The organism is Aminobacter sp. BE322, from assembly GCF_050433525.1.
GTDB lineage: Bacteria > Pseudomonadota > Alphaproteobacteria > Rhizobiales > Rhizobiaceae > Aminobacter.
This window is the reverse complement of sequence record NZ_JBNPXB010000005.1, coordinates 55,433-277,012: the sequence shown is the minus strand read 5'-3', so window position 1 is coordinate 277,012 and position 221,580 is coordinate 55,433. Positions and strand designations below refer to the sequence as shown.

At 66.2% G+C, this 221,580-nt stretch carries 222 protein-coding genes, 2 tRNA genes, 3 pseudogenes and 2 riboswitches (2 of these 229 only partly in view); of the genes and pseudogenes, 128 read left to right on the top strand and 99 right to left on the bottom strand.

Features of this window, described 5'->3' with window-relative positions; translation table 11 throughout:
* The 5 genes from J2X50_RS10965 to J2X50_RS10945 form a co-directional block, all read right to left on the bottom strand.
* Positions 1-435: the 5' portion of a class I SAM-dependent methyltransferase gene (locus J2X50_RS10965; protein ID WP_429094727.1), read on the bottom strand. Its footprint begins 366 nt before the window's first position; the window shows 435 of its 801 coding nt (coding positions 1-435); the start codon lies at positions 433-435; its stop codon lies off the left edge, out of view.
* A gap of 93 nt (positions 436-528) precedes the next feature.
* Positions 529-819, bottom strand: a complete 291-nt coding sequence (locus J2X50_RS10960) for a hypothetical protein (RefSeq protein WP_429094725.1) — start codon at positions 817-819, stop codon at positions 529-531.
* Positions 820-1,544: 725 nt separating this feature from the next.
* Positions 1,545-2,567 (bottom strand): RES family NAD+ phosphorylase, encoded by a 1,023-nt coding sequence (locus J2X50_RS10955; RefSeq protein WP_429094723.1) that lies wholly within the window; start codon positions 2,565-2,567, stop codon positions 1,545-1,547.
* 5 nt (positions 2,568-2,572) lie between these two features.
* Complete coding sequence (locus J2X50_RS10950) at positions 2,573-3,514, bottom strand: sce7725 family protein (RefSeq protein WP_429094721.1); 942 nt, start codon at positions 3,512-3,514, stop codon at positions 2,573-2,575.
* Between the two features lie 7 nt (positions 3,515-3,521).
* Positions 3,522-4,412 (bottom strand): sce7726 family protein, encoded by an 891-nt coding sequence (locus tag J2X50_RS10945; protein ID WP_429094719.1) that lies wholly within the window; start codon positions 4,410-4,412, stop codon positions 3,522-3,524.
* Positions 4,413-4,694: 282 nt separating this feature from the next.
* On the opposite strand from J2X50_RS10945, the gene J2X50_RS10940 reads away from it, so the two are divergent.
* From J2X50_RS10940 to J2X50_RS10925, 4 genes are all read left to right on the top strand, one after another.
* Complete coding sequence (locus tag J2X50_RS10940; RefSeq protein ID WP_429094718.1) at positions 4,695-6,449, top strand: sensor histidine kinase; 1,755 nt, start codon at positions 4,695-4,697, stop codon at positions 6,447-6,449.
* 3 nt (positions 6,450-6,452) lie between these two features.
* Entirely contained in the window at positions 6,453-7,040 is a 588-nt protein-coding gene (locus J2X50_RS10935) for a response regulator transcription factor (RefSeq protein ID WP_429094716.1), read from the top strand.
* Positions 7,041-7,220: 180 nt separating this feature from the next.
* Positions 7,221-7,709 carry a GlcG/HbpS family heme-binding protein gene (locus tag J2X50_RS10930; protein WP_429094715.1) on the top strand — a complete coding sequence of 163 codons (489 nt, stop codon included), beginning with the start codon at positions 7,221-7,223 and terminating at the stop codon, positions 7,707-7,709.
* 259 nt (positions 7,710-7,968) lie between these two features.
* Positions 7,969-8,673: a DUF1013 domain-containing protein gene (locus tag J2X50_RS10925; protein WP_429094713.1), complete on the top strand. Its 705-nt coding sequence runs from the start codon at positions 7,969-7,971 to the stop codon at positions 8,671-8,673.
* 127 nt (positions 8,674-8,800) lie between these two features.
* Here the strand turns inward: J2X50_RS10925 and J2X50_RS10920 are convergent, their stop codons facing one another.
* Positions 8,801-8,938 (bottom strand): hypothetical protein, encoded by a 138-nt coding sequence (locus tag J2X50_RS10920; protein WP_429094711.1) that lies wholly within the window; start codon positions 8,936-8,938, stop codon positions 8,801-8,803.
* Positions 8,939-9,112: 174 nt separating this feature from the next.
* On the opposite strand from J2X50_RS10920, the gene J2X50_RS10915 reads away from it, so the two are divergent.
* Both J2X50_RS10915 and J2X50_RS10910 read left to right on the top strand, forming a co-directional pair.
* Entirely contained in the window at positions 9,113-9,370 is a 258-nt protein-coding gene (locus J2X50_RS10915; protein ID WP_429094710.1) for a type II toxin-antitoxin system RelB/DinJ family antitoxin, read from the top strand.
* Positions 9,370-9,638, top strand: a pseudogene (locus tag J2X50_RS10910) (type II toxin-antitoxin system YafQ family toxin). Before J2X50_RS10915 ends, J2X50_RS10910 begins: the two are co-directional and overlap by 1 nt.
* Positions 9,639-9,648: 10 nt before the next feature.
* Here the strand turns inward: J2X50_RS10910 and J2X50_RS10905 are convergent.
* The 4 genes from J2X50_RS10905 to J2X50_RS10890 all read right to left on the bottom strand — a co-directional run bounded on the left by J2X50_RS10905 (position 9,649) and on the right by J2X50_RS10890 (position 11,725).
* Complete coding sequence (locus J2X50_RS10905) at positions 9,649-10,362, bottom strand: helix-turn-helix transcriptional regulator (protein WP_429094708.1); 714 nt, start codon at positions 10,360-10,362, stop codon at positions 9,649-9,651.
* A gap of 115 nt (positions 10,363-10,477) precedes the next feature.
* Complete coding sequence (locus J2X50_RS10900; protein WP_429094706.1) at positions 10,478-10,885, bottom strand: hypothetical protein; 408 nt, start codon at positions 10,883-10,885, stop codon at positions 10,478-10,480.
* Between the two features lie 70 nt (positions 10,886-10,955).
* On the bottom strand, positions 10,956-11,540 hold the full coding sequence (locus J2X50_RS10895) for a DJ-1/PfpI family protein (protein ID WP_429094704.1): 585 nt from the start codon (positions 11,538-11,540) through the stop codon (positions 10,956-10,958).
* A 14-nt stretch (positions 11,541-11,554) separates the two neighbouring features.
* On the bottom strand, positions 11,555-11,725 hold the full coding sequence (locus J2X50_RS10890; RefSeq protein ID WP_429094702.1) for a hypothetical protein: 171 nt from the start codon (positions 11,723-11,725) through the stop codon (positions 11,555-11,557).
* Positions 11,726-11,933: 208 nt separating this feature from the next.
* Here J2X50_RS10890 and J2X50_RS10885 point away from each other — a divergent pair, with 208 nt between their 5' ends.
* Entirely contained in the window at positions 11,934-12,788 is an 855-nt protein-coding gene (locus J2X50_RS10885) for a DUF4747 family protein (protein ID WP_429094700.1), read from the top strand.
* Between the two features lie 569 nt (positions 12,789-13,357).
* Here J2X50_RS10885 and J2X50_RS10880 read toward each other — a convergent pair.
* Positions 13,358-13,599 (bottom strand): annotated as a pseudogene (locus tag J2X50_RS10880) (transposase); the annotation flags it as partial.
* 266 nt (positions 13,600-13,865) lie between these two features.
* Between J2X50_RS10880 and J2X50_RS10875 the strand changes: the two are divergent.
* Both J2X50_RS10875 and J2X50_RS10870 read left to right on the top strand, forming a co-directional pair.
* Positions 13,866-15,062 carry a phosphoglycerate kinase gene (locus J2X50_RS10875; protein ID WP_429094698.1) on the top strand — a complete coding sequence of 399 codons (1,197 nt, stop codon included), beginning with the start codon at positions 13,866-13,868 and terminating at the stop codon, positions 15,060-15,062.
* 292 nt (positions 15,063-15,354) lie between these two features.
* On the top strand, positions 15,355-16,380 hold the full coding sequence (locus J2X50_RS10870) for a class I fructose-bisphosphate aldolase (RefSeq protein WP_429094696.1): 1,026 nt from the start codon (positions 15,355-15,357) through the stop codon (positions 16,378-16,380).
* A gap of 57 nt (positions 16,381-16,437) precedes the next feature.
* Here J2X50_RS10870 and J2X50_RS10865 read toward each other — a convergent pair whose 3' ends face one another.
* On the bottom strand, positions 16,438-16,962 hold the full coding sequence (locus J2X50_RS10865) for a hypothetical protein (protein WP_429094694.1): 525 nt from the start codon (positions 16,960-16,962) through the stop codon (positions 16,438-16,440).
* 308 nt (positions 16,963-17,270) lie between these two features.
* On the opposite strand from J2X50_RS10865, the gene J2X50_RS10860 reads away from it, so the two are divergent.
* Together J2X50_RS10860 and J2X50_RS10855 are read left to right on the top strand one after the other, a co-directional pair.
* Positions 17,271-17,966 carry a hypothetical protein gene (locus tag J2X50_RS10860; RefSeq protein ID WP_429094693.1) on the top strand — a complete coding sequence of 232 codons (696 nt, stop codon included), beginning with the start codon at positions 17,271-17,273 and terminating at the stop codon, positions 17,964-17,966.
* A gap of 358 nt (positions 17,967-18,324) precedes the next feature.
* The gene (locus J2X50_RS10855; RefSeq protein ID WP_429094691.1) at positions 18,325-19,140 is read left to right on the top strand and encodes an FkbM family methyltransferase; all 816 of its coding nucleotides are present in this window, start codon (positions 18,325-18,327) and stop codon (positions 19,138-19,140) included.
* A gap of 10 nt (positions 19,141-19,150) precedes the next feature.
* On the opposite strand, the gene J2X50_RS10850 is transcribed toward J2X50_RS10855, so the two are convergent.
* A complete protein-coding gene (locus J2X50_RS10850) occupies positions 19,151-19,309 on the bottom strand; it encodes a hypothetical protein (RefSeq protein ID WP_429094689.1) in 159 nt (52 codons plus the stop codon).
* Between the two features lie 227 nt (positions 19,310-19,536).
* On the opposite strand from J2X50_RS10850, the gene J2X50_RS10845 reads away from it, so the two are divergent.
* Positions 19,537-21,444 carry a propionyl-CoA synthetase gene (locus tag J2X50_RS10845; protein WP_429094687.1) on the top strand — a complete coding sequence of 636 codons (1,908 nt, stop codon included), beginning with the start codon at positions 19,537-19,539 and terminating at the stop codon, positions 21,442-21,444.
* Between the two features lie 299 nt (positions 21,445-21,743).
* Here J2X50_RS10845 and J2X50_RS10840 read toward each other — a convergent pair.
* Positions 21,744-21,953, bottom strand: a pseudogene (locus J2X50_RS10840) (GIY-YIG nuclease family protein); the annotation flags it as partial.
* A gap of 293 nt (positions 21,954-22,246) precedes the next feature.
* Here J2X50_RS10840 and J2X50_RS10835 point away from each other — a divergent pair.
* Positions 22,247-23,893, top strand: a complete 1,647-nt coding sequence (locus tag J2X50_RS10835; protein WP_429094686.1) for an alpha/beta hydrolase — start codon at positions 22,247-22,249, stop codon at positions 23,891-23,893.
* 18 nt (positions 23,894-23,911) lie between these two features.
* Here J2X50_RS10835 and ybaK read toward each other — a convergent pair whose 3' ends face one another.
* The 5 genes from ybaK to tkt all read right to left on the bottom strand — a co-directional run bounded on the left by ybaK (position 23,912) and on the right by tkt (position 30,243).
* A complete protein-coding gene (gene ybaK, locus J2X50_RS10830; protein ID WP_429094684.1) occupies positions 23,912-24,385 on the bottom strand; it encodes a Cys-tRNA(Pro) deacylase in 474 nt (157 codons plus the stop codon).
* Positions 24,386-24,448: 63 nt separating this feature from the next.
* The gene (locus J2X50_RS10825) at positions 24,449-24,922 is read right to left on the bottom strand and encodes a VOC family protein (RefSeq protein WP_429094782.1); all 474 of its coding nucleotides are present in this window, start codon (positions 24,920-24,922) and stop codon (positions 24,449-24,451) included.
* Positions 24,923-25,057: 135 nt separating this feature from the next.
* Positions 25,058-26,917: a potassium/proton antiporter gene (locus J2X50_RS10820; RefSeq protein WP_429094682.1), complete on the bottom strand. Its 1,860-nt coding sequence runs from the start codon at positions 26,915-26,917 to the stop codon at positions 25,058-25,060.
* 303 nt (positions 26,918-27,220) lie between these two features.
* Positions 27,221-28,231 (bottom strand): type I glyceraldehyde-3-phosphate dehydrogenase, encoded by a 1,011-nt coding sequence (gap, locus tag J2X50_RS10815; RefSeq protein ID WP_429094680.1) that lies wholly within the window; start codon positions 28,229-28,231, stop codon positions 27,221-27,223.
* Between the two features lie 23 nt (positions 28,232-28,254).
* Positions 28,255-30,243, bottom strand: a complete 1,989-nt coding sequence (gene tkt / locus J2X50_RS10810) for a transketolase (protein ID WP_429094678.1) — start codon at positions 30,241-30,243, stop codon at positions 28,255-28,257.
* Between the two features lie 285 nt (positions 30,244-30,528).
* Here tkt and J2X50_RS10805 point away from each other — a divergent pair, with 285 nt between their 5' ends.
* Both J2X50_RS10805 and J2X50_RS10800 read left to right on the top strand, forming a co-directional pair.
* Positions 30,529-30,801 (top strand): DUF4164 domain-containing protein, encoded by a 273-nt coding sequence (locus J2X50_RS10805; protein WP_429094676.1) that lies wholly within the window; start codon positions 30,529-30,531, stop codon positions 30,799-30,801.
* A 7-nt stretch (positions 30,802-30,808) separates the two neighbouring features.
* Positions 30,809-31,171 (top strand): cell division protein ZapA, encoded by a 363-nt coding sequence (locus J2X50_RS10800; RefSeq protein WP_429094674.1) that lies wholly within the window; start codon positions 30,809-30,811, stop codon positions 31,169-31,171.
* Positions 31,172-31,381: 210 nt separating this feature from the next.
* Here J2X50_RS10800 and rpoH read toward each other — a convergent pair whose 3' ends face one another.
* Together rpoH and J2X50_RS10790 are read right to left on the bottom strand one after the other, a co-directional pair.
* Positions 31,382-32,281 (bottom strand): RNA polymerase sigma factor RpoH, encoded by a 900-nt coding sequence (gene rpoH / locus J2X50_RS10795; protein WP_429094673.1) that lies wholly within the window; start codon positions 32,279-32,281, stop codon positions 31,382-31,384.
* A gap of 185 nt (positions 32,282-32,466) precedes the next feature.
* On the bottom strand, positions 32,467-33,495 hold the full coding sequence (locus tag J2X50_RS10790) for an RluA family pseudouridine synthase (RefSeq protein WP_429094671.1): 1,029 nt from the start codon (positions 33,493-33,495) through the stop codon (positions 32,467-32,469).
* Between the two features lie 25 nt (positions 33,496-33,520).
* Here J2X50_RS10790 and J2X50_RS10785 point away from each other — a divergent pair, with 25 nt between their 5' ends.
* The 5 genes from J2X50_RS10785 to J2X50_RS10765 all read left to right on the top strand — a co-directional run bounded on the left by J2X50_RS10785 (position 33,521) and on the right by J2X50_RS10765 (position 35,575).
* Positions 33,521-33,904: a fimbrial protein gene (locus tag J2X50_RS10785; protein ID WP_347967896.1), complete on the top strand. Its 384-nt coding sequence runs from the start codon at positions 33,521-33,523 to the stop codon at positions 33,902-33,904.
* A complete protein-coding gene (locus J2X50_RS10780) occupies positions 33,901-34,311 on the top strand; it encodes a VOC family protein (protein ID WP_429094669.1) in 411 nt (136 codons plus the stop codon). The genes J2X50_RS10785 and J2X50_RS10780 overlap by 4 nt, the downstream gene beginning before the upstream one ends.
* Positions 34,312-34,388: 77 nt before the next feature.
* Positions 34,389-34,463 (top strand) — tRNA-Glu (locus J2X50_RS10775).
* A 423-nt stretch (positions 34,464-34,886) separates the two neighbouring features.
* Positions 34,887-35,234 (top strand): hypothetical protein, encoded by a 348-nt coding sequence (locus J2X50_RS10770; RefSeq protein ID WP_429094667.1) that lies wholly within the window; start codon positions 34,887-34,889, stop codon positions 35,232-35,234.
* A 212-nt stretch (positions 35,235-35,446) separates the two neighbouring features.
* Entirely contained in the window at positions 35,447-35,575 is a 129-nt protein-coding gene (locus J2X50_RS10765) for a hypothetical protein (RefSeq protein ID WP_429094665.1), read from the top strand.
* A gap of 62 nt (positions 35,576-35,637) precedes the next feature.
* Here the strand turns inward: J2X50_RS10765 and J2X50_RS10760 are convergent, their stop codons facing one another.
* Together J2X50_RS10760 and J2X50_RS10755 are read right to left on the bottom strand one after the other, a co-directional pair.
* Positions 35,638-36,021, bottom strand: a complete 384-nt coding sequence (locus tag J2X50_RS10760; RefSeq protein WP_429094663.1) for a hypothetical protein — start codon at positions 36,019-36,021, stop codon at positions 35,638-35,640.
* A 363-nt stretch (positions 36,022-36,384) separates the two neighbouring features.
* Complete coding sequence (locus J2X50_RS10755) at positions 36,385-36,612, bottom strand: hypothetical protein (protein ID WP_340037817.1); 228 nt, start codon at positions 36,610-36,612, stop codon at positions 36,385-36,387.
* 754 nt (positions 36,613-37,366) lie between these two features.
* Between J2X50_RS10755 and J2X50_RS10750 the strand changes: the two genes are divergently transcribed.
* From J2X50_RS10750 to J2X50_RS10695, 12 genes are all read left to right on the top strand, one after another.
* Entirely contained in the window at positions 37,367-37,723 is a 357-nt protein-coding gene (locus J2X50_RS10750; RefSeq protein ID WP_429094780.1) for a putative quinol monooxygenase, read from the top strand.
* 120 nt (positions 37,724-37,843) lie between these two features.
* Positions 37,844-40,789, top strand: a complete 2,946-nt coding sequence (locus J2X50_RS10745) for a response regulator (protein WP_429094661.1) — start codon at positions 37,844-37,846, stop codon at positions 40,787-40,789.
* Between the two features lie 278 nt (positions 40,790-41,067).
* Entirely contained in the window at positions 41,068-42,105 is a 1,038-nt protein-coding gene (locus tag J2X50_RS10740) for a PstS family phosphate ABC transporter substrate-binding protein (RefSeq protein ID WP_429094660.1), read from the top strand.
* Positions 42,106-42,203: 98 nt separating this feature from the next.
* Complete coding sequence (gene pstC, locus J2X50_RS10735; RefSeq protein ID WP_429094659.1) at positions 42,204-43,670, top strand: phosphate ABC transporter permease subunit PstC; 1,467 nt, start codon at positions 42,204-42,206, stop codon at positions 43,668-43,670.
* The gene (gene pstA, locus J2X50_RS10730; RefSeq protein WP_429094657.1) at positions 43,667-44,983 is read left to right on the top strand and encodes a phosphate ABC transporter permease PstA; all 1,317 of its coding nucleotides are present in this window, start codon (positions 43,667-43,669) and stop codon (positions 44,981-44,983) included. The genes pstC and pstA overlap by 4 nt, the downstream gene beginning before the upstream one ends.
* Before the next feature lie 23 nt (positions 44,984-45,006).
* Positions 45,007-45,828, top strand: coding sequence for a phosphate ABC transporter ATP-binding protein PstB (gene pstB, locus J2X50_RS10725; RefSeq protein ID WP_429094656.1), 822 nt, complete (start codon positions 45,007-45,009; stop codon positions 45,826-45,828).
* 38 nt (positions 45,829-45,866) lie between these two features.
* Positions 45,867-46,571, top strand: a complete 705-nt coding sequence (gene phoU, locus J2X50_RS10720; RefSeq protein WP_429094654.1) for a phosphate signaling complex protein PhoU — start codon at positions 45,867-45,869, stop codon at positions 46,569-46,571.
* Between the two features lie 98 nt (positions 46,572-46,669).
* A complete protein-coding gene (gene phoB / locus J2X50_RS10715; protein ID WP_429094778.1) occupies positions 46,670-47,359 on the top strand; it encodes a phosphate regulon transcriptional regulator PhoB in 690 nt (229 codons plus the stop codon).
* Between the two features lie 384 nt (positions 47,360-47,743).
* A complete protein-coding gene (locus J2X50_RS10710) occupies positions 47,744-48,097 on the top strand; it encodes a hypothetical protein (protein ID WP_429094652.1) in 354 nt (117 codons plus the stop codon).
* Positions 48,098-48,370: 273 nt separating this feature from the next.
* Complete coding sequence (locus J2X50_RS10705) at positions 48,371-49,174, top strand: L,D-transpeptidase (protein ID WP_429094651.1); 804 nt, start codon at positions 48,371-48,373, stop codon at positions 49,172-49,174.
* A gap of 73 nt (positions 49,175-49,247) precedes the next feature.
* Positions 49,248-49,721, top strand: coding sequence for a hypothetical protein (locus J2X50_RS10700; protein ID WP_429094649.1), 474 nt, complete (start codon positions 49,248-49,250; stop codon positions 49,719-49,721).
* Positions 49,718-50,440, top strand: a complete 723-nt coding sequence (locus J2X50_RS10695; RefSeq protein ID WP_429094648.1) for a ferric reductase-like transmembrane domain-containing protein — start codon at positions 49,718-49,720, stop codon at positions 50,438-50,440. Before J2X50_RS10700 ends, J2X50_RS10695 begins: the two co-directional genes overlap by 4 nt.
* A 26-nt stretch (positions 50,441-50,466) precedes the next feature.
* Here the strand turns inward: J2X50_RS10695 and J2X50_RS10690 are convergent, their stop codons facing one another.
* The gene (locus tag J2X50_RS10690) at positions 50,467-51,708 is read right to left on the bottom strand and encodes an ROK family protein (RefSeq protein ID WP_429094646.1); all 1,242 of its coding nucleotides are present in this window, start codon (positions 51,706-51,708) and stop codon (positions 50,467-50,469) included.
* 254 nt (positions 51,709-51,962) lie between these two features.
* Here J2X50_RS10690 and xylF point away from each other — a divergent pair, with 254 nt between their 5' ends.
* The 4 genes from xylF (at position 51,963) to J2X50_RS10670 (ending at position 57,047) form a co-directional block, all read left to right on the top strand.
* Positions 51,963-53,003: a D-xylose ABC transporter substrate-binding protein gene (xylF, locus tag J2X50_RS10685; protein ID WP_429094644.1), complete on the top strand. Its 1,041-nt coding sequence runs from the start codon at positions 51,963-51,965 to the stop codon at positions 53,001-53,003.
* A 187-nt stretch (positions 53,004-53,190) separates the two neighbouring features.
* Positions 53,191-54,507, top strand: coding sequence for a sugar ABC transporter permease (locus J2X50_RS10680; RefSeq protein ID WP_429094642.1), 1,317 nt, complete (start codon positions 53,191-53,193; stop codon positions 54,505-54,507).
* Positions 54,508-54,522: 15 nt separating this feature from the next.
* Positions 54,523-55,314 carry an ATP-binding cassette domain-containing protein gene (locus J2X50_RS10675; RefSeq protein WP_429094640.1) on the top strand — a complete coding sequence of 264 codons (792 nt, stop codon included), beginning with the start codon at positions 54,523-54,525 and terminating at the stop codon, positions 55,312-55,314.
* Between the two features lie 125 nt (positions 55,315-55,439).
* The gene (locus tag J2X50_RS10670) at positions 55,440-57,047 is read left to right on the top strand and encodes a CHASE domain-containing protein (protein ID WP_429094638.1); all 1,608 of its coding nucleotides are present in this window, start codon (positions 55,440-55,442) and stop codon (positions 57,045-57,047) included.
* 86 nt (positions 57,048-57,133) lie between these two features.
* On the opposite strand, the gene J2X50_RS10665 is transcribed toward J2X50_RS10670, so the two are convergent.
* The 5 genes from J2X50_RS10665 to J2X50_RS10645 form a co-directional block, all read right to left on the bottom strand.
* Entirely contained in the window at positions 57,134-57,379 is a 246-nt protein-coding gene (locus tag J2X50_RS10665) for a YMGG-like glycine zipper-containing protein (RefSeq protein ID WP_429094636.1), read from the bottom strand.
* A 151-nt stretch (positions 57,380-57,530) separates the two neighbouring features.
* Positions 57,531-57,845 carry a hypothetical protein gene (locus J2X50_RS10660; protein ID WP_429094634.1) on the bottom strand — a complete coding sequence of 105 codons (315 nt, stop codon included), beginning with the start codon at positions 57,843-57,845 and terminating at the stop codon, positions 57,531-57,533.
* 102 nt (positions 57,846-57,947) lie between these two features.
* On the bottom strand, positions 57,948-58,916 hold the full coding sequence (locus J2X50_RS10655) for a sensor histidine kinase (RefSeq protein WP_429094632.1): 969 nt from the start codon (positions 58,914-58,916) through the stop codon (positions 57,948-57,950).
* A 252-nt stretch (positions 58,917-59,168) separates the two neighbouring features.
* Complete coding sequence (locus J2X50_RS10650; RefSeq protein ID WP_269931296.1) at positions 59,169-59,336, bottom strand: DUF1328 domain-containing protein; 168 nt, start codon at positions 59,334-59,336, stop codon at positions 59,169-59,171.
* A gap of 77 nt (positions 59,337-59,413) precedes the next feature.
* On the bottom strand, positions 59,414-60,208 hold the full coding sequence (locus tag J2X50_RS10645; RefSeq protein ID WP_429094630.1) for a response regulator: 795 nt from the start codon (positions 60,206-60,208) through the stop codon (positions 59,414-59,416).
* Between the two features lie 193 nt (positions 60,209-60,401).
* Between J2X50_RS10645 and J2X50_RS10640 the strand changes: the two genes are divergently transcribed.
* Positions 60,402-60,599 (top strand): NepR family anti-sigma factor, encoded by a 198-nt coding sequence (locus J2X50_RS10640; protein WP_429094628.1) that lies wholly within the window; start codon positions 60,402-60,404, stop codon positions 60,597-60,599.
* Between the two features lie 6 nt (positions 60,600-60,605).
* Entirely contained in the window at positions 60,606-61,154 is a 549-nt protein-coding gene (locus tag J2X50_RS10635; protein WP_429094627.1) for an RNA polymerase sigma factor, read from the top strand.
* On the opposite strand, the gene J2X50_RS10630 is transcribed toward J2X50_RS10635, so the two are convergent.
* Positions 61,140-61,526, bottom strand: a complete 387-nt coding sequence (locus tag J2X50_RS10630) for a response regulator (protein WP_429094625.1) — start codon at positions 61,524-61,526, stop codon at positions 61,140-61,142. The genes J2X50_RS10635 and J2X50_RS10630 overlap by 15 nt on opposite strands.
* A 134-nt stretch (positions 61,527-61,660) precedes the next feature.
* Between J2X50_RS10630 and J2X50_RS10625 the strand changes: the two genes are divergently transcribed.
* On the top strand, positions 61,661-62,440 hold the full coding sequence (locus tag J2X50_RS10625) for a Crp/Fnr family transcriptional regulator (protein ID WP_429094776.1): 780 nt from the start codon (positions 61,661-61,663) through the stop codon (positions 62,438-62,440).
* A 3-nt stretch (positions 62,441-62,443) separates the two neighbouring features.
* Here the strand turns inward: J2X50_RS10625 and J2X50_RS10620 are convergent, their stop codons facing one another.
* Complete coding sequence (locus J2X50_RS10620; protein WP_429094623.1) at positions 62,444-63,556, bottom strand: AI-2E family transporter; 1,113 nt, start codon at positions 63,554-63,556, stop codon at positions 62,444-62,446.
* Between the two features lie 123 nt (positions 63,557-63,679).
* On the opposite strand from J2X50_RS10620, the gene J2X50_RS10615 reads away from it, so the two are divergent.
* Complete coding sequence (locus J2X50_RS10615; protein WP_429094621.1) at positions 63,680-64,006, top strand: DUF883 family protein; 327 nt, start codon at positions 63,680-63,682, stop codon at positions 64,004-64,006.
* Positions 64,007-64,175: 169 nt separating this feature from the next.
* Positions 64,176-64,637: a hypothetical protein gene (locus tag J2X50_RS10610; protein ID WP_429094619.1), complete on the top strand. Its 462-nt coding sequence runs from the start codon at positions 64,176-64,178 to the stop codon at positions 64,635-64,637.
* On the opposite strand, the gene J2X50_RS10605 is transcribed toward J2X50_RS10610, so the two are convergent.
* Positions 64,577-65,950, bottom strand: coding sequence for a sensor histidine kinase (locus tag J2X50_RS10605; protein ID WP_429094617.1), 1,374 nt, complete (start codon positions 65,948-65,950; stop codon positions 64,577-64,579). The two genes, J2X50_RS10610 and J2X50_RS10605, sit on opposite strands and share 61 nt — an antisense overlap.
* A 200-nt stretch (positions 65,951-66,150) precedes the next feature.
* Between J2X50_RS10605 and J2X50_RS10600 the strand changes: the two genes are divergently transcribed.
* Complete coding sequence (locus tag J2X50_RS10600; RefSeq protein ID WP_429094615.1) at positions 66,151-66,273, top strand: hypothetical protein; 123 nt, start codon at positions 66,151-66,153, stop codon at positions 66,271-66,273.
* Between the two features lie 187 nt (positions 66,274-66,460).
* Complete coding sequence (locus tag J2X50_RS10595) at positions 66,461-67,354, top strand: PRC-barrel domain-containing protein (RefSeq protein ID WP_429094613.1); 894 nt, start codon at positions 66,461-66,463, stop codon at positions 67,352-67,354.
* A 63-nt stretch (positions 67,355-67,417) separates the two neighbouring features.
* Here the strand turns inward: J2X50_RS10595 and J2X50_RS10590 are convergent, their stop codons facing one another.
* Positions 67,418-68,974 (bottom strand): alkaline phosphatase family protein, encoded by a 1,557-nt coding sequence (locus J2X50_RS10590; RefSeq protein ID WP_429094611.1) that lies wholly within the window; start codon positions 68,972-68,974, stop codon positions 67,418-67,420.
* A 230-nt stretch (positions 68,975-69,204) separates the two neighbouring features.
* On the opposite strand from J2X50_RS10590, the gene J2X50_RS10585 reads away from it, so the two are divergent.
* The 5 genes from J2X50_RS10585 to J2X50_RS10565 all read left to right on the top strand — a co-directional run bounded on the left by J2X50_RS10585 (position 69,205) and on the right by J2X50_RS10565 (position 72,749).
* Positions 69,205-70,137 (top strand): VOC family protein, encoded by a 933-nt coding sequence (locus J2X50_RS10585; RefSeq protein WP_429094609.1) that lies wholly within the window; start codon positions 69,205-69,207, stop codon positions 70,135-70,137.
* Positions 70,138-70,146: 9 nt separating this feature from the next.
* Complete coding sequence (locus J2X50_RS10580; RefSeq protein WP_429094607.1) at positions 70,147-70,767, top strand: alpha/beta hydrolase; 621 nt, start codon at positions 70,147-70,149, stop codon at positions 70,765-70,767.
* Positions 70,764-71,060 carry a GNAT family N-acetyltransferase gene (locus J2X50_RS10575; protein WP_429094605.1) on the top strand — a complete coding sequence of 99 codons (297 nt, stop codon included), beginning with the start codon at positions 70,764-70,766 and terminating at the stop codon, positions 71,058-71,060. Before J2X50_RS10580 ends, J2X50_RS10575 begins: the two co-directional genes overlap by 4 nt.
* A gap of 136 nt (positions 71,061-71,196) precedes the next feature.
* The gene (locus tag J2X50_RS10570) at positions 71,197-71,793 is read left to right on the top strand and encodes a hypothetical protein (protein WP_429094603.1); all 597 of its coding nucleotides are present in this window, start codon (positions 71,197-71,199) and stop codon (positions 71,791-71,793) included.
* A gap of 182 nt (positions 71,794-71,975) precedes the next feature.
* Entirely contained in the window at positions 71,976-72,749 is a 774-nt protein-coding gene (locus tag J2X50_RS10565; protein WP_429094601.1) for a glucose 1-dehydrogenase, read from the top strand.
* A 4-nt stretch (positions 72,750-72,753) separates the two neighbouring features.
* Here the strand turns inward: J2X50_RS10565 and J2X50_RS10560 are convergent, their stop codons facing one another.
* The gene (locus tag J2X50_RS10560) at positions 72,754-74,841 is read right to left on the bottom strand and encodes a PAS domain S-box protein (RefSeq protein ID WP_429094599.1); all 2,088 of its coding nucleotides are present in this window, start codon (positions 74,839-74,841) and stop codon (positions 72,754-72,756) included.
* Positions 74,842-74,871: 30 nt separating this feature from the next.
* On the bottom strand, positions 74,872-75,651 hold the full coding sequence (locus J2X50_RS10555) for a response regulator (RefSeq protein WP_429094597.1): 780 nt from the start codon (positions 75,649-75,651) through the stop codon (positions 74,872-74,874).
* 199 nt (positions 75,652-75,850) lie between these two features.
* Between J2X50_RS10555 and J2X50_RS10550 the strand changes: the two genes are divergently transcribed.
* On the top strand, positions 75,851-76,567 hold the full coding sequence (locus J2X50_RS10550) for a response regulator transcription factor (RefSeq protein WP_429094595.1): 717 nt from the start codon (positions 75,851-75,853) through the stop codon (positions 76,565-76,567).
* A 22-nt stretch (positions 76,568-76,589) separates the two neighbouring features.
* Here the strand turns inward: J2X50_RS10550 and J2X50_RS10545 are convergent, their stop codons facing one another.
* Both J2X50_RS10545 and J2X50_RS10540 read right to left on the bottom strand, forming a co-directional pair.
* A complete protein-coding gene (locus tag J2X50_RS10545; protein WP_429094593.1) occupies positions 76,590-76,748 on the bottom strand; it encodes a hypothetical protein in 159 nt (52 codons plus the stop codon).
* Positions 76,749-77,043: 295 nt separating this feature from the next.
* Positions 77,044-77,211, bottom strand: a complete 168-nt coding sequence (locus tag J2X50_RS10540; RefSeq protein WP_429094591.1) for a hypothetical protein — start codon at positions 77,209-77,211, stop codon at positions 77,044-77,046.
* A 342-nt stretch (positions 77,212-77,553) separates the two neighbouring features.
* Here J2X50_RS10540 and J2X50_RS10535 point away from each other — a divergent pair, with 342 nt between their 5' ends.
* The 10 genes from J2X50_RS10535 to J2X50_RS10490 all read left to right on the top strand — a co-directional run bounded on the left by J2X50_RS10535 (position 77,554) and on the right by J2X50_RS10490 (position 89,087).
* Positions 77,554-78,015 (top strand): L,D-transpeptidase, encoded by a 462-nt coding sequence (locus J2X50_RS10535; protein ID WP_429094590.1) that lies wholly within the window; start codon positions 77,554-77,556, stop codon positions 78,013-78,015.
* A gap of 505 nt (positions 78,016-78,520) precedes the next feature.
* Positions 78,521-80,380: an ABC transporter permease gene (locus J2X50_RS10530; protein ID WP_429094588.1), complete on the top strand. Its 1,860-nt coding sequence runs from the start codon at positions 78,521-78,523 to the stop codon at positions 80,378-80,380.
* A gap of 1 nt (position 80,381) precedes the next feature.
* Positions 80,382-81,512 carry an ABC transporter ATP-binding protein gene (locus J2X50_RS10525; RefSeq protein WP_429094586.1) on the top strand — a complete coding sequence of 377 codons (1,131 nt, stop codon included), beginning with the start codon at positions 80,382-80,384 and terminating at the stop codon, positions 81,510-81,512.
* Positions 81,513-81,598: 86 nt separating this feature from the next.
* The gene (locus J2X50_RS10520; RefSeq protein WP_429094584.1) at positions 81,599-82,732 is read left to right on the top strand and encodes an ABC transporter substrate-binding protein; all 1,134 of its coding nucleotides are present in this window, start codon (positions 81,599-81,601) and stop codon (positions 82,730-82,732) included.
* Between the two features lie 68 nt (positions 82,733-82,800).
* The gene (locus tag J2X50_RS10515) at positions 82,801-83,943 is read left to right on the top strand and encodes an ABC transporter substrate-binding protein (RefSeq protein WP_429094582.1); all 1,143 of its coding nucleotides are present in this window, start codon (positions 82,801-82,803) and stop codon (positions 83,941-83,943) included.
* Between the two features lie 83 nt (positions 83,944-84,026).
* The gene (locus tag J2X50_RS10510) at positions 84,027-84,833 is read left to right on the top strand and encodes an HAD family hydrolase (RefSeq protein WP_429094580.1); all 807 of its coding nucleotides are present in this window, start codon (positions 84,027-84,029) and stop codon (positions 84,831-84,833) included.
* Complete coding sequence (locus J2X50_RS10505; protein ID WP_429094579.1) at positions 84,830-85,708, top strand: inositol monophosphatase family protein; 879 nt, start codon at positions 84,830-84,832, stop codon at positions 85,706-85,708. Before J2X50_RS10510 ends, J2X50_RS10505 begins: the two co-directional genes overlap by 4 nt.
* A gap of 138 nt (positions 85,709-85,846) precedes the next feature.
* On the top strand, positions 85,847-86,680 hold the full coding sequence (locus J2X50_RS10500; protein WP_429094577.1) for an inositol monophosphatase family protein: 834 nt from the start codon (positions 85,847-85,849) through the stop codon (positions 86,678-86,680).
* 26 nt (positions 86,681-86,706) lie between these two features.
* Positions 86,707-87,333 carry a dual specificity protein phosphatase family protein gene (locus J2X50_RS10495; RefSeq protein ID WP_429094575.1) on the top strand — a complete coding sequence of 209 codons (627 nt, stop codon included), beginning with the start codon at positions 86,707-86,709 and terminating at the stop codon, positions 87,331-87,333.
* 26 nt (positions 87,334-87,359) lie between these two features.
* Positions 87,360-89,087, top strand: a complete 1,728-nt coding sequence (locus tag J2X50_RS10490) for a metallophosphoesterase family protein (protein WP_429094574.1) — start codon at positions 87,360-87,362, stop codon at positions 89,085-89,087.
* Here J2X50_RS10490 and J2X50_RS10485 read toward each other — a convergent pair.
* Positions 89,045-90,061, bottom strand: a complete 1,017-nt coding sequence (locus tag J2X50_RS10485; protein WP_429094572.1) for a LacI family DNA-binding transcriptional regulator — start codon at positions 90,059-90,061, stop codon at positions 89,045-89,047. The two genes, J2X50_RS10490 and J2X50_RS10485, sit on opposite strands and share 43 nt — an antisense overlap.
* A gap of 145 nt (positions 90,062-90,206) precedes the next feature.
* Positions 90,207-90,686, bottom strand: coding sequence for an NUDIX hydrolase (locus tag J2X50_RS10480; RefSeq protein ID WP_429094570.1), 480 nt, complete (start codon positions 90,684-90,686; stop codon positions 90,207-90,209).
* Positions 90,687-90,881: 195 nt separating this feature from the next.
* On the opposite strand from J2X50_RS10480, the gene J2X50_RS10475 reads away from it, so the two are divergent.
* From J2X50_RS10475 to J2X50_RS10465, 3 genes are all read left to right on the top strand, one after another.
* Positions 90,882-91,907 (top strand): ABC transporter substrate-binding protein, encoded by a 1,026-nt coding sequence (locus J2X50_RS10475; protein WP_429094568.1) that lies wholly within the window; start codon positions 90,882-90,884, stop codon positions 91,905-91,907.
* Positions 91,908-91,910: 3 nt separating this feature from the next.
* Complete coding sequence (locus J2X50_RS10470; protein WP_429094566.1) at positions 91,911-94,166, top strand: ABC transporter permease; 2,256 nt, start codon at positions 91,911-91,913, stop codon at positions 94,164-94,166.
* A gap of 226 nt (positions 94,167-94,392) precedes the next feature.
* Positions 94,393-95,469, top strand: coding sequence for an ABC transporter ATP-binding protein (locus tag J2X50_RS10465; RefSeq protein ID WP_429094564.1), 1,077 nt, complete (start codon positions 94,393-94,395; stop codon positions 95,467-95,469).
* A gap of 254 nt (positions 95,470-95,723) precedes the next feature.
* On the opposite strand, the gene J2X50_RS10460 is transcribed toward J2X50_RS10465, so the two are convergent.
* From J2X50_RS10460 to J2X50_RS10450, 3 genes are all read right to left on the bottom strand, one after another.
* Positions 95,724-96,161: a YqaA family protein gene (locus J2X50_RS10460; protein WP_429094562.1), complete on the bottom strand. Its 438-nt coding sequence runs from the start codon at positions 96,159-96,161 to the stop codon at positions 95,724-95,726.
* Between the two features lie 12 nt (positions 96,162-96,173).
* Entirely contained in the window at positions 96,174-96,575 is a 402-nt protein-coding gene (gene cueR, locus J2X50_RS10455) for a Cu(I)-responsive transcriptional regulator (RefSeq protein WP_347967842.1), read from the bottom strand.
* A gap of 124 nt (positions 96,576-96,699) precedes the next feature.
* On the bottom strand, positions 96,700-98,217 hold the full coding sequence (locus J2X50_RS10450; protein WP_429094560.1) for a multicopper oxidase family protein: 1,518 nt from the start codon (positions 98,215-98,217) through the stop codon (positions 96,700-96,702).
* Between the two features lie 97 nt (positions 98,218-98,314).
* Between J2X50_RS10450 and J2X50_RS10445 the strand changes: the two genes are divergently transcribed.
* Complete coding sequence (locus J2X50_RS10445; RefSeq protein WP_429094558.1) at positions 98,315-98,743, top strand: hypothetical protein; 429 nt, start codon at positions 98,315-98,317, stop codon at positions 98,741-98,743.
* A gap of 52 nt (positions 98,744-98,795) precedes the next feature.
* Here J2X50_RS10445 and J2X50_RS10440 read toward each other — a convergent pair whose 3' ends face one another.
* The 3 genes from J2X50_RS10440 to J2X50_RS10430 all read right to left on the bottom strand — a co-directional run bounded on the left by J2X50_RS10440 (position 98,796) and on the right by J2X50_RS10430 (position 102,700).
* Positions 98,796-99,809 (bottom strand): 2Fe-2S iron-sulfur cluster-binding protein, encoded by a 1,014-nt coding sequence (locus J2X50_RS10440; protein ID WP_429094556.1) that lies wholly within the window; start codon positions 99,807-99,809, stop codon positions 98,796-98,798.
* 9 nt (positions 99,810-99,818) lie between these two features.
* Positions 99,819-100,088 (bottom strand): glutaredoxin family protein, encoded by a 270-nt coding sequence (locus J2X50_RS10435; protein ID WP_429094554.1) that lies wholly within the window; start codon positions 100,086-100,088, stop codon positions 99,819-99,821.
* A gap of 62 nt (positions 100,089-100,150) precedes the next feature.
* Positions 100,151-102,700 carry a heavy metal translocating P-type ATPase gene (locus J2X50_RS10430; RefSeq protein WP_429094552.1) on the bottom strand — a complete coding sequence of 850 codons (2,550 nt, stop codon included), beginning with the start codon at positions 102,698-102,700 and terminating at the stop codon, positions 100,151-100,153.
* A gap of 268 nt (positions 102,701-102,968) precedes the next feature.
* Here J2X50_RS10430 and J2X50_RS10425 point away from each other — a divergent pair, with 268 nt between their 5' ends.
* From J2X50_RS10425 to J2X50_RS10395, 7 genes are all read left to right on the top strand, one after another.
* Positions 102,969-103,166 (top strand): heavy-metal-associated domain-containing protein, encoded by a 198-nt coding sequence (locus tag J2X50_RS10425; protein WP_347967836.1) that lies wholly within the window; start codon positions 102,969-102,971, stop codon positions 103,164-103,166.
* Positions 103,167-103,412: 246 nt separating this feature from the next.
* Positions 103,413-104,258, top strand: coding sequence for a cytochrome c oxidase subunit II (locus tag J2X50_RS10420; protein WP_429094550.1), 846 nt, complete (start codon positions 103,413-103,415; stop codon positions 104,256-104,258).
* Between the two features lie 74 nt (positions 104,259-104,332).
* On the top strand, positions 104,333-106,105 hold the full coding sequence (locus J2X50_RS10415) for a cytochrome c oxidase subunit I (protein WP_429094548.1): 1,773 nt from the start codon (positions 104,333-104,335) through the stop codon (positions 106,103-106,105).
* Positions 106,102-106,806 carry a cytochrome c oxidase subunit 3 gene (locus J2X50_RS10410; protein ID WP_429094546.1) on the top strand — a complete coding sequence of 235 codons (705 nt, stop codon included), beginning with the start codon at positions 106,102-106,104 and terminating at the stop codon, positions 106,804-106,806. The genes J2X50_RS10415 and J2X50_RS10410 overlap by 4 nt, the downstream gene beginning before the upstream one ends.
* 11 nt (positions 106,807-106,817) lie before the next feature.
* On the top strand, positions 106,818-107,540 hold the full coding sequence (locus J2X50_RS10405; RefSeq protein ID WP_429094544.1) for a heme-copper oxidase subunit III family protein: 723 nt from the start codon (positions 106,818-106,820) through the stop codon (positions 107,538-107,540).
* A gap of 9 nt (positions 107,541-107,549) precedes the next feature.
* Positions 107,550-107,933 (top strand): cytochrome C oxidase subunit IV family protein, encoded by a 384-nt coding sequence (locus tag J2X50_RS10400; RefSeq protein ID WP_429094543.1) that lies wholly within the window; start codon positions 107,550-107,552, stop codon positions 107,931-107,933.
* A 210-nt stretch (positions 107,934-108,143) separates the two neighbouring features.
* Entirely contained in the window at positions 108,144-108,614 is a 471-nt protein-coding gene (locus tag J2X50_RS10395; RefSeq protein WP_340037753.1) for an aminoacyl-tRNA deacylase, read from the top strand.
* A gap of 90 nt (positions 108,615-108,704) precedes the next feature.
* On the opposite strand, the gene J2X50_RS10390 is transcribed toward J2X50_RS10395, so the two are convergent.
* Positions 108,705-109,547, bottom strand: a complete 843-nt coding sequence (locus tag J2X50_RS10390; protein ID WP_429094541.1) for a DUF2189 domain-containing protein — start codon at positions 109,545-109,547, stop codon at positions 108,705-108,707.
* Between the two features lie 241 nt (positions 109,548-109,788).
* On the opposite strand from J2X50_RS10390, the gene J2X50_RS10385 reads away from it, so the two are divergent.
* Positions 109,789-110,184, top strand: a complete 396-nt coding sequence (locus tag J2X50_RS10385; protein ID WP_429094539.1) for a c-type cytochrome — start codon at positions 109,789-109,791, stop codon at positions 110,182-110,184.
* A 343-nt stretch (positions 110,185-110,527) separates the two neighbouring features.
* Here the strand turns inward: J2X50_RS10385 and J2X50_RS10380 are convergent, their stop codons facing one another.
* From J2X50_RS10380 to J2X50_RS10355, 6 genes are all read right to left on the bottom strand, one after another.
* The gene (locus tag J2X50_RS10380; protein WP_429094537.1) at positions 110,528-111,133 is read right to left on the bottom strand and encodes a histidine phosphatase family protein; all 606 of its coding nucleotides are present in this window, start codon (positions 111,131-111,133) and stop codon (positions 110,528-110,530) included.
* Entirely contained in the window at positions 111,133-112,227 is a 1,095-nt protein-coding gene (locus J2X50_RS10375; RefSeq protein ID WP_429094536.1) for an ABC transporter ATP-binding protein, read from the bottom strand. The genes J2X50_RS10380 and J2X50_RS10375 overlap by 1 nt, the downstream gene beginning before the upstream one ends.
* Positions 112,224-113,969, bottom strand: coding sequence for an ABC transporter permease (locus J2X50_RS10370; RefSeq protein ID WP_429094534.1), 1,746 nt, complete (start codon positions 113,967-113,969; stop codon positions 112,224-112,226). Before J2X50_RS10370 ends, J2X50_RS10375 begins: the two co-directional genes overlap by 4 nt.
* A gap of 115 nt (positions 113,970-114,084) precedes the next feature.
* Complete coding sequence (locus tag J2X50_RS10365) at positions 114,085-115,206, bottom strand: ABC transporter substrate-binding protein (RefSeq protein WP_429094532.1); 1,122 nt, start codon at positions 115,204-115,206, stop codon at positions 114,085-114,087.
* 19 nt (positions 115,207-115,225) lie between these two features.
* Positions 115,226-116,062, bottom strand: a complete 837-nt coding sequence (locus J2X50_RS10360) for a MurR/RpiR family transcriptional regulator (RefSeq protein ID WP_429094530.1) — start codon at positions 116,060-116,062, stop codon at positions 115,226-115,228.
* A gap of 165 nt (positions 116,063-116,227) precedes the next feature.
* The gene (locus J2X50_RS10355) at positions 116,228-116,701 is read right to left on the bottom strand and encodes a hypothetical protein (protein WP_429094529.1); all 474 of its coding nucleotides are present in this window, start codon (positions 116,699-116,701) and stop codon (positions 116,228-116,230) included.
* Between the two features lie 193 nt (positions 116,702-116,894).
* Here J2X50_RS10355 and fghA point away from each other — a divergent pair, with 193 nt between their 5' ends.
* A complete protein-coding gene (fghA, locus tag J2X50_RS10350) occupies positions 116,895-117,728 on the top strand; it encodes an S-formylglutathione hydrolase (RefSeq protein WP_429094527.1) in 834 nt (277 codons plus the stop codon).
* Between the two features lie 17 nt (positions 117,729-117,745).
* On the opposite strand, the gene J2X50_RS10345 is transcribed toward fghA, so the two are convergent.
* The 6 genes from J2X50_RS10345 to thiC all read right to left on the bottom strand — a co-directional run bounded on the left by J2X50_RS10345 (position 117,746) and on the right by thiC (position 123,357).
* A complete protein-coding gene (locus tag J2X50_RS10345; protein ID WP_429094525.1) occupies positions 117,746-118,735 on the bottom strand; it encodes a hydroxymethylpyrimidine/phosphomethylpyrimidine kinase in 990 nt (329 codons plus the stop codon).
* Positions 118,705-119,310, bottom strand: coding sequence for a thiamine phosphate synthase (locus J2X50_RS10340; RefSeq protein WP_429094523.1), 606 nt, complete (start codon positions 119,308-119,310; stop codon positions 118,705-118,707). The genes J2X50_RS10345 and J2X50_RS10340 overlap by 31 nt, the downstream gene beginning before the upstream one ends.
* Entirely contained in the window at positions 119,307-120,080 is a 774-nt protein-coding gene (locus J2X50_RS10335; RefSeq protein ID WP_429094521.1) for a thiazole synthase, read from the bottom strand. The genes J2X50_RS10340 and J2X50_RS10335 overlap by 4 nt, the downstream gene beginning before the upstream one ends.
* Positions 120,081-120,363: 283 nt before the next feature.
* Entirely contained in the window at positions 120,364-120,561 is a 198-nt protein-coding gene (gene thiS, locus J2X50_RS10330) for a sulfur carrier protein ThiS (protein ID WP_429094519.1), read from the bottom strand.
* Positions 120,545-121,534, bottom strand: a complete 990-nt coding sequence (thiO, locus tag J2X50_RS10325; protein ID WP_429094517.1) for a glycine oxidase ThiO — start codon at positions 121,532-121,534, stop codon at positions 120,545-120,547. Before thiO ends, thiS begins: the two co-directional genes overlap by 17 nt.
* Positions 121,531-123,357, bottom strand: coding sequence for a phosphomethylpyrimidine synthase ThiC (gene thiC, locus J2X50_RS10320; protein ID WP_429094515.1), 1,827 nt, complete (start codon positions 123,355-123,357; stop codon positions 121,531-121,533). The genes thiO and thiC overlap by 4 nt, the downstream gene beginning before the upstream one ends.
* A gap of 114 nt (positions 123,358-123,471) precedes the next feature.
* Positions 123,472-123,589, bottom strand: a riboswitch (TPP riboswitch).
* 194 nt (positions 123,590-123,783) lie between these two features.
* On the opposite strand from thiC, the gene J2X50_RS10315 reads away from it, so the two are divergent.
* The 4 genes from J2X50_RS10315 to lpdA are packed head-to-tail and all read left to right on the top strand — an operon-like array spanning position 123,784 to position 128,802.
* On the top strand, positions 123,784-125,019 hold the full coding sequence (locus J2X50_RS10315) for a 3-methyl-2-oxobutanoate dehydrogenase (2-methylpropanoyl-transferring) subunit alpha (RefSeq protein ID WP_429094514.1): 1,236 nt from the start codon (positions 123,784-123,786) through the stop codon (positions 125,017-125,019).
* A gap of 3 nt (positions 125,020-125,022) precedes the next feature.
* Positions 125,023-126,036 carry an alpha-ketoacid dehydrogenase subunit beta gene (locus tag J2X50_RS10310; protein WP_429094512.1) on the top strand — a complete coding sequence of 338 codons (1,014 nt, stop codon included), beginning with the start codon at positions 125,023-125,025 and terminating at the stop codon, positions 126,034-126,036.
* Positions 126,037-126,038: 2 nt separating this feature from the next.
* The gene (locus J2X50_RS10305; protein ID WP_429094510.1) at positions 126,039-127,400 is read left to right on the top strand and encodes a dihydrolipoamide acetyltransferase family protein; all 1,362 of its coding nucleotides are present in this window, start codon (positions 126,039-126,041) and stop codon (positions 127,398-127,400) included.
* 4 nt (positions 127,401-127,404) lie between these two features.
* On the top strand, positions 127,405-128,802 hold the full coding sequence (gene lpdA, locus J2X50_RS10300) for a dihydrolipoyl dehydrogenase (protein WP_429094508.1): 1,398 nt from the start codon (positions 127,405-127,407) through the stop codon (positions 128,800-128,802).
* 23 nt (positions 128,803-128,825) lie between these two features.
* On the opposite strand, the gene J2X50_RS10295 is transcribed toward lpdA, so the two are convergent.
* From J2X50_RS10295 to J2X50_RS10280, 4 genes are all read right to left on the bottom strand, one after another.
* Positions 128,826-130,613: an ABC transporter ATP-binding protein gene (locus J2X50_RS10295; protein WP_429094507.1), complete on the bottom strand. Its 1,788-nt coding sequence runs from the start codon at positions 130,611-130,613 to the stop codon at positions 128,826-128,828.
* A gap of 11 nt (positions 130,614-130,624) precedes the next feature.
* Entirely contained in the window at positions 130,625-131,584 is a 960-nt protein-coding gene (locus tag J2X50_RS10290) for a glycosyltransferase family 2 protein (RefSeq protein WP_429094505.1), read from the bottom strand.
* A 76-nt stretch (positions 131,585-131,660) separates the two neighbouring features.
* The gene (locus J2X50_RS10285; protein WP_429094503.1) at positions 131,661-132,755 is read right to left on the bottom strand and encodes a glycosyltransferase family 2 protein; all 1,095 of its coding nucleotides are present in this window, start codon (positions 132,753-132,755) and stop codon (positions 131,661-131,663) included.
* Positions 132,756-132,774: 19 nt separating this feature from the next.
* The gene (locus J2X50_RS10280) at positions 132,775-133,941 is read right to left on the bottom strand and encodes an acyltransferase family protein (protein ID WP_429094502.1); all 1,167 of its coding nucleotides are present in this window, start codon (positions 133,939-133,941) and stop codon (positions 132,775-132,777) included.
* Positions 133,942-134,628: 687 nt separating this feature from the next.
* Here J2X50_RS10280 and J2X50_RS10275 point away from each other — a divergent pair.
* On the top strand, positions 134,629-135,378 hold the full coding sequence (locus tag J2X50_RS10275; protein ID WP_429094500.1) for a F0F1 ATP synthase subunit A: 750 nt from the start codon (positions 134,629-134,631) through the stop codon (positions 135,376-135,378).
* 90 nt (positions 135,379-135,468) lie between these two features.
* On the opposite strand, the gene J2X50_RS10270 is transcribed toward J2X50_RS10275, so the two are convergent.
* From J2X50_RS10270 to J2X50_RS10260, 3 genes are read right to left on the bottom strand one after another with little or no spacing between them, the layout of a single operon-like run.
* Positions 135,469-136,383, bottom strand: a complete 915-nt coding sequence (locus J2X50_RS10270; protein ID WP_429094498.1) for a DMT family transporter — start codon at positions 136,381-136,383, stop codon at positions 135,469-135,471.
* Positions 136,367-138,772, bottom strand: a complete 2,406-nt coding sequence (locus J2X50_RS10265) for a PIG-L family deacetylase (protein ID WP_429094496.1) — start codon at positions 138,770-138,772, stop codon at positions 136,367-136,369. Before J2X50_RS10265 ends, J2X50_RS10270 begins: the two co-directional genes overlap by 17 nt.
* 30 nt (positions 138,773-138,802) lie before the next feature.
* Positions 138,803-140,017: an ROK family protein gene (locus J2X50_RS10260; RefSeq protein ID WP_429094494.1), complete on the bottom strand. Its 1,215-nt coding sequence runs from the start codon at positions 140,015-140,017 to the stop codon at positions 138,803-138,805.
* A 299-nt stretch (positions 140,018-140,316) separates the two neighbouring features.
* Here J2X50_RS10260 and J2X50_RS10255 point away from each other — a divergent pair, with 299 nt between their 5' ends.
* The 9 genes from J2X50_RS10255 (at position 140,317) to J2X50_RS10215 (ending at position 149,775) form a co-directional block, all read left to right on the top strand.
* The gene (locus tag J2X50_RS10255; protein ID WP_347967239.1) at positions 140,317-141,570 is read left to right on the top strand and encodes an extracellular solute-binding protein; all 1,254 of its coding nucleotides are present in this window, start codon (positions 140,317-140,319) and stop codon (positions 141,568-141,570) included.
* Positions 141,571-141,583: 13 nt separating this feature from the next.
* Positions 141,584-142,528 (top strand): carbohydrate ABC transporter permease, encoded by a 945-nt coding sequence (locus tag J2X50_RS10250; RefSeq protein WP_429094492.1) that lies wholly within the window; start codon positions 141,584-141,586, stop codon positions 142,526-142,528.
* Positions 142,525-143,376, top strand: coding sequence for a carbohydrate ABC transporter permease (locus J2X50_RS10245; RefSeq protein ID WP_429094490.1), 852 nt, complete (start codon positions 142,525-142,527; stop codon positions 143,374-143,376). The genes J2X50_RS10250 and J2X50_RS10245 overlap by 4 nt, the downstream gene beginning before the upstream one ends.
* Before the next feature lie 3 nt (positions 143,377-143,379).
* Positions 143,380-144,894, top strand: coding sequence for an argininosuccinate lyase (gene argH, locus J2X50_RS10240; RefSeq protein ID WP_429094488.1), 1,515 nt, complete (start codon positions 143,380-143,382; stop codon positions 144,892-144,894).
* Positions 144,894-145,937 carry an ABC transporter ATP-binding protein gene (locus J2X50_RS10235; protein ID WP_429094486.1) on the top strand — a complete coding sequence of 348 codons (1,044 nt, stop codon included), beginning with the start codon at positions 144,894-144,896 and terminating at the stop codon, positions 145,935-145,937. The genes argH (J2X50_RS10240) and J2X50_RS10235 overlap by 1 nt, the downstream gene beginning before the upstream one ends.
* Positions 145,934-146,848 (top strand): carbohydrate kinase family protein, encoded by a 915-nt coding sequence (locus tag J2X50_RS10230; RefSeq protein WP_429094485.1) that lies wholly within the window; start codon positions 145,934-145,936, stop codon positions 146,846-146,848. The genes J2X50_RS10235 and J2X50_RS10230 overlap by 4 nt, the downstream gene beginning before the upstream one ends.
* 262 nt (positions 146,849-147,110) lie before the next feature.
* Positions 147,111-148,100, top strand: a complete 990-nt coding sequence (locus J2X50_RS10225; RefSeq protein ID WP_429094483.1) for an ABC transporter substrate-binding protein — start codon at positions 147,111-147,113, stop codon at positions 148,098-148,100.
* Between the two features lie 11 nt (positions 148,101-148,111).
* Positions 148,112-148,993: an ABC transporter permease gene (locus J2X50_RS10220; protein ID WP_429094481.1), complete on the top strand. Its 882-nt coding sequence runs from the start codon at positions 148,112-148,114 to the stop codon at positions 148,991-148,993.
* Positions 148,994-149,001: 8 nt separating this feature from the next.
* The gene (locus tag J2X50_RS10215; protein ID WP_429094479.1) at positions 149,002-149,775 is read left to right on the top strand and encodes an ABC transporter ATP-binding protein; all 774 of its coding nucleotides are present in this window, start codon (positions 149,002-149,004) and stop codon (positions 149,773-149,775) included.
* On the opposite strand, the gene J2X50_RS10210 is transcribed toward J2X50_RS10215, so the two are convergent.
* Positions 149,776-150,636, bottom strand: coding sequence for a LysR family transcriptional regulator (locus tag J2X50_RS10210; RefSeq protein ID WP_429094477.1), 861 nt, complete (start codon positions 150,634-150,636; stop codon positions 149,776-149,778).
* A gap of 138 nt (positions 150,637-150,774) precedes the next feature.
* Here J2X50_RS10210 and J2X50_RS10205 point away from each other — a divergent pair, with 138 nt between their 5' ends.
* From J2X50_RS10205 to J2X50_RS10195, 3 genes are all read left to right on the top strand, one after another.
* Positions 150,775-151,548: a maleate cis-trans isomerase family protein gene (locus J2X50_RS10205; RefSeq protein WP_429094475.1), complete on the top strand. Its 774-nt coding sequence runs from the start codon at positions 150,775-150,777 to the stop codon at positions 151,546-151,548.
* A 65-nt stretch (positions 151,549-151,613) separates the two neighbouring features.
* Complete coding sequence (locus tag J2X50_RS10200) at positions 151,614-152,138, top strand: L-2-amino-thiazoline-4-carboxylic acid hydrolase (protein ID WP_429094473.1); 525 nt, start codon at positions 151,614-151,616, stop codon at positions 152,136-152,138.
* Positions 152,139-152,188: 50 nt separating this feature from the next.
* Complete coding sequence (locus J2X50_RS10195; protein WP_429094471.1) at positions 152,189-153,412, top strand: Zn-dependent hydrolase; 1,224 nt, start codon at positions 152,189-152,191, stop codon at positions 153,410-153,412.
* 99 nt (positions 153,413-153,511) lie between these two features.
* On the opposite strand, the gene J2X50_RS10190 is transcribed toward J2X50_RS10195, so the two are convergent.
* From J2X50_RS10190 to J2X50_RS10170, 5 genes are read right to left on the bottom strand one after another with little or no spacing between them, the layout of a single operon-like run.
* Positions 153,512-154,489: an ABC transporter ATP-binding protein gene (locus tag J2X50_RS10190; RefSeq protein ID WP_429094469.1), complete on the bottom strand. Its 978-nt coding sequence runs from the start codon at positions 154,487-154,489 to the stop codon at positions 153,512-153,514.
* 13 nt (positions 154,490-154,502) lie between these two features.
* Positions 154,503-155,561, bottom strand: coding sequence for an ABC transporter ATP-binding protein (locus J2X50_RS10185; RefSeq protein ID WP_429094467.1), 1,059 nt, complete (start codon positions 155,559-155,561; stop codon positions 154,503-154,505).
* Positions 155,542-156,465, bottom strand: coding sequence for an ABC transporter permease (locus J2X50_RS10180; protein ID WP_429094465.1), 924 nt, complete (start codon positions 156,463-156,465; stop codon positions 155,542-155,544). Before J2X50_RS10180 ends, J2X50_RS10185 begins: the two co-directional genes overlap by 20 nt.
* Complete coding sequence (locus J2X50_RS10175) at positions 156,458-157,384, bottom strand: ABC transporter permease (RefSeq protein ID WP_429094463.1); 927 nt, start codon at positions 157,382-157,384, stop codon at positions 156,458-156,460. The genes J2X50_RS10180 and J2X50_RS10175 overlap by 8 nt, the downstream gene beginning before the upstream one ends.
* A 40-nt stretch (positions 157,385-157,424) precedes the next feature.
* Entirely contained in the window at positions 157,425-159,032 is a 1,608-nt protein-coding gene (locus J2X50_RS10170) for a peptide ABC transporter substrate-binding protein (protein WP_429094461.1), read from the bottom strand.
* A 688-nt stretch (positions 159,033-159,720) separates the two neighbouring features.
* On the opposite strand from J2X50_RS10170, the gene J2X50_RS10165 reads away from it, so the two are divergent.
* Genes J2X50_RS10165 through J2X50_RS10135 form a run of 7 tightly spaced genes read left to right on the top strand, consistent with a single transcriptional unit; the run spans position 159,721 to position 166,032 of the window.
* Positions 159,721-160,692, top strand: a complete 972-nt coding sequence (locus tag J2X50_RS10165) for an aminopeptidase (protein WP_429094459.1) — start codon at positions 159,721-159,723, stop codon at positions 160,690-160,692.
* A gap of 28 nt (positions 160,693-160,720) precedes the next feature.
* Positions 160,721-161,620: a glutamate/aspartate ABC transporter substrate-binding protein gene (locus J2X50_RS10160; protein WP_429094457.1), complete on the top strand. Its 900-nt coding sequence runs from the start codon at positions 160,721-160,723 to the stop codon at positions 161,618-161,620.
* 43 nt (positions 161,621-161,663) lie between these two features.
* Positions 161,664-162,407: an amino acid ABC transporter permease gene (locus J2X50_RS10155; protein ID WP_429094456.1), complete on the top strand. Its 744-nt coding sequence runs from the start codon at positions 161,664-161,666 to the stop codon at positions 162,405-162,407.
* Entirely contained in the window at positions 162,404-163,081 is a 678-nt protein-coding gene (locus tag J2X50_RS10150; RefSeq protein ID WP_429094454.1) for an ABC transporter permease subunit, read from the top strand. Before J2X50_RS10155 ends, J2X50_RS10150 begins: the two co-directional genes overlap by 4 nt.
* A 44-nt stretch (positions 163,082-163,125) precedes the next feature.
* Positions 163,126-164,574: a S41 family peptidase gene (locus J2X50_RS10145; RefSeq protein WP_429094452.1), complete on the top strand. Its 1,449-nt coding sequence runs from the start codon at positions 163,126-163,128 to the stop codon at positions 164,572-164,574.
* 1 nt (position 164,575) lies between these two features.
* Positions 164,576-165,310: an amino acid ABC transporter ATP-binding protein gene (locus J2X50_RS10140; protein ID WP_429094450.1), complete on the top strand. Its 735-nt coding sequence runs from the start codon at positions 164,576-164,578 to the stop codon at positions 165,308-165,310.
* An 11-nt stretch (positions 165,311-165,321) separates the two neighbouring features.
* Positions 165,322-166,032, top strand: coding sequence for a GntR family transcriptional regulator (locus J2X50_RS10135; RefSeq protein WP_429094448.1), 711 nt, complete (start codon positions 165,322-165,324; stop codon positions 166,030-166,032).
* Between the two features lie 31 nt (positions 166,033-166,063).
* On the opposite strand, the gene J2X50_RS10130 is transcribed toward J2X50_RS10135, so the two are convergent.
* Positions 166,064-166,140, bottom strand: a tRNA-Arg gene (locus J2X50_RS10130).
* A gap of 96 nt (positions 166,141-166,236) precedes the next feature.
* Positions 166,237-167,400: a M20 aminoacylase family protein gene (locus tag J2X50_RS10125; RefSeq protein ID WP_429094446.1), complete on the bottom strand. Its 1,164-nt coding sequence runs from the start codon at positions 167,398-167,400 to the stop codon at positions 166,237-166,239.
* Between the two features lie 213 nt (positions 167,401-167,613).
* On the opposite strand from J2X50_RS10125, the gene J2X50_RS10120 reads away from it, so the two are divergent.
* Positions 167,614-168,822: a serine hydrolase gene (locus J2X50_RS10120; protein ID WP_429094445.1), complete on the top strand. Its 1,209-nt coding sequence runs from the start codon at positions 167,614-167,616 to the stop codon at positions 168,820-168,822.
* Complete coding sequence (locus J2X50_RS10115) at positions 168,819-169,937, top strand: CobW family GTP-binding protein (protein WP_429094443.1); 1,119 nt, start codon at positions 168,819-168,821, stop codon at positions 169,935-169,937. Before J2X50_RS10120 ends, J2X50_RS10115 begins: the two co-directional genes overlap by 4 nt.
* A 36-nt stretch (positions 169,938-169,973) precedes the next feature.
* Here the strand turns inward: J2X50_RS10115 and J2X50_RS10110 are convergent, their stop codons facing one another.
* The 5 genes from J2X50_RS10110 to J2X50_RS10090 all read right to left on the bottom strand — a co-directional run bounded on the left by J2X50_RS10110 (position 169,974) and on the right by J2X50_RS10090 (position 173,801).
* Positions 169,974-170,207 (bottom strand): sulfurtransferase TusA family protein, encoded by a 234-nt coding sequence (locus J2X50_RS10110; RefSeq protein WP_429094441.1) that lies wholly within the window; start codon positions 170,205-170,207, stop codon positions 169,974-169,976.
* Positions 170,208-170,212: 5 nt separating this feature from the next.
* Positions 170,213-171,466, bottom strand: a complete 1,254-nt coding sequence (locus J2X50_RS10105; protein ID WP_429094439.1) for a L,D-transpeptidase family protein — start codon at positions 171,464-171,466, stop codon at positions 170,213-170,215.
* Between the two features lie 223 nt (positions 171,467-171,689).
* Positions 171,690-172,640 (bottom strand): acetyl-CoA carboxylase carboxyltransferase subunit alpha, encoded by a 951-nt coding sequence (locus tag J2X50_RS10100; protein WP_429094437.1) that lies wholly within the window; start codon positions 172,638-172,640, stop codon positions 171,690-171,692.
* 97 nt (positions 172,641-172,737) lie between these two features.
* Positions 172,738-173,655: a site-specific tyrosine recombinase XerD gene (locus J2X50_RS10095; RefSeq protein ID WP_429094435.1), complete on the bottom strand. Its 918-nt coding sequence runs from the start codon at positions 173,653-173,655 to the stop codon at positions 172,738-172,740.
* A complete protein-coding gene (locus tag J2X50_RS10090) occupies positions 173,652-173,801 on the bottom strand; it encodes a histidine kinase (protein ID WP_340040646.1) in 150 nt (49 codons plus the stop codon). The genes J2X50_RS10095 and J2X50_RS10090 overlap by 4 nt, the downstream gene beginning before the upstream one ends.
* A 148-nt stretch (positions 173,802-173,949) precedes the next feature.
* Here J2X50_RS10090 and J2X50_RS10085 point away from each other — a divergent pair, with 148 nt between their 5' ends.
* From J2X50_RS10085 to J2X50_RS10065, 5 genes are all read left to right on the top strand, one after another.
* Entirely contained in the window at positions 173,950-174,573 is a 624-nt protein-coding gene (locus tag J2X50_RS10085) for a shikimate kinase (protein WP_429094433.1), read from the top strand.
* A complete protein-coding gene (gene aroB / locus J2X50_RS10080) occupies positions 174,570-175,685 on the top strand; it encodes a 3-dehydroquinate synthase (RefSeq protein ID WP_429094431.1) in 1,116 nt (371 codons plus the stop codon). The genes J2X50_RS10085 and aroB overlap by 4 nt, the downstream gene beginning before the upstream one ends.
* Complete coding sequence (locus J2X50_RS10075) at positions 175,682-176,599, top strand: HlyC/CorC family transporter (RefSeq protein WP_429094430.1); 918 nt, start codon at positions 175,682-175,684, stop codon at positions 176,597-176,599. The genes aroB and J2X50_RS10075 overlap by 4 nt, the downstream gene beginning before the upstream one ends.
* A 61-nt stretch (positions 176,600-176,660) precedes the next feature.
* Positions 176,661-176,894, top strand: a complete 234-nt coding sequence (locus J2X50_RS10070) for a type II toxin-antitoxin system Phd/YefM family antitoxin (protein ID WP_429094428.1) — start codon at positions 176,661-176,663, stop codon at positions 176,892-176,894.
* Entirely contained in the window at positions 176,891-177,289 is a 399-nt protein-coding gene (locus J2X50_RS10065; protein ID WP_429094426.1) for a type II toxin-antitoxin system VapC family toxin, read from the top strand. Before J2X50_RS10070 ends, J2X50_RS10065 begins: the two co-directional genes overlap by 4 nt.
* Position 177,290: 1 nt before the next feature.
* Here J2X50_RS10065 and J2X50_RS10060 read toward each other — a convergent pair whose 3' ends face one another.
* The 4 genes from J2X50_RS10060 to J2X50_RS10045 all read right to left on the bottom strand — a co-directional run bounded on the left by J2X50_RS10060 (position 177,291) and on the right by J2X50_RS10045 (position 179,232).
* Entirely contained in the window at positions 177,291-177,977 is a 687-nt protein-coding gene (locus J2X50_RS10060; protein WP_429094424.1) for an aquaporin, read from the bottom strand.
* Between the two features lie 11 nt (positions 177,978-177,988).
* Entirely contained in the window at positions 177,989-178,519 is a 531-nt protein-coding gene (locus J2X50_RS10055) for an arsenate reductase ArsC (protein ID WP_429094423.1), read from the bottom strand.
* 4 nt (positions 178,520-178,523) lie between these two features.
* Positions 178,524-178,859 carry an ArsR/SmtB family transcription factor gene (locus J2X50_RS10050; protein ID WP_429094421.1) on the bottom strand — a complete coding sequence of 112 codons (336 nt, stop codon included), beginning with the start codon at positions 178,857-178,859 and terminating at the stop codon, positions 178,524-178,526.
* A gap of 70 nt (positions 178,860-178,929) precedes the next feature.
* Positions 178,930-179,232, bottom strand: coding sequence for a BolA family protein (locus J2X50_RS10045; RefSeq protein WP_429094419.1), 303 nt, complete (start codon positions 179,230-179,232; stop codon positions 178,930-178,932).
* A gap of 145 nt (positions 179,233-179,377) precedes the next feature.
* On the opposite strand from J2X50_RS10045, the gene J2X50_RS10040 reads away from it, so the two are divergent.
* The 4 genes from J2X50_RS10040 to J2X50_RS10025 all read left to right on the top strand — a co-directional run bounded on the left by J2X50_RS10040 (position 179,378) and on the right by J2X50_RS10025 (position 184,204).
* Positions 179,378-179,986, top strand: coding sequence for a J domain-containing protein (locus J2X50_RS10040; RefSeq protein WP_429094417.1), 609 nt, complete (start codon positions 179,378-179,380; stop codon positions 179,984-179,986).
* 115 nt (positions 179,987-180,101) lie between these two features.
* The gene (gene cobS / locus J2X50_RS10035) at positions 180,102-181,088 is read left to right on the top strand and encodes a cobaltochelatase subunit CobS (RefSeq protein ID WP_429094415.1); all 987 of its coding nucleotides are present in this window, start codon (positions 180,102-180,104) and stop codon (positions 181,086-181,088) included.
* A gap of 201 nt (positions 181,089-181,289) precedes the next feature.
* A complete protein-coding gene (gene cobT, locus J2X50_RS10030; protein WP_429094414.1) occupies positions 181,290-183,188 on the top strand; it encodes a cobaltochelatase subunit CobT in 1,899 nt (632 codons plus the stop codon).
* The gene (locus J2X50_RS10025; RefSeq protein ID WP_429094412.1) at positions 183,185-184,204 is read left to right on the top strand and encodes an esterase-like activity of phytase family protein; all 1,020 of its coding nucleotides are present in this window, start codon (positions 183,185-183,187) and stop codon (positions 184,202-184,204) included. The genes cobT and J2X50_RS10025 overlap by 4 nt, the downstream gene beginning before the upstream one ends.
* 181 nt (positions 184,205-184,385) lie before the next feature.
* Here the strand turns inward: J2X50_RS10025 and J2X50_RS10020 are convergent, their stop codons facing one another.
* Entirely contained in the window at positions 184,386-185,486 is a 1,101-nt protein-coding gene (locus J2X50_RS10020) for a saccharopine dehydrogenase C-terminal domain-containing protein (RefSeq protein WP_429094410.1), read from the bottom strand.
* Between the two features lie 123 nt (positions 185,487-185,609).
* Between J2X50_RS10020 and J2X50_RS10015 the strand changes: the two genes are divergently transcribed.
* Positions 185,610-186,038, top strand: coding sequence for an Lrp/AsnC family transcriptional regulator (locus tag J2X50_RS10015; RefSeq protein ID WP_429094408.1), 429 nt, complete (start codon positions 185,610-185,612; stop codon positions 186,036-186,038).
* Between the two features lie 6 nt (positions 186,039-186,044).
* Here J2X50_RS10015 and J2X50_RS10010 read toward each other — a convergent pair whose 3' ends face one another.
* Complete coding sequence (locus tag J2X50_RS10010; RefSeq protein WP_429094406.1) at positions 186,045-186,728, bottom strand: queuosine precursor transporter; 684 nt, start codon at positions 186,726-186,728, stop codon at positions 186,045-186,047.
* Between the two features lie 121 nt (positions 186,729-186,849).
* Positions 186,850-187,143: a 50S ribosomal protein L28 gene (gene rpmB, locus J2X50_RS10005; RefSeq protein WP_340040628.1), complete on the bottom strand. Its 294-nt coding sequence runs from the start codon at positions 187,141-187,143 to the stop codon at positions 186,850-186,852.
* Between the two features lie 249 nt (positions 187,144-187,392).
* Here rpmB and J2X50_RS10000 point away from each other — a divergent pair, with 249 nt between their 5' ends.
* Together J2X50_RS10000 and yddG are read left to right on the top strand one after the other, a co-directional pair.
* The gene (locus J2X50_RS10000; RefSeq protein ID WP_429094404.1) at positions 187,393-188,175 is read left to right on the top strand and encodes a DUF3108 domain-containing protein; all 783 of its coding nucleotides are present in this window, start codon (positions 187,393-187,395) and stop codon (positions 188,173-188,175) included.
* A gap of 25 nt (positions 188,176-188,200) precedes the next feature.
* The gene (gene yddG, locus J2X50_RS09995) at positions 188,201-189,103 is read left to right on the top strand and encodes an aromatic amino acid exporter YddG (RefSeq protein ID WP_429094403.1); all 903 of its coding nucleotides are present in this window, start codon (positions 188,201-188,203) and stop codon (positions 189,101-189,103) included.
* A 9-nt stretch (positions 189,104-189,112) separates the two neighbouring features.
* Here the strand turns inward: yddG and J2X50_RS09990 are convergent, their stop codons facing one another.
* Together J2X50_RS09990 and gloB are read right to left on the bottom strand one after the other, a co-directional pair.
* Positions 189,113-189,544, bottom strand: coding sequence for a cupin domain-containing protein (locus J2X50_RS09990; protein ID WP_429094401.1), 432 nt, complete (start codon positions 189,542-189,544; stop codon positions 189,113-189,115).
* A 1-nt stretch (position 189,545) separates the two neighbouring features.
* Positions 189,546-190,313: a hydroxyacylglutathione hydrolase gene (gene gloB, locus J2X50_RS09985; RefSeq protein ID WP_429094399.1), complete on the bottom strand. Its 768-nt coding sequence runs from the start codon at positions 190,311-190,313 to the stop codon at positions 189,546-189,548.
* Positions 190,314-190,429: 116 nt separating this feature from the next.
* Here gloB and J2X50_RS09980 point away from each other — a divergent pair, with 116 nt between their 5' ends.
* From J2X50_RS09980 to J2X50_RS09965, 4 genes are all read left to right on the top strand, one after another.
* Entirely contained in the window at positions 190,430-191,197 is a 768-nt protein-coding gene (locus tag J2X50_RS09980) for a class I SAM-dependent methyltransferase (protein ID WP_429094397.1), read from the top strand.
* An 85-nt stretch (positions 191,198-191,282) separates the two neighbouring features.
* The gene (locus J2X50_RS09975; RefSeq protein ID WP_429094395.1) at positions 191,283-192,086 is read left to right on the top strand and encodes a DUF1194 domain-containing protein; all 804 of its coding nucleotides are present in this window, start codon (positions 191,283-191,285) and stop codon (positions 192,084-192,086) included.
* Positions 192,087-192,305: 219 nt separating this feature from the next.
* On the top strand, positions 192,306-193,166 hold the full coding sequence (locus J2X50_RS09970) for a lipid kinase (RefSeq protein WP_429094774.1): 861 nt from the start codon (positions 192,306-192,308) through the stop codon (positions 193,164-193,166).
* A gap of 120 nt (positions 193,167-193,286) precedes the next feature.
* Complete coding sequence (locus J2X50_RS09965) at positions 193,287-195,095, top strand: ABC transporter ATP-binding protein/permease (protein WP_429094393.1); 1,809 nt, start codon at positions 193,287-193,289, stop codon at positions 195,093-195,095.
* Between the two features lie 87 nt (positions 195,096-195,182).
* Here J2X50_RS09965 and metA read toward each other — a convergent pair whose 3' ends face one another.
* Positions 195,183-196,100 carry a homoserine O-acetyltransferase MetA gene (gene metA, locus J2X50_RS09960; RefSeq protein WP_429094392.1) on the bottom strand — a complete coding sequence of 306 codons (918 nt, stop codon included), beginning with the start codon at positions 196,098-196,100 and terminating at the stop codon, positions 195,183-195,185.
* Positions 196,101-196,151: 51 nt separating this feature from the next.
* A riboswitch (SAM riboswitch) is annotated at positions 196,152-196,229 on the bottom strand.
* A 152-nt stretch (positions 196,230-196,381) separates the two neighbouring features.
* Between metA and hisC the strand changes: the two genes are divergently transcribed.
* Together hisC and J2X50_RS09950 are read left to right on the top strand one after the other, a co-directional pair.
* The gene (hisC, locus tag J2X50_RS09955) at positions 196,382-197,494 is read left to right on the top strand and encodes a histidinol-phosphate transaminase (protein WP_429094390.1); all 1,113 of its coding nucleotides are present in this window, start codon (positions 196,382-196,384) and stop codon (positions 197,492-197,494) included.
* Positions 197,495-197,497: 3 nt separating this feature from the next.
* Positions 197,498-198,433: a prephenate/arogenate dehydrogenase family protein gene (locus J2X50_RS09950; protein ID WP_429094388.1), complete on the top strand. Its 936-nt coding sequence runs from the start codon at positions 197,498-197,500 to the stop codon at positions 198,431-198,433.
* 112 nt (positions 198,434-198,545) lie between these two features.
* Here the strand turns inward: J2X50_RS09950 and J2X50_RS09945 are convergent, their stop codons facing one another.
* Together J2X50_RS09945 and J2X50_RS09940 are read right to left on the bottom strand one after the other, a co-directional pair.
* The gene (locus J2X50_RS09945) at positions 198,546-199,847 is read right to left on the bottom strand and encodes a metallophosphoesterase (protein WP_429094386.1); all 1,302 of its coding nucleotides are present in this window, start codon (positions 199,845-199,847) and stop codon (positions 198,546-198,548) included.
* A 167-nt stretch (positions 199,848-200,014) separates the two neighbouring features.
* Complete coding sequence (locus J2X50_RS09940) at positions 200,015-201,016, bottom strand: DUF2125 domain-containing protein (protein ID WP_429094384.1); 1,002 nt, start codon at positions 201,014-201,016, stop codon at positions 200,015-200,017.
* A 49-nt stretch (positions 201,017-201,065) separates the two neighbouring features.
* Between J2X50_RS09940 and J2X50_RS09935 the strand changes: the two genes are divergently transcribed.
* Together J2X50_RS09935 and J2X50_RS09930 are read left to right on the top strand one after the other, a co-directional pair.
* Complete coding sequence (locus J2X50_RS09935; protein ID WP_429094382.1) at positions 201,066-201,584, top strand: gamma-glutamylcyclotransferase; 519 nt, start codon at positions 201,066-201,068, stop codon at positions 201,582-201,584.
* Between the two features lie 71 nt (positions 201,585-201,655).
* The gene (locus J2X50_RS09930) at positions 201,656-202,711 is read left to right on the top strand and encodes a bifunctional transcriptional activator/DNA repair enzyme AdaA (RefSeq protein ID WP_429094380.1); all 1,056 of its coding nucleotides are present in this window, start codon (positions 201,656-201,658) and stop codon (positions 202,709-202,711) included.
* A gap of 99 nt (positions 202,712-202,810) precedes the next feature.
* On the opposite strand, the gene J2X50_RS09925 is transcribed toward J2X50_RS09930, so the two are convergent.
* The 4 genes from J2X50_RS09925 to ftsE all read right to left on the bottom strand — a co-directional run bounded on the left by J2X50_RS09925 (position 202,811) and on the right by ftsE (position 206,175).
* Entirely contained in the window at positions 202,811-203,602 is a 792-nt protein-coding gene (locus tag J2X50_RS09925) for a lysophospholipid acyltransferase family protein (RefSeq protein ID WP_429094378.1), read from the bottom strand.
* A 98-nt stretch (positions 203,603-203,700) separates the two neighbouring features.
* Positions 203,701-204,312 (bottom strand): YdcF family protein, encoded by a 612-nt coding sequence (locus J2X50_RS09920; protein WP_429094772.1) that lies wholly within the window; start codon positions 204,310-204,312, stop codon positions 203,701-203,703.
* Between the two features lie 197 nt (positions 204,313-204,509).
* On the bottom strand, positions 204,510-205,523 hold the full coding sequence (locus tag J2X50_RS09915; protein WP_429094376.1) for a cell division protein FtsX: 1,014 nt from the start codon (positions 205,521-205,523) through the stop codon (positions 204,510-204,512).
* Entirely contained in the window at positions 205,516-206,175 is a 660-nt protein-coding gene (gene ftsE / locus J2X50_RS09910; protein WP_340040592.1) for a cell division ATP-binding protein FtsE, read from the bottom strand. The genes J2X50_RS09915 and ftsE overlap by 8 nt, the downstream gene beginning before the upstream one ends.
* A gap of 231 nt (positions 206,176-206,406) precedes the next feature.
* On the opposite strand from ftsE, the gene J2X50_RS09905 reads away from it, so the two are divergent.
* The 3 genes from J2X50_RS09905 to J2X50_RS09895 all read left to right on the top strand — a co-directional run bounded on the left by J2X50_RS09905 (position 206,407) and on the right by J2X50_RS09895 (position 208,024).
* Entirely contained in the window at positions 206,407-207,003 is a 597-nt protein-coding gene (locus J2X50_RS09905; protein WP_429094374.1) for a hypothetical protein, read from the top strand.
* Positions 207,004-207,012: 9 nt separating this feature from the next.
* Positions 207,013-207,555 (top strand): hypoxanthine phosphoribosyltransferase, encoded by a 543-nt coding sequence (gene hpt / locus J2X50_RS09900; protein ID WP_429094373.1) that lies wholly within the window; start codon positions 207,013-207,015, stop codon positions 207,553-207,555.
* Positions 207,556-207,622: 67 nt separating this feature from the next.
* On the top strand, positions 207,623-208,024 hold the full coding sequence (locus tag J2X50_RS09895; protein ID WP_429094371.1) for a response regulator: 402 nt from the start codon (positions 207,623-207,625) through the stop codon (positions 208,022-208,024).
* Here the strand turns inward: J2X50_RS09895 and J2X50_RS09890 are convergent.
* Complete coding sequence (locus tag J2X50_RS09890; protein ID WP_429094369.1) at positions 207,991-208,932, bottom strand: DMT family transporter; 942 nt, start codon at positions 208,930-208,932, stop codon at positions 207,991-207,993. The two genes, J2X50_RS09895 and J2X50_RS09890, sit on opposite strands and share 34 nt — an antisense overlap.
* Before the next feature lie 268 nt (positions 208,933-209,200).
* On the opposite strand from J2X50_RS09890, the gene J2X50_RS09885 reads away from it, so the two are divergent.
* Complete coding sequence (locus tag J2X50_RS09885) at positions 209,201-210,061, top strand: LysR substrate-binding domain-containing protein (RefSeq protein WP_429094367.1); 861 nt, start codon at positions 209,201-209,203, stop codon at positions 210,059-210,061.
* 94 nt (positions 210,062-210,155) lie between these two features.
* Complete coding sequence (locus J2X50_RS09880) at positions 210,156-210,779, top strand: glutathione S-transferase family protein (RefSeq protein ID WP_429094365.1); 624 nt, start codon at positions 210,156-210,158, stop codon at positions 210,777-210,779.
* Between the two features lie 117 nt (positions 210,780-210,896).
* Here the strand turns inward: J2X50_RS09880 and J2X50_RS09875 are convergent, their stop codons facing one another.
* The 4 genes from J2X50_RS09875 to argH (J2X50_RS09860) form a co-directional block, all read right to left on the bottom strand.
* Positions 210,897-213,473 (bottom strand): TIGR02302 family protein, encoded by a 2,577-nt coding sequence (locus J2X50_RS09875; RefSeq protein WP_429094364.1) that lies wholly within the window; start codon positions 213,471-213,473, stop codon positions 210,897-210,899.
* Positions 213,474-213,860: 387 nt separating this feature from the next.
* Positions 213,861-215,126 carry a diaminopimelate decarboxylase gene (lysA, locus tag J2X50_RS09870; protein ID WP_429094362.1) on the bottom strand — a complete coding sequence of 422 codons (1,266 nt, stop codon included), beginning with the start codon at positions 215,124-215,126 and terminating at the stop codon, positions 213,861-213,863.
* Positions 215,127-215,157: 31 nt separating this feature from the next.
* Positions 215,158-215,364 (bottom strand): hypothetical protein, encoded by a 207-nt coding sequence (locus J2X50_RS09865; RefSeq protein ID WP_429094360.1) that lies wholly within the window; start codon positions 215,362-215,364, stop codon positions 215,158-215,160.
* Positions 215,365-215,434: 70 nt separating this feature from the next.
* The gene (gene argH / locus J2X50_RS09860; protein WP_429094358.1) at positions 215,435-216,835 is read right to left on the bottom strand and encodes an argininosuccinate lyase; all 1,401 of its coding nucleotides are present in this window, start codon (positions 216,833-216,835) and stop codon (positions 215,435-215,437) included.
* 48 nt (positions 216,836-216,883) lie between these two features.
* On the opposite strand from argH (J2X50_RS09860), the gene tlpA reads away from it, so the two are divergent.
* The 5 genes from tlpA to ugpC all read left to right on the top strand — a co-directional run.
* Positions 216,884-217,567: a thiol:disulfide interchange protein TlpA gene (gene tlpA, locus J2X50_RS09855; RefSeq protein WP_429094356.1), complete on the top strand. Its 684-nt coding sequence runs from the start codon at positions 216,884-216,886 to the stop codon at positions 217,565-217,567.
* Positions 217,568-217,916: 349 nt separating this feature from the next.
* Positions 217,917-219,227 (top strand): sn-glycerol-3-phosphate ABC transporter substrate-binding protein UgpB, encoded by a 1,311-nt coding sequence (gene ugpB, locus J2X50_RS09850; RefSeq protein ID WP_429094354.1) that lies wholly within the window; start codon positions 217,917-217,919, stop codon positions 219,225-219,227.
* A 215-nt stretch (positions 219,228-219,442) separates the two neighbouring features.
* Positions 219,443-220,327: a sn-glycerol-3-phosphate ABC transporter permease UgpA gene (ugpA, locus tag J2X50_RS09845; RefSeq protein ID WP_429094352.1), complete on the top strand. Its 885-nt coding sequence runs from the start codon at positions 219,443-219,445 to the stop codon at positions 220,325-220,327.
* A gap of 159 nt (positions 220,328-220,486) precedes the next feature.
* Positions 220,487-221,335, top strand: coding sequence for a sn-glycerol-3-phosphate ABC transporter permease UgpE (ugpE, locus tag J2X50_RS09840; protein ID WP_429094350.1), 849 nt, complete (start codon positions 220,487-220,489; stop codon positions 221,333-221,335).
* On the top strand, positions 221,335-221,580 hold the 5' end (the start) of the coding sequence (ugpC, locus tag J2X50_RS09835; RefSeq protein ID WP_429094348.1) for a sn-glycerol-3-phosphate ABC transporter ATP-binding protein UgpC. 801 nt of this gene lie beyond the right edge of the window; only the first 246 of its 1,047 coding nucleotides appear in the window; it begins with the start codon at positions 221,335-221,337; its stop codon lies beyond the right edge, outside the window. The genes ugpE and ugpC overlap by 1 nt, the downstream gene beginning before the upstream one ends.

Below are 221,580 nucleotides of genomic sequence, written 5' to 3'. Positions count from 1 at the left end.
CATGCCGCCGAGATGGTCCCAGACGGTCGCCGCGACGACGCCGCCCGGCCGGGTGACGCGGCGCATCTCGGCCACCGCCCTGCCGGCCTCGGGCACGAAATGCAGCACGAGCAGGGCGAGCGCGCGGTCGAAGCTCGCGTCGGCGAATGGCAGGTCGCAGGCGTCCGCCTGGCTGATTTTTATGCGCGGGTCGGTATTGCGGGCCTCGGCCGCCGCGACGAAGACGGGCGAGAAATCGATCGCCGCGATCCCGGCGAGGTCGGCGGTCTCGGCCAGCGTGAAAGTGAGGCTGCCGGTGCCGCAGCCGACGTCGAGCACCTTCTCGCCATGGGCAAGACCGGCGAAGTCGATGAACAGCGGCGCGAGCTTGCGGCTCCAGCGGCCCATCAGCTGTTCGTAGCCGGCTGCGTCCTGCACGTTGAAGCTTGACGTCATCGAAGCCTCCTGATGCCCGCGCCATGGTAGGCGAGGGGAGGGGCGTTGCCAAGGCGGCAGCGCCGGCCGCCCCGGCGGTCTCGCGCCCGCGCGTCAGCGCCAGCCATTGGCGAGCTGCAGCGCGAACATCAGCATGCCGACGACGCGGCGCTCGGCCTCCCGGCTGAACGGCATGCCGCAGAGGCGCGAGCGGCCCAGGGTCGGCGAGGCGCGGCAGCGCCCAAAACTGCGGCATTCGCGCCGTGGGCAGTTCCGGTGCGCGCCGTCCTGGGTGGCGGCGATCGACAAAGCGAGCGCAATCGCGTTGTGCAGGCTGAGCGGGGCGGGGCCGCCGCCGATCTCGATGTCGGGAATGGGTTCTTCCTGGGGGCGTTTCCTGGTCATGGGCCTGCTGCTCCTGATCGGGCCGCCCGGATGGCAGAAGGCCGCGGGCCGGCCGGGTCGATGGGTTTTCTTGGGGGGCGAAAAGGCGCGGGCGTGCGAAGGCGTTCCCGCGCCGAAAAAGGCCGGGTCGTGCCGGGAAAGCGGACGCATGGCTTTGCGTCGTCTCGATGCTAGTGCGTGACGCTTGGCCATGCGTCCGCCGGCGCTCTTGCCCCGCTCAGTCGCCCCGATGCGTTCGCACCGGCGGCCGCCGCAAGGCCCGGGCCTGGGGGCTCATCACCCAGCGGGGGCACCGTCTCCCCCGCCGACCCGGACGCCGCCGCCCTCCCCTGGCATCCGGTTCATGACCCGGGTTCCCGCGAGGGCGATGGGGGGATTATCCATGAGGTGCGAAGGGGCGTGGAAAAGAAAATTTTTCGGTCAACGGGGGTGGTTGGCGCGCTTGCCTGGCGAGAAGCAGCAATTTCAAGGAGATGGCTTGACCTAGGCGCGTTGCCTCGGGGTCAATTCAGGAAAAACCTATCCACGTCGCGGCGAGAAAGTCGATGGCCGCGATTTCTTTGAGGTTGCGGCCTCGGCCAGCGCAAAAGTCAGGCTGCCGGCCGCCGACGTTCAGACTGAACGTATTGAATGACGGCTTTGCGCCCATCGCGGACAATAACATGCGGCCTGCAGATTCTGGAAGCTGCCGTTCGCGAGACTGCCGATATCAAAATGTGTTCTGCTCAGGCGGCGGCCACTTCGACCGACACCCTGGACACGTTGTAGAGCGCCACCGTCCCGCCGACCGCCTGAGCGGGATCGAACAGGGCGAGATTGATGCCATCGCTGACCGAGCTGCGATAGACCACGCCGTCGAAGCCGCTCTTTTTGATGAACTCGCACAGATACTGGCTCGGAATATAGTCGATCGCCGCGCCCGCCGGCTGCACAGGCCGCGTCAATTCCTCGCCCAGGCGTTCGAGGAACGGCAAGTCGGCGCGCAACTGGCCGATCTCGCTCGCGTCGGTCAGGATGAAGGGCGACACGAGCTTGCGTGGATTGCGCAGATCCACGGCCTTGATCTCGGGAATGGTGAAATCCGCAACGCAAGCAACCTCGCCGGTATGGGGCCTGATCTCGGCCGCAGCCGTATCGGGAAGCGACCCCAGATAGAGATAGGGGATGCCGGCCGGATTGGCCCGGCCATGTGACGATCGTCGCTTCGGCGGTGCGCCCATCTTTTCAATCGGGAAGACCTCATCCTCAGTACGAATTCGCGCGCGATACCACTGCCGGGGTAAGGGCGGCGCCAGCAGCATGTCGAGCAGCTGGCGGAGACGGTCCAAATCGATGGCGACGTTGAGAAACCAGCGATTTGCATACATCATCTCGTCGCGCAGCTTATCCCACTGCGCGAGGCCTTCGCTAATATAGCTCGCCGACGGGGCGAAGCCACGCCGCACGATCTCGCCATCATTGAGGATCTCGCCGAGCAATTCCTTGGCGTGGGCGATGTCCATGCGCGGATGGCTGAAGAGCTGCCAATCGTCCTTCATCCATTCGACCAGCGATTTCCCGTCGTCGCTCGGCTCGTAGACGTTGGCCAGCAGCTCGAAATAGTTGGCGAGCTTGCCTGGTTCGAGGAGCTGGGTGTCAGCGGTCCCACAGAAATCGCAGGCGCCACGACCCGGGTCGAGCGACGGGAAGAGCTGATCGCGCAGACCGCGATCGTCGAAGCATTCCGGGCAGCAGAACCGCTGTGCCATGGGGTTCAGCCAAGATAGTTGGCGAGCGTCTCGATATGGTGCTTCATCGAGAGCTTTTTGACATAGCCGAGGCCCGGAAAATGACCCTTAGCGTGGAGGTCGCGAAACTCCTTCATCGCGCTCGTTTCCAGAAGCTTCGACGTTCCAGAGTTGAGCTTGAGGATGAGCTTGTGTAGTGCCTGGCCGAATTTGCCTGCGGGGTCGGTTGGCGTGTCGTTCGTAGTCGAGACGAAGTGATAGATGAACATCACATCGTCGGCATCGGGGTCGACGAAGGTCAAATGAATCGCTACGGCATAGGCGGGGCCGCCACCTTCGGAATAGACGTCGCCGACCATCAGGAAATCGCCGAAGCCGTTCATTCCGAGATCACTCTGGAAGGTGAGATGCAGTTCGGAGAACTCCTCGACCGGGATCTTGGCGAACTCGGCGTTCTTGCGCGGCTTGAAGCCGTCGCGAATCAGGATGCGGGTGCTGCCCTCGAAGTGCTTGCGGTAAAGCGTATTGGCATGGTCCTCGATGAAGACGTGCCGGCTTTGCGGCAGCGTGTCGTGCAGGTAGCCGGCAAGGCCCTTCTGCTCGGTGAATCCGGCGTGGATGAAGGTCGGATTATGGCCGAGATGGGCTTGGTGACATGTGATCGCCTCGGCGAGGTTTATGTTGCCGCGCAGGAGGATGCCGGCCGAGATCGCGCCGCCGAACAGGCCCTGCTGCAGAAGCTGCGAAATGCCAGTTCCGTTCTCCTGATGGTCGCCATGGTACGGGTTCACGATGACGATCGCCTGGCCCTTGGCATCACAAATCGCTTTTAGCGCCTTTTCAAGGCCGCCCAGCGACTCCTTCACGGGCTCGATGACCGGCACAAAATTCTGCTCCGCCATCAGCTTGGCGGTTTCCCGAATGGTCAGAAGTTCGAACTGCTTGCCGCGAAAATACGGATGATACATGCGCTGGTCAGCTCCAGGTCATGGCCGCGTGCAGCGGCGTCGCGACGGCGTCGACCAGTCGCGGATGGTCGGCGCGCCGGACCGACATTGACAGGGCGGCCGCTTGCAATGACTTCGGCAGACGGTCGATGAGTTCGCCGAGCGGTGCGAGATCGCGTGTCCGCTTGAGTGTCCGCACCATCTCGACATGCAGCGCAGCCGGGTCGAGCGCGGCGAACAAATCGCGCATCACGGCGTGCCGCTGCGTGTTCGGGACCTGCGGCACGGCCACGCCCATCGCCTTGAGGATCGCGGTAGCCTCGCCCGTGCGCAGCGATTCAAAGACGGTGACCGGGCAGATACGCGCCGGGCAGTCGATCGCGTCGCGCACCGTTTTGATCTGATAGCGCTTCGACAGGCACATTACGCCGACATCGTCCGGAACCGCGGCCAGCACGCCTTGGACATGGCCTTCGCTCGCGATCACGTTCACCTTCGCGAAGACGCGCTTGTAATTGTCAACCTGGTTGGCGAGCCGCGCGAGCGTATCTCGCTCGGACTTGATCTCATAGACGGTCGCCGTGCCATTCAGGATGACGAGGTCCGCCTTGCAGTTGCCAGCCCGGAATTCGTTCAGCATCGAGGCAGTGCGCAGCGAGTGCGTGCCCAACAGCACTTTGTGGCTGATCGCCGCGCGATAGATGTACTCGTCGCGGTGCCCTGCGACCTTTAGAATCTCGAACGCCGAGTCGAAGATGTCGCCGACAGTCGCGCTCGTGCCGGCGTGCTCAAGCAGATCGGTCTGCCCGAGCAGCCGACGGAACAAGCCGGATCGGCCATTCTTCGCCATTTCACGGAAAACGGTTGCGGAGAACAGCCGGGTCAAAGCAGACAGTTGCGCAGCGCTGTAGATCTTCATTCCCCCACTGGAACCACACATCGCAATCTTGCAGACACGAGGCCGTCTTAGCGCAAAATGCTCCGACATGGAATCGAGGTTTTGCCAAGTCGAGGTGAAAGGCTGGCGATAGCTCTAGTGGGGCGTTCTTGATTGCTCCGGGTCGCTAACCTCTATTTCCGCTTTGACGGATGGGCCTTGAAAGCGGACGGTCTGCTCATCGGCCCGAACCAGACGCTCCGTTTCCTTCTGCTTGGTGCTTGACTATGGTGGTCCAATGTTCCGGCCATTGTATTGACCCGCGTGACCTCACCCCTCTCCAATCCCCGCCTCCTCGGCCTCGCCCTCTGGCTTGCCGCCCTCGTCGCCTTCGTCGCCGTTTCCGTCGAGACGTCGCGGACGCGGATGGCGGACGAACTGGAGGTGACGGGGCGGACGTTGCATCGGCTGATTTCGCAACGGGTGGCGCAGCATGACGCGCATCTGACCAGCCTGATCGCGCTGTCGAGCGGGGCCGAGCCCGCGCCTCCCGGCGCGATCCGGCAGGTGATGGAGAGCATCACGCGCTTCTATCCGCGAATCGCCTGGCTGGCGCTGGTGTCGCTCGACCCGGTGGCCGGTTCGGGCGGCGCGGGGGCGGCCGGAACGCAAGGGGCGGCGAGCGGCGCCGGGGGCGGGGCGCAGGGATCGGCCGGCGGCGCTTCGCAGGCGGCAGGCATGCCGGGGCAGGCGGCGGCCGGGGGGAGCGGGGCATCCCGGCCGGCGGGCGTGGGCGGCGCGGACGGGGCGCAGGCCGAGGGTGACGGAGCCGGCGGGCCGGTGGTCGTGCGCGACGTGGTCGTGGTGCCGCCGGGCGGCGGCGTCGACCTTGCGCCGCTGGGAGAACAGATCGTGGCGCAGGTGCGCGGCAAGGCGAGCATCTATGCGGCGGGCGAGGGGCGCTACCTGCTCGCCAAGCGCGCCTCGGGGACCTCGCACCTGGCGGTGGTCCTGCTGATCGACGCGGCGCAGCTGCTGGTGCCCGAGGAGCGGCCGGCCTGGGCGCATCTCGAGCTCAGCCTCGACGGCGAGGTTCTGGTGGAGCAGCCGGCGGAGCCCGGCCTGGGGCTCGGGGTTTCGTGGCTGGCCGCGCCGCATTTCGAGAAGGTGATCGACGGCGAGGGGCAGCGGCTCCTGCTTTCGCTCGACCGGGCGCTGCCGCTGGCCGCGCTCGTGCCGCCGGAACGGTTCCTCGGCTTTGCCGCGGTGGCGGGGGTTTTGACGCTTGTGCTGATGTTCGCGCTCGGGCAGCGGGCGGCGGTGCGGCGCTCCGAGCTTGCGGCGCGCGAGGCCGAGGAGCGGCTGGCCGTGCAGGAGCGGGAGACGCGGCTCGCGCATGCCTCGCGCGTCAACGCCATGGGCGAGCTGGCCTCCGGCATCGCGCACGAGCTGACGCAGCCGCTGACCGCGCTGCTCAGCCGCAGCCAGGCGGCGCTCAGGCTGGCGCGGGCGGACAAGCCGGACATGGCGATGATCTCGGGGGCGCTCGACGTCAACGTGCGCGAGGCCAAGCGCGCCGGCGAGATGCTGAAGCGGATGCGCGACTATGCCTCCAACAAGGCGCCGGAGCGGGCGCGGCAGGACCTCAACGCCATCGTGGCCGAGGTGGTGGCGCTGACCCGCGCCGACCTCGAGCGGCGGCAGGTGACGCTGGTGCTGGAGCTCGGGCAGCCCGCGCCGCATGCGGTGGTCGACGCGATCGAGATGGAGCAGGTGCTGCACAATCTGATCCGCAACGCGGCGGAGGCCGTGGGCGCCGGCGGGACGGTGACGGTGGCGACCGGGGCGGCGGGGCGCGAGGCGAAGCTCGTGGTGAGCGACGACGGCCCGGGGATCGCGGCGGAGGTGCTGCCGAAGCTGTTTACGCCGTTCTTCACCACCAAGGCCGACGGCATGGGGCTGGGGTTGTCCTTGTGCGCGTCGCTGGTGGAGCGGGTGGACGGGCGCATCGAGGTGGAGAATGTCGCGCCACGCGGGGCGCGGTTCACGATTTCGCTGCCGCTGGCTGGGGAGAGGTAGGGCATGCACAGGGTCTATCTGGTCGACGACGACGAGGCGGTGCGCGAGGCGCTGGCGTTCCTGCTCTCGACCTACGGGATCGCGGCGGAGACGTTCGGCGACCCGGCGACGTTCCTGGCGCATGTGGATGAGAAAAAGCCGGGTGTGCTGGTGGTGGATCTGCGCATGCCGCTGGTGTCGGGGCAGCAGCTGCACCAGAAGCTCGGCGAGCGCGGCATCGACTGGCCGACGATCATGATCACCGGCCATGGCGACGTGGCCGCCTGCCGGCGCGCCTTCAAGGCCGGCATCCAGGATTTCCTCACCAAGCCGATCGACGGCGAGGTGCTGGTCGACGCGCTGCAGCAGGCATTTGCGAGCCTCGACGCGCGGCTGGAGAAGCGCGAGGCGCGGGTGCTGCTCGACAGGCTGACGGAGCGCGAGCGCGAGGTGCTCGACATGGTGGCGCGCGGCTGGGCGAGCAAGGAGATCGCCGCAGCACTCGAGGTCTCGGCCCGGACCATCGACGCGCACCGGGCCAAGATCGCCGAGAAGCTCGGCACCAGCTCGGTGGCCGAGCAGGTGCGGCTGGCGCTTTTGAGCGGGGCATGATCTTTTCCGAAATCTTGCGTTCACTGGCTGGGACCATGCCCGGACGGGGTTCGGATAGGTAATCCTACCTAGGCCGGGTGGTGGCATCGCGGATTCTGCCGCGGCGGCGATTTGGGTAGTTCTGATCCCGGACAAGCGAAACGCTTTCTCCCGAGACATCATCAGGACAGGAACCCAGTCATGATCAAGAGCATCCTCCTCGCAGCCGCCGCCACCGTCGCCGTCACCGGCGCGGCTTCCGCCCAGGTGCTGACCGAGAAGAACATTTCTTCCGGCCTCGCCGTCGAGATCGCGCAGCGCGCGGTGCAGGCCTGCGCGGCCGACAAGTACAACGTGACCGCCGCCGTGGTCGACCGCGCCGGCGTGCTGCGCGCGCTGGTCCGCGCCGACAATGCCGGCACGCACACGGTCTCGGCCGCCCAGGACAAGGCCTTCACCTCGGCCTCGTCGCGCACGCCGACCGGCAAGATGGCCGAGAACGTGCAGAAGAACCCCGGTGCGGCCGGCCTCGTCGACATCGACGGCTTCCTGGTGCTGGCCGGTGGTGTGCCGATCAAGGCCGGCGACGCGGTGATCGGCGCCATCGGCGTCGGCGGCGCGCCGGGCGGCAACTTCGACGAAGCCTGCGCGGTCAAGGCGATCGAGGCGGTCGCCGACCAGCTGAAGTAACGGCTTCGCCGGCAACGGTCCCGCCGGCGAAACTGTGCCCCGCATCCGGTTCCGCCGGATGCGGGGTTTTTGCGTTTGAGCGCGCTTGCGCAAGGGCGCGGGATGCCGGCGCAGGCGGCTTTGCGGGCATTTGGCAGCCTTGCCCAAAATCGTTGCGGAGCGGGGCGAATGCGTCTATATACGGGCCGAATTTCCCAACTTGGTGGTCTTTATCCACCGCCCGCGCGAGGGACGCGGGCGAACGAAGAGGATTTATCGCATGGCCAATACGCTGCTTATGCCCAAGGCAACCGCCGTCTGGCTGGTCGACAACACGGCGCTGTCGTTCGACCAGATCGCGCAGTTCTGCTCGCTGCACCCGCTCGAGGTGAAGGCGATCGCGGACGGCGAATCGGCGCAGGGCATCAAGGGCATGGACCCGGTCATCACCGGCCAGCTCAGCCGCGCCGAGATCGCCAAGGGCGAGGCCGACATCAACCATCGCCTGAAGCTGTCGGAGCCGAAGGTGCGGGTGCCCGAGACCAAGCGCAAGGGCCCGCGCTACACGCCGCTGTCCAAGCGCCAGGATCGCCCGAACGCCATCTACTGGCTGGTCAAGAACCATCCCGAGCTCAAGGACGCGCAGATCTCGCGCCTGGTCGGCACGACCAAGGCGACGATCGAGCAGATCCGCGAGCGCAAGCACTGGAACATCGCGCAGCTGACGCCGATGGACCCGGTGGCGCTCGGCCTGTGCTCGCAGATCGACCTCGACATCGAAGTGCAGCGCGCCTCGCGCGGCCGCGAAGCCCCGGCTCCCGTCGGCGATACGCTGCTGCCGGCCTCGCTCACCGAGCGGCTCACGCCCGAGGCCGCGGCACCGAAGGACGAGGAGAAGGAGCTCGACGCCAATGCCGTCTTCGCCAAGCTCTCGGCGCTCAAGTCGAAGAAGACCGACGACGAGGAAGACGAAGACAAGTTCTGAGCGGCGGATGCCGGTCGCAACGACAAAGGCCCCGCAGTGCGGGGCCTTTTTCGTTGGGAGGGGAGTAAGGGAGTAGGGGAGTAGGGGAGTAGGGTTGGCCTTCATCCTGCCCTACTGCCTTACTCCCCTACTCCCTTGGTGAAGCCACGAACCTCAGCGTGCCGGCGATGCGCGGGCCTCCCGCGTGGTCGGACGGGTGGTTGATGCCGTCCATGACCGGCACCGCGGCGAAGGCGCCGTCGATTTCCTTGATGTCCATGTTCATGGGTAGAATGTTTCGTTGCACAATGGGGCGAGCTTGATCGCCGGCCAATCGCTTCTCAAGCGTCAGACGGCGATTCTTGATGGACCTGATCGATCCAGCGCGGGACTTCCGGAGCGCAAGCCTTGCGGAAGCAAGTGTGCGTGGCTACATTGTAGCTACAATGGAGTTCAGTAAATGGCTACGGAAACGGTTGTTCGCGCTCGCATCGATGCAGCGACCAAGGAGCAGGCGACCGAGGCGCTTGCGGCCATGGGGCTGTCGGTGTCGAATGCAATTCGATTGTTGTTGATGCGTGTGGCCGCGGACAAGGAGTTTCCCTTTCCAGTGAAGGTGCCCAAGGCGACGACCCGCAAGGCGATGGCCGAACTCGAAGAGGGCAAGGGCAAGCGGCTGTCCTCGCCAGATGAGTTGTTCAAGGATCTTGGCATCTGATGTTGACGCCGGTCCGCTCCTCGCAGTTCCGGCGGGACGTCAAGCGGATCGAGAAGCGCGGCAAGGAAATGGCCAAGCTGCGCGACGTGCTGACACTTCTGCTGGAAGGCACAGAACTCCCCGACCGCTATCGGGATCATCCGCTCAAAGGCGACTGGAAGGTCGGGATGCGCACATCGAGCCCGACTGGCTGCTGATCTACCGCATCCTCGGCGAAGAGCTGCAGCTGGCGCGCACCGGTTCCCATGCCGACCTGTTCCAGGAATGAGCAAGAGTTCTCATCCGCGCGAGCTGCGGTCGGTCCCAAAAGTCTCGCTGCGCTCGACGCTGCGGTAGTAGTCGACCAAAAGCTTGCCGCGCTCGGGCTTGAAGCTGCGGCCGGCCGCGGTGACGGCGGAGATGCGGTCGATGCGGAAGGCGCGGAAATCGTCGCGCATCTCGCACCAGGCGATCAGGGTCCAGACCTTGCCCCAGAACCACAGGCCGAGCGGCCGGATGTCGCGGGCAGAGCCGCGGCCGGCCTCGTCGTTGTAGTCGAGGCGCAGCACCTGGCGCTTCTCGACGGCGCGCTCGATCAAGTCGATCGCCTCGCGGTCGGCGTCCGAGACCACCCACATCGGGGTGTGGATCTCGGTGCGGGCGATGCGGTCCCGTTCGCTGTCCGGCAGGACGGCGCCGATCTTGACCAGCGCCTCGTCGGCGGCCCGGGCCATGGCGGCGCCGCCGAAGGCGCGGACCATGCGGGCGCCGGCAACAAGGGCAACGATTTCGTCACGGGTGAACATCAGCGGCGGAAGGTCGAAACCCTCCCGCATGATATAGCCCACGCCGGCCTCGCCATCGATCGGCACGCCCGTCGACTGCAGGTCGGCGATGTCGCGATAGATCGTGCGCTCGGACACCTCGAGCCAGGCACCCAGCTTCTGCGCGGTGACCAGCCGGCCGCCGCGAAGATGCTGCACGATCTGGAAAAGCCTGTCGGCTCGTCTCATGCAAATCCCTCGAAATCCGGGACGTCGCGCGCTTTGGATCGCGTCGCAATGACGTCCGAGGTCATTTTCCACCGCATCGTGGTTCCGACGGTCGGCAGCGACCGCGGGCGATGCGTTATTCCGGCAGGCCCTCGCGCCGGCGCTGGGCGGCGCCGAAAGCCTGGCCAAAAGAAAGTCTGCCCGTCGTGGGCGTGGTCTTGTCGAGCACCCGCCAGAAAGGCGTGATGTCAGGCAAGCCCGCACCGCGCTCGACGTCTTCATTGGCGGCTTCCGCCACCGTCCTCAGGTGGTAGCCGACGGTCACCGGACAGGTGACCTCGGCACCGTGCCGTCGGGCCAGCTCCCGCCGCAGGGTCCGCACATCGAGATGCACGCCTTGCGGAATGGTGCGGATGAAGTCGTCGACCTGTCGTGCGGTGGGCACCAGCATGCTTTGCCCCTCGACGACATCGGAAAAGCTGCGCGGCGACGGCTTGATGCCGTTGATGCCAGGCGTGTTCAGCCTTTCGGTCCAGCTCTTCATCCCATTCCTCCGACGGGCATGGCGAGACATTGCAAGTGTATCATCGCACAGCCCTCCTGACAGCATAGTGTCAGGAGGGTGCGGAAAACTCGCGCGCGAACATCGCCCGCATCTGGCCGAATTGTTCTTTGTTTTCCGGCAGTAACGCCTCGAGTACGGCGATCGCGAAGGTGCCCGGGGCCGAGCCCGGGGCGGAGACGATCCTGCCATCGGCGACCGCATGCGGCACGTCCCGGTAGCCCGCGGCGCCGGCATAGCCGGGCTCGTGGCCGAGGATCCAGTCGCGGCCGTTGGAGGTGTGGGAGACACCTTCGAACAGGCCTGCGCGCGCCAGCGCCAGCGTGCCGCCGCAGATGCCGGCGACCACGCCGCCGCGTTCCGCCACCGCGCGAAGCAGCGGCGCAACATCCGGCGCATCCTCGGCCGCCCAGCCGTCGGAACCGATGACGGCGATGGCGTCGAGATCGCCGTTATAGGCAGGATCGGCGCCGCGGTCGGCGACGAGCCTGACGCCGCCGATGGAAGTCAGCGGCGAAACATGCGGCGAAAGCGACACCGTGCGCAGCCCGAACCACTCAACCGCCGAGGCCGCCAGCAGGCCAAACTCCCAGTCGGCATAGCCTTCGATGAACAGCAGCCCGATGGTCCTTGTCATCGGATTTCCTTCCCTCAGTTACCGTTGCCGCGCCGGCCGAAACGGTCGGGCCAGCCGATGTCCTTGCGGAGGTCCTCGGGAAGCGAGTTCATGAAGCGCTCCGTGCGAATCTCATTGTGGATGGTCCTGATCTTGCCCGCATAGTGCCTGACCGCGCGGAAGATGTCGGGTGTGAACGTGCTCATGGCTATCCTCCTTGTCTCTTACCGGAGGACTATCTCACAGCGCTCCTGACAGCAGTCTGTCAGGAGAGGGCAGCTATCCGTTCTGCCTTTGTTTTCACGGCTTCACCGCGATGTATCCCCTTGAAACATGTAGGGCCGATAAGGTGATTTAGATTCGCAAGCTTCAAAGATTCGTGCTGATATGGCGCGTTCTGTTTGGAGGGGGCGAATGGCAGAGCGGAACAAGGTTATCCAATATTGTATGCTCAACGTTGCGGCCAGCCCGCATCCCGAGGGCGTGTATTTCGGACTATTCGGGCGGGCTGCGAGCCGGCAGGTAGTGTTTTTTGGTTCCGATATTGCAACGATTTCGAAACCTGAGCGTGTACGCGACGGCTTTTTTCGCGGGCGCATTGTTTGCTGGACCCCAATCAACAAGGACGAGCCGGCCGTCCTAACTGACGTGCTTGAAGAGATCGATTTCGACGATCTGAATATAAACATTCCTGACAATGTTGGCTTCAACGGAAGAGCGTTCCTATATATCTTCCGGGAAGCCGATCATACGTTGTTCGTCGAAATCGAGAACGACCACGGCAAGCGACTGTCGCCACAGCGTGCGCGGCGAATCTTCGGGCTTCTTTTTGAAGACGGTGATCCTGATGCCCCGCTGGTAGAGGTCACGGTAATTCCTGACGAAGACGCGCTGCGGCGCATTTTTGCCATTCCGAAGCTGAAGAAGCTTCGAATTCATATCGTCAGGCCAAACGCGGACGATGGCGACATAAGCAGAATCATGGGCCGTCTGGTGGCGCAGAAGGCCAAAGCTCAAGACTTTGAGTTATTTGCCGCCCCTGGTCCGGACGGTCTTGAGCTGGATCAAGAGACGAAGACAGAGGCAGAGGTTGCCGAGCACAACGGATTTGTTGAAGGTGCAGGGCAAGAAGATGATGGCACAAGTGTCAAACTCAGCACCCGCGAATATCCTCGCATCATCCGGCGCATCGTCGGGCAGTTCGGGTCAACTTTTGACGAGGCAATGGCTATTGCGGTTGAAACGCTTGCTCGCGCACCCCGCGATTGAGACGTTTCGCTTTTACTGGAAGGTATATGGCGGCCTGCCGGCTCTGTTGCGGTCCCCTTACATCTATCTCGCGGCGATTTTCACGGCCATTTGCTGGCCACTCTGGTCTTCGCCAGCGGCCATTGGCTCAACTTGGCCGCAGATTGCGATAGACGTGATCCCAAGCATGCTTGGCTTTTCCATGGGCGGCATGGCGATCGTTTTGGCATTCTCAACCGCAAAGATATTCAGGATTCTTGCGGAAGACGGAGCCGATGACTCTTTCTTTATCCAGATGATGGGAGCGTTCTTCCATTTTATCCTTGTGCAGTCTGCGGCAATCCTAGTCGCGACGGCTATCAAGGCGTATCCTGTCATATGGCTGTCAGGGATCGGATTTTGGCTTTTTAGCTATGCAGTCCTTGTTGGGGTGGCTACAGCCGGACAGCTTCTTTCCACCGGCAAAGTCATAAACTTTGCCGAGTCGATAAAGCGGCGTCCTGCTCAAGAAACGCAGAACAAAGAGGTAGTGGCGGCGATAAATCAGATGGCAGAACGCTTTGATCGATTGCTCGAAGCGATGGTCGAGAGTCCGCCTTTGGACGTGGGAACGCTTGCAACAAGAGGTCAAGCATCAGATACGGATGCCTCCGAAGGTTCTGGCGGAACTCGAATTCCCAAAGGTAGGTCTGAAGCCACTTCTTCGACACCGAAACGTAAGTCCGCACATAGAGCGCTTAACGTGCGACCAAAATGATTCGATGTTGTTGGTGTGAACCTCGCCTGAAACGTACTGCTTCTCGCTGTGATTGACGGTGCCGTGGCGATAGCCGTTCTCGGCAGCTTCGCGGAAGGCTCCCCCTCGTGGGGAGGGGTTGGGGGTGGGGGTACTTGTCACCCTCCAGAACTCTGAACACCCCCACCCTTTGTCCCTCCCCACAAGGGGGAGGGAGGGCATCGACGCCGCGCCTTTCGGGCACCCAACCGCACTATTTTCCAGCCACGCCCCCGCGCAAACCTTGCATCCGCGGCGTCGGTGGGTATGGTCCCGGCGAAATTTCCGCGCATCCCCCCGCAGCCCAGGAGGAAGGGAACCCCATGGCCGGCTTCAAGACACTCGACACCATCGGCAACGTCAGCGGCAAGCGGGTTCTGGTCCGCGTCGACCTCAACGTGCCGGTCGCCGACGGCAAGGTGACGGACGCGACCCGCATCGAGCGCGTGGCGCCGACCATCACCGAACTTTCCGACAAGGGCGCCAAGGTGATCCTGCTCGCGCATTTCGGCCGCCCGAAGGAGGGCCCGGACCCGGCCCTGTCGCTGGCGCCCATCGCCGCCGCCACCGCCGAGGTGATCGGCCGGCCCGTGGCCTTCGCCGCCGACTGCATCGGCGACAAGGCCGAGGCCGCAGTCGGCGCCATGAAGGACGGCGACATCCTGCTGCTCGAAAACACCCGCTTCTACAAGGGCGAGGAGAAGAACGACCCGGCCTTCGTCGAGAAGCTCGCCGCCAATGGCGACATCTTCGTCAACGACGCCTTTTCGGCCGCCCACCGCGCGCATGCCTCGACCGAAGGCCTTGCCCACAAGCTGCCGGCCTATGCCGGGCGCACCATGCAGGCCGAGCTCGAGGCGCTGGAGAAGGGCCTCGGCAACCCGGTCAAGCCGGTGGTCGCCATCGTCGGCGGCGCCAAGGTCTCGACCAAGATCGACCTGCTGATGAACCTGGTGAAGAAGGTCGACGCACTGGTGATCGGCGGCGGCATGGCCAACACCTTCCTCGCCGCGCGCGGCACCAATGTCGGCAAGTCGCTCGCCGAACATGAACTTGCCGCCACGGCCAAGCAGATCATGATCGAGGCGGCGCAGGCCGGCTGCGCCATCGTGCTGCCGTCGGACGGCGTCGTCGCCCGCGAGTTCAAGGCGGGTGCGGCCAACGAGACGGTGGCGATCGACGCGGTGCCGGCGGACGGCATGATCCTCGACGTCGGCGCCAAGACGGTCGCCTCGGTCAACGACTGGATCGACCGTGCCGCGACGCTGGTCTGGAACGGCCCGCTCGGCGCCTTCGAGATCGAGCCCTTCGACAGGGCGACGGTGGCAGCGGCCAGGCACGCGGCGGCCCGCACCAAGGCCGGCAAGCTCGTCTCGGTCGCCGGCGGCGGCGACACGGTGGCGGCACTCAACCATGCCGGCGTGGCCGACGACTTCACCTACGTCTCCACCGCAGGCGGTGCCTTCCTCGAATGGATGGAAGGCAAGGAACTGCCGGGCGTGGAAGTGCTCAAGGCCTGAGCCGCGGCACGCCTTCCCTCGAGGGCCCGTCTCCAGCGCGCCGCGCCTCCCATCGGGGACGCGCGGCGTTCTAACATGTTGATTCTGCGTCCTCAGCCGTCTTGGCGGACTGCGTTCCGGGCCCGTCGCCACGGTTGTGGCACCGCCGATAACCTATGGCGCGCGGCCCGCCTCATTCGTGATCTCGGCTAAACCGATTGAAAAAATTTCAATCGGTTTTAGGCTTCCCGCCGGCATTCCGTTCGGGAAAACCATCTGCTATGCGCCCCGTCATCATTCAGGAGGTACTTGTATGAGCGAACGTCTCGAGGACATCGCCGTCGCCATGGTGGCGAACGGCAAGGGAATTCTGGCTGCGGACGAAAGCTCCGGCACCATCAAGAAGCGTTTCGACGTCATCGGCGTCGAGTCGACGGCCGACAGCCGCCGCGACTATCGCGAGATGATGTTCCGCACCAAGGAGGCGATGACCAAGTACATCTCCGGCGTCATCCTCTACGACGAGACCATTCGCCAGAAGGCCGCCGACGGCACCCCGCTGGTCGAGCTCATCAAGGCCGCCGGCGCCATCCCCGGCATCAAGGTCGACGCCGGCGCCAAGGCGATCGTCAACTTCCCCGGCGACACCATCACCGAAGGCCTCGACGGCCTGCGCGAGCGCCTGGCCGAGTACTACAAGCTCGGCGCCCGCTTCGCCAAATGGCGCGCGGTGATCGACATCGACACCGGCAAGAGCGTGCCGTCGGCCTACTCGATCTCGGCCAACACCCAGGCGCTCGCCCGCTATGCGGCGCTGTGCCAGGAAGCCGGCATCGTGCCGATCGTCGAGCCGGAAGTGCTGATGGACGGCGCCCACGACATCGACACCTGCTACGACGTCACCAAGGCGACGCTGGTGAAGCTCTATGACGAGCTCTACGCCGCGCGGGTGAAGCTCGAGGGCACGATCCTGAAGCCGAACATGGTCATCTCGGGCAAGAAGGCCGGCAGGCAGGCCGGCGCCGAGGAGATCGCCGAAAAGACCATCAGGCTGTTCCGCGAGACGGTTCCGGCGGCCGTGCCGGGCATCGCCTTCCTGTCGGGCGGCCAGTCCGACGAGGAGGCCACCGCCAACCTCAACGCCATCAACGCCATCGGCCCGCATCCGTGGAAGCTGACCTTCTCCTACGGCCGCGCGCTGCAGGCAGCCCCGCAGAAGGCATGGTCGGGCAAGGCCGAGAACATCGGCGCCGGCCAGGCCGCCTTCACCCACCGCGCCCACATGAACCACCTGGCCGCGCTCGGCCAGTGGAAGTCGGCGCTGGAGAAGGCGGCGTAAGCCACGCCTTCAGGCAAGAAATGCGAAAGGCCCCGGAGCGATCCGGGGCTTTTTTGCTTACGGGTCTTGTCCGACCGATGGGTCGAACGCCCCCTCATCCGGCCGCTTCGCGGCCACCTTCTCCGCGTCGGGGAGAAGAGCGGGGATTGCCGGCGCGGCCGCCTCATTGCGCCAGAACAGCAGATAGGCCGTCGCCAGCGCGGCCGCATATTGCGCCGCCACCGCGAGCTGCTGCGCCAGCGAGGGCGTCCAGATCTTGCCGAGCGTCATCGCCCCGAGCACGCCGGCGAACATCCAGAACACCGGGCGCTGCTGGTAGGCGTCGAGCGTCAGGTCGCAGACCAGCCTGGCCGAACAGATGCCGGCCGCGGCGCCGAGCAGGGCGGCCACGACGCGCACGACATTGGGCCGGGTGCCCCACAAAAGCAGCGCGACCGCATCGGGAAAGGCGTCCGCGCCGATCATGACCATGCTGACGACCAGGTAGTGGACGAGCGTATAGGTCACCAGCGCCACGACCATGGCGGCCGCCGTCTGCGCCCCCGGGGGGATCTTGACCTCGCCGTCCACTTCCATCGTCATCGTCGATCCGGGATATTTCCAAGCAGTTTGGGTGGCCGGCTTCCGCCGGGGCGCGAGGCCTCCGCCACCCGCCATGGCGTTCGTCGCCTTCACGCAGCACCAAAGCACCGGGCGCGCCAGCTGCCAAGCGCCTCTTGCGGTCGACCCCCAGCCTTCGCACTGCCGCCGTCGCAATCCGGGACCGCGGCGCCGATGCCGAACCGGCGATCCGGGCTTGAGATCGCATGTACAGCCTGCTATGGTTGCATTAAATAAAATGATACTACTTTTGATTGAGGGCAGATTATCGAGATCGGCGGGGGGCGGCAATGACGACGAGACTGAATGCTTTCGCCTATGGCGCGTTCGGCGGGACGCTGCCCACCATCGCCAACATGGCGAGCACCTATGTGGCGGCCCCAGCCACCAACCTGCCGGAAATCGGGCTCTATCTCGGCGTGCTGCTGTGGGCCATCGTCGGCGGTGGCGTGGCGCTGACCAATACCGGCTACGAGGCGAGGCAGGCGATCTTTGCCGGGGTCGCCGCGCCGGCCATCCTGGTGAACATCGTCGCGGGCGCGACGGGCAAGCAGGTGGAGGGTGCCAGCCTGGAGCTGTTTTCCCCGGCCTACGCCCAGACGCCCGACGGCGCCAATATCCTGCTCGATGCCCTGTCCGCGCCGAAGGTGGTCGTGTTGCCGACCGTCAAGGGCGGCATCCCCAACAGCGTTTCGCTGGCGGTTTCGGCCGAAGTAACGAAAGACGGCCAGACCGAGATCGTCGACATCGGCGCGATCAAGGACCTCGGCTCGGAGACGACGCTCGTGGTGCCGCCCGGGACATCCCAGGTACTCATCGACGGGAAACCGGTGTCGACGACCGGCGAACTGACGACGATCGACCTTTCGGTGACCACGGCCCCGTCCGCCGGCGGCGACTTGCTCTGGGCTCTAGGCGCGCCGCGACGCTTCTCGATCCAGCAGCTCGACGTGTCGCAGGGCATGCCCGGCGACGCCATCAGGTGACGGGTCTTGCACCTGCGAGGTGTCCTGGCGACTGTGCCGTTCCGGCACAGTCCAGGCTGGCATGTTCCGTGCACGGTAGGATTTGCCGGTCACCGCCGGTCCTGATTTGTCTCAAGATCAGGGATGGGCTCGCCGGAGTTGGGACGGGGTTTGGCTCCGGCGGGCTCCATCATCACAGGCACCGACGCGCCATCGCCAAGGCGTGCAAGATCGGCTCCAACCGGTCGAACGGGCCCCGATCACGGGGCCTGCCGCATCCAGAATTCAACCCTCCGGACCGTCACCACCGTCGAAATTGGTAGCCGCGTGTGCCACGCAGCAGATTGAAGGGCATGTTTTCCGGCACATAGGGTGTGCCATGACGATCGGCAGCATGCTCATCAAGGGACATCAGATCGACGGTCTCGTCCGCGCCATCGGCCTGAGGAAATCCGCGTCGGTGCTGCTGCGCCGTGCACTGCGCCTGGCGTCACCGGTCCAGGCCTTCTGCCAGGACCACCTGCTCAGCATCAGGCCGCTGGACAGCGACCTGTTCGTCGTCTCGCAGATTTTCGGCAACCAGGAATACGAGATCGGCGGCGGGGGCAGGGAGGCGCTCAACAGGCTCGCGAGACTGTGGCGGCAAGGCGGATCGACGCCGGTCATCGTCGATGCGGGGGCGAATGTCGGCTACTCGACGATCTATCTTCGCGATCGCTATCCGGAGGCCGTCGTCGTGGCGGTCGAGCCCGATCCCCAGGCCTACGAAATGCTGATCTCGAACTGTGCCGGACTGGACCGCATCGTGCCCTTCCATGGCGCGCTTTGGGATCACGACGGCGAAGTCGCGCTCCGCATGAACGACGGTCCGTCCTGGTCGAGAGGCGTATCGGACGGAGGGGGCGTGTCTTCGATCACGCTTCGCAGCCTGCTTGCCAGGATACCGCGAGCGCGACTGCTGATGCTGAAGATGGACATCGAAGGGGCCGAACTCGAGGCGACGCGCAACTGCGGCGAGCTGCTTTGCGACACGCCCTGCATCGTCATCGAGCCGCACGACTTCATGATGCCGGGTCGGGGCTGCCTGAGCCATGTCTTCGCATCGCTGGCCGGCAGGAAGATCGACAGCCTGATGAACGGCGAGAACCTGATACTGATAGAGTCGGATCTGCTGGCGTCGGCAAGCGCGTCGTAGCGTCGACCTCCTAGCCATGCCCCAGAAGTGCGGTGGCGGAGATCGCCGCGAGCGCCAGTAGCGCCAGTTTCCAGAAATCGCGGCGCTGCCTGAGGCCCGGCAGGCCGAGCGGCTTGATGAGCTGGATCGCCATGATGGCGAGGATGATGAGCGACAGCGCCTTCGACATATCCGCCTTTGAGCAATTCGGCGCGCGCCTGTCAAAGCATGGCGCGGCATCTGATATTGTGCGCTACGGTTTTGGAACAGCGGCCGTGCACGGAAGCGCGTCGGAATCCGCGCCGAAACGGGCCCTGCGGCCCTGCCGTTCAACCAAGGTCAAATGGACGTCCCGAGAGCGAAGACGGTAGAAATTCAGCCAACAAAAAAGCCCGCAGGGAGTGGGAAGGAGACGCCATGTCATCTCGCTATCACGAGGTCTATGACGGTTGGGTTCGGGACCCGGAGGGCTTCTGGGCCGAGGCGGCGCGCGATATCGACTGGTTCAAGCCCTGGGACAAGGTATTCGACGCCGATGGCGGCGTCTACGGCCGCTGGTTTGCCGGCGCCGAATGCAACACCTGCCACAACGCGCTCGACCGCCACGTCGCTGCCGGCCGCGCCGACCAGGTGGCGCTGATCCACGACAGCCCGATCACCGGCACGCAGAAAAAGTTCACCTACGCGGAGCTGCTCGCCAAGGTGAACGCGCTGGCAGCCGTGCTGCGCGACCAGGGCGTCGAAAAAGGCGACCGCGTCATCATCTACATGCCGATGGTTGCGGAAGCCGCCTTCGCCATGCTCGCCTGCGCGCGGCTCGGCGCGGTCCATTCCGTCGTGTTCGGCGGCTTCGCCGCCAAGGAACTGGCCACCCGCATCGACGACGCCACGCCGAAATACATCATCTCCGCCTCCTGCGGCATCGAGCCGGGCCGCGTCGTGGCCTACAAGCCGCTGCTGGATGCTGCGATCGAGCTCTCCGGCCACAAGCCCGACGGCTGCCTGATCCTGCAGCGGCCGCAACTGGCATGCGACCTCATCGCCGGCCGCGACGTCGACTATGCCGAGGCCGTGGGGGCGGCACATGCCGCCGGCCGCACCGTCGCGTGCGTGCCGGTGGCCGCCACCGACCCGCTCTACGTGCTCTACACCTCGGGCACCACCGGCCAGCCCAAGGGCGTGGTGCGCGACAATGGCGGCCACATGGTCGCGATCAAATGGTCGATGCATAACGAGTTCGGCGTCAAGCCGGGCGAAGTCTTCTGGGCCGCCTCCGACGTCGGCTGGGTCGTCGGCCATTCCTACATCGTCTACGCGCCGCTGCTGCACGGCTGCACCACGGTCCTCTTCGAGGGCAAGCCGGTCGGCACGCCCGATGCCGGGACATTCTGGCGTGTCATTTCGGAACATGGCGTCGTCGCCCTGTTCACGGCCCCCACCGCGTTCCGCGCCATCAAGAAGGAGGACCCGCAGGGTCTCTTCGTCCCGCAATACGATCTCGCGAGGTTCCGCACGCTGTTCCTCGCCGGCGAGCGCGCCGACCCCGAGACGATCAAATGGGCCGAGCAGAAGCTCAAGGTGCCGGTCATCGACCACTGGTGGCAGACCGAGACGGGCCACCCCATCTCGCAGAACCCGGCCGGGCTCGGCCTGCTGCCGGTCAAATACGGTTCGCCCTGCGTGCCGATGCCGGGCTACGACGTGCGCGTGCTCGACGATGCCGGCCATGAGCTCGAGCGCGGCACGCTCGGCAACGTGGTGGTGAAGCTGCCGCTGCCGCCCGGCTGCCTGCCGACCCTGTGGAACGCCGACGAGCGCTTCTTCAATGCCTATCTCGCGGAGTTTCCCGGCTACTACAAGACGGCGGATGCCGGCTACGTCGACGACGACGGCTATCTGTTCATCATGGCCCGCACCGACGACATCATCAACGTCGCCGGCCACCGCCTGTCGACCGGCGGCATGGAGGAGGTGGTGGCCGAGCACCCCGACGTCGCCGAATGCGCCGTCATCGGCATCGCCGACGCCATGAAGGGGCAGGTGCCCTGCGGCTTCATCGTGCTGAACTCGGGCGTCGCCCGCGACACCACGCTGATCGAGAAGGAGGTCGTCGGCCTGGTGCGCGACCGCATCGGCCCGGTCGCCGCCTTCAAGATGGTGGTCACCATCAAGCGCCTGCCCAAGACGCGGTCGGGCAAGATCCTGCGCGGTACGATGCAGAAGATCGCCGACCGCGAGGCGTGGAAGATGCCGGCGACCATCGACGACCCGGCCATCCTCGACGAGATCACCGAGGCGCTCAAGGCGAGGGGGATCGGGGTCTAGCGCCCTCGTGGTTCGACAGGCTCACCATGAGGGCTACTGAGCCGTCGCTCCCAGTGCCCGCGTGGTTCGACAGGCTCACTATGAGGATTACCGAGGGCGATTGCCCCTGACCGTGCCTCCCGCAGTTGGGCGGTTTCTCAACTGCGTCGCCGGCCTGCGTCTGGGGCACTCCAGAGACCTGAGACGTCGCAGAACCTGGCGCCACCGCCAAAATCTCATGGTGGGCCTGTCGGACCATCGGCGCCATCGTCGTCCACCGGGCGCTTCCACCACGGCACGTACTGAATCTCCTGATGATTTCGCGCGAGCTCCGGCAAGCGCTCGTAGGCAAGTGCGATCAGCGCTTCCTTCTTGGCGCGGGTCCAGCCCTTGATCTGCCGCTCGCGCTCGATTGCCTCGACGAGTAGGTCGTATGTCTCGGTGAACACCAGCTGGACCGGACGACGCCTGGCCGTATAGCCGTCGTGGATGCCTTCGTTGTGTTCCCAGACACGCGCCTCGATCTCCTCTGCCCAGCCAGTACGCGACGGGCGCGCCCCCAAAAGTCCGATGGTGCGACTACCTCACCATGAGGGTGTTGGCGGTGGCGTCAGGACGGTCTTCAGTAGCCCTCATGGTGAGCCTGTCGAACCACGAGGGCGCCAGGCGCTGAAGTCTGCCGGTTCTCAACCCGGGGAACCGCGAAATCACCTAATGGCGGCAGGCGTGCAGGTCCTTCCTTCCCACATTTGGACGCTGTGGCATTGCCTGCGCGCCAAGCCCGAGGCAAGTTGCCCCGGACTGGAAACCGGGGGCAGATGCGGTGCGGAACTGGGCGATCAGATACTGGAACTCGTTCTCGACGACGGGCCTGCTCATCGGCACCCTGTTCTTCGCCTTCTCGCTGACGCCGACGCTGATCCCGCGCAACTATCTCACCCAGGGCGTGCTTTCGGGCTGTTCGGCTGCCGCGGGCTACGGCATCGGCTTCTTCCTGCGCTGGCTGTGGCGCTATCTCGAGCTGCCCGAACTCAAGGCGCGTACGCTGAGCCTCGGCAAGCTGGCCGCCGCCTTCGCCTGCGGTATCGTCGGGCTGATCTTCCTCTGGCGCGCCGCCGAGTGGCAGAACTCGATCCGCCTCGTCATGGGGCTCGACCCTCTCGACACCGCCCACCCGCTCGAAGTCGGCGGCATCGCGCTGATTGCCTTCGTGGTGATCGTGGCGCTTGCCCGGCTGTTCAAGCTGACGCTGGTGTTCATCTCCGAGCGGCTGCGCCGCTACGTGCCGACGCGCGTCTCCTACGTGATCGGCACGGCCATCTCGCTGCTGCTGTTCTGGTCGGTGGCCGACGGGGTGATCTTCCGCTACGCGCTGCGCGCCGCCGACAGCTCGTTCCAGCGGCTCGATGCGCTGATGCCGCCCGAGACCCAGCAGCCCGCCGACCCGGGCAAGACGGGCAGCGCCGGCTCGCTGGTGCACTGGCAGGACCTCGGCCGCATGGGCCGCTCCTACATCGCCAGCGGGCCGACGGCCGCGCAGATCCAGGCCGTCACCGGCCGGCCGGCGAAGGAGCCGATCCGCGTCTATGTCGGGCTGCAGTCGGCGGAGACGCCGCAGCAGCGCGCGCGCCTCGCCTTCGAGGAGCTGAAGCGGGCGGGCGGCTTCGAACGCGCAGCGCTGGTGATCATCACGCCGACGGGCACGGGCTGGGTCGACGAGCAGGGCATCGATCCGGTCGAGTTCCTGCATGACGGCGACATGGCGAGCGTCGCCGCGCAATATTCCTACCTGGCGAGCTGGCTGTCGCTGCTGGTCGAGCCGGGCTACGGCGCCGAGCAGGCGCGCGCCCTGTTCTCCGAGGTCTACGGCTACTGGCGCACCCTGCCCAAGGACAAGCGCCCGAAGCTCTATCTCTACGGCCTCAGCCTCGGCGCGCTGTCCTCCGAGCTTTCCAACGAGTTGTTCGAGGTGCTGGGCGACCCCTATCAGGGCGCGCTGTGGGCGGGGCCGCCTTTCCCCAGCCGGATCTGGAACGCGATCACCGCCGACCGCAATCCCGGCACGCCGGCCTGGCTGCCCGCGTTCCGCGACGGCTCCTACGTCCGCTTCACCGCGCAGAAGAACGCGCTCGCCATGCCGGGTGCGGCCTGGGGGCCGCTGCGCGTCGTCTACCTGCAATATGCCAGCGACCCGATCACCTTCTTCGACCCGCACGCCTTCTACAGCGAGCCGGACTGGATGACGGCGCCGCGCGGCCCCGACGTGTCGCCCGACCTGCGCTGGTATCCGGTCGTCACCTTCCTGCAGCTCCTGCTCGACGTCGCCATGGCGACGACGTCGCCCGTCGGCCACGGCCACGTCTATGCCGCCGAACACTATATCGACGCCTGGCTCGAGGTGACCGGCGTGGACTGGCCCGCCGGCGACGTCGCGCGGCTGAAGCAGCATTTCGTCGACGCGCGCAAGTGAGCTGCGCGTGAGCGAGGATTAGCGGATGAGGTCGGCCGCCTTGGCGCCGAGCGCTGCGATCAGGTCGTCGGGGCGCATGCGGATCTGCAGGCCGCGCTGGCCGCCGTTGAGGAAGATCTCGTCCTCCAGCGTCGCCATCTCCTCGACCGCAGTCTGGACTTGCCTGCGCTGGCCGAAGGGCGAGATGCCGCCGACCTTGTAGCCGGTCAGCCGCTCGGCATCGACCGGCTTCATCATCTGCGCCGACTTGGCGCCGAAGGCGGCCGCGACCTTCTTCATGTTGACCTCCTGGTCGGAGGGCACCACCACGCAGGCCGGCTTGCCGTCGACCTCGACCATCAGCGTCTTGAGCACGATTGCCGGCGACACGCCCATCGCCTCGGCCGCCTGCAGCCCGACCCGCTCGGCGCCGGCGTCGTAGTCATAGGTCGCGAGCGCGAACGGAACGCCGGCCTTGGCGAGCATGAGGGTGGCGGGCGTGGTCCTGGACATGCCCTGTTGTGCAACAGCGCCTCGGCTTTTCGCAAGGGGCGGCGGCGAGTCAAGCCGGGGCCGTCAGCCGCGCCGCGCCGCCTCGATCGCGGCGACGTCGATCTTCTTCATGTCCATCATCGCCTCGAAGGCGCGCTTGGCTTCGCCGCCGCCGACGGCCAGCGCCTCGGTCAGCACGCGCGGCGTGATCTGCCAGGAGATGCCCCATTTGTCCTTGCACCAGCCGCATTCGCTTTCCTCGCCGCCATTGCCGACGATGGCGTTCCAGTAGCGGTCGGTCTCCTCCTGGTCGTCGGTGGCGATCTGGAACGAGAAGGCTTCGTTGTGCTTGAAAATCGGCCCGCCATTGAGGCCGAGGCAGGGGATGCCGGCGACGGTGAATTCGACCGTCAGCACGTCGCCCGCCTTGCCGGAGGGGTAGTCGCCGGGAGCGCGGTGGACGGCATGCACCGCACTGTCGGGAAAGATCTCGGCATAGAAGCGGGCGGCAGCCTCGGCGTCCTTGTCATACCAGAGGCAGATCGTGTTCTTGGCGATGGCCATTTCCTCGTCCTTTCCTCGTTGGAGTCCATTCCCGCCCGGCGCGTTCGCGGTCCGCCCGACGGTTCCGCCACGGACATAGAATGCGCTCGCGCTTCCGGCGTTCCGCCGCAACGCCCGAAACAACGAACCTCAGGCGTCCTCGGACAGGCCTTCGGAGGTGGTTGCGGCCATGTCCTTTGCCGCCGGCGACTTGCGGCGGGCGAAGAAGGCGGCGACGCGATCGCGGATCTCGCCGGCGCTGAGGAAGACGGGAACCGGCGGCGGCGGCGGGGCGGGCTCGACGGACAGGCCGACCGAGACGATGCGGCCCTTCTCGTCGACGTCGCGGACGATCAGGTCGATCAGGCCGAGCGAGACTCGGTCGGCATATTCGACATGGCCGCGCAGCCGCTGGGTGATGAGGTCGGCGATGGTGAGGCCGCGCTCCTCTTCCCTGATCGAGGCGCCGTAGACGGCCTCGAGCTCGCCGGCGAGATGGGTCTGGTCGACGGTGAAGGAGCCGAAGAAATCCTCGTCCTCGGCATCGACCTCGGCGCGGCTGGCAAACAGCCGGTCGAGCAGGCGCGGGTAGCGGTCGGGCACGAAGATGTAGACGTTGTCGCCGGCCATGAGGCGGCCCATGTCCTGGAAGCGCATCGAGCGGCCGTCGCGCACCACAAGCGATGGCCTGGCCCAGCGCGGGATGCGCTGGCCCCTGGCGACCGGGCTGCCGGAAACGACGCGGTAGGCGAGCAGCTCATGGTGGGCGGAGCCGGGCAGTTCGAGCTCGACCTTGTCGAGCGGGCCGTAGCGCTGCGGCACGATCAGGCCGAGGCGGCGGGCGAGCGGGCCGACCGTCCAGCCCTGCACCATCAGCGACGCCAGCACGACGATGAAGGCGATGTTGAAGATGGTGCGGCCATGCTCGAGCCCACCGAGCAGCGGCGTGATGGCGAGCAGGATGGAGACCGCGCCGCGCAGGCCGACCCAGGAGATGAAGGCGGTTTCCTGGCGCGGGATGTTGAACGGGATGAGGCAGAGCCAGACGGCCACCGGGCGGGCGACGAACATCAGGAACAGGCCGAGCACCAGCGCCGCCGGCAGGATCTCCGGAAACTGCGAGGGCGTGGCGAACAGGCCGAGCACCAGGAACATGATGATCTGGGCGAGCCAGGACATGCCGTCCTGGAAGCGCTTGAGGGTCGACACCGCGCGGATGTCGGAGTTGCCGGCCACCAGCCCGGCGAGATAGACGGCGAGGAAGCCCGAGCCGCCGATGGCGCCGGCGGCGGCGAAGACCAGCAGCGACAGCGTCAGCACGAAGATGGGCAAGAGCCCGCGGTCGAGGTTGAGCCGTTCGACCAGCTTGACGATGAGGAAGCCGCCGAGCAGGCCGATGGCCGCGCCCAGGATCATCTGGACGAAGAAGCCGATGACGAGGTCGACGAGCAGAAGGTCGGCGTCGGGCTTGGCGCCGAGCGCGATGATCTCGACCAGGGTGATGGTGAGGAAGATGGCGATCGGGTCGTTGGTGCCGGACTCTATTTCCAGCGTCGAGCGGACGCGTTCGCGCAGGTTGATGTTGCCGGCGCGCAGCAGGAAGAACACGGCGGCCGCATCGGTGGAGGCGACCGCGGCGCCGAGCAGGAAGGATTCGAGCCAACTGAAACCGGTGAGGTAGTAGGCGGCGACGCCGAAGATGAGCGTGGTGATGGCGACGCCGACGGTGGCGAGCGTGAGCGCAGGCATGCCGGCCTGGCGCAGCACGCCGACCGAGGTGCCGAAGCCGGAATCGAACAGGATGACGGCGAGTGCGATCGAGCCGACGAAATAGGCGATGTGGGCATTGTCGAAGACGATGCCGAGGCCATCGACGCCGCTGGCAAGGCCGATGCCGAGGAACAAGAGCAGCAGCGGGGCGCCGAAGCGGAAGGCGATCAGGCTCGAAAAGGCGGCGGCGACGACCAGCGTCGTGCCTACCAGAGTGACAAGATATACCGCCTGTTCCATGCCGACCTGTCCGCGAAGCAGCCCTAGGTCCTCCTCCATTCCCAAGAAATCGAGGAGGAACTAAATTCTTGCTGGAGCATGACCTTGAAAACCGGTTCCCACTTTTCGCTGCGCGGACCTACGCTTCGGGATCATGCTCTCTGCTGGTCAATGGAGAGTGCGGCGAAGACAAGGCCATGCGCAAGCGAGAATGCTTTTTTGCCGGCTGGGCCAAAGATTTTTCTGCGGTGCAGCAAAAACGAAAACGCCCGGCCGGGGCCGGGCGTCGTCACGGGACCGAAACGGTCCGAACATGCGTCGCAATCAGGCGATGGTCTTGCCGAAGGCGACGGCCGTGTCGGCCATGCGGTTCGAGAAGCCCCACTCGTTGTCGTACCAGGACATGACGCGGACGAGGTTGCCGTCGATGACCTTGGTCTGGTCGAGCGCGAAGGTCGACGACGCCGGGTTGTGGTTCAGGTCGATGGAGACCAGCGGTTCGTTGGTGAAGGCGAGGATGCCCTTGAGCGAGCCATTGGCGGCGGCGACGAGCGCTGCGTTGACCTCGTCCACGGTGACCGTCTTCTTGGACACGAACTTGAAGTCAATGACCGAGACGTTGGGGGTCGGCACGCGGATCGAGACGCCGTCGAGCTTGCCCTTGAGCTCCGGCAGCACCAGGCCGACGGCCTTGGCGGCACCGGTCGAGGTCGGGATCATCGACATCGCCGCGGCGCGGGCGCGGTAGAGGTCCTTGTGCATGGTGTCCAGCGTCGGCTGGTCGCCGGTGTAGGCGTGGACCGTGGTCATGAAGCCCTTCTCGATGCCGAAGGCGTCGTTGAGGACCTTGGCGACCGGCGCCAGGCAGTTGGTGGTGCACGAGGCGTTGGAGACGACGACGTGGTCCTTGGTGATCTTGTCGTGGTTGACGCCGTAGACCACCGTCAGGTCGGCGCCGTCGGCCGGGGCCGAGACGAGCACGCGCTTGGCGCCGGCGGCGAGGTGCGCCGAGGCCTTGTCCTTCGAGGTGAAGATGCCGGTGCACTCGAGCGCGATGTCGACGCCGAGTTCCTTCCACGGCAGCTGCGCCGGGTCCTTGATCGCGGTGACCCTGAACTTCTCGGAGCCGATGATGATCTGGTCGCCGTCGACCTTCACGTCGTGCGGGAAGCGGCCGTGCACGCTGTCGTAGCGCAGCAGGTGGGCGTTGGTCTCGACCGGGCCGAGATCGTTGATGGCGACGACGTCGATGTCCTTGCGGCCGGACTCATAGATGGCGCGGACGATGTTGCGGCCGATGCGGCCGAAACCATTGATGGCAACTCTCACGGTCATGTCTGGTTCTCCTGGGGGACGTCTTAAGCCTGAAGCCGGGCCTTGGCCGCCTCGGCGGCGGCCTCGGCGGTGATGCCGAAATGCTTGTAGAGGTCTTCGATCGGGGCGCTGGCGCCGAAGCCGTGCATGCCGATGAAGATGCCGTCGGTGCCGATGAAGCTGTCCCAGCCCATGCGGATGCCGGCTTCGATCGCGACCTTGACCTTGGCGTTGCCGATCATCGCCTTGCGGTACTCGGCGCTCTGCTTCTCGAACAGCTCGAAGGCGGGAACCGAAACCACGCGGGTCGGATGGCCGGCGGCCTGAAGCTGCTTGCGGGCCTCGAGCGCGATCTCGACTTCCGAACCGGTGGCGAAGATGGTGACCTTGGCTTCGCCGTCGGCGGTGGCCAGCTCATAGGCGCCGTAGCCGCAGAGGTTCTCCTCGACGAACTCGGTGCGCACCGCCGGCAAATTCTGGCGGGTGAGCGCCAGCGTCGAGGGCGCGGCGCGGTTTTCGAGCGTCAGCTGCCAGCATTCGGCGGCTTCGGTCGCATCCGCCGGGCGGAAGACGATGTGGTTGGGGATGGCGCGCAGCGCGGCGAGGTGCTCGACGGGCTGGTGGGTCGGGCCGTCCTCGCCGAGGCCGATCGAATCGTGGGTCATGACGAAGCCGACGCGGATGCCCATCAGCGAGGCGAGGCGCATCGCCGGGCGGGCATAGTCGGAGAAGGTCAGGAAGGTGCCGGAGTAGGGGATGACGCCGCCATGCAGCGCCATGCCGTTCATCGCGGCCGCCATGCCGTGCTCGCGGATGCCGTAGTGGACGAAGCGCTGGCCATAGTCGCCGGCCGAGATCGGCTTGGTCTGGCTGGTCTTGGTGTTGTTCGAGCCGGTGAGGTCGGCCGAGCCGCCGATGGTCTCGGGCACGACGCCGTTGATGACCTCAAGCGCCATTTCCGACGACTTGCGGGTGGCGACCTTCGGCTTCTCGGCGGCGAGCTTCTTCTTGTACTCGGCGATCGCGGCGTCGAAGCCGGCCGGCAGGTCGCCGCGCATGCGGCGCTCGAACTCGGCACGGATTTCGGTGCCGGCCTCGGCGAGGCGGCCTTCCCATTCCTTGCGCTTCCGGGCCGAGTTGAGGCCCGCCAGGCGCCAGGCATCGAGGATGTCGGACGGCACCTCGAATGCCGGGTATTCCCAGCCGAGCGCCTTGCGGGTGGCGTCGATCTCGGCGGCGCCGAGCGGCGAACCGTGGACCTTGTTGGTGCCGGCCTTGGACGGCGCGCCGAAACCGATGGTGGTCTTGGCCGAGATCAGCGTCGGGCGGTCGGAACGCTTGGCTGCCTCGATGGCGCCGGCGATCGCCTCGGGGTCATGTCCGTCGATGGCGAGCGTGTTCCAGCCGGAGGCGGCGAAGCGGGCGAGCTGGTCGGTCGAGTCGGCCAGCGAGATCGGGCCGTCGATGGAGATGTTGTTGTTGTCCCAGAAGACGATCAGCTTGTTGAGCTTGAGGTGGCCGGCAAAGGACAGCGCCTCCTGCGAGATGCCTTCCATCAGGCAGCCGTCGCCGGCGAGCACGTAGGTGTAGTGGTCGACCAGCGCGTCGCCGAACTGGGCGTTGAGGATGCGCTCGGCGAGCGCCATGCCCACGGCGTTGGCGAGACCCTGGCCGAGCGGGCCGGTGGTCGTCTCGATGCCGGAGGCGTGGCCGTATTCGGGGTGGCCGGCGGTCTTCGAGCCGAGCTGGCGGAAGCGCTTGAGCTCGTCGAGCGTCATGTCCTCGTAGCCCGACAGGTAGAGCAGCGAGTAGAGCAGCATCGAGCCGTGGCCGGCCGACAGCACGAAGCGGTCGCGGTCGTGCCAGTGCGGGTTGGCCGGATCGTACTTCAGGAAGCGGGTGTAGAGCACGGTCGCGATGTCGGCGGCGCCCATCGGCAGGCCGGGGTGGCCGGAATTGGCCTTCTCGACCGCATCCATCGAAAGAAAGCGGATCGCGTTGGCCATCCGGTCGTGTTTTTCGCGCGAGGACATCGTCTCTCCCATAACCCGAGAAAAATGGGGCGGCGGAGGCCCCGGAAAGGTGGGCGACACATAGCAGGCACAGGGCTTGAGTCAACAAATCGGTGCGTTTTCGCCTCCTTATTGCGGCGCCAGGTCACGCCGTCGCCGCCTTCCGAGCGCCGGGCAAAGATCGTTAGCGGGGGAAAGGCCAAACAGCTTTGTTGACGCCCCGTTCAACCGGTGCCTAATGTTTCAGTCATAACGCGTTCTGAAACGTGCGCGATTCGGTGATGGGCGAGGGTCCATACGGGAACCATGACCGGGGAAACGACACTCAAGGAAGTCATTGGCCGGCTCGGAAGGGCAATCGACGCGCTGGAAGGTGCGGTCGGCGCGCGCCTGGATCAAGAGCAGGACTACGGCGAAGCCGAGGCCGAGGTCCAGCGCATGAATGCCGACCGCGCGCGACTGGCGCAGGAACTCGACAATTCCGAGGCCAGGGCCGAGCGGCTCGAAGAGGCCAACAAGGAAGTCTCGCGGCGACTGGTGACGGCGATGGAGACGATCCGCGCCGTCCTGGACAGGTAGGGTGGAGATGGCGCAAGTCACGGTCACCATCGACGGCAAGCAATACCGCATGGCCTGCGACGAAGGGCAGGAAGATCACCTGATCGATCTCGCCAGCCGGTTCGACCGCTATGTCATGCATCTCAAGGACTCGTTCGGCGAGATCGGCGACCAGCGGCTGACGGTGATGGCCGGCATCATGGTGATGGACGAGCTCAACGAGCTGCAGAAGCGCGTCAAGGGCATGGAGACCGAGGTGCTGACGCTGCGCAAGACGCGCGACGACGCCCTGATCAAGGCCGACAAGAACGATTCCGCGCTGATCGGGGCGCTCGGCGTGCTGGCCCAGCGCATGGAAGACCTGGCGGTGAAGCTGACGAGCAAGGCCTGAGCGCAGCACTGACGCCGCGGACGTAGAGCGTTTCCGCTTTTCTTCGAGTCGCGGAAACGTTCTATCTCTTTGTTTTGACGCAATTCCGGACGGAAAACCGCTGCGCACTTTTCCTGGAATTGCTCTGGCTGCCGGCATCCGGCGGTAAGGCCGAAATGCAAAACGCGCCGGCAAGCCGGCGCGTTTCTCGTTTCCTACGGAGGCCCGTGGTCAGGCGTCGATGGTGCGCAGCGCCTGGGCCTGCTTCTTGGCGGCCGCCTTGACCGCGTCCTGCACCTTCTCGAAGGCGCGGACCTCGATCTGGCGGACGCGCTCGCGGCTGATGTCGAACTCGGCCGACAGTTCCTCGAGCGTCAGCGGTTCCTCGGCGAGGCGACGAGCCTCGAAGATGCGCTTCTCGCGGTCGTTGAGCACCGACATGGCGCTCGCCAGCATGCCGCGGCGATTTTCGAGCTCGTCCTGCTCGATCAGCATCTCTTCCTGGCTGTCGTGGTCGTCGACGAGCCAGTCCTGCCACTCGCCGGACTCGCCCTCGGTGGCGCGGATCGGCGCATTCAGCGAGGCGTCGCCCGACAGGCGGCGGTTCATCGACACCACCTCTGCCTCGGAGACGTTGAGCCGGGTGGCGATCTCGGCGATCTGCTCGGGCTTGAGGTCGCCGTCGTCGAGCGCCTGGATCTTGCCCTTGACCTTGCGCAGGTTGAAGAACAGGCGCTTCTGGTTGGCGGTGGTGCCCATCTTGACCAGGCTCCACGAGCGCAGGATGTACTCCTGGATCGAGGCCTTGATCCACCACATGGCATAGGTGGCCAGCCGGAAGCCGCGCTCCGGCTCGAACTTCTTGACGGCCTGCATGAGGCCGACATTGCCTTCCGAGATCACCTCGCCGATGGGCAGGCCATAGCCGCGGTAGCCCATGGCGATCTTGGCCACGAGGCGCAGGTGGCTGGTGACGAGCTTGTGCGCGGCAGTGGTGTCTTCATGCTCATTGTACCGCTTGGCGAGCATGTACTCTTCCTGCGGCTGAAGCATCGGAAAGCGGCGGATTTCTTCCAGGTAGCGGCTGAGGCCGCCTTCACCGGAAACGATACTGGGTAGTGACTGGGCCATAAAGCGCCCTCCCTCTCTGCGAGAATTGCTCCCTGATCCAGGCGAGCAGGTGGCGCGACTGCCGAACGCCTATCGCGCCAAGGGTTCTATACAGGAACAAAACCGGAAAAGACAGCTTTTGTTCAACGCGAAACAGTGTGTCACGCCAAAGTGAACAATGCCAGTCAACTTTCCTGATCGTGCCTTCAGAGATTCCGAAAGCCCTCGACCAGCTCCCGCATGTCGCGAGGCAGCGGGGCCTCGAACCGCATCAACAGGTGGGTGGCAGGGTGGCGGAATGCAAGGAGGCGGGCATGCAGCGCCTGGCGCGGGAAGGCCTTGACGGCGGACCGCAGCGGCTCGGGCAGGCGGTTCGACTTGGTGCGGAAGGCCTGGCCGTAGTCGGGGTCGCCGACGACGGGGTGGCCGATATGGGCCATGTGCACGCGGATCTGGTGGGTGCGGCCGGTCTCCAGCCGGCATTCGACCAGGCTGGCGGTGGTGAACTCGGCCTGATCCCCGCCGAAGCGCTCCTCGACGGCGTAGTGGGTGACGGCATGGCGGGCGTCGTCGCGGTGCTCGGGCACGACGGCGCGGCGGACGCGGTCGGCGTGGCGGCCGAGCGGGGCGTCGATGGTGCCGGTCATGCGCGGCAGGATTCCCCACACGAGCGCCGAATAGGCGCGCTCGAGGTCGCCGGTGCGGCCGTGGTCGGCGAAGGCCTCGGACAGGGACTTGTGGGCGCGATCGGTCTTGGCGACGACCATGACGCCTGACGTCTCCTTATCGAGGCGGTGGACGATGCCGGGCCGCCTGACGCCGCCGATGCCGGAGAGGCTGTCGCCGCAATGGTGGATCAGCGCGTTGACCAGCGTGCCGCTCCAGTTGCCGGCGCCGGGATGGACGACGAGGCCGGCCGGCTTGTCGATGACGATCAGTTCGTCGTCCTCGAACAGGATGGTGAGGGGGATGTCCTCGCCTTGCGGTTCGGCGGCCTCGGGCTCCGGCATCTCGACGGCGATCTCGTCGCCCGGCGCGAGCTTGCGCTTGGCTTCGTCCACCGGCCTGCCGGCGACACGCACTGCGCCCTGCTTGATCAGCGCCTGGACGCGGCTGCGCGACAGGTCGGGGGCGAGCCGCGCGGCCAGCCACTGGTCGAGGCGCTGGCCTGCGGCATCGGAGTCGGCCGTCAGCACTATCAATGTGCCTGCCTCTTCGCTATCTGATGCGCTCATTGCAAATATTCCGGATGTTTTGCCCATGGCCGGCCCATATCACGACGAAGAAGACGAAAAGCCGCTCGATCCCGCAGTGGAGCGCGTGCGCAGGAAGCTCGTCCGCTTTGCCGTCATCAATATCGGGCTGCTGCTGGTGGCCGTTATGGCCGTCGCCGGCGCGCTTGTCTACAAATCGCGCACGGCGCAGACGGCGACGCCGGTGATCGGCGGCGACATACCGACGCCGGCCGGCGGGCCGCTGACCGGCGACATCGTCCTGCCCGCCGGCGCCAGGATCGTGTCGCAGGCGATCTCGGGCGGCCGCCTCTCGCTCGACGCGGAACTCGCCGACGGCAGCCGCACCATCTTCGTCTACGACATGGCCGAACGACGGATCATCGGCCAGTTCGCCGTCAAGGCGCAGTGAGCGCCTTTGCCGCCCCGGGCCGGCGTGTCGCCACCGTCGCGGTGGTCGTCGCCGACTATGACGAGGCGACCGCCTGGTACACGGAAAAGCTCGGCTTCGGGCTCGTCGAGGACGTCGATCTCGGCCATGGCAAGCGCTGGGTGACGGTCGAGCCCGGCGGAGGGCAGGGCGCGCGGCTGCTGCTCGCCAAGGCGGACGGCGACAGGCAGGCGGCGAGCATCGGCAACCAGACCGGCGGCCGCGTCTTCCTGTTCCTCGAAACCGACGATTTTGCCCGCGACCATGCGCTGATGACCGAAAGGGGCGTGAGGTTCCGGGAAGCGCCGCGCCGCGAGGCCTACGGCACCGTCGCCGTCTTCGCCGATCTCTACGGCAACCTGTGGGATCTGATCCAGCCGAAACGCTGAACTGTGCGCGGCTGCAAATAACCGCGGCGGGGCTGTTGCTTTTTCGGAAACGCCCGACTATATCGCGGCTCTCGGCTGCGCCCATCGTCTAGCGGTCAGGACGGCGCCCTCTCACGGCGCAAACAGGGGTTCGATTCCCCTTGGGCGTACCAACTTCCCGAATTCATTTGGATTTTTGCCCGAACCCAGCGTTTGTGGTGGGCGGTAGGCGGCCGACGTCGAATGCGCCGCCCAAAAACAGAACGGCCGGTCGCGGGGTTTGCACCCACGACCGGATCCGCCATGGCCAGCACCTGTTGCGGGAGTTGCGGCGCCCTTCGAAAGCGCTGGCTTGCGATCCCCAGGATCACGCCCGCATGGTGCCAGACAGGACGGCCGGGCGCTATCGCGATGGCGGTCTAGTTCCTTCGAGCTATGGACGTCCTCCGGGGCATCCGCTGCCGATCCGAACGCGGGCGGTTGAACACGGCCGCTGCAGATGCGACAAGGGCGGCGGAACGGGGACATCAACGATCCGACCGCAGGACACCCACGCCGACGCATCCGGCGCTCGCGACTGGCGGGCGGCCTTGTTGATGCGCGCGCTGACGGCGCTGCTTTTCTGGGCGCTGGTGCTGCTGCCGAGCCTCGCGCCTTCGCCGCTGCCCACGGCCGTTCCCTATGGCCAGCAGGCCGGCTTCTCGGACGGCAATGTGCTTCCGGTCCTGGCCAATCCCGATCGCGGCCTCAGCGCCATTCGCAATTCCGGCCCGCAGCAGGAGCCCAAGGCGACCGGAAACGGCGGCAAGGCGCTCTACGCCGCCGCGGCGTGGGACAACGCGCTGCGGCTAGCGCGGCTGGCGGTTGCGCCGCCGCGCGACGGCGCGGCGCCCGACGCCGGCTTCGACGCCTTTTCGGCGCGCGCCCCTCCGGCCGAGGTCTAGATCGGCGGGCATTCCGACGAATGCAATCCCGCCGCTCCAGCTGTTCTTCCTAGCCGCTTCTGTGCGACGCCGGACGATCCCGTCTGGCTGCCAAATGTTGGAGAGGACAGGCTTTTCATCGACGTCTGCGCCGTGGCTGGCGTTCGAGCGCTACCGCGCATCGAACCGGGCCGCGCGGCCGTCTCCAGACCTTTTGCCGACAAGGGAATATCATGAGCAACAATCAGACCGCCCAGGCCAAGGCCGCTGCCGCCGGATACAGGGAAGCCCTCAAGGGGTGGATCGTCATACTGGTGCTGGTGGCCGTGGTGCTGACCTCCGCCTATCTCTATACCCATTGACCTGAGACCGGCCCCGCCGCGCGATGCGGCGGGGGCGCCTCGCCGCGGTTAGGCCCGCCGGTTCAGGGGGCGTTCGCCGGGAGTTTTCTCGAAAACTCGAGGCCGTCGACCATCAGCACGCCAGGATCGGGTGCCGCGGCGATGCGGTCGACGCCGTCGCTGCAGGAGAAGACCGGCCAGCCGGCATCCGTGCAGAAGATCTCGACGAACCAGTTGCCGAGACGGTCGGTGAGGCTGATCCGCAACGAACCGTCGCGCAGGCGGCGGATGTGCGAGCCGTTGGCCGCGGTCCATGTCCACGGGCCGCCATAGGGCGGCCGGTCGACGAGGATGAAGGGATAGGACTGCGGCTCGAGGCCCTCGTATTCCGCCGCCGTCCGATAGCGCATCATCGTGGTGACATAGTCGGCGGCGATCCGCGGCCAGCGCCCGTAAAGTGCCGCCACGCCGTGCTGACCTGGGGAGACGAGCAGCGAACGGCCGCGGTGCGCTCGGCGCCCTCGGCCGGCGCTCCGGCGGCAAGAGCGGCAACGATCGCGACGACCATCGTTGCGAGCCGATCCATCTGTCGCCCCTGCCGGCCTTGCCGGTGATTCCCGTGGACTGACGTGCGGCATTGTCGGTCCTGCGGCGGGGATCGTCCATCCCGGCGACGCAACGTGCACGACAATTATCGGGGATTCCGCAGCGCCGGCAACGGGCAGCCTGCCCGGAAACGGACCCGGCCGCGGGCCGATGGGGCTTGCAAGCATGAGAGCCGGAGACGGTCGCCTCCGGCTGTCATGCCTTGATCGGTGGAAGGGAAGGGGTCAGGCCGCTGTCTTCGCCCTGAAGCGCGGCACGCTGGCCAGGAGCATGCCTTCGTCGCGCACACCGGACCGATAGAGGGAGATCAATGTCCTGGCAATTTCGGTTGCCCACACGGAACTCGGGTCCTCGCCGCGGTCGATGCAGATCTGGTCGAACACGCGCTGGATGAGGTTGAGGTCAGCGGGATAAATCGGGGAGTTAGGCCGGGTGAAAAGTACGTGCTCCATAGTCTTCTCCCAAGGGGTTACCTGGTTATCTGCCTTTCGGTATGCGCCTGCACGTATCAATAGAAGGCTGCACCGCGCGCTCGATTGCGCGTCGTCTCGGAGACCAGGCGTCCTACGCCGCCGCGCCGATCCTCCGATCGGGCGACGTCGCGAGAGCCGTTACGCATATGTCGAGATGAGCCGGGATTGTCAGGCCGTCCGTTTCGAGGACAACACGGGCCATAGCCGATTGCATCGACCTGCCTCCCAATCGCGACGGTTGCATGGTGCCGCTTTTCTATTTCCAGGCGAAGATTGCTCCACAACCGCTCGGATGTCGAGTCACCCTGGGTTGTATTCAATTGTTGGAAACCCAGCATTTCTGCGTCCAGGGCCTGCCGCGGGGCAGGCGACAGGCCCTGGCGAGCGCGGCTGAAAGGAACAAAGACCACGCTCGGCTGCGCCTGAGGTGAACTCCGCAGCCGGGCCATGGTTCCATCGCCGGAGGCGGGAAAAATCCAATTCGGCGGCGCCTCTTCACCGATCGTTCACCATCGCTCCCGCACCATCCCTTTGCGCAGTGTATCGAGTGCGCGTCTTCGGCAACGCCCGGCGGGTGCACAACCCTTCAGCCCGCCGGTGCGTTGCGAGACCTTCCAGCCTTTTCATTCTTTCCGCCTTGTCATAGCCTCATCCGGAGGCGCAGGGCGAGGCTGCGCACCCAACGGGCGGATCGACCGCCGGTTCGAGCAGAAGGGAACCGCGCTTGTCTGAAATGACCATCATCGTCGAGTTCGAGACGCTGGACGGGGCCGAAGAACAGTTCATCGACCTGATCTCGGAACATGCGCGGGCGACGCTGCAGGAGGAGCCGGGCTGCCTGCGTTTCGAGGTGATCAAGCCGGTGGAGCGCGACGGCACGCCGATCGCCAACAAGGTGATGGTCAACGAGCTCTATGCCGACGAGGCGGCGGTCGCCGCCCACGAGCGCAATCCGCGCATGCCAGACGTGCAGGCCTCGATCTCGCCGCTGCTGAAATCGCGCCGGCTGATCATGGCCGCCTCGCTGATCCTCAAGGAGCCCAATGGCGGAATGAGGCCCGAGGAACTCAACGCCGCCAACGACGACTGACGGCGGCAAGCCGGCTTGCGGTCCAAATTAAGGTTAATCGATCGTTAGTGCTTCTGCGGCATGGTTGCCGCGGCGGTGTGCGGAGGAGCGCGCCCGCCCTTGCATGCAGGGCAGACGGGGATGCGGAAAGACCTTGGGCCGGACGGCGACGTGCCGGCGGACGAGCGGGCCGGCGGCCCGACGGGAACGAACGGCCGGCCCGTTGCAGCGGACGGCCATGAGGTGAACCTGCCTCACGCCGACCTCGAGCGCACCATCGAATCCATGACGATGGGCGTCGTGCTGGTCGACGGCGACCTCAAGGTGCAGTTCATCAACCGGGCATTCTACGGCATCTGGAAGGTGACCCAAGAACAGGTTGCCCTGGGCTGCCGGTTCCGCGCGCTGATGGACATCAACCGCCATAACGGCGTCTACGACATCGCCGACGGCGAATGGGAGGCCTATGTCGCCCGTCGCGAGGACGAAATCCGCGCCGGCGACGTGGCGCCGCGCGAGTTCCGCCGCGCCGACGGCTACACGATGATCTATTCGGTGACAGCGCTTTCCGGCGGCAAGCGCCTGGTTTCCTACTACGACGTCAGCGAGATGAAGCGGCGCGAGACGGAAGCCGAGGAGGCGCGGCGGCGGCTGGCCGAGGTGCTGGAATCGCTGCCGGCCGGCGTCGTCATCTACGACCGCCACGACCGTTTCGTGCTCGCCAACCGGAAGCTGAAACAGGCGCTGCCGGCGCTGGCCCCGGCCATGGTGGAGGGCAGCTCGCTGCGCGAGAGCCTGCTTCTGGCGCAACGCCACGGCTACTACCGCGACACCGGCGACGCGGCGCTGGACGGCCTCTACGACGCCGACCCGGAGGCCTGGGTCGAGGGCATGGCGGGCCGCTACCACGCCACCCAGACGGTGCGCGAAAGGCGCAACCCGGACGGCCGCTGGTACCAGATCTTCGACCAGAGGCTGGCGGACGGAACCTTCATCGGCGTCCGCGTCGACATCACCGAGCTCAAGCAGCGCGAGCGCGCGCTGCAGGACAGCATGCGCGAGAACGAGGTGTTCCGCAGCCTGATCGACAACGTGCCGGTGTCGATCTACGCCAAGCGCGACGATCTCAGACTCATGTATGTCAACCAGGGATGGTGCGAGCTCACCGGCCATTCCAAGGAAGAGGCGATCGGCAGGACGGACGCCGAAATCTTCGGCCCCGAGGGCGAGGCCTTCATGGAGGCCGACCGCAAGGTGATGCGGACGGGCTCCACCCTCGAGATCGAGGAGACGGCGACACAGCCAGACGGCTCGACCCGCCACCAGTTCGCCCGCAAGAGCGCGATGATGGCCTCCGACGGCTCGCTCTACCTGATCGGCTCGACCACCAACATCACCGAGCTCAAGCAGCGCGAACGGGAGCTGGAGGAGGCTCAGCGAAGGGCCGTGCTCGCCGACCGCGCCAAGTCGGAATTCCTCGCCAACATGAGCCACGAGATCCGCACGCCGATGAACGGCGTGCTCGGCATGGCCGAACTGCTGGCGAAATCCGACCTCGACCCCAAGCAGCGCGCCTTCACCGACATCATCGTCAAGTCGGGCAATGCGCTGCTCACCATCATCAACGACATCCTCGATTTCTCGAAGATCGATGCCGGGCAGCTGGTGCTCGACCCCACGCCCTTCAACCTGTCGGAAGCGGTCGAGGACGTGGCGACGCTGATGTCGACGCGCGCCAAGGAGAAGGATCTCGAGCTGATCGTGCGCATGCAGCCCGACCTGCGGCACTGCTATGTCGGCGATGTCGGGCGCATCAGGCAGATCATCACCAACCTCATCGGCAATGCGGTGAAGTTCACCGATTCCGGCCATGTGCTGGTGGACGTGACCGGCAGCAGCGAAGACGACCGGACCAGGCTGCGCATCGCCGTCGCCGACACCGGCATCGGCATCCCCGAAAGCAAGCTCAAGCTGGTGTTCGAGAAGTTCAGCCAGGTCGATTCCTCGTCGACGCGCCGGCACGAGGGCACGGGGCTGGGCCTCGCCATCACCTCGCGGCTGGTCGAGATGATGGGCGGGCAGATGGGCGTGGAGAGCATCGAGGGTGCGGGCTCCACCTTCTGGTTCTCGCTGGTGCTGCCCGATGCGCCGGAGATCGAATCGCGTCCGGCGGCGCTCATCGACGTCAGCGGGGCGCGGGTGCTGATCGTCGACGACAACGCCGTCAACCGGACCATCCTGTCCGAGCAGATGGCGTCGTGGGGCTTCGACAGCTGCGCGGCGCGCAGCGGCGACGAGGGCCTGCGGGTGCTCGATGCGGCGCATGAGCGGGGCATCAAGGTCGATTGCGTGGTGCTCGACTACCAGATGCCGAGCATGACCGGGGCCGAGATGGCGCGCATCGTGCGGCGCATGCCGGGGCTCGCCGAGACGCCGATCGTCATGCTGACCTCGGTCGACCAGTCGCTGTCCGGGCCGGGTTACAACGACCTCGCCATCGACGCGCAATTGATCAAGCCGGCGCGGTCCTCGGCGCTGCTCGAGGCGCTGGTGGCGACCATACAGCGCCGCAGGGGGGCGAGGTTCACGCCGGTCGAGGCCGCCGCGGCCACGCTGCCGGCGAAGGAAGCGGCTGCTCCCGCGGCCAATGTGAAGCGGCTGCGCCATGGCCAGCGGCCGGCCGGCGAGGACGGGCTCGACATCCTCGTGGCCGAGGACAACGAGGTGAACCAGCTGGTGTTCAGCCAGATCCTGGCGGAGACCAACCTGAGCTTCGAGATCGTCGGCAACGGCCGCCGCGCCGTCGCCGCCTATGGCGAGCGCCGGCCCCGCCTCATCCTGATGGACGTGTCGATGCCGGAGATGAACGGGCTCGAGGCAACGGGCGAGATCCGCAGGCTGGAGCAGGGCACAGGCGTCCGCGTGCCGATCATCGGCGTGACGGCGCACGCGCTGAAGGGCGACAAGGAGCGCTGCCTCGAAGCCGGCATGGACGACTACCTGCCCAAGCCGATCAGCCCGCGGGCGCTGCTCGAAAAGATCGAACGCTGGTCGTGGCAGGACGAGGAACGCCGCGGCGCGGTGTGAGCCGGCCCTGGGCCCCGGCGAGCCCAAGCTGTGGAAATGTGACGGAATGGGATGCGAAACGGCTGCCTGCCTTTAGGTAGGCGGCTTGCATTCGTGCGCCGTCTGTAGTTTGCCTCGCGCCGGCAAAGGACCGGCCGCACAAAGCCTTGGCCGCCATGCACAGCGACCGTTACAGGGGTGACACATAACTGTCATCCAACTGTAATAGAGGGGGGCTATTGGCTCACCGGGCGCCGAAGGAAGGCGTCGAACGAGATACTCCAACAGGAGCAGGCCCCATGAAAAAAGCTCTTCTCACCGCGTCGGCTGCGGCCCTCGCGTTCGCCGCCTCGGTAGGCTACGCCTCGGCTCGCGACCAGGTCCAGATCGCCGGTTCGTCGACCGTTCTGCCCTATGCCAAGATCGTTGCCGAGCAGTTCGGCGAGACCTTCACCAAGTTCAAGACGCCGGTGGTCGAGTCCGGCGGTTCGGGCGCCGGCATCAAGGAATTCTGCAAGGGCGTGGGCGAGAACACCATCGACATCGCCAACTCGTCGCGGCCGATGAAGAAGGACGAGGTCAAGTCCTGCCAGGACGCCGGCGTCAAGGACATCCAGGAAGTGAAGATCGGCTATGACGGCATCGTCTTCGCGACCGACATCAACGGCCCGGACTGGGCGCTGACGCCGGAAGACGTCTACAAGGCGCTGGCCGCCAAGATCGTCGTCGACGGCAAGCTGGTCGACAACACCAACACCAAGTGGAACCAGGTCAACCCGAACCTGCCCGACTGGGACATCGCCGCCTACATCCCGGGCGAGAAGCACGGCACCCGTGAAGTGTTCGAGGAGAAGCTGCTGGTCGCCGGCTGCAAGAAGCTCGGCGGCGTCGAAGCCGGCAAGGCTTCGGGCCTCGACGACAAGGCCGCCGAGGCCGCCTGCAAGGCGGTCCGCAAGGACGGCAAGGCCGTCGACATCGACGGCGACTATTCCGAGACGCTGGCCCGCATCGACTCGAACAAGACCGGCGTCGGCGTGTTCGGCCTGGCCTTCTACGAAAACAACGCCGACAAGCTGAAGGTCGCCACGGTCGGCGGCGTGACGCCTTCGGTCGAGACCATCGCCAAGGGCGAGTATCCGGTGTCGCGTCCGCTGTTCTTCTATGTGAAGAAGGCGCATCTCGGCGTCATCCCCGGCCTGAAGGAATATGTCGAGTTCTTCCTCGACGATCAGATGGTCGGCCCGGAAAGCCCGCTCGCCGACTACGGCCTGGTCGCCGCTCCGGACGCCGAGCGCGCCGCGCAGCGCGACGCCTTCGCGGCCGGCAAGACCATGTGATGAACTGCCATGGGGCGCCGGAAAAAGCCGGCGCCCCATGGAATATTCCGCCGGCTGTCCCGTTCGGCATAGCGATCTGAATCCACCGAGGCTGGCCCATGTCCTTCCTGATCGTTTTCGCCATCGTGCTTGCCATAGGCCTGGCTGCGTTCGTGATCGGCCGGCAGCGCGCCGTCGCTCAGGACGACGGGACGGTCAAGGCGCATTCGCGGCCGCACTATCACGGCTGGTGGGCGTTCCTGACCGGCGTCGTGCCGGCGGTGATCTTCCTCGCCTCCTGGGACGTAGGCGCCAACGCCTATCTCAACAGTTTCGTCCATGCCGCGCTTCCCGCCGACGTCGCCGACGGCACGGTGGCGCATGAGGACCTGGCCGCCGGGCTGGTGAAGAGCCTCGCCAGCGGGCTCGACCGCCTCGACGACAAGGAGCGGGCGGCGCTGCCCGCGACCTTCGCCGAACTGCAGCCGATGCTCTCGGCCAAGGGCGTCGCGCTGGCGCCCGACACGCAGGACTACATGATCCCGATCGCGGTCGAGGCCAACCGCACCGCCGACCGGCTGAACCTGATTTCCGCGATCGTCTCCATCGGCCTGGCGCTGGTCGGCTCGATCTACGGGCTGAGCCGGATCAGCCCGCGCACCCGGGCGCGTAACAACGTCGAAAAGATCATGCTCTGGGGCCTGGTCGGCGCCTCCACCATCGCGATCGTGACCACGATCGGCATCGTGCTGTCGATGCTGTTCCAGACCATTTCCTTCTTCGAGAAGGTGCCGCCGATGAGCTTCTTCTTCGGAACGGTCTGGGATCCGCGCTTCGCAGCCGCCGGCGCCGGTGGCGCGGAGGGCCAGTTCGGCCTGATCCCGCTTCTCGCCGGCACGCTCTACATCGCCTTCGTGGCGCTGCTGGTCGCGGTGCCCATCGGGCTGATGTCGGCCGTCTACATGTCCGAATACGCCGCCCCCAGGGTGCGCGCGCTGGTCAAGCCGGCGCTTGAGCTGCTCGCCGGCATCCCGACCATCGTCTACGGCATCTTCGCGCTGGTGACCCTCGGACCGTTCCTGCGCGACATCAGCGCTGCCCTTGCCGGCGGCGCGCCGTTCATCCAGGCGCAGTCGATCCTGACCGCCGGCCTGGTGATGGGCGTCATGCTGATCCCGGTCGTCTCGTCGCTCTCCGACGACATCATCACGGCGGTGCCGCGCGCCTTGCGCGACGGTTCGCTGGGCCTCGGCGCCACGCGCTCAGAGACCATCAAGCGCGTCGTCCTCCCGGCCGCGCTGCCGGGCATCGTCGGCGCCATCCTGCTCACCGCCTCGCGCGCCATCGGCGAGACGATGATCGTGGTGCTGGCGGCCGGCGTGGCGGCCAACCTGACGCTCAACCCGTTCGAGGCGATGACGACCATCACCGTCAAGATCGTCAACCAGCTGACGGGCGACCTCGAGTTCAACACCCCGCAGACGCTCGTCGCCTTCGCGCTCGGCATCACGCTGTTCGCGCTGACCTTGGTGATGAACATCGTCGCGCTCTACATCGTCCGGAAGTACCGGGAGCAGTACGAATGACCGATATTTCGCTCGATACGCTGACCAGTTCGACCGCGCCCGCGCGCCGCGACATCGGCCTCAGGAAGCGCTACGCCGCCGAACGCCGGTTCCGCCTCTACGGCGTGCTGGCGATCGCCGTCGGCCTGGCGTTCCTGGCGATCATGCTCACCTCGATCGTGACCAAGGGCTACACCGCCTTCTGGCAGACGACGGTGACGCTGCCGATCACCTTCGACGAGAAGATCATCGACCCCGACAACAAGCGGGCCACCGATCCGGACGTGCTGGTCACGGCCAACTATCCCAAGCTCGCCGAGAACGCGCTGATCGAAAAGCTCGGCATCGACCCCAAGGACCGCGCCGCGGTGCGCAAGCTCAAGGGATTCCTGTCCGAGGGCTCGCGGGTGCAGCTCCGCGCCATCGTGGCGGCCGACCCCTCGGTGATCGGCACCACGCGCGACGTCGACATCCTCGCCGCGGCGAACATGGACTCGGCCTACAAGGGCCAGATCGACCTCAGCGTGCCGGAAAGCCGCCGCAAGGTTTCCGACCAACAGGTCGAGTGGATGAACAAGCTCAAGGCCGAAGGCGCCATCAGCGAGCATTTCAACACCGGCCTGTTCAGCTTCGGCGCCTCCAGCCGTCCCGAGAGCTCGGGCCTGGGAGTGGCCATCATCGGCTCGTTCTTCATGATGGGGATCGTGCTCCTGCTCGCCCTGCCCATCGGCGTCGCCGCCTCGATCTATCTCGAGGAATTCGCCAAGAAGAACCGCTTCACCGACCTGATAGAGGTGAACATCAACAACCTCGCCGCGGTGCCGTCGATCGTCTTCGGCCTGCTCGGCCTCGCCGTGTTCATCAATTTCCTCGGCCTGCCGCGCTCGGCGTCCTTCGTCGGCGGCCTGGTGCTGACGCTGATGACGCTGCCGACGATCATCATCGCCACCCGCGCAGCCCTTGCCGCCGTGCCGCCGTCGATCCGCTCGGCCGCGCTCGGCCTCGGCGCCTCGAAGATGCAGATGGTGTTCCAGCACGTGCTGCCGCTGGCCGCGCCCGGCATCCTGACCGGCACGATCATCGGCCTGGCGCGCGCGCTGGGCGAGACGGCACCGCTGCTGCTCATCGGCATGGTGGCCTTCGTGGCCGACTATCCGAGAACCCCCTTCGACCCGGCGACGGCGCTGCCGGTGCAGATCTACATGTGGGCGAACGAGGCCGAACGCGCCTTCGTCGAGCGCATGTCGGGCGCCATCATCATCCTGCTGGTCTTCCTCATGGCCATGAACATCGTCGCCATCGTTCTCAGGCGGCGTTTCGAGCGGCGCTGGTAGGCGTGGACAAGGAGCACCCCTCTATGAACATCATGAGCGAGAAAACCCTCGAAAACGCGGTGAACGCCGAGATGAACAGACCCAACGAACTCATCAAGATGCGCGGCGACAAGGTGACCGTGCACTACGGCGAGAAGCAGGCGCTCTTCGGCGTCGACCTGGACGTGCGCGAGAACCAGGTCACCGCGCTGATCGGCCCGTCGGGCTGCGGCAAGTCGACCTTCCTGCGCTGCCTCAACCGCATGAACGACACCATCGACAGCGCCCGCGTCGGCGGCAAGATCACCCTCGACAGCGAGGACATCTACGATCCCAAGATCGACGTGGTCGAGCTGCGCGCCCGCGTCGGCATGGTGTTCCAGAAGCCCAATCCGTTCCCGAAGACGATCTACGAGAACGTCGCCTACGGCCCGCGCATCCACGGCCTCGCCAAGTCCAAGGCCGATCTCGACCAGATCGTCGAGAAGAGCCTGCAGCGGGCAGCGCTCTGGAACGAGGTCAAGGACCGCCTGCACGAAGCCGGCACCGGCCTTTCCGGCGGCCAGCAGCAGCGGCTGTGCATCGCCCGCGCCATCGCCGTGTCGCCCGAGGTCATCCTGATGGACGAGCCGTGCTCGGCGCTCGATCCGATCGCCACCGCCAAGGTGGAGGAGCTGATCGACGAGCTGCGCGAGAACTTCACCATCGTCATCGTGACCCACTCGATGCAGCAGGCGGCGCGCGTGTCGCAGCGGACGGCGATGTTCCATCTCGGCTACCTGGTCGAGGAAGGCCCGACCGACAAGATGTTCACCAACCCCGACGACAAGCGGACGCAGGACTACATCACCGGCCGCTTCGGCTGAGTGAACGCCGCTCCGATCACAAAGACGAGGATACGATCATGGGCGAGCACACAGTCCGGTCCTTCGACGAGGAACTCCAGCACGTCGACCAGGTTATCCGCGACATGGGCGACCTGTCGGCCACGATGGTGGCGAACGCCATCCGCGCGCTGCTTTCGTCCGACCAGCCGCTGGCGCAGAACGTCATCGCCGACGACACCATCATGGACGCCAGGCAGCGCGATCTCGACAACAGCGCGATCACGCTGATCGCCAAGCGCCAGCCGATGGCGCAGGACCTGCGTGCCGTGGTCGGCGCGATCCGCATGGCGGGCGACCTCGAGCGCATCGGCGATCTCGCCAAGAACATCGCCAAGCGGGTGGGCGCCGTCGGCCAGTCGGCGATGCCGCGCAACCTTTCGCACTCGATCGACGCCATGGCGCAGCTGGTGCTCGGCCAGGTGCGCGGCGTGGTCGACCTCTATGTCGCGCGCGACGCCGAAGGCCTCAAGAACCTGCGCGCGGACGACCAGAAGGTCGATGTCCAGTACACGGCCGTGTTCCGCGAACTCCTGACCTACATGATGGAGGATCCGCGCAACATCACCGCCTGCACGCACCTCCTGTTCTGCGCCAAGAACCTCGAGCGCATCGGCGACCATGTCACCAACATCGCCGAGAACGCCTATTTCGTGGTCACCGGCACGCAGCTGCCGCTCAATCGGCCGAAGGTCGACGAAACCACGTCGCCCGTCTCGGCCTGACATCTTCCGCAACCGCATGCGTTTGGCGCGGGGGCGCTGCACAGGTTAAATCAGCGCATGGTCCGAACCGGGCCGTGCGCCAGGACAAGGTACTGACGATGATCGCTCCCAAGATCATGGTCGTCGAGGACGAAGAGCCCCTCGGCGTGCTGCTGCGCTACAACCTCGAGGCCGAGGGCTACCAGGTGGAAGTGGTGACGCGCGGCGACGAGGCCGAACTGAGGCTGCAGGAAAACGTGCCGGACCTTTTGGTGCTCGACTGGATGGTGCCGGCACTTTCCGGCATCGAACTCTGCCGGCGGCTGAGGATGCGCCCCGAAACCGAACGGCTGCCGATCATCATGCTGACGGCGCGCGGCGAGGAGAGCGACCGGGTGCGCGGGCTTTCCACCGGCGCCGACGACTACCTGGTGAAGCCGTTTTCGACCCCGGAGTTCATGGCGCGGGTGAAGGCGCTGCTGCGCCGCGCCAAGCCCGAGGTGCTGTCTTCGGTGCTCAAGGTCGGGGACATCGTGCTCGACCGCGAGTCGCACCGGGTCTATCGCAAGAAGAGCGAGATCAAGCTCGGGCCGACGGAGTTCCGCCTGCTCGAATTCATGATGCGCCATCCCGGCCGCGTGTTCTCGCGCAGCCAGTTGCTCGACAATGTCTGGGGCGAGACGATCTACATCGACGAGCGCACCGTCGACGTGCATGTCGGGCGCCTGCGCAAGGCCGTCAACAACGGCCGCATGCCGGACGTGATCCGCACCATCCGCGGCGCCGGCTACGCCATCCGGGAAGACTGACGGCCGTCCCGGAGCGGCCGGCATGGCGTCGGCTGGACGATCAGCCTTGGCCAGTGTCCTAATGTCACAGCGGGCGCGCTTCGCGCGCCCGGAGCGTTCGGGCGAGGCACCGGCGCTGTCGCACGGACGCGTGGCGCCCTCTGCGCCGCCATGCCATTCCAGCCCTTTGTGGTGCTCAAATCGCCGCAGTTCGACGCGTTTGTCCTGACGCTGTCATGAATATAAATTCGAATCTTCCCGTTACTGTATGCTTTATGCTCAAAACAATATCCACATCTCCCGCAACGATTCCGTGATGGTGACCGTAGCGGATGTTCTTGAGATGACAATTTTTTGATTGGGGAAATACTCAAAATTGCCACTTTTCATGCTAGCTGGGGCACCGTGCGTAACTTGCTCTCGGCCATTTTCCTGGTGGTGGTCACCATCCTGAACGGACTGTCCCTCGAACGGGCAGCGGCCGAAGGCGTGAACTTTTCAATCGAGCTGCCGAAGGTGCCCGCGCAGGCGGAAATCACCGCCATTGCCGACGAGTGCTTGCCGTCCCCGGACCGCTGCACCGTCGAATTGTCGGCCGAAAGCCTCGCCAGCCTGCACTGCCTGGGCGAATGCCCTGCCTGGCTGACCCATGTCGAGCCTGCCGCGCCGTTCCGTGCCGCGGCTCTGATGCTGCTACCAGATCTCTTGCTGCGCGTCGGGTCAACCGCGTCGCTGTTACGGCCACCCATCGCTGCCTGATTTTCAGCCGATCGCTCCTCGGTCGACGCCGACGAAGCCGTTCGAAATCAGCTGCGAAGGGGAAGAGGATGACCTCCCGAACCCGCCCGTCGCCGCCCGCCCGCCTTCGCGTGGCAATTGCGCCGCGAAATGCCGGATCGTGCCAAGCGCGCATGCGCCGTCATCGATCGGCTGATCGGTGCCAATGGTTGCATTCGCATGACCACGACCGGGGCCGACCTCCCTGACCCCGTGTCGCCCTGAATGAAAGAAATGAGTCCAGGAGACTGCCTAATGAACACAGACACAATAGAAACCAGCGCCGCGGAGCCCATCGCGGGCGACGGCCCGGCATTGAGCCGCCGACGCTTTCTCACCGGCGCGGCGAGCCTGGGGACCCTCGTGGTGTCCGGCTGCGTCAGCACCCAGGAATCGGCCGCGCCGGTGGCAAAGGCGCCGGTCGAACCGGCGCCGGTCGCCGACGCCAATGCCCTGGCGATGTACGGCCCGCTCCCGAACGAGCGGTTCCCCATTCCCGCGGTCGACCTGAAAAAGGTGCCGAGCCGCTTCTATCGGCGGCAGGTCGACTACGTCACCGAGGAGCCGGTCGGAACGCTCGTCGTCGATACGGAGAATTTCTACCTTCACCTCGTCCAGCCGGGCGGCAAGGCCATGCGCTACGGCGTCGGACTTGGCCGGGCCGGATTCACCTGGGCGGGCAGGGGCCGTATCGGCTGGAAGCAGGAATGGCCGAAGTGGACGCCGCCGGACGAGATGATCGCGCGTCAGCCAAATCTCGCCCAGTGGAGCGCCGACCGGGGAGGCATGCCGCCCGGCCTGACGAACCCGCTGGGAGCGCGGGCCCTCTACGTCTTCCAGGGCAAGGTCGATACGCTGTACCGCGTCCACGGAACGCCGGAGTACTGGACCATCGGCAAGGCGGTTTCGAGCGGCTGCGTCCGCCTGATGAACCAGGACATCATCGATCTGTACGACCGGGTGCCCAGCCAGTCTCCCATACTCGTGCTGGGCGACCCGACCCAACCCCACACCCACGAGGTCGCCAGCGGCAGCGGGCCCGCCCCGCAGGCCGGCTGATACGACGGTCACCCCTGAGGTCCTCGCCGGGCGGCTGCGAATTGCCGCCCGGCAGACATGGAGCAGATCCGACATGAATGCCCGCATCATTGCCTTGGGGCGCGGAACCGCCATCGGTTGGCACGGCCGCGCCATCCTGAAGGGCGCAGCCACGGCCGCGCTGACCTTCGCCGCGCTCGGAACCGTTTCGGCACTCTGGGACAATCCGTTCTTTGTCCGGATGACCGCCGTCGCGGGTTGGGAATTGCCCGCCCTGGTGGTCATGTCGGCGTTGTCGGGGCTCTACATCGCCGTTCGGCGCCCCGTCTGCTCGGCACGCCGCGCGGGGATAGGCGGCGTCACGGGCTTCATCGGCATCGCCTGCCCGACCTGCAACAAGATCCTCATGCTTCTGTTCGGGGGCGAATTCCTGCTGATGTGGTTCGACCCGATCCGCCCATTGATTTCCGCGCTCGGCATAGCGCTCCTCGCCATCGCTTCATGGCACGAGCTGCGCGCTCGTCGCGCGGATGCCGCTGGCCCAACGCAACTGGAGTATCCCAAGTGACCGACATCCCCGCCGCTCCCGTCCGCGCCGGCCTCGTCCCTCTTGCCTGGCGCCGGATGCTGCTTCGCCATGTCGTCGTCATCGGCCTTTCGGCGGCGCTGATCTATGGGTTCGCCGTCGTTCACGGGCAGTGGAGCCCGATGCACCGGTGGAACCGCGCATTCGCGGACGCGTCGCTGGCGCTCCTGGTGATCACCATGTCGATGGGCCCAGCGGCGCGCCTGTGGCCGGTGTTGCTCAGGGCGGTGGCCTATCGGCGCGAAACCGGCATCTACGCGACCCTTCTGGCGGCCGTGCATACGGTCATCATCCTCGGCGGCTGGGTCGAGTGGGATTTCGCGCGGCTTTTCGGCTACGAGATCATCCCGCAGACGGGCGAGTACGTGATGTTCCAGCAGGGCTTCGGGCTTGCCAACCTGATCGGCATTGCCGCGCTGGCCTATGCGCTCATACTCATGTTCACCTCGAACGACCGGTCGATCCGCCTGCTCGGCACCTCGGTCTGGAAGTTCCTGCAGAACGGCGCAACGGTGCTGTGGGGGCTCGCCCTGGCGCACACGGCCTACTTCCTGTTCATGCATTTCCTGAGCTTCCATCGCCCGACGCCCGAACCGAACCCGCTGCAGTGGCCCTTCGTGGCGGCGATATTGTCGGTGCTCTTGCTGCGCGCCGCGGCCTTTGTTTCCACCTGGGGCAAGAAGAGGAACAGTTCGCGGTGACCCAGCGCCTGACCGGGCAGGGACGGTCAGGCGACGCCCGCCTGGGCGCGGCGAAGGGCCGTACCGGGCGCGAATATCTCGTCGTCGACATAGAGCAGGGCGCGCATCATGCAGCCTTCGCGGATGAGCGGCACCTCGTTGGGCATGGTGTCGAAGGAGATCGCCCTGGAGTGGGTGCCGCCCGCCGTCTTGGCGATCGCGGCCCGCACATATGGCTCCATGACGTCGAAGGCGGTGGCGCCGACGCCGACGAAGGCGAGCGGGGCCGGGTCGAAGAGCGCGAACATGGAGCCGAGGCCGAAGCCGATCGCCTCGCCCGCCTTGCGGAAGGCCTCCCGCTCCGGCCCGTCATGGTCGCGGGCGGCATCGGCCAGGGCGATGATGTCCTCGTCCGAGAGGTCGGCGAGCGGCTCGGCGTTCTCGTCGCCGAGCCTGGCGTTGCGCCAGATCGCGTAGTTGCCGGCATAGGCCTCGATGCAGCCGCGCCGGCCGCAGCGGCAAAGCGCGCCGTCCGGACGATGGATCATGTGGCCGAATTCCGCGCCCGAGGACTGGGTGCCGGTGAAGAGCTCGCCCTTGACGACCAGCCCCATGCCGATGCCGTGCGAGAGCAGGATGGCGATGAAGTCGTCGCGATAGCGCGAGGGGTCGCGCCAGCGCAGCGCCTCGGCGATCATGTTGCAGTCGTTCTCGACCGTCACCGGCACGCCGAATTCCTGCTCCAGCCGGTCGGCGAAGGGAATGTCGTCGTGCGGGGTGATGGGCGACCACATCAGCTTGCGCGACCCGGAATCGGTGACGCCCTGGACGGCCACGGCGATGCGCAGGACCGGGCCCGCGGCCTCGCCGCAACGTTCGGTCAGCCTGCGGACGATGCCGATGCACTCCTCGACCAGGGCTTCGGCCTGCATGCGCTGGGTGACGAGGCGGCGGGTCTCGGCGACGATGGTGTTGCCGGCATAGTCGATGACGGCGGCCGAAAGGCTGTTGAGGGAGAGCACCACCGCGACGATGGTCGCGGCGCCGGGGTCGAGCGCCAGGCCGACCTGGGGCCTGCCGCGCTTCAGGAGCGCCGGCTCGCTGCCCTTCGATTCAGCCAGAATGCCTTCGGCGATGAGGTCGGAGGAAATGGTGGAGATGGTCGAATGGCTGAGGCCGGTCGTCGCCGCGATCTCGGTGCGCGACGGCTGGCCGGCGCGGCGCACCGCGGAAATGACCATGGCGCGGTTGCGCTTCCTGAGATCGTCGTGACGAATTCCGACCGACATGAGTTCGCTTCCTCCCGGCGAAGAGTCGCCATGGTGACCGGAGGGCAGGCTGACTCTCACGCATTATTGATTGTGACAGAAGCCAAACCAAATGTCTTTATTTATTTCGTGTTCCGAAAAAAATAGGGAGGCCAGTTGAAATGCGGTTGACACCGGTCGACCGTTGAGACAGTATTTTTTCGAGGCTCGAAAAAAAAGAGCTTCTCCAAGGGCTATGGCAAAAGCAGCGCGCCCGAGGGCGCAGGGAGGAAATCATGAAGAAGTTTACGACCGCCATCCTGGCGGGTGTCGCCATGACTCTGTCGCTGTCGGCCGTCGCCGAAGCCAAGGGCAAGGTGATCGGCGTGTCCTGGTCGAACTTCCAGGAGGAGCGCTGGAAGACCGACGAGGCGGCAATGAAGGCGGCCATCGAGGCGGCCGGCGACAAGTACATCTCGGCCGACGCGCAGTCCTCCGCGGCCAAGCAGCTGACCGACGTCGAGAGCCTGATCAGCCAGGGCGCCAACGCGCTCATCATCCTGTCGCAGGACGCCTCGGCCATCGGCCCGGCCGTCGAGAAGGCGCTCGCCGAAGGCATCCCGGTGGTCGGCTATGACCGCCTGATCGAGAACAAGGACGTCTTCTACCTGACCTTCGACAACAAGGAAGTGGGCCGCATGCAGGCCGCCGAAGTGTTCAAGGTCAAGCCCGAAGGCAACTACGTCTTCATCAAGGGCTCGTCGGCCGATCCGAATGCCGACTTCCTGTTCTCCGGGCAGATGGAAGTGCTGAAGGCGGCGGTGGACGCCGGCAAGATCAAGAGCGTCGGCGAAGCCTATACCGACGGCTGGCTGCCAGCGAACGCGCAGAAGAACATGGAGCAGTTCCTGACCACCAACGACAACAAGGTCGATGCGGTGGTGGCGTCGAACGACGGCACCGCCGGCGGCGCGATCGCGGCGCTGCAGGCGCAGGGCCTGGCCGGCTCGGTGCCGGTTTCGGGCCAGGACGGCGACCACGCCGCCCTCAACCGCGTCGCCCTCGGCACCCAGACCGTGTCGGTGTGGAAGGATGCGCGCGAACTCGGCAAGAACGCGGCGGAAATCGCCTCGCAGCTCGCCGACGGCAAGAAGATGGAAGAGATCCCCAACGTCCAGAAGTTCACCACGCCCGGCGGCAACGAGACCAACTCGGTGTTCCTCAAGCCGATCGCGATCACCAAGGACAACCTGAACGTCGTCATCGACGCCGGCTGGGTTTCCAAGGACGTGGTCTGCCAGGGCGTCGCGGCCGGTTCCGTGGCGGCCTGCAACTGACGACGGGCTCCGGCCCGAAGACCGAGCGCCGTGGCCCCGAGGGCCGCGGCGCACCGGCAAGCCGCCGCCATGCGCGCCGGCCATGAATGGCAGATGCCACAGTGCCTGCTCCAGTTCCATCCAACTGTCCTTTGACCTAGATTGAGCGCTCCGGCCGATCACACGATGGGCCGGACGGGAGGATATGATGACCGATACGACCTCAGGCGCGCCGGTCGACCGCGCGCGGGCCTCCGATCTGTCAGCGGTAGGCCGCTTCCTCAAGGCAACCGAACTCGACACGCGCATGCTCGGCATGGTGGGCGCGCTGCTGATCATCTGGATCGGCCTGCACCTGCTGTCGGGAGGCCTGTTCCTGACGCCGCGCAACCTGTGGAACCTGTCGGTCCAGTCGTCGTCGGTCGCGGTGATGGCGACCGGCATGGTGCTGGTGATCGTCACCCGCAACATCGACCTGTCGGTCGGATCGATCCTGGGCTTCGTCGGCATGGTGATGGGCGTGACCCAGGCCGAATTCCTGCCCCGGGTGCTCGGCCTGCCGCTCGGCGACCCGTGGATCTGGGTGATCGCGCTGGCCGCCGGCCTCGTCGTCGGCGCTGCGATCGGTGCGCTGCACGGCTTTCTCATCGCCTATCTCAGCATCCCGGCCTTCATCGTCACCCTCGGCGGCCTGCTGGTGTGGCGCGGCGCGGCATGGTGGATGACCAGCGGCCGCACCGTGGCGCCGATGGATGCGACCTTCCGGCTGATGGGCGGCGGCCCCGACGGGGCGATCGGCTCGACCTGGAGCTGGGTGATCGGCCTGGTCGCCTGCGTGGCGGTGGTGATGATGCTGCTCAACGGCAGGCGCCAGCGCAAGCGCTTCAAGTTTCCGCTCAGGCCGGTCTGGGCCGAGTTCTTCCTCGGCACGGTGACCTGCGCGGCCATCCTCGCCGCCGTCTGGGTCGTCAATTCCTATCCCTGGCCGGTCAACATCGTGCGCCGCTATGCCGAGGCCAACGGCATCGCCATTCCGGAGGGCGGACTGTTCATCGCCCACGGCATCGCCATTCCGGTGCTGATCGCGATCGCCGTCGGCGTGGCCATGACCTTCATCACCACCCGCACGCGCTTCGGACGCTACGTCTTCGCCATCGGCGGCAACCCCGAGGCGGCTGAGCTCGCCGGCATCAACACGCGCTGGGTGGTGCTCAAGATCTTCATGGTGATGGGGCTGCTCGCGGCGGTCGCCTCGGCCATCTCCACCGCCCGCCTCAACGCCGCGACCAATGCGCAGGGCACGCTCGACGAACTCCTGACGATCGCCGCGGCCGTCATCGGCGGCACCTCGCTCGCCGGCGGCTCGGGCACCATCGCCGGGGCCATGCTGGGCGCGCTTTTGATGCAGTCGCTGCAGTCCGGCATGGTGCTGCTCGGCATCGACACGCCGCTGCAGAACATCGTCGTGGGCCTGGTGCTCGTCGTCGCCGTCTGGCTCGACACCATCTACCGCAAGCGCATCTAGCCGGGAGCCAGGATCATGGAACAGACCCGCATTCCGCTCGTCGACCTCAGGAACATCTCCATCGCCTTCGGCGGCATCCGCGCCGTCGACGACGCCTCGGTCGATCTCTTTCCCGGTGAGGTCGTGGCCCTTCTCGGCCACAACGGCGCCGGCAAGTCGACGCTGATCAAGATCCTGTCGGGCGCCTACAAGCGCGACGGCGGCACGATCTTCGTCAATGGCGAGGAGGCGCATATCGCCAATCCGCGCGACGCCAAGAAATATGGCATCGAGACGATCTACCAGACGCTGGCGCTGGCCGACAACGTCGACGCCGCGGCCAATCTCTTCCTCGGGCGCGAGATCATGACCGCCTATGGCACGCTCGACGACGTCGCCATGGAGGCCGAGGCGCGCAAGGTGATGGGCCGGCTCAACCCGCGCTTCCAGCGCTTCAAGGAGCCGGTGATGAAACTCTCCGGCGGCCAGCGGCAGTCGGTGGCGATCGCCCGCGCCATCCTGTTCAACGCCCGCATCCTGATCATGGACGAGCCGACCGCGGCACTCGGGCCGCAGGAGACCGCGCAGGTCGGCGAACTGGTCAAGCAGCTCAAGGCCGACGGCATCGGCATCTTCCTGATCAGCCACGACATCCACGACGTGTTCGACCTCGCCGACCGGGTCTGCGTGATGAAGAACGGCCAGGTGGTGGGCACCGCCCGCACCCAGGACGTGACCAAGGACGAGGTGCTCGGCATGATCATCCTCGGCAAATGCCCGCCCGGCGCGGTCCCGGGACCGGGGGCGATGCAGGCCGCCGCAGCCTAGGTCGCTCGCGGGGGCCGGCGGCGCTGCCGCCAGCCCCCTGGCCCGCCGCATCGCCAGGCCTGGGCATTCCCTCGCACGAAGAACGTGCTTTAATGGGGCCAGGGGAGACCGCAGGCCAGCTCGAGTTGAAGAGATATTTTCCGAGTCTCATTTTCGCGGCCGTCACGCTGGTTGGCCTGGCGATGGCGGGGCTCGTCTATTTCGCCACTGTCGAGGCGGCGCGGATCAAGTTCCAGGCGGTCGCCGACGACGCGCTCAACCGCATCGAGGGCAGGGTGGAGTTCGACCTGTCGCTGCTGCGGGCGACCCAGGCGATGTTCCTGTCGCAGCGCGGCGCGATCTCGCGCGACCAGTTCCGCACCTTCTTCGGTGCGCTCGACGTCACCCGCAATTTCTCGGGGCTGAGCGGCATCGGCCTCTTGCGGCTGGTGCCGCGCGGCGAGGAAGCCCGGATCGCGCATGAGCTGAAGCAGGGCTACGGCATCGACCGCACGCCCTTTCCGAAGTCCGATCGCGCCTGGCTCGCCCCGATCGTGCTGTTCGAACCGATGGACAGGGTCGGCCTCGACGCCATGGGCTACGACATGTTCACCGACGACGCGCGCCGCGCGGCGATTGAAGCGGCGATGACGACGGGCGGCGAACCGCGCGCCACGGGCCCGGTCCTGCTCGGCATGGTCACCGGCAGCGCCAGCCCGCAATCCGGCATCCTGGTCTTTTCGCGGCTCGACGGGGAGGACGGAGAGGCGGCGCCGCCGACCGGCCTCGTCTACGTCGCCTTCCGCACGGCGGAGCTGTTCCAGGCAGCGCTCGGCAAGGGGCCGCTGCTGCCGGTGACGGCGGAGGTGTTCGACGGTGCGCCGGCCGACGGCGCGCTGCTTTTCCAGACGGCGACGCCGCCCGATGCCTCATGGGGCGCCGATTTCGTGGTGCGCCGCGAGACCAAGGTCGCCGGGCGCTCGTGGACGATCCTGTTCCGCCCCACCATCGCCTTCGAGCCGCCGTCGCCACGGGCGGCACCATTCATGCTGGGCATCTTCGGGCTGGTGCTGGCGGGCGCCATCGCGCTGGTCGCCCGCTACCAGCAGAGCGCCTACGAGACGGCCGTGAAGCTGCACCAGACGACCGAGAAGAGCCTGCTCGAGAAGGACCTGATGCTTCAGGAGATGAAGCACCGGATCAAGAACTCGATCGCCCGCGTCCTGGCCATGGCACGCCAGACGGCCGCCAACAGCCGCGACATCGACGAGTTTTCCGCGTCCTTCTCGGCCAGGCTGCAGGCCATGGCCGCCTCCCAGGACATGCTGACCAGGTCGCGCTGGCAGCGGGCCGACCTCGGCGAACTGCTCAGGATCGAGCTCGGCCAGGTGTTCGGCAAGGACCTGCCTGACGATGCCGTGGCAGGGCCGCCCGTGGAACTGGACGAAACCACGACGCAGGCGCTCGGCCTGACCTTCCACGAGCTGGCCACCAACGCGCTCAAATATGGCGAGGCCGACATCTCCGGCGGCGACCTGAAGGTCGACTGGCGCGTGCAGGGCCAGGGCGCCGACAGGCGCCTGGTGCTCAACTGGCGGGAAAAGAACGGCAACGGCGTGGAAGCGCCGCAGCGGACCGGCTTCGGGACGAAGCTGATCGACATGAACATCAGGCGCGAACTGGGGGGGCGAATCGACCGGCACTATGACGGCGAGGGGCTCAGGGTCGAAATCGACATTCCCTATCCCGCCTGACCGAAGCCCAGCCTGACCGGTTGGCGGCCAGGGCATGCAGAAGTCCCGGAGGCCGGCATCGCCGGTCCCCGGGAAACCGTATGCGCTTAATTGCAGCGGGCGGTGTAGAGCCGGCCGCGGCTGTCGCGGTATTCGCAGTAGCCGTTGCGCAGATTGCGCACGAGCAGGCCGGAGGCCGCGCCGACGGCGCCGCCGATCAGCGCGCCCCTGCCGCCGCCGATGACGGCACCGGCCACCGCGCCGACGCCGGCACCGGTCGCGACGTCGCGTTCGGTGGTGGTGCAGGCCGCCAGTGTGACCACGGCGATGAGCGCCAGAATTGCAGACTTCATGTGTAAGGTCCTCTCACTTTAACAACGTCCCCGCCGATACTTATCGCATCGGCGCAAAATCCGAAATCGATTTTCGGAATACTGCACGTGGTTTCGGTGAGCATGGCAATCGTCGAGGGAGGCCTGCGAGGCGGCGCAGACCGTGCGCGCTTCAACGTTCGGGAACCTGGCCCGGCTTGCCGGCGATCGCGACGATGTGCGAGACCTTGAGCTCGGCCTCGAGCGTGCCGTCGGCCCGGACGTTCCAGACGAGCTGGTCATAGTCGTCCTCCAGCGCCGGGTCGACCTCCAGGCACTTGCCGAACAGGCGCGGGTTCTGCGGAGCGAGGCTGCGCAGCGTGCCGGGAAGCGTCGCCTGGCAGTCCTCATAGGCCTCGAACAGGGCAACGGGGGGCTCGACTTCGCGGCAGCCCGAAAGGTCCTGCGAACAGGACACCAGCAACAGCAGTGCAGCAATGTGTTCCATGGCCAACCACCTGGGCCAAGTAACGGCCCATCGGCCCGGAAGTTCCACGGCCGGCAGTACCTCAATCGGTTGAAGTGGGTTGGCTCGTGCGTCGGCGGCGGCTCAATCCAGCTCGTAGTTCGCCGAGGGCATCGCCAGCCGATAGCGCAGCTGGTCCGTGCCGATCTCGAGCTCGGCGCTGCCGCCGAGCGCCGCCGGCACGACCCGCTCCAGGGCGACGCTGCCGAACCGCTTCTGACGCGTCGCGAGATCGCCCGCGGTGTCGATCGTTTCGGTCCATTGCAGCATCATGACCGGGCCGTCCTCGTGTTCCGAGCCGTCGACATCGGCTGTGATCTCGACGGTCCCGTTCGATCGGGAGAGGGCGCCGTAGGAGACGGAATTCACCGCCAGTTCGTGGATGGCGAGGCCGACATGCAGGGCGGCGTTGGGGTTGAGGTAAGGGTCACTTCCGGAGAAGCTGACCGTGCGGGCGGTGTCGATGCTGTAGCGCCCGATCTGGCCGATGGCGAGTTCGCGGAACCTCGCGCCGCGCCAATTGGACGACGTCACCAGATCCTGGGACGCCGAGATCGACTGCAGCCGCCCGCGGAAACGCACCAGGAAGCCGTCGATCGAGCCGGAGTAACGCCCGGTCTGGCTGGCGATGCTCTGGATGATGGCGAGCAGGTTCTTGGACCTGTGGCTCACCTCGCGCAGCAGCGCCTTCAGCGTCTGTTCGCGGCGCTTCTGGTCGGTCACCTCGACGACGGTAATGACGACGCCCTTGATGCGGCCGCGCGGCCCCCTGTCGGCGTCGACCCAGATCTCGAACCAGCGCATGCCCGAGTCCGAATCGGCAAGGCTGATCTCCAGCCCATCGGGATTGCCGGTGGCGAGCACGTTCTTCTTGGCGGCGTCGAGGCGGTCGGCCTGCTGGGCCGGCAGCAGGTTCCCGGCTTCGCCATCTTCCTGCAGGGCCTCGGACCATGGCGGCTGGAGATTATGCGACCAGACCGTACGCAGTTGGCGATCCTGGTAGAGCACCGCGATGCCGGCGTTGCGCGACGCATGCAGAAAGGCCGTGTTCACCCTTGGAGGTTGACCGGCCTGGGAAGGAGAGGTGGTGGCCATGCGATCAATGCCAGCCTTGCTCAAGCCTGCCTGAATGGCAGAGGGCCGGCGGATAAGGTCCGAAAGGCACCGCCGCCGGCCGGTCGACCGCCCCACCCGAAGAAGGTCCCGCCGGGCGGCGCCTCATTGCGAGGGCGCTACCCGGCGGTGCTGGAAACCGATTGAGGGGAGCGGCTTCCAGTTTCGGGTCAATTCTCCATGTTTCCGGCGTCACCCTGCGCGCCTGAAAAGGCCCGCGATCAAGGAAATGACCAAGAACGCCAGGAAGATGAAGAAGAGTATCTGCGCGATGCCGGCCGAGGTTCCGGCGATCCCGCCGAAACCGAGCGCGCCGGCGATTATCGCCACGACAAGGAATACAAGCGCCCAGTAAAGCATGATCTATCTCCTTCAAATGATGCCTAAAAAACGTGCCGCCCCAGCGATTGGTTCCCCGGGCGGGCGGTAAAAAAAGCCTATGCGGCAGCTTTTGCTTGTCTGTCAAAGAACAATGCCTGGCTGATCAGCGCCTTGACCATTTCCGGGTTGAACGGCTTGGTGACGAGGAAGGCGGGTTCGGGCCGTTCGCCGGTGAGAAGGCGCTCGGGGAAGGCGGTGATGAAGATCACCGGCAGGGACCGCGAGGTCAGCATCTCGTTGACCGCGTCGATGCCCGAGCTGCCGTCGGCGAGCTGGATGTCGGCGAGGATCATCTTGGGCTGCGTCCTGTGGAACAGCGCGGTGGCCTCGGTACGGGTGCGGGCGGTGCCGACGACGCGGTGGCCGAGGCTCTCGACCATCTCCTCGATGTCCATCGCGATCAGCGGCTCATCCTCGATGATCAGGATGTCGGTCGCGACCTGGCGCGAGATCTCGGTGCTGGCCTCCTGGAGCAGACGGTCGAATTCGTCGTCCTCGACGCCGAGGATCTCGGCTGCCTCGACATCGGAGAAGCCTTCGACGGCAACCAGCAGGAAGGCCTGCCGCGGAATCGGGGCGACCGCAGAGAGATTGGCCGCGGCACGCTGCTCCCAGCCGGGCGACGCCGTCTCCTGGGGTATGCGGATGGAGACCGACGTAAAGAGGCGGGCGAACATCTGGTAGAGCGCTATGCGGTCATTGGATGCCGTGGGGAAGATTTCGATGTCGGCGATGATTGCCTCCAGTATCGCCGCGACCAGCGCGTCGCCGCTCTCCTGGGAGCCCGACACGGCGCGCGAGAAGCGGCGCAGGTAGGGCAGATGCGGTGCAATTCGGGTGGAAAGGGTCATTTGTGGACGTCTCCCTCATGTGACGTTGCAGACCTTGGAAGAAAGCTTTCAACGTTTTGCCGTTGCGAAAGTTCCTCGCATGGAACCTATCCCGTTCCCGGGAGTTTGATGCAGAATTCGGGCGACCGGACAAGGCTGTCACGTGGCCCTGATTCTGGGGACAGCCTGTCGGCACAAAGGGCAAAGCACGTAAATGACAAGGCAGACAAGTGGCGCACCAAACGCCCAGCCGAACCGTCGGGGCGACGGAGACCTTCTGGGAACCAATTCCGAGATCGGCCGAAAACTCAAGCAATATTACGATGAGCTCGTGTCCGACGACGTGCCGGACCGCTTCGCCCAGCTGCTGAGCCAGCTGGAAGAAGCCGAACCCGCACAGCAGAAGGACTGATCCCGCATGGCAGCCACATCCGGCTTCAAGGCCGACCTGCTCGCCGCGATCCCCGGCCTGCGCGCATTCGCCATGTCGCTCTCGCAGAATGCCGACCGGGCCGACGACCTGGTGCAGGAGACCCTGGTCAAGGCATGGGACAAACAGGCGAGCTTCCAGCCGGGCACCAATCTGAAGGCCTGGCTCTTCACCATCCTGCGCAACGAATTCTATTCGCAGATGCGCAAGCGCGGGCGCGAGGTCCAGGACAGCGACGGCATCATGACGGCGCGCCTGGCCGTGCATCCGAGCCAGCCGGGACGCCTCGACCTCGAGGATTTCCGCAGGGCGCTGGAACAGCTGCCGGAGGACCAGCGCGAGGCGATCATCCTGATCGGCGCTTCGGGCTTCTCCTACGAGGAGGCGGCCGAAATCTGCGGCTGCGCCGTCGGCACGATCAAGAGCCGCGTCAGCCGCGCCCGCAACCGGCTCCAGGAGATCCTCGATATTTCGGGCGAGGCGGACTACGGCCCCGACGCGATCGCCGCCCAAGTGATGGGCTCAACCGTCGGGTGACCGCCCGGCCGCGCGGCCGATGCTGGCCGCGACCGCATCGACGAGATCGGCCCCGGAGTAGGGCTTGGTCACCAGCGCCACACCGGGAAAGTTGGCGAAGATGTCGTCCTGGCGGTCGTATCCGGAGGCAAAGACGAAGGGCACGGCATTGGCCTGCAGGGCGCGGGCGAAATCAAGCGTGGATTCGCCGCCGAGCATGACGTCGATGATGGCGGCGTCATAGCGGAGGGGAGTGGTTTCGGCTTCCCGCAGATTGCCGGCAACGAAGACGTCCACGGCGCCGCTTTCGCGGCAAAGCTGCTCGACGTCCAGGGCGATGATGGCCTCGTCCTCGAGCACAAGGATACGCAGTCCAGAAAGCTGGGAAGGCACGTCGCGGACACTCCGTGGAAGCGAATCAAACCATGGCGGCAGTCGCCGATGTTGTCATTTAAAAAAGACATCCCGGATGAAGCGTGCGCGCCCCCGCCATGGGAACCTTCGGCGCCGCGCGTGCGTTGGCCGGCATGGATCAGGAGGCACCGCTGAAAGGACAGGGCGAGACGAGCCGCATAGCGCGGCAGGTTACGTGCGAACGGTGTCCGCTCAGGCCGCTGCCGGTGTTCAGGCCGTTCGAGGAGCGCGAGCTCGCATTCGTCAACGAATTCAAGCGCGGCGAGTTGTCCGTCGATAGGGGCGCGACGCTGCTCGCGGAAGGCAGCCACAGCGCGCATCTGTTCACCGTGCTTTCGGGCTGGGGCTTTCGCTACAAGCTGCTGGCGGACGGGCGCAGGCAAATCCTCAACTACGTCCTGCCCGGCGACATGATCGGGCTGCAGGGCAGCCTCATGGGCGAGATGCAGCATTCCGTGGAGGCCCTGTCGCCGATGCTCCTGTGCATGTTCGAGCGCGACCGGCTGATGGAACTCTACAGGGACCATCCGGGCCTCGCCTACGACGTCACCTGGATCGCGGCGCGGGAGGAACGCATGCTGGACGAGAACCTGCTCAGCGTCGGGCGCCGTTCCGCCCTGGAGCGCGCTGCCTACCTGCTCGCCTTCATCGCAAGCCGAGCAGGCAAGGTCGGAATGAACGGGAACGGCGGCACCGACATTCCCATCACCCAGCAGCACATCGCCGACACGCTCGGGCTTTCGCTGGTGCACACCAACAAGACGATCCGGAGGCTGATCGACCGCAAGCTGGTGCGGTGGGGCGACGGTGGCTGCAGGCTGCTGGACGTCGAGGGCCTGATGCGGCTGGCCGGCTGGAGTGGCCTCGACGAAGGCGTGCGCCCGCTGCTCTGAGCCTCAGCGTACGTATTTGCGGTCGAGTTCGTCGACGCCCCAGTTCACGCCGGGCACGACGTTGCGGATCACGGCGTAGACGACCAGCAGCGCCGGAATGGCGATGAAGCCGCCGAGCGCACCCCACAGCCAGATCCAGAAGGCCAGCGCGAGCAGCACGATGAAAGGGTTGAGGGTCATGGTCCTGCCGATGACGAGCGGCGTGACGAACTGGCCCTCGATGGTGTTCACCGCGAGATAGAGCACCACCGGCATGAGGCCGGCGCCGAGACTGTCGAACTCGGCCATGCCGACCGCAAACAGCACCGCGACCATGATCAGCGGGCCGACGAAGGGAACGAAGTTGGTGACGATGGCAAGCGCTGCCCACAGCGGCGCCGAGGGCACCCCCAGCAGCGCCAGGCCGATGCCGACCGCGACACCCTCGAGGATGTTGATGATGGTGATCGACACCAGGTACTGCGACACCAGCTGTTCGACGTCGCGAAAGATATGGGCGACGCGCCAGCGCAGGCGGCGGTTGAAGCAGAGCCTCAGGATGGCCGTCCTGGTCTGGTAGCGGGTGGCGACGAAGAAATAGAGGCTCGCCAGGAACAGCAGCACCTGGGCGATGTAGGCCGGAGCCAGCGCGGCCACGGTTTCGACGCTCATGCCGTCGTTGACAGAGACGGCGACGCCATCCTCGCCGGCCAGCTTGCGCAGCTGGTCGCGCATCTCGCGCAGCGAATCGAGCGATCCCTTGAGGTCGGCCAACTGAATAGAGAGCTGTGCCCAGATGTGAGGCAAACGCTGCAGCCAGAAGCGAAGCGGCGAGGCCACGGCAAGCGCGAACGCGCCGACGCAGACGACGAAGACCAGCACGACGATGATTGCCGAAAGCGCCGGCGGAACGCGCTTGCGCTCAAGACGGACGGCGAGCGGACCGAGCATCAGCCCGATGACGATGCCGAGCCCGATCGGAGCAAGGATGAACTCTCCGGCGTGCAGCGCAAAGATCGCCGCGAGGAAACCGATGAAGATCGCCGACACCTGCGCGCCGCGCACAAGCAGCAACTCGAAGTTTGACTTTGGTGGCAGGCGGAGAATGGGTGCCTTCTTGACGGTACGGTTCGACATGGCCGCTTTTCATCCGAATGAGGCTGGAAAAACGTGCTTCGGTCGGCGATGGTTCCTGTCGGCAGGGAACCGAGCGTTGCATCGGGCGTTTCGCAACCAGCCAACGAAAAGGAGCACGAGTTCATGGCGACAGCCGCTGGAAAAGCCGGAAACGGAATGAAGTCGACGCCTGATCTCGAGGCCGACATCAAGCAACTGCGGGCCGACATCGAGGTGCTCGCCAAGCAATTGGCGAAAACCGGCGAGCACGGCTACAGCACCGCGAAGCGGGCCGCGCTGAAGGGCGCCGACGAACTGAAGACCCAGGGCGACGCGGCGATCGAGGCGCTGCGCACGAACGCCAGGGAAATCGAGGACCAGGTGCTGGCCAGCGTGCGCGAAAAGCCGGTGACGTCGCTGGCGATCGCCGCCGGTATCGGTTTCCTCGTCGCGCTTTTGGCGCGTCGCTAGAGCAATTCCAGGAAAAGTGCGCAGCGGTTTTCCGTCCGGAATTGCGTCAAAACAAAGAGATAGAGCGTTTCCGTGATTCGAAGAAAAGCGGAAGCGCTCTAGAGCAGCAGGTATTCCGACGAATGCAGTTCAGCTGTTCTAGCTGTTTTTCTTAGACCCCGGGGGCTTCATGCTGGCATCCCTTATCGCCGAACTCGCCGCGTCCGAGACGGCATTTTCACTGCGGCGGGCGCGACGTTCGGCCCTGGCCTATCTCGCCGCGGGGTTCGCGGCCCTGTGCGGCCTGGGTTTCCTCGTCGCCGCCGCATTCATCTGGGCGGCACGGACTTATGGCGACATCGAGGCCGCCATCGGCTTCGGCGTCGGCCTGCTGGTGCTGGCCGGCTTGATCCTCTTGCTGCAGCGGCTGCTCGCCGACGGGCGGTCGCGCAGCGACAGGCGCAGGCGCCGGTCGGAACTGGCGACGCTCGGGATCGCGGCCGCAACCGCGGTGGTGCCGTCGCTGCTGCGCAGCAAGGGCGGCATCGGCGCGCTGCTCGGCCCTGTGGTGGCTTTCGTCGCCTACCAGATCTACCGCGAGAACCGCGGCCCCGCCGCCGACGACGACGATGACGGCGTCTCGGGCGACTGAGCTTCCTGCCTGACTGCTACGGACGCCAGCGGCATCGACACCTGTGCCCTGACGCCTTCGGCCAGGTATTCGTGGCGGACCTCGCTGGAGATGACCTTGGCCAGGCCGCGGCGGATGAGGATGGAACCGAAGCCGTGATGCGTCGGGGGCGTGACTTCCGGCCCGCCGCTTTCCACCCATTCCAGCAGCAGCCGGCGTTCGCCCTTGCCGCCCTGGATCACCCATGATACCGCCACCCTGCCCGGAGGGACCGAGAGCGCGCCGTATTTCAGCGCATTGCTTGCCAGCTCATGCAGGACCAGCGCGAGCCCCAGGGTCTGGTCGGGGTCTAGCAGCACGTCCTGGCCGGCGATCGAGATGCGCGGCGCCTCCGCCTCGTCGAAGGGGGAAAGCTCGAGCCGCGCCAGCTCGCGGATGCCGATGCCGCGCCATTCGTGATCCGACAGCAGGCCGTGGGCGAGGCCGAGCGCGCGCAGGCGTTCGCTGAAGGCGTCGAGGAACTGGCGCGGTTCGCGCGCGTGGCGCACCGTCTGCGTGGCCAGCGCCTGGACGGTGGCAAGCGTGTTCTTGACGCGGTGATTGAGCTCGCGCAGCAGCAGGCGCTGCCGTTCCTCGGCGGCGTGGCGCTCGGTGATGTCGTAATTGACGCCGAAGACCAGCGTGGGCCTGCCCGCCGCGTCGCGCTCGACCACCCGGCCGCGGGCGGCGAGCCAGCGGGGCGGATCGATGCCCCTGACCCGGTATTCGCCCGAGTAGTCGTCGTTGCCCGCCAGCGCAGCCCTGAACGTCCTCCGCGTCCGCCCGACGTCGCGCCGGTCGATGGCCAAGACGATGTCGCGAGCCCGCATGCGCGTCGCCGCAGGCCTGTTGAACAGCTTGGGCAGCAGCGCGTCGCATTCGACGATGCCGGTCCGCGGATCCCAGACCCAGCTTGCCAGCTGCGCAGCCTCGAGCGCGAGCGCCCGGCGCGTCTCGGCATGCGTCAGCGCCGCCTCCGCTCGCGCGCCCGCCAGGGAGCGGTCGCGCAAGCCAAGCAGGCTGGACACGAGGGCGGCGATCGCCGCCAACCGATCGCGTGTCGCAGCATCCGGGTCGGGACGCCCGATGCGGTCCAGGACGAGCAGGCTTCCCGCCGGGCGTCCCTGGACGGTCACCGGGACGGCGACGTGGAAGGAGAAGGACGCGATGGAGCCGGCGGCGCCTTCGGTCGCCAGGGTTGCCGCCTCGGCCGGGCTCAGACCGAGGCTCGACGCGGCCGTCCAGCCGCCCCGGTCGTCTGGCAACAGCAGCAACGCCGCCGGCGTGTCCGCCACGGCGGCGGCCAGGCCGGTTAACCTGTCCAGGTCAGGGTCGGGGGTCCGGTCCGCCGCTTCCGGCGGACGGCCTGCTTCGTCCTCGGCCGGTCCCCCGCCGGTCGTTGCGTCGTCGTCTGTCGCCATCCCTCTCAGCCTCGCCGTCAAATTAGCCGCGCGATGCGTGCTTGGAAAGTCTCGGCGCCGGGAACCAGGCCGCGATGCCGCCAAAGCTGGTCCTGGTGGCCGCGCTGCCGCTCGCGGCCCGCGGCGTGAGTGGGGCGGAATTCCATGGCGAGGTCATCGACCAGAACGTCGGGCAGACGATCGGGGCGTCCGGCTAAGTCGGTAAATACAATGGCGTTTTGGCGATTTGGCAGGCGTGCCGGACCAGATCGGTCGCAGCCGCGGGGCGGGAACCATGGCGCGCTCACGGCGTTGTGACCACGTAAAGGGGCCGCGCCGGACCTTTCCCGCAAAAGACCGGTCGAGGCGCGGCATGCATGAACACACGCACGAGGAGACGTTAACATGATCCGCAAACTCTTGGCTACGACGGCAGTCGTTGCGCTGCTGGGCGGCGGCGCCTTCGCCCAGGATACGACTGCTCCCGCACCGACCCCGGCGCCTGCGCCGACCGAAGTGACCCCGGGGGCCTCGGAGGTGATCCCACGTGCTGACGGCATGCTCGCCTCCAACATCATCGGCGAGACCGTGTACAACGGCACTGCGGAGGACGCCGAAAACATCGGCGACGTCAACGATCTGGTGCTGACGCCCGATGGCAAGGCCGACCAGCTTATCATCGGCGTCGGCGGCTTCCTCGGCATAGGCGAGAAGAACGTGGCGATCGCGTTCAACGAATTCGACTGGGCCGAGAAGGACGGCGACCGCTGGCTGGTGGTGCCGATGACCAAGGAACAGCTCGAGGCGCTGCCTGATTTCGACCGCCGAGCCTATGATCCGGCCCCGGCACCGGTCGCGGCAACCGAGCCGATGCCTTCGACCGAGCAGACGGCCCAGGCGCCGGCCACGCCCGACGCGACCGCGACCGACCAGACCAAGACGACTTCCATCGACAAGTCGGCCTTGAAGCAGCTGCCGGCCAAGGACATTCGCGCCGAGGAGATGGTCGGCACGACGGTCTATGGCGCCGATGATGCGAATATCGGCGAGATCGGCGACATCGTGATGACCGCCGACGGCAAGGTCGACGCATATATCATCGATGTCGGCGGCTTCCTCGGCATGGGCGAGAAGAAGGTGGCGGTGGGCAGCGACAACCTTGCCTTCATGGTCGACCAGGATGGCAAGAAGTACCTGTACACGACCTTCACCAAGGAACAGCTCGACAAGCAGCCGGCCTATGACGCAAGCAGTTGGGCCGAGAAGCGCGACGAGCAGCGCCTGATCATCACCCAGTAGATGCGGCGGCATCAGAGCCGGAAAGGCCCACCCCCTGGGGTGGGCCTTTTCGTTGGTCTTCGTTCACGGCAGCCGCGCGAAATGGCCGACTGCGCCGGCGTCGGTCAGCTCGGACAGGGCGAGCGACTGGTCGAGCTGCTCGGCCCTCAGGGCAAGCAGCCGTTCGGCGAACTCCAGCCGCACCGGCAGCCAGGCCGGGTCCCCGGCCAGGTTGCGCGTCTCGCCGGGGTCGTTGGCGAGGTCGTAGAGCAAGGGCGGAAGGCCGCCGGCGAAATGCACGTATTTGACCTTTTCGGTGCGGATCACGGCGAGGTTCAGGGCACGCGAACCGAGCCCGAAATGGGCTTCGGTCGCGCCTTCGGCGACGGAGCGGAAGTCATAGGCCCAGTGCGCCGCGTCGCGCCACGTTGCGGGCGCCCCGCCGTCGAGGAACGGCCTGAGCGAGAAGCCGTCGAGATGCGGCTGCGCCGGGGCGCCGACGAGATCGAGCAGCGTCGGCATGATGTCGACGGCCTCGCTGAAGCGGTCCACTTCAGTTCCGGCGGAGCGGCTGCGGCGCGGGTCGCGGATGATCAGCGGGATGTGGTAGCTGCCGTCGAACCAGCCGCCCTTGCCGAGCATGAAGTGGTCGCCCATCATCTCGGCATGGTCGGAAGTGAGGATGACGACGGTGTCGTCCCAGGCGCCGGCGGCCTTGACGCCCTGCCAGATCCGGCCGAGCTGGGAATCGACCTCGGAGATCATGCCGTAATAGAGGGCGCGGATGGCGCGGAACTCTTCCTCGCTCCAGTCACCGACCTTGCCGGAAGCGCCGGGGACGAAACTCGACTTATTCTGGTGATGGGCGAGGTGATAGGCGAGGAACGGGTGGCTCGCCGCCTCGTCCTGCAGGCTCGCGGCGCGCTGGTAGGCCGGGCCTTCTGCAGGATCGTACATGGTGTTGAACGGCGCGGGCACGATGAAGGGCGGATGCGGGCTGAGGAACGAGACATGGGCGAACCAGGGCTCGCCCGCGTCCTGCTCGCCCAGCCAGCGCAGGAACTCGCCGGCGAGGAAGGCGGCAGGGGTCTCGTCCTTCGCATAGACCGGAACGGCATTGCTGACCTCCGGCGCGCCGCGATCTGCCGGGCGGTGTATGTCGGGGAAGCCGGCGGAGGAATCGATGCCGCGCGCGGCGAGCCAGGACAGCCAGGCCTTCTGGTGCTCGGGCAGCAGCTGGCGCGTGGTGAAGCCCGGCAGGACGCCCTCGTAGGTGCGCAGGAACGGGTCGCCGGGCGCGCGGCCGCGCGGGTCGGGCGAGACGTCGGTGTAGCCGAACAGCGTCGGGTCGTAGCCGACGCGGCGGGCGGCGCGGGCGATGTTGTCGTGGCGGTCGTCCATCGGCGTGCCGTTGCGGCAGACGCGATTGTTGGCCTGGTGGAGGCCGGTGTAGAGGCAGGCGCGCGCCGGCGAGCACGGTGCCGCGCCGGCGTAGTGGCGGCGGAACAGCACGCCCTCGGCTGCAAGCGCGTCGGCATTCGGCGTCTTCACCACCGGATGGCCGACCGCCGACAGGCTGTCGCCGCGCCACTGGTCGCAGGTGATGAGAAGAATGTTCGGCCGTCCGCCCTTGTGTGCCAAGCTCGCCCCCGGAGTTCGAAGTGGCGGCCAAGGAAGCCGGTTTCAGGGTCAGGCGCAAGCGCCTTCGTGCGGCCAGAAGCCATGCCAAATAGTGTGAACGAGAAGGCTTCTATTGTTCACTAATCGAGCACAGATCATTGCGCGACCGGCCACTATGCCGCGGCGGATGACGGGCCCATATTCGGCCCAACAGAGCGGCAGGGGCCGCGGCAAGCGAAAGGAGCAAGACGATGCTCAACCAGATCAAGGGCCTGCACCACGTCACCTCGATGGCCAAGGACGCCGCCGAGAACAACCAGTTCTTCACCCACAAGCTCGGCCTGCGCCGTGTCAAGAAGACGGTCAATTTCGATGCGCCGGACGTCTACCACCTCTATTATGCCGACGAGGTCGGCACGCCCGGTTCGGTGATGACCTATTTCCCGTTCCCGAACATCGGCAAGGGCCGTCCGGGCGTCGGCGAGGTGGGCACCACGGTGTTTTCCGTTCCCGAGGGCACGCTGCCCTTCTGGGAGCAGCGCTTCGCCGAACAGGGCGTGACCGGCCTGTCGCGCGACGAGCAGTTCGGCGAGAAGCGCCTGAACTTCGCCGGTCCCGACGGCGACGGTTTTGCCCTGGTCGAGGCCAAGGGTGACAAGCGCGCGCCCTGGGTCAAGGGCGGCGTCGCCAACGACGAGGCAATCCGCGGCTTCCATTCGGCGACGCTCAGGCTGCGCGACGGCGGCGCGACCGAGGAGTTGCTCAAATTCATGGGCTACGAGGAAGTCGACACCTCCGGCAACATCAAGCGGCTTGCGGTGAAGGACGGCAACGGTGCCGACTTCATCGACATCGAGACGCTGCCGGGGGCGTCCTTCGCCGGCCTCGGCGCGGGCTCGGTGCACCACATCGCGTTCGCGGTGGAGAACCGGGCCAGGCAGCTCGAGGTGCGCAAGGCGCTGATGGACACGGGCTACCAGGTGACGCCGGTGATCGACCGCGACTATTTCTGGGCGATCTATTTCCGCACGCCCGGCGGCGTCTTGTTCGAGGTGGCGACCAACGAGCCCGGCTTCGACCGCGACGAGGACACCGCCCATCTCGGCGAGGCGTTGAAGCTGCCGACACAGCATGCGCATCTGCGCGATTATCTCGAAAAGACCCTGCAGCCGCTGGGCGACTGAGGAGGAAAGATGAGCAAGGACGCATATATCCACAAGCTGCTGCCCGGCGAGCCGGGCAGCCCGCTGGTCTTCGCCTTGCACGGCACAGGCGGCGACGAGAACCAGCTCGTCGGCTTCGCCCGCGAGCTGGTGCCGGGGGCGACGGTGGTGTCGCCGCGCGGCGACGTGTCGGAAATGGGCGCGGCGCGCTTCTTCCGCCGCACCGGCGAGGGCGTCTACGACATGGACGACCTGGCAAGGGCCACCGCCAAGATGGCCGGCTTCGTCGAGGCGCATGTCGCGGCGGCGAAGCCTTCGCAGGTTTTCGCGCTCGGCTATTCCAACGGCGCCAACATCCTGGCCTCGGTGCTGTTTGCGGCACCGGAGAAGCTCGACGCGGTGGCACTCATGCATCCGCTGATCCCGTTTGCGCCCGAGATCGATGGCAGCCTGGCGGGCAGGCGCGTGCTGATCACCGCGGGGCGCCGCGACCCGATCTGTCCGCCGGAACTCACCGGCCGCCTCGATGCCTATCTGCGTGACGCGGGTGCCGATGCCCGGCTGGAATGGCATGAGGGCGGGCACGAGGTGCGCCCGAACGAGATCGAGGCGGCGAAGCGTTTCTTCGCCAGCAAGGAGCAGGGACAATGACCGAGGAACTTCCGATCGAGCTCGAGGACCGTGGCACCAAAGGACGCTATGTCATCCGCGGAGCTGGCGGGGCGGAGGCCGAGATGACCTTCACCACCGTCAGCGAGCACCTGTTCATCATCGACCATACCGAGGTGCCCGACGCATTCCGGGGCCAGGGGGCCGGCCTCAGGCTGGTGACGCGGGCGGTGGAGGATGCGCGTGCCGCCGGCAAGAAGATCATCCCGCTCTGCCCGTTTGCCGCGGCGCAGTTCCGCCGTCATCCGGAATGGGCCGACGTGCTGAAGAGCTGAAGCGCTCGCGCGGCTACGCGAGGAAATTGGAGGGCCGGTGCGGGCGACCGCACTGGCCCTTTCGTTTTGTTCGGTTTTCCTCGGTCAAGCAGGCAATTTGTTACCAAGCGGAAACCCTGCCCCTTGCTGTCGCAGGATGCTTCCGCTCGCCCATGTGACTGAATTGTCGGATAAATTGACTGAATTGGCAGTATTATTGACTGTTTTTGAGGTTTTAGCCTTTGTTTCATTAGTGCGGGCTCATCAGCATCGAGCCGTTACAGAGTTCGATTATGTTCACTTCAACAGGGGAATGAAATACAACGAAAAGAGGCAAGAACCGATGACCGGCTCCAAGCAGGTTTCCGAATTCGACCGCCAGTTCCAGCCGCGCTCGCGCGTCAATCGCCGCCCAAGCCTCGCCATCCGCCAGCGGGCCAACGAGCATCCGATGATGATGTTCAGCGTGTTCGCGTTCGCTTCGCTCACGTCGATGGCCCTGGCGCCGGCCAGCGGCCCGGCCTTCGCATCGATGGGCACGGCGCCACGCCTGGTCGAGGGCGCGCGGACGACAGCCAAGACCGACCGCCTGCCGCTGTCGGAAACCGACATCGCCTGCCAGGGGCAGGCCTGGGGCACCGAGAGCGAGATTTGCCTCGAGGCCATTGCCGAGGACTCCGGGATCGGCGAGCCGCGAAACGTACGGCTGATCGCCAACGCCGCGCCGGTGCACACGACCCCGAACATATTTTAGGCGGCCAGCCCGCCGCATCGTTCCCTGCCGCGCATTCCTATCCTCCAGCGCGTACCTCCCCCCGCGGCCATGACCCCGCGGGGGGCTTTTTTGTCGTGCTGCGAGGGATGGGTTTAGTCCCTTGGGACGATGCCCGGCGGGCGAGAGGCAAGCGATGCTGCGGCCTGGCAGAGGAGTTCGCCATGGGCCGCGTCGCAGGAAAGATCGCCATCGTCACCGGCGCGGCCTCGGGCATTGGCGAGGCGACGGCGCGGTTGCTGGCGCGCGAGGGGGCCGCGGTCGTTGTCAGCGACCTGCAGGCGCAGAAGGGGCGGCTGGTCGCCGAGGCCATCGCGGCCTCCGGCGGGCGCAGCCTCTATGCCGCCCATGACGTGACCTCGGAGAAGGGCTGGCAGGCGACAATCGCCGCGACGCTCGACACGTTCGGCGAGCTCCATGTCCTGGTGAACAATGCCGGCGTCGGCGCGCCGTTCGGTTCCGTCGAGCAGCTCGGCCTCAACGATTGGCGCAAGGTCATGTCGGTCAACATGGAAGGCGTGTTCCTCGGCACCAAATACGGCATCGAGGCCATGCGCAAGACCGGCCAGGGCGGCTCGATCGTCAACTTCTCCTCCACCATGGGGATCGTCGGCAGCCCATCGACGGCGGCCTATGTGGCGAGCAAGGGCGGGGTCAAGCTGTTCACCAAGTCGGCGGCGCTGCATTGCGCCAAGGAACGCTACGGCATCCGCGTCAATTCGGTGTGTCCCGGATGGATCCGCACGCCGATGTCTTCGGGTGCGCTCGACAAGCTCGGCGAGAGCGGCGAAGGCAACAAGGCGACCGAGCTCACGCCGCTCGGCCGCGTCGGCGAGCCCGACGACGTCGCCTACGGCGTGCTCTATCTCGCCTCGGATGAATCCAGCTTCGTCACCGGCACCGAACTGGTGATCGACGGCGGCTACACCGCCCAGTAGCGGGTTACCCGGCGCCGGTAACCTGCTCGCTCACGGCACTGAGCGCACTGCGCACGTCGAAGGTGCTGAACGGCTTTTCGAGGATGTGCGGCCTGAGGCTCGCGGGCAATTGCTCGATCTCGGCCTTGGCGCCGATCAGGTCGCCGGTCACCAGCACGAAACGCTGCGCCATCTCCGGCCGCCTGGCGACGATCTCGCGCAGTATGGTAATGCCGCTGCGGTCGGGCATGCGCAGGTCGGAGAAGACGATGTCGACGGGGCCTTCGCCCAGCGCGTCCGCCACCGACTTCCAGCTCGACACGACGCGCGCCTTGACGCCCATGAGTTCGAGGATGTCGGACAGCGATCCGGCGACGTCGGGCTCGTCGTCGATGATGATGGCGTGGCGCAGGCCGCTCGACTTGGGTGCGCTCTCGGCGATCGCGTCCCGGTCGGCCCCGATGGCCGGCAACTCGACGAGGAAGCGGGCGCCAGTGGGCTCCGCCGGCTCGAACCAGATGCGGCCGTTGTGGCGATCGACGATCGACTTCGAGATGGAAAGGCCGATGCCGGTGCCGACGCCGATCGGCTTGGTGGTGAAATAGGATTCGAAGACGCGGCCGCGGATTTCCTCGGCGATGCCCGGGCCGCTGTCCTCGACCGAGAAGCCGGCGCCGCCGCCGGCGGAGCGGAAGGTGCGGACCTGGATGATCCTGTCGCCGCCGATGCCGGCGAGCGCATGCTGGCTGTTGACCAGGAAATTGGCCACCACCTGGGTCATGTGGTCGGCGTCGGCCATCACCATCAGCGGGCCCGGCGCGAATTCGGTGTCGATGCCGATGCCGCTCGAACGGGCGCCGTAGGCGGTGACTTCGAGGGCGGCGCGCACCACCTGGTTGAGATCGGTCTCGGCCTGGGTGGTGGGGTGCAGGCGAACCATGCCGAGGAAGCTCTTGACGATGCGGCCGCAGCGCTCGGCGGCGGCGCGCACCTTCTCGGCCCGCAGCTTGGTCTGGGTGTCGGAGGCGAATTCGTGCAGCAGCGTCGACTGGGCGACGACGACGGCGAGCGGGTTGTTGAGTTCGTGCGAGACGCCGGCAAGCAGAGACCCCATCGCCGCCATCTTCTCGTTCTGGTGCAGCCTTTCGCGCTGGCGGTTGATCTCCTCCTCGGCGCGATGCTTCTCGCGCAGGTCGCGGATCGAGCCGAAGAACAGCCGCCGGTCGGCCAGGCGCATCTCGTTGGCGGTCAGCTCGATGGGGATGATCTCGCCGGCGGCGTTCTGCGTCACGGTTTCGAGGCGCTGGCCGACCATCGGCGCGCCGCGCCCGGCCATGTAGTCGGCGCCGTTGCAGTAGCCCTTGCGGTAGTAGGAGGGGATGACGGTATCGAGCAGGTCCTTGCCGAGGATCTCGTCGCGGCTCCAGCCATACATCTTCTCGGCGGCAGGGTTGAACTCGATGATCGAGCCGGTCTCGTCGACCACCATGATGGCGTCGAGCGACGACTGCAGCATCGTGCGCCGGATGATCTCGCTGACATGATATTCGGACTGCGAACGCTCGACGGCATCGCCAAGGGCGGCGGCGATGATCTCGAGCGCGGCGATCTCGTCGTCGGTCCATTCGCGTTCCATGACGCAGTCGTTGACGGCGAGCGTGCCCCAGAGATGGCCGTGCGCGGACACGGCCACCGAGAGGAAGGACTTGATGTGCTGGTTCTCGAAATCCGTGCGCAGGAAGCCGGTGAGGTCGCGCGTGAGGCCGGCGAACATCTTGCCCTGCCGGCCTTCCTCGGCGAGCCGCTCGAGCAGCGGGTCGGAATCGACGATGGCCTGGTTGATGGTCGTCGGCGGCGCGGCGATCTCGTCGATGTTCGGGTCGACCCAATAGGCGGCGATGGATTGGGCAAATCCCTGACCGGGCAGGTCGCGCAGCCGAAACAGGATGGCCCGGTGGCCGGCGAACGCGGCGGCGAGGCATTCGAGGATGCGGTCGATCTCGAGCTGCCAGTCCGGCGCCTGGCGCAGCCGGCGCACGATCTGTGCCGCCACCAGGGTCGGGCTCGGCGTCCCCGACGGATTGTCGGTGCGTGAGACGGTCAACAAGGTCATTGCGATATCCTGACGGAACCTCGGTCTGCGTCAGTAGGCTTCGCTGCCGGGCAGCGAAAAGATATAGCCCTCGCCGCGCACGGTGCGCAAAAACTTCGGGTTCGACGGGTCGTCCTCGATCTTCTTCCTGAGCCGCATGATGCGGATGTCGACCGCGCGCGAGGATTCCGGGTCCTCGGCAAAGCCGATGGCCTCCGAGATGGTGGTGCGGCTGAGCAGCCGGTTGGGCCGGGTCAGGAAGACCTCGAGCATGTCGAACTCGCTCTTGGCCATGTCGACGACGGCGCCGCCGTTGCCGGTCACGAGGCGGCCGTCGAGGTCGGCGTGGAACGGGCCGAAGGCGATGGTGCGGCGCGGCTGTTGCGCGGCCTGCAAGGCCTGGCGGAAGCTTTCGGGCTGCGGCACGCGGCGCAGCACGCTGCGCACGCGGGCAAGCAGTTCGCGCAGCTCGTAGGGCTTGACCATGTAGTCGTCGGCGCCGAGTTCCAGGCCGACGATGCGGTCGAGCGCGGTGCCGGCGGCGGTGGCGTAGATGATGCCGATGGGCATCCTGCCGCGCAGCCAGCGCCCGAGCGACAGCCCGTCCTCGCCGGGCATGGCAATGTCGAGGATCGCCAGGTGGAAAGATTCGGTGTCGATGAGGGCGCGCAAGGCGGCGGCGTCCTCGACGGCGGTCACGTCGAAACCGTTCGCGCCGAGATATTCGGCGACGGCATCCCTCAGGTCGGGCTCGTCTTCGACAATGACTATCCGGGCGCGCAGTTTCGTCTCGCCTCCGCTACCGGCGGAAAGTAGATTGGGTATAAACATGATGTCCAGTGATGATTTGGCGTGGGCAGTTGCTAACGGAAGGGCGGCTCGTTAGGGACGAGCGAAAGCTTCGGGCGGTGCGTTCGGGGACCCATCCCCGGCCGAGTGCGTCGCGCGGCATCTTCTTGCCCCTGCAGGCGCCGACCAGGGCGCTGCGGCAAGCAATGATTGCACTGATGTTGAAGTCGCGGATGACCTCATGGCTGGAAGATCGGTCGTAGCGCTCGTTGCCATCGCGGAGGTCGTCGCCTCCGACCTCGCCGATCATCTCGACCGGCGCGGCCATGACGTGCGCACGGCGCGGCGGCTGTGGGAGGCGGAATCGCTGCTGTCGGCCAAGGGGCTGGACGTCGTGGTGGTGGGCGACGGCCTGACGCCGGCCGAGGGGCGGGACCTGTTGCGCACCTTCGGGGGCCAAGGCGGGCCCGCCTTCGTGCTGATCTGCCGCCCGACCGAACTGGTCGACAAGGTGCTGGGGCTGGAGCTGGGGGCCGCCGATGTCGTGGAGAGCCCCATCAATGTGAGGGAACTCGCCGCGCGCATCGGCGGCCTTCTCGCGCGCCGGGGACGCGGCACGCAGGAACTGGTGGTGCTGGAGAACTCGACCGTCGACCTGCGCTCGGCGCTGGTCATGCACGCCTCGGGCGAGGAGGAGCAGCTGTCGCCGGGTCAGATCGCCCTGCTCAAGCTGTTCCTGTCGCGGCCGCGCAAGGTGCTTACCCGCGACGACATCATGGCGGCGGCGCCGGCCGAAAACGCCGATGCCTTCGACCGTTCGATCGATTCGCGCATCGTGCGCCTGCGCCGCAAGCTCGACACGGAAAGCATCATCACCATCCGCGGAGCCGGCTACAGGTTCGACCCGCCGGTCAGCGCGCCGACGCGCGGGCCGGAGCCATCCGAAAACCAGGAGTGATGGCGCCCTGTCGTCCAAGGCGTCAACGACCTAAGGTCGACGGCGCGGGCGCGGCCTTCTGGACAACCGGGCCGGTGTCGGCTCCGTCCTTGAGGACGACGCTGGCCGCGCCCGCGAACCCGAGCAGACCCTGGGCATAGAGCAGGGCCGAAAGTACCGATGCCGCGCGATTCCTGTTCATGGTTCCGCCCCGTCCTGGCTTGCGGTTCATTCCAGGGCGGCGGGCATTCCGACGAATGCAGTTCCGCCGCCCCAGCGGTTGTTCTTGGCCGCATTTGTATGACGCCAGACGATCTGTCCGGCCGCAAAATGCTCCAGCGATCCGACCGATCGGGTCCCGCGCCGCTGACCTGCCCTCGACGGCGCGGGTACCCGATCCTCGCTGCGCAGAGCGCGCGAGACTCTGCGTACCGCTACCGGTACGAAACCGGACCGCCCACGCCCATGGACCCTGCGGCAACGCAGCCAGGCGAAATTCACATCGTGGCAGTGAGAACGGCGCCGGTCGACGAGGCTATCCCCGCCGACAATTCCGCCGCCATGGCGTTGCCCTGGCCGGCCAGGATGCCGATCCCTGTCAGAATCGCCGTGGCGACGCCCACCCGCAGGAACCAGATCGCAGCCAGCCGTTTTGCGCCGCCCATCCGACTTTCACTATGTTCGTTTCGCACAAGCAATCTGTGTTGCCGCTGTATCGGGAAGATGCCGCCGGAAGCCGTCCGGCGGTTGCGATTGTTTCAATGTTGTTTCGATCGTCGTCGTGAGGCTGCGGCATCGGCGGCAGCATGCCTGCCTTCTTGCAAGGAGGCTGCGGAATGAAGGCGGCCGCAATGTTTATGGCAGCGATGTGAATGCGCGTAGCTCGCATTTAGAAACAATAATGAAACAAGAATGATTGCTAAACGAAATTAGATCGAAACACTGCGCTGTAAAAAAACCATTGCGAAACACGTTCCGGCCGCGAGATCGGCCATTGGGGGGCTGCCATGAACATCCAACTGAAAGGGAAGCTTATCAATCTTGTCGCGATGGCCATCACCGGCGCGGCTCTGCTCGTCGGTGTGGGGCAGGGCGCGGCCCAGGCCGCGAGCCAGGTCGTTGCGCGCGTGTCGATCGGCCAGCAGACGATGCATGTGATGGTCGACGGACGCGTCGCCCATGTGTGGAAGGTCTCGACGGCGGGCCGGGGCTATGTGACGCCGACCGGCTCGTTCAAGCCGACGCGCATGCATGAGATGTGGTATTCGCGCAAATACGACAACGCCCCCATGCCGCATTCCATCTTCTTCAAGGGCGGCTACGCGGTGCATGCGACAAACCAGATCGGCCGCCTTGGCCGGCCGGCTTCGCACGGATGCGTGCGGCTGCACCCTGCCGCCGCCGCCGATCTCTACCAACTGGTCCAGACCTTCGGTCCGAAGAACACCAGCATCGTCATCGTAAGGTAGTCCCACGCCCGCGAGGCTGTCGTGCAAGCGCCTGCCAGAGCTCTCGGCTCGCGGCGGGCGCTTTTCTTTCCTGCGCCCAAGGTGTTTGCAGGCGGGATCGGCCAGCTTAGCGACGTCGTTTGCACGGCAGTGCACAAATGCTGCATTCACGCCCGCAATTTGGCCGATTTCATTAGTCGGAAAAGTTAAAACACGGCAATTTCAAACATTTCCTATCATTTTGCACGCCTGTGCAAAATTTTGCCGAATCCAGATTGACACAGGCATGCCGGCAATGGAATGAATATGCCAACAGGCGCGGCTACGTGCCGGCCGCCCGAGGAGGGGCGGAGCGCCGAGGGGGCGCGATCTGGGCAGGGTCGAGGGTCGCTGGGCGATCCGGATCCCGGGCGCATGAGAGGAGGGACCATGTACGTGCCATCACGGGAAGGGCATGCAGCCTGTCGGGCTGCCGGCCGCGTCGCGACCAAACGCGGCTCCGGCCGCCCGTCGCGAGGCTAGGCCGGTGGCGAGCACTTCCGAGACATCGGCTCCGGCCGCCGCGCCCGCACGCCGCCGGTCGATGGCCGCGCCAAGCCGGACGCAGCGCCTGCGCTACAGGCTCAAGGTGGCGCTGCGCGAGCCGACGACCACCATCGGCTTCCTGGCGGCGGCGCTGTTCGCCTACCTGATCGTCGTCCCGATCATCTCGATGCTGTCGGACGCGGCCCGCGTCCAGTTCGGCGACGAGCGCCGCATCAAGCAGGATGTCGGCGAACTGACCTGGTACTACCTCGAACGCGTGTTCGCCTCGCGCGTCTCCTACGACCTGTTCTGGGGACCGCTGGTCAACACGCTCAGCGTCTCGGCGGGAGCGATCGCGCTGTCGATGCTGGTCGGCGGCACGCTCGCCTGGCTGCTCAGCCGCACCGACATGTTCGGCCGCCGCTGGTTCGCCACCGCGCTGATCGTGCCCTACATGCTGCCGGCCTGGACCTTCGCGCTGGCCTGGACGACGCTGTTCAAGAACCGCACCGTCGGCGGCCAGCCGGGCTGGCTGGAATCGCTGGGCTTCGCGCCGCCGGACTGGCTGGCCTACGGCCAGGTGCCGGTGACCATAATCCTGGCGCTGCACTACTCGCCCTTCGTCATCCTCTTGTTCGGCAATGCGCTGCGCCGGTTCGACTCGCAGCTCGAGGATTCCGCCCGCATCCTGGGCGCCGGCCGGCTGACGGTCGCGACCAAGATCATCATGCCGCTGATGCGTCCGTCGCTGATGTCGGCGATGGTGCTGATCTTCGCCAAGAGCCTCGGCGAATTCGGCGTTCCTTACGTGCTCGGCCTGCCGGTCAATTTCGACGTGCTGGCGACCTCGCTCTACCAGAACATCGCCTCGCGCCAGGTCGGCGTCGGCGCCGTGCTCGCCGGTTCGATCATGCTGATCGGCATCATCACCATCACCATCGACGCATGGCTGATGAAGGAGGCGCGCCGCTTCGTCACCATCGGCTCGAAGGGATCGATGAACCGGCTGAGCCCGCTCGGCATCATGCGCCTGCCCGCGACGGGCTTTGCCGCGCTGATGTTCCTGCTCAGCGTCGGGCTGCCGCTGATGACGCTGATGCTGTCGACGGTGATGCGGGTGCCGGCGAAATTCACCTTCGACAATTTCACGCTCGACTACTGGATCGGCACCGACCTCAACACGGTGGCGCTGCAGACAGGCATCCTGCTCAGCCCCGATTTGTGGAACGCCGCCTGGAACAGCCTGCGCATCGTCGGCATGGCTTCCCTCGTCTCCGGCCTGCTCGGACTGCTGGTCGGCTATGTGGTGGCGCGCACGCCGGTCAGGCCACTCGGCACCTTCCTGCGCCAGGTGACGTTCCTGCCTTATCTGGTGCCCGGCATCGCGTTTGCGGCCGCCTACCTGTCGCTGTTCGCCGTGCCGCGCGGGCCGATCCCCGCGCTCTACGGCACCACCCTGATCCTGATGCTGGCGCTGATCGCCGACCAGATGCCCTATGCCTCGCGCGCCGGCATCGCCGCCATGATGCAGCTCGGCAAGGAGCCGGAGGAGGCAGCCCAGATCGCCGGCGCCGGCTGGTTCCGCCGCATGACCTCGATCGTCATCCCGATCCAGAAGGGATCGCTGACCACCGGCGTGCTGCTGCCCTTCATCTCCGGCATCAAGGGGCTCAGCCTGTTCGTCGTGCTGGCGGTGCCGTCGACCGACGTGCTGACCACCTATTCGCTCAGGCTGGTCGACTACAACTACACGCAGGCCGCCAACGCCGTCGTGCTGATCATCGCCGGCCTCGCCTATTTCGGCGCGCTGCTCGGCCAGAAGTTGACCAAGACCAATCTCGCCCAAGGACTGGGGAACTGACATGCCGAAGATCAACCTGAACGGCGTCGAGAAGAACTACGGGGCGAACGCCGCCAATGCGGTGGCCGATCTCGACCTCGAGATCGGCGACGGCGAGTTCATGTGCCTGCTCGGGCCGTCGGGCTGCGGCAAGACCACGACGCTGCGCATGATCGCGGGGCTGGAGCACCTGACCGCCGGCGAGATCAGGATCGGGGCGCGGGTGGTCGATTCGGTAACCGAGGGCGTGTTCGTGCCGCCGGAGAAGCGCGAGATGGGCCTGGTGTTCCAGAGTTATGCGCTGTGGCCGCACCTCACCATCGAGCGCAACACCGATTTCGGCTTGCGCCTGCGCAAGATGCCGAAGGCCGAGCGCGAGCAGCGCGTCGACCAGGTGATGAAGACGCTCGGCATCGAGAAGTACCGCAATCGCTATCCCTCGCAGCTGTCGGGCGGCCAGCAGCAGCGCGTGGCCCTTGCCCGCATGCTGGCGGTCAATCCCGAGGTGCTGCTGCTCGACGAACCGCTGTCCAACCTCGACGCCGCACTCCGGCTCGAGATGCGGGCCGAGCTCAAGCGCCTGCACCGCGAGTTCAAGACGACGATCGTGTTCGTGACCCACGACCAGTGGGAGGCGATGACACTCGCCACCACGATCGCGGTGATGAGCGAGGGCCAGCTGCAGCAGGTCGGCACGCCCAACGACATCTACGACCGGCCTGCCAACCGCTTCGTCGCGCAGTTCGTCGGCAACCCGCCGATCAACATCGTCGAGCTCGGCAACGGCACGTCCGAGGTGTCGCGCCTTGCCAGCCGGTTCTTCGGCGAGCGCTACGGCGAGCTGCGCGATGCCGGTTCGGTGGGCATCCGCCCCGAGGCGATCCGGCTCGCGGGCAATGCGGGGGAGGTGCCGGATGGTGCGTTTGCCGGCCCGGCCGAGGTGACCGGCATCCTGCCGACCGGCGGCAGCTGGATCATCGAGCTGACCGCCGCCGGCGAAAAGCTGTTCTTGACCACGCACCAGTCGCCGGAGGTCGAGGTGGGCGAGGCGACGACCTTCTGGGTCAAGCCGAAGGCGCTGCATGTGTTCGACGCGGCGGGCAATCGCTCGGAGGCGGCCGACCGGCTGCTCAGGCCGGCGAAGGTTCATTGAGGAGGACGCGCGCGGGCAGCTGCGCGCAAGACAAAGGCAGACGGGAAACCAGGGCAGCGAATGCTGCCCGCCACAGGGAGGAAAGCATGACTGGATCGTTGGACAAGAAGACGAGAAGGCTGATGGCGGCGTCCGCGCTGGCCGTCGTGGGCCTGTTCGCGACGGCGGCTGCCGCGCAGGAGAAGTTCGACCTCAACGCGCTGATCGAGGCGGCGAAGAAGGAGCCGCCGATCAACGTCTATTCGAGCACCGGCAAGATCGTGAAGCAGGCCGAGGCCTTCACCAAGAAGTACGGCATCCAGGCGACCGGCACCAAGGCGAACGCCGCCGCCCAGCTCGAAATGGTGATCCGCGAGGGCCAGGCCAAGAACGTGCAGGGCGACGTGATCCAGATCAGCGACGTGCCGGCCGGCGTGGCGCAGCTGGTGCCGCAGGGCTTCGTCGACAGCTGGCTGCCGCCGGACCTCGCCGACAAGATCCCGGCCAAATACCAGAACCCGCTGACCATCTCCAACGAGGCCAACGTCTTCGCCTACAACACCCAGCTCAACGAGAGCTGCCCGGTCAAGAACATCTGGGAGCTGACGGAGGCCAAGTGGAAGGGCAAGGTCGCCATGCAGGACCCGCTCAACAAGGCGTCCTATGTCGACTGGTTCAACCAGATGGCGACCAATGCCGACGACAAGGTGGCCGCTGCCTACAAGGAGCACTACGGCAAGGATCTGGTGACCGACGAGGAAGGCGCCACCGCCGCCTGGGTCAAGGCGCTGGCCGCCAACGGCCCGCTGCTCACCGACGCCGACGAGGCGGCCGCGCAGGCGGTCGGAGCGCCCGACCAGAAGGAGCAGTTCGTCGGCCTGATCAGCTCGGCCAAATTCCGCAACAACAAGGACGTCGGCTCAAAGCTCGGGCTGTGCACCGGGCTCAAGCCCTTTGCCGGCTGGATGTATCCGAGCCTCGGCTTCATCGCCAAGGGCACCGACAGCCCCAACGCGGCGAAGCTGTTCATCCACTACCTGATGACCGAGGAGGGCATCGCCCCGCAGGCGGCGGACGGCAAGATGTCGACCAATACCGATGCCAAGCTGCCGGACGACGAGCCGTCGGGCATCGGCAAGGCGCTCGACCAGATCTTCACCTACGATTCGGCGACGGCCCAGGACGACTGGGACGCGCGCCAGGATTGGCAGGACCTCTGGCGCGTCAACTACAAGAAATAGCACTTGCCATTGCCGCGCCCGGCAGTTCCGCCGGGCGCGTTTCAGCCGGATTTTTACGGGAGGGAACGATGAAACCGGCGTTTGGAACGAGCAGGAACAGTGCATTCTCGGCCACCGCGCTGGTCGGAATCATGGCCGCGCTGGCGATGTCGACGTCGCCTGCGCGGACCCAGGCCTTCGACGTCGACGCGCTGGTGGCGGCGGCGAAGAAGGAAGCGCCGATCAACATCTACGACAGCACCGGCAAGATCGTCGAAATGGCCGAGAACTTCACCAAGAAGTACGGCGTGCAGGCGACCGGCATCAAGGTTTCGGCCAGCGCCCAGCTCGAGATGATCGTGCGCGAGGGCCAGGCCAAGAACGTCAAGGGCGACGTGGTGCTGATCACCGACGCGCCGGCGGGCCTGGCACAGCTTCTGCCGCAGAAGTTCGTCGAGAGCTGGCTGCCGCCGGACATGGCCGGCAAGATCCCGGCGAAGTTCCAGGACCCGCTGGCGGTGACCACCAACGCGGCCATCTGGGCCTACAACACGGAAGTCTACGATTCCTGCCCGGTGAAGAACCTGTGGGAGCTGACCGAGCCGAAATGGAAGGGCAAGGTCGCCTTCTACGACCCGCTGTCGAAGGGCACTTATCCCGACTGGTTCAACCAGACCGCGACGCATGACGACGCCAAGATGAAGGAAGCCTACAAGGCGAATTTCGGCAAGGACATCGACGTCGGCGAAGACAGCGCCACGGCGGCCTGGGTGAAGGCCTTCGCCGGCAATTCGCCGCTGCTTGCGGACGCCGACGACGCGATCTCGGAAGCCGTCGGCGCGCCCGGCCAGAAGGAGCCGTTCTTCGGGCTGATGAGCTCGGCCAAGTTCCGCGACAACGCCGACAAGGGCTACAAGCTCGGCCTGTGCGAGAACATGCTGCCGTGGCCGGGCTGGACCTATGTCAAGCTCGGGCTGATCGCCACCGGCACCAAGAGCCCGAACGCGGCGAAGCTGTTCATCCGCTACATCCTCACCGAAGAGGGCATCGCGCCGCAGGTCAAGGACGGCAAGTTGCCGACCAACCCCGACATCGGCCTGCCGGCGGACGAGCCATCGGGCATCGGCAAGGTGCTGGACAAGCTGCAGCAGTACGACGCCGCGACGGCGCTCGAAGATTGGGACGCGCGCCAGGATTGGCAGGACCTCTGGCGCGTTTCCTACAAGAAATAGCTTTCCCGGTGGGCTAGGGACGGAGCCCTTCTCCTTCGGCTCCGTCCCGCTTTTTTCCTCCGGACTGACATGGAGATCTTCGCATGACCGCAACCCCGGCACGCAAACTCGCGGCGCCCAAGGCACTGCTGCTCGATTTCGGCGGCGTGGTGGTGGCGACGACGCCCGTGCCGGGCTGGCAAGCGCGGCTTGCGGCCCATGTGCGTGAATTGCTCGATCGCGCAGGCGTAGCCGCGCCGGCGCTTTCGGTCGAGCAGATCGCCGACGACATCAAGGCGGGCGGCATTGCCGACTCGCACTGGAAGGATGCGATGTCGCGGCCCTTCGCGCCGCGCGAATTGCGCCATGGGGAATTCTGGGGCGACTTCGTCGCCGGCGACTGGCCGAAGCCGGCGCAGGACGTCGTCGTGGCCGAGGCCTACGACCTCTGCCGCAAGATGGGCGGCTGGAAGAGCAGGCGTGTGCTTCGCGGCGGCATGCTCGAGTTGCTCGACGCGGCGGATGCGGCAGGCGTGCCGGTCGGCATCGTCAGCAACGCGCTGTGCGGCCAGGTGCATGTCGACTTCCTCGACGCCCACGGGCTGACCGGGCGTTTCGCCGCCATCGTCCACAGCGACGAGGTGAAGGTCCGCAAGCCGAACCCGGAGATGATCTGGCTCGCCACGCGCGCGCTCGGCATCGATGCATCCGAGGCCTGGTATGTCGGCGACAACTTCGACCGCGACGTGCTGTGCGGCGTACGCGCCGGCGTCGGCGGCAACATCCTGATGGAAGACAAGGGAACCTACGACCTGCCCTATGAGCTCAAGCTCGAGCCGGATGCCGTCGTAGCCGACCCGGCGGGCCTGCTCGCCCTGTTTGTCCAGGCGATGCGCGGGATCGCGGCATGACCGGCGTCGCCGAATCCAGGCAGCTGCGCGAGGTTGCCGAGCAGGCGGCGAAGCTGGTGCGGGCGCCGCTCCTGGCCGCGTTCCGCTCGAACATCGCCGTCGACTACAAGGTCGACCTGCACGACGTGGTGACCAGGCACGACAAGGAGTCGGAGGTGGCGATCCGCGCCTTCATCCTCGACCGGGTGCCGGACTCGGCTGTGCTAGGCGAGGAGGACGGGGCCAGCGGCGAAGGTCGCGTGCAATGGTATGTCGACCCGATCGACGGCACGGCCAATTTCGCCCGCGGGCTGGCCTTCTGGTGCGTGTCGGTGGGAGCGGTGATCGACGGCGAGATCGTCGCGGGCGCGGTCTACGATCCGGTCGCCGAACTGATGTTTTCCGCCGACCTGTCCGGCGCCTGGCTGAACGGCGCGCCGCTCAGGTCGCGCTCGGCAGCCGACGAAAGGCACGCGACGCTGATCACCGGCTATCCGGTGGCGCGCGACCTCCGGCTCGACGGGCGCGAGCCGGCGCTGGCGCATTTCGGCGAACTGGCCGAGACATTCTCGGCGCTCAGGCGGCCCGGCAGTGCGGCGCTCGGCATCTGCCACGTCGCCGCCGGCTGGGTGGATGCCGCCGCCGGCTTCGGCGTCAACGCCTGGGACGTGGCGGCTGCGATCCTCATCCTGCGGCAGGCGCAGGGCGCCTACCGGCCACTGACCCTCGGCAAGGTGGGGGCGGAGGCGCGCGACTTCATGTGCCCGGGCTATGTGGCTCTCGGCGAGGGGGCGGACTATCCGACCCTGATGCGCGTCGCGCGCGACATTTCCGACCGGCGGGACGCCGCCGCGGCCGGGCGGCCGAAGCCGTCGGTCGCCGGGGGCAAGGCATGAGGACGCGGCATGGCACGGCTGTGCACATCATGACGTCCGAATTCGCCTATCACTTTTGCCGTTATGCCGGAAAAGATTATCTAATCCTTGGCGTTGACGAATTTGCACGCGTGTGCAATCTGACCGCAGGACTTACCGATGAGCATTGACATGACCGTTCACGCCAGCGCCCCGCAGCCAGTCATGGCAGCCGACCTCGACCGGCGCGCCGCCTTCTGCCGCGAGATCGCCCGTTCCGCCGGGGCAGTGGCCCTCGACGGCTTCAGGAACCGGGTTCCCGGCTTCGGCATGAAGGGGCCGCAGGATTTTCTCACCGAAACCGATGCCGCCGTCGAACGGCATCTCAAGGCGCGCATCGCCGAGGCGTTTCCCGAAGACGGTTTCCTCGGCGAGGAGACCGGCGGGGCGCTCAAGCCGGACATCTGGGTAGTGGACCCGATCGACGGCACGGCCAATTTCGCCCGCGACATCCCGCATTTCTGCATCGCCATCGCCTTCGTCAGCAATGGCGAGACCGAACTCGGCGCGATCTACAACCCCGCCCTCGACGAGCTCTATTTCGTCCGGCGGGGGCAGGGCGCGACCTGCAACGGTAGGCCGATCGCCGTGGCCGGGACGACGGATTTCAACGCCGCCTGCGTCGAGTTCGGCTGGTCGAACCGCATGTCCAACGCCCGCTACCTCGAAGTGCTGTCGAACATCCTCGGCCAGGGCGCGAATGTGCGCCGCGGCGCTTCGGGCGCGCTGGGGCTCGCCTATGTCGCCGACGGCCGCTCCGACGCCTATGCCGAACTGCACATGAACCCCTGGGACTGCCTCGCGGGCCTGCTGATGGTGAAGGAGGCCGGCGGCGTGGTCGGGCCGTATCTCGCGATCGATGGCCTCGCAAGGGGAGGCGCGGTGCTCGCGGCGGCGCCCGGTGTCGCGGCCGGCATGAGCGAAGCGACCGGCATTGCGCTGGAAACGCGCTGACCGCGTGAACGGGGACAACCACGGACATGACCAGCCCTCGCCATGAGCGGCCGGCGCTCAGCCTGATCGAGCGCGACATCGCCGGCTACGGCGTCGACATCTATGTCGGCGGCATGGAGGGCGCGGGCGACCTGGCGGCACTCAGGCAAAGCAACATCACCACGGTGGTGAACTGCGCGGTCAATCTCGACTTCAACTATGCGACCGAAAGGTTCGGCGAAGGCGAGGGGGCGGAAGTCATCTATGGCGTCGGCGCGGTGCGCTACTACAAGCTCGGCCTCATCGACGGCCACGGCAACCCCGAGACCATGATGCTGTCGGGCTTCTACCTCTTGCGCGGTGCGCTGAGCCAGGTGCTGCCGGAAAAGGCCACCTACAAGCGACGTGAGAAGGGCAACGTGCTGGTCAATTGCCGCGGCGGCCGCAGCCGCTCGGTGTCGCTGGTGGCGCTGTTCCTGCATGTCGAGATGCCCGACAAGTTCCCGACGCTCGATGCCGCGCTCGACCATGTCCGCACCCGGCGCGAGTTGCGCCGCGACGAATGGCATGAGGCACCCAAGCCGATGCTGGTCGAGGCCGCCCGCAAGGCTGTGCACTGGATTTCGATGATCGACAGGGGATTGCCTGCGCCGACCTTTGCGACGCAGGGCTGACGGCCAAGCCGTCCAGAGAGAATGAAATGAAGATTGCCGTCATCGCCGACCCGCATTTTCACGACATCGACAACCGCCAGGGGGTGGGGCGCGGGGACAGGCTGGCGGTGCGCTCGCTGGCCGACACCAACGCCTCGACGCGCGTGTTCAACGAAAGCTACCACGCCACCCGCGCGTTGCTCGACGACATCGTCCGGCGCGGCATTTCGCTGGTCATCGTCGCCGGCGACCTGACCGACGACGGCCAGCAGTCGACCATGGCGGCGGCGGCGGCACTGCTGGCCGACTATTCGCGCCGCTTCGGCCTGCGCTTCGTGGCGACGCCGGGTAATCACGACCTCTACGCCATCCATGGCCGGCACCAGAGCAAGCGCTTCCTCAACGCCGACGGCTCGCACACGCTGGTGACCAGCGACCCGGACATGGAGCGGGGCAATTCTGCCGAGCGCATTGTTTCGGACGAGATGTATTGCGGCGGCTACGACACGGCGATCCCGGCGATGGGGACATACGGCTTCTTTCGCAGCCAGGGCGACCTGCTTTGGGAATGCCCGTTCGGGACGGACGACAGGCTCGCGGCGCGGACTTTCGAGATCGTCTCGGCCGATGGCGGAACGGTCAGGCGCATGATGGACGCCTCCTTCCTGGTCGAGCCGGTGGAGGGGCTGTGGCTGCTCTCCATCGACGCGAACGTGTTCGAGCCGAAGAACGGCGACCTCGATCCGAGGCTGGAGAAGAGCTACCACGACAGCACCGATGCCGGCTGGAACGCGATGCCGCGCAACAAGGGCTTCGTGCTCGACTGGATGAAGGACGTGGCTGCGCGCGCCGAAGCGCAGGGCAAGCAGCTGATCGCGTTCTCGCACTATCCGATCATCGATCCGCTCAACGGCACCTGGGCAGACGAGGCGAAGCTGTTGAACGACACCAGTTTCCTCAGGCGCACGCCACGGGCCGAAGTGTCGAAGGCGGCGGCTGCCACCGGCATCAAGGTGCATTTCAGCGGCCACCTGCACATCAACGACACCGCCGTCTTCCGCGACGGCGACGACTGGCTGGTCAACATCGCCGTGCCGTCGATGGTCGGCTTCCCGCCGGCCTACAAGCTGGTCGAGATCGGCGACGGACGGCTCGGCGTCGAGACGGTGGTCGTGGCCGACGTGCCTGCCTATGACACGGCTTTTGCCCTCTATCGCGTCGAGGCGGCGCGGGAGGGGACATCGGCTGCGGTGACCGAGGCGACCAGTCATGCCGATTTCCTCAGCCGGCATTTGTCCGAGATGGTCAGGCATCGCTACCTGCCCAAGGAATGGCCCCGGGACCTCGCGGCGCTCGTGCCGCAGCTCGACCTCGGCGATCTCGAACGGCTTGCGGATATGGCAGCGCCACTGACGGTGGACGACGCCCTGCCGCTGCTGGCTTCCTTGCCCAGGAGGGCAGGTGCGGATTGGCGGGAACTGCCGTTTTTCGAAATGATCGTCGACTGGTACCGGCTGCGCAAAGGGCGCGAGGTGGCGCTCGATTTCATCGAACCCGAACGCCTCGCCGCCTACCGTCATCTCGCCGCGCGCTTCGCCGCCGGCAGGTGGCCGGCTGGCTGCCTGCAGGACCGGCTGGCCTCGTACATGCGGATGCTGGTCGACTGGCTGGCGAGCGCGCCGTCACGCGACTTCTCGGTCGATCTTTCGACCGGCGAAGTGGCCGCGAAGGGTCACTTGGGGCGCACGGTGCGGCGCCAGACCGGATCGGCGTGAAAGCAGACCCTGCCGCCGCCGCGGGCGGCATCGTCGCCGTCGAGCAGCCTGGTGATATGGTCGGCGACCTGCTCGATCGGCTGGCGGAAGGTGGTCAGCTGGTATGACGCCCAGCCGGCCTGCTCGATGTCGTCGAAGCCGACGACGCAGAGCTCCGCCGGCACGTTCATGCCGAACTCGACCCGCGCCGCGTCCATGAAGCCGCAGGCGAGCAGGTCGGTGACGCAGAAGGCCGCCTCCGGCCGGTCGGAGCCGCTGAGCAGCAGCCGTCCCGCCTCGAAGCCGGCGCCGTAGCCGGTGGGGCCGGCCCGCGTGATGCTGACCGACAGGCCGGCCTCCCCCGCGGCCAGCTCGAAGGCACGCTCGCGCGCCACCAGGCTCGGCGTTCCCGCCTGCGACGACACCACGGCGATGCGGCGGCAGCCGGCGCGATGCAGCATGTGGAAGGCTTCGCGGGCGGCGGCGGCATTGTCGACGGTGATGTTCTCGGGGCCGTCGAGATGGTCGTCGCGGTTGATCAGGATGACGTGCTGGCCGCTGTTGATGCAGGTGTTGATCAGCGATGCCGGCGGCGTGCCCGAAAGCACCACGGTGGCGTTGGCGCGGTAGTTGAGCGTCTGGCGCAGTGCCGCCTCGACGCTGGCGCTGTCGCCCGAGGTGTTGATGACCATGGCGACGCGGTTGATGGCCTGCAGGCGCCGGGTGATCGCGTCGAGCAGGCGCGAATGATAGGGCGTGTTGATGTCGGCCCCGATGAGGCAGACGATGCCGCTGTCCTCGTGGATCAGGCTGCGGGCGAGATGGTTGACGTGGTAGCCCAGCTTGTCGGCCGCCTCCAGAACTCTCTTGCGCGTCGTTTCCGAAACGCTGGCGCCGTCGGTGAAGGTGCGGGACACGGCCGAGCGCGACACGCCGGCAAGCTCGGCGACCTGCTGTGCGCTGACGAAGGACCTGCCCGGTTTCAGTTCGGACATCGTTGGCTCCAGTTTGGACCGGCCGGCGAACCGTTCACGGGCATTGCACAAATGTGCAACGCCTGCACCGTGATACATTCGGACAGGCGCATCTGCAATGCTGCAATGACGATCTTGCAGCAGGTGCTGCAATGGCGGTCTGCGGCTAGGCGGCGGCGTCGATCTGCTGGAGGACGTCGCCTGGCGTGAGGTTGCGGATCAGCGTCGAGAGCTCCGGTTCGTCGATCAGCATGGCGGCATCGGCCGGGGTGAGCCAGGCGCGCTGACGGGCGCCGGCCTCCTGCCACGAGGCGAACTCCTCGCTGACTTCGATCAGGTAGGCGGTGACCTCGACATGGACGAAGCTGGTCGAGAGACGTTTCCAGTAACCATAGCTGCCGGCCGGCCTTTTCAAGGCCTTGCCCAGCACGCCGGCCTCTTCGCGGGCCTCGATCAGGGCAGCCTGGCGGGCGCTCTTGCCTTTCATCGGCCACCCCTTCGGCACGATGAAGCGGCGCGTGCCGCGGGACGTGACAAGCATGACCTCGAGCTCGCCGCCGCCATTCAGACGAAACGGAATGGCAGCGACCTGGGCGATGCGCTCGCCTTTCGTCGCCTTGCGGAGGGTCTTCTTGTCCTTAGGCATTTTCGCCCGACTGTCCTTTCCTCGTCCTTGCGGCGGACCGCTGCCGCATCTGAAGCACTTCGGCCGGCCCCGGTTCATCACAGCGAAGATAATGCAATGAACACGATTGCAAAATGCGTAAAAACCACTCACTCTGCAACAGGCCAAAGCGACGAAAGATCGTTAGACGGCGAAAAATATGGAGGGAACCAAAACATGAAGACTGCCTTCTTGTGTTCGGCGGCGCTTGCCGCGGTGCTTTCGGCCGGTGCCGGATCGGCCGCGGCCAAGAGCCTGACGCTCTATTGCAGCGCCGACGAGGCCTGGTGCCAGCAGATCAAGACCGGCTTCGAGGAGAAGACCGGCATCACCGTCGACATGACCCGCAAGAGTTCGGGCGAGACCTATGCCCAGGTGCGCGCCGAGGCGGGCAACCCGAAGGGCGACGTGTGGTGGGGCGGCACCGGCGACCCGCATCTGCAGGCAGCCCAGGAGGGCCTGACCGAGGAATATGTCTCGCCGATGCGCGGCGAACTGCACGACTGGGCGATCAAGCAGGCGGAAGCCGCCGGCAACAAGACCATCGGCGTCTATTCCGGCGCGCTCGGTTTCGGCTACAACAAGGATCTGCTCGCCAAGAACGGCCTGCCCGAGCCGAAGTGCTGGGCCGACCTCGCCAAGCCCGAATACAAGGGTCAGATCCAGATCGCCAATCCGAACTCGTCGGGCACAGCCTACACGACGCTCGCCACGATGGTGCAGCTGATGGGCGAGGACAAGGGCTTCGAATACATGAAGGCCCTGCACAAGAACATCAACCAGTACACCAAGTCGGGCTCGGCGCCGATCAAGGCGGCTGGCCTCGGCGAGACGACCATCGGCATCGTGTTCATGCATGACGCGGTGGCGCAGACCGCGGCCGGCTTCCCGATCGTGACGGTGGCGCCCTGCGAGGGCACCGGTTACGAGATCGGCTCGATGTCGCTGATCAAGGGGGCGCGCAACCCCGACGAAGCCAAGCAGTTCTACGACTGGGCGCTGTCGGCCGAGATGCAGAGCAAGGCCAAGGAGGCAAAGTCGTTCCAGCTGCCATCGAACAAGTCGGCGACGGTGTCGGAACTGACGCCGGACCTGTCGACGATCAAGCTGATCGACTACGACTTCAAGAAGTATGGCTCGAGCGAGGAGCGCAAGCGGCTGCTTGCGAAATGGGACCAGGAGGTCTCCTCGCTGCCGCAGTAATCGATGCGCTCCCGCGATTTCAGCGGCGGCCTGCATCCGACCGTTATCCTTTGGATGGCGGTCGGATGGCTCGGCCTCGCCGTGCTCCCCTGGTATGGCGTCGAAGACGGGTTCTTCGGCTTTTCCTGGCTGTTCGAGGGCTATCCGCTCGACAGCGCGTTCGCGCCCGCGCTGATCCTCAACCTGAAGGGCGAGAAGCTCTGGCTGGCGCCACTCGGCATCCTGCTCGCAGCACCGCTGCTTTTGTGGGGGCGGCAAAAATCCGACCCGCTGTTCGGCAGGCTGCTGGTCGGCATCGGTGCCGCGGGTTTCGCCTGGCTCCTGTTCCAGGGCTTCGCCATCGGCCTGCGCGGCTGGCAGTTCGGCTGGCTCGAGGCAACGTTCGGCGAGCTGGGCGACCGCCAGTTCGGCATGGGCTACGGCGCTCTGCTGGTCGGCCTCGCCTTCCTGTTCCTGTTTTCGCTGGGGCTTGCGGCGCGCGGGGCGGTCGGCGGCGACGTCTTCGTGGTCTCGACCATCGCCTTCGTGGTGGCGTCGGTGTCGCTGTTCATCTTCATGCCGATCCTTCAGATGCTGGCCAATGCGCTGCTGACGGCCGACGGCACCTATTCGTTCACGACCTTCCTCGGCAAGCTGTTCAGCGCCAGGCTGTGGGGGCTCGATTGCCTCGCCGGCGGCAGCCGCTGCGGCGTCGCCTGGAACTCGCTTTTCCTTGCGGTGCTCGTCGGCGTGCTGACGACCGTGCTGGGGCTGGTCTTCGCCCTGGTGATGACCCGCACCGGCTTCCGCCATGGCAAGCTGCTCAGGGCGCTGACGGTGCTGCCGATCATCACGCCGCCCTTCGTCATCGGGCTTGCCATCATCCTTTTGTTCGGCCTGTCGGGCGCGGCGACGCAGATGTTTTCGGAGCTGTTCGGCGTGCAGCCGACACGCTGGGTCTATGGCCTGCCCGGCCTGCTCATCGCCCAGTTGCTCGCCTTCACGCCCATCGCGTTCCTGGTGCTGATCGGCGTGGTCGAGGGCGTCAGCCCGTCGATGGAGGAGGCGGCGCAGACCCTGCGCGCCAACCGCTGGCAGACCTTCTGGACCGTGTCCTTGCCGCTGATGCGGCCCGGCCTCGCCAACGCCTTCCTGCTCGGCTTCATCGAGAGCATGGCCGACTTCGGCAACCCGCTGGTGCTGGGCGGCAATTTCGACGTGCTGTCGACGGAGATATTCTTTGCCATCGTCGGCGCCCAGAACGACGAAGCGCAGGCGGCGATCCTGGCGCTGGTGCTGCTCGCCTTCACGCTCCTTGCCTTCTATCTCCAGCGCTTCTGGCTCGGCCGGAAGTCCTACACGACCATGTCGGGCAAGGGCGACGCGGGCGTGCATCCGCAGCTGCCGCTCGGCCTCAAGCGCGCCGTCTACGGCGTCGCCGGCCTCTGGGTCGCGTTCACCATCGTCGTCTACGCCACCATCTTCTACGGCAGCTTCGTCAAGCTCTGGGGCGTCGACCACAGCCTGACCTTCGACCACTACGTCAAGGCCTTCGCCGTCGGCTGGAACGAGTTCGGCATCCACTGGAAGGGGTCGGCCTGGAGCTCGTTCTGGACGACGCTGCAGATCGCGCTGGTCTCGTCGCCGCTGACGGCGGCAATCGGGCTGCTCACCGCCTATCTCCTGGTGCGGCAGAGCTTTGCCGGCAAGAACGCCTTCGAGTTCGGCACCATGCTGTCGTTTGCCATCCCCGGCACCGTCATCGGCGTGAGCTACGTGATCGCCTTCAACGTGCCGCCGATCGAGCTGACGGGCACCGGCATCATCCTGGTGCTGTCCTTCATCTTCCGCAACATGCCGGTTGGGGTGCGCGCCGGCGTGGCGTCGATGTCGCAGATCGACAAGAGCCTCGACGAGTCGTCGCTGACCTTGGGCGCCAATTCCTGGCAGACCTTCCGCAAGGTGGTGCTGCCGCTGCTCAGGCCGGCGATCGTCGCCGCACTCGTCTATTCCTTCGTGCGTGCCATGACGGCGATCAGCGCTATCATCTTCCTGGTCAGCGCCCGCTATGACATGTCCACGAGCTATATCGTCGGCCGCGTCGAGAACAACGAATACGGTGTCGCCATTGCCTACTCGGCGGTGCTGATCGGCGTCATGCTGGCCGTGGTCGGGCTGATGCAGCTCATCGTCGGCCGGCGCAACATCGGCCGCCGCGGGCAGGAGCTGGCGCAGTCGCGCACCAATGTGAGCCAGCCGGCATTTTCGGGGGGCAGCTGATGGGCGCCCTCCGGTTGCCGCTCGGGGGCTTGATACCCCCACCCCTATCCCCTCCCCACAAGGGGGAGGGGGAATCCTATGTCCTCGTCTCGACACCAGTGGTCGGTCTTGCCTGCTGGCAAGGCGCAAGCCTCGGGGCCGCGTGTCGGAAGTTCCCCTCCCCCTTGTGGGGAGGGGTCAGGGGTGGGGGTACTGCCGGACGCAGACAGAAATCGAGGAGGCGCTGATGCCCGAGATCAAGAGCAACGCCGCTTCGGTGGAGTTCCGGGGCGTCAGCAAATTCTATGGCAAGAGCACCGTGCCGGCGGTCAACGACGTGTCGCTGTCGGTCGAGGCGGGCAAGCTGGTGACGCTGCTCGGGCCGTCGGGCTGCGGCAAGACGACGACGCTCAGGATGATCGCCGGGCTGGAGATGGCGACGCGCGGAAAAATCCTGATCGGCGGGGCAGACGTCACGCATCTGCCGGCGACGGACCGCGACGTGTCGATGGTGTTCCAGTCCTACGCGCTGTTCCCGCACATGACGGTCAACGAGAACGTCGAGTACGGGCTCAAGTTCTCCGGCTTCGCCAAGAAGGAGATCGGCGACCGCGCGCGGGCCGGATTGGAGCTGGTCGGCCTCGGCGTCTACGGCAGCCGGCTGCCGAGCGAGCTTTCCGGCGGCCAGCAGCAGCGCGTGGCGGTGGCGCGCGCGCTGGTGCTGGAGCCGCAGGTGCTGTTGTTCGACGAGCCGCTGTCCAATCTCGACGCCAAGCTCCGGCGCCGGGTGCGCGAGGAGATCCGCGACATCCAGACCAAGCTCGGGCTGACGGTGGTCTACGTCACCCACGATCAGGAAGAGGCGCTTGCCGTCTCCGACCGCATCATCGTCATGAACAATGCGGTGATCGCCCAGGATGGCACGCCGCGCGAACTCTACGACGCGCCGGCGGACGCCTTCGTCGCGGACTTCATCGGCGAGGCCAACATCTTCGACTGCGAGATCGCGTCGGTGGCCGACGGCGTGGCGCAGGTGCTGATCGGCGGGCTGGAAACCAGGCTCGAGGCGCGCGGCATGGCGCCCGGGCCGGCCAGGCTCGCGGTGCGGCCGAACCGCATCGAGATCCATCCCGCGGGGAGCCCGCGCACGTTGCCGGGGCGGCTCGACAAGGTGACCTATGTCGGCTCCGACCTGGAATTCATGGTCGGCACCGACTTCGGCGAGGTCTTTGCGGTTTCTCCCGACGTCGATGCGCCTTTCCGCCCGGGGCAGGAGGTCGGCGTCGGATTCGCCGATCGCGGACCGGTGCTGATAAGGGGGTAGGACTTTCCACACACGTCGGTCTTTTCTGGACCCTCGCGGCGGCGGTTTGGTCACGGCATGGATCCTCGGGTCAAGCCCGAGGATGACGAAGCACGAATGTTTGCCGCTAGTCGCAACCGTCGAAGTTTGGCGGCGACGTCAGCAGGAATTCGTCATCCACGGGCGGAGCAGGAGCGAAGCGACTGCGCAGACCCGAGGATCCATGCCGTGACCAAGCCGTTTCTGCCGGTGGCAAGCCGGTCCAAACGAAAGGGTCAGATAAAGCTCTGTGCTGCCGCGGCGACGGCGAGGTAGCGTGTGAGCTTGGATGTGCCCACGAGTGCCAGGAAGCTCCACAGCGGCTCCTTCAGCATGCCGGCGACCAGCGTCAGGGGGTCGCCGATGATCGGAACCCAGGCGAGCAGCAGCGACCAGCGGCCATAGCGCCCGTACCAGCGCTCGGCGCGCTCCAGCGCCGCCGGGCCGGCGGGGAACCAACGCCTGTCCTTGAAGCGCTCGACCTGCCGGCCGAGCAGCCAGTTGATCCAGGAGCCGAGCACGTTGCCGAAGGTGGCGACGGCGATCAAAAGGCCGAGCGAGAACTGGTCCTTGATGATGAGCCCGGCCAGCAGCGCTTCGGACTGTGCGGGAAGCAGCGTCGCGGCCAGGAAGGCCGCGACGAAGAGGCCGCCATAGGCGGCGAGACTGGTCATGTGCCGGACGGACTACTGGGTGGCCTGGGCCCGGCCCGAAAGGCCGTCGATGATCGGGCAGTCGGGGCGGTTGTCGCCATGGCAGTTGTGGACGAGATGGCGCAGCGTGTCGCGCAGCTCGGTCAGTTCGGAGAGCTTGCGGTCGATCTCGACCAGCTTGATTTCCGCGATGGCCTTGACGTCGGCGCTTTCGCGCTGCTTGTCGCCATAGAGCGACAGGAGCTGGCGGCATTCCTCGACCGAAAAGCCGAGGCTGCGCGAGCGCTGCAGGAAGCGCAGGCGATGCACGTCCGACATGGAATAGTCGCGGTAGCCGTTGCCGGCGCGGTCCGGGCGCAAGAGCCCGATGTCTTCGTAGTAGCGGATGGTCTTGGCCGGCAGGCCGGATTTTTCTGATGCGGCACCAATGTTCATAGGTCACTCCTCGAGCGAACTTTTCCGTTGATATAATGCTTCCAGTTACTGGAAGCTCAAGGGCATATTCGAAATTGTGAATATGGCGGGCCGGCCGGCCTGGCTGCCGGCCCGCCGATGCTCATCAGGCTTCGTAGGCCAACGAAGTCATCATGCCTGCCGCCATGTGGTAGAGATGGTGGCAGTGCAGCGCCCAGTTGCCGGCATTGTCGGCATCGAAGGCGATGGTCACCATCCCCATGTTGGACGGCACCAGCACGGTGTCGCGCATCGCGCCGGCGATGCGCTTGCCGTTGACGGCGACCACCTGGAAGCTGTGTCCGTGCAGATGCATCGGATGCGACATGGTGGTGTGGTTCATGAAGGTCAGTTCGAACCGGTCGCCGCTCTTGAGCGGGATGGGCTTGTCCTTGCCGTGGACGGCCCCGTCGAGCATCCAGACATAGCCCGGCGCCTCGGTCATCATCATGGTCTGCTGGCGGGTGGCAGCCCGTTCGGCGAGCGGCTTCACCGCCCGCAGGCGCGATTCGAGGTCGCCGGCCACGGCCGGGAAGTCGGCTTCGGCCATGTCGGCCAGCTTGGCCACGGTCGCGCCCTTGGCGGCGAGGACGACGCCGGTGCGCATGCGGCCGCCTTCCTGGACGGCGAAGACCGGCCAGGCCGAGGCTTCCTTGGGCAGCTCGACGACGACGTCGAGACGCTGGGCGACAGCGAACTCGAAGCGTGTACCCTCGATCGGCTCGACCGGCATGCCGTCGACGGCGATCAGGCGGCCGGCCAGCTTGCCGAGGTCGATCCACATGTTGGTGCTGGCGGCACCGTTGATGAGCCGCAGCCTCACCCGTCCGCCCGGCTCCACCGCGAAGACCTCGGGGTCGTCGAGGGTGCGGTCGTTGGCGAGCAGGGCATCGTACTGGACGTCCTGCAGGTGGGCGGCGCCGCCCATCTGCATGCCACCCATCTGCATGCCCCCCATGTCCATGCCGCTCATGCCACTCATGCCGCCCATGGAGCCGCCACCCATGTCCATACCGGCCATGGAATTGCCGCCCGAACCGGACATGTCCATGCCGGACATGTCATGAGCGCCGGCCTTGAGCTCGGCGAGGATCTCGTTGGGGTCGCGGAAGGTGAAATCGTGGAACAGCACGACGACCTCCTGCATGTCGGCACCGGCCTCGGCCGGATCGCGGACGATCAGCGGCGCGGCGAGCATGTGCTGCTCCTGCAGGCCAAAATGCGAGTGCATCCAGAAGGTGCCGGGCGTGGCGACGGGGAAGTCGTAGTCGAAGCCGGCGCCGTCGGCGATCGGCTCCTGCGAGATGCCTGAAACACCGTCCTGCTTCCAGGGCGGGGTGAGCCCGTGCCAGTGGATCACGGTCGGTTCGCCGATGCGGTTTTCGAGGCGCACGCGGAAGCGCTCGCCGGCATTCATGGCGAGCCCCTGCGTGCCGTCATTCTGCGTCAGGCCGAATACGTTGGCCGCACGCCCCTTGACCTCGATGACCCGCTTGCCGGCGGTGATGACCCTGTGGCCTTCGGCCCGGGCCGGACGTGCCGGAAGGAGCAGCGAGGGAACCGCGGCGACCGAAAGCGTGGCGGCCGATGCCGTCAGGAAGCGACGGCGTGAAAGCGTTTTCATTTCCAATAGTCTCCAAAACTGAAAGTGTTCCGGCCTGACCGGCCGGATCGGACGCCCCGATGGCGTCTGTCAGTTCAGGAGTAGGAGGGGGGCGTGGATGCGGCGCCGACGTCGCGCCGTGCATCGGCTCGGCGGAGAGCGGCATGAAGTTCTTCTGTGCGGTTTGCGGGAAGGCCGCGGGCATCGGCACGGGCGCGCAATAGCTGCAACTGATCGCGCACTGGGTGACGCAACCCTTGGCGTCGGTCTGCTTGGCGAGTTCGCCGGCGGCACCATCGCAGCAGAGCGTGTTGGGAACGGCGTGGTGGGCTGCCGTCTGGGCGGCATGCGCCTGGTGCTGGTTGCCGGTCGGGTGCGCGAAAGCCGCCTGCCCGAAGGCGAGCATCAAGAGCAGCAGCGCCGGAACGAACAGGCGCAACGCGGACCGTGCCAGCATGTGGAAAGGGGCTGCCGTCACCCAAGCATCTCCGCAACGGCCGACGGCGCGCCAGACGGCTGCGCGGCGCCAGTGCGTCGTTGGGTGTGATGCCGATGCTTCATGTGCATGTCGTATTATGACGCTTTCATCGGGGCCGTGGTCAAGCCTCTTTGTCGCTTTCCGCCTGCGGCGTAAAGAACACATCGGCGTGAATGTCGGCTGCATGAACGCCGCGCTCGGCCAGTACGGCCCAGGCCGCGTCGACCATGGCGGGCGGACCGGCGACATAGGCCTTGGCCCCTGTGAGCGAGGCGTGGTCGGCGGCAAGCGCATCCGTCACGAATCCCTGGCGCATGTCCGGCGCGCCGTCCTGTGCCGGAACCGGCACGAAGGTCAGGTTGGGGAACTCGTCCGCCAGTTTGCGGAAATGGTCGACGAGATAGAGGTCGCGCATGGCGCGCACGCCGAAATAGAGATGGATCGGCACTTCGGTGCCGCCGTAGAGCGCCGTCTCGACGATCGACTTCACCGGTGCGAGGCCGCTGCCGCCGGCAATGGCGACGATCGGACCGGAATGCGCCTCGCGCAGATAGGCTGCACCCGTCGGCCCCTCGATGCGGACTAGGTCACCGGCCTTCAGCTCGGCATGGATCCGGGTGCTCGTCTGCCCGCCGGGCACGGCGCGCACATGCAGCTCGATCAGTTCCTCCTCGGGGCGATTGGCCATCGAATAATGCCGAGGCGGCGCGCCTGGAACGGTGAGCGTCAGGTATTGGCCCGCTGCGAAACGGAAGGCGGAACGGTTGGCGAGCCGCAGGCGCAGGGCGAGGATGTCGTGGGTCATGGTTTCGACGGCCGCGACCTCTGCGTCCTGGGCGATGGACGGTTTCGCGACATAGGTATCGTCAAGCCACTCGACCGCAACGTCGCCGGTCGGCACCGAGCGGCAGGCGAGGATCAGCCCTTCGGCACGCTCCTCCTCGGTGAGTGCGAAGGGCGAGTGCTTGCCGAGTTCGACATCGCCGCTCACCAGCCGCGACTTGCACGAACCGCAGCGGCCCGAGCGGCAGCCATGCGGATAGTCCACGCCGGCCTCGAGGGCGGCAAGGAGGATGCTCTGGGCCTCGGCGACCGGGACGCGGCGGCCGACCTGCGGAAGGGTAAGATAGGTCATGAAAAATGCTCAGGCTGCGTGGCTCTCGCCGAGCGCCGCTTCGATCCCGCGGAGCTGGTCGGCGAAGGTGCCGTAAAAGACATGGATGTTGTCGATGATGGTGATCGGGGCGACGCGGACGCCGGTGCGGCGCTTGGCCTCCTCGGCGATGGCCGGCTCGCGCAGGTCGTGTTCGACATAGGCGAGGTTCTGCGTGGCCAGCCAGCGCTTGAGCGCGAGGCAGTCGGGGCAGGTCGGCGTCGTATAGATCTCGATCCGGGGGGCGGTTTGGTTCGACATGTGCGTGGCCTCGGAAATCCTGGGAGGGGGCCGGCCCGCCTGGGCGGCGGGCCGGAGAGGCGTCAGTGGCTGCTCGCCAGGGCTGGGCTGACGCCGATGGGGGAGCCGGTCGTGGCCCGGACCGGCGCCTGGAAGCGCTTCAGCCGCATGGCGTTGCCCAGCACGAACACGCTCGACAGCGCCATGGCACCGGCCGCCAGCATCGGCGACAGCAGCGTGCCGCTGACCGGGTAGAGCACGCCGGCGGCGACCGGGATCAGGCTGACGTTGTAGGCGAAGGCCCAGAACAGGTTCTGCCTGATGTTGGCGATCGTGGCCTTGGACAGGGCGATCGCATTGGTCACGCCGAGCAGGTCGCCCGACATCAGCACCACGTCGGCGCTTTCGATCGCCACGTCGGTGCCGGTGCCGATCGCCACGCCGACATCGGCCTCGGCGAGCGCCGGCGCGTCGTTGATGCCGTCGCCGACGAAAGTCACCTCGCGGCCACCGGCGCGCAGCCGCTTGACGGCGTCGACCTTGCCGTCGGGCAGGACCTCGGCCACCACCTCGTCGATGCCGAGCTGGGCGGCGATGGCTTCGGCCGTGCGACGGTTGTCGCCGGTGATCATCGCGACCTTCAGACCCATGTCGTGCAGGGCGCGGATCGCCTGGGGCGTCGTTGCCTTGATCGGGTCGGACACGGCGATCACCGCAGCGAGCTTGCCGTCGATGGCCGCGTAGAGCGGGGTCTTGGCCTTGTGGCCCATGCTGATGGCGGTCTCGGCGAATTCCTGCACGCCGATGCCGAGCTTGGTCATGTAGCGGTCGGCGCCGACGGCGATGCGGTGCTTGCCGACGGTGGCGCTGACGCCGAAGCCGGGCACGGCCTCGAACTCGCCCACTGCGGCCGCGGCGAGGCCTTCTTCCTTGGCGGCGGCGACGATGGCGGCAGCCACCGGGTGCTCGGACTGCGCCTCGACGCTTGCCACCAGCGACAGGACCTTGGCGCGGTCGAAGCCCTTCGCCACCTCGAGGTCGGTCATGACCGGCTTGCCGGCGGTCAGCGTGCCGGTCTTGTCGAGCGCAACGACCTGGGTCGTCTTCAGCGACTGGAGCGCCTCGCCGTTGCGGAACAGGACGCCGAGCTCGGCGGCGCGGCCGGTGCCGACCATGATCGAGGTCGGCGTGGCCAGGCCCATGGCGCACGGGCAGGCGATGATCAGCACGGCGACCGCGTTGACGAGCGCGAAGGTAACGGCAGGCTCGGGGCCGAAGAACAGCCAGACGGCGAAGGTGAGCGCCGCGGCGACCATCACCGCCGGCACGAACCAGGACGTGACCTTGTCGACCAGGGCCTGGATCGGCAGCTTCGAGCCCTGCGCGGTCTCGACCATGCGGATGATCTGGGCCAGCAGCGTGTCGGCGCCGACCTTGGTGGCGCGGTAGGTGAAGCTGCCGGTCTTGTTGATCGTGCCGCCCACGACTTCCGCACCCTCGCCCTTGCTCACCGGGATCGGCTCGCCGGAGATCATGGATTCGTCGACGAAGGACGAGCCCGACACGACGATGCCGTCGACCGGGACCTTGTCGCCCGGACGCACCTGGACGATATCGCCGGCGGCGACTTCCTCGAGCGGCACGTCGACGAACTCGCCGTTGCGCTCGACGCGCGCCGACTTGGCCTGCAGGCCCATCAGCCGCTTGATCGCCTCGCTGGTGCGGCCCTTGGCCTTCGCCTCGAGGAAGCGGCCGAGAATGATCAGGGTGATGATTACCGACGATGCCTCATAATAGACGTTGGCCGTGCCTTCCGGCAGCAGGCCGGGCGTGAAGGTGGCGACCACCGAATAGGCCCAGGCCGCGGTCGAGCCGAGGACGACCAGCGAGTTCATGTCGGGGCCCATGCGCAGCAGCGCGGGAACGCCCTTCTTGTAGAAGCGCATGCCGGGACCGAACTGCACGATGGTGGCAAGCAGGAAGTAGCCGAGGTAGAGTTCCTTCTGGCCGATGGTCATCAGCAGCCAGTGGTGCATCGGCGGAAACAGGTGCGAGCCCATTTCCAGCACGAAGATCGGCAGCGTCAGGATGGCGGCGATCGCCAGGTCGCGCTTGAGGTGGGAAAGCTCGCGGTTGCGGGCCTCCTCGCGGCTGTCGCTGGCGGCGGCGGCGTTTGCGGCCTGGCCGCGGCGCGGCTCGTAGCCCGCCTTGCGGATGGCCGCGTCGATTGCCGTGCGCGGCGCGCTGCCGGCAAAGGATTCGATGGTGGCGCGTTCGGTGGCCAGGTTGACCGACGCCTTGAGCACGCCCGGCACGGCCGCGATCGCCAGCTCGACGCGGCGGACGCAGGAGGCGCAGGTCATGCCCTCGATCTCGACTTCCGACTTTTCGACCGGCACTGCGTAGCCGGCGTTCTGGATGGCGGAGATGACGGCCCCCGACTCGACGCCGCGGTCGAAGGTGACGTCGGCGCTTTCAGTCGCCAGGTTGACGGCAGCAGACGTCACGCCCGGGACCTTGGCGATGGCCAACTCGACGCGGCGCACGCAGGAAGCGCAGGTCATGCCTTCGATGGGGAAGCTCTGACGGGTGGCGCCTGCGGACAGATTTGGTGGGTTCAGGGGTGCGTTCATGGTGCGGGACCTCATTTCGTCACTTTCGCATCGAGGTCTAGTGGTTCCAGTGTTGGGAAGGTCAACAGGATTTTTCTGGCCTCCTGAAAATAGGGTAAGAGTTTGAAAAACGAATGTTAATCGGGCTGTTCCGATCAGGATGGCGAAAAGTTCACGTCCAGACGACCGATCACAAATTCGTTACCAAGGTGACCTTTGACCTTCCAGTTGCTGGAATCACCACTTACCGGACACGGCGCCAGTGCCGGCCAGAAACAAGGATAAAGACATGCTGAAGTTGAGCGTTCCGGACATGACCTGCGGCCATTGCGCCAGCGTGGTGACCAAGGCTGTGCAGAGTGTCGACGCCGGCGCGCGCGTCGAGATCGATCTCAAGTCGCAGACCGTCTCCATCGCCACCTCGGCCGAGGCGACGAAGATCGCCCAGGTACTCGACCTCGCCGGTTACCCCGCGCAGTCGGCCTGAGCGCCACGGCTACACGACGAAGGGCGGCGCGGACCGGCAGACGGCGCGCCGCCCTTTGTGTTTGCTGGTCTTTCCAAGAAGATTTGCGCGCACGAGGAAGAGTTTCCGGCGGCGCGGGACCCCCGCGAATGTGACGCGGGGCGATGGCGCGCGTTCCCCTAGTATTTCGTTTGCAAATCAAGCTATGATGGCGCGTGGCCTTCCTGAAGGGAAAGAGTCCCTGGGAGGTGCCCGGAGGAACTGAGGATGGCCATTGCGCTCGTGCTCGTTCTCATAGTCATCGGCTCGGTGCTGTTCCACGTGCTGAGCCCCTGGTGGTGGACGCCGATAGCCTCCAACTGGGGCTACATCGACAGCACCCTCGTCATCACGTTCTGGATCACCGGCGCGGTCTTTACCGCCGTGGTGCTGTTCATGGCCTATTGCGTCTATCGCTTCCGCCACAAGGAAGGGGCGAAGGCGCACTACGAGCCCGAGAGCCGCAAGCTCGAATCCTGGCTCACCGCGATCACCGCCGTCGGTGTCGCCGCCATGCTGGCGCCGGGGCTTTTCGTCTGGAGCAAGTTCATCAGCGTTCCCAAGGATGCGACCGAGGTCGAGGTCGTCGCCCAGCAATGGCAGTGGAGCTACCGCCTGCCGGGCGCCGACGGCAAGCTGGGCACGTCGAATGCCCGCCTGGTCAGCCCGGATAACCCGCTGGGCGTGAACCCCGAAGATCCGAACGGCCAGGACGACGTGGTCGTGGAGGCGGCGGACCTGCACCTGCCGGTGGACAAGCCGGTCAAGGTGCTGCTGCGTTCGATCGACGTGCTGCACGATTTCTACGTGCCGGAGTTCCGCGCCAAGATGGACATGGTGCCGGGCATGGTCACCTATTTCTGGTTCACGCCGACGCGGACCGGGACATTCGAGGTGCTGTGCGCGGAACTCTGCGGCGTGGGCCATGCCTTCATGCGCGGCACGCTGCTCGTCGATACCGAGCAGGACTACACGACCTGGCTGCAGCAGCAGTCGACCTTCGCCCAGTTGTCCGCGCCCGCAAAGGTGGGCGCGCTCGCCGAACCGGTCGGGACCGCGGCGAAGGCTGAATAGGAGACGCATTCGGCGCTGCCGGCCCCGGGCCGGCGCCGCCGCGAAGAGCACGACAGGCGGCAAGAGGTGTTCGGATGGTCGATGTCACGCCTCATGGAGCAGACCTGATCCCGCCCGCGGAAGTGGCGGAGGTCGAGCTTTATCATCCCCACAGCTGGTGGACGAAATACGTCTTCTCGCAGGATGCCAAGGTCATCGCCATCCAGTATGCCGGCACGGCGCTGGCCATCGGCTTCGTCGCCCTGGTGCTTTCGTGGCTGATGCGGCTCAAGCTCGCCTTCCCCGAAGCCTTCGCCTTCATCACGCCGGAGGCCTACTACCAGTTCATGACCATCCACGGCATGATCATGGTCATCTACCTGCTCACCGCGGTGTTCCTCGGCGGCTTCGGCAACTACCTGATCCCGCTGATGGTCGGCGCGCGCGACATGGTGTTTCCCTATGTCAACATGCTGAGCTACTGGATCTACCTGTTCGCCGTTCTGGTGCTGGTGGGCAGCTTCTTCGCGCCGGGCGGGCCGACGGGCGCGGGCTGGACGCTCTATCCGCCGCAGGCGATCACCTCGGGCACCCCGGGCGGGCAGGACTGGGGCATCATACTGATGCTGGTGTCGCTCATCCTGTTCATCATCGGCTTCACGATGGGCGGGCTCAACTATGTGGTGACCGTGCTGCAGGGGCGCACCCGCGGCATGACCCTGATGCGCCTGCCGCTGACGGTCTGGGGCATCTTCACGGCAACCGTGATGGCGCTGCTCGCCTTTCCCGCGCTCTTCGTCGCCTGCGTCATGATGCTCTTCGACCGCATCGTCGGCACGAGCTTCTTCATGCCGGCGATCGTCGAGATGGGGCAGCAGTCGACCACCAGCGGCGGCAGCCCGATCCTGTTCCAGCACCTGTTCTGGTTCTTCGGCCACCCGGAGGTGTACATCGTGGCGCTGCCGGCCTTCGGCATCGTCTCCGACCTCATCAGCACGCATGCGCGCAAGAACATCTTCGGCTACCGCATGATGGTGTGGGCGATCGTCGGCATCGGCGCGCTCTCCTTCGTGGTGTGGGCGCACCACATGTATGTTTCGGGCATGCACCCGTATTTCGGCTTCTTCTTCGCCACCACGACGCTGATCATCGCGGTGCCGACCGCGCTCAAGGTCTACAACTGGATCCTGACGCTGTGGCGCGGCGACATCCACCTGACCATCCCGATGCTGTTCGCGCTCGCCTTCATCGTCACCTTCGTCAATGGCGGGCTGACCGGACTGTTCCTCGGCAACGTGGTCGTCGACGTGCCTCTTTCCGACACCATGTTCGTGGTCGCGCATTTCCACATGGTCATGGGCGTCGCCCCGATCCTCGTGGTGTTCGGCGCGATCTACCACTGGTACCCCAAGATCACCGGCCGGATGCTCAACGAGGGAATGGGCCGCTTCCACTTCTGGGTCACCTTCGTCGGCGCCTACCTGATCTTCTTCCCGATGCACTATATCGGGCTGGTGGGCGTGCCGCGGCGCTATCCGGAACTCGGCGACACCGCCTTCGTGCCGGCCTCGGTGCAGACGCTGAACGAGTTCATCACGATCGCAGCGCTTACGGTCGGCTTCGCGCAACTGGTGTTCCTGTTCAACCTGTTCTGGAGCCTGCGCAACGGCAGGCAGGCGGGCGACAATCCGTGGCGGGCGACGACGCTCGAATGGCAGACCGCGGGCACGCCGCCGCCGCACGGCAACTTCGGCAAGGAGCTTCCGGTCGTCTACCGCTGGGCCTATGACTACAGCGTGCCGGGTGCACCGGAGGACTTCACCCCCCAGAACGATCCCGGTCCGATGACGCAGGGCGACAGGGCATGAGCGTCGTCGTCGTCTTCATGCTCGCGATCACGGCAGTTGCCGGCTGGTGGCTGGCGCGGCAGCGGCTGATGTCCAAGCCGTGGCTGGAAGTCGGCCCGGTAACGGCGCATCCCGAGACGGAAGCGCCGCTCACGCATCCGGCCAAGATCGGGCTCGGCGTGTTCCTGGTCGTCGTCGGCGCACTGTTTGCGCTGTTCATCAGCGCCTATTTCATGCGCATGGCCTATGCCGACTGGCAGCCGGCGCCGGTGCCCAGGCTTCTCTGGCTCAATACCGGCATGCTTGTCCTGGCAAGTGCGGCACTGCAGTGCGGCGTGTATGCCGCCCATAAAGGGCAGCTGGCCAATCTTCGGCTCTCCCTGCTCGCCGGCGGGCTCGCGTCGCTTGCCTTCCTCGGCGGGCAGCTCCTGGCCTGGCGGGATCTCGCCGGCCAGGGCTACTACGCCACCGACAATCCGGCGGTGAGCTTCTTCTATCTTTTGACCGCCATGCACGGGCTGCACATCGTCGGCGGCCTGGTGGCGCTGGGACGGACCAACCTCCGGGCCTGGCGGGCGGTCCGCGCCGAGGGGCTCACGCTGTCGGCCGAACTCTGCGCGATGTACTGGCACGTGCTGCTCGTCGTCTGGTTCGTGCTGTTTTCGGTGCTGATGGGCTGGGCCGCCGAGTTCATCGACATCTGCCGCAGACTGCTGAGCTAGGGAGGAAGCGGATGGCCGACACCATTCTGGGACACGCCGATCACAAAGCGCAACGTCCTGCCGGCCTGAGCGGTGTCGCCGCCGACTGGGCCTCGGACCAGCGGGCGTTCAAGAACGTATCCTGGGGGAAGGCCATGATGTGGATCTTCCTGCTCAGCGACACCTTCGTGTTCGGCTGCTTCCTGCTCGCCTACATGACCGCGCGCATGTCGACCACGATATCGTGGCCGAACCCGAGCGAAGTGTTTGCGCTGAACATCGGCGGCTCCGAGGTTCCGCTCATCCTGATCGCGATCATGACCTTCGTGCTGATCTCGTCGAGCGGCACCATGGCGATGGCCGTCAACTGCGGCTACCGGCGCGACCGCAAGAAGACCGCGGTGCTGATGCTCCTGACCGCCGCCCTCGGCGCCACCTTCGTCGGCATGCAGGCCTTCGAGTGGACCAAGCTCATCACCGAGGGCGTCCGCCCGTGGGAGAACCCCTGGGGTGCTGCGCAGTTCGGCTCCTCGTTCTTCATGATCACCGGCTTCCACGGCACCCACGTGACGATCGGCGTGATCTTCCTGCTCATCGTCGCCCGCAAGGTGTGGCGGGGCGACTACGACACCGGCGCGCCCGGCTTCTTCACCAGCCGTCGCGGCCAGTACGAGAGCGTCGAGATCATGGGGCTCTACTGGCACTTCGTCGACCTGGTGTGGGTGTTCATCTTCGCGTTCTTCTATCTCTGGTGAGGTCAAGCCATGGCACAGACAGAAGTCGGGGATCAGGGCCTGCACGGCCATGGCGGCCACGCACGCGCCGTCGCCCACGAGGTGGGCCAGCAGCACCCTATCAAGCTCTATCTGGTGGTGTGGGGCTGGCTGTTCATCCTCAGTGCCTGCTCCTATGCCGTCGACTATTTCGGCGTGCAGGGCCTCTTGCGGTGGGGACTGATCCTCACCTTCATGATGCTCAAGGCGGGGCTGATCGTGGCCGTCTTCATGCATATGGCCTGGGAGAGGCTGGCGCTCGTCTACGCCATCATCGTGCCGCCGCTGGTGATCCTGGTGTTCGTGGCGATCATGGTGATCGAGTCCGACTACACCGAGGTCACCCGGGTCTTGTCCTTCGGCGCGGGCCGCTAGAACGGCGGGCATCCCGATCAATGTAGTTCCGCCGCCCTGGCTGTCATTCTCAGCCGCGTTCGTGCGCAGCCAGACGATTCCGTCTGGTGCCATGATGCCGACCGCCCAGGCATCGCGGCCGCTTCCTCGTTGACAGGGAAAGCGATGGGAGGAGAATGGTTTCTCTCGTTCTCCTACGCGTCAGCACCCTCCAACAGAAGGACGCCTACGATGACGATCGCAAGGAAACTTCAAGACTACATAGACGGCAAGGGCATCCACTACGATACCGTTGCCCATCACCGCACCTCGACCAGCAGCCAGTCGGCGCAGGCGGCGCATATTCCGGGTCGAAGGCTCGCCAAATCGGTGCTCCTCCACCACGAGATGGGCTATGCGCTGGCGGTCGTGCCGAGCAGCCACCGGGTCGAGCTGAACACGCTGCAGGACGTGATCGACAAGCGGCTCGGCCTCGCCTCGGAAGACGAGGTCGGCCAGCTGTTCAACGATTGCGACATCGGCGCCGTGCCACCGATCGGCGCTGCCTATGACGTGCCCGTCATCCTCGACGAGAGCCTCGGCGGGGAGGGAGACGTCTATTTCGAAGGCGGCGACCACAAGACGCTGGTGCATGTCACCGGCGGCGACTTCCGCGACCTGATGCAGGGCGCGCGCGTCGCGCGGTTCAGCCATCCGGCATGAACCGGCCAAGGCTGCCCGCCCCGAGAGGGGCGAACGCGTGGTGATCCGAAAGGGGAGGCGGCGCCGGCCCGGCGCCGCCGGAACGCTGGACTACATGCTGCGCTGCTTGCGTGACTTGGGCGCGGCCGGGGCAGGGGCCGGCTCCACGACCTTGCGATAGAGATGCCAGGTCGCATGGCCGAGCACGGGCAGGACGAGCGCCAGGCCGACCAGCAGCGGCAGCGAACCGGCCAGCAGGGTCAGGGCCACGACCAGTCCCCAGAGCAGCATCGGCACCGGATTGGCGATGATGGCGCGCGCCGAGGTCTCGACGGCCGCGTAGGCGCCAACATCGCGATCGAGCAGCAGCGGGAAGGCGATGACGGTCGTGCTCAAGGTTACCAGGGCGAACACGAAGCCGATCGCGTTGCCGAGCACGATCAGGGTCCAGCCGCGCTGAGTGGTGAGCACGTCGTTGACGAAGCCGGAGAAGGATGCCGGCGCGTCGTCGCCATAGAGCCAGGCATAGAGGGCGTGCGCGGTGAGCAACCAGGTGACGAACAGCGCCACCAGCATCACGCCGAGGACGGCGATCGCCGGCATGGCGGGCGAATTCCGCACCTCCAATGCATGCTTCCAGGACGTGTCGAGCTTGAGCTCGCGCCTGCGGCTGATCTCGTAGAGGCCAAGTGCCGCGAACGGCCCGAGCAGTGCGAAACCGGTCAGCAGCGGATAGACGAGCTGCAACGCGTTGCCGCCGGAGGTCCACGTGATCAGGAACACGCCAACGATCGGATAGATCAGGCACAGAAAGACGTAGTGCGAGGGCTTCTCCCAGAAATCCTCGAATCCCAGGCGAAGCGCGTCGAACACATCCGCTGTCCGTATCCGACGTATGACGGGATGCGCGATGTCGCTGCCGGTTCCTGCTGCGTAGACATGGAAATTTGCCATCACCATTCCTCCGAGATCGGGTCCGGTTAGGTCGCGGCTCGCGGTGCTGCCGTCCAGCGTGACTGGTCACGCGAAACCGCGACCTGCACCGAGGCGGATCATAGCAATCCTCTTTGCCGTTGTCGCCCCCGCGAAGCGGTGGCCGGCAGGGTGCAACGTGTTGGCGCATGGTGCGTTTCCCTGAGCGGGGGTAGTATCCGGCGCGTCGACGCGTAGCGTCGACCTGACCAGGGAGATAGCCATGAGATTGACCGCATGGGGCGCACCCGCCCTTGTTGCAGCTTCGGTACTAGCCACCAGTCCTGTCCACGCCGCCGGCGACGCCGCGGCGGGCAAGAAAGTCTTCGCCAAGTGCCAGGCCTGCCACGACCTGGCCGTCGACAAGAACAGGGTGGGGCCTTCGCTGAACGGCGTCATCGGGCGCAAGGCGGGCAGCCTGCCGAGCTTCGAGGCCAAGTATTCGGACGCCATGAAGCAGGCGGGCGCGGGTGGCCTGGTCTGGGATGAAGCCAACATCACGGCCTATCTCAAGGCACCCAAGGAAAAGGTTCCGGGCAACAAGATGGCCTTCCCCGGCCTGAAGGAAGACGCCGATATCCAGAACGTGATCGCCTATATCGAGGAATCGTCGAAGTAGCGACGAGGGGAGACTTCGTCGGCCAGGCCTTCTTGCGGCCGCCGCCAGGTGCGGCGGCCCGAGTATTCTTTTTGTCGCGGTTATAGCTGCTTCTACCTCAAACGGGGGATGCGCGGCGATTGAAAATGATGTGGTTGGTATTTTGGCGTTGCCTCGCATCCAGGTTCAGCTTTGCGAAGCCGGATGGAAATATTGTCAGGGGCAACGCTGAGAATACTGATCGCAGTTTCAAATACCGACGACAGTTTTAATTCAGCTAACTATTTTTGCCTCACTGAGGGGAAACTGCGGCCAACATGGGGAATCCTTGGAAGCCGCGTCATTTCCTTTTCTGCTGCCCTTCTCAATCGGGCGCGTCGAAATCCGGCGTCACGGCAGCGATGTTGTAGGCCTCCAGCCTGGCAGCCGGCGCGTCGGCCGCGTCGAAGCTCAGGATCGTCGCTGTACCAGGGGTCACCGGCACCACGCGCGACGGCGCCAGGCCGAGAAAGGCGTGGCAGGCCGCGCGGATGACCCCGCCATGGACGATGGCGAGCGTGTCGCCGCTGCATTTCCTCAGGCAGTCGCGCAGGCCCTCGACGATGCGGGCGCAGAAATCCGCCCAGGGTTCGCCCTTCTCGGGGGTGAAGATGCCGCCGCGCCAGGCGAGATATTCGTCCGGACGCTCGGCCTCGAGTTCGTGCTTGACGCGGCCGGTCCAGCTGCCCATGTCGATTTCGCGCAGGCGCGGATCGAGCGGCGCGTCGCCATAGCCAAGCAGCTGTGCGGTCTGGCGGGTGCGGCCGAGGTCGGAAACGACGACGTGGTCGGGGGCCATGGCCCTGGCGAAGGCGGCGAAGCTCCGGACCTGCCTGATGCCGCGCTCCGACAGGGGCGCATTGTCGTGGCCCTGCAGCCGGTGCTCGGCGTTCCAGGTGGTCTCGCCGTGGCGCACCATGATCAGTCTCATCAGTCGATCCTTTCACCGTTCATTGCAAAGACCGCGCTCGGCTCACCGAGGAAGCTGAGGCGGATTGGAGCGCCGCTTTCGGCGCTGAAATAGCCTTCGGCCATCGCCGTCAGGCGGCGGCTGCCGGAGAAGGCGGTCACCATGGTGCGCCCGGCGATGGGCGCCGCTTCCTCGAAGCGTGCGGCGATGGCGGGGCGGCCCGGTATCTCGCCGACGGCGATGTCGTGAGCGCGGTAGAGGAGCTGCACCTGGCTCCGGGCCTGTGCATGTGCTGCATCAGTGAGCCGAAGCCCTTCATAGACGAGCCCGCCGCCGTTGTTCGAAACCTCGATCAGATTGGCTGGCGGGGTGCCGAGGAAGGTGGCGACGAATGTCGTGCGCGGGTTCTCGAGCAGGTCGATCGGAGCGCCGAACTGCTCGACGCGGCCGTTGTTGAGAACGGCAACATGGCTCGCCATGGTCATGGCCTCGACCTGGTCGTGGGTGACATAGACCGAGGTCGCACCCGTCGCCCGGTGGATGCGCATCAGCTCGCTGCGCATCTCGATCCTGAGCTTGGCGTCGAGGTTGGACAGTGGCTCATCGAACAACAGGATGCTGGGCTTCGGGCCGATGGTGCGGGCAATCGCGACGCGCTGCTGCTGGCCGCCCGAGATCTCCGCCGGATAGCGCTCCTTCAGCGCCGAGATGCCGAGCAGGCCGAGCACCTCGTCGACGCGGGCTGCACGGTCGGCCTTGCTCCACTTGGCCACCTTGAGCGGCCATTCGATGTTGCCGGCGACCGTCATATGCGGCCAAAGCGCGTAGCTCTGGAAGACGAGGCCGGCATCGCGGGCGCCGGCATCTGCGACCAGCCCGCGGGTGCCGTCGGACACGGTGCGGCCCATGAAGGCGAGTTCGCCTTCGCTCGGCGTTTCGAGGCCCGCAAGCATGCGCAGCAGCGTGGACTTGCCGCAGCCGGAGGGGCCGACCAGCACGAGGAAGGCGCCCTGCGGTACCGAGATGTCGACATTGTCGACAGCGGTGAAGCTGCCGAAACGCTTGCTGACATTGCGGATCGCGATGGCGGCGGGATTGCCGTTTACGGTGCTCATGCGGATTTCCACTTCTGGACACGGTTCTGCAGGCGGTGCGCCAGGAGCGTGGCGACGACGCAGAGGACGAGGATGACCATGGTGATGGCGTTGGCGAACTGCATGAAGCCTTCGGCCGCATAGCGGTAGGCGAGCATGCTGAGCACGGGCGAGGTCGAGGTGAACAGCAGCACCACCAGCGACAGGTCGCGGACGATCTTGACGAAGACCAGCAGCCCGCCGGCGAGCAGGCCGCGAATGGCGAGCGGCATGATGATGGCGCCCATGCGGCGGAAGAAGCCGGCGCCGGTGAGCCGCGCGCTCTCTTCGATGTCGGCCGAGATCTGGCCGAGCACCGAGCGGCCCGACTGCACCGCGTAGGGCAGCAGGTGGGCGGAGGCCGCGATCACCAGCAAAAGGAAAGTGCCGTAGAGCGACGGCAGCGGGCCGATGGGCGCGCCGAACAGCGCGATGTAGGCCGCGGCGAAGGCGATGCTCGGGATCAGGATCGGGGTGAACGACACCTGGCCGAGCACGGTGGCGAGCACGCTGCCCTTGTTGCGGGCGATCGTGTGCGCAAGCGCCAGGCCGAGCGCCATGGTGGTGAGCGCCACGGTGACGGCGAGCTTCAGCGTCGTCCACAGGGCCTCGATCAGCACCGGATTGCGGAAGATGCCGGCCTGGCCCTGGGCCATGTCGGTGCCGCCTTCGCCGATCCAGAAATGCAGCGTCCAGTTGGAGAACAGCGAGCCGTTCTGCAGGGCGAAGCTCGAGGCTGTCAGCACGATGGCCGGCACGAAGGTGGTGAGCGCGCAGAGCGTGACTGCGACCGCGAACAACGGCCAGCGCCACTTGCCGAGCGGGAAGCGCTTGGTGCGGCCGCCCTTGCCGGTGACGGTGACGTAGTTCTTGCGGCCGGCGACCAGCCGCTCGCCCATCCACAGGAAGGAGGCGGAGACGGCGATCAGCAGCAGCGCGATGACGAAGCCGCGTTCGGTCTGGCCGGTCTCGATCATGCCGAACAGGCGGGTCGACAGCGTCTGCATGCGCACCGGCAGGCCGAGCAGGGCGGGGGCTGCGAAGTTGGAGACGGCGCCGGCGAAGGTCAGCGAGGCGGCGGCGATCAGGGCCGGGGTGACGACCGGCAGGATGATGCCGAAGAAGATGCGCGAGCGCCTGGCGCCGGCGACCTGTGCCGCCTCGACGAGATCGGCGCCGACGGAGCTGAGGGCGGCGGAGATGACGGTGAAGGCGAGCGAATAATAGTGGGCGATGAGCACGATCAGCGTCGGCACCAGCCCCCAGGCCAGCCAGTCGGGCACGAGCCAGCCATTGGCCTCGAAGAAGCCGACGGAGCCGCCGAGGCGGCTGTTGCGGAACAAGGCGCCCCAGGCAAGGGCCGCGGCAAAGCTCGGGATCATGAAGGGCAGGGTGGCAAGCAGGCCGAGCGCCTTGGGCGCCGGCACGTCGGTCAGCACCACCAGCCAGGCGAGGAAGCCGCCCATCAGGATGCAGCCGGCGGCCACGCCGATGCCGAGCAGGATGGTGTTCCACAGCGGGCGCCACCACAGGTTCTCGGACATCTTGGAGGCAAGCACCGCCTGCCAGGCCTCGCGGCCGTCGACGGTGAGCGTCGACAGGATGATCTTGACCAGTGGGGCCACGACCAGGACGGAAACGATCAGGATGAGGACGATCGGGACGAGCGTTTCGGAGCGCAGGAAGCCTCTCCGGGACAACATGGACGTTGTGACGGCGGACATGACAAACTTTCTTGGCGGATGCGAGGGGCAAAGCGGTCCGGCGTTTGCCGCGCGGCTTGGCGGCATGCTGGCCGAACGGACCGGCGCCTCCCCCAAGGCGCCGGCCCGGCCGCGGTCACTGCAGCGTCAGCACCAGGTCGGCGATACGCTTGCGGGCGGCGGCGGTCTTCACCGGGTCGATGCGCCAGGCCTTCAGGTCCTTGAGCGGAACGGAGTCGGCATTGTCCTTGACGGTCGGGCGGACGGCATAGTCGCCGGCGACGTTGAAGGGTTCGAAGGCCGGCCCGCCGGTGGCTGAGTCGTCGCCCATCATGAAGTCGATCAACAGGCGCGCGGCAGCGGGGCTCGGCGCCTTGTCGACCAATGCCAGGACGGCGGGGAAGAGGATGCCGTTGGTCGGTTCCACATCGTTGGCGACCTGCAGGGCCCAGCCTTCCTTCTCGTTGTCGCGGCGGTCGGAATAGGTGGCGAAGCCGACCGGCGGGTTCTTGGCGGTCTTGTCGCCGATCGCCTTGTTGATGGCGTCACTGTTGGGCACCAGCACCAGGTCGTTGTCGAACAGGTCGCGGATGAACTGCTCGCCGGCGCCCTGCAGGTCGCTGTCGATCGTGATGGGCTTGCCGAACTGGGCCTCGTAGGCCTTGGCCATCTCGTCGGGGCGGAGCGAGAACTCGACCAGCAGGTCGAGCAGTTCGCCGCGCTGCATCGGGTCGACCATCAGCACGCGGCCCTTCCATTCGGGCGTGGTCAGCTGCCAGAGGTTCTTGACCGGAGAGCCGTTCGGGTTGGCGGCCTCGTTGTACATCAGCACCTTGGTCGACAGGCGCTGGGTCAAAAGCGGCGCCTTGTGCTCGTCGGAAAGTTCGCCCGACACACGCGGCGGGATGTAGGCTGCGACACGCTTGGTCTTGACCAGGTCCTCGTACACGACGGGCGTGTCGGCGATGTAGAGCACGTCGACCGCGTTGACGCCGGCGTCCTGCTCGGCGACGACGCGGGCGATCTGCTTGACCGAGCTCATGTCGATGCCGACGAGGTCGATGCCGGGATAGGCTTCCTCGAAGGCCTTCTCGACTTTGGCGATGCGGCTCGACAGCGAGAAGACGGTGACCTTGCCTTCCTTCTGCGCCAGCGGCAGCAGCTCGGCCGCCGTCATCTTGTCGAGTTCTGCGGCATTTGCGGCAAGCGGCAACGCCGCCACCGCGGCGACGAGCGCCCATTTCATCGACTTGAGCATCTTTCCCTCCCAGGTTTTCTCAATCGAATTCTTCGAACAGGCCGGACAGGCGTTCGAGCGCGCCCATGACGCGGCTCTGGTGCCTGCCGGCAATGGTGAGCAGGATCGCGTTGACGATGGCGAAGGGCACCGTCGGCGTCTGGAATTCGCTGCCGGAGCGGCCGCGCGGGGCGGCGAGCACGAGGTCGGCCTCGGGTTGCATCATCGATCCGGCGAGGTCGGTGACGAGCACGGCCCTGGCGCCCTGGGCGTGGCAGTGCTCGACCAGTGGGGCATAACTCGTCGGCTGCTTGCGGAAGGCGAGCGCCAGCACGAGATCGTCCTTCTGCATGCCGACGACACGCTCGGCGATGTCACGCCCGCGTCCTTCCAGCACGATGGTGGTCATGCCGAAGCGGTCGAGGCGGCGGCGCAGGAACTGGGTGATCGACTGGGCGTGGCCCTGGCCGAACAGGAAGATGCGCCTGGCATCGACGATCATGTCGGCGGCGCGGTCGATGGCCTCCTGGTTGACCGACAGTCGGAGGTTTTCGAGGGCCGCGATCTCGCTGCCGATGAGGTCGAGCAGGAAGTCGCCATGCTCGACCTTGGCGACGGAGCGGCGCATGCGCTCGGCGGCGTCCTGGCTGGCGACCAGTTCGCGCTGCAACTGGCCGCGCAGCTCGGGATAACCCTTGTAGCCGAGCTTCTGGGCAAGGCGGGTGGTTGCTGCCTCGTGCACGCTGGCGCGCTCGGCGAGCCGGGCGCTCGACAGGAAGGCGGCCTCGGCGGCGTTCTCGAGCAGGGCCGAGACAAGCCGCTGGTCGGCCTCGGTGAGGCGGCTCGAATTGCTCTTGATGCGATCCAGCAATGTCATGATCTTGCATCCACTTTGCATGCGACTCATAAGATGCAAGACATCTTGCAGTCAAGCGCGAAGGTTGCAAGGTCAAATTTTCTGCCTTGCACAGGCAGGGCCGCGGAAAATGAAAAAGGCGCCCGGTGGGGCGCCCTTTGGAGGCCGAAGCGTGAGGCCGACCGGTTATCTGTATTTCATGTAGCCGACGAAGCCGGTGATCTTCCAGCGGTCGCCCGCCTTGCGGCAGAAGTAGAGCGTCTGCCAGTTGAGCACGTCGTCGCTGCCGTCGGCGCGGCGGATGGTGCCGTCGAACTTCTTGTGGGCAACGGCGACGTCGCCGGTGATGTCGATCTCGGTCAGGCGCGTGGCGCGGAAGATGCCGTCGGCCAGCGGCTCGGCATATTCGGTCGCCGCCGTCTCGGCCGCCTGGCGCAGCCATTCGTCGCGATAGACCGAAAGGGCAGGAAAGGCGGCGTTCCAGTCGTCGGGATTGGCCGAGTTGTGGGCATGTATGCCGAGGAAGCGGCTCTCGTCGAAATCGCCCGCGACCATCGCCCAGTCCTGGCCGACGAAGGCCGCGATGTCACGGCGCACCAGCATTTCCCAGATCTCGGCGCGGTCGGCGTCTCCGGCAAAGGGATTTTCGGCTGCGATCATTCGGGCTCACCTCGGGGTGGAACGGCAATGCCGGCGGAGCCGCGAAAGTGGCCGTCCGGCGATTCGGCGCGATGATGCCCGATGCCATGCTGGTTGCAAGCTTGTGCGGCGGCATTTTCCCGAGCCGCAAGGTTGCCGGCGCGCGGCTGGACCGCTATGCCGGACGGCGTTTGCAAGGCAGAAGGCAGAACCGATGAAGACCGTTTCCACGTCGAAGTCGCATGGCGGCGTCCAGGGTGTCTATGTGCATGCATCGGAGGCGTGTGCCTGCGACATGACCTTTGCGGTGTTCGTGCCGCCGCAGGCCAAGGACGGTCCGGTGCCGGTGCTGTGGTATCTGTCGGGCCTGACCTGCACCCACGCCAACGTCATGGACAAGGGCGAGTACCGGCGGCTGGCCGCCGAACTCGGCCTGATGGTGGTCTGCCCCGACACCAGCCCGCGCGGCGAAAGCATTGCCGACGAGAAGGACAACTGGCAGTTCGGCTCGGGTGCCGGCTTCTATGTCGACGCGACGCAGGCGCCGTTTGCCGCGAACTACCGCATGTATTCCTATGTCACCGAGGAACTGCCGGCGCTGATCGCCAGGAACTTCCCGGCCGACATGGCGCGCCAGGCGATCTTCGGCCATTCGATGGGCGGCCATGGCGCGCTGACCATTGCGCTGAAGCACCCGGAACGGTTCAAGAGCTGCTCGGCCTTCGCCCCCATCGCCCAGCCGTCGACGGCGGGCTGGTCGAAGCCGGCGCTGGAGAAATATCTCGGCAGCGACGAAAAAACCTGGCGCGGCTATGACACGACGCTCTTGATCGCGGACGGCAAACGCTTCCCCGAATTCCTGGTCGACCAGGGCACATCCGACGGCTTCCTCGAAGAAGGCCTGCGGCCGTGGCTGCTGGAAGAGGCGTGCACCAAGGCCGGCATCGGGCTCACCCTGCGCATGCAGGACGGCTACGACCATTCCTACAACTTCATCTCGACCTTCATGGACGATCACCTCAGGTGGCACGCCGGACGGCTGGGGTGAGGGATCTGGAGCGCCGCCTAGCTCGGCGGCGCGGCAGCTGCGTCGAAGCGCGCGAAGACATGACGCTTAGCCTTGGCGATGCTCGCGTCGAGCGGCTCGCCGAGCGCCAGGTGGGCGGCGATGGCGCTTGCCAGCATGCAGCCCGTGCCGCGCACGGTGCCGGTCAGGCGCGGCGCTTCGAACGATTGCTGCGTGCCATCGGAGGTGACCAGCAGGTCGGTCGATAGGGCTCCATTGCCGTGTCCGCCTTTGACCAGCACGGCCTGAACGCCGGTCGCAAGCAGCATTTCTGCCTGACGGACGATTTCCCGGTCGCACGAGGTGACCGGCCGGCCGCACAGCAATGCGAGTTCCGGCAGGTTCGGCGTCACCAGCCGGCAGAGCGGCATCAGCTTGCGCTTGAGCGCGCCGATGGCGTCGACGTCCAGAAGTGCGCGACCCGACGTCGAGGCCAGAACGGGGTCGAGCACCACCGGCACCGGCAGGCTGCTCGCCAGCACCGACGAGACGGCGTCTATGATCGCCGCGGTTCCCAGCATGCCGATCTTGACGGCTGCGACCGGGGTGGCCGGCGCTCTCGCATTGGAAGTCACCCCCACCCCTAGCCCCTCCCCACAAGGGGGAGGGGGACGCTGTGGCGCGATCGCCCAACGCTGGTGCTCGAAGACCTTGGTGGCAACGACGATGGGCAGATTCCCTTCCCCCTTGTGGGGAGGGGTTAGGGGTGGGGGTAGGATGCCGGCCACGTCATCCTTGTGTGACTCGGCCAAGTCCGCTCCGAACGCTGCCTGCATCTGCTCGGCAACCAACTCGGGCGGCATCTGCTCGATGCGCTCGACCGCCGCATGGGTTTGGACCGTCACGGCCGTGACGGCAAGGCTGCAACGCAGGCCGAAGGCCGAGACCGTCTCGACGTCGCGGACGATGCCGGCGCCACCGCTCGAATCCGAGCCGGCGACGATGAGGACATGCGGCGTCATCGCCACTGAGCCGTCGCTGCCAGCCATTGGTGCGTCCGCGCCTCCGGATCGGCGTTGAGCGTGATGTCGGTGACGACGGCGGCAGCGTCGGCGCCTTGGGCGAAGACGCCCGGGATGCGCTCGACATTGAGCCCGCCGATGGCGACCAGCGGTACTTTGCCGACACGTTCTTTCCAGATGGCGATGCGGTCGAGCCCTTGCGGTGCCCATTTCATCGCCTTGAGGATGGTTGGGTAGACGGGCCCGAGCGCGACATAGTCGGGCCGTGCGGCAAGGGCGGTGTCGAGCTCGGTATCGTCATGCGTGCTGATGCCGAGCTTCAGGCCGGCGCGGCGGATCGCCGTCACGTCGGCCTCGGCGAGGTCTTCCTGGCCGAGATGGACGAAGTCGCAAGCCTCGTCGATGGCGAGGCGCCAATAGTCGTTGACGATGAGCTGGCAGCCATGGCGCTCGCAGACGGCCTTCGCCGCACGGATTTCGCGGCGCAGGCCGGCCTCGTCCATGTCCTTGATGCGCAGCTGCACCAGCTTCACGCCCAGCGGCACCAGGCGCTCGATCCAGTCGGCGGAATCGACGATGAGGTAGAACGGGTCGAGCTTCATGAAAATGCTGCCATGCCGATGACGGGGGTTGAGGGGACGGCCATGTCGCGCGGTTCGAGCGGGCCGGCGCGGAATGCCTGCCTACCTGCCTCGACAGCCTTGCCGAAGGCGGACGCCATGGCGACGGGGTCGCCTGCCTTGGCGACGGCGGTGTTGAGCAGCACGGCGTCGTAGCCCAATTCCATGACGGTTGCCGCATGTGACGGCCGACCGATGCCGGCGTCGACGATCAGCGGCACATCGGGGAAATGGCCACGCAGGCTGCGCAGCGCGTCTATGTTCTGCGGACCCCGCGCGGAGCCGATCGGCGCGCACCATGGCATCAGCACCTTGCAGCCGGCATCGAGCAGCCGCCCGGCGACGACCAGATCGTCGGTCGTGTAGGGAAAGACCTCGAAGCCGTCCGATGACAGGACCTTCGCCGCCTCGACCAGCCCGAACACGTCGGGCTGCAGCGTGTCGTGGTTGCCGATGACCTCGAGCTTGATCCAGTTGGTGGCAAGGACCTCGCGCGCCATCTTCGCCGTCGTCACCGCTTCCTTGGCCGAATGGCAGCCGGCGGTGTTGGGCAGTACCCGGACGCCGAGCCCCTGGATCAGTTCCCAGAATTTCTGCCCCGTCTTGCCGCCCGATGTCTCGCGGCGCAGCGAGACGGTGACGATGCCGGCGCCCGACGCCCCGATCGCCTCGGCCATGATGGCGGGCGAGGGGTAGAGCGCGGTGCCGAGCAGCAGGCGGGAGGAGAGCTGTTGTCCGTAGAGTTCGAGCATGGGTTAGCTCCTCGAAGTCGGTTGGAGGGGCGATGCCATTTGCGAGGTCGAGGCTTCGGTACCCCCACCCCTAGCCCCTCCCCACAAGGGGGAGGGGGACTTTGGCCGTGCCTCGCCTGCCGGCGGCCATGCACGCTCCATCGGACTGGACGCCGAGGACCGAAGTACGAGGCGATGGGAACCAAGACCGGGGCGCTGGGGCCGAAGACCGCGGGGCCGGTGATCAGCGTCCCCCTCCCCCTTGCGGGGAGGGGTCAGGGGTGGGGGTAAGCTCGCCATAGCCTCATCCTCCCTTCATCGGCGCGAGTATCTCGACCCGGTCGCCTTCGGACAGCGCGCAGCCGTCGCGGTCCCTTGCCGGCACGACCTCGCCGTTGAGGGCGGTGGCGAGCCAGCCGCCTTCGTAGTCGAGTTCGGCGAGCAGGGCCGCGAGCGTGCCGGCCGACACCTCGTGGCTCTCGCCATTAACGGTGAGCTTCATCGGCGAGCTCCCTTGCTGTCGGATTGCCCAGGATCATGTCGGCGGCCTGCCGCGCCATGGCGGGCGCGAGCAGGAAACCGTGGCGGTAGAGGCCGTTGATGCGGATGGTACTCCCGTCACGCTCGACGCGCGGCAGGTTGTCGGCGAAGGCCGGCCGGACGCCGACACCCGTCTCGACCAATTCGGCCTCGCCAAAGGCCGGGTGCAGCGCGTAGGCAGCGTTGAGCAGTTCCATCACCGAGCGCGTGGTGATCGGCCCCGCGTCGGCGCTCTCGATCATCGTCGCGCCGACCATGAACAGGTTGTCCGAGCGCGGCACGACATAGACCGGGATGCGCGGATGCAGCAGCCGCACCGGCCGGGCCAGCGACACGTCACGGGTTCTGAGGATCAGCATCTCGCCACGCACACCGCGCAAGCCCGGCCGTGCGCCGGCCATGCCGGTGCAGTCGGCCTCGACCTCCGCCCTGCCGGGCGCCCGCACCGCGCCGTAGCCGAACGCGAAGCGCACGCCCATCCGCACGAGCTTCTCCTGCAGCCCGAGCAGAGCCTTGCGCGGGTCGAGATGTGCCTCCCCGGCGAAGAACAGCGCGCGTCCGAAGCGGCCTTCGAGATCGGGCTCGAGTGAGGCGATCGCCTCCGCGTCCACCGAGCGAAAGCCTGACGTGCGACGACCGAATCGGTCGAGTTCGCGCGCGTCGCGGGCAGGCGCCACGACCAGCGTGCCGTTGCGCAGCACATGGCCGGGCAGGGCCGCCTCCCACCAGTCGGCGGCGTCTCGCCCGAGCGAAAGCACCGCCTCCTCGGCGCTCTCGCGCTCGCACCAGGGCGCCAGCATGCCGCCGGCCTGCCACGAGGCATTGCCGGCGATCTGCCGTCTGGTATCGACCACGGTCACGCTTGCGCCGCGCGTCGCCAGCTCATGCGCGAGCGTCAGCCCGGCGACGCCCGCGCCGCGGATCAGCACCTTCATGGCTGGCTCGCTGTCTCCGCCGGTTCGGCGTTTTCGACCGGCATGTAGAGGTCGCCGCCGTCGCGATACTTCGCCGCCATCGCCGCCAGCCCTTCCTTCTGGGCCTCGGCGCGGATGTCGTGGGAGATCCGCATCGAGCAGAATTTCGGGCCGCACATGGAGCAGAAATGCGCCACCTTGTGCGCCTCCTTGGGCAGGGTCTCGTCGTGGAAGGCGCGCGCCGTCTCCGGGTCGAGCGAGAGGTTGAACTGGTCCTCCCAGCGGAACTCGAAGCGTGCCCGCGACAGCGCGTCGTCCCTGACCTTGGCGGCCGGATGGCCCTTGGCGAGGTCGGCGGCATGCGCCGCGATCTTGTAGGTGATGACGCCCACCTTGACGTCGTCGCGGTCGGGCAGGCCGAGATGCTCCTTGGGCGTGACGTAGCAGAGCATGGCCGTGCCGAACCAGCCGATCATCGCCGCACCGATGCCAGAGGTGATGTGGTCGTAGCCCGGCGCGATGTCGGTGGTCAAAGGTCCAAGCGTGTAGAAGGGCGCCTCGCCGCAAACCTCCAGCTGCTTGTCCATGTTCTCCTTGATCTTGTGCATCGGCACGTGGCCGGGGCCTTCGATCATCACCTGGCAGTCCTTGGCCCAGGCGATCCTGGTCAGTTCGCCCAACGTCTCCAGTTCGGCGAACTGGGCGGCGTCGTTGGCGTCGGCGATCGAACCGGGGCGCAGGCCGTCGCCGAGCGAAAACGCGACGTCATAGGTCCGGCAGATGTCGCAGATCTCGTCGAAATGCTCGTAGAGGAAGCTCTCCTTGTGGTGGTGCAGGCACCACTTGGCCATGATCGAGCCGCCGCGCGAGACGATGCCGGTGACGCGGTCGACGGTCAGGTGGATGTAGGCGAGCCGCACGCCGGCGTGGATGGTGAAGTAGTCGACGCCCTGCTCGGCCTGCTCGATGAGGGTGTCGCGGAACACCTCCCAGGTCAGGTTCTCGGCAATGCCGCCGACCTTTTCGAGCGCCTGGTAGAGCGGCACGGTACCGATCGGCACCGGCGCGTTGCGGACGATCCAGTCGCGGATGTTGTGGATGTTGCGCCCGGTGGACAGGTCCATCACCGTGTCGCCACCCCAGCGCGTCGCCCACACCATCTTCTCGACCTCCTCGGCCATCGACGAGGTGACGGCGGAGTTGCCGATGTTGGCGTTGATCTTCACCAGGAAATTGCGGCCGATGATCATCGGCTCGCTCTCGGGGTGGTTGATGTTGGAGGGGATGATGGCGCGGCCGCGGGCGACCTCGTCGCGGACGAATTCGGGCGTGACGAAATCGGGAATGGCGGCGCCGAAGCTCTCGCCGTCGCGCTGGAGCTTGGCCCGGATCTGCTCGCGGCCGAGGTTTTCGCGGATGGCCACGAACTCCATCTCCGGGGTGACGATGCCGGCCCGCGCATAGGCGAGCTGGGTGACGGCACGGCCGCCGGTGGCGCGCAGCGGGGCGTTGCGGACCGGGAATTCCGGCGTCAGGCGCTCGGCTGAAACGAAGCCGTTGTCCTCGTCCTTGACCGCGCGGCCCTCGTAGCGCTCGACATCGCCGCGGGCGAGGATCCAGTCCTCGCGCAGCCTTGGCAGGCCGCGCTCGATGTCGGTCTTCACGCTCGTGTCGGTGTAGGGGCCGGACGAATCGTAGACGGTGACGGGCGGCTCGCCGGCGCTGGGGTGGACCGAGATTTCGCGCATCGGCACGCGGATGTCGGGATGGATCTTGCCCGGTTTGTAGACCTTCTTCGAGGCGGGCAGTTCGCCGACGGTGACGGTAGGGGTATGGGCATTCATGAGTGAGCCTCCTTCTTCTGCAGGAGACCCAGTCCATGCGATGAGGAGGAGGAGAGGTTTGGCCTGGGGACCTCGGGCATGGATGAGCCCGAATGCCTGAGCCGGAGAACCGGCTTGCTGCGCCTCGCACCGTCCCTACGCCAGTATGAACTGGATCAGGTTCAACGGGTCACTGCGCTGCGCGAAGCCAGCAGAATCTCAGCCCCTTGTCGGGACCCCCCTGGTGAGCCTTAAGCATGGAGGCGGAACGTAGGTGCTGTCAACGGCCTTTCGCAGAGGGCGAGAGAATGCCAAAGTCGCCGATGTCGGGACCCCATTGCGGTTCCGATGATGATCAGATAATAGGTCAGCATCGCTGACATAAATTGTCTGGTGCTTGCGGTGTCCGGGAGGACGTTCGGCCCGCAGGAGACAGGAGGAACATCCGTGACGGACAATCCCTCGCCGCTCAAGTTCCACGTGCCCGAGCCCGAAGTGCGGCCGGGCGGTACGCCCGACTTCTCCAACGTGCCGATCCCGAAGGCCGGATCGGTCGACCGGCCGCCGATCGACGTCGACCCCAGGACGATCCGCGACCTCGCCTATTCGATCATCCGCGTGCTCAACCGCGAGGGCGATGCGGTGGGGCCATGGGCCGGCACGCTGACCGACGAGGAACAGCTCGACGGCCTGCGCCACATGGTGACGCTGCGCACCTTCGATGCGCGCATGCAGATGGCCCAGCGCCAGGGCAAGACCTCGTTCTACATGCAGCATATGGGCGAGGAGGCGGTGAGCTGCGCCTTCCGCAAGGCGCTGATCCAGGGAGACATGAACTTCCCGACCTATCGCCAGGCCGGCCTGCTGATTGCGGGCGGCTACCCGATGGTCGACATGATGAACCAGATCTATTCCAACGAGAAGGATCCGCTGAAGGGCCGCCAGTTGCCGATCATGTATTCGGCCAAGGACTACGGCTTCTTCTCGATCTCCGGCAACCTGACCACACAGTACATACAGGCTGTCGGCTGGGCGATGGCATCGGCGATCAAGGGTGACACCAAGATCGCCGTCGGCTGGGTCGGCGACGGCGCCACCGCCGAGAGCGACTTCCACGCCGCACTCGTCTTCGCCTCGACCTACAAGGCGCCCGTCGTCCTCAACATCGTCAACAACCAGTGGGCGATCTCGACCTTCCAGGGTATCGCCCGCGGCGGCTCCGGCACCTTTGCGGCACGTGGCCTCGGCTTCGGCATCCCGGCGCTGCGCGTCGACGGCAACGACTATCTCGCCGTCCATGCGGTGGCGAAATGGGCGACCGAGCGGGCTCGCCTGAACCTCGGCCCGACGCTGGTCGAATACGTCACCTACCGCGTCGGCGCGCACTCCACCTCCGACGATCCTTCCGCCTACCGGCCCAAGACCGAGTCCGACGCCTGGCCGCTGGGCGACCCGGTGATCCGGCTGAAGAACCACCTCATCAAGCGAGGCCTTTGGTCCGAGGAACGCCACAAGCAGACCGAGGCCGAGATCCTCGAAACCGTCATCGCCGCGCAGAAGGAGGCCGAGAGCCACGGCACGCTGCATGCCGGCGGCAAGCCGTCGACGCGCGACATGTTCGAGGGCGTCTATGCCGAGATGCCGCCGCATCTCCGTCGCCAGCGCCAGAAGGCAGGAGTGTAGCCCATGCCGCGCATGACCATGATCGAGGCCATCCGCAGCGCCATGGATGTCGCCATGGGCCGCGACGACGACGTCGTCGTGTTCGGCGAGGATGTCGGCTATTTCGGCGGCGTCTTCCGCTGCACCCAGGGGCTCCAGCAGAAATACGGCCGCTCGCGCTGCTTCGATGCGCCGATCAGCGAGTTGGGCATCGTGGGTGCTGCCATCGGCATGGCCGCCTACGGGCTCAAGCCTTGCGTCGAAGTGCAGTTCGCCGACTACGTCTATCCAGCATATGACCAGATCGTTTCGGAGGCGGCACGGTTGCGCTACCGCTCCAACGGCGAGTTCACCTGCCCGATCGTCATCCGCATGCCTACAGGCGGCGGCATTTTCGGCGGCCAGACCCACAGCCAGAGTCCCGAGGCGCTGTTCACCCACGTCTCCGGCCTCAAGGTGGTCGTTCCGTCCAATCCGCTCGACGCCAAGGGCCTGCTGATCGCGTCGATCGAAGACCCGGATCCGGTGATCTTTCTGGAGCCGAAACGATTGTACAACGGCCCCTTCGACGGCCACCACGACCGCCCCGTCACGGCCTGGTCGAAGCACGCGCTGGGCGAGGTGCCGGAAGGCCACTTCACTGTGCCGCTCGGCAAGGCCGAGATCCGCCGTCCCGGTTCCGCCGTCACCGTGCTCGCCTATGGCACCATGGTCTATGTCGCGCAGGCTGCGGCCGAGGAGACCGGCATCGACGCCGAGGTCATCGACCTGCGCTCGCTCTTGCCGCTCGACCTCGAGACCATCATCGCCTCGGTGAAGAAGACCCGCCGCTGCGTGGTGGTGCACGAGGCGACGCTGACCTCGGGCTTCGGCGCCGAGCTCGTGGCGCTGGTGCAGGAGAACTGCTTCTACCACCTCGAAGCGCCGGTCGCGCGTGTGACCGGCTGGGACACGCCCTATCCGCATGCGCAGGAATGGGACTACTTCCCCGGACCCAAGCGGGTCGGCGAAGCGCTGATCGAAACCATGGAGGCCTGAGCATGGGCGAGCATGTCATCAAGCTTCCCGACGTTGGCGAGGGCGTGGCCGAGGCCGAGCTCGTCGAATGGCACGTCAAGATCGGCGACCTCGTGCGCGAGGACGCCGTGCTTGCCGCAGTCATGACCGACAAGGCGACGGTCGAAATCCCGTCGCCGGTCGAAGGCGAAATCCTCTGGCTCGGCGCCGAGATCGGCGACACGGTCGCGGTGGGCTCGCCCATCGTCAGGATCAAGGTGGCCGGCGAGGGCGGTGTGACGGATACAGCCGCTCGGGAGGAGAAGCCTGCTGCTATGGCTGCGCAGGCCACCCCCTCCCCTAGCCCCTCCCCACAAGGGGGAGGGGGACAGCCAGCCGCATCGACATCCCCAACGAACGACAAAGCAAAAGCTGAAACAGCAGCCGGTAAGACGCAAACCGGATCCCCCTCCCCCTTGTGGGGAGGGGCTAGGGGTGGGGGTACCGCCGCACGCGTCGGCCTGCCGCGCCCCGAGGGCGAGCGTCCGCTGGCGTCTCCCGCCGTCAGGCTGCGCGCCAAGGAAGCCGGCATCGACCTGCGCCAGGTATCAGGCACCGGTCCTGCAGGCCGCATCACCCATGAAGACCTCGATGCGTTCGCCGCGCGCGGCGCGGCCACACCGGCAGCCGGGCTGCAGACGAAGACCGCGGTCGAGGAGATCAAGGTCGTCGGCCTGCGTCGCCGCATCGCCGAGAAGATGGCGCTGGCCAAGTCGCGCATCCCGCACATCACCTATGTCGAGGAGGTCGATGTCACGGCCCTCGAGGAGTTGCGCGCCAAGCTCAATGCCTCGAAGAAGCCCGACCGCGCCAAGCTGACCATCCTGCCGTTTCTGATGCGGGCGCTGGTCAAGGCGGTGGGCGAGCAGCCGCAGCTCAATGCGCTCTACGACGACGATGCGGGCGTCATCCATCGCCATGCCGGGGTGCATATCGGCATGGCCGCCCAGACGCCCGGTGGCCTGGTGGTACCGGTGGTGAAGCACGCCGAGGCGCGCGACCTCTGGGATTGCGCCGCCGAGGTGAACCGCCTCGCGGACGCCGCCAAGGCGGGCACCGCGACGCGCGAGGAGCTGACCGGCTCGACCATCACCATCACCTCGCTGGGCGCCATGGGCGGCGTCGCCACCACGCCCGTCATCAACTACCCGGAAGTGGCGATCGTCGGCGTCAACAAGATCATGGTCCGGCCGATGTGGGACGGCACCCAGTTCGTGCCGCGCAAGATGATGAACCTGTCGTCCAGCTTCGACCATCGCGTCATCGACGGCTGGGACGCGGCGGTCTTCGTGCAGCGGCTCAAGGCGCTGCTCGAGGCGCCGGCGATGATCTTCGTGGAGGGGTGAGCCGATGAAGGAAATCTCCTGCAAGCTTCTCGTCATCGGCGCCGGCCCCGGCGGCTACATCTGCGCCATCCGCGCCGGCCAGCTCGGCATCGACACGGTCATCGTGGAGGCCGGCAAGCCGGGCGGCACCTGCCTCAATGTCGGCTGCATCCCGTCCAAGGCGATGATCCATGCGGCGGACGAGTACCTGATGGCGAGCGAGATGGCGGCGGGCAAGAGCCCGCTCGGCATCACCGTCTCGGCGCCCGCCATCGACCTTACCAAGACGGTGGCCTGGAAGGACCGCATCGTCGGCCGCCTCAACACCGGCGTTGCCGGCCTGCTCAAGAAGGCCAGGGTCAAGTCGGTGCAGGGCTGGGCACGGTTCCGCGACGGCAAGACCGTCGAGGTCGAGACCGAGACCGGCCTGCAGGTCATCCGCGCCGAGACGATCGTGATTGCCACCGGCTCCGCCCCGGTCGAGCTGCCGTTCCTGCCCTTCGGCGGACCGGTCATCTCGTCGACCGAGGCGCTGTCGCTGAAACAGGTGCCGCAGCAGCTTGCCGTCGTCGGCGGCGGCTATATCGGTCTCGAACTCGGCACTGCCTTCGCCAAGCTCGGCACCAAGGTGACGGTGGTCGAGGCGTTGCCGCGCATCCTGCCGCAATACGATGCCGAACTGACCCGCCCGGTCGCCAAGCGGCTCGAGGCACTCGGCGTCAAGGTGCTGACCGGCGCCAAGGCCAAGGGCCTGTCCTCCAAGGGCGACGCGCTGCTGGTCGAAGCCGCCGACGGCAGCGAGCAGAAGGTTCCGGCCGACAAGGTGCTGGTTACCGTCGGGCGCAAGCCGGTCACCGAAGGCTGGGGGCTGGAGGAGATCGACCTCGACCGCGACGGCCGCTTCATCCGCATCGACGACCAGTGCCGCACCTCGATGCGCGGAATCTATGCCATCGGCGACGTCACCGGCGAGCCGATGCTGGCGCACCGTGCGATGGCGCAGGGCGAGATGGTCGCCGAGATCGTCGCCGGCCACAAGCGCAGCTGGGACAAGCGTTCCATTCCCGCCGTCTGCTTCACCGACCCCGAGGTGGTGACCGCCGGGCTGTCGCCGGACGAGGCGAAGAACCACGGCACCGAGATCAAGACCGCTCAGTTCCCGTTCTCGGCCAATGGCCGGGCGATGACGCTGTCGGGCGAGGACGGCTTCGTGCGTATCGTGGCGCGGGCCGACAACCACCTGGTGCTCGGCATCCAGGCGGTCGGCACCGGCGTGTCGGAGCTGTCGTCGGCGTTCAGCCTGGCGATCGAGATGGGCGCGCGCCTTGAAGACATCGCCGGCACGATCCATGCGCATCCGACGCAGGGCGAGGCTTTCCTGGAAGCCGCGCTGCGCACGCTCGGCCACGCGCTCCACATCTGACACGGCGGTTTCGCGCCACCGTCTCAGCCGTTGTCGGCCGCGCCGTGCTCGTAGAGTTCGTCCATGCTGAGCGCAGCCAGGTCGGCGAAGCGCGCCTGGCTTTTCGCCCGGCCGTCGCCGAGGACGACGACGTCGTCGCAGAAGGAAATGGTGCTGCGGTGGTGGCTGATGACGATGGTGGTGTGCCGGCCCGCCCTTGACCGCAGGGTCTCGACGATGGCGGCTTCCGACAGTCCGTCCACCGCATTGGTGGCCTCGTCGAGGATCAGGATGTCGGGATCGCGTACCAGAGCGCGCGCCAGGGCGATGCGCTGGCGCTGACCCGCCGACAGGTTCACGCCGCGATAACCGACGACGGTCTTGTAGCCCTGGGGCAGGCCCTCGATGAAGTCATGTGCCTCGGCCAGCCTGGCGGCACGCTCGGCCTCGGCCGGCGAGGCGAGCGCCTGCCCATAGGTGATGTTGTCCAGGATGGTTCCGTCGACGAGTTCGAGGTCCTGGCTGGCCAGGGCGATATGGCTGCGCCACTGGGCTGGATCGATCGCGCCGAGTGGCGTGCCGTCCACGAGAATCGCACCTCCGTCGGGTTCGACGAAACGGCACAGAAGGTTGACGATCGTCGTCTTGCCCGCGCCCGAGCGCCCGACGATCGCGGTCGAGCGGCCGGCGCGGATGTCGAAGCGCGCGGAGCGCAACACGGCGCCGGCTTTGTCGGCGCCGGGATAGCCGAAGGTCACCTCGTCGAAGGTCATCTGCCGACAAAGACCCTGGAAGGGCTGGGTGCCGCCGGGCGGCTGCGGCTTGTCCGAAGGATCGAGCAGCCAGCGCACCTCCTCCAGCGATCCGCTCCAGCCCTGCAACTGGCTCCAGCACATCTGCAGGGCACGCATATGCGGCTGCAGCCGGTAGAGCAGCACGACGAAGGCGACGATGACAGGGAAGCTGATGCCGCCGTACCACGAGCCGACGACCGCGCCGAGGAACAGCAGCGCGTGCAGCACCTCGGTCAGCGGCGGCAGCGCGCCTTGCCTGGACTGCAGGGCGAAGCCCGCCCGGCGCACCGCATCCGACGCATGGTCGAACGCCGCCTGCTCCCGCGCCTCCTGGCCGAAGATGCGGATCAGCCGACCGGCATTCACGAGGTGGAGCATCCGGGAGGCTAGCTCGCCGTTGCGCGAGGTGACGCCGCGGCTCGGCGCCTTGAGACCGGCGGACAGGGCGGCATGCACCAGTTGCACCAGGACAAGGCCGACCGCCACCAGCAAGGTCATCTGCCAGGACAACAGCAGCAGGAAGGCGAGCAGGATGACGGCGGCCGACGCATTGACGATCGCCGAGAGCAAGGTCTGGACGGCGTCGGAGGCGCGCCAGGATTCGTTGGAGATGATGTTGAGCAGCCGCCCCGGGCTCTGCAGCAGGAAGAACGGATATCCCAGCTCCAGCAACTGCGCCGACAGCGCGCTGCGGATGGCGTGGCTCGCCTTGCCGTAGATGTGGCTCGTGAGCAGCGTGTTCGCATAGGCCATCAGGTTCTTGAACGTGATCAGCACGAAGACGATCGCGGCCAGCGCGAACAGGCGCTGGCCTTCGCTCAGCCCGGCCCCGACCCGCTGGAACGCGCCCGAGAGGCCGCCCATGTCGGTTGCGGCATTTTGCCCGACGATGATGCCCAGCATGGGAATGATCAGGCCGATGCCGACGCCCTCGAGGGCGGCGCTCGCAAGCCCGAGCAGCACCACGACGGGCAACATGCGCTGCTGGCGGCCCATGAGCCCGCGCAGCAGAGAAAATCCGGGCAATGACGGCTGCATCGCGGCGGACCTCATCTCGGCTCGACGGCGGCTTGGCCGACCGGCTGCCGCGGGCTTCGGCGGCCCCTGCGCAGCAGCGCCAGACCGGCATATCGGAACGCGCCGCGCAGGTTCATCAGCACGATCGGCCAGTGGGAAAGCTGCAACTCGGGATCGAAGGCGGGGCCGCCCATGAGCTCACGCAAGGCAGAGCGGAACGCCCAGTAGAAATGGCGCAGCAGCCACGGCGCGCGACCAAGATGCTTGAGGTAGAGCCCGCCGTTGCCGAGGCTGTAGCTGCGGTGCAGCGCTTCCACCGCGCTGCGTTCGCTTCGGCCGTGATGGTGGAAGACGACCATGTCGGGGACGTATTCGACCTCGACGCCGGCGAGGAAGGCGCGCACCAGGTAGTCGGTGTCCTCGGCCGAGCGCAGCGGCGCGCCGACGCCGAAGCGTTCGTCGAACCGGCCGATCCGCGAAGCCACCTCGCGGTTCATCGTCATGTTACAGCCGAGCACGAACCCGCCCGGCGGAACGGCCCGGTTCAGTTGCTCGCGCTGCCGCGAGCGCTTGATGGTGAAGGGCAGGTCCCGCGGATTGCCGAGTTCGACGCGGCCGCCGCGAACGCATGGCATCCCATCGGCATAGTGGCGTTCCAGGTCGCGCAGGTAGTCGGGGTGCAACTGGCAGTCGTCGTCGATGAAGACGAGCAGGCTGCCGCGCGCCCGGTCGAGCCCTGCGTTGCGGGCGGCCGAGAGGCCCGGCCGCGGTTCCAAAACCAGCGTCATTGGGAGGGGCGAGCCTGCCGCAAGGCGCGCGAGGCTATCGGCCGTGCCGTCGCTCGAGCCGTTGTCGACGATCACCAGTTCGGCGGCGAAGGTGGCATGGGAGCGGCAGGCGGCCTGAATGGAGTCCACGCAAGCCGCGAGTGCTGACGCGCGATTGCGCGTGCAGACGATGAAGCTTGCCCTGGGCGGCGGCGTTGCCGCCAAGGCCGGTTCGGCCGGATCAGGAGCGAGGCGCGGGTAGATGGCTGCCGCCGGTCGAGTTCGCGTATCTGCGGTCATGCTATGCCGTCTGCATGGCGGCCGCGGCCGGCTTGGACTTCATGTACCACTCGACGGCATCGACCTGCCTGGCGGCGGCGATGGAGAGCAGGCTGAGGCGCGGCGCCGCCGTTGCGGCCCGCAGCCCGTAGCGTTCGCGGCGGCGGATGACGCCCCATTTGGATGTGCGGGTGAGGAATTCGTGGGTGAGCGCCGGCCGGCCTTCGTCGCCGATCATCTGGTAGAGGAAGTAGAACAGGTTGAGCGCGCCGACCTGGTAGCTGGGCCGTTCCCGCTCTGGCAGGGCGGCGATGGCCTCGTCGAGCGCAAGCAGGAATTCGGCCGTGCCGCGAACCGTTTCGAGGGTCACCTCGTCGCCGATGCCGCGCAGTACCTCTGGGCTAGGCGCCAGCGCCTCGGCTTCCAGGTTCTCGCCGACGATCTTGAGATGGGTCTGCCGCATCCGTTGCCGATGCCGGGCCGTCACGCTCTCCTCGTGCTGGCGGTAGGCCAACTGGCTGTCGACGATCATCGCTGCCGGATGGCGCTCGGCGATCCGCCGGAACAGGTCGAAGTCCTCGGCGTGCACGTAGCGCGCGTCGTAGAATAGCATGTCTTCCGCAATGACCCGGCGGTTGTAGACCACCGTCGAATGCAGGAACAAGGTGAAGAACTTCGACAGCGCCCGCAGGCTGCCCGACCGGTAGATCGGGTGCGGCGTGCCGCGCAGCAGCCGGTTGCGGATCAGAGTGTCGGCCCCTGTGCCGCAAATGGCAAGCCCGGGCTGATCCTCGAACAGCGCCACCTGCCGCGACAGGCGCGTGCGGTAGGCGACGTCGTCGGCGTCCATCCGGGCGATGAGGTCGCCGCTGGCGAGCGCCAGCCCTTCGTTCAGCGTCGCGATCAGCCCCTTGTTCTCGCGCGAGACGATGCGGATGCGGCTGTCGGCCTTGCGGTAGCTTTCCAGGATGGCGAGCGTGCCGTCCGTCGATCCGTCGTCGATGGCGATGACCTCGAGGCGCCGATAGTCCTGGTTGACGATACTGTCGAGCGCCGCGGACAGATAGGGGGCCGCGTCGTAGGCCGGAAGCAGCACGGAAACCAGGGGAGGGGACATCGGTTCGCCTTGAACGGGTTCATCTGATCTCGGAAGCCGGCAGTGCTTCCGGCTGGTCCGGGCGGGCGGTGAGCCCATCGTTGGCGGGCCAGGCTCTTGCGCCGATGGGACCGGCCGTCCGGCGGCCGTCTGCGTCGACATAGGGGAAATGGCGCTTGAGGGCGTTCAGGCGCGTTTCGAAGAACAGCCAGGAGAGCGAGGCAGCGACGAGCGTGGCGATAGAGGCGACGAGGAGCCGGCCCGCCCCCTGGCTGGAGACGTTGAGCGGTATCCAGGATTGCGCCTTGACGGTCAGCGACAGGGCGATCGGATGCAGCAGGTAGACACCGTAGCTGATGCGCCCCAGGGCCGTCAGCGGCGGAAGTTCGGCCAGCCGCCCGGCCCAGCCGGCGAGGCCCGCCGAGCAGCTTCCCACCAGCATCGTGAGCGGCAGCAGCGGCAGGATCTCCAGCGCGATCCAGCGCACCCATTCCTGCGTCGGGGTGGCGGGCGAGGGCGCGAACCATTGCAGGAACAGGAACGCGCCGGCGGCCGGCATCCAGGCCAGTCTCGCCCAGCGCGGCCAGCCCGGGTGCTCCGACCGATAGGCGGCGAGCAACGCGCCCGACCCGAGCGCATCCATCGACGCTGGCGGCAGCAGGTCGCGGGCAAGCGACGGCGTCGCGGTGAAGGGCCAGTAGAGGCGGTAGGCGAGCGAGAAGGCGATGACGCCGATGCAGATCGCCACGATCGACCGACGCGGTGCGAACAGGACCACCAGCGGCCATATGAGGTAGAACTGTTCTTCGATGCTGAGGCTCCAGGTGTGGCTGAGCACCCAGGGCTCCCAGGCGTCGCGTTGGGCGAACCAGAAATTGGACAAATAGAGCGCGTGCCAGGCGAGCGAGCCGCGCGACTGTTCGAGGTCGACCAGCCAGACAAAGCCGATCATGGCGAAATAGAGCGGAAAGATGCGCAGCGCGCGGCGCGCATAGAACGCCTTGAGTGCGGTCGCCGGCTCGAATCTCGCCGCGGCGCGCGCGTCCAGCAGCAGGCGCGTTATCAGGAATCCGCTGAGTATGAAGAACAGGCGCACGCCGAAATGGCCCCAGTTGGAGCCTTGGTCGGCATAAAAATGCGCATAGAGCACGAACGAGACGGCGATAGCCCTCAGCGCGTCAAGCTGGTTTTCCCGCGGGTCCAGCATGGACCGATCCCTCCGGATTCCCGACTCCGATCAAAGGCCTCGGCGGGGTTGCCCGGCCAAGCTCAATCATGCGCGCGGAACGTCGGACCCTGCCGGCCGGCAATAAATCTCCAGCGATCGATGCCGTGCGCGCAAGATGGATGTCTACATCGAAATATGGCCTTCAATTGTTTTTGTCTTCTCATTGCGGGTCGTGCAGGTAATATTTTGTTTCCTCGCGAAATGCGTTTTCATTTTTGCAATTGGCTATCAACATTTCCAGATAAATTCGGAAGATGTTGAAATATACTTCATGTAGTTCGTCGATATTATGGGCGGTTCTCCGGATTTTCGTGCGTTGTGCACTGCAACCTTGCTGTTGGCGGCGAGGGATGCTGTTTCCGCGCATCGGCGCAAGGAGCCAGGCACATGTGTCTTGCCGAGGCCGTCCGCTTAGGCTAGGAAGCCGACGCGCTGGACGACCAGTGCCTTTGTTCGTTCGGGGACGGCCCCATCATTCGATGGCGCCACGCATTTGTCACCCCGACCGGAATCCATCCTGAATCATCGCGAAGACGTTGCCGATCCGCAGCTGGCGGGCCGCCGTTGCGTTCGTGGTCGGGCCGGTCGGTCCCGGACACGTTCGGTTCCGGGGGGGTCCCCGGCGCGCGCCTTCGCACCATCAATCGAGCCGACCGGAGAGGCGCCGTGGCGGGACCACTAGAACAGTTTGAAATCAAGCCGATATTCACCCTCTTCGAGCTCGGGGGGCAGCAGGTCGCCTTCACCAATTCCTCGGCCTACATGGCCGGGGCGGCGGTGCTCGGCGGCCTGTTCCTGCTGGCGTCCTCCAGCAGCCGCGCGCTCGTGCCGTCACGCCTGCAGTCGGTCTCCGAACTGATCTACGAATTCGTCTCCAAGACGCTGCGCGACAACGCCGGCGAAGGGGGGATGCGATTCTTCCCGCTGGTGTTCTCGCTGTTCGTCTTCATCCTGGTCGCGAACCTCATCGGCCTGTTCCCCTATGCGTTCACGGTTACAAGCCAGATCATCGTCACCTTCGCCTTCGCCATGCTGGTGTTCGGCACGGTCACGCTCTACGGCATCTGGAAGCATGGGTTGGGCTTCTTCCGGCTGTTCCTGCCGTCCGGAGTCCCGCTCATCCTGTCGCCGATCATCGTTCCGATCGAGGTCATTTCCTACATCTCGCGCCCGGTCAGCCATTCGGTGCGTCTGTTTGCGGTGATGCTGGCGGGCCACATCACGCTCAAGGTGTTCGCCGGCTTCGTGGTCAGCATGTCCGGCCTCGGAACGCTGGGCGTGATCGGCGCGATCCTGCCGCTCGCGATGACCGTCGCGCTGACCGCGCTCGAACTGCTGATGGCGGTGATCCAGGCCTACATCTTCACCATGCTCACCTGCATGTACCTGAACGACGCGATCCATCCGGGTCACTGATCCGCCGGCCCGAATTCCAGCAGCAGCACGTAGCCTCAACCGCCGGGACGTGTCCCGGCGGTTTTTTCATGGGCTGCGGGGACGGGCCGGCTATTTCCGCTTCTTCGCCGCGCGGTGCTCGAGGATGGCGGTCGCCTGCAGTGCGACGAGGATGACCGCCGAGCCGGCGACGATGCGCATCTCCGGGATCTCGCCGAAGAAGATGTAGCCGGCCGCCGCGGTCACCACGATCGAAAGGTAGCCGATGGGCGCGAGCACGCTCGCCTCGGCGAGGCGATAGGCGCGCAGGAAGCAGTATTGGCCGGCCTGCGCGAGCAGGCCGATGCCGAGCAACGGGATCCAGTCGAACGGCTTCACCGGCTGCCAGACGATGACCGCGGGCACCGCGGTGATGACCGCCAGGCCGACCGTGTAGAACACCATCATCACGGTGGTGTTCTCGTCGCGCAGCGCGCGCGTCTGGATGATCGCCAGCGAACCGAAGACGACCGTGCCGAACACCGCGAGCAGCCCGACATTCCAGCCGACGCCGCCGGGCGCCAGCATGACCAGCACGCCGGCGAAGGCGAGGCCGGCGCCGACCCAGCGCAGCCGCGAGACGCGCTCGCCGAGAAACGCGACCGCCATGGCCATGGTGACCAGTGGTCGCGAGAAGCCGAGCGCGTTGACCACCGCGAGCGGCAGAAGCGTGTAGGCGAGGAACTGGCTGGTCAGCGCGATCGCGTTGCAGGTGACGCGCGAGACGTTCTTCCACGGGTGCCTGGTGTGGCGGATGTGGAAGCGGTGCCGCCAGATCAGCGGCAGGATGAACATCAGCCCGATCATGGCGCGGATGAAGACCAGCTGGAAGGCGGGGTAGGTCATCCCTTGCGCCTTGACCAGCGCCGTCATGCCGCCGGCCACCAGCAACATGTCGGCGAGCACCCAGAGGATGCCCTCGCGGTTGTCCTTGCGCCGCTCCTCCCCCGCCTGGAGCGGCGGTTCGGGGTCAGGCTGGCTGGACAAGATTGGCCATCAGCCTGAAGGCGCCGGGGACGAGCTTGTCGAGCTGGTGGTGCAGCACGAGCGATGTGTGGGTGTGGCGGCCCTTGCCGATCCCGGCGGAGACGATCGCGCCAAGAAGCGGCTGTTCGTTGACGTCGTGCATCGACACGAGCGGCTTGTAAGCCTCGTCCCAGCGGGCGGCAAAGTAGAGCCCGCGCTCCTTGTCCCAGCCGGACCAGTCCTGCGGGCCGATGGCGTTCGGGCCCTTCAACAGGACGTGGTCCGGCGCGAGCACCGTGACCTCGGCGTTGGGATCCGTTACGCGCCAGCGTAACGACGGCGAGCCGATCTCGAGTTTCCTCGGCGGCGTGGCCAGTGGATCCCAACCGTCGGTCGGGCGGTGATAGAGCGTGACGAGGTGGCCGCCGTCCTCGACGAAGCGGTGCAGCCTCCCGGTGGCAGCGGCGAGGTCCTTGCGGATGCCGAAGGCGAAGATGCCGACGACGATGGTGGTGAAGCGGCTGAGGTCGCCGGCAAGCGCCTTGGCGTCGAGTTCGGTGACGTCGAGGCCCATGCGCGAAAGCCAGAGGCCGACGCGGTCGGCACCGGCGCCGACATAGCCGACGCGCGCGCCCTCGGGCAGCCTGAGGTCGAGCGAGAGCACTTTCAGCGTCTCGGGCTGGCGGTGGACGATCCGGCCGATATGCGGATAGGAAATCGGCGTGAGCCTGAGTCCTGGCCGGCCGCCGACCAGCGGCGTGACCGTCACCAGGCCCGGGACCGGCATTGCGGGGGCGCGAACGACCTGGCCGGCGGCCGTTTCGGCGAGCGACCAGCCGCCGCCCATGTTGAGCGCGACCGCGGCTGGATTGCCGGAGACGCGGGGCGCGACCGGCCATTCGCGCCGGCCGCCGTCGATCGGGGCAATGATCGCCTCGGGCTCCATGACCACGGAACTGGCGGGGAGGACGGCGAAGGGCTCTTCGAGGTCGAAGGTGGCACGCGCCACGTGGCCATCGAACTCGGCCGAGACGACGACATGCGCCTCGCCATTGCCGCCGAGCGCCGACCATGCCGGAGCGTAGAGCTTCGAATAGGACGCATCGGCGGAAGCGGAAACGGAGAAGCTGCGGCGGCCGCCGCTCTCGGCATTGGTCGCGGCGGTGATGGCCTGCGGCAGCTTCGGCTCCACCTTCACCGCGCGGCCTGCGGCGCCTGGCGCGAGTTCGACGGTCAGCATGCCCGTCTCGCCGGGCGACAGCGTCGCCGGGGCAAGCACGGCGCGGTCGAAGATGCCGGCGGCCTCGATCAGTGCTGCGTCGATCTCGCGTGCCTTGCGGTCGAGGCGGTGGCGATGGAGGTCGAGGAAGGCGGGCGATGCGTTCGCTATGGCCTTGCCGAGCTGGCGCGCTGCCTCGCTGAGGGCGGCGATGATCGCTTCCGCATGCGGGAAGGCCGCAATGGCCTTGTCGATGGCAACGGCAGCTCCGGCAAGCGCCCGGGCGGTATCGGACGAGAGATCCTTGGAGGTCGCGAGTTCGGCGAGCGACGAGGGCAGGCCGTCGAGCACCGAATTTTCAGCTTTGGCGCCATCCCGGGCCAGCAGCAGGTGCAGCGGCCAGCGCGTGTCGGCCCGGTCGGGCCAGTGTCCCATGCCCTGCGAGGCGTGGTAGTAGCGCGACCATTCGCCGATGCGGTCGTATTCGGCGCCGGTCGCCGGCTCGCGGCCCGAGGCGTCGACGGTGACGGTCGCATCCGGCGGGGGCACCTCGTCGTCATAGGTGTCGCCGCCGCCCGACCAGGCCGGCAGGTAATATTTCGCCACCTGCCACGGGCTCATGCCTTCGGCGAAGTGCTCCGGGAAGGCTTCCGGATCGGCGGCCATGCGGATGGCGGTCTCGGCGGCGCGGGTCATGGCGCGGTGGTGGCCGTGCTGTCCCGGCACGTCGAGGAAGGTCGGGATGACGATGTCGGGCCGCTCGCTGCGATAGGCGCGCACCAGCCGCTCGACCGTGCGTATCTCGCCCCAGCGGGTGAAGGTCTGGTCGCCGTCCTTGGAGAAGCCGAAATCGTGGACGGGATCCTCCGGGCCGTGGCCGAGCCAGTGGACGTCGGCGTCGAGCGCGCGCGCGGCCTCTTCCATTTCGCGGGTGCGCATCATGCCGAGCACGCCGAGCCGCTCCGGCCCGAGCGAATTCTGCCCGCCTTCGCCGCGCGTCGAGCAGGCGACGACGACGCGCATGCCGAGGCCGAGGCGGAACCAGGCGAGCAGGCCGCTCTGCTCGTCGTCGGGATGGGCGCCGGTGTTCATCATCGTCACGGTGGACTTGAGCCGGCTAAGCGCCCGGTGAAGCCTCAGCAAAGACGGGCTGGATTTCTGTCTCTCGATGCGTTCTCGGGCGGTGAGCATGCTGGTCCTCCGTATGCGTATGTCAGGCGGCTAGTCGAAAGGCAGGGGCGCGGAAGTCTCGAGCTTCGGCGTCACGACTTCGAACAGCGGCAGTGCTGCCGCTCCCAGCGCGGCGGTGAATTGTCCGGTCTGGCCGCGCAGGACCCTCGGCAGCGCGCGCCTCCTGCGGCTGGCCACAGAGATCGGCAGCGTCCCCATGCGCGCGATGAGACCGTCGATGACGGCATCGGGCAGCGTGCCGCCGAGGATCACGGTCTCCGGATCGAGGATGTTCTCGATCATGGCGATCATCGGGGCGAGATAGGTGGCGGTCTCGTCCATCCATTCGACGAACACCGGGTGGCGCTCCGTATGCAGCCGCGACAGGTCGGCGAAATCGGCATCGGCGATGTCCGCTTCGGCGAGCTTTTCGCGCAGCGCATGGAGCGAGGCATAGCGTTCGAGGCAGCCGTGCTGGCCGCAGGGGCAGGCCTTGCCGCGCGGGGCGACGACGACGTGACCGATCTCGCCGGCATTGCCGAAGGCGCCGCGGAAGGGAACGCCGTCCTGGATCATGCCGAGGCCGACGCCGGCGCCGAAATAGATCATGGCGAAGCTGGAGATCGAATGGCCGGCACCGAAAAGCCGCTCGCCGACGGCGGCGGCATTGGCGTCGTTCTCGACGGTAACCTGCTCGCCGCAGGCCCCGGTGAGCAGGCTCGCCGCATCGATGTCGGCCCAGCCAGGCAGGGTCGTCGGACCCACCGAGGTCATGCCTTCGATCTCGAACGGTCCCGGCATGACCACGCCGATGCCGAGGAGCGGCGCCTTGAAGGCGGCGCGCACGGCGTCGAGCTCGGCGCGCAGATGGGCGATGACCTGGCTGGGGCTGGTGTCGCGGACAGGGGTGATTTGCTTCGAGCGCGGCTGGCCGGAGAGGTCGAGCACGGTCGAGACGATGTGGTCGGACGCCACCTCGATGCCGATGGTCATGGCGCCGTCGGGGTTGACGGCGAACTGGATCGGCGGCTGGCCGCGGCCGGAACGCAGGCGTCCCGTCTCCATCAACAGCTTTTCGCTGACCAGTTCGTCGACGATGTTGGCGATGGCCTGCGCCGTGAGATGGGTGAGCCGCGCAATCTGCATGCGCCCGAGCGAACCATTGCGGCGCACGACGTCGAGCACGACGCGCCGGTTGTGATCGCGGCTGCGCTCCGGATTCTTCCCCAAAGTGACCTGATGCGTGCTGCCCGGCTGAAATGCCATTCCGCCCACCCTGACCTTCCTCGCAAAACTGATAACGCGTAAGCCGCTGCGCCCGCAATAGATTAATTCAAGTAAATTATCTTATTGACAAACGTCCGGCGACAGGGAACCGTATAGCCTAGGTGCGGGGAGGATCCGCAGCTCGTTGGAGTCAATGCTGTCGGGCGTGATCCGCCCGCATTGGATGACCCATGAATTCAAGCAAGCGGCCCGCATCCCGAACGCACGGGACGGCGCGGCCTAGGGGAAGCAATCGCCCGATGTCCGGGAGTTCCGGCGGGCGTCTTTGGAGGTTGAAAATGCGCAAAGCGACATTGTTTGCCGGACTGATCGCAGGGTTCAGCACGCTGGCACTCAACGCGGCCCAGGCCGTCGAGATCGAATACTGGCAGTATGTCTTCGACACCCGCGTCAAGGCGATGGACCAGCTGATCGAGAACTTCGAGAAGGCCAATCCCGACATCACCGTCAAGCAGACGACCTTCCCCTATGCCGACTACCAGACCCGCGTGATCGCCGCCAAGATGGGCGGCCAGGGCCCGGACGTCATGCAGCTGTTCTACGGCTGGCTCGACAAGTTCGTCGCCGGCGGCCTGCTTCAGCCGCTGCCGACCGACGCCTTCCCGCACGACAAGATCGAAAGCGAGTTCTTCCCGATCGTCAGCGCCATGAAGCGCGGCGACGACTATTACGGCCTGCCGACCGCCGTGCGTTCGCTGGCGCTGTTCTACAACAAGAAGCTGTTCACCGAAGCTGGCCTCGACCCGGCCAACCCGCCGAAGACGCTGGACGAGTTCGTCGCGGCTGCCGAGAAGATCACCAAGCGTGATGCCAGCGGCAACCTCCTGGTCGCCGGTTCGACCCTCGACATGGGTGGGCAGGACCACCAGTGGTGGCGCGAGGTGCTGATCCGCCAGTTCGGCGGCGAGCCCTACACCGACGGCGACCGCAAGGTGGCCTACAACACCGAGGCCGGCGAAAAGGCGCTCAAGTTCTACACCGACCTGCAGCTGGTGCAGAAGATCGGCCAGGCCGGCTTCATGGACGAAGGCCAGGCGGCGTTCCGCGGCGGCATGGCCGGCATGACCATCGACGGCACTTTCCGCCTCGGCGCCTTCAAGTCGATCGAGGGCTTCGAATGGGGCGTGACCGAGCTTCCTGCCAATGCCGAGGGCGTGCGCTCCAACTACGCCAGCTATTTCGCCAACGGCATCAGCGCCACCACCAGCGGCGAGAAGCTCGAGGCGGCCAAGAAGTTCCTGGCCTATATCTCGTCACCCGAGGCCATGGACGTCTGGCTGAAGACGGTGGGCGAACTGCCGGCGCGCCGCTCGGCGGCGATGACCGAGGCCAACCTCGCCGACCCGATCTATGGTCCGTTCCTCAAGGGTCTCGAATACGCCCGCACCACCATGTTCGTGGACGAGGCGGCCCAGCGCCAGAACACCATCGACATGACCAACCGCATCCTGCTCGAAGGCCAGTCGGTGAAGGATTCGCTGGCTCAGGGCGCCGCCGCCGAGCAAGCGATCATCGACGCCGCGGCCAAGTAAGGCAGGGGCACCAATGACTGTGGCAGCGGATCGACAGGGGGCGGCGGTGAGCCGCCCCGGCGGGACCTTCTGGGACCGCCGTTCCATGCGGACGAAACGGCTGGTGTGGGTGTGGAGTTTCCTCGCCGTACCGATCCTGTTCTATTCGGTCATCCGCTTCTATCCGACGATCGAGGCCTTCTGGCTCTCGCTCACCAACTGGGATCTTTTGAAGCCGCCACAGTTCATCGGGCTGGCGAACTACCAGAAGCTGTTCGCCGACCCGCAGTTCTGGAAGGTGTTCAAGAACACCTTCGCCTACCTCGTCATCGGCACCCCGATCAGCCTGCTGCTGTCGTTCGTCATCGCGTTCTATCTCGACCGCGTGCGCTTCATGCACGGGCTGATCCGCGGCATGTACTTCCTGCCCTATCTCACCACGGCCGCTGCCATGGCCTGGGTGTGGCGCTGGTTCTACCAGCCGCCGCCGATCGGCGTGATCAACAACGCGCTCGGCACGATCGGCTTGCCGCAGCAGCAGTTCATCCGCTCGGTCGACCAGGCTTTGCCATCGATCATGGTGACCGCCATCTGGGCCGGCCTCGGCTTCCAGATCATCATCTTCATGGCCGGCCTGCGCGCCATCCCCAACACCTTCTATGAGGCCGCGCGCATCGACGGCCTCGGCGAATGGGCGATCCTGCGCAAGATCACGCTGCCGCTCTTGAAGCCCACCACCGTATTCCTGGTCGTGTTCTCGTCGATCGGCTTCCTGCGCATCTTCGACCAGGTCTACAACATGACCACCAACGACCCGGGCGGCCCGCTCGGTTCGACCAAGCCGCTCGTGCTGATGATTTACCAGACCGCCTTCTCGTCCTACGCGATGGGTTATGCGGCGGCGCAGACGGTCGTGCTGTTCTCCATCCTGCTGTGCGTGTCGCTGCTGCAGCTCTGGATCCTGAGGGAAAAGAAATGAGCGCCGTCACCCAAACCCCGGCGCTGTCGCACGCCAACCTCCGCCCCGGTCGCATCATTGCCTGGACGCTGCTGTTCATCGGCGGCCTGATCATGGTGACGCCGCTGGCCTTCATGTTCTCGACGTCGCTGAAGACGGCCGGCCAGGTCTACGACCTGCGCCTGATCCCCGCCGCGCCGACGCTGCAGAACTACATCGCGATCCTGGCCGACGGGCGCTTCGTGCGCTGGTTCATGAACTCGATGATCGTGGCGGTGGCGGTTACCGTCTCCAACGTGTTCTTCGACAGCCTCGTCGGCTACACGCTCGCCAAGTTCGAGTTCCGCGGCCGCTATTTCATCTTCCTGGCCATCCTGTCGACGCTGATGATCCCGACCGAGATGCTGGTCATCCCGTGGTACCTGATGTCGAGCAAGCTCGGCTGGCTGGACAGCTACTGGGGCATCATGTTCCCCGGCATGATGACGGCTTTCGGCACCTTCCTGATGAAGCAGTTCTTCGAAGGCGTGCCCAACGACTTCCTGGAAGCGGCGCGCGTCGACGGGCTCAACGAGTTCCAGATCTGGTGGAAGGTGGCCATGCCGCTGGTGACGCCGGCGCTCTCGGCGCTCGCCATCTTCACCTTCCTCGGCAACTGGACCGCCTTCTTCTGGCCGCTGATCGTGACCACCAGCCGCGAACTCTACACGCTGCCGGTGGGGCTCTCGAGCTTCGCCGTCGAACAGTCCATCCAGTGGGAGATGATCATGACGGGTGCGGCGATTGCCACCCTGCCGACGCTGATCGTCTTCCTCGTGCTCCAGCGCTACATCGTCCGCGGCGTCATGCTCGCCGGGCTCAAGGGATAGAAAATGCCTGAACTGAACCCCAAGCTCGCCGACAAGAGCGTTTTCCCTGATCCCGTCTACAAGGAGACGGTGCTGAGGCCGCTGTTCGACGGTGCCAAGACCCACCATGTCGACGGCTTCCGCGTCATCGACCGCGCCCATCTGGTGATGCTGACCGAAGCCGGCATCCTCGACAGCAAGCAGGCGTCGGCTATCGCCGGAGCACTCGAGGCGATCGACCGCGAGGTCGATCCGTCCAAGCTCGAATATACCGGCGAGGTCGAGGACTTCTTCTTCCTCATCGAGAAGGAGCTGAAGGCCCGTCTCGGGCCTGACGTCGCCGGCCGCCTGCACACGGCGCGTTCGCGCAACGACATCGACCACACTCTGTTCAAGCTCGGCCTCAAGCAGCGCATCGACGCGCTGATGGTCAAGGCGCGCCACCTGCTCAGCGCCATGATCGAGACCGCAGAGCGCGAGAAGGGCACGCTCGTCGTCGCCTACACCCACGGCCAGCCGGCGCAGCCCTCGACCTTCGGCCACTATCTGTCGGCTGCCATCGAGGTGCTGATCCGCGACATCGAACGGTTCGAGGAAGCGCGCAAGATCGTCGACCTGTCGCCGATGGGTGCTGCGGCGATCACCACCTCGGGCTTCCCGATCGACCGGAAGCGCGTCGCCGAGCTGCTCGGCTTTGCGGCGCCGCTGCGCAATTCCTACAGCTGCATCGCGGCGTCCGACTACATCACCTCGACCTATTCGGCGATCGAGCTGATGTTCCTGCATCTCGGCCGGCTGATCCAGGACTTCCAGTTCTGGACCGCCTTCGAGGTCGGCCAGATCTACGTGCCCAATGCCTTCGTGCAGATCTCCTCGATCATGCCGCAGAAGCGCAACCCGGTGCCGATCGAGCACATGCGGCTGCTGGCCAGTCAGACCATGGGCCGGGCGCGGACGGTGCTCAACGTCATCCACAACACGCCGTTCACCGACATGAACGACAGCGAGGGCGAAACCCAGTCGATGGGCTACGAGGCCTTCGCCGCAGCCTCCCGCGTGCTCGACCTGCTCGCCGCCTTCGTCGCCGCGATCAGGATCGACCCGGAGCGGGTGGCCGACAACATACGCCGCTCCTGCATCACCATCACCGAGCTTGCCGACTCGCTGGTGCGCATCGAGGGCCTGTCGTTCCGCGAGGCGCACGAGATCGCCGCGACCGTGGCCAAGGCGGTCGTGGCCGTCGGCGGCGGGCTCGCCAAGGACGGCTACGCGCCGTTCCTCGAAGCCTTCAGGCATTCGACCGGGCGCGAGCCGTCGTTCGGCCGCGACACCTTCGAAGAGATCGTCTCGCCCGAGCATTTCGTTGCCGTGCGCGCCCGCTTCGGCGGCCCCGCGCCCGAGCCGATGGCCGAGGCGCTCGGCGTCTACAGGAACAAGGCGGCGGCGTTCGAAGCCGTTGCAAACGAGCATGCCGGGCACGAGGCGAGAGCCGCGAAGGAACTCGGCGAGAAATTCACTGCGTTGGTGGGGGCGCGCTGATGGCGACGATCGAACTCGAAAAGCTGGTCAAGCGCTACGGCAAGGTCGACGCCGTGCAGGGCATCGACCTCAAGATCGCGGACGGCGAATTCGTCGTCTTCGTCGGCCCCTCGGGCTGCGGCAAGTCGACGACGCTGCGCATGATCGCCGGCCTCGAAGACATCTCCGGTGGTACGCTCAGGATCGGCGGCGAGGTGGTGAACGAGCGCGAGCCCAAGCAGCGCAACATCGCCATGGTGTTCCAGAACTACGCCATCTACCCGCATATGACGGTGCGCCAGAACATCGGCTTCGGGCTCTACACCTCGAAGCTGCCCAAGGCCGAGAAGGACCAGCGCATCGAGGAAGCAGCCCGCATCCTCGGCCTGGAGAAATATCTCGAACGCCGGCCGGCCGCACTTTCGGGCGGCCAGCGCCAGCGCGTCGCCATCGGCCGCGCCATGGTTCGCAACCCCTCGGCATTCCTGTTCGACGAGCCGCTTTCGAACCTCGATGCCCAGCTGCGCTCGCAGATGCGCATCGAGATCAAGCGCCTGCACCAGCGGCTCAAGACCACGACCGTTTACGTCACCCACGACCAGGTCGAGGCCATGACCATGGCCGACCGGATCGTCGTCATGCGCGACGGCCAAATCCTGCAGACGGGCACGCCGACCGACCTCTACGAGAACCCGGTCGACGTGTTCACTGCGCGCTTCATCGGCAGCCCGTCGATGAACCTGGTGCCGGGCCGCAAGAACGGCCACGGCGTCGAGATCGGGCAGGGCGGCGACATTCTTGTCGGCGTGCGTCCGCACGACCTGATCGCCTTGCCCGACGGCAAGGCCGTGGACGGCGGCCTGACGCTCGGCGGTATTGTGACCGCGGTCGAGCCGCTCGGGCCGGAGACGCTGGTGCATCTCGACATCGACGGGGCGGCGGTGATCGCCACTGCTCCCGGCAAGTTCATTCCGGCGGCGGGCAGCAAGCTGACCTGCAGCGCGGCACCCGGCAGCCTTTACCTGTTCGACGCCAAGACCGAAAAGAGCCTGGGCCGTCAATGACCTCGGGACATGCCAAGCGCCCGGCCGTGCTCAGCATCGGCCGGATCTATTGCGACCTCATCTTCACCGGCCTGGGCGCGCTGCCCGGGCTGGGCCGGGAGGTATTTGCAGAGGACATGAAGATGGCCGCCGGTGGCGGCGCCTTCATCGCGGCAGCCCATCTGGCGCATGCGGGGCGTGAGGTGGCGCTTGTCGCGCGCCTCGGCACCGACGCGCTGTCGGCCGGCATCGAGCCTGAATTGCGCGGGGCCAATGTCGACCTGCGTTTCCTTGAAAAGTCGCCTGGTGCGGGGCCGCAGGTCACCGTCGCCTCGGTGATCGGCAACGACCGCGCCTTCCTTTCGCGCCGCGCAGGCTCCGCCTTGCCCGACACGCTCGACGCCGCGCTCGCCTGGGGCGCAGCCGGGCATCTCCACATCGCCGAATATGCGACGCTGCACGAGATCCCCGACCTGGTGTCTCGTGCAAAGGCGGGGGGGCTCACTGTTTCGCTTGATCCAAGCTGGGACGAGACGCTGATCTACGAGGCCGAACTGCTCGACCGCTGCGCCGGCGTCGACATCTTCCTGCCCAACATGGAAGAGGCGATCGCGATCACCCAGGAGAGCGATCCGATCGCAGCCATCGGGATCCTCGCCCAGGCTTTCCCGATCGTCGCGCTCAAGGCCGGCGGCGATGGCGCCTGGCTGAAGGCGCGAGGGCAGGTTCTGCATCGCCGCGCCGAGGAGGTTACGGTCGTCGACACCACCGGCGCCGGCGATGCCTTCAACGCCGGTTTCATCGACGCCTGGATGTCGGGCGCAAGCGACGAGGCCTGCCTTGCCGCTGGCGTCACCTTCGGCAGCCTCGCCGTCCAGGCGGCCGGCGGCACGGCCATCCTCGACAGGCCTCTCCGCCGCGACGCCTCCTGACGCCAATACGGGAGATCGCCGGCGGGATCCGCCAAGGACGCGTCGGCCCACCCTGCGGGATGGCGTGACGCAGCGTTCTGCGGCATGCCCAGACGATGGCGTCCGGCATCTCCGCCTATCGCGATGCTGCATTAATCGATGCGGATTATTCGCTTATGTAATTTTATCCATCGTGGTCATTTGCTCCCGCGCGCCGCCGGCCCTGGCTCCGGCACGCCGCCAAACGAGAGGAAAGGCGCGCTTGCGCCTTAGGGAGAAGCAAATGATCAAGAAAGCAATCGCGGCCGGCGTCATCGCCGCCGCCACACTTTTCAAGCCTGCCTTCGCCGCCGAAACCCCGTCGCTGAAAGTGGCGATGACGACCTGGGTCGGCTATGGCCTGCTCCATCTCGCGCAGGAGAAGGGCTTCTTCGCCGCGCATGACGCCAAGGTCGAGCTGGTCAGCGTCCAGGACAAGGCCTCGACGGCGGCAGCCATCGCCACCGGCCGCCTCGACGGCTGGGCGACCACCGTCGACACCTTCATCTTCTACAATGCCCAGAAAATCGGCGTGAAGCAGGTGCTTGCGGTCGACTTCTCCGCCGGCGGCGAAGGCCTCGTCACGGCCAGCGACATCAAGACCGTCAAGGACCTGAAGGGGCGCCGGATCGGCGCCGAGGAAGGCTCGGCCACATACTTCTTCCTGCTCAACGTGCTTGCCGACGAGGGCCTCAGCCTGAAGGACATCGACCTTCAGAACATGCGGGCCGGCGACGCCGGCGCCGCCTTCGTGGCCGGGCGGCTGGACGGTGCGGCGACCTGGGATCCCTGGCTGTCGCAGGCGGGCAAGCGGTCGGGCCACGTCCTGGTCAGCTCCAGGGACAAACCGGGGCTGATCGTCGACACCGTGGCGTTTCGTTCCGACGTGATCGAGCAGCATCCTGAGGCCGTGGCCGGTTTCATCCAGGGCTATTTCGACGCCTATGACTACTGGAAGGCCAATTCCGAGGAAGCCAACAAGATCATGGCCGATGCGCTGGGCATCAAGATCGACGAGTTCCGCGCTTCGCTCGCCGGCCTCGAATTCGTCTCACGCGAGGACAACGCGGCCTATATCGGCGCGGCTGACGCGGCCGGAAAGATCGCCGAGGTCACCCGGCGCGGCGCCGATTTCTACAAGGGGCTGGGCCTGCTGAAGGCCGATCTCGATCCGGCCAGCGTGGTCGACGGCCGGCCCCTTGCCGCCGCCCTCGGCGGCAAGGCGAAGCAATAGGCGGCTGCCCGATGTCGGATTCGGTCCAAACCTCCATCGGCGCCGGCGCGGACTGGTCCGCGCCGGGCGCCCGCAAGGCCGTTGCCGCCAGGCGCCGCCGGTCGAGCCTGTTCGCGGTCCGCAAGGGCCTGGACAAGGCCACCTCCACGGCAATGTCGCTGGCCTTCTTCGCCGTGCTGCTCGTGCTCTGGTCCGCCGTGTCCGGGCTCGGCGTCGTGGGCGACTTCTTCCTGCCGAGCCCGCTCGCCGTGCTCACGACCGCGCGCCAGCTGTATTTCCAGGACGGCTTCGTGCTCGACCTCGCCGTCAGCATCTACCGCGTCGGGGTGGGCTTCCTGCTGGCGGCACTCATCGCCGTCCCGCTCGGGCTTTTGATGGGCTCCTTCCAGCTGTTCCGGTCGATGCTCGAGCCGTGCCTCGCCTTCATGCGCTACATGCCGGCAACGGCATTCATCCCGCTGCTGGTGCTCTGGCTGGGTATCGACGACGCGCAGAAGTTCTCGGTGATCTTCGTCGGCACCTTCTTCACGCTCACGCTTATGGTGATGGTCAGCACCTTGTCGGTGCCGATCGCGCTCATCGAATCGGCGATGATGCTGGGGGCGAGCCCGGCCCGGCTGGTGCGCAAGGTCATCCTGCCGGCGGCGAAGCCGGCGATCTTCAACGACCTGCGCATCGTCCTCGGCTGGGCATGGACCTACATCGTCATCGCCGAGATCGTCGCCGCCTCCAGCGGCGTCGGCTACGTGATCCTCAAGGCGTCCCGCTACATGGACACGGCGACCATCTTCGTCGGCATCATCTCCATCGGGCTGGTGGGCCTGACCAGCGACCTCTTGTTCATCGCCGCCGGCCGCCGCCTGTTCCCCTATCTCCAGCGTTCCCGTTCGTAGGTGCAGTGATGGCCAATCTGATCGAAGTCGACCATGTTTCCAAAGCCTATGGCTCGGGAACCTCGGCCGTAACCGCGCTGCGCGATGTCTCGCTGTCCGTCGGGGACGGAGAGTTCGTCGTGTTCCTCGGGCCGTCCGGCTGCGGCAAGTCCACATTGCTGCGGCTCATAGCCGGTCTGAGCGGCGTCTCCGCCGGCGAAATCCGCATCGACGGGCGGCCGGTCGACGGCCGCGACCCCATCGTCGGCATGGTGTTCCAGTCCTACACCTCGTTTCCCTGGCTCAGCGTCCGCGACAACATCGCCTTCGGGCTGGAACTCGCGGGCGTGCCCAAGGCGGAGCGGATCGCCAAGGCCGACCGGATACTGGAACGGGTCGCGCTGTCCAAATTCGCCGACGCCTACCCGGCCCAGCTGTCGGGCGGCATGCAGCAGCGGGTGGCGATCGCACGCGCGCTGGCCGTCGATCCGCGCATCCTCTTGATGGACGAGCCCTTCGGCGCCCTCGATGCGCTGACGCGCGTCGACATGCAGTCGTTCCTCGTCGATCTCTGGATACAGGAAAAGAAGACGGTGGTGTTCGTGACCCACGACATCGACGAGGCGATCCTGCTCGCCGACCGCATCGTCGTGCTCTGCCCACATCCCGGCCGCATCGCCGAAATCGTCAAGGTCGACATTCCGCGGCCGCGGACCATCGACCAAACCGAGGATCCCGAATTCACGCAGTTGCGGCACCGCTTGCGGCAGCTGATCTTCGGCATGGCGGCCAGGGCCGCCTGACTATTTGGCGCTGGCCATTCCGGTCAGGACATCGGCCATGGTGCGGGCCAACGCACGCGCAGCGAGCGTTGGCTCCTTTTCCGAATATTTGATCGTCAGCGAAGAGGTCGGCAGGCGCGGCAAAAGGCCGTTCCTGGGAGCGGCCCTGACCCCGAGGCCGACGTCGCCTTCGGTGACCACGGACACGGCCAGCCCTTCGCGCACCACGGCGAACACGCCCTGGAGGCTGGTGCAGGTCACCATGCATTTCCACGGCACGCCATTGCTGTCCAGCGTCGAGATCGCCGCCTTCCTGTAGGCGCAGGAGCCGCGCACCAGCGCGAGCGGGACGACGCCGTCGCTCGGCGGCACCCAGTTCGTCGAGGTGATCCAGACCAGGTTCTCGGTGCACAGCACGTCGTTGCCCGATGCCCCCGGCACGTCGCGGATGACGGCCAGGTCGATGTTGCGCTCGCGCAGGTCGCGCGTCAGGTCGCTCGACAGGCCGCCTCTTATTTCCACCCCGACCCGCGGCTTCTCCAGCATGAAGTCCTTGAGGGCGGCGGTCAGCGGCACGAACAGGTAATGATCGTCGGGAACGCCCACCACCAGCGTGCCCGTCAGCAGTCCGGGCTTGAAGTTCTGCTCCAGGTCGTCGACCGACCGCACCACGCGCGTGGCATGGTCGATCAGGTCCCGCCCGTCCGCGGTCAGCGCGCATGTCCGCGTCGTACGGTCGAACAGCTGCTTGCCGAGCAGATCTTCCAGCCGGGCGATCTTGTGGCTGACGGTCGACTGCGTGATGTTCAGGCGCTGCGCTGCCGCCGAAAAGCTCTGCGTGTCGGCCACGGTGAGGAAACACTGGAGCAGCGATGTATCCATGGATCAGACGATAAATGAATTTTCGTATTCAATCTATGGCCAAATATCGCTTTCGTCGATTAACGCCTTGGGCCATTCTTCAGGAAACAGGGGAGGCCCCGGTCTCCAGGACTGCCGACGAAGGAGCGGTTGCGGCACATGCCAGCGCTGAGCGACGATAGAGACGGATGGGCGACGCTTGCCTGCAGCCTCGACGGCGGTCCCGCCGCGGTGGCGGCGATCGGCCTGGTGGTGCTCGCCAACGATACGGTGATCGAGCCGGAGGTGCGGCGCTTCCTGCCGCTGCCGGGCGTCGAGGTCTATGCGAGCCGCATCCCCATGGCCCGCGACCTCTCGCCGGCGAGCCTCGCCGCGATGGCCGACGATTTGCCGCGTGCCATCGAGCTGCTGCTCCCCGACGACAGGCTCGACGTCGTTGCCTTCGGCTGCACCTCGGGTTCGATGATCATCGGTCCGGACAGGATCGCCGGGATCGCCGGAAGCGTTCGCCCGGGGATCGCGGTGACCGATCCGGTCAGCGCCAGCCTTGCCGCGCTGTCGGCGCTCGGCGCCCGCCGCATCGCCCTTGTCACGCCCTATCCGGCGAGTGTCAACGCGATGGTCGAGGACTATCTTTCCGGCAAGGGCGTCGAGATTGGCGCGCGCGCCACCTTCGGCCAGGAGAGCGATGTCACCATCGCCCGCATCGATCCGCGCGACATCTTCAATGCCGCCGTCGAGATCGGGCAGAACGACGTCGACGCGGTGTTCCTGTCGTGCACTGCCTTGCGCTGTTCAAGTATCATCGAGGCAGTGGAGCAGGCGATCGGCAAGCCGGTGGTGACGAGCAACCAGGCGCTCGCGTGGGACGCGCTCCGGAAGGCCGGCAGCCGTGCGGCCATACCGGCCATGGGCCGCCTGTTGAGGTACTGATAGGAAAAGGGCAGTCGGTGCGGCATGCGCTGCCGCCCGGACGGACAAGCAGAAGGAAAGCAGAGATGGAAAAGGACAAGGCAGTCGATTCGCGCGCCGCGATGGACGGCGAGATCGGCATTCTCGCCCGGCGCAAGATCGAGGCGGGCATCATCGCGCCAATCTACGAGGTGATGCGCGAAAGGCTGGGCGAGGAGGTCGCGCAGTCGATCCTCGACACCGCGATCACGCGGGCGGCCATCGCCGCCGGCAGGAGCTTTGCCGCCAAGACGCCCGGCGGCACGACGCTGCGGACCTTCCAGGAACTGCAGGACCTGTGGACGCAGGACGATGCGCTCGTCATCGAGGTCACCAAGGCCACCGACGAGGAGTTCCACTACAACGTCAAGCGCTGCCGCTATGCCGAAACCTACAAGGAGATGGGCCTCGGCCACATCGGTCATCTGCTCTCCTGCAATCGCGACGGCGTGTTCTGCACCGGCTACGATCCGCGCATCACGCTGGAGCGCACGCAGACGGTGATGGAAGGCGCCTCGCATTGCGACTTCAAGTACCGCTTCGACGCGAAGGCGAAGCCTGCCTCCGAATGAGCGGCGCCAAGGCACCGGCCGCACTCCAGCACACGGGAACCCGACAAGTCATGGCAAGCATCGACGGCAGCCGCCTGTGGAACGACATCGTTTCCACCGCGCAGTTCGGCGCGTCCGGAACCACCGGGGTAACGCGCCTGGCGCTTTCGCAGGAGGACCGGCAGGTCCGCGAATGGTTCGCGGCCGAATGCGGCGCGCTGGGCTGCACGGTCGAGGTCGACCGCATCGGCAACATGTTCGCGACCTATCCCGGCGAGGACATGGGCCTCGACGCCATAGCCGTCGGCAGCCATCTCGACACCCAGCCGGGCGGCGGACGCTTCGACGGCATACTCGGCGTGCTCGCCGGCGTCGAGCTGGTCCGCAGCCTGCGCGAGGCGTCGATGCGGCTGCGGCGGCCGCTGACGGTGGTCAACTGGACCAACGAGGAGGGCTCGCGCTTCTCTCCGGCGATGATGGGATCGGGCGTCTATGCCGGCGTGCGCGCCGTCGAGGAGGTCGAGGCGATCGAGGACAAGGCGGGAACGACCGTCGGGCAGGCGCTACGCGACATCGGCTTCCGCGGCGAGCTCGCCAGCCGGCCCGACTTCGCCGCCTATGTCGAACTGCACATCGAGCAGGGCCCGGCGCTCGAGGCCGCGGGCACCGAGATCGGCATCGTCACCGGGGTGCAGGGCGTGCGCTGGTTCGACATCACCATCGAGGGCACGGAATCGCACGCCGGCAGCACGCCGATGGGCCAGCGCGACGACGCGCTCGTGGCCGCCGCGCACATCGTGATCGCCGTGCAGGACCTGGCCAGGCGCAACGCGCCCGGCGTGGGCACCGCAGGCTTCATCCGGGCCGAACCCAATTCCCGCAACGTGGTGCCGGGCGCGGTGCGTCTCGAGGTCGACCTGCGCCATCCGTCCGAAGCCGGGCTCGCGGCGATGGAGAAGGCGTTGCGCGACGAGGTCGCGCATGTCTCGCCGGCGGCCGAGGTCAGCCGCATCTGGAACAAGGCGCCGGTCGAATTCGATCCGCGCTGCGTCGATGCCGTTCGCCGCAGCGCCCGGGCGTTGGGCCTCTCGGCGGCCGAGATGGTCTCGGGCGGCGGCCACGACGCGGCGCATGTCGCGGCACTCGCCCCTACCGCGATGATCTTCATTCCGTCGAAGGACGGCCTGTCGCACAACGAGCTGGAATATTCCTCGCCCGAGGAATGCGCCAATGGCGCGGCGGTGCTGCTGCACACGGTGCTGGAGATCGACCTCATGCTCGTGGGCCGGCTGTAGCCAAGGCATTCGGCGTCGGGCTGTCGCCATGCCGTCTTGACGGACGAGCATGGTCGCGCATGCCCTCATTGAACAGTCCGCGTGTGATCCCCGATGCGGTTATTGGCTCTCGGGATAATGGCAGGCAGCCATATGGCCGCTGTTTTCGGATCGGGGGCTCAACTCGGGATCCAGACGGGCGCAGATGTCGGAGGCCTTCCAGCATCTTGTACGGAACCTGCATCCCGAGGGCGGATTTGCAGGATTGGGAGGGTCGCCGACAAGCGTGATGCGTTTGCGGGCATCACGCCTGGCCCGTTCGATCTGCGGCACGGCCGAGAGCAAGGCAAGCGTGTAGGGATGCCGCGGCCGCTCGAAGACCGCCTCCCGTGGCCCGATCTCGACGATCCGGCCGAGATACATCACCGCAATACGTTCGCTCACGTAGCGCACCACGGAGAGATCGTGTCCGATGAAGACGAAGGTCAGTCCCAGTTCCCGGCGCAGATCGTCGAGGAGATTGAGCACCTGGGCCTGAACCGACACATCGAGCGCCGAAACCGGCTCGTCCAGGAACAGCACCTTCGGACCCAGGATCAGGCTGCGCGCGATCCCCACGCGCTGACGCTGTCCTCCCGAAAGCTGATGCGGATAGCGATCGGCCTGACGGGCATCCAGTCCGACCTTCTCCAACATCCGGAGCACCTGGGCGCGCCGCTCGGCCGCGGCAAGCCGTAGGCCACTCACCTGCAAAGGCTCCTCGACGATCTGCCGAACCGTCATCCGGGGATCGAGGGAAGCAAAGGGGTTCTGGAACACCATCTGGACGTCGCGCCGCCAACGGCGCGTTTCGGCTCGGCTCATGTCGAACACTTCACGCCCGGCATAGCGGAACGAACCGCTGGTCGGGCGTACCAGTCCCATCAGCGCGTTGACCATGGTGGACTTGCCGCAGCCGGACTCGCCCACGACTCCGAGGCCCTCGCCGCGCTGGACCGAAAACGAGATCTTGTCGACCGCCTGGATCGAGCCAACCGTCCGGCGCAGCAGTCCGGCGCGCACCGGGAAATGACAGACCAGATCCGAAACCTCGATCAACGGCTGATCCGGCTCAGGGCTTGAAAACGACTGCCCGACTTCCATCGGCAAGCACCTCTTCGCTAAAGTGACAGGCGGCCATCTTCCCAGGCGCCACTTCGCGCAAGGGAGGCCGCTCGTGCAGGCAAATCTGCTGCCGCAACGGGCATCGCGGAGCGAAGGCGCAGCCGGCCGTCGCATCGGCCAGGCTCGCCGGCTTGCCGGGAATGACAGGAAGGCGCTGTGCTGCTTCGTCCATCCTCGGCACGCATGCGGCCAGCGCCCTCGAATAGGGATGGGCTGCGGTGCTGAGGATGCTTTGCGGCGTTCCGCTTTCGACAACGCGGCCCGCATAGAGGATGACGACGCGGTCGGCATTTTCCGCGACGACCCCGAAGTCGTGGGTCACCAGCATCATGCCCATCCGCTTCTCCTCCTGGAGAGCCACGAGCAGTTGCATGATCTGCGACTGCACGGTCACATCGAGCGCGGTGGTCGGCTCGTCGGCGATCAGCAGACGGGGTTCGAGCGCGATTGCCATGGCGATCATCACGCGCTGTCGCATGCCGCCGGACAGTTGGTGGGGGTAGTCCTTGGCGCGAGCCGCGGCATTGGGCAGGCCGACGCGCATCATCAGCTCGACCGCGTTCCGCCAGGCATCGGCGGAGCTCATCCCCTTGTGCACCTTGAACACCTCGGCGATCTGCCAGCCGACGGAATAGACCGGATTGAGCGCGGTCGGCGCATCCTGGTGGACCATCGCCATTTCCGGTCCGCGCAATCCGCGGCGGCGATCCGGAGACAGGTTCAGCAAATCCTCTCCGCGGTATGAGATCCGTCCGTTGGTTATGCGGATGCCAGGAGACAGGATTCCCATGATCGCCAGGGCGGTCATGCTCTTGCCCGCCCCCGACTCCCCCATCACGGCAAGGACTTCGCCGGACTGGATGTCGAACGATACTTCGTCCAGCAGCGGCGTTCGGCTCGGACCGGACCCCAGTGCGAGGGACAGCCTGTCGACGCGAAGCAGCGGCTCGAAGGCAGAATTGCGTTGGAAGGGCGTCATGCGCTTTCTACCGGGAACGTGGGTCAAAGGCGCGCCGCACGGCTTCTCCGAACAGCACCATGGTAAGCACCGTCACGGTCAGCAGCAGACTCGGAAACAGCAGCATGTGGGGGGCGCTGGCCAGATAGGGCTGGGCGTCGCTGATTGCCGTCCCCCAGGAAATGATCGGCGCCTGCAGGCCGAGCCCGAGATAGGACAGGGTCGCCTCGGCCCCGACATAGCCACCGAGCGAAAGCGTGGCCATGACCAGCAGCGGTGTGACGGAATTGGGCAGGATGTGCCGAACCGCAATCCAGAGATCGCCCGCGCCGGCTATTCTCGCAGCACGCACATATTCGGCATGCTTGGTCTGCAACACGCTTGCGCGCATCAGTCTGGACTCGGTCGCCCAGCCCAGGACGGACAGCACAAGCGCCAGCCGGATAATGCTGCTGCCATCTCCCGACCCGAGAGTCGCCAGGATGACGATCGCGCCGAGCAGGGTTGGCAAGCCGAGGACCACGTCGGTCATCCGGGAGATGACCGAATCCGTGGCCCCGCCATAAAAGCCGGCGAGCAGGCCCACCACCCCGCCGATAAATGTGCTTCCGATCGTCGCCAGCAGCGCCACGACCAGCGACGCCCTGGCTCCGTAGATAGTCCTGGCAAAGACGTCGCAGCCTTGGATGTCGAAACCGAACCAATGGCCATAGCTGGGCGGCTTGCGGGCATTGAGAAGCTGGCACTGGCGCGGGTCGAGCGAGGTGAACAGGCTGGGCGCCACGGCCATGACCACCAGCATCAACAGAACGGCCAGAGCCACCCAAACCATGGGAGAGCGCAAGAGCAACGTTGCGGCTTCGCCGGTCAGCGAGCGCCCAGGCCTGGTGTTTTCGACGAACTCTCCAGGCGAGCCTCCCGGCATCGCGATGGTTGTCTTGGTTTCAGTCATATCGAATCCGGGGGTCCAGGACCGCGTAGGCGATGTCCACGAGGAGATTGATGATCAGATAGGCAACGACGATGACCGTGACGGCGCCGACGATAGTGATGCCATCGTGGCTCCGGATCGATCTAACGATGAGCCCGCCGATGCCGCGGATATTGAAGACGCCTTCCACGACCACGGCCCCTGCCAGCAACCCGCCGATATCCTTGCCGACATAGGTCACGACAGGGATGAGGCTGTTGCGGAGGGCATGGATTCCGACAATCCGGCTCATCCGCAGCCCCTTGGTCTGGGCCGTACGGATGTAGTCGCTCTGCAGGCTGTCGATCACGGCCGTCCGCGTAAGCCGCGACAGCGTTACCTGATGCGCGAGTGCGAGGACCATGGCGGGCAGCAGCAGCTGATAGTAGCTGCTGGCGTCGCTGACGGTCACAGGGAACCAACCAAGCCGGACACCGAATACCAACTGGGCCAGGTTGGCGATCACGAAGCCGGGAAAGGCGATGATGACCAGGCCCAGCAGGAGATTGGCCGTGTCGAAAGCGCCGCCGGGTCTGAGCGCCGCCAGAATGCCGATGGCGACGCCAATCAGCACTTCGATTGCCACCGCCAACAGCGCGAGCCTGATGGTCGCAGGAAATGCCGCTAGCAGCTGTTCCGACACATCGCGTCCGGTGAACGATTTTCCCAGGTCGCCCTGCATCAGATCCGCAACATAGTAGCCGTATCGGACTATCAGCGGTCGATCGAGCTTGAACTCTTCGGTCGCCTGGGCAACGAAAGCTTCGGGACACTCCCTGTCTCCGCATTTGCCCGCGAGGGGGTCTCCTGGCATGCCCCATGCCAGGAAGAAGACGACAAAGGTCGTGCCGAGAAACACAGGGATGAACTGTATCAGCCGGCGCAGGATGTAACCTGTCATTTCATTGCCCTGTTCAAGCCATGTTTCCCGGCACGCTGGGTCATTCCGCAAGCGTTACCGCGGAATAGTCCGGTCGGCCGTTGGAATAGAGAGCAACGCCCTTGATCTTCGGCGAATAGCCCACCGTCGTCATCGGGTTCCATAGCGGGATGCGCGGCATTTCCTTGGCCAGCAGTCGCTCTGCCTCCTGATAGGTCCGGACGCTATCGGCAGGAGCCTCGGTCGCCGCCTTCGCGATCAGCGCGTCGAATTCGGCATTCTCGTAGGAGCCGCGATTGGAGGTTCCCTTGCTGGAGTAGAGCGGGATGAGCGCATTGTCGATGGACGGGTAGTCCATCGTCCAATTCGACGGGAACGGGCCATCCGCCTTGCCGGAGCGGGTGAAGGAGCGGAATGTCGAGTTGTCCGATAGGGCCGATGTCAGACAATTGATCTGCAGCGTGTTCTGGATGCTGTTGCAGATCGCGTCCATGGCCGGTTTGGCCCCTCCATCGCCGGCATAGTAGATCTTGATCTCCCCGCTGTAACCGCCTTCCTTGGCAAGCAGTTCCTTGGCCTTTTCGGGATTGTATTCGCAAAACTCGCCGCAGGCGCCCGCCTGATAGCCTTCGACCCCTGGTGGCACCCAGCCGGTGGCAGGCTGACCGATGCCGCTGAAGATGACGTCGATGATGGTCTTGCGGTCGATCGACATGGAAACCGCCTGCCGGATGCCTGGCTTCAGCAACTGTGCATTGGCGTCCGTGAAGGGCATGCCGAGACCCTGAAGATTGGCGCGCGGCTGCTGCAGGACGCGTCCCTCGAGGTCGGTCTTCCACAGCTCGCCGACGAGCTTCGACGCCGGAATGTCGCGCATCAGATCCAGGTTTCCGGCGATCAGGTCGTTATAGGCTGCCTCTTCGTTGGAATAGATCCGCAGTTCGATGCCCTTTAGCTGAGGATGCCGGCTGCCGGCGTAGCCGGGGAACGCGGCGAGCCTGTACCCCGTATCGGGCGTGCCGGATTCGAACTGGAAGGGCCCGGCCCCGATCGGTTTCGCGCCGAATGCCTCGGGATCCAGGAAAAAGGAATCCGGCATTGGATAGAAGGCCTTGTAGGTCAGCTGCGACTTGAAGGTCGGCACCGGCGACTTCAGCACGACCTTGAACGAGAAGTCGTCGATCACCTCAAGACCCTTCATTGCCTTCGCGGTCGGCTCGGGTGCCTTCTCGCCCTTGGGCGCCTTCGGATTGAGATCCTCGTAGCCCTCGATTGTCGAGAACCAGTCGTTGTTCGACTGCCCATTGGGGCCATAGGCAGCCCAATTCCAGGCATCGACGAAGTTCCTGGCCTTTACGGCCGAGCCGTCATGGAACGTCCATCCCTTCTTCAGGGTGATCGTCCAGACCTTGTTGTCGGTCGTCTCGATCTTCTCGGCGATGTCGTCGACGACGGCGCCAGTCTTGGCATCGGTCGTGACAAGGCCGGCCAGAATCGGCTGCAGAACGTCCGAACCGCAGCTCTCGGTCGTGTTCGTCGGGATCAGCGGGCCGGCCGGCGCGCATGCGGATACCGTGATCCAGCCCTGCTCCGCCGCCGCTGCAGGTGAACCCATGCCGCCGATGGCGCCAAAGGCCAGCAGGGCAAGAAGACTTGTCGACCTATTCATATTCTCCTCCTGACTTGGAAAATTGGACTTTTCGATCTGCGACGCGGCCGCAAGGCCGCCGGCGACGGCCAGCAAGCTCAACTGATCGTCGCCAGGCTCTATGCAAAGATGAACCAGCTACGACTGCCTGAACTGCGCAGGGTTTCCCATTCCATGGCTGGTTGTCAGCTCTGACGGTTTCCACCCGATGATCCCCCGCGCCAGTTTCGACGGCCGGGCGAGCAAGCCTGGATCGAGGGATCCTCAAACATTTCCGAACGCGCCTCCCCTCAGAAAACTCCGTGCGATTATGCGCTTGTGTGTTTATGTGTATTTGTATACATATCCACAAAACACTTGGCAAGCGGCAATTCCAGCAGCGATGGCGATGACGGCTTGGTGGGGAATGTTGCGAGCCGCGCAAGCGGAAGGACGCGCAGTGCGTCCCTCAACACTACTGGGACACGAGGGGAAACGATGGATCGCATCTTGGTCGAAGGCCTGACCGACGTCACCTGCCTCGGGGGGCAACACTCATGCCCACAACGAAGTGGATTGCCTCGCAGGCCTGCGTGGGCGGACGGCCATGCTCCGCCAGCACGACATGAACCTTGAGCGGGCCTGGGCAGCCTGCCATTCGCGGACCGCTGCTCTTGCCCTGCCATATTCACCCTGCCTCTCAGCTACTAACCAAAAGGATCGAACACCGATGCGTGAAATGTTGATGGCCAAAGGGGCCGCCAAGCTCGTGAACGTCTGCGCGGCAGTCAAGCCGGGGGAGGACGTGCTGATCATCACGGATGCAGCGCAGGACTTCTTGCTTGCAAAGGTCCTGGCCTCGGCGGTCGCCGCCGCCGACGCAAACCCGATCATCATGACGATGAGCCGGGTTAAGAACGACTCCGGCGAACCCAGCCCCGCGGTTGCCGCGGCCATGAAATCCGCCCCCGTGGTGTTCACGCCGGTTTCGGTTTCCATCACCCACACGCATGCCGTGAAGGACGCCTGCGCGGCAGGGGCGCGCATCGTGGCGCTCACCCAGTGGCTCCCCGAGATGATGATGGGCGGCGGCATCGATGCGGACTTTGCCGCGATCGAGCCGCACGTCATGAAGATGGCCGCCATCTGGGACAAGGGTTCGGAGGTCCGTGTCACGACCGAAGCGGGCACCGATCTGACGCTCGACATTCGCGGCCGCCTGGGAACGCCTCACGCCAAGACGGGCATCGTCCGGCCGGGCGACTTCCATCCGGTTCCGGATATCGAATCCCCCGTATCGCCGGTGACCGCGGAGGGGCGGATAGTGTGCGATGCATCGATCCCCTACCTTGGCATCGGCGTTCCCGATCAGCCGGTCACGCTCGAAGTGCGCGACGGCAACGTCGTTTCGATCACCGGCGGCCGAGACGCCGAAAAGGTCCGCGCCGCCTGGGAGGCGATGAACGATCCCAATGTCTACAACGTCGCCGAGATCGGCATCGGCATGAACCCGCATTGCCGGCTGATCGGCTCGATGCTCGAGGACGAAGGCGTCGCCAGCACCTGCCATATCGGCGTCGGCACCTCGATCACACTGGGCGGAACCGTCAAGGCGGCCTGCCACTACGACTTCATCATGCACAACCCGACGATCACCGTGGATGGCCGAACGGTGATGCGCGCCGGCGTGATGGAAATCTGAACAGGTCGGCCTTCAGGGAGGAGCTGAAATGAACAAAGGGCTGGGAATCTTCGTAGCCGCCGGTTTGGCGGCTACGCTCGCAACGATCGGTCATGCCGAGGAACTGACCGGGACGCTCAAGAACGTCAAGGACAGCGGCACGATCTCCATCGGTCATCGGGAGACGAGCATTCCGTTCTCCTACTATGACAACGACCAGAAGGTGGTCGGCTATTCGCAGGACATTGCCCTGCAACTCGTCGACGCGGTCAAGGCCCATCTCGGCATGGCCGAACTGAACGTGAACCTCGTGCCGGTCACCTCGCAGACCCGCATTCCGCTATTGATCAACAATACGATCGACCTGGAATGCGGCACCACGACAAACAACAAGGAACGGCAAAAGCAGATCGGTTTCTCGACCAACTTCTTTATCATCGGCACCAGGCTGCTCACCCGCAACGGATCGGGGATCTCCGATTTCCCCGACCTCGCCGGAAAGAACGTCGTCGTCTCGGCCGGCACCACCTCCGAGAAGGTGCTGCGTCAGATGAACGAAGCAAAAGGCATGGACATGCGCATCATCAGCGCCAAGGACCATGGCGAGGCATTCGTCACCCTGGAATCCAACAAGGCAGTCGCCTTCATGAGCGACGACGCAATTCTCTATGGCGAGATATCGAAGGCAAAGAACCCAGCCGACTGGCACATCACCGGAACCGCGCAGACGAACGAGGTCTATGCCTGCGGCATGCGCAAGGACGATCCGGCCTTCAAGAAGGTGATCGACGACCAGATGGCCGAGATGATGAAGAGCGGCGAGATGGCGAAGATCTACGACAAGTGGTTCAACGCGCCGATCCCGCCTCGCGACGTCGTCCTTGGCGTGCCGCTGGGGGAAGAGATGAAGAAGCTCTACGCCGAGCCCAACGACATCCCGCTGCAGTGATCCGGCACGGCACGAGGTCGGAGCAGGCGCTTGGAGAGCCGCAATGAACTACGACTGGAACTGGGGCGTTTTCTGGGAACCGACGATCACCGGGGAAGGACGCTACATTGACTGGCTTCTGTCCGGCCTTGGCTGGACAATTGCCATATCCCTCAGTTCGTGGATCATCGCGCTGTCCATCGGAACAGTGCTTGGGGTCATCCGCACGCTGCCTGGCAGAAGTGTGCGGATGGCAACAGGTGCCTATGTCGAGCTGTTCCGTAACATTCCGCTGCTGGTACAGCTCTTCCTTTGGTACTACGTCGTGCCGCAATTGTTGCCACTCGACTGGCAGTTCTGGCTGAACGGGCTTGATCCCCGTGTCATGCAGGTCGGCTCGGTGGTGCTGTGCCTTGGGCTCTTCACCTCCGCCCGCGTATGCGAACAGGTGCGGGCGGGGATCGAGGCGCAGCCCGGGGGCCAGAAGAGCGCCGCGCTGGCCCTCGGCCTCACCTTGCGGCAGGCCTACCAATATGCGCTGCTGCCGATGGCGTTTCGCATCATCATTCCGCCGCTGACATCGGAATTCCTGAACGTCTTCAAGAATTCCGCGGTGGCGCTGACCATTGGCCTGCTCGAATTGACGGGGCAAACGCGGCAGATCAGCGAGTTCAGCGCCCAGATCTTCGAGACCTTCCTGGCCGCGACCAGCATCTACTTCCTGGTGACCTATCTGGTCAGCGTCGCCATGCGCCTGCTCGAGAGGAGCATGCGGGTTCCCGGGTTTGTCGGCGGAGCCCGGTCATGAGCTACGATTTCGACTGGAGCGTCATCGGCATTTCGCTCCCCTTCCTCTGGCAAGGCATGAAGTTCACGCTGTTGCTGCTTTTGTGGTCGCTGGTCGGCGGCATCGTTTGGGGAACATGCCTTGCCCTCATGCGCCTGTCGTCGGTGCGCTGGCTGTCTTTCCTGGCGAGCGTCTATGTAGATGTGTTCCGATCGGTCCCGCTGGTTCTCGCGATTTTCTGGTTCTATTTCCTGATCCCGCTGGTCATCCAGGCCTTCACCGGCCGGGCCTCGCCGATCGGGCCCTACTACTCTGCCTTCGTCGCCTATGTGATGTTCGAGGCGGCATATTTCTGCGAGGTCATTCGCGCCGGCATACAGAGCGTACGTTCGGGCCAGATCAACGCGGCGGTCGCCCTTGGCATGACCTATGGCCAAACCATGCGCTACGTGGTGCTGCCGCAGGCGTTCCGCAACATGCTGCCGCTGTTTCTGACCAAGAGTATCATCATCTTCCAGGATACCTCTCTGGTCTACGTGATCAGCCTGAACGATTTCCTCGGCGTGGCGAGCAAGATCGGCCAGCGCGACAGTCGGCTCGTCGAACTCTATCTGTTCGCCGGCGCGGTCTACTTCGTGATCAGCTTCGTCGCATCCCAGCTGGTCGACAAGTACTTCATCCAAAAGCGGGCGTGATCGTCTTAACCGCTGAATTTCTTTGCAATTCAACAGGATAACCCATGGGCAATTTCGAATTCTTCACCAACAACCACCTGTTCGAAAACGGCTCGTCGGATCGCTTCCTGTCCAAATGGGCTGCAGAAGCGGACCTGGCTCAGCTTCGCCAAATCATCAGCGATCGGCACTCTTACGTCGCCTCGGTCGCCTTCCCCTACGAACTCGCGCTTGCTGCCATGGCCAAGCGGCTGCCGCAGAAGGTCTCGATCAACAACCTGGCGCTTCAGATCCACAAGCTGGTCCAGCACCTCGGGGATTCGCACGCCATGGTCGTGGATTGGCGGAAGCACCTGCCCGCAGGCTACAGCCCGGTGGCAATCGGCGTGAAGGGCAATCTGGGCTTCGCCTATCACCCGCAGACGCGCCGGCTGGTCGACACGCGGCACCCCTATGTCAGGGCGATAGACGGCATGCCGCTGCATCGGTGGCTGGAGGCCGCCGGCAATATCACGAGCGGCCCCTTCGCCTCTCGATCCCAGCGCCTCGCGCGCAGCCTCAGCTTGATGCGGTTCGTCGAATACATGCGGCGTGAACTCGACCTGCCCGGCTCATCGCATGTCACGCTCGAGCTGACCGATGTGGCCGGCCGCTCCGTCTCGACGGTCGAACTGCCGCTCACCGACAGGCTGGACCAGCCCGACCAGCTGCTTCCGCTCTCCAATGACAGCAAGGTCCTCCCGGGCAATGTCGGCTATCTGCGCATCTATTCGCAAAAGGACAGCGCGCTGGCGGGGCGCATCGACGGTATCATGCGCCGGTTCCAGGCAACCGATGCCCTGATCATCGATGCCCGGCAATGCGGCGGTGGAACGCGCGAAAACCTCGCCGCCCTGTTCCCGTACTTCATGCGGCCCGAAGACGGCGTCTACATCCACAACGTTGCCAGACTGCGGGCAGCGCGCGGCACGCCGCTTGCCGAACTGGTCGACAGGCTGAAAGTCGACGACAAGGCAATGGATTATCGCCTGGATCCGCGGATAGCCGCCGAGGAGCGCCAGGCGCTGGAGGCCTTCCTCGCCGATTTCCGTCCCCAATGGCAGCCGCCCGCCGAAGACTTCACGGACTGGTATTTCGGGAAGCTTCGCGCCGTTCCGGGCAAGCCGCACTACGACAGGCCTGTCTATCTGCTGATGGATTGGGGGGTCGGCAGCGCAGGCGACATTTTCGTCTCGACCTTCAAGGGATGGCGCGGCGTCACGCTCGTCGGGCTGCCCAGCAACGGGCGCAGCGGCAACAGCATTCCATTTCAGCTGGGAAACAGCGGTATCGCCGTCCGCCTGTCCACGATGGCTTCATTCCAGAAGACGGGCGAGATGTATGACGGCTACGGAATCGCGCCGGATGTGACCATGGAAGCCGAAATTTCGGACTGGCTGGGCGAAACGGACACCGTGCTCGACCGCGTCCTGAACCTGGCCATCGCGGCCGCGCGGGACATGAGGATCGGCTGAGATGATCGTCATTCGGGAGGTTTCGAAGTGGTATGGCACGACGCAGGTGCTGGACGGTTGCTCCTCGTCCGTGGCGAAGGGCCAGGTCGTGGTGGTTTGCGGCCCGTCAGGCTCCGGGAAATCCACCCTCATAAAATGTGTCAACGGGCTTGAGCCCTTCCAGAATGGCGAGGTCGTGGTCGACGGCATTTCCGTCAACGCGCAGGATACCGACCTTCCGAAGCTGCGTTCGCGGGTCGGAATGGTGTTTCAGCACTTCGAACTGTTTCCGCACCTGACGGTACTGAAGAACCTGACACTGGCCCAGATGAAGGTCCTGAAGCGGCGAGAGCCGGCCGCGCTCGAGAAGGCGCGTCACTATCTCGGCCGGGTTGGGCTGATCGACCACAAGGACAAGTTCCCCGGCGAATTGTCGGGCGGGCAGCAGCAGCGAGTGGCCATTGCCAGGGCGCTGTGCATGGACCCCATCTGCATGCTCTTCGACGAGCCGACCTCGGCGCTCGATCCCGAAATGGTCAACGAGGTGCTCGATGTAATGACCAATCTTGCCCGGGAAGGCATGACGATGATGTGCGTGACCCATGAGATGGGTTTTGCCAAACGCGTGGCCGATCGGGTAATCTTCATGGATCGTGGGCGCATCGTTGACGATTGCGCAAAAGGCGAATTCTTTGGTAGTGCGCCGAAGTGTTCCGAGCGGGCGCAACAGTTTCTTTCAAAGATCATCAATCATTAGGGCACGACAGTATGGAACTTCAACGGACGGCATACTTTCCGAAGATGCGCGCTTCGGGCCGCGCATTGCCGCCCTTTGACCGCCTGGTAGCCTGGATATGCGCTCCGGAACGGGCCGACGGCGCCGTGGTGACCGAGCAGGAACTGGGTCAATTGGTCGACATCGGACGCACACCGTTGCGGGAAGTGCTCAATCAGGCCCAGATGATCGGCCTCATCCACCGCGAGCCCAATCGCTCGATAGAGATCCCGGCGCTGTCACGCGACGACATGGAGCAGTTGTCGGTCACGCGCGAGCAGCTGGAGGCGCTAATCGCGACGACGGTAACCGAGCGCTATGTCGCGAAGAATATCTCGATCGAACCCTTGGAACGCATAAATCGCAGGATGCACGCGCTTGCGGAGGCCGGCGATATGGAATTGCTGTTGGAGGGGGGCCTGGAGTTCCACGCCACCATGCGTGACCTGTCCGGCAATGCCGTCGCGTCGCGTCTGCTTGACCAGGTGATGATCGGTCTCGAGCGCTACCGCAAGCTGATGACCGAGCGCCTCGAACGCGGCGCCGAGATCGTTGCCGAACATGACCTCCTGCTCGAAGCCATTCGCGCCGGCGATGCGAAAGGTGCGGCCAAGGCTGCAAGGCATCACATCTCGCATGCACGCTCGCTCTATGGCTCCATAATGGAGGATCGCCGACACGGGCTCCCAGCAGCCGGCAGCTAGGCTTCGCTGGGGCGACGTCGACCGAGCAATATGGTGATCCCGACAGGAATCGAACCTGTGACCTACAGATTAGGAATCTGCCGCTCTATCCTACTGAGCTACGGGACCACTCGGCTGCACACATAGCGGCTTCGAGCGGATTCGCCAACGGTTTTTGGCGGGGGCCGGCCAAGTTCAGGCCGGGCCCGCCATGATGTGTCCGCCTCAGGCCGCCAGCGCCGTTTCCGCCAGCCGCACCCAATAGCTCACGCCGTGCGGGATCACCTCGTCGTTGAAGTCGTAGGCGGGGTGGTGGAGGTTGGCGCTGTCGCCGTTGCCGATGAAGATGAAGGCGCCGGGGCGCGCCTCCAGCATGTAGGAGAAGTCCTCGCCGCCCATCAGCGGCTGAATGGTGCGGTGCACCTGCGCGTCGCCGGCGATCCTGGCGGCCACGTCGCCGGCGAAGACCGTTTCCTCGGGATGGTTGAAGGTGACCGGGTAGTTGGCGTCGTAGTCGAGCTCGATTGCCGTGCCCGTGGCCTCCGCCACGCCGCGGCAGATGGCGCCCATGCGCTCCTCGGCCATCTTCGCCACTTCCTTCTTGAGCGTCCGCACGGTGCCGGCCAGCACCGCATGCTCGGGAATGATGTTGTAGGCGGTTCCGGCGTTGAACTTGGTCACCGAGACGACGATGGCCTCGGCCGGGTCGATCGAGCGCGCGGCGATGGTCTGCAGCGCCGCTACCAGCTGGCTGCCGGCGACGATCGGGTCGATGGCGCGGTGCGGGATCGCGGCATGCCCGCCCTTGCCCCTGACGGTGATGGTGAACTCGGCCGTCGCCGCCATGATCGGGCCCGGGCGGATGGCGAACTGGCCGACCGGCAGGCTCGGCATGTTGTGCATGCCGAACACCTTCTGGATGCCGAAGCGCTCCATCATGCCGTCCTTGACCATCTCGTTGCCGCCGCCGCCGCCCTCCTCGGCGGGCTGGAAGATGACGGCCACCGCGCCGGCGAAGTTGCGCGTCTCGGCGAGATACTTGGCGGCGCCCAGGAGCATGGCGGTGTGGCCGTCGTGGCCGCAGGCATGCATCTTGCCCGGCACCTTGGAGGCATAGGGCTTGCCGGTGATCTCCTCGATCGGCAGCGCGTCCATGTCGGCGCGCAGGCCGACCACTCCGCCGGTGCCGAGGCTGCCCCGGATGAGGCCGACCACGCCGGTCTTGCCGAGGCCGGTCACGACCTCGTCGCAGCCGAACTCCTTGAGCTTGGCGGTGACGAAATCGGCGGTCTCGAAGACGTCGAAGTTCAGCTCCGGCTTCTGGTGCAGGTGGCGGCGCCAGCCGGCGATCTCTTCCTGCATTTCCGCGGCTCGGTTCAGGATCGGCATGTCTTGTCTCGGCTTCCTGTCTGGGGGGAACCGCAAGGTTCCCGGATTCGCAATTGTGATCGCGCAAGCTCTGCCATCTTGGCGTCACATAGGCTATTTAGCAGCGGCGGCGACGCCGATGCCAGGCTTTGACCGGCTCGAGCGTTCCCATCCCGGTTTACGGAAATCTTATGGACGGCCGGTTATGATCGGCAAGAGGCGATTTCGGATTAGATGATGAAGATTGAGTTCGTCAGGAGCATCGTGATCGGCCTCATGGCCGCAACCGCGATCGGCGCAGCCCCCGCCGCAGCCAATCCGGCCCTGCTTTTCGACGTCAACACCGGCGCCGTGATCGAGCATCAGGACGCCTTCAAGCGCTGGCATCCGGCCTCGCTCACCAAGCTGATGACGGCCTACACCGCGTTCCGCGCTGTCCAGGCGGGCGAACTGGCGCTCGATTCGCCGATCAAGATCAGCAAGACGGCGGCGGCCATGCCGCCGAGCAAGATGGGCTACAAGCCGGGCTCGGTGCTGACCCTCGACAACGCCATCAAGATCATCATGGTCAAGTCCGCCAACGACATTGCCGCCGCCATCGGCGAGAATGTCGGCGGCTCGCAGGCGGCCTTCGCCGATCGCATGAACGCCGAGGCGCAGCGGCTGGGCATGGCCGACAGCCACTGGGTCAATGCCAACGGCCTGCACGAGCCCGACCAGTACACGACGGCGCGCGATCTCGCGATCCTGGTCCGGGCGATCAGGCTCGAGTTCCCGCAATACGCCTCGTACTTCAACATCGAAGGCATCGTCGCAGGCAAGAAGAAGCTGAAGAACTTCAATCCCCTGGTCGGCCGGTTCCCGGGAACCGACGGCATGAAGACGGGCTTCGTCTGCGAATCCGGCTTCAACCTGATCGCCTCTGCGACCCGCGACGGCAGGACGCTCGCCGCCATCGTGCTCGGTGCGGGCTCGCCCGACGACCGCGCCGAGGAAGCCGCCGAGCTGCTGCAGGGCGGGTTCGGCCGCGCCGGCAGTTCGGTGAGCGTCGCCGGGCTCGCGCCCTATGGCGATGATCGAATGATCGCGACCAGCATGCGCGACCAGGTATGCTCGCCCAAGGCCAAGGCGACCGCCTCCGACGGCCCGGCGCCGACCGAGGCGGGTGCCGCGCCGGAAAAGGCCGAGGCGAGCGCCACGCCGGAAAAGGCTGGGGCCGCGGCTGCGCCGGAAAAGGTCTCGATCATCCCCGAGATGACGCGCGAGCGCGTCTGGGTCGCCGTCGCGCTCGGGGGCGCCAATGGACCCGTGCCCAAGGCTCTCGCCGGCCGCGATCCGGTCGAATATGCCGACGTGCCGCTGCCGACCTGGCGGCCGGACATGCCGGCCCCGGACGGGGCGGCGCCCGCCGTCCAGGCGCAGGCGAGCAAGGCCCGGTCGTGAACCCGCAGGCCGCATTCCCGATCCCGGTGTCGGTGCTGACGGGGTTCCTCGGCGCCGGCAAGACCACGCTGCTCAACAACCTGCTCAAGGATCCGGCGCTCACCGACACGGCCGTCATCATCAACGAGTTCGGCGACGTCGCCATCGACCACCTGCTGGTCGAGAAGGCCTCCGACGGCGTGATCGAGCTTTCCGACGGCTGCCTGTGCTGCACGGTGCGCGGCGAGCTCGTCGACACGCTGGCCGACCTGGTCGACCGCCTGCAGACCGGCCGCATCCAGCGGCTGGCGCGCGTGGTGATCGAGACCACCGGCCTTGCCGACCCGGTGCCGGTGCTGCAGTCGATCATGGGGCATCCGGCGCTGGTGCACGCATTCCGGCTGGACGGCGTCGTCACGGTCGTCGACGCGGTCAACGGGGCCGCCACGCTCGACGCCCATGTCGAGGCGGTCAAGCAGGTGGCGGTGGCCGACCGCCTCGTGCTCACCAAGTCCGACCTGGTCGACGACGCCGAATGGATCGACGCGCTCGCGGACCGGCTGCGCCGCATCAATCCCGGCGCCGAAATCCGCCCGGCGGGCGAGGGGGTGGTGGCGCAGCTCCTGCAATGCGGCCTCTACGACCCCGCCACCAAGACCGCCGACGTCCGCCGCTGGCTGGGCGAGGCCGCCGAACACGCGCATCATCATCATGACGGCCATCATCACCAAGGCCATGGTCACGAGCACGACCATGCGCATCATCATGATGCGCGCGTCGGCTCCTTCACGCTGGTGCATGGCGGCGCACTGCCGTTCTCGACGGTCGAGATGTTCCTCGACCTGCTCCTGTCGACCCAGGGCGACAAGCTGTTGCGCATCAAGGGCATCGTCGAACTCGCCGAGGATCCGTCGCGGCCGCTGGTCATCCACGGGGTGCAGAAGCTGCTGCATCCGCCGGCGCGCCTGCCGTCCTGGCCGGACGACGTCCGCGGCACGCGCCTGGTGCTGATCGGCATCGACCTGCCGCGCGACTATGTCGAACGGCTGTTTTCGGCCTTCGTCAACAAGCCGGCGATCGACACGCCCGACCGCGAGGCCATGGAAAACAATCCGCTGGCGATCGCCGGCCGGTAGGATTTGCCGAATGGCTTGTCGTGCGTCCTCGGACGCTCAGCCGCCCCGTTCGACCAGGAAGCGATGGCCGCCGGCGACAGCCATCGTCTCGACCAGCCTGTGGCCGGCGTCCTGGCAGAAGGCGGGGATGTCGATGACGGCAAGCGGGTCGGTCGTCTCAAGCCACAGCCGGCTGCCAGCCGCCATGTCGGCCAGGCGCCGCTTGGCCTTCAGCACCGGCAGGGGGCAGTTGAGCCCCCTGAGGTCGTAGATTTCCGTCGTTTCGCTCACGTCACTCAGCTGCCGAACAGGCCGAGCAGCTTCTTCTTCAGCTTGGAGGCGGCGCTGCCGTCCTCGGCGGGAGCCGCCTGGGCGGCCTGGGCAGGCACTTCGGCAACGGGGGCCGGTGCCGCCGCGGCCGCGGCCTGCTGTTGCGCGGCGATCTTGGCGGCTTTCGCCGCTGCTACCGCTGCCGCCTTTTCCTCGGCCGCCTTCTTCTTTGCGGCCGCCTCGGCATCCAGCGCCGCCATCCGGCGGCCCTCGGGCGAGTCGATCCGGCCCATCCGGTCCGTCTGGGTGACGGTCCCGTCATGCGCCATGGACGGCGGCTCGATGGTCACGCGCTCACCGCGGGCCCGCCGCTTGCTCCAGTCGGAAACGAGGTTGGCCTCCTGGACGCCGACGATCGACGGCTTGACGGCCTCGGCGCTGCCGCGCGTGGCGCTGGCGAAGGCGGCCTCGTACTTGGTCTGGTATGCCTGGTAGGCCGACATCAGCCCCTGCGGCTGCGTCGAGGTCGGGCACGCGCCGGTCGGGTTGAAGGCTGCACCGGCGTCGGGCGTGCGGTTGAAGACATAGCGCTTCTCGCAGACGTCGACCTTGGGCGGAACCTTGGTGATCTCGAAGTGGTCGTAGCCCTCCTTCAGCATCTGCCAGAACGCATAGTTCGGGTCGCTGCGATAGCGCGCCATGTTGGCGGCCGTCATGCGGAAGGGGAAGGCCTGGATCTGGAACTCGGTCTGCCCGCCCTTGAAGGCTTCGAGACCGAAGGCGTAGATGTCGTCGATCTGCTCGTTGGTCATCGAGTAGCAGCCGGCCGAGGAGCAGGCGCCATGCACCATCAGGTTCGTGCCGGTGCGGCCGTTGGCGCGGTCGTAGGCGTTCGGGAAGCCGATGTTGAACGACAGATAGTAGCTCGAATTCGGGTTCATCTGCGACGGCCGCACCGAATAGAAGCCTTCCGGCGCCTGTCGATCGCCCTCGGTGAATTTCGGGCCGAGCTTGCCCGACCATTTGCAGATGTCGTAGCTGGCGATGATGTCGTAGCGCCCGTTGGTCTTCTGCTTCCAGATCTCGAGCTTGCCCTCTTCCTTGAAGATGCGGGCCATGATCGGCGACGAGCGCGTCATGCTCTTCGCCTTCATTTCGGAGAGAACCTTCTCCGACAGCCCCTTGTTCTTGGGCGCGAAGTCGTTGATGGCGGATTCCGAACATCCGCCGACCGCGAGTGCGGCGACAAGCAATCCGGCGCGAGTGATGCTGGCAATCATCGGAACTAGAATCGTCTCAATTTCGGCCGTGGCGGGTGCACGCCATCGGCTCCGGCCCGTCCTGGTTTGCTTCGACCTTAGGGTCGTTAACCTTGATAATTCCTTACCGCAAGTTTCGGCCCGTCCCCGCGCGCAAAATCCACGGCAAGTCCATTGAACTTGGCGAGGCGGCGATTTTGTGGCGAAAAGGTGCCGTGGCCAGCTTTGGCCACAGTTAACGCAATCAGAGGCTGCGGCCGATCGACAGGTACTTTTCGCGGCGCTGCTCGCGGAAGTCGACGTTGGAGCCGGCGAAGTCCTTGAGCGTCTTGGCGATCAGGTCGCCGGTGGCCGAGATTACGGCTTCCGCGTTGCGGTGCGCGCCGCCCAGCGGCTCGGCGATGATCTGGTCGATGATCTTGAGGTCGAGCAGGTCCTGCGCGGTGATCTTCATGTTGGTCGCCGCATCCTTGGAACGCGTCGTGTCGCGCCAGAGGATCGAGGCAGCACCTTCCGGCGATATCACCGAATAGATGGCGTGTTCGAGCATGAACACCCGGTTGGCGGTGGCGATCGCGATCGCGCCGCCGGAGCCGCCTTCGCCGATGACGACGGCGATGGAGGGCACCTTGAGCGCCAGGCAGGCGGAGGTGGAGCGGGCGATGGCCTCGGCCTGGCCGCGCTCCTCGGCGCCCACGCCCGGATATGCGCCGGCGGTGTCGACCAGCATGACGACGGGGATCTTGAAGCGGTCGGCCATTTCCATCAGGCGCACGGCCTTGCGGTAGCCCTCGGGGCGCACCGAGCCGAAATTGTGCTTGAGGCGGCTCTTGGTGTCGGAACCCTTTTCCTGGCCGAGTACCAGCACGGGCTCGCCGCGGAAGCGGGCGAAGCCGCCGATCATGGCCGCGTCCTCGCCAAAGGCGCGGTCGCCGGCGAGCATGGTGAAGTCGGTGAACAGGGCCCTGACGTAGTCGAGGCAGTGCGGGCGGTCGGGATGGCGGGCCACCTGCACCCTCTGCCACGGCGTCAGCGCCTTGTAGGCATCGCGCAGCGCATCGCGCGAGCGCTTCTCCAGCCGCTTGATCTCCTCGCCGACGTCGACCGCCTCGCCGTTCTCGGCGAGCTTCTTGAGCTCGAGGATTTTGCCTTCGAGGTCGGCAACCGGCTTTTCGAAATCGAGGTAATTGTACATTGGCGAGCAGACTACCACGCTTAAATAAGGGCGCCGGGGCGCCGGAATTTGTAGCGCCGCGCCAGCGGAACGAGGCACTCACATAGCGATATGGGCCCTAATCGGCAAGCGGGTGATGCTCGTTGACCAGTTTCAACAGCCGTTCTTCCAGAACATGCGTGTAGATCTGGGTGGTCGAGATGTCGGAATGGCCGAGCAATTGCTGCACGGCGCGCAGGTCGGCCCCGTTCTGCAGCAGATGACTTGCGAACGCGTGGCGCAGCACGTGCGGCGATATCTTGGCCGCCGGAATGCCGGCCCGCGCGGCCAATCCCTTGAGGTCGCGGGCGAAGACCTGGCGGGGCAGGTGCCCGCTCTCGGACGCGGCGGGAAACAGGAACGGGCTTTCGGCGAGCCTGGCATTGGCGTTGCGCTCTTCCAGCCAGCGCCGCATGGCGTCACGCGCCTTGGCCGAAAGCGGAACCATGCGTTCCTTGTCGCCCTTGCCGCGCACGACGAAGAAGCGCTCGTCGCGCAGCGCCACCGTCAGCGGCAGGCTGACGAGCTCCGAGACGCGCAGGCCGGTGGCATAGAGCACTTCGACGAGCGCATGCATGCGGGTTGCGGCCAAGCCGTCGGTTCCGGCCGCTTCCGGACTCGCTGCCTCGCTTGCCGCGCGGTCGAGCAGGCGGCCCGTTTCGCCCTCGCTCATCGTCTTGGGCAGGGCGCGGTCCTTCTTCGGACTGTCGACGATGCCGGTCGGATCGTCGCCGCGCAGGCCCTCGGCATAGAGGAAGCGGAAGAACTGGCGCAGCGCCGACAGCCTGCGCGCCTGCGACGTCGTGGCGAAGCCTCGTCCGGCGAGGTTGTCGAGATAGTCGCGGATGCCGGCCGCGTCGGCGTCGGCGAGGCGGCCGCCGAGATGGTCGGAGGCGTCCTCGAGATCGCGGCGATAGCTGGCCAGCGTGTTGTCGGCGGCGCCGCGCTCGGCGGCCATCATTTCGAGGAAGGCCTCGATGCGCGCGCCGCCGTTCATTTCTTCGGGGTGAGCTTCTCAGGCGGGATGCGGACCGAGATTTCGGCCTTCTTCGGCTCGACGAACATCACCAGCGCGACCATGGCGCCGTAGGCGATGCCCGCCAGGACCGCGAGCGTGACAAGGAACCGGAAAAGCGTCGGCATCGATGTGTTCGCCCGTCTGCCCTAAGTCGCGGTATCTGTGAGTCGTGTGCCCTTATGGGACGGCGTTCGCGCCATTTCAAGGTTGGAACGGCGCATCCGCTTGACGCCACGGGGCTTTTCATGTCGATACGCCGACGAAAGGGAAGCCATGACACCCGACGCGCACAACCCATCGCCCGACGGCTCCAGCGCTGCGCTGCTCGAGCGGCTCGGCGACCGTTCCATCGTTTTCGTCGGGCTGATGGGCGCGGGCAAGACCGCCATCGGCCGCAAGGTCGCCCAGGCGCTTGGCCTCGGTTTCGTCGACAGCGACCACGAGATCGAGGCGGTGTCGCGCATGACCATCCCGGAGCTCTTCGAGCGCTACGGCGAAGCCGAGTTCCGCGCCTTGGAGCAGCGGGTCATCGGCCGGGTGCTGGAGAGCGGCCCGCAGGTGCTGTCGACCGGCGGCGGCGCCTTCATGAACGCCCAGACGCGGGCAGCGATTGCCGCCCATGGCGTCTCGGTGTGGCTGAAGGCGGAACTCGACCTTCTGATGGAGCGCGTTTCCAAGAAGCAGAACCGGCCGCTTTTGCAGAATGCCGATCCGCGCGCCGTGCTCGCCAAGCTGATGGACGAGCGCTACCCGGTCTACGCGCTGGCCGACCTCACCGTGCCGACGCGCGACGACCGCAAGGAAGCGATCGCCGGCGAGGTGATCGAGACGCTGTGCAACCATCTCGGCGTGTCCGTCCGGATCCACGTCTCTGATGCTTCGGAGGATCACGAATGACGGGCACCGTCACAGTCGAAGTCGGGCTCGGCGACCGCGCCTACGACATCCTCATCGGCCCGGGACTGATCGCGCAGGGCGGCGAACTGGTCCAGCGGCGCCTGCCCAAGGCGCGCTCGGCAATCGTCACCGACGAGAACGTGGCTGCGGCGCATCTCGAACCGCTGATCGAAAGCCTTTCGGCGACGGGCAACCCGCCTGCCGTCGTCAAGCTCCCCGCCGGCGAAAAGACAAAGAGCTTCGAGCACCTGCAGGCGGTGGTCGACGCAATCCTGGCCACGCGGCTCGAACGCGGCGACGCGGTGATCGCACTCGGCGGCGGCGTCATCGGCGACCTGACGGGCTTCGCCGCCGGCATCGTCCGCCGCGGCATGAACTTCGTGCAGATGCCGACCTCGCTGCTGGCGCAGGTCGATTCCTCCGTCGGCGGCAAGACCGGCATCAATAGCCCGCGCGGCAAGAACCTGGTCGGCGTCTTCCACCAGCCGAAGCTGGTGCTGGCCGATACCGGCGCCCTCGACACACTGCCCGCGCGCGAGTTCCGCGCCGGCTATGCCGAGGTCGCCAAATACGGCCTCATCGACCGGCCCGATTTCTTCGCCTGGCTGGAGAGGAACTGGCAGGAGGTGTTCTCCGGCGGCCCGGCCCGCACCGAGGCCATCGCCCAGTCCTGCCGCGCCAAGGCCGACGTCGTCGCCCGCGACGAGTTCGAGACCGGCGACCGCGCCCTGCTCAATCTCGGCCACACCTTCGGCCATGCGCTGGAGGCGGCGACCGCCTATGACGGGGCGCGGCTGGTCCATGGCGAGGGCGTCGCCATCGGCATGGCGCTGGCGCACCGCTTCTCGGCCCGTCTCAACCTCGCGAGTCCCGACGCCGCGGCGCGCGTCGAGGCGCATTTGCGCGATGTCGGCCTGCCGTGGCGCATGTCGGACATCCCCGGCAGCCTGCCGGACGCCGATGCGCTGTTCGGCTACATCACCCAAGACAAGAAGGTCACCCGCGGCGCGCTCACCTTCATCCTGACGCATGGCATCGGCCAGTCCTTCATCGCCAAGGATGTGCCGGCCTCCGAAGTGCTGTCCTTCCTCAAGGAGAATCACCCGGGATGAGCGCTGCCGGCTGGATCGTCGCGGCGGTTCTGGCCGGGCTGATCCTGGCCTTTCTGGCGTTCCGCCACAGGCTGCTGGCGGTCCTCGGCTATGAGATCGTCGCACTGACGCCGCTGCGTTCGGCGCATGACGAACTGCGCGGAGCGGTGGACGAGTTCCACCGCGAGGGGCACGTGGTGAAGCAGGACCGCGACCAGGTTGGCGGCCTCCTCGACCTGCGCGAGCTCGAAGTCTCCGACGTCATGGTCCACCGCACCAACATGCGGCTGTACAACGCCGACATCGCGCCGGAAGCGCTGGTGCGCGAAATGCTGCAGAGCCCCTATACGCGCATGCCGCTGTGGCGCGGCACTATCGACAACATCGTCGGCGTCATCCACGCCAAGGACCTGCTGCGCGCGCTCAACGAGGTCGAGGGCGACTACGCCAGGGTCGACGTGCTCAAGGTCGCCTCCAAGCCCTGGTTCGTGCCCGACACCACCACCCTGCAGGACCAGCTCAACGCCTTCCTGCGCCGCAAGCAGCACTTCGCCATCGTCGTCGACGAATATGGCGAGGTCGAAGGGCTGGTGACGCTCGAAGACATCATCGAGGAGATCGTCGGCGAGATCGCCGACGAGCACGACATCGACGTCCAGGGGGTCAAGCAGGAGTCCGACGGTTCGGTGGTCGTCGACGGGTCCGTGCCGATCCGCGACCTCAACCGCGCCCTAGACTGGCACCTGCCCGACGACGAGGCGACGACGATCGCCGGTCTCGTCATCCACGAGACCCAGTCGATCCCGGAGGAGAAGCAGGCCTTCACCTTCCACGGCAAGCGCTTCATCGTCATGAAGCGCGACAAGAACCGGCTGGCGCGCATCCGCATCAGGCCGGCGACGGTGGAACCGCAGCCAGGCTCCCCAAAGTCCTGACTATGGTCATTGACCATAGTCATAATTGCGCTATCTTGTTTGCAGCAAGGGAGATGGTGCGATGACCGCTCGCGTATCCAAATCCGAGTTCAAGGCGAAGGCGCTCGAATATTTCCGCGAGATCGAGGCGACCGGCGAGCCGCTGATCGTCACCGATCATGGCAAGCCGAAGCTGGAAATCCGGCGCATCGACGAAAAGGACCGCAACCCCTTGGAAGTGCTTAAGGGGTCGGTGCTTCGCTATGACAATCCGTTCGAGCCCGTCGGCGTGGAGGACTGGGACGCGTCGAGATGATCGTCCTGGACACCCACGCGCTCGTCTGGTGGATCGGCGGCGACGCCTCGAGACTGTCAAAGGCCGCGAAGCAAGCCATCGACGGGGCACTGGCCGCGGACGGTGTCGTCGCGTCGTCTATCTCCGCCTGGGAGATTGCCATGCTGGTCTCGAAGGGGAGGCTGAATTTGGCGATGGATGTCGAGCGCTGGCTGGGCCTCGCCGGCGGGATCGAGGGCTTTCGCTTCGTCCCGGTCGACAACCTGATCGCTGTACGCAGCGTTACCCTGCCTGGCGAGTTCCATGCCGATCCGGCGGATCGCATGATTGTCGCGCTTGCCCGTGAACTGGCGGTGCCGCTGGTAACGGCCGACAGCAAGATCGCGCTCTATCCGCATGTGAAGAGCATCTGGTAGCTCAGGGAGCCGTCACTCCTTTGCCAACGCGTGCGGATCGAGGATCGCGCCAGAGCAACCTGGCTGCTGCGAGGCCGAGCGCGGCCCCCGCCAGCTGCGCGGCGATGAAGGCTGGTGCGTCCGAGGGCGCTATCCCGGCAAAGGTGTTCGTGAGCGCGCGCGCGACCGTCACCGCCGGGTTGGCGAAGGATGTCGACGAGGTGAACCAGTAGGCGGACAGGATGTAGAGGCCGACCGCCGCCGGCGTCGATTTCGGCGCCCGGGCGATGCAGCCGAAAATCGTCAGCACCAGGCCGGAGGTTGCCACCGCCTCGCCCAGCCACTGGCCGGAGCCGCTGCGGGCCGTCGCCGACAGCTGCAGGACGGGCAGCTCGAACATGGCATGCGCGACAGCCACGCCGAGGATTGCCCCGGCCACTTGCGCGGCAGCGTAAAGCGCCAGGTCCGACCATGCGAGGCGCCGTTCCAGCGCCATGGCCAGGCTGACCGCCGGGTTGAAATGCGCACCCGAAACCGGTCCGAATATGGTGATCAGCACGACCAGCGCCGCCCCGGTCGCGAGTGCGTTGCAGAGCAGGGCGAGCGCGACGTTGCCGTCCGACAATCGCTCCGCCATGATCCCCGAGCCGACGACGGCGGCAAGCAGGAAGGCGGTTCCGAGCGCTTCGGCCAACAGGCGGCGGGGCATCGGCTCGCCGGTCATTTCGCCGGGCCGCCGGCCTTGCCCGAAGCGCCTTCCATCCGGCCGATCTCCTCGAGATGGGAGGTCAGCGCCATGCGGTCGAGGCTGGCGATCGGCAGGGAGGTGAACGCCCGGATTCGGTTGCGCATGTATTTGAAGGCGGTGACGAAGGCCGCTTCCTTGTCGATGTCGGTGCCCTCGGCATGGCTGGGGTCCTCGATGCCCCAATGCGCATTGGCGGGATGGCCGGGCCACACCGGGCAGGCTTCGCCGGCCGCGTCGTCGCAGACGGTGAAGATGAAATCCATCTGCGGCGCGCCTTCGACCGCGAACTCGTCCCAGGTCTTCGACCTGAAGCCATCTGCCGGATAGCCGTAGCTTTCGAGTACCTTCAGCGCAAACGGGTTGACCGCGCCCCTGGGCTGGCTGCCGGCGGAGAAGGCGTTGAAGTTGGGCGCCCCGTCCTTGCGCAGGATGCCCTCGGCGAGGATCGAGCGGGCGCTGTTGCCGGTGCAGAGGAAAAGCACGTTGAAGGGCCGGTGGGTCACGGGATCACTCCAATGGAACGCAGCAGGGGGAAAGCAGCGGCGCGCAGTCTTCGGGCCTGCCGCCGCAGCAGTCTTGCAGCAGGAAGGTGAGGACGCCGCGCAGCGCAGGCAGGTCGGCGCGGTAGACGATCGAGCGGCCGTTGCGGTCGCGGCTCGCCAGGCCGGCGCGGACGAGCACGGCGAGGTGCGCCGACATGGTGTTCTGCGGCACGCCGAGGCGGCGCGCCAGTTCGCCGGCGGCTATGCCATCGGGCCCGGCGGCGGCAAGCCGTCGGAAGGCCTCCAGCCGCGTCGGCTGGGCAAGTGCGGCCAGCGCCTCGATCGTTTCGTTTGCATCCATATATCCAGACTAGTGGATATATGTGACGGCCGGATGACGGTTCGTTGCCGTCCGGTTGGGAGTTGCTGGGCTACCAGCGCGTCGCTTCGCCGGGTGCCGCGGGTTCGATGGCGAGCGCGTGCAGGCCGGCCTTCAGCTCGGCTGCCAGTGCCTCGTTGACGGCGCGGTGGCGATCGATGCGGCTCATGCCGGCAAAGGCGGGTGCAACGATGCGGATGCGGAAATGCGTCTCGCCGGCGCCGTCGAAGACCGCTTCATGGCCGCCGTCGACATGGTGATGGCCGGCATGCAGGTGGCTCTCGTTGATGACCGCAAGCCGCTCGGGCGAAAATGCCTTGTTGAGCTTGTCTTCGATGGACGCCTGTATGGACATCGGGCTCACCTTTCACCACATGTGTCTTCGTCGCCACCAATCACAGCCTTCGGGCTCGATTGGGCCGCAAATCAGGGGTTAGGGCGATCATCCTGGAAATGTCAATTCTTGTTTCGCCGCTCGTTCAGGCGGTAAATGTCATCAGATGAAGCCGAACCCGAAATATTTCGACAAGATCCGCGTCCGGCCCGATCCGGAAGCGGAGGCCAAGGCGCGCGCGCCGCTCTGCCAGTGGGACGGCTGCAACGAGCCGGGCACGCATCGCGCCCCGGTCGGCCGCATGGCCGAAGGGCAGTATTTCAAATTCTGCTTCCACCACGTGCGGGAGTACAACAAGGGCTTCAACTATTTCTCCGGCCTCGCCGACAGCGAGATCGCACGCTTCCAGAAGGAGGCGCTGACCGGCCATCGCCCGACCTGGACCATGGGCGCCAACAGTTCGGCACGCTCGGCGCCCGATTTCGCCCAGCAGCGCTCGGGCCGCGCCGGCTACTACGCACGCATGCGCGACCCGTTCAACATGTTCGGCGGCCAGGGCGCGACGCGCCAGCGCAAGGCGAAGCCGCTGGAGGCCAAGGCGCTGGAGACGCTCGGCCTCGATTCGAAGGCTACTGGCGCCGACATCAAGGCGCGCTACAAGGAACTGGTGAAGCGTCACCACCCCGACGCCAATGGCGGCGACCGCGGCTCCGAGGAGCGCTTCCGGGATGTGCTCCAGGCATACCGGGTGCTCAAGCAGGCGGGATTGTGTTGAGCCAGCCGCGGGCGCGGCCTTTTTCCAACTATCCTCCGGCTGGAAAAGGCATTAAGACCGCCCGCGAAGAAATTTCGATTACCGGCGTAGCTGAGGCTCCGCGCGTGGAGAGGTCATGAACAAGGTCGATCGCGACATTGCCAACCTGCCTGACACGACGGTGTCGGTGAAAGACACCTTCGGGTTCGATTCGAAGATGGTCGTGCCGGCCTATTCGGTTGCCAGCGAGCATGTCCCGGACGTCGATCCCGACTACCTGTTCGACAAGGCGACCACGATGGCGATCCTCGCCGGCTTCGCCTACAACCGCCGCGTCATGGTCTCGGGCTATCACGGCACCGGCAAGTCGACCCATATCGAGCAGGTCGCCGCCCGCCTCAACTGGCCCTGCGTACGCGTCAACCTCGACAGCCATGTCAGCCGTATCGACCTCGTCGGCAAGGATGCCATCGTCGTCAAGGAAGGCATGCAGGTCACCGAGTTCCGCGACGGCATCCTGCCCTGGGCCTACCAGCACAACGTCGCGCTCGTCTTCGATGAATATGACGCCGGCCGTCCGGACGTGATGTTCGTCATCCAGCGCGTGCTCGAATCCTCGGGCCGGCTGACGCTGCTCGACCAGAGCCGCGTCATCCGCCCGCACCCGGCCTTCCGCCTGTTCGCCACCGCCAACACGGTCGGCCTCGGCGACACGACCGGCCTCTACCACGGCACGCAGCAGATCAACCAGGCGCAGATGGACCGCTGGTCGATCGTGACCACGCTGAACTACCTGCCGCACGACAACGAGGTGGCGATCGTCATTGCCAAGGCCAAGCACTACCGCGACGCCAAGGGCAAGGAGATCGTCAACAAGATGGTCCGCGTCGCCGACATGACGCGCTCGGCCTTCGTCAACGGCGACCTGTCGACGGTCATGAGCCCGCGCACGGTCATCACCTGGGCCGAGAACGCCGAGATCTTCGGCGATGTCGGCATGGCCTTCCGCCTGACCTTCCTCAACAAGTGCGACGAGCTCGAGCGTTCGGTCGTGGCCGAGTTCTACCAGCGCGCCTTCGGCGAGGACCTGCCGGAATCATCCGCCAACGTCGTGTTGGGGTAAATCCGGCGAGCATGCGGTGACGTCGGCAGCCGAGATACCCCCACCCCTAACCCCTCCCCACAGGGGGGAGGGGGACTCGGCACCGTCGCTTCTCGCCGTGACTGGTGCCAATAAGCTGCCGGCGATGGAAATTTCCCCTCCCCCTTGTGGGGAGGGGCTAGGGGTGGGGGTAAGTTCTCTAGCCAGCATTCGGAGCCATTGATGGCAGGGCCGGGCGACAACACGCGCAACAAATCCAAGACGGGCGCGGAGGCGGACAGCTTCAAGCGCGCGATGACGGTGTGCATGCGCGCCATTTCCGGCGACAACGAATTCGAGGTCGCCTTCGCCAAGGAGCGGCCGGCGCTCGCCGGCAACCGCGCCCGTCTGCCCGAGCTGCCGAAGAAGGCCACCGCCAACGACATCGCGGTGACGCGTGGTCTCGGCGACTCCATGGCGCTGAAACGCGCCTGCCACGACAACCGCGTCCATGCCCGGCTCGCGCCCGAGGGCAAGCAGGCCCGCGCCATCTACGATGCCGTCGAGCAGGCCCGCGTCGAGGCGATCGGCAGCCGCGCCATGGCCGGCGTCGCCGAGAACATCTCCTCGATGCTCGAGGACAAATACGCCAAGGCGAACCTCGCCGAGGTCACCGAACAATCCGAAGCGCCGCTCGAAGAGGCGCTGGCCCTGATGGTGCGCGAGAAGCTGACCGGCCGCCCGGCGCCCAAGAGCGGCGAGCGCATGGTCGGGCTCTGGCGCAAATGGGTGGAGGACAAGGCCGGCGCGGACCTTGGCCATCTCGCCCAGAATCTCTCCGACCAGCAGGCTTTTGCGCGCGTCGTGCGCGAGATGCTGGCGTCGCTCGAAATGGCCGAGGAACTGGGCGACGACCAGGAGACCGAGGACAACGAGGACCAGGACGACGAGGAACAGCAGGGCGACGACCAGAGCGAGGAGGGCGGCGAGGACGACTCGGGCGCCGACCAGTCCGAATCCGACGACGCCGAATCCTCGGCAGAGGAGGAGCCGTCGGGCGAGATGGAGGCGGCCGACGCCACCTCCGACGACATGTCCGACGACGACGATACCGATTCCGAGACGCCGGGCGAGGCTCGCCGCCAGGACAATCCCTTCGCCAACCTGCCCAGGGAAATCGACTACAAGGTCTTCACCACGTCCTTCGACGAGACGGTGGGTGCGGAAGAGCTGTGCGAGGAGGACGAACTCGACCGCCTGCGCGCCTTCCTCGACAAGCAGCTCGCCAACCTGCAGGGCGTGGTTGGCCGTCTCGCCAACCGCCTGCAGCGCCGCCTGATGGCGCAGCAGAACCGCTCCTGGGATTTCGACCTCGAAGAAGGCTATCTCGATCCGGCCCGCCTCGTGCGCGTCGTCATCGACCCGATGCAGCCGCTGTCGTTCAAGCAGGAGCGCGACACCAAGTTCCGCGACACGGTCGTCACGCTTGTGCTCGACAATTCCGGCTCGATGCGCGGCCGGCCGATCACGGTCGCCGCCACCTGCGCCGACATCCTGGCGCGCACGCTCGAGCGCTGCGGCGTCTCGGTCGAGATCCTCGGTTTCACCACGCGTGCGTGGAAGGGCGGGCAGGCGCGCGAGAAGTGGCTGAAGGACGGCAAGCCGGCAAATCCCGGCCGCCTCAACGACCTGCGCCATATCATCTACAAGAGCGCCGATGCGCCGTGGCGCCGTGCCCGCCGCAACCTCGGCCTGATGATGCGCGAGGGCCTGCTCAAGGAGAACATCGACGGCGAGGCGCTGCTGTGGGCGCACCAGCGCCTGATCGCGCGGCCCGAGCAGCGCAAGATCCTGATGATGATCTCGGACGGCGCCCCGGTCGACGATTCGACGCTGTCGGTGAACCCGGGCAACTATCTGGAGCGCCACCTGCGCGCCGTCATCGATCTGATCGAGACGCGCTCGCCGGTCGAACTGCTCGCCATCGGCATCGGCCATGACGTCACGCGCTACTATCGTCGCGCCGTCACCATCGTCGATGCCGAGGAACTGGCCGGCGCCATGACGGAGCAGCTCGCCTCGCTGTTCGACGAGGAAAGCGCGCGCGATCACCGCCGCGGCGGCTTCCGGCGCGCCGGATGACCTCCCGCCTGGCCCGATCGCGGCAGTTCGCATGCGCGGCGGTCGCGGCGCTGGCCATGTCGGCGTCGCTGACCGGTTCGTCGATCGCTGAAATTCCGTCGGTCGAGCAGGTCGAGGTTTCCGCGCGCACGATCGACAAGTTCCAGGTCGGCCGCGACGAGACCATGTTCGGCCCGCTCGAATTCGTCGGCGGGCTCGAGCTCACCTCGTCGTCACGCAATCTCGGCGCGCTCTCGTCCTTCCGCTTCCTCAAGCCGGGCGGCGATTTCATCGGCGTCGCCGACACCGGCTTCTGGTTCTTCGGCCGCGTCGTCAGGGATGCGGACATGCGGCCGGTCGGGATCGAGAATTTCCGCATGGTCCAGATGGTCGACGCCTCCGGCAACGTCATCGAGAAGAAGTGGCTTGCGGATGCCGAGGGTCTCGATGTCAGGGACGGCATCGCCACCGTCGGTTTCGAGCGCACCCACCGCGTCGCCCAGTTCCGCATCGAGCCCGACGCGATGAAGTCGGATTTCCGCCAGCTCGACTTCGTCGTGCCGCGCAACGAACTGCGCCAGAACCGGGGCTTCGAGACGGTCGCCTATTCCAAGGACAAGGGCGGGCTGGTGGTGGTCTCCGAAAAGAGCCTCGACCAGGCCGGCAACATCTTCGCCGCGATCATCGAAGGGCCGAACAAGGGCGTCTTCACGGTCCGCCGCGACGGCGAATTCGACATCACCGACGGCGCCTTCCTGCCCGGCGGCGACCTGCTCCTGCTCGAACGCAGCTTCTCCATCGCTTCCGGGGTGAAGATGCGGCTGCGGCGGATCGCCGACGACAGCATCGGCCGCGGCCAGGTCGCCGACGGTCCGGTGCTGTTTACGGCCGACATGGGCTACCAGATCGACAATATGGAAGGGCTCGACGTCTGGCAGCGCGAGGACGGCGCGCAGATGGTGTCACTGATCTCGGACGACAACCACTCGATCCTGCAGCGCAATCTCTACCTGGAGTTCAGGCTCCACGAGGATTGAGCCGAGGCTCTCCCTCCCTTTCGAGGGGAGGGTGGCCAGCCGCAGGCTGGTCGGGTGGGGTAACCTCCGAGCGCCGAGTTCACGCCGGCCCCACGCACGCAAAAAAAGCGAGGGGTCCCCCAACCCCTCGCTGCCTGCAACTTGTTGCCTCGGGGTATCCTCCCCGTGAGGCGTCCGGCGGTCAGGCTGCCAGGTGGTTCGAAGCGGCCTGCGCGTAGTTGCGGCCGAAGCGGTTGGCGAGGAAGGCGTCGAGCGCGATGTCTTCCTGGCGGATGAAGCCCTTCTGCGGCAGGGCGCCGTTGGCCAGCATGTCGAGCACGGCGCAGATGCCGGAAGCCGTGGTGATCTGGATGGCGCTGCGGACAAGCTTGCCCAGCTGGCGGCTGTAGATCTTGTTGGCGTAGCTTTCCTGCAGCAGGCGACCGCCCTTGCGGCCGCTGACGGTGACGAAGATCACGACCACGTCCTGCAGCGTCGCCGGCAGGGCGTTTTCGAGGATGTCCTTCAACACTTCGCGGCGGTGGCGCAGGCCGAGGTCGTTGAGCAGCGCCTTCATGATCGCGGCGTGGCCGGGATAGCGGATGGTGCGGTAGTTGAGCGTGCGCACCTTGCCTTCGTAGGTCTCGCACAGCGTGCCGAGGCCGCCCGAGGTGTTGAACGCCTCGTAGGTGATGCCGTCGAGCGAGAACTCCTCGCGCTCCTCGAGCGGCGGGACTTCGATCAGTTCGCCCTCGACGATCGCCTCGCAGGGCTCGCAATATTCGTTGATGACGCCGTCGGTGCTCCAGGTCAGGTTATAGTTGAGCGCGTTCGACGGGTACTGCGGCAGGGCGCCGATGCGCATGCGCACGCTCTCCAGCGAATCGAAGCGCTTGGCGAGATCGTTGGCGACGATGGAGATGAAGCCCGGCGCCAGGCCGCACTGCGGGATGAAGGCGCTGTTGGCCTTGGCCGCCAGTTCCTTGACGATACGGGTCGAGGCGACGTCCTCGGTCAGGTCGAGATAGTGCACGCCGGCCTTGGCAGCAGCCTCGGCGATCCTGGTGGTCAGGTGGAAGGGTGCCGCCGACATCACGGCGAACTTGCCGGCCAGCACGGCGTCCAGCGCGCCGGCCTCGGCGATCTCGACCTGTCTGGTCTCGACATTGCCGCCGACTTCCAGCGCGTCGAGCGCGGCCTGCGAGCGGTCGACCACGGTCACCTTGTAGTCGCCGGTCTCCGCCAGCATGTCGGCGATGGTCGAGCCGATCTTGCCTGCGCCTACGACAACGATCTGTTTCATGGTCATGTCCCCTTGGAGTGCAATTTCGCGCGCGATTCTACGGCCGCGTCTCGTCGAAAGGCAGTATCGAGAACGACGAAAAGACAGTATGTTTTGTGCGAAGTGACGAGATACATCGGCGAAATGACAAGCGATCCCGACCGTGCCCTGCTTAACCTCCTGCGCGAGAACGCGCGCGCCTCGACCGCCGAGCTGGCGCGCAAGCTCGGGGTGTCGCGGACGACGGTGCAGAGCCGGCTGGAACGGCTGGAAAAACGCGGGGTGATCGCGGGCTACAGCGTCAGGCTGTCGCCCGACTACGAGAAGAATCTCGTCCGCGCCCACATCCTCGTCACGGCACTTCCCAAGGTGTCGGCGGCGGTGGAGGCGGTGCTGCGCCGCATCCCGGAGGTGCGCACGCTGCATTCGGTGAGCGGCAATTTCGACATGATCGTCGTGGTCGAGGCGCCGTCGGTCAGGGACCTCGACATGTTGATCGACAGGATCGGCGCGCTCGAAGGCGTCGAGCGCACCTTGTCGTCGATCATCCTGTCGACGCGGATAGACCGATAGCGGGAATCAGCCGGCAGCGAGGGCCGGCTGGGTCCAGCGTGCGGCGATCAGCCTGTAGGGGATGAGCGCGAAGACCGCGATCAAGAGCTTCACGATCAGGTCGCCCAGCGCCCACGACACCCAGCGCGGCGCCTCGGTGGCCATGACGCCGAACAGCGGGGCCGGTTCGAGCGCAAACGCGTCCTCCGGGCCGATGAAGGCGAAGGCTGCCGCGAAGGCGACGCCGAAGAAGATCGCCGTGTCGAACACCGAGCCGACCAGCGTGCCGAAGATCGGCGCGCGCCACCAGCTCTGGCGGCGCAGCCAGTTGAACACGGTGACGTCGAGCAGCTGCGCGGTCAGGAATGCCGCGCCCGAGGCCGTGGCGATGCGCGCCAGCCTTGCAGCGGCGGTGTCGAAGGGAATGAGGCCATAGCTGAACAGGACCGGCGGGATGACGATCGAGCAGACCACCGCGGTCATGAAACCGACGAAGACGATCCGCCGCGCCATCTTCGGGCCGTAGCGCCGGTTGGCGAGGTCGGTGACCAGGAACGAGAAGGGATAGGTGAAGGCGCCCCAGGTCAGGACGTCGGCAAGCGCGAGCGATCCGACCTGTCCCTGCATCGGGAACTGGACGAGGATGTTGGAGGCGACGACGACAAGCGCCATGGCCGCCACGAAGGGCAGGTATTTTGAACCGGAGTTCATTTTTTTATCCTGGGTGATGGAACCAGCTTTGCGGGCAGTGCCCGGGCATTTGGTCGGAGCCTCTATCGTCCTTGCGGGCGCTCAGAGGCTCCAGGCGGTCGTCCCCCGCCTTGATTCGCTATCAGGCAGCCTGCTCGGCGGTCTTCTTGGCGATCTGCTTCTTGAGCAGGCGGGCGCGCTGCGACAGCTCGGCAACGTCGGCCTTGGCCAGGAAGGCGTCGAGACCGCCGCGGTGCTCGACCGAGCGAAGCGCGTTGGCCGAAATGCGCAGGCGGACGTTCTGGTTCAGAACTTCCGAGATCAGCGTGACATTGACCAGGTTCGGCAGGAAGCGACGACGGGTCTTGTTGTTGGCGTGGCTCACATTGTTGCCGGTCATGACGGCCTTACCGGTGAGTTCGCAAGCGCGGGACATGTTACATACCTTCAGTTCTGGCGGACCAAGCGGCTGTGACGCACCTAATATGGCGCGCGGTCTCAGTCAGGCGGCCTCATGGAAAAAGTTGGCGTTCCATAGTTGCATTTCACCGGCGCGTCAAGCGCATGCGTGGTTCTTGCGACTTGCCCCCAACTTCATACAAAGGCCGGAATTGCTTCTATAACCGCTCACGAGGGACGCGAACAGCCGGAAGCCCGCTTCCGCTGAAGTTGAGGTTATTCGCCAATGCGCCGCATCGCGCTTGCCCCGCTCGCACTGGCCCTGGCGCTCTTGCCATCGGTGGCGCCGGCGGCGCAGCAGACCTTCAGGGGCGACTATTCGCTGTCCTTCCTCGGCATTCCCCTGGCCAGGGCCAATTTCGACAGCAGCTACGACGGCGGCACCTACGCGATCAGCGGCAAGGTTTCCAGCGCCGGGCTCGGCGCCATCTTCGACGATACGCGCGGCACGATCTCGTCGCGCGGCAGCATCGGCGAGGCGGGCATCCGGCCGACCTCGTTCCGCGCCGACTACGTGTCCGGCAAGAAGGCCTCGCTGGTGGACATCCGCTTCTCCGGTGAAAAGGTCACCAGCACCGAGGTCGTTCCGGCCCCCAAGAAGCGCGGCAAGACCTGGATACCGCTCGGCGCCGACGACCTGCGCGGCGTCGCCGACCCGATCGCCGCGACCATCGTCCGCGCCCCCAGCCTCGACAAGGTCTGCGGCCGCACCGTGAAGATGTATGATGGCGAGCTCCGCGTCGACCTGCGCCTGACGGCCGTCTCGACCGGGGAGATGTCGACCAAGGGCTTCAAGGGCCAGACCGTCACCTGTCGTATGGGCTTCCAGCCGGTCTCGGGCTACCGGACCGACAAGAAGGCGCTGGCCTTCCTGCGCGACCGCAGCCGGATCATGGTGACGTTTGCGCCGGTCGGCGAAACCGGGGTATACGCACCGATCTATGCCACCGTCGGCACCGAGATCGGCACGATCACGGTCAGGGCGCGGCGGTTCGAAGCGACCGAATAGGGCGGCTGCGCCCGGGGGAGGGGTAGTGGCGCGGGCGACACTCATTGGTTTTTCTGCGGTCGCCATGTGGGCGCTGCTGGCGCTGCTCACCGACGCGTCCGGCTCGGTGCCGCCGTTCCTGCTCACGGCCATGACATTCGCCATCGGCACCGTCGTCGGGCTTGTGGCGCGGCTGTTCATGCCCAAGCCCCAGCAGCGGGTGAGAATTCCGCCACAGGTCTGGGTCATCGGCATCGCCGGCCTGTTCGGCTACCACTTCTTCTACTTCACCGCGCTGCGCAACGCACCGGCGGTCGAGGCCAGCCTGATCGCCTATCTCTGGCCGCTGTTCATCGTGCTGGGCTCGGCGCTGATGCCGGGCGAACGCCTGCACTGGAACCATATCGCCGGCGCGCTGATGGGGCTCGCGGGCACCTTCCTCATCGTCACCAAGGGCGGTGGGCTGGCCTTCGACCCGCGCTACAGCTTCGGCTATGCCATGGCTTTTGCCTGCGCGTTCCTGTGGTCGGGCTATTCGCTGTTGTCGCGGCGCTTCCCGGCGGTGCCGACCACGGTCGTCACCTGGTTTTGCCTGGCCACCGCCGTGCTCTCCTTCATCGCGCACCTGGCGCTCGAGGAGACGGTGCTGCCCGCCGATGCCGGCCAGTGGCTGGCCGTGCTCGGGCTCGGCCTGATGCCGGTGGGGGCTGCCTTCTATGCCTGGGACATCGGCGTCAAGCGCGGCAACATCCAGGTGCTGGGTGCCGCGAGCTATGCGGCGCCGCTCTTGTCGACGCTGGTGCTGATCGTGGCCGGGGTGGCCGAGCCCAGCCTGCGCATCCTTGCGGCTTGCGTGCTGATCACCGGAGGCGCGGTGCTGGCGGCGAAGTCGCTGATCTTCGGCAGGCGGTCCCAAGGCCGCGCGGCCACCGACGGGGCCGGGGCCTGACGAGCCGGCCTACATCGGCTCCCAGCCGGGCTCGGCGAGCTCGAACTGCGAGAACTCGAAGCCTGGCGAAACGGTGCAGCTGACGAGCGTCCAGTCGCCAAGGCTGCGCGCGGTCTGCCACCAGCCGGCCGGCACGATGATCTGCGGCCTTTCGCCGGCGGCGAGGTCGACGCCGAGGCTATGGGACGAGATGCCGCCGCCCGCCTGGTGCAGCCTGATTTCGATCGGGGCACCGGCGTGGAAAAGCCAGATCTCGGCCGCATCCTTGACCCGGTGCCAGGCCGAGACGTCGCCGCGCTCGAGCAGGAAATAGATCGCCGTCGAATGCCCGCGCGCGCCATGCGGGCCGCCGGCCGGGGCGTCGCGGAAGGTCTCGGCATACCAGCCGCCCTCCGGGTGGCGGCGCATGCCCAGCGTGGCGATGATCTCGGCGGCATACATCTCAGAAACTGTCCTTGCGCCGGCGGATTTCGGCGAAGACGTCGACGTCGGCCGCCTTTTCCATGCCGAGATGCTTGCGGATCGAAGGATCGGCCCAGCGCAGGAACGGGTTGGTGGCGAGTTCCTCGCCGACCGTCGTCGGCAGCGTCGCCTTGCCTTCGGCGCGCAGCTTCTCGACCGTTTCGGCGCGCGCCTTGAGCCGGGCGTTGTCGGGATCGACCGTCAATGCGAAGCGCGCGTTCGACAGCGTGTATTCGTGGCCGCAATAGACGACCGTGTCGGCGGGCAGGGCAGCGAGCTTCTTCAGCGAGCCGTGCATCACCGGCGCAGGGCGCTCGAACAGGCGGCCGCAGCCCAGCGCAAACAGCGTGTCCGCGGTGAAGACCACCTTCGACCTGGGCAAGTGGTAGCAGACATGGCCTGCCGTATGCCCCGGCGTCTCGATAACCGCGATGGTCTCGTCGCCGAAGGGGATGACCGAGCCTTCCTCGACCGTGTCGTCGATACCCGGAATCCGGTCTCGCTCGGCTTCGGGCCCGACGATGCGGAGGTTGAAGCGCTTCTTCAGCGCCAGATTGGCCTCGACGTGGTCGCCGTGATGATGAGTCGTCAGGATCATCGACGGCCGCCAGCCGCGGCGTTCTATCGCCGCCAGGATCGGGCCTTCCTCGGGCGCATCGACGATCGCCGTCTCGCCGCTTTGGGGGTGGTGCAGCAGCGCGCCGAAATTGTCGGTGCGGCACATGAAAAGCTCGATCTCGACCGCCATCGCGAAACTCCGTTCATCCCGAGACGATAGGGCGCGCGCCCCCGCCTGTCACCCCAATTGCGGGGATCGCGCTTCGCATCGTTGAAGTCCGCGCGTCTCGCCGCTACCGTCGCGCCATGAACTCCGACATCGTCGACCTTCGCTCGTTCTATTCGACACCGCTCGGCCGGCTGGCCGAACAGTCGATCACCATGGCGCTGTCATCGGTCTGGGCCGGTCTGCCCAACGAACGGCTCGTCGGGCTCGGCTATGCGCTGCCCTGGCTCGACCGGTTCGGTGCCGATGCCGAGCGCGTGTTCGCCTTCATGCCGGCGACGCAAGGCGCGGTGGTGTGGCCGTCGGTGGGGCCGTCGTCCACGGCGCTCGTCTTCGACGAGGAACTGCCGCTGGTCGATTCCTCCATCGATCGGATGCTTCTGGTGCATTCGCTCGAACATGCCGAAAGCCCGCGCGAGACGCTGAAGGAGATCTGGCGCGTGCTCTCGCCCGCCGGCCGCGTCGTCATCGTCGTACCCAACCGGCGCGGAGTCTGGGCACGCTTCGAACATACGCCGTTCGGCACCGGGCGGCCGTTCTCGTCCGGCCAGCTCAACGAACTCCTGCGCGAGGCCAACTTCACGGTGGCCTCGTGGTCGGATGCGCTGCACTTCCCGCCGTCGCGGCGGAAATGGATGATGCGCTTCCACCATCTGTTCGAACGCGCCGGCCGCAGCTTCTGGCCGATCTTCTCGGGCGTCATCGTCGTCGAGGCGCAGAAGCGGGTCTATCAGGGCGTGCCGGTGGCGCAGCGGGCGTCTCGCCGCGTCTTCGTGCCCGTCCTGTCGCCGAGCGGCGCCACGCGCGGCTTTCCGGCGCTGCGGCGCGGGGATGGACGCGGCGGCTGAATCGTCTCGCGGGAGGCTGGCTGCCTCTTCCATTCCGCCACGGTTGCGGCAAACTCTTCCGGCGTAACCCTTGGGTCAGGCGTCGATGCTGAAGGCACTGGCGTTGATCATGTGCCTGGCTTGCGATGCGCCGACGGGCGGCGCTTTGCAGGCGGAGGCGGTTGCGGTCGATGTCGAGCTCGTGCTCGCCGTCGACGTCTCGCGCTCGATGGATAGCGAGGAATTCGCCCTGCAGCGCGCCGGCTACGTCGAAGCCCTGCGGCATCCCGACTTCGTCGAGGCGGTGCTTGCCGGGCGCTATCGGCGGATCGCCGTCACCTATTTCGAATGGGCGGGCACGGTCAGGCCGGAATCGACCGTGCCCTGGCAGATCGTCGACGGGCCGGCGAGTGCCGCGGCCTTTGCCGCCAGGCTCGAGGCGCGGCCCTTCGGCGGCTATCGCGGAACCTCGATCTCCGGCGCGGTCGCGCATGGTGCCGATCTCCTCCGGAACAACGCGGTGGAAAGCTGGCGCCGCGTCATCGACGTCTCCGGCGACGGGCCCAACAATGCCGGCCCGCCGGTCACCTTGGCGCGCGATGCCGCATTGGCGCAGGGCATCGTCATCAACGGTCTGCCGATCCTGATCCGGCCATCGGGGACGGTCGACGACCTCGACCGCTATTATGCCGAATGCGTCATCGGCGGCTCGGGATCGTTCGTCTTGCCCATCCGCGACATTGCGGAGTTCGCGACCGCGATCAGGCGCAAGCTCATCCTCGAAGTCAGCGGAACGGATGCGCCGCCGCTGCCGGTCAAGGCCGAGGCCGCCCCCGCCGGCTATTGCATGGCCGGCGAGCGCGACAGGCGCATCTATTCCGATCCGTATTACCCGGAACTCGACCGGTAGGGGCGGGTACGCAGTGTCCGGCGGTCGATCGGACAAGCGGTCACATCTGCTTGTCCGGCATGTGATGAACCAGATTGCCTTCAAATCGGCATGCTCGCTTCCTAAATGGCGGCTCAAGCAACGCAGTCCGCCATTCCGGCGATAGCAACGGGAAACACGGTCCTGACCGACGTCATCCATGAAAAGCGTACAGCCGGGCAGGCTCCCGTCCGGCGGGCCATGCTCATCGTCAATCCTCGCGCCCGTCGCGGCGGCGGCTCGATCACCGAGGCGAGGCAGGTGCTCGAGAAGGCCGGCATCGCCATCGAGGAGATGGTGACCAGCAAGGACGAGAACGCCTCCGAGATCATCTCGCGCAACGCCGACCATTTCGACATGGCCATCGTCGGCGGCGGCGACGGCACGCTCAACAACGCGGCCGCCGGACTCGCCTATACCGGCCTCACGCTCGGCGTGCTGCCGCTTGGCACCGCCAACGACTTCGCCCGCACGATGGGCATCCCGCCGGATCCGGTGAAGGCGGCGGAGATCATCGCCGCCGGCCGCGAGGTCACGGTCGACCTCGGCGAGGTCAACGGCCACCTTTTCTTCAACGTTGCCAGCATCGGCTTCAGCGCGGAGCTGGCGGCCGAACTCACCGAACACGCCAAGAAGCGCTGGGGCACGCTGGGCTACGGCATCGTTGCGGCACGCATCCTGATGCGCTCGCGGCTGTTTTCGGCCTATGTCGACCACGACGGCACGACCGAGAAGATCCGCACCATGCAGGTCTCCGTCGGCAACGGCCGCCACTATGGCGGCGGCATGACCGTCGAGGAGACGGCGACCGCCGACGACGGCTGGCTCGACCTCTACAGCCTCGAGGTCGATCACTGGTGGCGGCTCTTGCGGCTGTTGCCCAGCCTGCGCAAGGGCACGCACGGCCAGTGGGACGACGTGCGCGCTTTCAAGACCACCGAGGTGACCATCCGCACCAAGCAGCCGCGGCCGGTCAATACCGACGGCGAACTTGTGACCTGGACGCCGGCGCATTTCCGCATCCGGCCGAAGTCGGTGCGGGTCTTCGTGCCGAAGCCTTAGTCGGGGCCGCCTGCGTGTCGATGACACGCTTGTTGATCCATCCCTGCGATACGCTGCCGCCGTTGAGTGGCACAATGGCGGGGTGACGTCGCGATTCGGATGACCAGCGGGAGGATTCGCATGACGGGCAATTCGGACAACAAGGCCCATCCCGAGCCTCTGCCTACGAGTGTTCCCGACGGTGGGTTTCCCATCCATCTCAAGATGGCGCGCCAGGCACTGGCGGGCTCGCCGGTGCGCCGGTCCCTGACCTGGCTCTGCATCGGCATATTCGCCGTCATCGTCGCCACCTCGATCGGCCAGATCGTTCTCAACCGCTGGAGCAAACCCTTCTACGACGCGCTCGAGCGGCGTGATCTTGAGGCGTTCCTCAACCAGCTCATCGTGTTTGCGGCAATCGCCGGTTCGCTGCTCGTCCTCAACGTGCTGCAGCAATGGCTCAACCAGATGATCCGCCTCAAGCTGCGCGAGGGGCTGACGGTCGACCTGATCACCGAATGGCTGCGCCCGGGGCGCGCCTTCCGCCTTGCCAATGCCGGTGCGGTCGGCGTCAATCCGGATCAGCGCATGCAGCAGGATGCCGGCCATCTCGCCGACCTCACCACCGACCTCGGCGTCGGCCTGCTGCAGGCTTCGATCCTGCTCGCGTCCTTTGTCGGCGTGCTCTGGAGCCTGTCCTCGGGCTTCGTCTTCAATGTCGGCGGCAGCTCCTTCAGCATTCCCGGCTATATGGTCTGGGCGGCGATCATCTATGCCGGCTCGGCTTCGTGGCTGAGCTGGCTGGTCGGCCGGCCGCTGATCGGGCTCAACAGCGAGCGCTATTCGCGCGAGGCCGAGCTCAGGTTCTCGATGGTCCGCATCAACCAGAACATCGATGCCATTTCGCTGGCGCGCGGCGAGGCCGACGAGAAGCGCCGCCTGCAGTTGGACCTGCAGGGCGTGCTGGTCGCGCTCAGGCGCATCTTCCTCACCCAGATCAATCTCGCCTGGGTCACCGACGGCTACGGCTGGTTCACCGTGGTCGCGCCCATCCTGGTCGCCGCGCCGGTCTATTTCGCCGGCGACCTGAGCTTCGGCGGGCTGATGATGGCCGTCGGTGCCTTCAACCAGGTGCATGCCTCGCTGCGCTGGTTCATCAACAATGTCGGCGCCATCGCCGACTGGCGCGCCACGCTGATGCGCGTCGGCGTGATCCGCAGCGTGCTGGTCGCCGCCGACGTGCTGCACGAGACGGAAGAGCGGATCAGCTTCGGCGAGAGCTTCGACGGCAGCCTGGGGCTCGACGCGCTCGAACTCGTGTCGCCGAGCGGCCGCACCAAGCTTTCCGACCCGCATCTGAGGGTCAAGGCAGGCGAGCGCCTGCTGGTGACGGGCGAGGCGGGCGCCGGCAAGACGCTGCTGTTCAGGGCACTCGCCGGCCTCTGGCCGTGGGGCCGGGGACGGATCGAATTGCCCGCCGGCAAGCAGCTCACCTTCCTTCCCCGCGCCTCCTACCTGCCGCCGGGCTCGTTGCGCACCGTGCTGTCCTACCCCTCCGACGGCCGCGAATTCGCCGATGAGGACTTTGCCACGGCACTCGGCGCCGTCGGGCTGGAGCGCCTGGCGCCGTCGCTCGACCGCGTGGCGTCGTGGAACGAGGAGCTCAACAGCGACGAACTCCGGCTGGTGGCCTTCGCGCGGATCAGGCTGCACAAGCCCGACTGGGTCATCATCGACGAAGCGTTCGATACGCTGGATGCGGCCGCGCACCAGCGGGTGCGGCAGATGTTCGAGGGCGAGCTGGCCAAGACCGGCGTGGTCTATTTCGGGCCGGCGCGCAACAGCCGCGACCTGTTCGACAGGACCGTTCATCTCGCCAAGGACAAGCGCGGGCCGGCACTCAAGCGCGTGCGCATCAAGGAGATGGCGGAGGCGGCCGCCACAGCCTGAGGCACCCGTGCGCTGACGGAGCAAGTCCGCGATGCATCGCACGGCTGGCAGGCTCAACGGCCGCGGACGCGGCCGTGAACCGAGCGGCTATTTGCCGATATTCTCCAGGTCGTACGGCGTGGTCTGGTAGACCCGGTTGATCCAGTTGCCGAACAAGAGATGCGCGTGCGAGCGCCAGCGGTTGAGCGGCCGGCGCTGCGGATCGTCCCCAGGGTAGTATTCGTGCGGCACCGCGATCTTCACGCCGGCGGCGACGTCGCGGTCGTACTCTTCCTTGAGCGAGGTTGAGTCGTATTCGATGTGGTTGAACATGTAGAGGCGGTTGCCGGCCTGCTCGGCCAGCAGGCTGGGGCCGGTCTCCTCAGATTCCATCAAGAGCTCCAGGCCCGAGCCGTCGGGAATGTCTGCGGCGCGCACCTCTGTCCAGCGCGACACCGGAATGGCGAAGTCGTCGGAGAAGCCGGCGAGATAGGGCGAGGCCGGGGCATTGTTGTTGTGGCGGAACACGCCGAAGGCCTTGTGCTCCAGCGTGTGCTTGGGGACGCGGTGGAAGTGCCATGCGGCCGCCATTGCGCCCCAGCAGATGAAGAACGGCGAATGGACGTTGGTCTTCGTCCAATCCATTATCTGCTGGAGTTCGTCCCAGTAGGTCACTTCCTCGAAGGGCAAAAGCTCGACCGGCGCGCCTGTGACGATGAAGCCGTCGAACTTGCGCTCCTTCACCTCTTCCCAGGTCTGGTAGAAGGCGATCAGGTGGTCTTCGGAGGTGTTCTTGGCCTTGTGGTTGCCGATGCGCACCAGCGTCAGTTCCACCTGCAGCGGGCTCGCGCCGATCAGGCGGGCGAACTGGGTCTCGGTCCGCACCTTGTTGGGCATGAGGTTGAGCAGCCCGATCTGCAGCGGGCGGATGTCCTGGCGGAGCGCGGTCTGCTCGTCCATGATGGACACGCCCTCTTTCACCAGCACTTCGCGGGCGGGCAGCTGATCCGGGATCTTGATCGGCACTGTGCGAACTCCAAACAACAAAAAACCGGCATTGCTGTCGCAAAGCCGGTTTACGGATCGCAAACGGCCCTTTAGCGACTTGTTTAACGTGGCTGCAAGCCGACCGGCCAAATCACCACGGATCGAGGCCTAGCTATTACGCCTGGCAACGGATTGCGTCAACCGTGACCCAATCGTCCGGCCAGGGCGGCCGCTTTCGCCGGTTTTCCTCGACATTGCCGGCCCCGAGGGGTATTTCCGCTGCGGCCTCCGCCCGGAGGCGCCAATCCAGGATTTTCGACATGACCAAGGCACCTGAGCAGATTCGCCCCGAACCCCGCGCCGGCATCATGGACATCGCAGCCTATGTCCCCGGCAAGAGCACCGCTCCGGCGGGCGTCGCCAAGGTCCATAAGCTCTCGTCGAACGAGAATCCGCTGGGCGCCTCGCCGCATGCCATCGAGGCGGTGAAGAAGCTCGCCGAGAAGATGGAGTATTATCCGGACGGGTCGTCCTCGCGCCTGAGACAGGCGATCGCGGCGGCCCATGGGCTCAACCCTGCCAACATCCTTTGCTCCAACGGCTCGGACGAGGTGATCGGCCTGCTCGCCCAGAGCTACCTCTCGCCGGGAGACGAGGCCGTCTACAGCGAGCACGGCTTCATGGTCTACAAGATCTACACCCAGGCCGCCGGGGCCACGCCGGTCGTCGCCAAGGAAGATTCCGAGAAGGCCAGCGTCGACAACATCGTCGCTGCAGTGACGCCGAGGACCAGGATCGTCTTCCTTGCCAACCCCAACAACCCGACCGGCACCTACCTGCCGTTTGAGGAGGTGCGTCGCCTGCATGCGGCGCTGCCGAAGAACGTGCTCCTGGTGCTCGACGCCGCCTATGCCGAATATGTCCGGCGCAACGACTATGAGGCGGGCGTCGAGCTGGTCGCGGCCAACGAGAACGTCGTCATGACCCGCACCTTCTCGAAGATTCACGGGCTGGGCGGCATGCGCATCGGCTGGATCTATGCGCCGTCGCACATCATAGACGTGCTCGAGCGCATGCGCGGGCCCTTCAACGTCAACGCGGCGGCGATCGAGGCCGGCGTGGCGGCAATGGAAGACCGCGGGCACGTCGAACGCACCATCGCCCACAATGCCCAGTGGGCGGAGTGGCTGGTCAATGCGTTCGAGAGGCTCGGACTGCGCGTCACGCCCTCGGTCGGCAACTTCCTGCTGGTCCACTTCCCCGATGACGGCAAGCACTCGGCGGCGGCGGCCGACGAGTATCTCACGGCGCGCGGTTATATCCTGCGCAGGGTCGCCGGCTACGGCTTCCCAAATGCGCTGCGCATGACCGTCGGCACCGAAGAGGCAAATCGCGGTGTCATCGCTGCCCTCACCGAATTCCTGAAAAGCTGAAAAATGTCCGAACCCCTGTTTGAAAAGATCGCCCTGGTCGGCATCGGCCTGATCGGCTCGTCGCTGGCGCGCGTCATCCGCCGCGAAGGGCTTGCCCGCCACATCGCCATCTCCACCCGCAGCGCGGCCACGCTGGCCCGCGCCGAGCAGCTCGGCCTCGGCGACAGCTACTCGGCGGACGCCAAGGTGGCGGTCGCGGATGCCGACCTCGTCGTCGTCTCGGTGCCGGTCGGCTCGTCGGGCGCGCTGGCCGAGGAGATCGCGCCAGCGCTGAGGCCGGGCGCCATCCTCACCGATGTCGGCTCCACCAAGGCCTCCGTCATCGCCCAGATGCGGCCGCATGTTCCGGAAGGCGTGCACTTCATCCCCGGCCACCCGCTCGCGGGTACGGAGAAGTCGGGTCCCGACGCCGGCTTCGCCGACCTGTTCGAGAACCGCTGGTGCATCTTCACGCCGCTGCCGGGCACCGATGCCGCGGCACTCGAGAAGCTGTCGGAGTTCTGGCGCCGCTGCGGGTCCAACATCGACACGATGGACCCCGAACATCACGACATGACGCTCGCCATCGTCTCGCATTTGCCGCACATCATCGCCTACAACATCGTCGGCACCGCCGACGATCTCGAGGCGGTGACCAAGTCGGAAGTGATCAAGTATTCGGCCTCGGGTTTCCGCGACTTCACCCGTCTCGCGGCTTCCGATCCCACCATGTGGCGCGACGTCTGCCTGCACAACAAGGACGCGATCCTCGAGATGCTGGCGCGCTTCTCGGAGGATCTCGCCTCGCTGCAGCGGGCGATCCGCTGGGGCGACGGCGAGAAGCTGTTCGATCTGTTCACCCGCACCCGCGCCATCCGCCGCTCGATCATCCAGGCCGGCCAGGAAATCGACGCGCCCGACTTCGGCCGCCAGGCGATCGAGCATCCGGTGAAGAATTAGGGAGTAGTGAAGTAGTGAGTAGCGAATAGTGGCTTGCGTCAGCCGTTCAGGCTGCGTTCGGCCTACTCGCTACTCGCTACTCGCTACTCGCTACTCGCTACTCGCTACTCGCTCACACGCAGTCGTTGTTCCATTTCGGATTGAGCGTGGTGCCGTAGAGCTTGAAGCATTGGTTCGGCGGTGCGGAGAAACGCAGGTCGAAGACCTTGCGCCAGCCTTCCCAGACGAGCCCGGTCTGCTCCCAGCCTACGAGCCACACGTCCTTGGCGTAGGGCGGGATGTAATATGTCTTCTTGTTGCCGAGCGGCATTTCGCCCGTCTCGAACGATCTCGGCTCGCCGTTCTCGCTGTATTGCAGCTGGAACTTGGCGACGAATCCGCCCTCGTTGAAGACGGTTACATAACCTTCCAGTGGCGGGATCGGCAGCGGCGGATTCGGCACGGTATCGTTGAGCGCGCATTCCCACCTGTCGTTGGTGAAGCCGTAATATCCGTCGAACGGGCACTCCATTTTCCGAACCAGCATCGTCTTCTGGTTCGGATCGATGTCGGCGACCAGATAGTCCTGATACGACGCCGAGCCGGAGCGGAAGAACGGGATGCTGGAGTTACCGATGGTGCCGACCCGTTCGCAGGTTGGATGGATGTGGCCGGCAAACACCGCCGAGACCCCGTATTCCACCATGATCTCGTTGAAAGTGGTGACACCCGGCTCGATGAAATTGTCATGATAGTCGTGGAGGTTGACGATGATGATGTCTCCACGGTTGCGGGCGATCGCCAGGTCGTTCCTCAGCCAGTAGAAAGACGGCTTGATGAAGTAGAAGTCGCGGCGCGCGGCTCCCGCGTTCCACGAATTCCAGTCGTCCTGGTAGGAAGGGAAATTCTGGAGCTGGACGAAATGCACCCTGCCGATGTTGAAGGAATATGCGAGGCTTCCCGTATAGTCCGTCCGCAGTTCCGGGAATTTGTAGTAGGAAACCTCGGTAAAATCGTACCGTACCAGGCCGGAATTCGACTTCAGCCATCCGTACATGAAATCGACCATGCGGGTGGCGCCGTTGTTGTTGTACATGTCGTCGACATTGTTCTGGTAGTCGTGGTTGCCCAGGCCCGGATAGAGGGGCATCTGCAATATCGAGGCGATCTGCCGAAATTTGTCGAGCTGCCAATCGTGACCGAAGGCGGTCAGGTCGCCATTGGCAACGACGCCCTTGATCGGGAAAGGACTGCTTGAATCCTTGCGGCTCTTCGCAAGGGCATTCATGCTTTCATATTGCTCCCAAATCTGGCGTTGAGAGTTTTGCTGGATCTGCTCCTCGGTCTTGAGGCCGGGCGGCAGGATGTCGTCGTACCATGGGTACTGGGGGTCGGATGACCAGATCATGCCGAAGGGAGAGTCAGTCGCAGTCATTGCCATGTCCTCCACTCGCAAGGGTTGTATCTTGCAAGTGCAGATTGCATCCATTGGCTGTACGAATGCAATAGGCAACTTAAGGTAGTCGAGGGTGTCCACGGCGGCCGCCTGTCCGGACGCGATGGCGGCCGGCGTCGAAGCCGATCGTGCTGCCGGGGCTGTCGCTACCGTGCTACCGCCGGCACCATGCCCAGGGGAATGAAGCCAAGCGTCGCCTTGCCGCTGGCGATCTTCAGCGGCAGGGTCGGCGCGTCGCCGAGCGCCGCAAGGCCCGACAGCACCGCCTCGATCCGTTCGCGCTCCTCGGGAATGGCTTCCGACAGGATGGCCGACAGCTTCTTGGGGGCGAGAATCTTGACCTCCAGGTCGGCGTCGACCAGCCCGTCTCCGGCGACCGACCACGGTCCGCTGACCGAAACCCCGGCGCTGCCGCCGGTGGTGAGCGTCATGGAACGGATCGTGCCGGCCCTTCCGCGCAGGCGCAGGTCGGAATTCGCGACCATCTCCACGCCGTTGGCCAGCGAGGTGTCGGCGCTGCCGTCCAGCGGCGGCAGCTTGCGGCCCTGCAGGGCGGCCGGGTCGACGATCAGCCCGGTAAAGGTCGCGGCCAGGTCGAGGTCGGCGCCGTTCGGGCGCAGGTGGGTCTGGATGTTTTCCGCGGCGAACAGCGGCATCGGCACGCCGTCGGTGAAGGAGGCCTGTCCGGTCAGCTTGCGCGCCTCCACCGACAGCCGCTGCGGCACCGGGTTGGCCAGGCGGGCGCTTGCATGCAACAGCTCCCAGTCGAATTGCAGCTGGGGCAGGTCGGGGGCGGTCACGCGCAGCGGCCCATCGAGTTCGACCAGCGCGCGCGACGGCTGGTAGATCTGGGCCACGGTGCGCAGGTTGCCGGCGCTCGCCGAGATGCGCTGCCGCGAGTCCTCGTATTCGACCCGGTCGCAGGTCAGGCCGATGCGGAACGGGAAGCCCTTGATGCCCGGATTGACGCAATCCGCGGCAATGCCGTTGCCGTTGAAATCGGCGATCGCCGCGCGCACGGCTTCCTCGGATCTGCCGGCAAACCAGAACCAGCCGGCGCTGTAGCCCCCGAACAGGACGATGATGAACAGGCCGAGCCCGAGGAAGCGGCGGGTGTAGTTCGTTTTCGGCTCTCGGCTTGACGTCATGCTCGGGCTCTCGTTAACGCGTGTGCGGACCACCAACAGGGTTGGCGATATGGGCGATTTTTGGGTGTTTGGCTATGGCTCGCTGATGTGGCGGCCGGGATTTGCCCATGTCGAGACGCGGCGCGCCCGCCTGATGGGCTTTCGTCGCTCGCTGTGCATCCGCTCCTGGGTGCATCGCGGCACCGAACGGCGCCCCGGCCTGGTGCTCGGCCTCGACCATGGCGGCTCTTGCGTCGGCATGGCGTTCCGCGTCCCCGGCGACCTGCGCGACGAGGTCATCGCCTATCTCAGGGAGCGCGAGCTGGTGACCAGCGTCTATCTGGAGCGCGAGCTGGCGATCCAGCTCGACCAGGGCAACAAAGTCCCGGCGCTCTGCTACATCGCCGACCGCAAGCACCATCAGTATGCCGGCAATCTCGATGCCGCCCATGCCGCCGAGATCGTCTCGGGCGCGGTGGGCGTGTCGGGCCGCAACGAGGACTACGTGCTCAGCGCCGTCGCGCATCTCAAGGCGCTCGGCATCCGCGACCACTGGCTGGAAGATGTGGCGCGTCGCGTCCATCCATGAGTGTCAGCAGCGAAAAAATGCATGCCCGATTTTCGGCGGCAAGGCCGCCGGGTTCGCGCTATGCATAGCCCATGCTTTTCGAAAGACCTTCCGACGACACGCTCTACGATGCCCTGATCGCCCGCGATCCGGGCTATGACGGCCTCGCCTATGTCGGCGTCACCTCGACCGGTATCTTCTGCCGGCTCACCTGCGCCGCCCGCAAGCCCAAGCGCGAGAACGTGCGCTTCTTCGACACCGCGGCCGAGTGCCTGCATGCCGGCTTCCGGCCCTGCCAGCGCTGCCGGCCGATGATGGGGACGGGCGCGCCCGAGCCGCTGGTCGCCACGCTGCTCGATGCACTCGACCGCGAGCCCGAACGCCGCTGGCTGGAGGTCGACGTGGTCGCCATGGGCTTCGACGCCTCGACCGTGCGCCGCGCCTTCAGGCGCCGCTTCGGCATGAGCTTCCTCGAAATGGCGCGGCTGCGCCGCATCGGCAAGGCGGCGGCGCACCTGGCCGAAGGCGACAGCGTCACCGATGCGCAGCTCGACGCCGGTTTTTCGTCCGGCAGCGGTTTTCGCGCGGCAGTGACGCGGCTGCTCGGCGAGACGCCGGCCAGGCTGCGCGGCAAGGCCATGCTCAAGGCCGACTGGATCGAGACGCCGATCGGCCCGATGATCGCGATCGCCGACCTTCATGCCCTGCACATCCTTGAGTTCCTCGAGCGCAAGGCGCTGGCGACGGAGGTGAGGAAACTGCAGGCCGCCACCGGCTCGGCCATCGCCTTCGGGCGAACCGCCCCCATCGACCAGATCGAGGACGAGCTCGGCGCCTACTTCGCCGGCACCTCGACAGAGTTCGCCACGCGGCTCGCGCCGCTGGGCACGCCCTTCGAGCAGCAGGTGTGGGGTGGACTGCGGCGCATCGCCGTGGGCGCGACGGCAACCTATTCCGGCCTCGCCGCAGAAATCGGCAATCCCGCCGCGGTGCGCGCAGTCGGCCGCGCCAACGGCGCCAATCCCATCGCCGTGGTCATCCCCTGCCACCGTGTGGTCGGCGCGGCCGGCGACCTGACCGGCTACGGCGGCGGGCTGTGGCGCAAGCGCTGGCTGCTCGAGCACGAACGGCGGATGGCGGCGCGCTAGAGCCATTCCAGGAAAAGCGCGCAGCGGTTTTCCGTTCCGGAATTGCGACAAAACAAAGAGATAGAGTGTTTCCGCGATTCGAAGAAAAGCGGAAACGCTCTAACCTCTGACCTCTACGCCGAGTTCCTTGAGTCTCTTGACGGCCGTGTCCGGCATCGGCGGCGGGTTCTCCGACCTGGCCGCCTCGATGAGGAACGCGTCGCAGGCGGCTTCCGTCTCGGCGATCAGCCGCCGCATGAATTCCTCCTTGTCCAGACCGGCCGGAATAGGAGGCAGGAAGCGTGCCTTGATCGTGCCGGGATGGCGCAGGAACTTGCGGCGCGGCCAATAGAGGCCGGCGACATGCGCCACCGGCACCACCGGCAACTTGAGCGCCGAGTAGAGCTCGGCGATGCCCCATTTGTAGGCCGGCTCGTCGCCGGGCGCGCGGCGCGTGCCCTCGGGATAGATGATCAGCTGGCGGTCGTTCTGCATCTCCTTACGCGTCGCGACCACCACCGCCTTCAGCGCCGCCGAGCGCTTGCCGCGGTTGACCGGGATCATGCGCATCTTCTTGATGTACCAGCCGAAGAAGGGGATCCACATCAGCTCGCGCTTGAGGATGTAGAGCGGGTCGCGCAGGTAGGGGAAGAAGGCGATCGCATCCCAGAAGGACTGGTGCTTGGGCGCGAGGATGAACGGGCCCTCCGGCAGGTTCTCCATGCCGGTGATCTCGCTTTTCGTGCCGGCGACCTTTTCCTGCAGCCACAGGCTCGTGCGTGCCCAGAATTTCGGCACGAACCAGGCGCGGTGCCGCGGCGCCAGGAAGAAGTAGGGCGTCCACAGGATCATCTGGACGACCAGGCTGACATAGAAGACGAGGTTGAACGCCAGCGAGCGGATTTGGAGCATCTTTTGCGTGGGGTGCCTGAGGACGGGAATCCGCCGTTCGTTACACCAAGCGGCCAAAAAAAGAAAATGCCTGTCGCAGCGAAGGCTGGCCCTGCCTGCTATTCGGCGGCTTCGGCCTGCACGACCAGCACGTTTTCGGTGCTCGGCTTGACCGGCACGATCCCGCGCGCCAGCGCCAGCAGGTATTTGTTGTACTCGATGAACAGCACGCGCAGCGCCTCCGGCTTGGCCAGCCAGTTGCCCTTGTCGAGCCTGGTGTTGACCACCGGATAGGGATCGAGGGTGGCGCGAGGCAAAAGCCGCCCCAGCTCGAGCAGGCTGCGCGGCATGTGGTAGTTGTTGGTGACCAGGATGACGCGCTGGTAGGCGTGGTTCTGCACCCACTTGGCGCTTTCCACGGCATTGCCGATCGTGTCGAGCGCGGCGCGGTCGATGTCGACGCGGTTGAACAGCGCCGTGTCGCTGCCGGTGGCGAGCTGCAGCTGGCGGCGGGTCGCGGAGGGGTGCACGCCGCTGATCAGGAGGCGCTCGCCCTTGTCGGCCTTGAGCAGGTCCATGGCCGCGTCGAGCCGCGACTGGCCGCCGGTGAGCACGATGATGGCATCGGCCTTCGACGGGTTGTCGGGCGTGCTCAGGCTGCTCACATGGGTGGCGAATATGCCGAAACCGCCGGCGAATACGAGCGCTGCGATGACGAGAACGAAGAGCATGCGGCGCAGAACGACGGTCCTCCGGCGCGGGCCGCGCACGGCCGGGCGGAACCTTGGTGCTGAAACCGTCCCCGATGCGGCGAGTGCGTCCTGTCCCATCACGGCACCATGATTATGCAGGCTTTGCGGCATTTGCAGAGCCCAGTTTCGCACATTCCATGACGATGCGACACATTTCGTGATGAGATGCTCATGTCCTACATCCCGTCCGGCTGGTGCATGTCGATCTCGTCGAGATAGGCGACGACGGTGAAATGCGAGGTGGCCGCGGTCAGCGCACCGATCACGGCAACCACCACGGCCACGCCGAGGTAGCCATTGGCGCCGATGGCGAAGTTGCCGAACAGGGCGGTCGCCTGGTCGGCCTGGGGGGTGGCGAGATTGCGCGACGACCACCACGAGAAGACGATGAAGACCAGCACCGCGGCCAGGCCGCCGGCAGCCGCGCCCTTCATGCCGGTGAGCAGGAAGTGGCGGCGGAACTCGCGGGCGATGAAGCGCGCTTCGGCGCCGACGAAATGCAGGACCTCGATGATGTGGCCGTTGCCGGCCATGGCGCCGCGCGTGGCGAAGACCACCGACAGCACGGTCGCGGCGAGCATCAGCACGAGCACGCCGGTGCCGATGGTCACCGTCGTGCGCGCCATCGCCACCAGCCGGTCGACCCAGGTGCGGTGATCGTCCAGCGAAGCGGTCGGGACCTTGGGCGCGATCGCCTCGCGTATGGCCTGGAAGTCGGGCGGCCCGTTCTCGTCGATGGTGACGATCACCAGGCGCGGCACCGGAAGTTCGTCAATGTTCAGCCCCTTGCCGAGCCATGGTTCGAGCAGGCGCGCCGTGGCGTCGCGGTCGACGATCCTGGTGGCGCGCACGCCGGGGAATTCGCTGGCGATGCGCGCTGCGGTCTCGAGGGCTGCCTCCATGTCCAGCCCCTCGGCCGGCTTGACCTGGATCGTCGCCTCGCGCGAAATCTGGCTCTCCCAGACCGAGGCGGTGTCGCGGACGAGCGTGACCGCGCCGAACGTCAGGCACGACAGGAAGGTCATGATGGCGATGACCAGCACCAGCGCCCGGCCGGCGACGTTCTGCGACGGCACGATGGGCGCTGTCCGGCGCTGGACGTGCGATTGGGCGCGCTGCGGCGCGGCGTCGTCGAACTCGTCCTCGAATTCGGGCTCGTCCGCATGGAGCTGACCGGAACCGTCAATCATAGATGTCGAGCCTCCCGCCGGTGAGGATCATGCGACGGGCGTCGACCTGGTCCATCAGGCCGAGGTCGTGGGTGGCGATGACGACGGCGGTGCCGAGCCGGTTGAGCTCGATGAACAGCCTGAGCAGGCGCCGCGCCAGCGGCGGGTCGACGTTGCCCGTGGGCTCGTCGGCGAGCAGGACCTCGGGCTGTTCGATCAGCGCGCGGGCGATCGCGGCGCGCTGCTTCTCGCCGCCCGACAGCACCGGTGGCAGCACGTGCATGCGCTCGCCGAGCCCGACCCACTTCAGCAGTTCGGTGACGTCGGTGCGGTAGCTCGCCTCCTCGCGGCCGCGCACGCGCAGCGGCAGGGCGACGTTCTCGTAGGTGGTCATGTGGTCGAGCAGGCGGAAATCCTGGAATACCACCCCGATGCGCCGGCGCAGCAGCGGCAGTTCGGCCCGGGTGATGCGGGAACGGTCCTTGTCGAAGATGCGGATCAGCCCGCGCGTCGGCTTGAGCGACAGGAACAGCAGCCGCAGCAGCGTGGTCTTGCCGGCACCGGAAGGCCCGCTCAGGAACTGGAACGAGCGCTCGGGAATGTGGAAGGAGACATCGCGCAGGATCTCCGGACCCATTCCGTATCTGAGGCCGACATTCTCGAAGCGGATCACGTGCTGCTGACCTTGATTGATCCCGTAAATGGTTCGGGACCCTCGCCGCCCGTTTCTACGAAACGACCATGGGTCCGCATGGTTAACGAATGGTTAATTTCCGGACCGTGTCGAGGCGCGAAACACCCCGGTGGCGAAGCATTAACCAATTCCGTTTACCCACTTCCGGCAGAATGTCTAAGGGGTCCGATGGCTGACGCGCGGAAAGCACGCCCGGTTTCCGGCGAAATCATGGCCGCAGGCAGCCGCGACACATGCGCCCAGGCGCCGCAGCGCGACCTGGCCGACATCGTCGATGCGGATTTCGAAGTGCTGCCCGCCGGCCCGGCCGACGGCGAATCAGGCGCGGCGCAGGCGGCCTTTCCCGACCAGTCCGCCGTGACGGAGGGCATGGACATGCTGCGCCTTGCCGGGACGCGGCAGCCCGCGCCCCGCAGCCGCGGCGGCGCGGCCTTCTGGCTCGCAGGCGTTGCCTTGGCGGCCGCGGCCTTCTGGGTGTCCGGCGGCCATGCCGTCCTGCGCGCGTCGGCGCTGCCGTTCTCCGGCCCGGGCGCATCGTTCCGGATCGCCGAAATCAATTCGCGCGTCGACCTGTCCGGCCAGAGGCCGGTGCTGCTCGTCGACGGTGCCGCCGTCAACGATGGCAGCGGCACGTCCGAACTGCCGCCGATCGACGTCTCGATCGCCACCAATGACGGCAGGATGCTGCACTACAGGCTGGGGACAGGGGCCGCCCGCGTTGCGCCTGGGGCAAGATGGGACTTTTCGAGCCGCCTCGACGTGCCTATGAACGGGATACGGACCGTTACGGTCGCTTTCTCGGAATAGGATGACGTCATGCCGGTTGTGCGCGACAAGGAAATCGAGGTGCTGTTCTCCGCTTCGGCGATTGCACGGCGCAATCTGGAACTCGCCAAGGACATCGCGGCGCACGACTACACCGACCTCTTGGTGATCTCGGTGCTCAAGGGGTCCTTCGTCTTCGCCGCCGACCTGATCCGCGCCATGCACGACGTCGGCCTGTCGCCCGAGGTCGAGTTCATCTTCATCTCCAGCTATGGCTCGGGCACCACCAGCGGCGAGGTGCGCGTGCTGCGCGACATCGACAACGAGGTGAAGGGCAGGGACGTGCTGCTCATCGACGACATCCTCGAATCGGGCAAGACGCTCAAGTTCACTCGCGAGCTGATGCTGTCGCGCGGCGCCAAGAGCTGCTCCATCGCCGTGCTGCTCGACAAGCGCATGCGCCGGCAGACCGACCTCAACGCCGACTATGTCGGCTTCGACTGCCCCGACTACTTCGTCGTCGGCTATGGCATGGATGTCGCGCACGCCTTCCGCGAACTGCCCTTCGTCGGGGTCGTCAAGGGCGACGCCTGACGCCGGGGCAGGCGTGAAATGGCGCGGCCTTCAGGAATCGTCAACCTGTCGCGGCAAATATCGCAGCATGGCAAAGCTTCTGATCGTCGAGGACGATGAGTCCGTCCGCACCCTCGCCGCCCGCGCGCTCGAACGCGCCGGCCACACTGTCGATGTCGCCTGCGACGGCGCACAGGGGCTGGATTGCATCCGCGCCGCGGGCGGGCGTTTCGACCTGATCGTCTCCGACATCCGCATGCCGGAGATGGACGGCATCGAGATGGCGCAGGCCGCGGCGCGCGCCTTTCCCGGCCTGCCGATCCTGTTGATGACCGGCTATGCCGACCAGCGCGAGCGCGCCGAGGAACTCGACGCCATCATCCTGGACGTGGTGCAGAAGCCGTTCACTCTCGCCGACATCCGCGACCGCGTTTCGCTGGCGCTGGTCAGGTCCGGTCAGTCGACGGCAGCGCTTGCCGGCGCCGCCTGAGGCGCACGCCCACCGACATTGAGCGCGAAGATGCCCGCGCCGACGATGAGCAGCGCGCCGATCAGCGTGCCGCCGTCCGGCACCTCGGCAAAGAACAGGAAGCCCCACAGCGGCGCCCACAAGAGCCCGGTATATTCGAAGGTCGCCGCCCTGTTGGCGGGGGCCAGCCGGTAGGCCTGCCCCAGCAGCACCATGCCGACGGCGGCGATGATGCCGCAGGCCGCCATCATCAGGAAGTCGTGCAGCGTCGGCCATACCCAGGGCCGCATCAGGAAATCGAGGCTCGGATGCCCCGCCCGCGGCAGGCCGGCCGCGGCGAAGACCGCGGTTATGGCCAGGGCTCCCACCAGGTAGGCGGCGTTCTGGTAGAAGGCCATGGTCGTGGCGCTTTCGGCCGTGCCGATCCTGCGCGCCATCAGCTGCGAGAAGCTGTAGAGGAAGGCCGACGCGAGCGACAGCAGTGCCGCCCACTCGAAGATGCCGGCGCCGGGATCGACCATGACGACGACGCCGACGAGGCCGGTGGCACCCGCAGCCAGGCTCCGCCACGGCACCCGCTCGCCGAGATAGGGGCCGGCCAGCGCCATGATGATCAGCGGCGCCATGAAGAACAGCGCCGCCGCATCGGCGATCGGCAGCGCCGGTATCGCCAGGTAGTAGGCGCAGTAGGACACGAAGAGGATCGTCGAGCGCGAGGCGAGGAAGCGCCAGTTGGGCGAGGCGAGGGCGCCGAGGCCAACGTCGCGGTGGACCATGAACAGAAGCAGCGGCAGGGCCACGACCGCCCGGATCAGCAGCGCCTCGCCCACCGGATAGGTGCCGGCAACGGCCTTGATCAGCGCGTCCTGGATCGAAAACACCAGCACACCCAGGCACAGGCAGAGGATGCCGAGAAGCGTTCTGTTCATGAAAGTGGTTGCCTGAAGCTGTTGCGACTGCCTGTTGAAGCGCCCGGACCGGAGCCCCGGTCCACCTTCCCGGATTGCGACCTGCCAAGAAAAAACCCGCCGAGAAAACCGCGGCGGGTGAAAGTGAGGACGGTAAACACCAGTCCGTAGCCGCATCTGACGGCCACCTTCCAATGGGTGAGCGGACTATCGGTTGCCGTTTGACTCTATGCAAACGAATTGAAATGATGGCAGTCATTAGAAATCCTGATGCCTGGCGGGGGTGGCCATGTCCGTCCGTCTCGACAGCGATCTGCTGCGCACCTTCCTCGCCGTGGCCGAGAGCGGCAATTTCACCCGCGCCGCCGAGGCGGTTGGGCGCACTCAGTCGGCGATCAGCATGCAGATCAAACGCCTCGAGGAGGTGATCGGCGGCGAGCTGTTCGTGCGCGGCGCCCGCGGCGTGGCACTCACCCGGCGCGGCGGCGACCTCGTCGGCAATGCCCGGCGCATCGTCGACCTGCTCGACGAGACGGCTTCGACGATGCGGGTTCCGCAACTGGGCGGGCCGGTGCGTATCGGCATTCCCGAAGAGTATGGCCAGCCGGTCCTATCGCGGGCGCTGGGCGCCTTCGCCAAGCGACATGCCCAGGTCGAGGTCACCGTCAGATTCGGCTATTCGGCCGCCCAAATGGCCGCCCTTGCCGCCGGAGAGCTTGACCTGGCTGTGGTTTTCGAGTGGCAGGCGCCTTCCGGAGCCGAGGTCCTGATGCAGGATCCGACGGTCTGGGCTTCCTCCAACCACCATCATATCCACCAGGAGCGGCCGCTGCCGATCGCCGTCTACGGCCGCGACGGCTGGTCTCGCGATTATGTACTCGATTCGCTGGAGAGCCGGGGCATCGACTACCGCTTCGCCTATACCAGCGACACCACCAACGGCCTCGTACTCGCCGTGACCGCGGGCCTTGCGGTCGCGCCGATTTCGCGCAGCAACATCCCGCCCGACTGCCGCGAACTGACCGAGGCCGACGGCTTCGGTCAGATCGATACGACCCGCGTCGTGCTGCACCGGAATCCGCGTGCCGTGAGCGAAGCCGTGGACGCCATGGCGGATGCCATCCGCGACGCTTTCCATCAGCGCGGCTGATCGCTGGACCAACCGATTTCTCCTGACATTGATCCTGACAAAAGGCTGTCAGCAGGACCGTGCTAGGGTCTCAGCCAGTGAAGAGGAGGAGAAGATGATCACATTCTACCACGCCCCCTGGTCCCGCTCCTCGGGCATACTCTGGCTCCTCGAGGAGCTCGGCGTCCCCTACGAGATCGAGAAGGTCAATATCCGCGCGCCTGGCGGGGCGCCGGAGGACTACCGGGCCATCCAGCCCAACAAGAAGGTGCCGGCCATCGTCCATGACGGCGTCGTCGTCACCGAGCGGGCGGCGATCTGCGCCTATCTCTGCGATGCCTTTCCCAAGGCCGGTCTCGCGCCGGCGGTCGGCGATGCGATGCGCGGGCCCTATCTCACCTGGCTCGTCTATGCCGATGCGGTGTTCGACCCGGTGCTGGCCGCCAAGGCCCACGGCCACGAGTTCATGGGCGGCGGCTATTCCTACGGCTCGTTCGCCGAGATGGTCGCCAATCTCGAACGTACGCTGTCGTCGCGGCCCTACATCGCCGGCGACCGCTTCACCGCGGCGGACACGCAGATCGGCGGCGGCATCAACTACGGCATCCGCGTGCTGAAGGTCCTGCCGGAGAAGCCGGTGTTCCGGGCCTACTTCGAGCGGCTGGCGGCGCGGCCCGCCTTCCAACGCTACAGCCAGAAGGACTTCGAGCTCGCCCGCGAGGCCGGCATGGCCGGCTGACCGGGGGCGGCGAGAGGCCGTCCGCGGCTTTCCGATGTTGCATGGGCCCGATTGATGCGCCTGGGCCGGGATACCGCCCCGGTCGCCGGGCGCGACGGCGCCGGGCGTCGGTTGCAGCTACTTGAGCTCGAGCAGGCGTTCGAGATACTGGCGCTCGAGTTCCGGGCTCAGCGCGTTGCCGAGGCGCTTGCGGATCGCATCGAGGATCTGGCGGGCGCGCTGCACGTCGATCTCGTCGGGCACCTTGACGGAATCGCCGAAGTCCGGGCCCGTCGTGGCGCGCGGCCGGCCGAGCGGATCGCGGTCGGCGTTGCGCTGGCGGCCGCCTTCCTCGCTGCCGCCCTCGTCGCCCTGCATCGCCTGCATCTGCTGCATCATGTCCTGGGCGCCCTTGCGCAGCGCTTCCAGCGCCCGGCCCTGGTGGCCGACGGCGCGGTCGCCTTCACCGTCGCGCAGCGCGCCCTCGGCCTGGTTCATGGACTTGCCCGCCTCGCCGAAGCCTTCGCCCGGCTTGATGCCCAGGCCTTCGAGGCCCTTCATCAGCGCCTCCAGGTCCTTCTCCAGCTGGCCCTGGCCCTCCTGCAGCTGCTTGAGCGCGTCGGCGAATTCCTGCGGGGTCATCGGACGTCCCTGCTGGCCCCGGCCCTGCTGCTGGTCCTGGCCGGGCTGGCCGTTGTCGCCGAACTCTTCGCCCTGGTCCTGGCCCGGCTGCTGGCCGCGCTGCATCTGGTCCATGCGGAAGGTCTCGTTCATCGTCTCCTGCTGGCGCCGCATGATCTCGCCGAGCTTGTCCATCTGCTGGCGCAGCTCGGAGTTCTGCTGGCCCTGCTGGCCGCGCTGGCGCCGTCCCGCCTGCAGGTTGTTCATCATGTCCTGAAGCTGCGACAAGAGCTCCCTGGCCTGGTCGCGATTGCCCGACTTCGCCAGGTTCTCGATCTGGTCGAGCATTCGCTGCAGGTCGCTCTGGCGCAGCTCTTGTCCGGGGGCGGGCAACTGCGCGTTCTGGTTCTGCTGGGCACGCTCGGCGAACTCGCGCAGGAACTCGTCCATGGCGGCGCGCAACTCGGCCATCAGCTTGTCGATCTCCTCGTCGCCGGCGCCGCGCTCCAGCGCGTCCTGCAGCGCCTGCTGCGCCTGACGCAGCCGCTTCTCGGCGGTGGAAAGGTCGCCCTCCTCGATGCCGAGCGCCACCTCCCAGAGATAGGAGACCACCTCGCGCAGCTGGTCGTCCGTCGTCGCCATCTTCAGGCGGGTGCGGGCGCTGATCAGCGCCAGGTAGTGCGACAGGTTGTCGATCGTGTCCTCGGGCCGGAGCGTGATGGCGTCCATGAGGGCGAGCACGCGGGCCTTGGCGTTGGCATCGAGGCCGAGCAGCCGGCGCTGCTCGATGACCGCCCGCGCCAGCGGATTGGTGAAGGGCCGCTCGGGAAGCACCAGCGTCTTGGTCTCGCTCCTGGCCTCCTGGCCGGCGTCGTCGACGGCGAGAAGCGTCAGCTTCACCTCGGTACCGGCCCAGACATGCTCGGTCAGGTCGCGTGTCGCCTTGGTGGGCTTGTTGCCGGCGCCGCGGCGCGGCAGCGACAGCGGCATTTCCGGCCGCCCGTAGAGTGGCCGTGCGCCGGGCGCCTGCGGTTCGGCGAGAGCGAAGTCGGTCCGGGCGGAGGCTGCGCCGTAGTCGTCCTCGATCTGGTAGCTGAGCTCGAAGGTGCCGTTGACGGCGCGCCTGGGCTCGCCGACGAAGCGGATGGCCGGCGGGCTGTCGGGCGTCACCGCAAAGGCCCAGCTGCCGAGTTCATCCTCGCCGGACTTGAGCGTCAGCCGGCCTTCGGCGTCGAGCTTGTCGGAGAACTGCCGCACCGCGGCGACCGGCCCGGCGGCGGCCGGCTTTGCCGCGTCGGTCTTCGGCGCGGCCGGCGCGATGTCGCGCGCCTCACCGTCCGGGGCGGTGAAGGCGAGCGTCTCCTCGCCGGTGCCGCCGGTGACGCGCAGCGACAGCTCGCTGCCTTGCGGCACCGTGAGCACGGCTGCTTCGCGTCCGGCGCCGGCCGTCAGGAAGATCGGAGCCTTGCCGGTATAGGGCGGCGGCGTCACCCAGGCGTCGATGCGCGGGGGCACTGCGTCGCGCGCCGCATGCGTCTGGAAAACGTCGCCGACACGGCCGCCCCACGGCCCGAAGGAAAAAGCGAAGGCAATCACGAACAGCAGCGCCGCCGCCGCGCGCAGCGCCCAGGGATCGCGTTCCGGCACCCGGGTTCGCGGCAGGTCGCCGCCCAGCCTGCCGAGCCTCTCGGCCATGCGCTTCTGGTGTTCGCGCCAGAGCGCGTCGGCGAAATTGTCGGGCCGGCCCGAGGGGCGGTCGGTCTGGACCTGCACCGGCGTGTGTTCGAGCTTGTTCGCCCGCTCGACGCGGCTGTCGATTTCGGCCCAGGAGGGCAGCCGGAAGAAGCGCAGCGGATAGAGCGACGCGAGGCCCGCGACCGCGAATGCGGCGCCAAGCACCAGCCGCGCCATGTCGGGCAACAGCCTGAAGACCCCCAGCCAGGACAGGCTGAGGAACAGGCTGGCGATGACGAGCAGCGGCAGCACCAAGGGCCAGCCGCGCTCGACCAGCATCGCCGTGCCGATGGCCAGGCGCGTCCTGCCCAGGCTGGCGGCTATGTCGCGATGCAGTGCTGATCTGGCCCGTTCGGTCATCGGCCCTTCCGGTTGGGCGGCGCATCCCGCGCCGCCATCGCTAGAGAATATCATCAATCACGGCGAACGCGAGGCGACCAACACAATCGTGAAAGGAGCCGCCGCCAAGGTGATGCTTGCCAAACTCGCTGCTGATTGAATGCGGTTGGTCGGTTGTGCGTCCTTCGACAGGCTCAGGATGAGGACCGGCGCTGCTGGCGCTGTCTCGTTGGACTTTTCAGCAGGACCGCCAGCGCTATCACTGTCTTGTCGAGTATTTCCAATCGACGCCCGTCAACCGGTTCCAATCACCTGACGCTCACCAGCGCGGACGGTCCTCATCCTGAGCCTGTCGAAGGACGCACGGCCGACCAACTGCACCAGACCTGTGGCTGCTCGGTCTCCTCCTCACAGCCAGTCCGGCAGCGAGTCGAGTCCGATCAGCTCGTCATAGGTCTGGCGCTTGCGCACGACGTGGAAGCGGTCGCCGTCGACCAGGACTTCGGGCACTAGGAGCCGCGTGTTGTAGGTGCCCGCCTGGACCGCCCCGTAGGCCCCGGCCGTGCCGACGGCGATCAGGTCGCCGGCCTCGAGCCTCGGCAGGTCGCGGTCGAGGCCGAGATAGTCGCCGGTCTCGCAGACGGGGCCGACGATGTCGACCGACATGCGCGGGGCATCGGCCCGTGGCTGAACCACCGGGCGGATGTCGTGATAGGCGTCGTAGAGCGTAGGCCTGATCAGGTCGTTCATCGCCGCGTCGACGATGAGGAAGTTCTTGGCGTCGCCTTCCTTCACGAAGATCACTTCGGACACCAGGATGCCGGCATTGCCGACGATCAGGCGGCCCGGCTCGAACATCACCTTGAGCCCGAGCTTGGCGACGTGCTTGTGCACGATCCTGGCATAGGCGTCGGGCAGTGGCGGCGGATTGTTGTCGGTCTTGTAGGGAATGCCGAGGCCGCCGCCGAGGTCGACATGGTCGATGGCGTGGCCGTCGGCCTGCAGCGTCTCGACCAGGTCGGCCAGCAGCGCGAAGGCATCGTCGAAGGGCTGCAGCTCGGTGATCTGGCTGCCGATATGCATGTCGATGCCGGTCACCTCGATGCCGGGCAGGCTTGCTGCCCGGGCATAGACCTCGCGGGCGCGCTGCATCGGGATGCCGAACTTGTTCTCGGCCTTGCCGGTGGAGATCTTCTTGTGCGTCTTGGCGTCGACGTCCGGGTTGATGCGCAGCGAAACTGGCGCCTTCGTGCCGTTGGCCAATGCGCGATGCGATAGCAACTCCAGCTCCGGCTCGGATTCGACGTTGAAGCACAGGATGCCGGCCTCGAGTGCAAAGTCCATCTCGCGCGCCGTCTTGCCGACGCCGGAGAACAGGATCTTGCTTGCCGGAATGCCGGCGGCCAGCGCGCGCCGCATCTCGCCCTCCGACACCACGTCGGCGCCGGCGCCGAGCCTGGCGAGCGTCTTCAGCACCGCCTGGTTGGAGTTGGCCTTGAGCGCGTAGCAGACCAGCGCGTCGAGATCGGCGAAGGCCGCGGAAAAGACCTTGAAGTGCCTGGTCAGCGTTGCCGTCGAATAGCAGTAGAACGGCGTGCCGACGGCGGCGGCGATGTCGGTCAGCGCCACGTCTTCGGCATGCAGGACGCCGTCGCGGTAGTCGAAGTGGTTCACGGCAGTAGGCTTTCGAAAGGTGGGGTGCCGCTCAGATCAGCGGATCGAGGATGAAGGGCTTGTCCGCCACCGGTTTCTGCGGTTCTGCGGGCACCGGCTGGCCGGCCTTCTGGGCGTCCTTGCGCGCCTGCACGGCGGCGTCGTAAGGCGTGTCGAGGCCGCCCCTGCGGCCGCAGGCCGAAACCAACCCGACCGCAGCGATCAGCCCGAGCGTCACCAAAATCCTGCCAGCGGTCATGATCCATCCGTCCGCGAAAATTCCCCCGCTGCTTGTAGCGGAGATTCTTGGGCTTTGCACCCCGGCTCGATCACGCTTTCGTAAGGCGCTTCTTCCAGTAGCGCACCTGTTTCTTGACCTCGGCGGGCGCGGTGCCGCCGAACGAGGTGCGGCTCTTCACCGAGTTCTGCACCGACAGCACCGAGAAGATGTCCTGGGTGATGCCGTCATGGATCGCCTTGAGCTCCTCGAGCGTGAGCTTCTCCAGCCCCACCTTCTTGCTTTCGGCCAGCGCCACGGCCCGGCCGGTGACGTGATGGGCCTCGCGGAACGGCATGCCGAGCGAACGCACCAGCCAGTCGGCGAGATCCGTCGCGGTCGAGTAGCCCGAGCCGGCCGCCTTCTTCATCGCCTGCTCGTTGACGGTCATGTCGCCGACCATGCCGGTCATGGCGGCGAGCATCAGGTCGAGCGTCTCGGCGGCGTCGAACACCGCTTCCTTGTCTTCCTGCATGTCCTTCGAATAGGTCAGCGGCAGGCCCTTCATGACGGTCAGCAGGCCGATCAGGTGGCCGTTGACGCGACCGGTCTTGGCGCGCACCAGCTCGGCCGCGTCGGGGTTCTTCTTCTGCGGCATGATCGAGGAACCGGTGGAGAAGCTGTCCGACAGGCGCACGAAGCCGAACTGCGGCGTCGACCAGATGACGATCTCCTCGGCCAGCCGCGACAGGTGCGTGGCGCAGATCGCCGCCACCGACAGGAACTCCAGCGCGTAGTCGCGGTCCGACACGCTGTCGAGCGAGTTGCGGGTCGGCTCGCGGAAGCCGAGTGCCTTGGCCGTCTGGAAGCGGTCGATGGGGAAGCCCGTGCCGGCAAGCGCTGCCGCGCCCAGCGGGCTCTCGTCCATGCGCTCGATCGCGTCGCGGACGCGGGAAAGGTCGCGGGCGAACATCTCGACATAGGCCATGCAATGGTGGCCGAAGGTCACAGGCTGCGCCGTCTGGAGATGGGTGAAACCGGGCATGACGGTCGCGGAATGCTGTTCGGCGCGTTCGAGGAAGGCGGCGATGAGGCCCTTCAGCGCGACCGCGACGCGGTGGAACTCGTCCTTGACCCAGAGGCGGAAGTCGGCCGCCACCTGGTCGTTGCGCGACCGCGCCGTGTGCAGGCGGCCGGCCGCCGGGCCGATCAGATCGGCGAGGCGCGCCTCGACATTCATGTGGATGTCTTCCAGCCGGGTCGAGAATTCGAACTTGCCGTCCTCGATTTCTCGCAAGATCGTGTTCAGGCCGTGAGCGATTTTCTGTTGATCCGCGGCCGAAATAATGCCCGTTTCCGCCAGCATCTCGGAGTGGGCGACCGAACCGCGGATGTCCTGGGCGTAGAGCTTCCTGTCGAAGCCGATGGAGGCGTTGATCGCTTCCATGATCGCGGCCGGGCCCGAGGCAAAACGTCCGCCCCACATCTGGTTGCTGGCCTTCTTGTCGCTCATCGTGATACCCCGGCTCCGGAGAGAAACTGAACAGATGGACCGCAGAAAATGTTTCCCGCGCCACGCCATATCCTGATTGCCGCCGTTGCGGGCGTGTTCGCCGGCGCGGTCGCGGTATATGTCACCACCACCCTTCGTGGCAACAACGACACCGAGCTGGCTGCCGGTACGGCGGCCACCGTCGCCGCCGACGCCAGCAGCCAGGACAAGGTCTGCGCCGCCAAGGCCGACGCCGCCAAGAAGATCGGTGCCGCCGCCACCGGCCAGGTGGCGGCGATGATGCCGGCCGACCCGCCCCAGTCGCTCAAGGAACTCGCCTTCAACGGCCCTGATGGCAAGCCGATGACCATCGGCGACCAGAAGGGGCGCGTCCTGCTGGTCAATCTGTGGGCGACCTGGTGTGCGCCCTGCCGCGCCGAGATGCCGGCGCTGGACGCGCTGGAGCGCGAGATGGGCGGGGAGAATTTCGAGGTCGTGGCGATTAACGTCGATACCGGCGACGACACCAAGCCGAAGAAGTTCCTGCAGGAGATCGGCATCGCGTCGCTCGGCTACTACCGCGACAACACGCTGACCGTCTTCAACGATCTCAAGACGCGAGGCCTCGCGCTCGGCCTGCCGGTCACGCTGCTGATCGACGGCGAGGGCTGCCTCCTGGCCAACATGAACGGCCCGGCGGAATGGGCGAGCCCGGACGCCAAGAAGCTGATCGAGGCGGCATTGGCGCTGTAAGGGCGGCGGCGCTTGCGCCGAATTGTGGATATGCAGCCGCGGGTTGCATGACCATCGGCGCTCTTTCGCCGGCTGGCTCGGCGAAAGGGCAGACGGCCGCATGCTACAGGCAGTCAGCCCTTTCCTTAGCCGGCATTTTCAAAGCCGGCGGAGTGGCGGTTTTTCGGCAAACCATTTTCGGTTTTCGGAAAAGCGAAACTGATTTCCGGAGCTGCGCCGCAAGTGAAAGCGATGCGCGCCGGCCGCGACCTTCATACGATCGCTACAAAACTGTTGTAGGGCTGTCACAAACCGTCAATACTGCTCCCCGCGGAACTAAACCTTTCGCCAACCAGAACGGGAGTGAGACATGAAGACCCTAGGCTTCGCGGCCGGATTTGCCGCGACAATCACGATGTTGTCCAGCACCTCCGCCTTCGCCGTCACGGAGATCACGTGGTGGCACGCCATGACCGGCGCGAACAACGAGGTGGTCGAGACTCTTTCCAAGGAATTCAACGCCAGCCAGAGCGACTACAAGATCGTTCCGGTCTTCAAGGGCACCTATCCCGAGACGCTGAATGCCGGCATCGCCGCGTTCCGCGCCAAGCAGCCGCCGGCGATCATGCAGGTCTTCGACGCGGGCACGGGCACGATGATGGCCGCCGAAGGCGCCATCAAGCCGGTAGCCGAGATCCTGTCCATGGGCGGCCAGGCCTTCGACAAGAGCCAGTACCTGCCCGGCATCGTCTCTTATTATTCGAAGCCCGACGGCACGATGCTCTCGTTCCCCTACAACTCGTCCTCGCCGATCCTCTACTACAACAAGGACATCTTCCAGAAGGCGGGCCTCGACGTCGACAATCCGCCCAAGACCTGGCCGGAAGTCTGGGAAGCGGCCAAGAAGATCAAGACCAGCGGCGCAGCTCCCTGCGGCTTCACCTCGACCTGGCTGACCTGGATCCATACCGAGAATTTCGCCGCCTGGAACAACCTGTCCTACGGCACCAACGAAAACGGCATCGCCGGCACCGACGTCGAGCTGAAGATCAACTCGCCGGTCTTCGTCAAGCACTTCCAGGAACTGGCCGACCTCGCCAAGGACGGCACCTTCAAGTATGGCGGCCGCACTTCGGAGGCCAAGCAGATCTTCCTCGCCGGTGAATGCGGCATCTTCACCGAGTCCTCGGGCGGTCTCGGCGACGTCGTCAAGTCGGGCATGAACTACGGCACCGGCCAGCTTCCCTACGAGCCGGAAGCCCAGGGCGCGCCGCAGAACACCATCCCCGGCGGCGCGTCGCTGTGGGTGTTCAACGGCCTCTCCGACGACCAGTACAAGGGCGTCGCCGCCTTCTTCAACTTCCTGTCGCAGACCCCGATCCAGGCGCGCCTGCACCAGGTATCGGGCTACCTGCCGGTCACGCTTGCGGCCTACGAGGAGACCAAGAAGTCCGGCTTCTACGACAAGAACCCGGCCCGCGAGATCCCGATCAAGCAGATGATGGGCAAGGCCCCGACCGAAAACTCGAAGGGCGTCCGCCTCGTCAACCTGCCGCAGGTCCGCGACATCGAGAACGAAGAGTATGAAAAGATGCTCGCCGGCCAGCAGACTGCACAGCAGGCGCTCGACAACATCGTTGCGCGCGGCAACAAGGCGATCCAGGAAGCGCTGGGGAACTGATCCGGTCGGTCCGACCAGGATTGCCCTCACCCTTACCCTCTCCCCGTGAAGAACGGGGAGAGGGGGCGTCCACGTTCCCGCTTGTCCCTTCTCCCCGTCCTTCACGGGGAGAAGGTGCCGGCAGGCGGATGAGGGGCGGCGCAAACGCTGAGCCGACAGGCGGTTTCTGAGACAATCAGCCCGCCCTTGGCAAACCGCCCAACACGAGGCCCGTATTGACCCCACGCGTCGTCTTTCCCAACAAGATCCTGCCCTATCTGCTGGTGGCGCCGCAGCTGGCGATCACGCTGGTGTTCTTCTACTGGCCGGCCAGTCAGGCGCTGTACCAGTCGATGCTCAGGGAGGACCCGTTCGGCCTGTCGTCGAAATTCGTCTGGTTCGCCAACTTCAAGAAGGTGCTGTCGGACCCGAACTATCTCAATTCGGTCCAGGTCACGATCGTCTTTTCGATCGCCACCGCCGTCGTCGCCATGGGCACGGCCCTGCTGCTCGCCGTCATGGCCGACAAGGTGGTGCGCGGCAAGGGCATCTACCGCACGCTGATGATCTGGCCCTACGCGGTGGCGCCCGCGATCGCCGGCATGCTCTGGCTGTTCCTGTTCAACCCGTCGATCGGCTCGCTGGCCTACGGCCTGCGCTGGCTCGGCATCCGCTGGGATCCGCTGCTCGACGGCTCGCAGGCGATGGTCCTGGTGGTCGCCGCCGCGGCCTGGAAGCAGATCAGCTACAATTTCCTGTTCTTCGTCGCCGGCCTGCAGGCGATCCCCAAGACGCTGATCGAGGCGGCGGCCATCGACGGCGCCAAGCCGACCAAGCGCTTCTGGACGATCGTCTTCCCGCTGCTTGCGCCGACGACCTTCTTCCTCCTGGTGGTCAACACCGTCTACGCCTTCTTCGACACCTTCGGCATCATCCACGCCGTCACCGGCGGCGGCCCGGGCAAGTCCACCGAGACGCTGGTCTACAAGGTCTACAACGACGGCTTCGTCAATCTCATCCTCGGCGACTCGGCAGCGCAATCGGTGATCCTGATGGTCATCGTCATCGTGCTCACCGCCATCCAGTTCCGCTATGTCGAGAAGAAGGTGCACTATGGGTGAGCGGCTTTCTCCCTTCTCCCCGTTCACGGGGAGAAGGTCCCGGCAGGGGGATGAGGGGCGGAGCTGCCCTTCGCATGTGGGGCGCTGCCCCTCATCCGGCTTCGCTACGCTCAGCCACCTTCTCCCCGTGAACGGGGAGAAGGAAGGGGAGGCCCGCCCATGACCGAACACCACCCCATCCGCACCTTCATCTCCCATCTGGTGCTGATCCTCGGCATCCTGGTCGTGGCGTTCCCGATCTATTACACCTTCGTCGCCTCGACCCATTCGCTGCAGACCATCCTGCGCCCGCCGCTGCCGCTGCTGCCGGGCGGTGAGTTCTTCAACAACTATCGCGAGGCGCTGTTCGGCGGCGTCGGCCGCATCGGCGGGGTCAGCGTCACGACGCTGCTCCTCAACACCACCATCGTCGCCTTCGGCATCGCAATCGGCAAGATCGTCATCTCGATCCTGTCGGCCTATGCCATCGTGTTCTTCCGCTTCCCCGGCCGGATGTTCTTCTTCTGGCTGATCTTCATCACCCTGATGCTGCCGGTCGAAGTGCGCATCCTGCCCACCTACAAGGTGATGGTCGATCTCGGCCTGATCGACACCTACACCGGCCTGATCGTGCCGCTGATCGCCTCGGCGACCGCGACGCTACTGTTCCGCCAGTTCTTCCTCACCATTCCGGGCGAACTGGTCGAAGCGGCGCGGGTCGACGGCGCGGGGCCCTGGCGCTTCTTCAAGGACATCCTTCTTCCCCTGTCGCGCACCAACATCGCGGCGCTTTTCGTCATCCTCTTCATCTATGGCTGGACGCAATATCTCTGGCCGCTTCTGGTCACCAACCGCAACGACATGAACACCATCGTCATTGCGCTGAGGAAGATGATCTCGTTCGCCGATGCCGACACCGAATGGCATCTGGTGATGGTCACTTCCATGCTAGCCATCGTGCCGCCGATCCTGGTGGTCGTGTTCATGCAGCGCTGGTTCGTCCGCGGCCTCGTCGAAACGGAGAAATAATGGCAACCGTCGATCTCAAGGACGTCCGCAAGGTCTATGCCGGCGGCGTCGAAGCCGTGAAGGGCGTGTCCATCGCCATTCCCGACAAGGCGCTGTGCGTGCTGGTCGGCCCCTCCGGCTGCGGCAAGTCCACGCTCTTGCGCATGATCGCGGGGCTGGAGACCATCTCGTCGGGCAGCTGCGCCATCGACGGCAAGGTGGTCAACGCGGTCGGCCCGACCGAGCGCGACATCGCCATGGTGTTC

What these genes read in the sequence shown, in the direction of transcription:
- J2X50_RS09915 (WP_429094376.1), bottom strand. Translation starts at nt 205,523, where the DNA reads ATGATTGACGGTTCCGGTCAGCTCCATGCGGACGAGCCCGAATTCGAG.
- J2X50_RS10690 (WP_429094646.1), bottom strand. Translation starts at nt 51,708, where the DNA reads ATGTCGGTCGGAATTCGTCACGACGATCTCAGGAAGCGCAACCGCGCC.
- J2X50_RS10920 (WP_429094711.1), bottom strand. Translation starts at nt 8,938, where the DNA reads ATGAACATGGACATCAAGGAAATCGACGGCGCCTTCGCCGCGGTGCCG.
- J2X50_RS10335 (WP_429094521.1), bottom strand. Translation starts at nt 120,080, where the DNA reads ATGCTCGAACTCTACGGACAACAGCTCTCCTCCCGCCTGCTGCTCGGC.
- J2X50_RS10170 (WP_429094461.1), bottom strand. Translation starts at nt 159,032, where the DNA reads ATGAATAGGTCGACAAGTCTTCTTGCCCTGCTGGCCTTTGGCGCCATC.
- J2X50_RS10075 (WP_429094430.1), top strand. Translation starts at nt 175,682, where the DNA reads ATGAGCGCTGCCGGCTGGATCGTCGCGGCGGTTCTGGCCGGGCTGATC.
- cobT (WP_429094414.1), top strand. Translation starts at nt 181,290, where the DNA reads ATGGCAGGGCCGGGCGACAACACGCGCAACAAATCCAAGACGGGCGCG.
- J2X50_RS10140 (WP_429094450.1), top strand. Translation starts at nt 164,576, where the DNA reads ATGATCGTCATTCGGGAGGTTTCGAAGTGGTATGGCACGACGCAGGTG.
- J2X50_RS10175 (WP_429094463.1), bottom strand. Translation starts at nt 157,384, where the DNA reads ATGACAGGTTACATCCTGCGCCGGCTGATACAGTTCATCCCTGTGTTT.
- J2X50_RS09865 (WP_429094360.1), bottom strand. Translation starts at nt 215,364, where the DNA reads ATGACCGCTGGCAGGATTTTGGTGACGCTCGGGCTGATCGCTGCGGTC.
- hpt (WP_429094373.1), top strand. Translation starts at nt 207,013, where the DNA reads ATGCCGGTTGTGCGCGACAAGGAAATCGAGGTGCTGTTCTCCGCTTCG.
- J2X50_RS10285 (WP_429094503.1), bottom strand. Translation starts at nt 132,755, where the DNA reads ATGTCCCCTCCCCTGGTTTCCGTGCTGCTTCCGGCCTACGACGCGGCC.
- tkt (WP_429094678.1), bottom strand. Translation starts at nt 30,243, where the DNA reads ATGTCCTCGCGCGAAAAACACGACCGGATGGCCAACGCGATCCGCTTT.
- J2X50_RS10510 (WP_429094580.1), top strand. Translation starts at nt 84,027, where the DNA reads ATGACCGCAACCCCGGCACGCAAACTCGCGGCGCCCAAGGCACTGCTG.
- J2X50_RS10765 (WP_429094665.1), top strand. Translation starts at nt 35,447, where the DNA reads ATGAGCAACAATCAGACCGCCCAGGCCAAGGCCGCTGCCGCCGGATAC.
- J2X50_RS10480 (WP_429094570.1), bottom strand. Translation starts at nt 90,686, where the DNA reads ATGCCTAAGGACAAGAAGACCCTCCGCAAGGCGACGAAAGGCGAGCGC.
- J2X50_RS10905 (WP_429094708.1), bottom strand. Translation starts at nt 10,362, where the DNA reads ATGAGACGAGCCGACAGGCTTTTCCAGATCGTGCAGCATCTTCGCGGC.
- J2X50_RS10535 (WP_429094590.1), top strand. Translation starts at nt 77,554, where the DNA reads ATGAACATCCAACTGAAAGGGAAGCTTATCAATCTTGTCGCGATGGCC.
- J2X50_RS10155 (WP_429094456.1), top strand. Translation starts at nt 161,664, where the DNA reads ATGAACTACGACTGGAACTGGGGCGTTTTCTGGGAACCGACGATCACC.
- J2X50_RS10785 (WP_347967896.1), top strand. Translation starts at nt 33,521, where the DNA reads ATGGCCGGCCCATATCACGACGAAGAAGACGAAAAGCCGCTCGATCCC.
- J2X50_RS10010 (WP_429094406.1), bottom strand. Translation starts at nt 186,728, where the DNA reads ATGAACTCCGGTTCAAAATACCTGCCCTTCGTGGCGGCCATGGCGCTT.
- J2X50_RS10800 (WP_429094674.1), top strand. Translation starts at nt 30,809, where the DNA reads ATGGCGCAAGTCACGGTCACCATCGACGGCAAGCAATACCGCATGGCC.
- J2X50_RS10105 (WP_429094439.1), bottom strand. Translation starts at nt 171,466, where the DNA reads ATGATTGCCAGCATCACTCGCGCCGGATTGCTTGTCGCCGCACTCGCG.
- J2X50_RS10845 (WP_429094687.1), top strand. Translation starts at nt 19,537, where the DNA reads ATGTCATCTCGCTATCACGAGGTCTATGACGGTTGGGTTCGGGACCCG.
- J2X50_RS10195 (WP_429094471.1), top strand. Translation starts at nt 152,189, where the DNA reads ATGGCAAGCATCGACGGCAGCCGCCTGTGGAACGACATCGTTTCCACC.
- J2X50_RS10360 (WP_429094530.1), bottom strand. Translation starts at nt 116,062, where the DNA reads ATGACATTGCTGGATCGCATCAAGAGCAATTCGAGCCGCCTCACCGAG.
- J2X50_RS09935 (WP_429094382.1), top strand. Translation starts at nt 201,066, where the DNA reads ATGGGCGATTTTTGGGTGTTTGGCTATGGCTCGCTGATGTGGCGGCCG.
- J2X50_RS10945 (WP_429094719.1), bottom strand. Translation starts at nt 4,412, where the DNA reads ATGAAGATCTACAGCGCTGCGCAACTGTCTGCTTTGACCCGGCTGTTC.
- J2X50_RS09970 (WP_429094774.1), top strand. Translation starts at nt 192,306, where the DNA reads ATGCTCATCGTCAATCCTCGCGCCCGTCGCGGCGGCGGCTCGATCACC.
- J2X50_RS10865 (WP_429094694.1), bottom strand. Translation starts at nt 16,962, where the DNA reads ATGACGATGGAAGTGGACGGCGAGGTCAAGATCCCCCCGGGGGCGCAG.
- J2X50_RS10060 (WP_429094424.1), bottom strand. Translation starts at nt 177,977, where the DNA reads ATGCCCCGCCGCCTGTTGGCCGAAGCGCTCGGAACCGCCTTCCTGCTT.
- J2X50_RS10700 (WP_429094649.1), top strand. Translation starts at nt 49,248, where the DNA reads ATGAATGCCCGCATCATTGCCTTGGGGCGCGGAACCGCCATCGGTTGG.
- gloB (WP_429094399.1), bottom strand. Translation starts at nt 190,313, where the DNA reads ATGGCGGTCGAGATCGAGCTTTTCATGTGCCGCACCGACAATTTCGGC.
- J2X50_RS10650 (WP_269931296.1), bottom strand. Translation starts at nt 59,336, where the DNA reads ATGCTTTACTGGGCGCTTGTATTCCTTGTCGTGGCGATAATCGCCGGC.
- J2X50_RS10500 (WP_429094577.1), top strand. Translation starts at nt 85,847, where the DNA reads ATGAGCATTGACATGACCGTTCACGCCAGCGCCCCGCAGCCAGTCATG.
- J2X50_RS10460 (WP_429094562.1), bottom strand. Translation starts at nt 96,161, where the DNA reads ATGACCAGTCTCGCCGCCTATGGCGGCCTCTTCGTCGCGGCCTTCCTG.
- J2X50_RS10615 (WP_429094621.1), top strand. Translation starts at nt 63,680, where the DNA reads ATGGCGACAGCCGCTGGAAAAGCCGGAAACGGAATGAAGTCGACGCCT.
- rpmB (WP_340040628.1), bottom strand. Translation starts at nt 187,143, where the DNA reads ATGTCCCGCGCTTGCGAACTCACCGGTAAGGCCGTCATGACCGGCAAC.
- J2X50_RS10665 (WP_429094636.1), bottom strand. Translation starts at nt 57,379, where the DNA reads ATGAAGTCTGCAATTCTGGCGCTCATCGCCGTGGTCACACTGGCGGCC.
- tlpA (WP_429094356.1), top strand. Translation starts at nt 216,884, where the DNA reads ATGTTTCCCGCGCCACGCCATATCCTGATTGCCGCCGTTGCGGGCGTG.
- J2X50_RS10635 (WP_429094627.1), top strand. Translation starts at nt 60,606, where the DNA reads ATGGCAGCCACATCCGGCTTCAAGGCCGACCTGCTCGCCGCGATCCCC.
- J2X50_RS10755 (WP_340037817.1), bottom strand. Translation starts at nt 36,612, where the DNA reads ATGGAGCACGTACTTTTCACCCGGCCTAACTCCCCGATTTATCCCGCT.
- J2X50_RS09990 (WP_429094401.1), bottom strand. Translation starts at nt 189,544, where the DNA reads ATGTATGCCGCCGAGATCATCGCCACGCTGGGCATGCGCCGCCACCCG.
- J2X50_RS10255 (WP_347967239.1), top strand. Translation starts at nt 140,317, where the DNA reads ATGCGCAAAGCGACATTGTTTGCCGGACTGATCGCAGGGTTCAGCACG.
- J2X50_RS10440 (WP_429094556.1), bottom strand. Translation starts at nt 99,809, where the DNA reads ATGACCTATCTTACCCTTCCGCAGGTCGGCCGCCGCGTCCCGGTCGCC.
- J2X50_RS10790 (WP_429094671.1), bottom strand. Translation starts at nt 33,495, where the DNA reads ATGAGCGCATCAGATAGCGAAGAGGCAGGCACATTGATAGTGCTGACG.
- phoB (WP_429094778.1), top strand. Translation starts at nt 46,670, where the DNA reads ATGATCGCTCCCAAGATCATGGTCGTCGAGGACGAAGAGCCCCTCGGC.
- J2X50_RS10450 (WP_429094560.1), bottom strand. Translation starts at nt 98,217, where the DNA reads ATGAAAACGCTTTCACGCCGTCGCTTCCTGACGGCATCGGCCGCCACG.
- thiO (WP_429094517.1), bottom strand. Translation starts at nt 121,534, where the DNA reads ATGAAGGTGCTGATCCGCGGCGCGGGCGTCGCCGGGCTGACGCTCGCG.
- J2X50_RS09950 (WP_429094388.1), top strand. Translation starts at nt 197,498, where the DNA reads ATGTCCGAACCCCTGTTTGAAAAGATCGCCCTGGTCGGCATCGGCCTG.
- J2X50_RS10070 (WP_429094428.1), top strand. Translation starts at nt 176,661, where the DNA reads ATGACCGCTCGCGTATCCAAATCCGAGTTCAAGGCGAAGGCGCTCGAA.
- J2X50_RS09925 (WP_429094378.1), bottom strand. Translation starts at nt 203,602, where the DNA reads ATGCTCCAAATCCGCTCGCTGGCGTTCAACCTCGTCTTCTATGTCAGC.
- J2X50_RS10645 (WP_429094630.1), bottom strand. Translation starts at nt 60,208, where the DNA reads ATGACCCTTTCCACCCGAATTGCACCGCATCTGCCCTACCTGCGCCGC.
- J2X50_RS10640 (WP_429094628.1), top strand. Translation starts at nt 60,402, where the DNA reads ATGACAAGGCAGACAAGTGGCGCACCAAACGCCCAGCCGAACCGTCGG.
- J2X50_RS10390 (WP_429094541.1), bottom strand. Translation starts at nt 109,547, where the DNA reads ATGGCAAATTTCCATGTCTACGCAGCAGGAACCGGCAGCGACATCGCG.
- J2X50_RS10295 (WP_429094507.1), bottom strand. Translation starts at nt 130,613, where the DNA reads ATGCAGCCGTCATTGCCCGGATTTTCTCTGCTGCGCGGGCTCATGGGC.
- J2X50_RS10065 (WP_429094426.1), top strand. Translation starts at nt 176,891, where the DNA reads ATGATCGTCCTGGACACCCACGCGCTCGTCTGGTGGATCGGCGGCGAC.
- lpdA (WP_429094508.1), top strand. Translation starts at nt 127,405, where the DNA reads ATGAAGGAAATCTCCTGCAAGCTTCTCGTCATCGGCGCCGGCCCCGGC.
- J2X50_RS09875 (WP_429094364.1), bottom strand. Translation starts at nt 213,473, where the DNA reads ATGACCGAACGGGCCAGATCAGCACTGCATCGCGACATAGCCGCCAGC.
- thiC (WP_429094515.1), bottom strand. Translation starts at nt 123,357, where the DNA reads ATGAATGCCCATACCCCTACCGTCACCGTCGGCGAACTGCCCGCCTCG.
- J2X50_RS10225 (WP_429094483.1), top strand. Translation starts at nt 147,111, where the DNA reads ATGATCAAGAAAGCAATCGCGGCCGGCGTCATCGCCGCCGCCACACTT.
- J2X50_RS10200 (WP_429094473.1), top strand. Translation starts at nt 151,614, where the DNA reads ATGGAAAAGGACAAGGCAGTCGATTCGCGCGCCGCGATGGACGGCGAG.
- J2X50_RS10680 (WP_429094642.1), top strand. Translation starts at nt 53,191, where the DNA reads ATGACCGATACGACCTCAGGCGCGCCGGTCGACCGCGCGCGGGCCTCC.
- J2X50_RS10365 (WP_429094532.1), bottom strand. Translation starts at nt 115,206, where the DNA reads ATGCTCAAGTCGATGAAATGGGCGCTCGTCGCCGCGGTGGCGGCGTTG.
- pstB (WP_429094656.1), top strand. Translation starts at nt 45,007, where the DNA reads ATGAACATCATGAGCGAGAAAACCCTCGAAAACGCGGTGAACGCCGAG.
- J2X50_RS10180 (WP_429094465.1), bottom strand. Translation starts at nt 156,465, where the DNA reads ATGACTGAAACCAAGACAACCATCGCGATGCCGGGAGGCTCGCCTGGA.
- J2X50_RS10550 (WP_429094595.1), top strand. Translation starts at nt 75,851, where the DNA reads ATGGCTGGAAGATCGGTCGTAGCGCTCGTTGCCATCGCGGAGGTCGTC.
- J2X50_RS10595 (WP_429094613.1), top strand. Translation starts at nt 66,461, where the DNA reads ATGATCCGCAAACTCTTGGCTACGACGGCAGTCGTTGCGCTGCTGGGC.
- J2X50_RS10020 (WP_429094410.1), bottom strand. Translation starts at nt 185,486, where the DNA reads ATGAAACAGATCGTTGTCGTAGGCGCAGGCAAGATCGGCTCGACCATC.
- rpoH (WP_429094673.1), bottom strand. Translation starts at nt 32,281, where the DNA reads ATGGCCCAGTCACTACCCAGTATCGTTTCCGGTGAAGGCGGCCTCAGC.
- J2X50_RS10000 (WP_429094404.1), top strand. Translation starts at nt 187,393, where the DNA reads ATGCGCCGCATCGCGCTTGCCCCGCTCGCACTGGCCCTGGCGCTCTTG.
- J2X50_RS10915 (WP_429094710.1), top strand. Translation starts at nt 9,113, where the DNA reads ATGGCTACGGAAACGGTTGTTCGCGCTCGCATCGATGCAGCGACCAAG.
- J2X50_RS10370 (WP_429094534.1), bottom strand. Translation starts at nt 113,969, where the DNA reads ATGTCCGCCGTCACAACGTCCATGTTGTCCCGGAGAGGCTTCCTGCGC.
- ugpE (WP_429094350.1), top strand. Translation starts at nt 220,487, where the DNA reads ATGACCGAACACCACCCCATCCGCACCTTCATCTCCCATCTGGTGCTG.
- pstC (WP_429094659.1), top strand. Translation starts at nt 42,204, where the DNA reads ATGTCCTTCCTGATCGTTTTCGCCATCGTGCTTGCCATAGGCCTGGCT.
- J2X50_RS10555 (WP_429094597.1), bottom strand. Translation starts at nt 75,651, where the DNA reads ATGTTTATACCCAATCTACTTTCCGCCGGTAGCGGAGGCGAGACGAAA.
- J2X50_RS10870 (WP_429094696.1), top strand. Translation starts at nt 15,355, where the DNA reads ATGAGCGAACGTCTCGAGGACATCGCCGTCGCCATGGTGGCGAACGGC.
- J2X50_RS10520 (WP_429094584.1), top strand. Translation starts at nt 81,599, where the DNA reads ATGACTGGATCGTTGGACAAGAAGACGAGAAGGCTGATGGCGGCGTCC.
- J2X50_RS10935 (WP_429094716.1), top strand. Translation starts at nt 6,453, where the DNA reads ATGCACAGGGTCTATCTGGTCGACGACGACGAGGCGGTGCGCGAGGCG.
- J2X50_RS10925 (WP_429094713.1), top strand. Translation starts at nt 7,969, where the DNA reads ATGGCCAATACGCTGCTTATGCCCAAGGCAACCGCCGTCTGGCTGGTC.
- J2X50_RS10470 (WP_429094566.1), top strand. Translation starts at nt 91,911, where the DNA reads ATGCGCTCCCGCGATTTCAGCGGCGGCCTGCATCCGACCGTTATCCTT.
- J2X50_RS10580 (WP_429094607.1), top strand. Translation starts at nt 70,147, where the DNA reads ATGAGCAAGGACGCATATATCCACAAGCTGCTGCCCGGCGAGCCGGGC.
- J2X50_RS10515 (WP_429094582.1), top strand. Translation starts at nt 82,801, where the DNA reads ATGAAACCGGCGTTTGGAACGAGCAGGAACAGTGCATTCTCGGCCACC.
- J2X50_RS10930 (WP_429094715.1), top strand. Translation starts at nt 7,221, where the DNA reads ATGATCAAGAGCATCCTCCTCGCAGCCGCCGCCACCGTCGCCGTCACC.
- J2X50_RS10095 (WP_429094435.1), bottom strand. Translation starts at nt 173,655, where the DNA reads ATGAACGGCGGCGCGCGCATCGAGGCCTTCCTCGAAATGATGGCCGCC.
- J2X50_RS10705 (WP_429094651.1), top strand. Translation starts at nt 48,371, where the DNA reads ATGAACACAGACACAATAGAAACCAGCGCCGCGGAGCCCATCGCGGGC.
- J2X50_RS10375 (WP_429094536.1), bottom strand. Translation starts at nt 112,227, where the DNA reads ATGAGCACCGTAAACGGCAATCCCGCCGCCATCGCGATCCGCAATGTC.
- J2X50_RS10220 (WP_429094481.1), top strand. Translation starts at nt 148,112, where the DNA reads ATGTCGGATTCGGTCCAAACCTCCATCGGCGCCGGCGCGGACTGGTCC.
- J2X50_RS10545 (WP_429094593.1), bottom strand. Translation starts at nt 76,748, where the DNA reads ATGAACAGGAATCGCGCGGCATCGGTACTTTCGGCCCTGCTCTATGCC.
- J2X50_RS10090 (WP_340040646.1), bottom strand. Translation starts at nt 173,801, where the DNA reads ATGCCGACGCTTTTCCGGTTCCTTGTCACGCTCGCGGTCCTGGCGGGC.
- J2X50_RS10805 (WP_429094676.1), top strand. Translation starts at nt 30,529, where the DNA reads ATGACCGGGGAAACGACACTCAAGGAAGTCATTGGCCGGCTCGGAAGG.
- J2X50_RS10405 (WP_429094544.1), top strand. Translation starts at nt 106,818, where the DNA reads ATGGCCGACACCATTCTGGGACACGCCGATCACAAAGCGCAACGTCCT.
- J2X50_RS10490 (WP_429094574.1), top strand. Translation starts at nt 87,360, where the DNA reads ATGAAGATTGCCGTCATCGCCGACCCGCATTTTCACGACATCGACAAC.
- J2X50_RS10675 (WP_429094640.1), top strand. Translation starts at nt 54,523, where the DNA reads ATGGAACAGACCCGCATTCCGCTCGTCGACCTCAGGAACATCTCCATC.
- J2X50_RS09885 (WP_429094367.1), top strand. Translation starts at nt 209,201, where the DNA reads ATGTCCGTCCGTCTCGACAGCGATCTGCTGCGCACCTTCCTCGCCGTG.
- J2X50_RS10610 (WP_429094619.1), top strand. Translation starts at nt 64,176, where the DNA reads ATGCTGGCATCCCTTATCGCCGAACTCGCCGCGTCCGAGACGGCATTT.
- J2X50_RS10100 (WP_429094437.1), bottom strand. Translation starts at nt 172,640, where the DNA reads ATGTACAATTACCTCGATTTCGAAAAGCCGGTTGCCGACCTCGAAGGC.
- argH (WP_429094358.1), bottom strand. Translation starts at nt 216,835, where the DNA reads ATGAGCGACAAGAAGGCCAGCAACCAGATGTGGGGCGGACGTTTTGCC.
- J2X50_RS09980 (WP_429094397.1), top strand. Translation starts at nt 190,430, where the DNA reads ATGAACTCCGACATCGTCGACCTTCGCTCGTTCTATTCGACACCGCTC.
- J2X50_RS09905 (WP_429094374.1), top strand. Translation starts at nt 206,407, where the DNA reads ATGGCCGCAGGCAGCCGCGACACATGCGCCCAGGCGCCGCAGCGCGAC.
- J2X50_RS10340 (WP_429094523.1), bottom strand. Translation starts at nt 119,310, where the DNA reads ATGAAGCTCGACCCGTTCTACCTCATCGTCGATTCCGCCGACTGGATC.
- J2X50_RS10085 (WP_429094433.1), top strand. Translation starts at nt 173,950, where the DNA reads ATGACACCCGACGCGCACAACCCATCGCCCGACGGCTCCAGCGCTGCG.
- J2X50_RS10620 (WP_429094623.1), bottom strand. Translation starts at nt 63,556, where the DNA reads ATGTCGAACCGTACCGTCAAGAAGGCACCCATTCTCCGCCTGCCACCA.
- J2X50_RS09920 (WP_429094772.1), bottom strand. Translation starts at nt 204,312, where the DNA reads ATGCTCTTCGTTCTCGTCATCGCAGCGCTCGTATTCGCCGGCGGTTTC.
- pstA (WP_429094657.1), top strand. Translation starts at nt 43,667, where the DNA reads ATGACCGATATTTCGCTCGATACGCTGACCAGTTCGACCGCGCCCGCG.
- J2X50_RS09975 (WP_429094395.1), top strand. Translation starts at nt 191,283, where the DNA reads ATGCTGAAGGCACTGGCGTTGATCATGTGCCTGGCTTGCGATGCGCCG.
- J2X50_RS10025 (WP_429094412.1), top strand. Translation starts at nt 183,185, where the DNA reads ATGACCTCCCGCCTGGCCCGATCGCGGCAGTTCGCATGCGCGGCGGTC.
- J2X50_RS10415 (WP_429094548.1), top strand. Translation starts at nt 104,333, where the DNA reads ATGGTCGATGTCACGCCTCATGGAGCAGACCTGATCCCGCCCGCGGAA.
- J2X50_RS09945 (WP_429094386.1), bottom strand. Translation starts at nt 199,847, where the DNA reads ATGACTGCGACTGACTCTCCCTTCGGCATGATCTGGTCATCCGACCCC.
- J2X50_RS10230 (WP_429094485.1), top strand. Translation starts at nt 145,934, where the DNA reads ATGACCTCGGGACATGCCAAGCGCCCGGCCGTGCTCAGCATCGGCCGG.
- J2X50_RS10150 (WP_429094454.1), top strand. Translation starts at nt 162,404, where the DNA reads ATGAGCTACGATTTCGACTGGAGCGTCATCGGCATTTCGCTCCCCTTC.
- J2X50_RS10245 (WP_429094490.1), top strand. Translation starts at nt 142,525, where the DNA reads ATGAGCGCCGTCACCCAAACCCCGGCGCTGTCGCACGCCAACCTCCGC.
- J2X50_RS10890 (WP_429094702.1), bottom strand. Translation starts at nt 11,725, where the DNA reads ATGAGCACGTTCACACCCGACATCTTCCGCGCGGTCAGGCACTATGCG.
- argH (WP_429094488.1), top strand. Translation starts at nt 143,380, where the DNA reads ATGCCTGAACTGAACCCCAAGCTCGCCGACAAGAGCGTTTTCCCTGAT.
- J2X50_RS10525 (WP_429094586.1), top strand. Translation starts at nt 80,382, where the DNA reads ATGCCGAAGATCAACCTGAACGGCGTCGAGAAGAACTACGGGGCGAAC.
- J2X50_RS10165 (WP_429094459.1), top strand. Translation starts at nt 159,721, where the DNA reads ATGCGTGAAATGTTGATGGCCAAAGGGGCCGCCAAGCTCGTGAACGTC.
- J2X50_RS10885 (WP_429094700.1), top strand. Translation starts at nt 11,934, where the DNA reads ATGGCAGAGCGGAACAAGGTTATCCAATATTGTATGCTCAACGTTGCG.
- J2X50_RS10310 (WP_429094512.1), top strand. Translation starts at nt 125,023, where the DNA reads ATGCCGCGCATGACCATGATCGAGGCCATCCGCAGCGCCATGGATGTC.
- J2X50_RS10750 (WP_429094780.1), top strand. Translation starts at nt 37,367, where the DNA reads ATGACCATCATCGTCGAGTTCGAGACGCTGGACGGGGCCGAAGAACAG.
- J2X50_RS10395 (WP_340037753.1), top strand. Translation starts at nt 108,144, where the DNA reads ATGACGATCGCAAGGAAACTTCAAGACTACATAGACGGCAAGGGCATC.
- J2X50_RS10950 (WP_429094721.1), bottom strand. Translation starts at nt 3,514, where the DNA reads ATGTATCATCCGTATTTTCGCGGCAAGCAGTTCGAACTTCTGACCATT.
- J2X50_RS10820 (WP_429094682.1), bottom strand. Translation starts at nt 26,917, where the DNA reads ATGGAACAGGCGGTATATCTTGTCACTCTGGTAGGCACGACGCTGGTC.
- J2X50_RS10145 (WP_429094452.1), top strand. Translation starts at nt 163,126, where the DNA reads ATGGGCAATTTCGAATTCTTCACCAACAACCACCTGTTCGAAAACGGC.
- cueR (WP_347967842.1), bottom strand. Translation starts at nt 96,575, where the DNA reads ATGAACATTGGTGCCGCATCAGAAAAATCCGGCCTGCCGGCCAAGACC.
- fghA (WP_429094527.1), top strand. Translation starts at nt 116,895, where the DNA reads ATGAAGACCGTTTCCACGTCGAAGTCGCATGGCGGCGTCCAGGGTGTC.
- aroB (WP_429094431.1), top strand. Translation starts at nt 174,570, where the DNA reads ATGACGGGCACCGTCACAGTCGAAGTCGGGCTCGGCGACCGCGCCTAC.
- cobS (WP_429094415.1), top strand. Translation starts at nt 180,102, where the DNA reads ATGAACAAGGTCGATCGCGACATTGCCAACCTGCCTGACACGACGGTG.
- J2X50_RS10265 (WP_429094496.1), bottom strand. Translation starts at nt 138,772, where the DNA reads ATGCTCACCGCCCGAGAACGCATCGAGAGACAGAAATCCAGCCCGTCT.
- J2X50_RS10495 (WP_429094575.1), top strand. Translation starts at nt 86,707, where the DNA reads ATGACCAGCCCTCGCCATGAGCGGCCGGCGCTCAGCCTGATCGAGCGC.
- J2X50_RS10625 (WP_429094776.1), top strand. Translation starts at nt 61,661, where the DNA reads ATGGATCAGGAGGCACCGCTGAAAGGACAGGGCGAGACGAGCCGCATA.
- J2X50_RS10235 (WP_429094486.1), top strand. Translation starts at nt 144,894, where the DNA reads ATGGCGACGATCGAACTCGAAAAGCTGGTCAAGCGCTACGGCAAGGTC.
- ugpB (WP_429094354.1), top strand. Translation starts at nt 217,917, where the DNA reads ATGAAGACCCTAGGCTTCGCGGCCGGATTTGCCGCGACAATCACGATG.
- J2X50_RS10900 (WP_429094706.1), bottom strand. Translation starts at nt 10,885, where the DNA reads ATGAAGAGCTGGACCGAAAGGCTGAACACGCCTGGCATCAACGGCATC.
- J2X50_RS10850 (WP_429094689.1), bottom strand. Translation starts at nt 19,309, where the DNA reads ATGTCGAAGGCGCTGTCGCTCATCATCCTCGCCATCATGGCGATCCAG.
- J2X50_RS10385 (WP_429094539.1), top strand. Translation starts at nt 109,789, where the DNA reads ATGAGATTGACCGCATGGGGCGCACCCGCCCTTGTTGCAGCTTCGGTA.
- J2X50_RS09890 (WP_429094369.1), bottom strand. Translation starts at nt 208,932, where the DNA reads ATGAACAGAACGCTTCTCGGCATCCTCTGCCTGTGCCTGGGTGTGCTG.
- J2X50_RS10425 (WP_347967836.1), top strand. Translation starts at nt 102,969, where the DNA reads ATGCTGAAGTTGAGCGTTCCGGACATGACCTGCGGCCATTGCGCCAGC.
- J2X50_RS10215 (WP_429094479.1), top strand. Translation starts at nt 149,002, where the DNA reads ATGGCCAATCTGATCGAAGTCGACCATGTTTCCAAAGCCTATGGCTCG.
- J2X50_RS10570 (WP_429094603.1), top strand. Translation starts at nt 71,197, where the DNA reads ATGCTTCCGCTCGCCCATGTGACTGAATTGTCGGATAAATTGACTGAA.
- J2X50_RS10505 (WP_429094579.1), top strand. Translation starts at nt 84,830, where the DNA reads ATGACCGGCGTCGCCGAATCCAGGCAGCTGCGCGAGGTTGCCGAGCAG.
- J2X50_RS10355 (WP_429094529.1), bottom strand. Translation starts at nt 116,701, where the DNA reads ATGATCGCAGCCGAAAATCCCTTTGCCGGAGACGCCGACCGCGCCGAG.
- J2X50_RS10475 (WP_429094568.1), top strand. Translation starts at nt 90,882, where the DNA reads ATGAAGACTGCCTTCTTGTGTTCGGCGGCGCTTGCCGCGGTGCTTTCG.
- J2X50_RS10740 (WP_429094660.1), top strand. Translation starts at nt 41,068, where the DNA reads ATGAAAAAAGCTCTTCTCACCGCGTCGGCTGCGGCCCTCGCGTTCGCC.
- J2X50_RS10960 (WP_429094725.1), bottom strand. Translation starts at nt 819, where the DNA reads ATGACCAGGAAACGCCCCCAGGAAGAACCCATTCCCGACATCGAGATC.
- J2X50_RS10050 (WP_429094421.1), bottom strand. Translation starts at nt 178,859, where the DNA reads ATGGATGCAAACGAAACGATCGAGGCGCTGGCCGCACTTGCCCAGCCG.
- gap (WP_429094680.1), bottom strand. Translation starts at nt 28,231, where the DNA reads ATGACCGTGAGAGTTGCCATCAATGGTTTCGGCCGCATCGGCCGCAAC.
- phoU (WP_429094654.1), top strand. Translation starts at nt 45,867, where the DNA reads ATGGGCGAGCACACAGTCCGGTCCTTCGACGAGGAACTCCAGCACGTC.
- J2X50_RS10250 (WP_429094492.1), top strand. Translation starts at nt 141,584, where the DNA reads ATGACTGTGGCAGCGGATCGACAGGGGGCGGCGGTGAGCCGCCCCGGC.
- J2X50_RS10280 (WP_429094502.1), bottom strand. Translation starts at nt 133,941, where the DNA reads ATGCTGGACCCGCGGGAAAACCAGCTTGACGCGCTGAGGGCTATCGCC.
- J2X50_RS10445 (WP_429094558.1), top strand. Translation starts at nt 98,315, where the DNA reads ATGCGGCGCCGACGTCGCGCCGTGCATCGGCTCGGCGGAGAGCGGCAT.
- J2X50_RS10435 (WP_429094554.1), bottom strand. Translation starts at nt 100,088, where the DNA reads ATGTCGAACCAAACCGCCCCCCGGATCGAGATCTATACGACGCCGACC.
- J2X50_RS10875 (WP_429094698.1), top strand. Translation starts at nt 13,866, where the DNA reads ATGGCCGGCTTCAAGACACTCGACACCATCGGCAACGTCAGCGGCAAG.
- J2X50_RS10600 (WP_429094615.1), top strand. Translation starts at nt 66,151, where the DNA reads ATGCCGCCAAAGCTGGTCCTGGTGGCCGCGCTGCCGCTCGCGGCCCGC.
- J2X50_RS10485 (WP_429094572.1), bottom strand. Translation starts at nt 90,061, where the DNA reads ATGTCCGAACTGAAACCGGGCAGGTCCTTCGTCAGCGCACAGCAGGTC.
- J2X50_RS10015 (WP_429094408.1), top strand. Translation starts at nt 185,610, where the DNA reads ATGACAAGCGATCCCGACCGTGCCCTGCTTAACCTCCTGCGCGAGAAC.
- J2X50_RS09880 (WP_429094365.1), top strand. Translation starts at nt 210,156, where the DNA reads ATGATCACATTCTACCACGCCCCCTGGTCCCGCTCCTCGGGCATACTC.
- J2X50_RS10205 (WP_429094475.1), top strand. Translation starts at nt 150,775, where the DNA reads ATGCCAGCGCTGAGCGACGATAGAGACGGATGGGCGACGCTTGCCTGC.
- J2X50_RS10125 (WP_429094446.1), bottom strand. Translation starts at nt 167,400, where the DNA reads ATGCCGATCCTGAACCGAGCCGCGGAAATGCAGGAAGAGATCGCCGGC.
- J2X50_RS10420 (WP_429094550.1), top strand. Translation starts at nt 103,413, where the DNA reads ATGGCCATTGCGCTCGTGCTCGTTCTCATAGTCATCGGCTCGGTGCTG.
- J2X50_RS10040 (WP_429094417.1), top strand. Translation starts at nt 179,378, where the DNA reads ATGAAGCCGAACCCGAAATATTTCGACAAGATCCGCGTCCGGCCCGAT.
- J2X50_RS10305 (WP_429094510.1), top strand. Translation starts at nt 126,039, where the DNA reads ATGGGCGAGCATGTCATCAAGCTTCCCGACGTTGGCGAGGGCGTGGCC.
- J2X50_RS10770 (WP_429094667.1), top strand. Translation starts at nt 34,887, where the DNA reads ATGCGCGCGCTGACGGCGCTGCTTTTCTGGGCGCTGGTGCTGCTGCCG.
- thiS (WP_429094519.1), bottom strand. Translation starts at nt 120,561, where the DNA reads ATGAAGCTCACCGTTAATGGCGAGAGCCACGAGGTGTCGGCCGGCACG.
- J2X50_RS10565 (WP_429094601.1), top strand. Translation starts at nt 71,976, where the DNA reads ATGGGCCGCGTCGCAGGAAAGATCGCCATCGTCACCGGCGCGGCCTCG.
- J2X50_RS10135 (WP_429094448.1), top strand. Translation starts at nt 165,322, where the DNA reads ATGGAACTTCAACGGACGGCATACTTTCCGAAGATGCGCGCTTCGGGC.
- J2X50_RS10380 (WP_429094537.1), bottom strand. Translation starts at nt 111,133, where the DNA reads ATGAGACTGATCATGGTGCGCCACGGCGAGACCACCTGGAACGCCGAG.
- J2X50_RS10465 (WP_429094564.1), top strand. Translation starts at nt 94,393, where the DNA reads ATGCCCGAGATCAAGAGCAACGCCGCTTCGGTGGAGTTCCGGGGCGTC.
- xylF (WP_429094644.1), top strand. Translation starts at nt 51,963, where the DNA reads ATGAAGAAGTTTACGACCGCCATCCTGGCGGGTGTCGCCATGACTCTG.
- J2X50_RS10400 (WP_429094543.1), top strand. Translation starts at nt 107,550, where the DNA reads ATGGCACAGACAGAAGTCGGGGATCAGGGCCTGCACGGCCATGGCGGC.
- J2X50_RS09930 (WP_429094380.1), top strand. Translation starts at nt 201,656, where the DNA reads ATGCTTTTCGAAAGACCTTCCGACGACACGCTCTACGATGCCCTGATC.
- J2X50_RS10575 (WP_429094605.1), top strand. Translation starts at nt 70,764, where the DNA reads ATGACCGAGGAACTTCCGATCGAGCTCGAGGACCGTGGCACCAAAGGA.
- J2X50_RS10160 (WP_429094457.1), top strand. Translation starts at nt 160,721, where the DNA reads ATGAACAAAGGGCTGGGAATCTTCGTAGCCGCCGGTTTGGCGGCTACG.
- J2X50_RS10210 (WP_429094477.1), bottom strand. Translation starts at nt 150,636, where the DNA reads ATGGATACATCGCTGCTCCAGTGTTTCCTCACCGTGGCCGACACGCAG.
- J2X50_RS10345 (WP_429094525.1), bottom strand. Translation starts at nt 118,735, where the DNA reads ATGGCTGGCAGCGACGGCTCAGTGGCGATGACGCCGCATGTCCTCATC.
- J2X50_RS10860 (WP_429094693.1), top strand. Translation starts at nt 17,271, where the DNA reads ATGACGACGAGACTGAATGCTTTCGCCTATGGCGCGTTCGGCGGGACG.
- hisC (WP_429094390.1), top strand. Translation starts at nt 196,382, where the DNA reads ATGACCAAGGCACCTGAGCAGATTCGCCCCGAACCCCGCGCCGGCATC.
- J2X50_RS10660 (WP_429094634.1), bottom strand. Translation starts at nt 57,845, where the DNA reads ATGGAACACATTGCTGCACTGCTGTTGCTGGTGTCCTGTTCGCAGGAC.
- J2X50_RS10585 (WP_429094609.1), top strand. Translation starts at nt 69,205, where the DNA reads ATGCTCAACCAGATCAAGGGCCTGCACCACGTCACCTCGATGGCCAAG.
- J2X50_RS10955 (WP_429094723.1), bottom strand. Translation starts at nt 2,567, where the DNA reads ATGGCACAGCGGTTCTGCTGCCCGGAATGCTTCGACGATCGCGGTCTG.
- J2X50_RS10120 (WP_429094445.1), top strand. Translation starts at nt 167,614, where the DNA reads ATGATGAAGATTGAGTTCGTCAGGAGCATCGTGATCGGCCTCATGGCC.
- J2X50_RS10560 (WP_429094599.1), bottom strand. Translation starts at nt 74,841, where the DNA reads ATGACCTTGTTGACCGTCTCACGCACCGACAATCCGTCGGGGACGCCG.
- J2X50_RS10745 (WP_429094661.1), top strand. Translation starts at nt 37,844, where the DNA reads ATGCGGAAAGACCTTGGGCCGGACGGCGACGTGCCGGCGGACGAGCGG.
- J2X50_RS09940 (WP_429094384.1), bottom strand. Translation starts at nt 201,016, where the DNA reads ATGACGTCAAGCCGAGAGCCGAAAACGAACTACACCCGCCGCTTCCTC.
- ybaK (WP_429094684.1), bottom strand. Translation starts at nt 24,385, where the DNA reads ATGTCCAGGACCACGCCCGCCACCCTCATGCTCGCCAAGGCCGGCGTT.
- J2X50_RS10260 (WP_429094494.1), bottom strand. Translation starts at nt 140,017, where the DNA reads ATGGCATTTCAGCCGGGCAGCACGCATCAGGTCACTTTGGGGAAGAAT.
- J2X50_RS10540 (WP_429094591.1), bottom strand. Translation starts at nt 77,211, where the DNA reads ATGGGCGGCGCAAAACGGCTGGCTGCGATCTGGTTCCTGCGGGTGGGC.
- J2X50_RS10855 (WP_429094691.1), top strand. Translation starts at nt 18,325, where the DNA reads ATGACGATCGGCAGCATGCTCATCAAGGGACATCAGATCGACGGTCTC.
- J2X50_RS10430 (WP_429094552.1), bottom strand. Translation starts at nt 102,700, where the DNA reads ATGAACGCACCCCTGAACCCACCAAATCTGTCCGCAGGCGCCACCCGT.
- J2X50_RS10895 (WP_429094704.1), bottom strand. Translation starts at nt 11,540, where the DNA reads ATGACAAGGACCATCGGGCTGCTGTTCATCGAAGGCTATGCCGACTGG.
- J2X50_RS09895 (WP_429094371.1), top strand. Translation starts at nt 207,623, where the DNA reads ATGGCAAAGCTTCTGATCGTCGAGGACGATGAGTCCGTCCGCACCCTC.
- J2X50_RS10410 (WP_429094546.1), top strand. Translation starts at nt 106,102, where the DNA reads ATGAGCGTCGTCGTCGTCTTCATGCTCGCGATCACGGCAGTTGCCGGC.
- J2X50_RS10045 (WP_429094419.1), bottom strand. Translation starts at nt 179,232, where the DNA reads ATGTCCATACAGGCGTCCATCGAAGACAAGCTCAACAAGGCATTTTCG.
- J2X50_RS09965 (WP_429094393.1), top strand. Translation starts at nt 193,287, where the DNA reads ATGACGGGCAATTCGGACAACAAGGCCCATCCCGAGCCTCTGCCTACG.